General features: G+C 64.1%; 215 protein-coding genes, 6 rRNA genes and 2 riboswitches (1 of these 223 cut by a window edge). Of the genes, 135 read left to right on the top strand and 86 right to left on the bottom strand.

Going from position 1 to position 230,686, the window contains the following annotated elements; translation table 11 throughout:
• From TACI_RS09090 to nadC, 4 genes are all read left to right on the top strand, one after another.
• On the top strand, positions 1-35 hold the 3' portion of the coding sequence (locus TACI_RS09090) for a glycoside hydrolase family 5 protein (protein ID WP_164925262.1). Its footprint begins 1,078 nt before the window's first position; only the last 35 of its 1,113 coding nucleotides appear in the window; its start codon lies beyond the left edge, outside the window; the stop codon is at positions 33-35.
• A gap of 108 nt (positions 36-143) precedes the next feature.
• Entirely contained in the window at positions 144-1,211 is a 1,068-nt protein-coding gene (gene nadA, locus TACI_RS09085; protein ID WP_341271037.1) for a quinolinate synthase NadA, read from the top strand.
• Entirely contained in the window at positions 1,212-2,720 is a 1,509-nt protein-coding gene (nadB, locus tag TACI_RS09080; protein ID WP_012870479.1) for an L-aspartate oxidase, read from the top strand.
• A gap of 5 nt (positions 2,721-2,725) precedes the next feature.
• Positions 2,726-3,574 carry a carboxylating nicotinate-nucleotide diphosphorylase gene (gene nadC / locus TACI_RS09075; protein ID WP_012870478.1) on the top strand — a complete coding sequence of 283 codons (849 nt, stop codon included), beginning with the start codon at positions 2,726-2,728 and terminating at the stop codon, positions 3,572-3,574.
• Positions 3,575-3,803: 229 nt separating this feature from the next.
• Here nadC and TACI_RS09065 read toward each other — a convergent pair whose 3' ends face one another.
• The 6 genes from TACI_RS09065 to TACI_RS09040 all read right to left on the bottom strand — a co-directional run bounded on the left by TACI_RS09065 (position 3,804) and on the right by TACI_RS09040 (position 9,073).
• Positions 3,804-4,325 (bottom strand): chromate transporter, encoded by a 522-nt coding sequence (locus tag TACI_RS09065; protein ID WP_012870476.1) that lies wholly within the window; start codon positions 4,323-4,325, stop codon positions 3,804-3,806.
• Positions 4,316-4,843 carry a chromate transporter gene (locus TACI_RS09060; RefSeq protein WP_012870475.1) on the bottom strand — a complete coding sequence of 176 codons (528 nt, stop codon included), beginning with the start codon at positions 4,841-4,843 and terminating at the stop codon, positions 4,316-4,318. Before TACI_RS09060 ends, TACI_RS09065 begins: the two co-directional genes overlap by 10 nt.
• Positions 4,840-6,141 (bottom strand): sensor histidine kinase, encoded by a 1,302-nt coding sequence (locus TACI_RS09055; protein ID WP_012870474.1) that lies wholly within the window; start codon positions 6,139-6,141, stop codon positions 4,840-4,842. Before TACI_RS09055 ends, TACI_RS09060 begins: the two co-directional genes overlap by 4 nt.
• Positions 6,142-6,305: 164 nt before the next feature.
• Entirely contained in the window at positions 6,306-7,904 is a 1,599-nt protein-coding gene (gene hcp / locus TACI_RS09050; protein WP_012870473.1) for a hydroxylamine reductase, read from the bottom strand.
• A gap of 22 nt (positions 7,905-7,926) precedes the next feature.
• Entirely contained in the window at positions 7,927-8,655 is a 729-nt protein-coding gene (locus TACI_RS09045) for an ATP-binding protein (RefSeq protein WP_012870472.1), read from the bottom strand.
• Positions 8,645-9,073, bottom strand: a complete 429-nt coding sequence (locus TACI_RS09040) for an RrF2 family transcriptional regulator (RefSeq protein ID WP_012870471.1) — start codon at positions 9,071-9,073, stop codon at positions 8,645-8,647. Before TACI_RS09040 ends, TACI_RS09045 begins: the two co-directional genes overlap by 11 nt.
• A 113-nt stretch (positions 9,074-9,186) precedes the next feature.
• Here TACI_RS09040 and TACI_RS09035 point away from each other — a divergent pair, with 113 nt between their 5' ends.
• The 3 genes from TACI_RS09035 to TACI_RS09025 are packed head-to-tail and all read left to right on the top strand — an operon-like array spanning position 9,187 to position 11,240.
• Entirely contained in the window at positions 9,187-9,900 is a 714-nt protein-coding gene (locus tag TACI_RS09035; RefSeq protein WP_012870470.1) for an LmeA family phospholipid-binding protein, read from the top strand.
• A 1-nt stretch (position 9,901) separates the two neighbouring features.
• Complete coding sequence (locus TACI_RS09030) at positions 9,902-10,744, top strand: exonuclease domain-containing protein (protein ID WP_012870469.1); 843 nt, start codon at positions 9,902-9,904, stop codon at positions 10,742-10,744.
• Positions 10,734-11,240: a macro domain-containing protein gene (locus tag TACI_RS09025; RefSeq protein ID WP_242601111.1), complete on the top strand. Its 507-nt coding sequence runs from the start codon at positions 10,734-10,736 to the stop codon at positions 11,238-11,240. The genes TACI_RS09030 and TACI_RS09025 overlap by 11 nt, the downstream gene beginning before the upstream one ends.
• Positions 11,241-11,268: 28 nt before the next feature.
• On the opposite strand, the gene TACI_RS09020 is transcribed toward TACI_RS09025, so the two are convergent.
• The 4 genes from TACI_RS09020 to TACI_RS09005 form a co-directional block, all read right to left on the bottom strand.
• Complete coding sequence (locus TACI_RS09020) at positions 11,269-12,390, bottom strand: HD domain-containing phosphohydrolase (RefSeq protein ID WP_012870467.1); 1,122 nt, start codon at positions 12,388-12,390, stop codon at positions 11,269-11,271.
• 90 nt (positions 12,391-12,480) lie between these two features.
• Complete coding sequence (gene pfp / locus TACI_RS09015; protein WP_012870466.1) at positions 12,481-13,731, bottom strand: diphosphate--fructose-6-phosphate 1-phosphotransferase; 1,251 nt, start codon at positions 13,729-13,731, stop codon at positions 12,481-12,483.
• 87 nt (positions 13,732-13,818) lie between these two features.
• Positions 13,819-14,433: an HAD family hydrolase gene (locus TACI_RS09010; protein WP_012870465.1), complete on the bottom strand. Its 615-nt coding sequence runs from the start codon at positions 14,431-14,433 to the stop codon at positions 13,819-13,821.
• A gap of 31 nt (positions 14,434-14,464) precedes the next feature.
• Positions 14,465-15,385 carry a cation diffusion facilitator family transporter gene (locus TACI_RS09005; RefSeq protein WP_242601109.1) on the bottom strand — a complete coding sequence of 307 codons (921 nt, stop codon included), beginning with the start codon at positions 15,383-15,385 and terminating at the stop codon, positions 14,465-14,467.
• 141 nt (positions 15,386-15,526) lie between these two features.
• Between TACI_RS09005 and TACI_RS09000 the strand changes: the two genes are divergently transcribed.
• A complete protein-coding gene (locus TACI_RS09000) occupies positions 15,527-15,967 on the top strand; it encodes an Hsp20/alpha crystallin family protein (RefSeq protein ID WP_012870463.1) in 441 nt (146 codons plus the stop codon).
• Between the two features lie 63 nt (positions 15,968-16,030).
• Here TACI_RS09000 and TACI_RS08995 read toward each other — a convergent pair whose 3' ends face one another.
• Both TACI_RS08995 and TACI_RS08990 read right to left on the bottom strand, forming a co-directional pair.
• Complete coding sequence (locus tag TACI_RS08995) at positions 16,031-17,119, bottom strand: HD domain-containing phosphohydrolase (protein ID WP_012870462.1); 1,089 nt, start codon at positions 17,117-17,119, stop codon at positions 16,031-16,033.
• A complete protein-coding gene (locus TACI_RS08990; protein WP_164925258.1) occupies positions 17,112-19,139 on the bottom strand; it encodes a sensor histidine kinase in 2,028 nt (675 codons plus the stop codon). The genes TACI_RS08995 and TACI_RS08990 overlap by 8 nt, the downstream gene beginning before the upstream one ends.
• A 126-nt stretch (positions 19,140-19,265) precedes the next feature.
• On the opposite strand from TACI_RS08990, the gene TACI_RS08985 reads away from it, so the two are divergent.
• The 3 genes from TACI_RS08985 to pgsW are packed head-to-tail and all read left to right on the top strand — an operon-like array spanning position 19,266 to position 21,623.
• A complete protein-coding gene (locus TACI_RS08985; RefSeq protein ID WP_164925257.1) occupies positions 19,266-20,237 on the top strand; it encodes a Mur ligase family protein in 972 nt (323 codons plus the stop codon).
• A gap of 4 nt (positions 20,238-20,241) precedes the next feature.
• Positions 20,242-20,688 (top strand): poly-gamma-glutamate biosynthesis protein PgsC/CapC, encoded by a 447-nt coding sequence (locus TACI_RS08980; RefSeq protein WP_012870459.1) that lies wholly within the window; start codon positions 20,242-20,244, stop codon positions 20,686-20,688.
• The gene (gene pgsW, locus TACI_RS08975; protein ID WP_012870458.1) at positions 20,673-21,623 is read left to right on the top strand and encodes a poly-gamma-glutamate system protein; all 951 of its coding nucleotides are present in this window, start codon (positions 20,673-20,675) and stop codon (positions 21,621-21,623) included. Before TACI_RS08980 ends, pgsW begins: the two co-directional genes overlap by 16 nt.
• Positions 21,624-21,628: 5 nt before the next feature.
• Here the strand turns inward: pgsW and cysK are convergent, their stop codons facing one another.
• From cysK to TACI_RS08960, 3 genes are all read right to left on the bottom strand, one after another.
• On the bottom strand, positions 21,629-22,534 hold the full coding sequence (gene cysK / locus TACI_RS08970) for a cysteine synthase A (RefSeq protein ID WP_012870457.1): 906 nt from the start codon (positions 22,532-22,534) through the stop codon (positions 21,629-21,631).
• Positions 22,531-23,178 (bottom strand): serine O-acetyltransferase EpsC, encoded by a 648-nt coding sequence (epsC, locus tag TACI_RS08965; protein ID WP_012870456.1) that lies wholly within the window; start codon positions 23,176-23,178, stop codon positions 22,531-22,533. The genes cysK and epsC overlap by 4 nt, the downstream gene beginning before the upstream one ends.
• A 235-nt stretch (positions 23,179-23,413) precedes the next feature.
• The gene (locus tag TACI_RS08960) at positions 23,414-24,481 is read right to left on the bottom strand and encodes an AI-2E family transporter (RefSeq protein ID WP_012870455.1); all 1,068 of its coding nucleotides are present in this window, start codon (positions 24,479-24,481) and stop codon (positions 23,414-23,416) included.
• Positions 24,482-24,643: 162 nt separating this feature from the next.
• Between TACI_RS08960 and ftsZ the strand changes: the two genes are divergently transcribed.
• The gene (gene ftsZ, locus TACI_RS08955) at positions 24,644-25,831 is read left to right on the top strand and encodes a cell division protein FtsZ (protein WP_012870454.1); all 1,188 of its coding nucleotides are present in this window, start codon (positions 24,644-24,646) and stop codon (positions 25,829-25,831) included.
• Positions 25,832-25,904: 73 nt separating this feature from the next.
• Here the strand turns inward: ftsZ and TACI_RS09485 are convergent, their stop codons facing one another.
• A complete protein-coding gene (locus TACI_RS09485) occupies positions 25,905-28,028 on the bottom strand; it encodes a methyl-accepting chemotaxis protein (RefSeq protein WP_012870453.1) in 2,124 nt (707 codons plus the stop codon).
• A gap of 1,958 nt (positions 28,029-29,986) precedes the next feature.
• On the opposite strand from TACI_RS09485, the gene TACI_RS08945 reads away from it, so the two are divergent.
• Complete coding sequence (locus TACI_RS08945) at positions 29,987-30,478, top strand: putative metallopeptidase (RefSeq protein WP_012870450.1); 492 nt, start codon at positions 29,987-29,989, stop codon at positions 30,476-30,478.
• 264 nt (positions 30,479-30,742) lie between these two features.
• Here the strand turns inward: TACI_RS08945 and TACI_RS08940 are convergent, their stop codons facing one another.
• Genes TACI_RS08940 through TACI_RS08925 form a run of 4 tightly spaced genes read right to left on the bottom strand, consistent with a single transcriptional unit; the run spans position 30,743 to position 33,591 of the window.
• On the bottom strand, positions 30,743-31,393 hold the full coding sequence (locus tag TACI_RS08940; protein WP_012870449.1) for an IMPACT family protein: 651 nt from the start codon (positions 31,391-31,393) through the stop codon (positions 30,743-30,745).
• Positions 31,390-31,875: an HIT family protein gene (locus TACI_RS08935; protein WP_012870448.1), complete on the bottom strand. Its 486-nt coding sequence runs from the start codon at positions 31,873-31,875 to the stop codon at positions 31,390-31,392. The genes TACI_RS08940 and TACI_RS08935 overlap by 4 nt, the downstream gene beginning before the upstream one ends.
• Before the next feature lie 13 nt (positions 31,876-31,888).
• Positions 31,889-32,842, bottom strand: a complete 954-nt coding sequence (locus TACI_RS08930; protein WP_012870447.1) for a ParB/RepB/Spo0J family partition protein — start codon at positions 32,840-32,842, stop codon at positions 31,889-31,891.
• Positions 32,821-33,591 (bottom strand): ParA family protein, encoded by a 771-nt coding sequence (locus TACI_RS08925; protein ID WP_012870446.1) that lies wholly within the window; start codon positions 33,589-33,591, stop codon positions 32,821-32,823. Before TACI_RS08925 ends, TACI_RS08930 begins: the two co-directional genes overlap by 22 nt.
• 116 nt (positions 33,592-33,707) lie before the next feature.
• Between TACI_RS08925 and TACI_RS08920 the strand changes: the two genes are divergently transcribed.
• Together TACI_RS08920 and TACI_RS08915 are read left to right on the top strand one after the other, a co-directional pair.
• The gene (locus TACI_RS08920) at positions 33,708-34,523 is read left to right on the top strand and encodes a thermonuclease family protein (protein ID WP_242601108.1); all 816 of its coding nucleotides are present in this window, start codon (positions 33,708-33,710) and stop codon (positions 34,521-34,523) included.
• Between the two features lie 63 nt (positions 34,524-34,586).
• Positions 34,587-38,111, top strand: coding sequence for an AsmA family protein (locus tag TACI_RS08915; RefSeq protein WP_012870444.1), 3,525 nt, complete (start codon positions 34,587-34,589; stop codon positions 38,109-38,111).
• On the opposite strand, the gene TACI_RS08910 is transcribed toward TACI_RS08915, so the two are convergent.
• Complete coding sequence (locus TACI_RS08910; RefSeq protein ID WP_012870443.1) at positions 38,108-39,100, bottom strand: threonine ammonia-lyase; 993 nt, start codon at positions 39,098-39,100, stop codon at positions 38,108-38,110. The two genes, TACI_RS08915 and TACI_RS08910, sit on opposite strands and share 4 nt — an antisense overlap.
• Positions 39,101-39,166: 66 nt before the next feature.
• On the opposite strand from TACI_RS08910, the gene TACI_RS08905 reads away from it, so the two are divergent.
• Together TACI_RS08905 and TACI_RS08900 are read left to right on the top strand one after the other, a co-directional pair.
• Entirely contained in the window at positions 39,167-39,718 is a 552-nt protein-coding gene (locus tag TACI_RS08905) for a bifunctional adenosylcobinamide kinase/adenosylcobinamide-phosphate guanylyltransferase (RefSeq protein ID WP_012870442.1), read from the top strand.
• A complete protein-coding gene (locus TACI_RS08900; protein WP_012870441.1) occupies positions 39,705-40,457 on the top strand; it encodes an adenosylcobinamide-GDP ribazoletransferase in 753 nt (250 codons plus the stop codon). The genes TACI_RS08905 and TACI_RS08900 overlap by 14 nt, the downstream gene beginning before the upstream one ends.
• A 53-nt stretch (positions 40,458-40,510) precedes the next feature.
• Here the strand turns inward: TACI_RS08900 and TACI_RS08895 are convergent, their stop codons facing one another.
• The 9 genes from TACI_RS08895 to thiD all read right to left on the bottom strand — a co-directional run bounded on the left by TACI_RS08895 (position 40,511) and on the right by thiD (position 48,312).
• The gene (locus TACI_RS08895) at positions 40,511-41,881 is read right to left on the bottom strand and encodes a PTS fructose transporter subunit IIC (RefSeq protein ID WP_012870440.1); all 1,371 of its coding nucleotides are present in this window, start codon (positions 41,879-41,881) and stop codon (positions 40,511-40,513) included.
• 46 nt (positions 41,882-41,927) lie between these two features.
• Positions 41,928-42,392: a PTS sugar transporter subunit IIA gene (locus TACI_RS08890; RefSeq protein ID WP_012870439.1), complete on the bottom strand. Its 465-nt coding sequence runs from the start codon at positions 42,390-42,392 to the stop codon at positions 41,928-41,930.
• Positions 42,389-43,321 carry a 1-phosphofructokinase family hexose kinase gene (locus TACI_RS08885; protein WP_012870438.1) on the bottom strand — a complete coding sequence of 311 codons (933 nt, stop codon included), beginning with the start codon at positions 43,319-43,321 and terminating at the stop codon, positions 42,389-42,391. The genes TACI_RS08890 and TACI_RS08885 overlap by 4 nt, the downstream gene beginning before the upstream one ends.
• A complete protein-coding gene (locus TACI_RS08880; protein WP_012870437.1) occupies positions 43,312-44,082 on the bottom strand; it encodes a DeoR/GlpR family DNA-binding transcription regulator in 771 nt (256 codons plus the stop codon). Before TACI_RS08880 ends, TACI_RS08885 begins: the two co-directional genes overlap by 10 nt.
• A 269-nt stretch (positions 44,083-44,351) precedes the next feature.
• Complete coding sequence (locus tag TACI_RS08875; protein ID WP_012870436.1) at positions 44,352-45,506, bottom strand: putative DNA modification/repair radical SAM protein; 1,155 nt, start codon at positions 45,504-45,506, stop codon at positions 44,352-44,354.
• Between the two features lie 33 nt (positions 45,507-45,539).
• Positions 45,540-46,076 (bottom strand): energy coupling factor transporter S component ThiW, encoded by a 537-nt coding sequence (thiW, locus tag TACI_RS08870; RefSeq protein WP_012870435.1) that lies wholly within the window; start codon positions 46,074-46,076, stop codon positions 45,540-45,542.
• Positions 46,051-46,713, bottom strand: coding sequence for a thiamine phosphate synthase (gene thiE / locus TACI_RS08865; RefSeq protein ID WP_012870434.1), 663 nt, complete (start codon positions 46,711-46,713; stop codon positions 46,051-46,053). The genes thiW and thiE overlap by 26 nt, the downstream gene beginning before the upstream one ends.
• On the bottom strand, positions 46,706-47,500 hold the full coding sequence (locus TACI_RS08860; protein WP_012870433.1) for a hydroxyethylthiazole kinase: 795 nt from the start codon (positions 47,498-47,500) through the stop codon (positions 46,706-46,708). Before TACI_RS08860 ends, thiE begins: the two co-directional genes overlap by 8 nt.
• A complete protein-coding gene (gene thiD, locus TACI_RS08855) occupies positions 47,497-48,312 on the bottom strand; it encodes a bifunctional hydroxymethylpyrimidine kinase/phosphomethylpyrimidine kinase (protein WP_012870432.1) in 816 nt (271 codons plus the stop codon). The genes TACI_RS08860 and thiD overlap by 4 nt, the downstream gene beginning before the upstream one ends.
• Before the next feature lie 64 nt (positions 48,313-48,376).
• A riboswitch (TPP riboswitch) is annotated at positions 48,377-48,482 on the bottom strand.
• Positions 48,483-48,595: 113 nt separating this feature from the next.
• Here thiD and mobA point away from each other — a divergent pair.
• From mobA to TACI_RS08825, 6 genes are read left to right on the top strand one after another with little or no spacing between them, the layout of a single operon-like run.
• Entirely contained in the window at positions 48,596-49,282 is a 687-nt protein-coding gene (gene mobA / locus TACI_RS08850) for a molybdenum cofactor guanylyltransferase (RefSeq protein ID WP_012870431.1), read from the top strand.
• A gap of 34 nt (positions 49,283-49,316) precedes the next feature.
• A complete protein-coding gene (locus TACI_RS08845) occupies positions 49,317-50,285 on the top strand; it encodes a glycosyltransferase family 9 protein (protein WP_012870430.1) in 969 nt (322 codons plus the stop codon).
• A complete protein-coding gene (locus TACI_RS08840; protein WP_012870429.1) occupies positions 50,278-50,808 on the top strand; it encodes a D-glycero-alpha-D-manno-heptose-1,7-bisphosphate 7-phosphatase in 531 nt (176 codons plus the stop codon). The genes TACI_RS08845 and TACI_RS08840 overlap by 8 nt, the downstream gene beginning before the upstream one ends.
• The gene (locus TACI_RS08835; RefSeq protein ID WP_012870428.1) at positions 50,805-51,392 is read left to right on the top strand and encodes a D-sedoheptulose-7-phosphate isomerase; all 588 of its coding nucleotides are present in this window, start codon (positions 50,805-50,807) and stop codon (positions 51,390-51,392) included. Before TACI_RS08840 ends, TACI_RS08835 begins: the two co-directional genes overlap by 4 nt.
• Positions 51,386-52,825: a D-glycero-beta-D-manno-heptose 1-phosphate adenylyltransferase gene (gene rfaE2 / locus TACI_RS08830; RefSeq protein ID WP_012870427.1), complete on the top strand. Its 1,440-nt coding sequence runs from the start codon at positions 51,386-51,388 to the stop codon at positions 52,823-52,825. Before TACI_RS08835 ends, rfaE2 begins: the two co-directional genes overlap by 7 nt.
• Positions 52,822-53,814 carry a glycosyltransferase family 9 protein gene (locus tag TACI_RS08825; RefSeq protein WP_164925255.1) on the top strand — a complete coding sequence of 331 codons (993 nt, stop codon included), beginning with the start codon at positions 52,822-52,824 and terminating at the stop codon, positions 53,812-53,814. The genes rfaE2 and TACI_RS08825 overlap by 4 nt, the downstream gene beginning before the upstream one ends.
• Here the strand turns inward: TACI_RS08825 and TACI_RS08820 are convergent.
• Positions 53,811-54,896 (bottom strand): pyridoxal-phosphate-dependent aminotransferase family protein, encoded by a 1,086-nt coding sequence (locus TACI_RS08820; RefSeq protein WP_012870425.1) that lies wholly within the window; start codon positions 54,894-54,896, stop codon positions 53,811-53,813. The two genes, TACI_RS08825 and TACI_RS08820, sit on opposite strands and share 4 nt — an antisense overlap.
• A gap of 102 nt (positions 54,897-54,998) precedes the next feature.
• Positions 54,999-56,435, bottom strand: a complete 1,437-nt coding sequence (locus TACI_RS08815) for a hypothetical protein (RefSeq protein WP_164925254.1) — start codon at positions 56,433-56,435, stop codon at positions 54,999-55,001.
• Between the two features lie 121 nt (positions 56,436-56,556).
• Between TACI_RS08815 and TACI_RS08810 the strand changes: the two genes are divergently transcribed.
• The 5 genes from TACI_RS08810 to TACI_RS08790 are packed head-to-tail and all read left to right on the top strand — an operon-like array spanning position 56,557 to position 63,367.
• Positions 56,557-59,247 (top strand): UPF0182 family protein, encoded by a 2,691-nt coding sequence (locus TACI_RS08810; protein ID WP_423218547.1) that lies wholly within the window; start codon positions 56,557-56,559, stop codon positions 59,245-59,247.
• On the top strand, positions 59,244-59,930 hold the full coding sequence (locus tag TACI_RS08805) for a PP2C family protein-serine/threonine phosphatase (RefSeq protein WP_341271045.1): 687 nt from the start codon (positions 59,244-59,246) through the stop codon (positions 59,928-59,930). The genes TACI_RS08810 and TACI_RS08805 overlap by 4 nt, the downstream gene beginning before the upstream one ends.
• Positions 59,931-59,941: 11 nt before the next feature.
• On the top strand, positions 59,942-61,312 hold the full coding sequence (locus tag TACI_RS08800) for a serine/threonine protein kinase (RefSeq protein WP_242601107.1): 1,371 nt from the start codon (positions 59,942-59,944) through the stop codon (positions 61,310-61,312).
• Positions 61,309-62,496, top strand: a complete 1,188-nt coding sequence (locus TACI_RS08795; RefSeq protein WP_012870420.1) for a hypothetical protein — start codon at positions 61,309-61,311, stop codon at positions 62,494-62,496. The genes TACI_RS08800 and TACI_RS08795 overlap by 4 nt, the downstream gene beginning before the upstream one ends.
• Position 62,497: 1 nt before the next feature.
• Entirely contained in the window at positions 62,498-63,367 is an 870-nt protein-coding gene (locus tag TACI_RS08790) for a hypothetical protein (protein WP_012870419.1), read from the top strand.
• Between the two features lie 62 nt (positions 63,368-63,429).
• Here the strand turns inward: TACI_RS08790 and TACI_RS08785 are convergent, their stop codons facing one another.
• Genes TACI_RS08785 through TACI_RS09480 form a run of 4 tightly spaced genes read right to left on the bottom strand, consistent with a single transcriptional unit; the run spans position 63,430 to position 72,463 of the window.
• Positions 63,430-64,323 (bottom strand): tetratricopeptide repeat protein, encoded by an 894-nt coding sequence (locus tag TACI_RS08785; protein ID WP_012870418.1) that lies wholly within the window; start codon positions 64,321-64,323, stop codon positions 63,430-63,432.
• Between the two features lie 60 nt (positions 64,324-64,383).
• On the bottom strand, positions 64,384-66,123 hold the full coding sequence (locus TACI_RS08780) for a sensor domain-containing diguanylate cyclase/phosphohydrolase (RefSeq protein WP_012870417.1): 1,740 nt from the start codon (positions 66,121-66,123) through the stop codon (positions 64,384-64,386).
• A 57-nt stretch (positions 66,124-66,180) separates the two neighbouring features.
• Positions 66,181-69,558: a UvrD-helicase domain-containing protein gene (locus TACI_RS08775; RefSeq protein ID WP_012870416.1), complete on the bottom strand. Its 3,378-nt coding sequence runs from the start codon at positions 69,556-69,558 to the stop codon at positions 66,181-66,183.
• Positions 69,545-72,463, bottom strand: coding sequence for a PD-(D/E)XK nuclease family protein (locus TACI_RS09480; RefSeq protein ID WP_012870415.1), 2,919 nt, complete (start codon positions 72,461-72,463; stop codon positions 69,545-69,547). The genes TACI_RS08775 and TACI_RS09480 overlap by 14 nt, the downstream gene beginning before the upstream one ends.
• 68 nt (positions 72,464-72,531) lie before the next feature.
• Between TACI_RS09480 and TACI_RS08765 the strand changes: the two genes are divergently transcribed.
• From TACI_RS08765 to TACI_RS08715, 11 genes are all read left to right on the top strand, one after another.
• Positions 72,532-73,551: a cobalamin B12-binding domain-containing protein gene (locus TACI_RS08765; RefSeq protein ID WP_012870414.1), complete on the top strand. Its 1,020-nt coding sequence runs from the start codon at positions 72,532-72,534 to the stop codon at positions 73,549-73,551.
• The gene (locus tag TACI_RS08760; protein ID WP_164925253.1) at positions 73,548-74,549 is read left to right on the top strand and encodes a GGDEF domain-containing protein; all 1,002 of its coding nucleotides are present in this window, start codon (positions 73,548-73,550) and stop codon (positions 74,547-74,549) included. The genes TACI_RS08765 and TACI_RS08760 overlap by 4 nt, the downstream gene beginning before the upstream one ends.
• A gap of 45 nt (positions 74,550-74,594) precedes the next feature.
• Positions 74,595-75,680 carry a metallophosphoesterase family protein gene (locus TACI_RS08755; RefSeq protein WP_012870412.1) on the top strand — a complete coding sequence of 362 codons (1,086 nt, stop codon included), beginning with the start codon at positions 74,595-74,597 and terminating at the stop codon, positions 75,678-75,680.
• Positions 75,677-78,355 carry an AAA family ATPase gene (locus tag TACI_RS09475; RefSeq protein WP_012870411.1) on the top strand — a complete coding sequence of 893 codons (2,679 nt, stop codon included), beginning with the start codon at positions 75,677-75,679 and terminating at the stop codon, positions 78,353-78,355. The genes TACI_RS08755 and TACI_RS09475 overlap by 4 nt, the downstream gene beginning before the upstream one ends.
• 41 nt (positions 78,356-78,396) lie before the next feature.
• Positions 78,397-79,161, top strand: coding sequence for a metal ABC transporter ATP-binding protein (locus TACI_RS08745; RefSeq protein ID WP_242601106.1), 765 nt, complete (start codon positions 78,397-78,399; stop codon positions 79,159-79,161).
• Positions 79,142-79,945: a metal ABC transporter permease gene (locus TACI_RS08740; protein ID WP_012870409.1), complete on the top strand. Its 804-nt coding sequence runs from the start codon at positions 79,142-79,144 to the stop codon at positions 79,943-79,945. Before TACI_RS08745 ends, TACI_RS08740 begins: the two co-directional genes overlap by 20 nt.
• A complete protein-coding gene (locus TACI_RS08735; protein ID WP_012870408.1) occupies positions 79,942-80,988 on the top strand; it encodes a hypothetical protein in 1,047 nt (348 codons plus the stop codon). The genes TACI_RS08740 and TACI_RS08735 overlap by 4 nt, the downstream gene beginning before the upstream one ends.
• Before the next feature lie 110 nt (positions 80,989-81,098).
• The gene (locus TACI_RS08730) at positions 81,099-82,493 is read left to right on the top strand and encodes a PTS fructose transporter subunit IIC (protein ID WP_012870407.1); all 1,395 of its coding nucleotides are present in this window, start codon (positions 81,099-81,101) and stop codon (positions 82,491-82,493) included.
• A gap of 36 nt (positions 82,494-82,529) precedes the next feature.
• The gene (locus TACI_RS08725; RefSeq protein WP_012870406.1) at positions 82,530-84,470 is read left to right on the top strand and encodes a BglG family transcription antiterminator; all 1,941 of its coding nucleotides are present in this window, start codon (positions 82,530-82,532) and stop codon (positions 84,468-84,470) included.
• A 2-nt stretch (positions 84,471-84,472) separates the two neighbouring features.
• Positions 84,473-84,916: a PTS sugar transporter subunit IIA gene (locus tag TACI_RS08720; RefSeq protein ID WP_242601218.1), complete on the top strand. Its 444-nt coding sequence runs from the start codon at positions 84,473-84,475 to the stop codon at positions 84,914-84,916.
• Complete coding sequence (locus TACI_RS08715; RefSeq protein ID WP_012870404.1) at positions 84,913-85,851, top strand: type I phosphomannose isomerase catalytic subunit; 939 nt, start codon at positions 84,913-84,915, stop codon at positions 85,849-85,851. The genes TACI_RS08720 and TACI_RS08715 overlap by 4 nt, the downstream gene beginning before the upstream one ends.
• A 53-nt stretch (positions 85,852-85,904) precedes the next feature.
• Here TACI_RS08715 and TACI_RS08710 read toward each other — a convergent pair whose 3' ends face one another.
• Genes TACI_RS08710 through asnS form a run of 4 tightly spaced genes read right to left on the bottom strand, consistent with a single transcriptional unit; the run spans position 85,905 to position 90,627 of the window.
• Entirely contained in the window at positions 85,905-86,744 is an 840-nt protein-coding gene (locus tag TACI_RS08710) for a methyl-accepting chemotaxis protein (RefSeq protein ID WP_012870403.1), read from the bottom strand.
• Positions 86,745-86,760: 16 nt separating this feature from the next.
• Positions 86,761-87,552 carry an oxygen-binding di-iron domain-containing protein gene (locus TACI_RS08705; RefSeq protein ID WP_012870402.1) on the bottom strand — a complete coding sequence of 264 codons (792 nt, stop codon included), beginning with the start codon at positions 87,550-87,552 and terminating at the stop codon, positions 86,761-86,763.
• A gap of 34 nt (positions 87,553-87,586) precedes the next feature.
• A complete protein-coding gene (locus tag TACI_RS08700) occupies positions 87,587-89,353 on the bottom strand; it encodes a PEP/pyruvate-binding domain-containing protein (protein ID WP_012870401.1) in 1,767 nt (588 codons plus the stop codon).
• A complete protein-coding gene (gene asnS, locus TACI_RS08695; RefSeq protein ID WP_012870400.1) occupies positions 89,320-90,627 on the bottom strand; it encodes an asparagine--tRNA ligase in 1,308 nt (435 codons plus the stop codon). The genes TACI_RS08700 and asnS overlap by 34 nt, the downstream gene beginning before the upstream one ends.
• Positions 90,628-90,736: 109 nt before the next feature.
• Here asnS and TACI_RS08690 point away from each other — a divergent pair, with 109 nt between their 5' ends.
• The 6 genes from TACI_RS08690 to TACI_RS08665 are packed head-to-tail and all read left to right on the top strand — an operon-like array spanning position 90,737 to position 97,898.
• Positions 90,737-92,074 carry a hypothetical protein gene (locus TACI_RS08690; protein ID WP_012870399.1) on the top strand — a complete coding sequence of 446 codons (1,338 nt, stop codon included), beginning with the start codon at positions 90,737-90,739 and terminating at the stop codon, positions 92,072-92,074.
• Positions 92,075-92,110: 36 nt separating this feature from the next.
• A complete protein-coding gene (locus TACI_RS08685) occupies positions 92,111-93,298 on the top strand; it encodes a M20 metallopeptidase family protein (RefSeq protein WP_164925251.1) in 1,188 nt (395 codons plus the stop codon).
• A 52-nt stretch (positions 93,299-93,350) separates the two neighbouring features.
• Complete coding sequence (locus TACI_RS08680) at positions 93,351-94,799, top strand: long-chain-fatty-acid--CoA ligase (protein ID WP_012870397.1); 1,449 nt, start codon at positions 93,351-93,353, stop codon at positions 94,797-94,799.
• Positions 94,796-95,839 (top strand): [citrate (pro-3S)-lyase] ligase, encoded by a 1,044-nt coding sequence (citC, locus tag TACI_RS08675; protein ID WP_012870396.1) that lies wholly within the window; start codon positions 94,796-94,798, stop codon positions 95,837-95,839. Before TACI_RS08680 ends, citC begins: the two co-directional genes overlap by 4 nt.
• Complete coding sequence (locus TACI_RS08670) at positions 95,839-97,146, top strand: aminotransferase-like domain-containing protein (protein WP_012870395.1); 1,308 nt, start codon at positions 95,839-95,841, stop codon at positions 97,144-97,146. Before citC ends, TACI_RS08670 begins: the two co-directional genes overlap by 1 nt.
• On the top strand, positions 97,143-97,898 hold the full coding sequence (locus TACI_RS08665) for a citrate lyase holo-[acyl-carrier protein] synthase (protein WP_012870394.1): 756 nt from the start codon (positions 97,143-97,145) through the stop codon (positions 97,896-97,898). Before TACI_RS08670 ends, TACI_RS08665 begins: the two co-directional genes overlap by 4 nt.
• On the opposite strand, the gene TACI_RS08660 is transcribed toward TACI_RS08665, so the two are convergent.
• Complete coding sequence (locus TACI_RS08660) at positions 97,817-99,025, bottom strand: aminotransferase-like domain-containing protein (protein WP_423218567.1); 1,209 nt, start codon at positions 99,023-99,025, stop codon at positions 97,817-97,819. The genes TACI_RS08665 and TACI_RS08660 overlap by 82 nt on opposite strands.
• Positions 99,026-99,134: 109 nt before the next feature.
• Here TACI_RS08660 and TACI_RS08655 point away from each other — a divergent pair, with 109 nt between their 5' ends.
• The 16 genes from TACI_RS08655 to TACI_RS08580 all read left to right on the top strand — a co-directional run bounded on the left by TACI_RS08655 (position 99,135) and on the right by TACI_RS08580 (position 115,872).
• Positions 99,135-99,812, top strand: a complete 678-nt coding sequence (locus TACI_RS08655) for a GntR family transcriptional regulator (RefSeq protein WP_012870392.1) — start codon at positions 99,135-99,137, stop codon at positions 99,810-99,812.
• An 84-nt stretch (positions 99,813-99,896) separates the two neighbouring features.
• Positions 99,897-101,036 (top strand): DegT/DnrJ/EryC1/StrS family aminotransferase, encoded by a 1,140-nt coding sequence (locus tag TACI_RS08650; protein ID WP_012870391.1) that lies wholly within the window; start codon positions 99,897-99,899, stop codon positions 101,034-101,036.
• Positions 101,037-101,162: 126 nt separating this feature from the next.
• Positions 101,163-101,858 (top strand): zinc metallopeptidase, encoded by a 696-nt coding sequence (locus TACI_RS08645; RefSeq protein WP_012870390.1) that lies wholly within the window; start codon positions 101,163-101,165, stop codon positions 101,856-101,858.
• Between the two features lie 170 nt (positions 101,859-102,028).
• Positions 102,029-103,321 (top strand): RsmB/NOP family class I SAM-dependent RNA methyltransferase, encoded by a 1,293-nt coding sequence (locus tag TACI_RS08640; RefSeq protein WP_012870389.1) that lies wholly within the window; start codon positions 102,029-102,031, stop codon positions 103,319-103,321.
• Between the two features lie 13 nt (positions 103,322-103,334).
• Positions 103,335-104,438, top strand: coding sequence for a PASTA domain-containing protein (locus tag TACI_RS08635; protein WP_012870388.1), 1,104 nt, complete (start codon positions 103,335-103,337; stop codon positions 104,436-104,438).
• A complete protein-coding gene (rpe, locus tag TACI_RS08630) occupies positions 104,417-105,115 on the top strand; it encodes a ribulose-phosphate 3-epimerase (protein WP_012870387.1) in 699 nt (232 codons plus the stop codon). The genes TACI_RS08635 and rpe overlap by 22 nt, the downstream gene beginning before the upstream one ends.
• 6 nt (positions 105,116-105,121) lie before the next feature.
• The gene (locus tag TACI_RS08625; RefSeq protein ID WP_164925249.1) at positions 105,122-106,045 is read left to right on the top strand and encodes a helix-turn-helix domain-containing protein; all 924 of its coding nucleotides are present in this window, start codon (positions 105,122-105,124) and stop codon (positions 106,043-106,045) included.
• A 37-nt stretch (positions 106,046-106,082) separates the two neighbouring features.
• The gene (locus TACI_RS08620) at positions 106,083-107,366 is read left to right on the top strand and encodes a MiaB/RimO family radical SAM methylthiotransferase (protein WP_012870385.1); all 1,284 of its coding nucleotides are present in this window, start codon (positions 106,083-106,085) and stop codon (positions 107,364-107,366) included.
• 17 nt (positions 107,367-107,383) lie between these two features.
• Positions 107,384-107,848 (top strand): phosphatidylglycerophosphatase A family protein, encoded by a 465-nt coding sequence (locus tag TACI_RS08615; protein ID WP_242601105.1) that lies wholly within the window; start codon positions 107,384-107,386, stop codon positions 107,846-107,848.
• A 12-nt stretch (positions 107,849-107,860) separates the two neighbouring features.
• Entirely contained in the window at positions 107,861-108,349 is a 489-nt protein-coding gene (locus TACI_RS08610; RefSeq protein ID WP_012870383.1) for a CinA family protein, read from the top strand.
• The gene (thpR, locus tag TACI_RS08605) at positions 108,346-108,924 is read left to right on the top strand and encodes an RNA 2',3'-cyclic phosphodiesterase (protein WP_012870382.1); all 579 of its coding nucleotides are present in this window, start codon (positions 108,346-108,348) and stop codon (positions 108,922-108,924) included. Before TACI_RS08610 ends, thpR begins: the two co-directional genes overlap by 4 nt.
• 28 nt (positions 108,925-108,952) lie before the next feature.
• A complete protein-coding gene (gene recA / locus TACI_RS08600) occupies positions 108,953-110,086 on the top strand; it encodes a recombinase RecA (RefSeq protein WP_012870381.1) in 1,134 nt (377 codons plus the stop codon).
• A gap of 258 nt (positions 110,087-110,344) precedes the next feature.
• A 16S ribosomal RNA gene (locus TACI_RS08595) occupies positions 110,345-111,866 on the top strand.
• 101 nt (positions 111,867-111,967) lie between these two features.
• A 23S ribosomal RNA gene (locus TACI_RS08590) occupies positions 111,968-114,941 on the top strand.
• A gap of 39 nt (positions 114,942-114,980) precedes the next feature.
• Positions 114,981-115,096 (top strand): 5S ribosomal RNA (gene rrf, locus TACI_RS08585).
• Together the 16S, 23S and 5S rRNA genes form the textbook arrangement of a ribosomal RNA operon.
• 194 nt (positions 115,097-115,290) lie before the next feature.
• Entirely contained in the window at positions 115,291-115,872 is a 582-nt protein-coding gene (locus tag TACI_RS08580) for a nucleoside deaminase (RefSeq protein WP_012870380.1), read from the top strand.
• 65 nt (positions 115,873-115,937) lie between these two features.
• Here the strand turns inward: TACI_RS08580 and TACI_RS08575 are convergent, their stop codons facing one another.
• Complete coding sequence (locus TACI_RS08575; RefSeq protein ID WP_012870379.1) at positions 115,938-116,222, bottom strand: hypothetical protein; 285 nt, start codon at positions 116,220-116,222, stop codon at positions 115,938-115,940.
• Between the two features lie 109 nt (positions 116,223-116,331).
• Positions 116,332-117,150, bottom strand: coding sequence for an SDR family NAD(P)-dependent oxidoreductase (locus TACI_RS08570; protein ID WP_012870378.1), 819 nt, complete (start codon positions 117,148-117,150; stop codon positions 116,332-116,334).
• A gap of 65 nt (positions 117,151-117,215) precedes the next feature.
• On the opposite strand from TACI_RS08570, the gene rarD reads away from it, so the two are divergent.
• The gene (gene rarD, locus TACI_RS08565; protein ID WP_012870377.1) at positions 117,216-118,106 is read left to right on the top strand and encodes an EamA family transporter RarD; all 891 of its coding nucleotides are present in this window, start codon (positions 117,216-117,218) and stop codon (positions 118,104-118,106) included.
• A 25-nt stretch (positions 118,107-118,131) separates the two neighbouring features.
• On the opposite strand, the gene TACI_RS08560 is transcribed toward rarD, so the two are convergent.
• Both TACI_RS08560 and TACI_RS08555 read right to left on the bottom strand, forming a co-directional pair.
• Positions 118,132-119,082: an NAD-dependent epimerase/dehydratase family protein gene (locus TACI_RS08560; RefSeq protein WP_012870376.1), complete on the bottom strand. Its 951-nt coding sequence runs from the start codon at positions 119,080-119,082 to the stop codon at positions 118,132-118,134.
• Between the two features lies 1 nt (position 119,083).
• Positions 119,084-120,265 carry a glycine C-acetyltransferase gene (locus TACI_RS08555; RefSeq protein WP_012870375.1) on the bottom strand — a complete coding sequence of 394 codons (1,182 nt, stop codon included), beginning with the start codon at positions 120,263-120,265 and terminating at the stop codon, positions 119,084-119,086.
• 125 nt (positions 120,266-120,390) lie between these two features.
• Here TACI_RS08555 and TACI_RS09470 point away from each other — a divergent pair, with 125 nt between their 5' ends.
• The 5 genes from TACI_RS09470 (at position 120,391) to TACI_RS08530 (ending at position 125,319) form a co-directional block, all read left to right on the top strand.
• A complete protein-coding gene (locus tag TACI_RS09470) occupies positions 120,391-121,098 on the top strand; it encodes a GntR family transcriptional regulator (RefSeq protein ID WP_278007108.1) in 708 nt (235 codons plus the stop codon).
• A gap of 125 nt (positions 121,099-121,223) precedes the next feature.
• A riboswitch (molybdenum cofactor riboswitch) is annotated at positions 121,224-121,346 on the top strand.
• An 88-nt stretch (positions 121,347-121,434) separates the two neighbouring features.
• On the top strand, positions 121,435-122,274 hold the full coding sequence (locus TACI_RS08545) for an ABC transporter substrate-binding protein (RefSeq protein WP_012870373.1): 840 nt from the start codon (positions 121,435-121,437) through the stop codon (positions 122,272-122,274).
• A 2-nt stretch (positions 122,275-122,276) separates the two neighbouring features.
• A complete protein-coding gene (locus TACI_RS08540; RefSeq protein WP_012870372.1) occupies positions 122,277-122,972 on the top strand; it encodes an ABC transporter permease in 696 nt (231 codons plus the stop codon).
• Entirely contained in the window at positions 122,969-123,640 is a 672-nt protein-coding gene (locus TACI_RS08535; protein ID WP_012870371.1) for an energy-coupling factor ABC transporter ATP-binding protein, read from the top strand. The genes TACI_RS08540 and TACI_RS08535 overlap by 4 nt, the downstream gene beginning before the upstream one ends.
• A 29-nt stretch (positions 123,641-123,669) precedes the next feature.
• Positions 123,670-125,319 (top strand): AfsR/SARP family transcriptional regulator, encoded by a 1,650-nt coding sequence (locus TACI_RS08530; protein ID WP_012870370.1) that lies wholly within the window; start codon positions 123,670-123,672, stop codon positions 125,317-125,319.
• Here the strand turns inward: TACI_RS08530 and TACI_RS08525 are convergent.
• From TACI_RS08525 to pheA, 3 genes are read right to left on the bottom strand one after another with little or no spacing between them, the layout of a single operon-like run.
• A complete protein-coding gene (locus TACI_RS08525; RefSeq protein WP_012870369.1) occupies positions 125,316-125,666 on the bottom strand; it encodes a cupin domain-containing protein in 351 nt (116 codons plus the stop codon). The genes TACI_RS08530 and TACI_RS08525 overlap by 4 nt on opposite strands.
• On the bottom strand, positions 125,663-125,824 hold the full coding sequence (locus TACI_RS08520) for a hypothetical protein (protein WP_012870368.1): 162 nt from the start codon (positions 125,822-125,824) through the stop codon (positions 125,663-125,665). Before TACI_RS08520 ends, TACI_RS08525 begins: the two co-directional genes overlap by 4 nt.
• A gap of 38 nt (positions 125,825-125,862) precedes the next feature.
• The gene (pheA, locus tag TACI_RS08515; RefSeq protein ID WP_012870367.1) at positions 125,863-126,930 is read right to left on the bottom strand and encodes a prephenate dehydratase; all 1,068 of its coding nucleotides are present in this window, start codon (positions 126,928-126,930) and stop codon (positions 125,863-125,865) included.
• A 157-nt stretch (positions 126,931-127,087) separates the two neighbouring features.
• Here pheA and TACI_RS08510 point away from each other — a divergent pair, with 157 nt between their 5' ends.
• The 11 genes from TACI_RS08510 (at position 127,088) to TACI_RS08460 (ending at position 138,106) form a co-directional block, all read left to right on the top strand.
• Positions 127,088-128,269: an iron-containing alcohol dehydrogenase gene (locus tag TACI_RS08510; protein WP_012870366.1), complete on the top strand. Its 1,182-nt coding sequence runs from the start codon at positions 127,088-127,090 to the stop codon at positions 128,267-128,269.
• A gap of 8 nt (positions 128,270-128,277) precedes the next feature.
• Positions 128,278-129,456, top strand: coding sequence for an ADP-ribosylglycohydrolase family protein (locus TACI_RS08505; RefSeq protein ID WP_012870365.1), 1,179 nt, complete (start codon positions 128,278-128,280; stop codon positions 129,454-129,456).
• A 19-nt stretch (positions 129,457-129,475) separates the two neighbouring features.
• Entirely contained in the window at positions 129,476-130,336 is an 861-nt protein-coding gene (locus TACI_RS08500; protein WP_012870364.1) for an aldo/keto reductase, read from the top strand.
• A 42-nt stretch (positions 130,337-130,378) separates the two neighbouring features.
• Positions 130,379-130,594: a DUF6485 family protein gene (locus tag TACI_RS08495; RefSeq protein ID WP_012870363.1), complete on the top strand. Its 216-nt coding sequence runs from the start codon at positions 130,379-130,381 to the stop codon at positions 130,592-130,594.
• Between the two features lie 365 nt (positions 130,595-130,959).
• Positions 130,960-132,000: a 3-deoxy-7-phosphoheptulonate synthase gene (aroF, locus tag TACI_RS08490; protein WP_012870362.1), complete on the top strand. Its 1,041-nt coding sequence runs from the start codon at positions 130,960-130,962 to the stop codon at positions 131,998-132,000.
• Positions 131,973-132,824 carry a prephenate dehydrogenase gene (locus TACI_RS08485; protein ID WP_012870361.1) on the top strand — a complete coding sequence of 284 codons (852 nt, stop codon included), beginning with the start codon at positions 131,973-131,975 and terminating at the stop codon, positions 132,822-132,824. Before aroF ends, TACI_RS08485 begins: the two co-directional genes overlap by 28 nt.
• Positions 132,821-134,131, top strand: a complete 1,311-nt coding sequence (gene aroA / locus TACI_RS08480; protein WP_012870360.1) for a 3-phosphoshikimate 1-carboxyvinyltransferase — start codon at positions 132,821-132,823, stop codon at positions 134,129-134,131. Before TACI_RS08485 ends, aroA begins: the two co-directional genes overlap by 4 nt.
• The gene (locus tag TACI_RS09465) at positions 134,128-134,988 is read left to right on the top strand and encodes a shikimate dehydrogenase family protein (protein WP_012870359.1); all 861 of its coding nucleotides are present in this window, start codon (positions 134,128-134,130) and stop codon (positions 134,986-134,988) included. Before aroA ends, TACI_RS09465 begins: the two co-directional genes overlap by 4 nt.
• Positions 134,963-136,138 (top strand): chorismate synthase, encoded by a 1,176-nt coding sequence (gene aroC, locus TACI_RS08470; RefSeq protein ID WP_012870358.1) that lies wholly within the window; start codon positions 134,963-134,965, stop codon positions 136,136-136,138. The genes TACI_RS09465 and aroC overlap by 26 nt, the downstream gene beginning before the upstream one ends.
• Complete coding sequence (locus TACI_RS08465) at positions 136,125-137,690, top strand: bifunctional shikimate kinase/3-dehydroquinate synthase (protein WP_012870357.1); 1,566 nt, start codon at positions 136,125-136,127, stop codon at positions 137,688-137,690. Before aroC ends, TACI_RS08465 begins: the two co-directional genes overlap by 14 nt.
• Positions 137,687-138,106, top strand: coding sequence for a type II 3-dehydroquinate dehydratase (locus tag TACI_RS08460; protein WP_012870356.1), 420 nt, complete (start codon positions 137,687-137,689; stop codon positions 138,104-138,106). The genes TACI_RS08465 and TACI_RS08460 overlap by 4 nt, the downstream gene beginning before the upstream one ends.
• 56 nt (positions 138,107-138,162) lie before the next feature.
• Here the strand turns inward: TACI_RS08460 and TACI_RS08455 are convergent, their stop codons facing one another.
• The 28 genes from TACI_RS08455 to TACI_RS08320 form a co-directional block, all read right to left on the bottom strand.
• Positions 138,163-138,330 (bottom strand): hypothetical protein, encoded by a 168-nt coding sequence (locus tag TACI_RS08455; protein WP_341271044.1) that lies wholly within the window; start codon positions 138,328-138,330, stop codon positions 138,163-138,165.
• A gap of 32 nt (positions 138,331-138,362) precedes the next feature.
• Positions 138,363-138,641: an aminotransferase class IV gene (locus TACI_RS08450; protein WP_242601104.1), complete on the bottom strand. Its 279-nt coding sequence runs from the start codon at positions 138,639-138,641 to the stop codon at positions 138,363-138,365.
• A gap of 407 nt (positions 138,642-139,048) precedes the next feature.
• The gene (locus TACI_RS08445) at positions 139,049-139,294 is read right to left on the bottom strand and encodes a Gfo/Idh/MocA family oxidoreductase (RefSeq protein WP_278007121.1); all 246 of its coding nucleotides are present in this window, start codon (positions 139,292-139,294) and stop codon (positions 139,049-139,051) included.
• 216 nt (positions 139,295-139,510) lie between these two features.
• Positions 139,511-140,482 carry a glycosyltransferase gene (locus TACI_RS08440; RefSeq protein ID WP_423218566.1) on the bottom strand — a complete coding sequence of 324 codons (972 nt, stop codon included), beginning with the start codon at positions 140,480-140,482 and terminating at the stop codon, positions 139,511-139,513.
• Between the two features lie 54 nt (positions 140,483-140,536).
• Positions 140,537-140,662, bottom strand: coding sequence for an integrase core domain-containing protein (locus tag TACI_RS09520; RefSeq protein ID WP_423218564.1), 126 nt, complete (start codon positions 140,660-140,662; stop codon positions 140,537-140,539).
• A 376-nt stretch (positions 140,663-141,038) separates the two neighbouring features.
• Complete coding sequence (locus tag TACI_RS08430; RefSeq protein WP_164925245.1) at positions 141,039-141,428, bottom strand: polysaccharide biosynthesis protein; 390 nt, start codon at positions 141,426-141,428, stop codon at positions 141,039-141,041.
• Between the two features lie 35 nt (positions 141,429-141,463).
• On the bottom strand, positions 141,464-141,760 hold the full coding sequence (locus TACI_RS08425) for a Gfo/Idh/MocA family oxidoreductase (RefSeq protein WP_164925244.1): 297 nt from the start codon (positions 141,758-141,760) through the stop codon (positions 141,464-141,466).
• Positions 141,761-141,873: 113 nt separating this feature from the next.
• Positions 141,874-142,866, bottom strand: a complete 993-nt coding sequence (locus TACI_RS08420; RefSeq protein WP_423218565.1) for a glycosyltransferase — start codon at positions 142,864-142,866, stop codon at positions 141,874-141,876.
• A gap of 54 nt (positions 142,867-142,920) precedes the next feature.
• Positions 142,921-143,046, bottom strand: a complete 126-nt coding sequence (locus TACI_RS09515; protein ID WP_423218564.1) for an integrase core domain-containing protein — start codon at positions 143,044-143,046, stop codon at positions 142,921-142,923.
• 525 nt (positions 143,047-143,571) lie between these two features.
• Complete coding sequence (locus TACI_RS08410) at positions 143,572-143,775, bottom strand: polysaccharide biosynthesis protein (protein WP_164925243.1); 204 nt, start codon at positions 143,773-143,775, stop codon at positions 143,572-143,574.
• Positions 143,768-145,237: a lipopolysaccharide biosynthesis protein gene (locus TACI_RS08405; protein WP_012870353.1), complete on the bottom strand. Its 1,470-nt coding sequence runs from the start codon at positions 145,235-145,237 to the stop codon at positions 143,768-143,770. The genes TACI_RS08410 and TACI_RS08405 overlap by 8 nt, the downstream gene beginning before the upstream one ends.
• Positions 145,234-146,613 carry a hypothetical protein gene (locus tag TACI_RS08400; protein WP_164925242.1) on the bottom strand — a complete coding sequence of 460 codons (1,380 nt, stop codon included), beginning with the start codon at positions 146,611-146,613 and terminating at the stop codon, positions 145,234-145,236. Before TACI_RS08400 ends, TACI_RS08405 begins: the two co-directional genes overlap by 4 nt.
• Positions 146,568-147,422 (bottom strand): dTDP-4-dehydrorhamnose reductase, encoded by an 855-nt coding sequence (gene rfbD / locus TACI_RS08395; protein ID WP_164925241.1) that lies wholly within the window; start codon positions 147,420-147,422, stop codon positions 146,568-146,570. Before rfbD ends, TACI_RS08400 begins: the two co-directional genes overlap by 46 nt.
• Positions 147,407-147,967 (bottom strand): dTDP-4-dehydrorhamnose 3,5-epimerase, encoded by a 561-nt coding sequence (gene rfbC, locus TACI_RS08390; RefSeq protein ID WP_012870350.1) that lies wholly within the window; start codon positions 147,965-147,967, stop codon positions 147,407-147,409. The genes rfbD and rfbC overlap by 16 nt, the downstream gene beginning before the upstream one ends.
• The gene (gene rfbA, locus TACI_RS08385; protein WP_012870349.1) at positions 147,958-148,845 is read right to left on the bottom strand and encodes a glucose-1-phosphate thymidylyltransferase RfbA; all 888 of its coding nucleotides are present in this window, start codon (positions 148,843-148,845) and stop codon (positions 147,958-147,960) included. Before rfbA ends, rfbC begins: the two co-directional genes overlap by 10 nt.
• The gene (rfbB, locus tag TACI_RS08380) at positions 148,842-149,921 is read right to left on the bottom strand and encodes a dTDP-glucose 4,6-dehydratase (RefSeq protein WP_012870348.1); all 1,080 of its coding nucleotides are present in this window, start codon (positions 149,919-149,921) and stop codon (positions 148,842-148,844) included. The genes rfbA and rfbB overlap by 4 nt, the downstream gene beginning before the upstream one ends.
• On the bottom strand, positions 149,918-150,421 hold the full coding sequence (locus tag TACI_RS08375; protein WP_242601103.1) for a helix-turn-helix domain-containing protein: 504 nt from the start codon (positions 150,419-150,421) through the stop codon (positions 149,918-149,920). The genes rfbB and TACI_RS08375 overlap by 4 nt, the downstream gene beginning before the upstream one ends.
• A gap of 201 nt (positions 150,422-150,622) precedes the next feature.
• Complete coding sequence (locus TACI_RS08370) at positions 150,623-151,378, bottom strand: Rossmann-like domain-containing protein (protein ID WP_012870346.1); 756 nt, start codon at positions 151,376-151,378, stop codon at positions 150,623-150,625.
• A 137-nt stretch (positions 151,379-151,515) separates the two neighbouring features.
• Positions 151,516-152,388 (bottom strand): branched-chain-amino-acid transaminase, encoded by an 873-nt coding sequence (ilvE, locus tag TACI_RS08365; RefSeq protein WP_012870345.1) that lies wholly within the window; start codon positions 152,386-152,388, stop codon positions 151,516-151,518.
• A gap of 1 nt (position 152,389) precedes the next feature.
• Positions 152,390-154,060 carry a dihydroxy-acid dehydratase gene (gene ilvD / locus TACI_RS08360; protein WP_012870344.1) on the bottom strand — a complete coding sequence of 557 codons (1,671 nt, stop codon included), beginning with the start codon at positions 154,058-154,060 and terminating at the stop codon, positions 152,390-152,392.
• A 15-nt stretch (positions 154,061-154,075) separates the two neighbouring features.
• Complete coding sequence (gene ilvB, locus TACI_RS08355; protein WP_012870343.1) at positions 154,076-155,752, bottom strand: biosynthetic-type acetolactate synthase large subunit; 1,677 nt, start codon at positions 155,750-155,752, stop codon at positions 154,076-154,078.
• Positions 155,749-156,861 carry an isocitrate/isopropylmalate dehydrogenase family protein gene (locus TACI_RS08350; RefSeq protein WP_012870342.1) on the bottom strand — a complete coding sequence of 371 codons (1,113 nt, stop codon included), beginning with the start codon at positions 156,859-156,861 and terminating at the stop codon, positions 155,749-155,751. The genes ilvB and TACI_RS08350 overlap by 4 nt, the downstream gene beginning before the upstream one ends.
• On the bottom strand, positions 156,862-157,365 hold the full coding sequence (locus TACI_RS08345; RefSeq protein WP_012870341.1) for a 3-isopropylmalate dehydratase small subunit: 504 nt from the start codon (positions 157,363-157,365) through the stop codon (positions 156,862-156,864).
• A gap of 11 nt (positions 157,366-157,376) precedes the next feature.
• Positions 157,377-158,630, bottom strand: a complete 1,254-nt coding sequence (locus TACI_RS08340) for a 3-isopropylmalate dehydratase large subunit (RefSeq protein WP_012870340.1) — start codon at positions 158,628-158,630, stop codon at positions 157,377-157,379.
• Positions 158,623-160,149 (bottom strand): 2-isopropylmalate synthase, encoded by a 1,527-nt coding sequence (locus TACI_RS08335; RefSeq protein ID WP_012870339.1) that lies wholly within the window; start codon positions 160,147-160,149, stop codon positions 158,623-158,625. The genes TACI_RS08340 and TACI_RS08335 overlap by 8 nt, the downstream gene beginning before the upstream one ends.
• Before the next feature lie 12 nt (positions 160,150-160,161).
• Positions 160,162-161,169, bottom strand: a complete 1,008-nt coding sequence (gene ilvC, locus TACI_RS08330; RefSeq protein ID WP_012870338.1) for a ketol-acid reductoisomerase — start codon at positions 161,167-161,169, stop codon at positions 160,162-160,164.
• Positions 161,170-161,208: 39 nt separating this feature from the next.
• Positions 161,209-161,730 (bottom strand): acetolactate synthase small subunit, encoded by a 522-nt coding sequence (ilvN, locus tag TACI_RS08325; RefSeq protein WP_012870337.1) that lies wholly within the window; start codon positions 161,728-161,730, stop codon positions 161,209-161,211.
• Between the two features lie 94 nt (positions 161,731-161,824).
• Positions 161,825-161,998: a hypothetical protein gene (locus TACI_RS08320; RefSeq protein WP_164925240.1), complete on the bottom strand. Its 174-nt coding sequence runs from the start codon at positions 161,996-161,998 to the stop codon at positions 161,825-161,827.
• A 223-nt stretch (positions 161,999-162,221) separates the two neighbouring features.
• Between TACI_RS08320 and TACI_RS08315 the strand changes: the two genes are divergently transcribed.
• From TACI_RS08315 to TACI_RS08290, 6 genes are all read left to right on the top strand, one after another.
• Positions 162,222-162,929 carry a B3/B4 domain-containing protein gene (locus tag TACI_RS08315; RefSeq protein WP_012870335.1) on the top strand — a complete coding sequence of 236 codons (708 nt, stop codon included), beginning with the start codon at positions 162,222-162,224 and terminating at the stop codon, positions 162,927-162,929.
• A gap of 117 nt (positions 162,930-163,046) precedes the next feature.
• Positions 163,047-163,481 (top strand): Fur family transcriptional regulator, encoded by a 435-nt coding sequence (locus TACI_RS08310; protein ID WP_012870334.1) that lies wholly within the window; start codon positions 163,047-163,049, stop codon positions 163,479-163,481.
• Between the two features lie 4 nt (positions 163,482-163,485).
• Entirely contained in the window at positions 163,486-164,205 is a 720-nt protein-coding gene (gene modA, locus TACI_RS08305) for a molybdate ABC transporter substrate-binding protein (protein ID WP_341271043.1), read from the top strand.
• A 23-nt stretch (positions 164,206-164,228) separates the two neighbouring features.
• Positions 164,229-164,852, top strand: coding sequence for a molybdate ABC transporter permease subunit (locus TACI_RS08300; RefSeq protein ID WP_242601102.1), 624 nt, complete (start codon positions 164,229-164,231; stop codon positions 164,850-164,852).
• Positions 164,836-165,912 (top strand): ABC transporter ATP-binding protein, encoded by a 1,077-nt coding sequence (locus TACI_RS08295; RefSeq protein ID WP_012870331.1) that lies wholly within the window; start codon positions 164,836-164,838, stop codon positions 165,910-165,912. The genes TACI_RS08300 and TACI_RS08295 overlap by 17 nt, the downstream gene beginning before the upstream one ends.
• 54 nt (positions 165,913-165,966) lie before the next feature.
• The gene (locus TACI_RS08290; protein ID WP_012870330.1) at positions 165,967-166,986 is read left to right on the top strand and encodes a molybdopterin-binding protein; all 1,020 of its coding nucleotides are present in this window, start codon (positions 165,967-165,969) and stop codon (positions 166,984-166,986) included.
• An 83-nt stretch (positions 166,987-167,069) separates the two neighbouring features.
• Here TACI_RS08290 and TACI_RS08285 read toward each other — a convergent pair whose 3' ends face one another.
• The 4 genes from TACI_RS08285 to TACI_RS08270 form a co-directional block, all read right to left on the bottom strand.
• Positions 167,070-168,251 carry a dicarboxylate/amino acid:cation symporter gene (locus TACI_RS08285; RefSeq protein WP_012870329.1) on the bottom strand — a complete coding sequence of 394 codons (1,182 nt, stop codon included), beginning with the start codon at positions 168,249-168,251 and terminating at the stop codon, positions 167,070-167,072.
• A 146-nt stretch (positions 168,252-168,397) separates the two neighbouring features.
• Positions 168,398-170,041, bottom strand: coding sequence for an HD domain-containing phosphohydrolase (locus TACI_RS08280; RefSeq protein ID WP_012870328.1), 1,644 nt, complete (start codon positions 170,039-170,041; stop codon positions 168,398-168,400).
• A gap of 98 nt (positions 170,042-170,139) precedes the next feature.
• On the bottom strand, positions 170,140-170,592 hold the full coding sequence (locus TACI_RS08275; RefSeq protein WP_242601101.1) for a 4Fe-4S binding protein: 453 nt from the start codon (positions 170,590-170,592) through the stop codon (positions 170,140-170,142).
• A 136-nt stretch (positions 170,593-170,728) separates the two neighbouring features.
• Positions 170,729-172,402 carry a glutamine--tRNA ligase/YqeY domain fusion protein gene (locus tag TACI_RS08270; RefSeq protein ID WP_012870326.1) on the bottom strand — a complete coding sequence of 558 codons (1,674 nt, stop codon included), beginning with the start codon at positions 172,400-172,402 and terminating at the stop codon, positions 170,729-170,731.
• 232 nt (positions 172,403-172,634) lie between these two features.
• Here TACI_RS08270 and TACI_RS08265 point away from each other — a divergent pair, with 232 nt between their 5' ends.
• The 6 genes from TACI_RS08265 (at position 172,635) to TACI_RS08240 (ending at position 178,519) form a co-directional block, all read left to right on the top strand.
• On the top strand, positions 172,635-173,531 hold the full coding sequence (locus TACI_RS08265) for a helix-turn-helix transcriptional regulator (RefSeq protein WP_012870325.1): 897 nt from the start codon (positions 172,635-172,637) through the stop codon (positions 173,529-173,531).
• A 64-nt stretch (positions 173,532-173,595) separates the two neighbouring features.
• Positions 173,596-174,786, top strand: a complete 1,191-nt coding sequence (locus TACI_RS08260) for an HD domain-containing protein (RefSeq protein WP_012870324.1) — start codon at positions 173,596-173,598, stop codon at positions 174,784-174,786.
• 18 nt (positions 174,787-174,804) lie between these two features.
• A complete protein-coding gene (gene dapB, locus TACI_RS08255; RefSeq protein ID WP_012870323.1) occupies positions 174,805-175,590 on the top strand; it encodes a 4-hydroxy-tetrahydrodipicolinate reductase in 786 nt (261 codons plus the stop codon).
• A 27-nt stretch (positions 175,591-175,617) separates the two neighbouring features.
• Positions 175,618-176,205 carry a flavin reductase family protein gene (locus TACI_RS08250; RefSeq protein ID WP_242601100.1) on the top strand — a complete coding sequence of 196 codons (588 nt, stop codon included), beginning with the start codon at positions 175,618-175,620 and terminating at the stop codon, positions 176,203-176,205.
• Between the two features lie 134 nt (positions 176,206-176,339).
• Positions 176,340-177,242: a cache domain-containing protein gene (locus TACI_RS08245; protein WP_012870321.1), complete on the top strand. Its 903-nt coding sequence runs from the start codon at positions 176,340-176,342 to the stop codon at positions 177,240-177,242.
• Positions 177,131-178,519: a methyl-accepting chemotaxis protein gene (locus tag TACI_RS08240; RefSeq protein ID WP_164925238.1), complete on the top strand. Its 1,389-nt coding sequence runs from the start codon at positions 177,131-177,133 to the stop codon at positions 178,517-178,519. Before TACI_RS08245 ends, TACI_RS08240 begins: the two co-directional genes overlap by 112 nt.
• Positions 178,520-178,574: 55 nt before the next feature.
• Here TACI_RS08240 and mnmA read toward each other — a convergent pair whose 3' ends face one another.
• On the bottom strand, positions 178,575-179,588 hold the full coding sequence (mnmA, locus tag TACI_RS08235; protein ID WP_164925237.1) for a tRNA 2-thiouridine(34) synthase MnmA: 1,014 nt from the start codon (positions 179,586-179,588) through the stop codon (positions 178,575-178,577).
• Between the two features lie 140 nt (positions 179,589-179,728).
• On the opposite strand from mnmA, the gene TACI_RS08230 reads away from it, so the two are divergent.
• Complete coding sequence (locus TACI_RS08230) at positions 179,729-180,508, top strand: HesA/MoeB/ThiF family protein (RefSeq protein ID WP_012870318.1); 780 nt, start codon at positions 179,729-179,731, stop codon at positions 180,506-180,508.
• Here the strand turns inward: TACI_RS08230 and TACI_RS08225 are convergent.
• From TACI_RS08225 to TACI_RS08215, 3 genes are all read right to left on the bottom strand, one after another.
• Positions 180,505-181,398 (bottom strand): sensor domain-containing diguanylate cyclase, encoded by an 894-nt coding sequence (locus TACI_RS08225; RefSeq protein WP_012870317.1) that lies wholly within the window; start codon positions 181,396-181,398, stop codon positions 180,505-180,507. The two genes, TACI_RS08230 and TACI_RS08225, sit on opposite strands and share 4 nt — an antisense overlap.
• A 73-nt stretch (positions 181,399-181,471) precedes the next feature.
• Positions 181,472-181,972: an ImmA/IrrE family metallo-endopeptidase gene (locus TACI_RS08220; RefSeq protein ID WP_164925236.1), complete on the bottom strand. Its 501-nt coding sequence runs from the start codon at positions 181,970-181,972 to the stop codon at positions 181,472-181,474.
• The gene (locus TACI_RS08215) at positions 181,903-182,310 is read right to left on the bottom strand and encodes a helix-turn-helix domain-containing protein (protein ID WP_164925235.1); all 408 of its coding nucleotides are present in this window, start codon (positions 182,308-182,310) and stop codon (positions 181,903-181,905) included. The genes TACI_RS08220 and TACI_RS08215 overlap by 70 nt, the downstream gene beginning before the upstream one ends.
• Before the next feature lie 159 nt (positions 182,311-182,469).
• On the opposite strand from TACI_RS08215, the gene TACI_RS08210 reads away from it, so the two are divergent.
• The 22 genes from TACI_RS08210 to TACI_RS08105 all read left to right on the top strand — a co-directional run bounded on the left by TACI_RS08210 (position 182,470) and on the right by TACI_RS08105 (position 201,536).
• Entirely contained in the window at positions 182,470-182,688 is a 219-nt protein-coding gene (locus TACI_RS08210) for a DUF1659 domain-containing protein (RefSeq protein ID WP_012870314.1), read from the top strand.
• 14 nt (positions 182,689-182,702) lie between these two features.
• On the top strand, positions 182,703-182,903 hold the full coding sequence (locus TACI_RS08205) for a DUF2922 domain-containing protein (protein ID WP_012870313.1): 201 nt from the start codon (positions 182,703-182,705) through the stop codon (positions 182,901-182,903).
• Between the two features lie 62 nt (positions 182,904-182,965).
• Positions 182,966-183,106 (top strand): YvrJ family protein, encoded by a 141-nt coding sequence (locus TACI_RS08200; protein WP_012870312.1) that lies wholly within the window; start codon positions 182,966-182,968, stop codon positions 183,104-183,106.
• 3 nt (positions 183,107-183,109) lie between these two features.
• Positions 183,110-183,418 carry a YcbK family protein gene (locus tag TACI_RS08195; protein WP_012870311.1) on the top strand — a complete coding sequence of 103 codons (309 nt, stop codon included), beginning with the start codon at positions 183,110-183,112 and terminating at the stop codon, positions 183,416-183,418.
• Positions 183,419-183,735: 317 nt separating this feature from the next.
• Complete coding sequence (locus tag TACI_RS08190; RefSeq protein WP_012870310.1) at positions 183,736-184,221, top strand: ferritin; 486 nt, start codon at positions 183,736-183,738, stop codon at positions 184,219-184,221.
• 59 nt (positions 184,222-184,280) lie between these two features.
• Positions 184,281-184,811 carry a flavin reductase family protein gene (locus TACI_RS08185; protein WP_012870309.1) on the top strand — a complete coding sequence of 177 codons (531 nt, stop codon included), beginning with the start codon at positions 184,281-184,283 and terminating at the stop codon, positions 184,809-184,811.
• On the top strand, positions 184,808-185,557 hold the full coding sequence (locus TACI_RS08180) for a TIGR02757 family protein (protein ID WP_012870308.1): 750 nt from the start codon (positions 184,808-184,810) through the stop codon (positions 185,555-185,557). Before TACI_RS08185 ends, TACI_RS08180 begins: the two co-directional genes overlap by 4 nt.
• A gap of 87 nt (positions 185,558-185,644) precedes the next feature.
• Entirely contained in the window at positions 185,645-186,286 is a 642-nt protein-coding gene (locus TACI_RS08175; RefSeq protein ID WP_012870307.1) for a hypothetical protein, read from the top strand.
• A 56-nt stretch (positions 186,287-186,342) separates the two neighbouring features.
• Complete coding sequence (gene ppk1 / locus TACI_RS08170; RefSeq protein ID WP_012870306.1) at positions 186,343-188,448, top strand: polyphosphate kinase 1; 2,106 nt, start codon at positions 186,343-186,345, stop codon at positions 188,446-188,448.
• A 20-nt stretch (positions 188,449-188,468) separates the two neighbouring features.
• On the top strand, positions 188,469-189,395 hold the full coding sequence (locus TACI_RS08165) for a CHAD domain-containing protein (RefSeq protein ID WP_012870305.1): 927 nt from the start codon (positions 188,469-188,471) through the stop codon (positions 189,393-189,395).
• A gap of 2 nt (positions 189,396-189,397) precedes the next feature.
• Positions 189,398-189,979, top strand: coding sequence for an HD domain-containing protein (locus TACI_RS08160; RefSeq protein WP_164925234.1), 582 nt, complete (start codon positions 189,398-189,400; stop codon positions 189,977-189,979).
• Positions 189,976-191,493 (top strand): Ppx/GppA phosphatase family protein, encoded by a 1,518-nt coding sequence (locus TACI_RS08155; RefSeq protein ID WP_012870303.1) that lies wholly within the window; start codon positions 189,976-189,978, stop codon positions 191,491-191,493. The genes TACI_RS08160 and TACI_RS08155 overlap by 4 nt, the downstream gene beginning before the upstream one ends.
• 68 nt (positions 191,494-191,561) lie before the next feature.
• Positions 191,562-192,467 (top strand): chemotaxis protein CheV, encoded by a 906-nt coding sequence (locus tag TACI_RS08150; protein ID WP_012870302.1) that lies wholly within the window; start codon positions 191,562-191,564, stop codon positions 192,465-192,467.
• Positions 192,468-192,470: 3 nt separating this feature from the next.
• The gene (locus TACI_RS08145) at positions 192,471-193,145 is read left to right on the top strand and encodes a hypothetical protein (RefSeq protein ID WP_012870301.1); all 675 of its coding nucleotides are present in this window, start codon (positions 192,471-192,473) and stop codon (positions 193,143-193,145) included.
• The gene (locus TACI_RS08140; protein WP_012870300.1) at positions 193,142-193,621 is read left to right on the top strand and encodes a deoxycytidylate deaminase; all 480 of its coding nucleotides are present in this window, start codon (positions 193,142-193,144) and stop codon (positions 193,619-193,621) included. Before TACI_RS08145 ends, TACI_RS08140 begins: the two co-directional genes overlap by 4 nt.
• A 53-nt stretch (positions 193,622-193,674) precedes the next feature.
• Positions 193,675-194,229, top strand: coding sequence for a hydrolase (locus TACI_RS08135; protein WP_012870299.1), 555 nt, complete (start codon positions 193,675-193,677; stop codon positions 194,227-194,229).
• Entirely contained in the window at positions 194,226-194,861 is a 636-nt protein-coding gene (locus TACI_RS08130) for a response regulator transcription factor (protein ID WP_012870298.1), read from the top strand. The genes TACI_RS08135 and TACI_RS08130 overlap by 4 nt, the downstream gene beginning before the upstream one ends.
• Positions 194,858-196,216, top strand: coding sequence for a sensor histidine kinase (locus tag TACI_RS08125; RefSeq protein WP_012870297.1), 1,359 nt, complete (start codon positions 194,858-194,860; stop codon positions 196,214-196,216). Before TACI_RS08130 ends, TACI_RS08125 begins: the two co-directional genes overlap by 4 nt.
• A 29-nt stretch (positions 196,217-196,245) precedes the next feature.
• On the top strand, positions 196,246-197,841 hold the full coding sequence (locus TACI_RS08120) for an MBL fold metallo-hydrolase RNA specificity domain-containing protein (protein WP_012870296.1): 1,596 nt from the start codon (positions 196,246-196,248) through the stop codon (positions 197,839-197,841).
• Between the two features lie 55 nt (positions 197,842-197,896).
• The gene (locus tag TACI_RS08115; protein WP_012870295.1) at positions 197,897-199,357 is read left to right on the top strand and encodes a hypothetical protein; all 1,461 of its coding nucleotides are present in this window, start codon (positions 197,897-197,899) and stop codon (positions 199,355-199,357) included.
• Positions 199,358-199,379: 22 nt separating this feature from the next.
• Positions 199,380-200,657 carry a tyrosine--tRNA ligase gene (tyrS, locus tag TACI_RS08110; RefSeq protein WP_012870294.1) on the top strand — a complete coding sequence of 426 codons (1,278 nt, stop codon included), beginning with the start codon at positions 199,380-199,382 and terminating at the stop codon, positions 200,655-200,657.
• A 6-nt stretch (positions 200,658-200,663) separates the two neighbouring features.
• Positions 200,664-201,536: a lysophospholipid acyltransferase family protein gene (locus TACI_RS08105; RefSeq protein WP_242601098.1), complete on the top strand. Its 873-nt coding sequence runs from the start codon at positions 200,664-200,666 to the stop codon at positions 201,534-201,536.
• Here the strand turns inward: TACI_RS08105 and TACI_RS08100 are convergent.
• Complete coding sequence (locus TACI_RS08100; RefSeq protein WP_012870292.1) at positions 201,533-201,721, bottom strand: 2-hydroxymuconate tautomerase; 189 nt, start codon at positions 201,719-201,721, stop codon at positions 201,533-201,535. The two genes, TACI_RS08105 and TACI_RS08100, sit on opposite strands and share 4 nt — an antisense overlap.
• Positions 201,722-201,754: 33 nt before the next feature.
• On the opposite strand from TACI_RS08100, the gene TACI_RS08095 reads away from it, so the two are divergent.
• Positions 201,755-202,540, top strand: coding sequence for a prepilin peptidase (locus tag TACI_RS08095; RefSeq protein ID WP_012870291.1), 786 nt, complete (start codon positions 201,755-201,757; stop codon positions 202,538-202,540).
• 77 nt (positions 202,541-202,617) lie between these two features.
• Here TACI_RS08095 and ptsP read toward each other — a convergent pair whose 3' ends face one another.
• Positions 202,618-204,375: a phosphoenolpyruvate--protein phosphotransferase gene (ptsP, locus tag TACI_RS08090; RefSeq protein WP_012870290.1), complete on the bottom strand. Its 1,758-nt coding sequence runs from the start codon at positions 204,373-204,375 to the stop codon at positions 202,618-202,620.
• Positions 204,376-204,693: 318 nt separating this feature from the next.
• Here ptsP and TACI_RS08085 point away from each other — a divergent pair, with 318 nt between their 5' ends.
• The 21 genes from TACI_RS08085 to TACI_RS07985 all read left to right on the top strand — a co-directional run bounded on the left by TACI_RS08085 (position 204,694) and on the right by TACI_RS07985 (position 230,457).
• Entirely contained in the window at positions 204,694-205,395 is a 702-nt protein-coding gene (locus TACI_RS08085) for a hypothetical protein (RefSeq protein ID WP_012870289.1), read from the top strand.
• A gap of 244 nt (positions 205,396-205,639) precedes the next feature.
• Positions 205,640-206,212, top strand: coding sequence for a glycerol-3-phosphate responsive antiterminator (locus tag TACI_RS08080; protein ID WP_012870288.1), 573 nt, complete (start codon positions 205,640-205,642; stop codon positions 206,210-206,212).
• A 232-nt stretch (positions 206,213-206,444) separates the two neighbouring features.
• Positions 206,445-207,173: an MIP/aquaporin family protein gene (locus tag TACI_RS08075; RefSeq protein ID WP_012870287.1), complete on the top strand. Its 729-nt coding sequence runs from the start codon at positions 206,445-206,447 to the stop codon at positions 207,171-207,173.
• 66 nt (positions 207,174-207,239) lie between these two features.
• Positions 207,240-208,238: a dihydroxyacetone kinase subunit DhaK gene (gene dhaK / locus TACI_RS08070; protein WP_012870286.1), complete on the top strand. Its 999-nt coding sequence runs from the start codon at positions 207,240-207,242 to the stop codon at positions 208,236-208,238.
• A gap of 3 nt (positions 208,239-208,241) precedes the next feature.
• Entirely contained in the window at positions 208,242-208,862 is a 621-nt protein-coding gene (dhaL, locus tag TACI_RS08065; protein WP_012870285.1) for a dihydroxyacetone kinase subunit DhaL, read from the top strand.
• Entirely contained in the window at positions 208,859-209,254 is a 396-nt protein-coding gene (gene dhaM / locus TACI_RS08060) for a dihydroxyacetone kinase phosphoryl donor subunit DhaM (RefSeq protein WP_012870284.1), read from the top strand. The genes dhaL and dhaM overlap by 4 nt, the downstream gene beginning before the upstream one ends.
• A 47-nt stretch (positions 209,255-209,301) precedes the next feature.
• On the top strand, positions 209,302-210,831 hold the full coding sequence (glpK, locus tag TACI_RS08055; protein ID WP_012870283.1) for a glycerol kinase GlpK: 1,530 nt from the start codon (positions 209,302-209,304) through the stop codon (positions 210,829-210,831).
• 154 nt (positions 210,832-210,985) lie between these two features.
• Complete coding sequence (locus TACI_RS08050) at positions 210,986-212,470, top strand: NAD(P)/FAD-dependent oxidoreductase (protein ID WP_012870282.1); 1,485 nt, start codon at positions 210,986-210,988, stop codon at positions 212,468-212,470.
• A 3-nt stretch (positions 212,471-212,473) separates the two neighbouring features.
• Positions 212,474-213,730, top strand: a complete 1,257-nt coding sequence (locus tag TACI_RS08045) for an NAD(P)/FAD-dependent oxidoreductase (protein WP_012870281.1) — start codon at positions 212,474-212,476, stop codon at positions 213,728-213,730.
• A gap of 7 nt (positions 213,731-213,737) precedes the next feature.
• Positions 213,738-214,103 (top strand): DUF1667 domain-containing protein, encoded by a 366-nt coding sequence (locus TACI_RS08040; RefSeq protein ID WP_242601212.1) that lies wholly within the window; start codon positions 213,738-213,740, stop codon positions 214,101-214,103.
• Between the two features lie 3 nt (positions 214,104-214,106).
• Positions 214,107-214,367 carry an HPr family phosphocarrier protein gene (locus tag TACI_RS08035; RefSeq protein WP_012870279.1) on the top strand — a complete coding sequence of 87 codons (261 nt, stop codon included), beginning with the start codon at positions 214,107-214,109 and terminating at the stop codon, positions 214,365-214,367.
• 203 nt (positions 214,368-214,570) lie between these two features.
• Positions 214,571-216,094 (top strand): 16S ribosomal RNA (locus TACI_RS08030).
• A 101-nt stretch (positions 216,095-216,195) separates the two neighbouring features.
• Positions 216,196-219,169: ribosomal RNA gene (locus tag TACI_RS08025) — 23S ribosomal RNA — on the top strand.
• 39 nt (positions 219,170-219,208) lie between these two features.
• Positions 219,209-219,324: ribosomal RNA gene (gene rrf / locus TACI_RS08020) — 5S ribosomal RNA — on the top strand.
• A gap of 390 nt (positions 219,325-219,714) precedes the next feature.
• Entirely contained in the window at positions 219,715-221,274 is a 1,560-nt protein-coding gene (locus tag TACI_RS08015) for an L-serine ammonia-lyase, iron-sulfur-dependent, subunit alpha (RefSeq protein ID WP_012870278.1), read from the top strand.
• 90 nt (positions 221,275-221,364) lie between these two features.
• Positions 221,365-222,408 (top strand): glutamine synthetase beta-grasp domain-containing protein, encoded by a 1,044-nt coding sequence (locus TACI_RS08010; protein ID WP_012870277.1) that lies wholly within the window; start codon positions 221,365-221,367, stop codon positions 222,406-222,408.
• A gap of 241 nt (positions 222,409-222,649) precedes the next feature.
• Positions 222,650-222,871 carry a helix-turn-helix domain-containing protein gene (locus tag TACI_RS08005; protein ID WP_012870276.1) on the top strand — a complete coding sequence of 74 codons (222 nt, stop codon included), beginning with the start codon at positions 222,650-222,652 and terminating at the stop codon, positions 222,869-222,871.
• Between the two features lie 4 nt (positions 222,872-222,875).
• Positions 222,876-224,444, top strand: a complete 1,569-nt coding sequence (locus TACI_RS08000; protein WP_012870275.1) for a type I restriction-modification system subunit M — start codon at positions 222,876-222,878, stop codon at positions 224,442-224,444.
• Positions 224,441-225,565: a restriction endonuclease subunit S gene (locus TACI_RS07995; protein ID WP_012870274.1), complete on the top strand. Its 1,125-nt coding sequence runs from the start codon at positions 224,441-224,443 to the stop codon at positions 225,563-225,565. The genes TACI_RS08000 and TACI_RS07995 overlap by 4 nt, the downstream gene beginning before the upstream one ends.
• Complete coding sequence (locus tag TACI_RS07990; RefSeq protein WP_012870273.1) at positions 225,562-228,663, top strand: type I restriction endonuclease subunit R; 3,102 nt, start codon at positions 225,562-225,564, stop codon at positions 228,661-228,663. The genes TACI_RS07995 and TACI_RS07990 overlap by 4 nt, the downstream gene beginning before the upstream one ends.
• 30 nt (positions 228,664-228,693) lie before the next feature.
• Positions 228,694-230,457, top strand: coding sequence for a hypothetical protein (locus tag TACI_RS07985; protein WP_012870272.1), 1,764 nt, complete (start codon positions 228,694-228,696; stop codon positions 230,455-230,457).
• Positions 230,458-230,686: the final 229 nt, after the last annotated feature.

Below are 230,686 nucleotides of genomic sequence, written 5' to 3'. Positions count from 1 at the left end.
AGGTGATCCGCCATCAGTTCCAGCCGGACATCTGAACCCGATGCATCGTTGGGCCCCGGTTTCGTAGTCGGGGCCCAATTTCATTTTCACCATCAGACGAAGACGAAGACCTTGAAATCCTCGAGGGGCCACCAACGGCCCCCATGGGCAAAACCGAGGGCGAATTGATCTCCCCTCATCAGGCGATAAATAGGACCGGTAAATGTGCTATTATGTGGAAAAAAAGTAGGGCTTTTTCGTCTTTGCAACATAAATCACAAATATCCCGGCCCAAGCGGGAGAAAAGGAGATCGGAGCAGATGGACATCAACCACCTGAAGGAGAGGATCCTGAGCCTCAAGGAGGCCAAGGGGGCGGTGATCCTGGCTCACAACTACCAGCCCCCGGAGGTGCAGGACCTGGCGGACCTGGTGGGGGACTCTTTCCAGCTGAGCCGCGCCGCCTCCCGGATGGAGGCGGAGACCATAGTCTTCTGCGGCGTCAGGTTCATGGCGGAGAGCGCCAAGATCCTCTCTCCCCAGAAGAAGGTGCTCCTCCCCGCCCCGGACGCGGGGTGCCCCATGGCGGACATGGTGACCCCCGAGGACCTGCGGGAGATGAAGCGCAAGCACCCGGGCGCACCGGTGGTCTGCTACGTGAACACCTCCGCGGAGGCCAAGGGGGAGTGCGACATATGTTGCACCTCCTCCAACGCCCCCAAGGTGGTCCGCTCTCTGGGAGCTAAGGAGGTCATCTTCGCCCCGGACAGGAACCTGGCCCGGTACGTCCAGTCCCAGGTGCCGGAGGTGCGGATCATCCCATGGGAGGGCTTCTGCCCCACCCACCAGAGGATGACCCCCCAGCAGGCCGCCCAGGCCCTGCGGGAGCACCCCTCTGCCCTCTTCATGGCCCACCCGGAGTGTCCCAAGGAGGTGCTGGAGATGGCCCACTTCGTGGGAAGCACCTCCCAGATGCTCGACTTCGCCGAGTCCTCTGACGCGGCGGAGTTCATCGTGGGCACCGAGGAGGGGATGTTGCATGGGCTCAGGAAGCGCTGCCCCCGCAAGACCTTCCACACCCTCTCCCCCGCCCCCCTCTGCCCCAACATGAAGAAGACCACCCTGGAGCTGATCCTCAGGTCCCTGGAGGAGGAAGTGGAGGAGATACAGCTGGACCCCCAGGTGATCCATCGGGCCCAAGGGGCCCTGTCGAGGATGCTGGAGGTGATCTAGGTGCGGTATCTAACCCCCCCCGATCTGGAGGGAGCCCTGAACTTCCACGCGGTGATCCTGGGCTCTGGCATAGGGGGGCTCTTCTGCGCCCTCAACCTGCCCCGGGACATGAAGGTGGCGGTGGTCTCCACCGCGGTGCCCAAGGACACCAACAGCGGCCTGGCCCAAGGGGGCATCGCCATCTGCCAGGGCCCTGATGACCTGGAGTCCCACGTGGAGGACACCCTGAGGGCCGGATGCGGCCACAACGACCCGGAGGCGGTCCGAACCATGGTCATGGAGAGCCCCCAGGTGGCGGAGGACCTGATCCGCCTGGGGGTGAACTTCGATCGCCGCCCCGACGGATCCCTCAAGCTCACCCGGGAGGGGGGACACTCCAGGAACCGGATACTTCACGCCAAGGACTCCACCGGGGCGGAGATCGTCCGGGCCCTCTTCGCCGAGGCCCAGCGAAGGGACAACATCCACTTCATCATGGAAACCTTCGCGGTGGACGTGATCACCGACCTGGACGGCAACGCCGCCGGGGTCTCCCTACTCGGCCCGGGACCTTCCGCCATCCTGGCCCCCCACGTGGTGGTGGCCACCGGAGGCATCGGAAGGCTCTACGAGAGCACCACCAACATGCGCTACTCCTCCGGGGACGGGATCGCCATGGCAATGCGGGCCGGGGCGGACCTCATGGACATGGAGTTCGTCCAGTTCCACCCCACCGCCCTCCACTCCCCCTCCTCCTCCAGGAGCTTCCTCATATCCGAGGCGGTCCGGGGCGAGGGGGGGATACTGAGGAACCCAAAGGGGGAGCCCTTCATGGAGGGGGAGCACCCCCTGAAGGACCTGGCCCCCAGGGACGTGGTGGCCCGGGCGGTGGTCCGCCAGATGGCCCTCCACTCCTCCCCCTGCGTCTACTTGGACGTGACCCACCTGGACGGGGGGTTCCTCAAGTCCCGCTTCCCCGGCATCTACGCCCGGTGTCTGGAGGAGGGCATAGACATCACCTCCCAGTGGATCCCCGTGAGGCCCGTGGCCCACTACCTAATGGGAGGGGTCTTAACCGACCTGTGGGGCCGCACCTCCGTCCCGGGACTCTACGCCTGCGGCGAGGCCGCCAGGACCGGGGTACACGGGGCCAACCGGCTGGCCAGCAACTCCCTCCTGGAGGCGTTGGTGTTCGCCAAGCGGATAGCCCGCCGGATCCCGGAGGAACCGGCGGACCGAGGGCCCGTCCGGGTGCCAAGGGAGGACCGCTCCCCGTGTGGGGAGGACCTCCAGGGGGTCATGGACCGGATCCGGCGGATCATGACCCGGCACGCCTTCGTCATAAGGACCCGCCGGGGCCTTCAGGAGGCCCTGGACCAGGTGGAGGGGATCCTGCGGCACCTTGAGGGGCTGGAGCTACGCTCCACCGAGGCCTTCGAGGCGTTCAACATGGCCCAGGTGGCCCGGGCGGTGCTCTCCGCTGCCCTGTCCAGGCCCGGCTCCCTGGGTAGCCACTGGATAGAGGGGTGAGCTCCATGACCCACCACTGGCACCTGATAGACCCCATCATAGACCAGGCCCTCCGGGAGGACATGCCCTACGGGGACGTGAGCGCCGCCGCGGTGCTCCCCGAGCCGGCCCCAGCGGTGGCGCTGGTGACCGCCAAGGCCCCGGGGGTCGTGGCGGGGCTCCTGGTGGGGGCCAGGACGTTCCAGCGGCTGGACCCCGACGCACAGGTGGAGTTGCTGGCCCGGGACGGGGAGAGGGTCCTGCCCGGACGGGACGTGATGCGGATCCGGTGCGACGCCCGGGCGCTCCTCTCCGCCGAGAGGACCGCCCTCAACCTGATGCAACGGATGAGCGGCATAGCCACCGCCGTCAGGGAGTTCGTGGACGCCCTCCGGGGCTACGACACGGTTGTGGCGGACACCCGGAAGACCGCCCCGGGACTCAGGGTCCTGGACAAGCTGGCGGTCCTCATGGGGGGCGGCAGGAACCACCGGTTCGGCCTCTCCGACGGGGTGATGCTCAAGGACAACCACATAGCCCTGGCGGGTGGGGTGGCCCAGGCGGTGCACATGGCCCGCCAGAGGGTGTCCCACACCATGACCATCGAGGTGGAGGCCAAGACCCTGGAGCAGGTGGAGGAGGCGGTTAACGCCGGGGCGGACATAATCATGCTGGACAACATGCCCCCGGAGGTGATGGCCCGGGCGGTCCAGATCGCCCGGGGCAGGGCGATCATCGAGGCCTCGGGGAACATGACGGTCCAGCGGGCCCTGGAGGCCGCCCGGCTCGGGGTCCAGGTGGTATCCGTCGGATCCGTGACCCACTCCGCCAGGGCCCTGGACCTGAGCCTGAACGTGATCTCTCCCGGCTATTGATACCCCACTTTCGCTGTCCCGGGGGGCTCATATGCAGCAGGGCTCGAAGAACAGGTCCCCCTCCTGGAACCGGGAGAGCCGGAAGGTGGACACGTCGATGAAGGGCTCCCGCCCCTCCACCATCTCCGCCACTATGCGCCCCACCGAGGGGGCGAACTGAAGACCTTGTCCGCCGGCTAGATGGATCCTATACCCTGGTGGGCCCGGGGACAACCGCCCGGGTGGCGATTCACCGGAGCAGCAGGATGCCGAGCAGTCCGGATGCCAGGATCAGCACCGGCGGGTTGCGCCGAAGGGGGGGGAAGATCAGGAGGGACAGGAGGGACAGGGCGAAGAGCCCCGCCTGGATGGGGCCCGTGACGGAGGACCTGCCCATGTAGACCACCGCCAGGCCCATGAGGGCCGTTATGGGACCTCTCACCGCGGAGCGGAACCGCCGGTCCAGCCAGGGGTACCGGCGGAAGGCCCATCTCATGCCCCAAAGGGCCAAAAGGGGCATGGCTATGGAGGACAGGGTGCAGGCCACGGACCCCAGGAGGCCCCCCTTCTCGTACCCCACCAGGGTGGCGGCGTTCAGGATCAGCGGGCCCGGGGTTGTCTGCGACAGGCCCAGCACGGTGAGGAACTGCTGGGGATCCACCAGCCCCCGGGCGATCAGCTGGTGCCTTATGATGGGGACGGTGGATATGCCCCCACCGAAGGCCATGAGCCCCACCTTTAGGAAGGCGAGAACCGGCGAGATCAGTTCCATGGGATCAACACCGCCAGTCCTATGGATATCCCCAGGGACGCCCCGGGCCCCAACCCCATCAGGTGGAGGGCCAGGAACGCCCCAAGCCCCACCAGGCTCCTCCATCCCTTGAGGTTGTACCGGCCGGAGTCCGCCACCGCCAGGGACATTAGGGCGGTGCTGGCGCAGAGAACCCCGGATATGAACCCCCGGACCCAGGGGAGCTGGGAGTGGGAGAGAAGCCAACCCCCCAGCAACAGCACCGATAGGAACGGGGCGGTCAACACCCCCGCCACCGCCGCCACCGCCCCCATGGGCCCCATGGCCCTTAGGCCCGACAGGGCGGCGAAGTTGACCCCCACGGGACCGGGCACCGTGGAGGAAAGGTTGGTCATCTCCATGGCCTCCTCCCGGGTGATGAGCCCTTCGCTAACCAGCCTATCCCGGGCCATGGCCACCAGCACCATGCCGCCACCGAAGGTCATGGCGCTGAAGTTTAGAAACCAGAGGTATAGGGTTAGGGGCCCGGGGGACCTCAAGCGGGCACCTCCTGGTCCAGGCGGGACAGGATGGCGGTCAGGTCCCATTTGGTTAGGGGGAGCTGATACTGGACCTCCGGATCCGACGCCTCCCCAACGGTGACCCGCCGGGCGGGGGGCTGCTGGACCCGGTGGGTGGACCAGATGAGCAAGAGGTCCAGCTCGTCCCGGTACTGGTCCAGGTGCTCCGGGGAGGGGATCTCGTGGACCCCGTACCCCAGGGAGGACAGGTAGCTACCGTAGAGCTTCGCGTGCCTTCTGGGCAGCAACAGCCCTATGCGCTCCCCCCCGCGGCGTTCCACCTGGGGATCCTCCGGGGCGGGCCTCAGGCTCACCAGGGGAAACTGAAGGTGGAACGAACAGCCCTGCCCCGGGACGGCGGAGGCGTCGATCACGCCCCCCAGGTTCCGGACCAGATCCTTCACCGCCGACAGGCCTATCCCGTGCCCCGATGGGCTGGAGGTGCCGTGGTAGAGGATCCGCTTGATCTCCTGATCCTCCATGCCGGGGCCGTCGTCCCTTATCTGGATGGAGAGCCGCCGGGATGCGGTCTCCTCCACCCGGCAGAGGACCCTCACGGTGCCCCTGCCGGTCCTGCCGGACCTTATGGCCTGGGCGGCGTTGATGCAGAGGTTGAAGACTATCCTGCCCAGGTCCTCCGGAAGGCCGAATAGGATGGCCCCGTGGGCAAGGGGGTCTATCCGAACCCTCAGGGTAACCCCCTTGAGGGCGGCGGAGAGCATGTCGGTCATCTCCTCCAGCACCAGCGTGGGGGCGAAGTGTATGGCGTCCAGCAGGCTGGAGTTCCTCATCATCCGCATGATCCACTCGGTTATGCTCCGGGCCCGCTGGACCCCCCGCCTAATGCGCCGAAGGTCCCCCACCGGGTCCTTCCCGGACGAGAGCCGGTGCTCCGCCAGATCCAGCGAGTGGGTCATGATGGTGAACAGGTTGTTCAGGTCGTAGGCCCAGCCGGTGACCGCCGCCTCCAGGGAGGTGCAGTGGGGGGTCCCCTTCTCCCCCTGGGGGGGGATCATGTGGCCGGTGACCATCACCACCCCCTTGGCGGTGGGCTTGAACCGGAACCGGACCGACGGCAGGGTCCTGCCCCGGCTGAACGTCCTCTGGATGGGCTTGTGCCGGTCGTGACACTCCCGGATGGCCTCCAGCCAAACCTGATCCTCCACCCCCAGGTGCCCCAGGAAGTCCCCCCGGGAGGACAGCCCTTCGGGGTCGAAGATCACCCGCTGGATGGATCCGTCCCTATCAACCGCCAGCTCCAGAAAAGAGGTCTCCAAAAGTTTTTTCTCCCAACCGTAATAGTTTTATAACCGTATCTCCGCAAGCGTCATTGTATCATTAACTATATTAAATAGAAAGTGGGGCCCTGCGTTTTCATGACAAAAAATGCGGGGGGTTGGGACTGAAGTCCCAACCCCCCGGGTTCGTGGGGCGCCTCGTCTTACGCCCCCAGGATCTCCCTCAGGTCCTCCTGGGCGGAGGGTCCTATGGGCCTTATGTGGAAGCTATCCTGCAGCACCTTGAGGGCCTCGGGGGAGATGAAGGCGGGGAGCGACGGCCCAAGGCGGATGTTCTTGATCCCCAGGTGCAGAAGGGTGAGCAGGATGCAAACCGCCTTCTGCTCGTACCAGGAGAGGATCAGCGACAGGGGCAGGGAGTTCACGTCCGTGTCGAACGCCTTGGCCAGCTCCACCGCCACCCGGATGGCGGAGTAGGCGTCGTTGCACTGCCCCATGTCCAGTAGCCTGGGGATTCCCTCTATGTCCCCGAACTCCAGCTTGTTGAACCGGTACTTTCCGCAGGCCAGGGTCAGGATCACCGTGTCCTTGGGCGCCAGGGTGGCGAAGTCGGTGTAGTAGTTCCTGCCGCTCTTGGCCCCGTCGCAGCCGCCGATGAGGAAGAAGTGGCGGATCTTGCCCTCCTTCACCAGCTGGATCACCTTGGGCGCCGCCGCCAGGGTGGCGTTGTGCCCGAAGCCCACCAGGATCTCCTTGTCCTCCCCGTCCTCCTGGAAGCCCGGGGCCTCCAGGGCCGCCTGGATCACCGGGGAGAAGTCCGACCGGTCCACGTGCCTGACCCCAGGCCAGGCCACCAGGCCGGTGGTGAAGATCCGCCCCTTGTAGCTGTCCAGGGGCCGCTGGATGCAGTTGGTGGTCATGAGGATGGCCCCCGGGAACCGGTCGAACTCCTTCTGCTGGTCCTGCCAGGCGCCCCCGTAGTTGCCCACCAGGTGTCCGAAGGCCTTGAGCTTCGGGTACCCGTGGCAGGGGAGCATCTCCCCGTGGGTGTATACGTTTATGCCCTTGCCCTCGGTCTGCTTGAGCAGCTCGTAGAGGTCCTTCAGGTCGTGGCCGGATACCAGTATGGCCTTCCCCTTCACGGGGGTCACCCTCACCCTGGTGGGCACCGGGTCCCCGTAGGTGCCCGTGTTGCCCCGGTCCAGCATCTCCATGACCTTCAGGTTAACCTTTCCGACCTCCAGGGCCAGGGAGAGCATCCCATCCACCGTGATGTCCTCCCGGGAGACCTGATGCAGCGCCCGATGGAAGAAGGCGAACACCTCCGGATCCTCCTGACCCAGGATGTGGGCGTGATCCGCGTAGGCGGCGGTCCCCTTGAGGCCGTAGATCACCAGCCACTTGAGCCCCCCCAGGGTCTCCCCGTACCGGTCCATGTCCGCCTTAGGGCCCACCTGAGATCCCTTGGCCGCCAGGGCCTCCTGGTCCATGGCCTCCTCCTCCAGCCACTGGTCCATCATCTGACCCCCAGCCAGGTCCCGGCGGACCTGGAAGGCCCGGCGGATCACCGACTCCACCCGGTCCGGGTCGAAGTTCACGTTGGTGACGGTGGTGAAGAGCCCCTCCAGGACCAGCAGGTCCGCCTCCCGGCTGGACCCCTTGGTGTGGGCCAGGGACCCCACATCACACAGCACCTTCACCAGCAGGTCCTGAAGGTCCGACGTCTTCGGGTCCTTGCCGCACACCCCCATTACGGAGCAACCCCTGCCCCCCGCGGTCTGCTCGCACTGGTAACAGAACATCTCCTATCCCCTCCTTCTCCCGTTATCCGCCGAAGCGGTACTCCACCGTCTTGCGGCTCAGGATCTCTCCCTCTACTCCCACCACCACGATCTCCATCTCCAAATCCCTCCGGGCCAGCTCTGCCGCCTCTTTGGCCATCCGGGCCAGCCCAGAGCAACACGGCACCTCCATGATGGCCACCCGGATGTCCTTGACTCCCCCACGGATGATCTCCACCAACTTATCCCTGTAGGAGGTGGTGTCGTCCAGCTTGGGACAGGCGATCAGACAGACCCGGTCCTCCAAAAGGTCCTCCTGAAAGGTCCTCAGTGCCACCGCAGAACAGTCAGACGCCAGCAGGACCTTGGCATCCCTGAGGTAAGGGGCGTTCGATGGAACTAACCGGAGCTGAACCGGCCAGTTCCTCAGCATGCTCCCCCTATCCCGATCGATCTCCCGCTTCGGTTCTGGACGCGGCTCCCCAATGGACCTGGCCATGCTGCCCGGACATCCACAGGGCAGGGTCCCCATCTTGGCCTTCCTCTCATCCACCGCCCGCTGGTCGTACGGAAGCGCCTCCCTCTCCTCGAAGCTTATGGCCCCCCGGGGGCACTCCCCTATACAGTCCCCAAGCCCGTCGCAGTAGGAGTCGCTCACCAGCTCCGCCTTGCCGTCCACAAGCTGGATGGCCCCCTCGTGACATGCGCTGACGCATAGTCCGCATCCGTCGCACTTGTCCCGGTCTATCTTGATCACCCTTCTAATCGACAAACTGCCTCTCCCCCTTCCAGAAATCACCCAGGGTGGTCCTGGCCAGGAAGTCCAGCACCTGGTCCTCCACCCGACCCATGAGGCCCCCGAAGAGACACCTTCCGCCGAAGGGACACAGGCCCTTCCCCAGCGGGCAGCCCCCCTTGGAGCTCTTCCCCTCCATGGCCTCGTACACGTCCAACAGCTTCAAACGGCTCGGATCCGCCGCCAGCTCCACCCCGCCCCCGGGTCCGCTCTTGCTCCTCAGTATCCCCGCCCGGGTCAGGTGCTGCACCACCTTGGACAGGTGCGCCTCCGACGCCCCTATCCGGGACGCCAGCTCCCCGGATGTCATCCTTCCCGCCCCCGGGGCGGACAGCAGGAGGCACGCGTGGAGAGCTATGGACGTGGCCTCCGAAAACCTGATCACGTTGCCCATTCGGCCACCCCTACTCAGATATTATGGAATTAGAATACCTGAATATCCGGTTTTGTCAACCCGTCCCGGAGGGGTAAAATGAACCCATACGCGCATGAACGGGAGGTGCCCCATTGAGGCTCTTTGCCATGTACAGGCTTCTGTTCCTGGCCACCCTGCTGGTTCTCTGCTCCCTTGCCACCCAGGGAGGCGAGAGCGCCCTGGCTGCCACTGGGGACGATCAGGAGGTGGCCCAGCGGCTGTGTGACGCCCTCTTCGAGCGCTTCTCCCCCGAGGAGGTCCAGGTGACCGTCAATGAGGATCGGGCCTTCGTCCAGGCCCGGGGGATCTTGTTGGATGGTGTCCGGGTTGAACTGATCCGCCTGGACGCCCGGATAGACCGGTCCTCCAGGGATCTCGAGTCCATGGTCCGCTCCTCCATGGGGGAGCTGACCCTGCTGGAGAGGGACGTGAACGACTTCTTCGCCCGGAACGAGAGGTCCGGCTTCTCGAACCTGTCCTTCCGCCTCCTGGAGGACCGGTTCGAGGCCCAGGGGATCTACAACGCCAAGTTCATATTCTCCATAAGGATAAGGCTCAGGGCCGAGGGTATCCTGGCCCTGAGGGACCACGGGATCGTGCTGGACCGGGTGGGCTTCTACATCGAGGGCCGGCGCCAGCCCGAGGCCTTCACGGAGCAGATCCTCAAGTCCCTGAACCCGTTGCTGTCCACCTCGGACCTGCCCTTCCCGGTCAGGTTCCGGGAGGTCCGGATGAGCCGGGGATCCGTTTCGCTCCTCTCGGGCCTCAAGCCCTTCGAGGGTGCCACGGTTAGGAGGTCAAGGTAACTTGGACTTCGCCGCCATAGACTTCGAGACCGCCAACCGGTTCCACGAGAGCCCCTGCGCGGTGGGCGTTGTGGTGGTCCGCCAGTGGGAGATCGTGGAGGAGGCGTCGTTCCTGATCCTCCCCCACCGGGACTTCCGGTTCTTCGAGCCCATGAACGTGAGGGTCCACGGGATAACCCCTAGGCGGGTGCTCAGCTCCCCGGAGTTCCCCGACGCGCTGGAGGACGTGATATCCATGGTGCAGGGCCTGCCGCTGATGGCCCACAACGCCCGGTTCGACCTGGAGGTGCTCATGCGGACCATGGCCCTCTACTCCCTGGGGGAGGCGCGCTTCGACTGGGTCTGCTCCCTCCGGCTGGCCAGGAGGGCCTTCCGCCTCAGGAGGTGCGGCCTTGAGTCCATGGCGGAGCACCTGGGCTTCCCATTCAATCACCACGATCCCTTGGATGACGCCCGGCTCTGCGCCAAGGTGGCCATGGCATCCCTCCTGGAGCTGGGGATGACCCTTGAGGAGGCCCAAAGGGAGTCGGTGCCGCCCTACCGGACCCTGCTGTCCCAGGTGGAGGACCGGCGCCGCCGGGCCCGGGAGATGGGACACCGTCGCCCCGCCCCGGGGGACAACGGGCCTGAGATGCTGGACCTGGACGTGATCAGCCGAAGCGGCTTCTTCCGTCCCTCCGGCGGGGGCAGCGAGGCCTACTTCACTACCCTATACAGTTGCACCTGTCCGTATCACCTGAACACCCGGAGGGAGTGCAAGCACATGAGGGCCCTCAGGGAGGCCCTGGGAGGTGATGGGGTTGGAGAGGGAGATGCGGATCTGTGGGACATGGGTGATCTTTAGGGAGGGGGACATCTGCTCCTACCGGGGAGACGCCATAGTGAACGCCGCCAACGACCGGCTCTGGATGGGGAGCGGCGTGGCGGGGGCCATAAGGCGCTCCGCCGGGGAGGAGGTGGAGGCGGAGGCCATCTCCAAGGGGCCCATCCGGGTGGGCTCTGCGGTGGCCACCGGGGCGGGAAGGCTTCCCCTGAAGGCGGTGATCCACTGCGCCGTCATGGGACAGGACCTCAAGACCTCCCGGGAGGCCATCCGGTCCTCCACCGGAGAGGCCCTCCGCCTGGCGGCGGAGATGGAGCTCCGCCGGATCGCCTTCCCCGCCCTGGGGACCGGAGTGGGGGGCTTCCCGGTGGAGGAGTGCGGCCATGTCATGGGGGAGGAGCTGAAGGAGTTCCTGCTGATCTGCCCCGATGGCCTGGATGAGGTGGCCTTCTACCTCTTCGGGGCCGAGGCCTTCCGGCAGTTCGTCCGGGGGGCCACCCGGGCCCTGGAGTCCTGAGGGGCCAGGAAACGAAAGGTGCCGGACCCTAGGGGCCCGGCACCTCCATCTCCTCCGGGAAGACCAGCTTGCTGGAGGTGGTCTCGAAGATCCCCTCCATGGCCATGAAGGCCTCCACCACCAGGGGGTCGAAGTGGTCCCCGGATCCCTCCTGGATGATGAGCATGCTCTCCCGATGGCTCAGGGGGGTCTTGTAGGGCCGGTAACACCGGAGGGCGTCGTACACGTCCGCCACCGCCATTATCCTGGCCGCCAGGGGGATCTCCTCCCCCTTGAGCCCGTCCGGGTAGCCGGTGCCGTCCCACTTCTCGTGGTGGGACCGGGCTATCTGGATCCCCATCTGGAGAAGCGGGTGCCCCGGGTACTTCTTCAGCACCTTGAGTAGCGCCTGCTCCCCCATTATGGTGTGGTTCTTCATGGTCTCGTACTCCTCCGGGGTGAGGGGGGCCCGCTTCAGCAGGATGCTGTCCGGGATGCCCACCTTGCCTATGTCGTGCAACGGGGCCGCCTTCTTCAGCAGATCAATGAACTCCTGCTCCACCTGGTCCCGGTACAGCCCCAGCTTCATTAGACCCCGGCCCAACAGGCCGCAGTAGTGGCTGGTGCGGATGATGTGCCCCCCGGTGTTCTCGTCCCGGCTCTCCGCCAGCTCCGACAGGGCCTCGATGGTGGCCATCTGGGCCCTCAGCACCTCCTGGTCCTTCCTCTGGAGGATCCCCTCCAGCTCCCGGTTCTGTTCCAGCAGCTCCCGCTGGGCCCGGTGGATCCTAACATGGGTCATGGCTCGGGCGGCGATCTCCTCGGGCCTGAATGGCTTGGCCACGTAGTCCACCCCGCCCTCCAGGAACGCCCTGGATATGTGGTGCGGGTCGTCCAGGGAGCTGACGAACATGACCGGTATCTCCCGCAGGATCTCCCGCTGCTTCAGCCTCCTGCACAGCTCGAAGCCGTCCATCCCGGGGAGAACCACGTCCAGGATGAACAGGTCCGGCGGGTCCTCCGCCGCCCGTTCCAGCGCGTCCCTGGGGTTTGGGAACGTGCGGACCTCGTAGCCCTGCATCCCCAGGACCTCCCCAAGGATCTGAAGGTTCATAACCGAGTCGTCCACCACGTATATGGCCGGCCTGTCTCCGATGGCCCACACCCCCATCCCCGGCTGGTCTTTTTAATCAAGTGAGATCGTCACAATTATATCTCCAGCCCCATGGTTTAACAAGAAATAAAAAATCTCTCCCGTGGATCAGACGTCCGCCAGGGGGCGGAACCGGCCCACGAAGGCCTCCCGGTCCATACGGGCCGCCCGGCACAGGGCCTCCAGGGCCACCGGATCCTGGAAGTCATGGGGGGTAAGGCGGATCATGTACCGGCGGGCTATCCGGTACTGGATGGACTCCACGTTCACCGGCCTCTGCTGGGTCCTGCCGGTGGCGGGGTCCATTATCTCCTCCAGGGGGATGGGGACTATCCGGTTGTTCTGGATGGTCACCATGGAGCCGCTGCCCCCCTCCTGGAGGAACTCGAAGGCCCCGTAGCCCAGGTTCCGGGTGTACTCCACGTCGAAGGCGTTGGGAGGGGCGCACCGGAGCTCGTAGCCTATCTCCTTGTCGTTCAGCGTAACCTTTATACCCAGCTCCCGCAACGTCCTCTTGACCCGGTCCCTCAGAGCGTCCGAGAAGTTAACCTCCCCGTACCTCACGTGCCCGTGCTCGTCCCGGTCTGCGGTCTTGAGCTCCTCCAGCTCCTCCGGGGGTATCTTCCCCATGAGCCCCTCCGCCACCACCGCCACCCCGTAGCCCCGGCCCATGGCCAGCCGCTTTATCACGGACCCCACGATCAGGTCCGAGATGGTGCCGAGGCTCACCCGGGGGCCGAACTCCTCGGGGATCAGGATCAGGGTCGCCCCGGCGCTCTTGCCTATCCCCAGCGCCAGGTGACCGGTGGCCCTCCCCATGGTGACGCACAGGAACCACCGGCCGGTGGTCCGGGCGTCCTCCATTATGTTGGTCAGTAGCTGGGCCCCCAGGGACCGGGCGGTCTCGAAACCGAAGGTGGGGATCCCCTCCGGCAGAGGCAGGTCGTTGTCGATGGTCTTGGGCACGTGGGCTATCCGGATCGGATGGGCCCTCTTGGCCAGGGACTGCCGGGAGAGCATGAGCGCCGAGTAGGCGGTGTCATCCCCCCCGATGGTTATCAGGTGCGATATCCCCGCGTCCGCCAGGGTGTCCACCGCCCGCTCCATGTCCTCCCGGTCCACCGTGGGGTTGTGCCGGGAGGTTCGGATGATGCTGCCCCCCTCGGTGTGGATCCGGCTCACCTGGTCGATGGTGAGCCTAATGGCCTCAAACCGCCCCTTGGATATGGGCTTGAACCCGTCCAGCAGGCCGAAAACCTCCCAGCCGTGGTTGATGGCCTCGATGGCGGCGGAGCTGATCACGCTGTTTATCCCCGGCGCCGGACCACCCCCGCAAAGGATCGCAAGACGGTTGATCATATCGGATCCCCCCTTCTCTTTTTACCTACCCACTTCCACCGGATCCTCCGGTTGACCGCCCAGGCCCGGACACCTAAGACCTCCCGGTCAGAGCCACACCTCCAGGAAATCCGCGGTGAACTGATCCCGGGTCACGTACCTTATGACCGCTATCCCCAGGGAGGAGGCGAGACGCACGTTCTCCTCCCGGTCGTCCACGAAGAGGAGCTCCCAGGGATCGAGACCCTCCCGGGACAGGAGGTTATCGAAGGCCTCCCGCTGCCGCTTGGTATGTCCGGTCCTGTAGCTGTTGTACACCCCGTCGAACAGCTGGAAGAACCGATGCCGCCGGTCCAGCTCCTCCAGCCAGTCGGTCTGGTCGCTAAGCAGAAGCGTCCTGATCCCCCGGCCCCTCAGGTTCATCACCAGCTCCACCATGTGGGTCCTGATCACGAAGCCCTTTAGCACCATCTCCCGGAGGGTCCCGTCGTCCAGCCCGATCCCCGTCAACGCCCGGAACCTGTCCCAGAACTCCCCCTCGGTCCCCCGGCCCACCAGGTACCCGCTCTCGAAGAGGGCCTCCTCCGCCCGGCGGAGGGTCTCCTCCGGGTTCATCCCCAGGTTCATCGCCAGGGACGATATGCCGTTCACGTACCCCTCCTCCGCCATCACCCCGCCGAAATCGAACGCCACCGCCCTTATGGGGCAACCGCAACCTGACATCCGGTTCATCACTCCTTGGCTTTGTGATAAGCTAATCTAGAGAAGCGGCGTCGTCAACGCCGCCCCGCTCCTCGAAGGGCTCCACGTGGATCGTCACCATGGTGCCCTCCCCCAGGGCCTCCTCTATGGCCCTTTCCGCCCGGGTGGCTATCCGGTGGGCCTCCCGCAGGGGAATCTCCGGGGCCACCAGCACGTGGGCCTCCACCGCCGACGTGGGCCCCACCCGCCGGGTCCTCACATGATGGTAACCCAGGACACCCGGTGTGGCCCCCAGGATCCGGCCTATCTCCTCCTGGACCTCCTCCGGCAGGGCCCCCTCCATCAGCTCGTTAACGCTCCGGTCTAGGATCGGCAGGGCGGAGCGCACGATGAACAGGCTCACCGCCCCGGCGGCCAGGGAGTCCAGGGCGGCGAAGCGCCCCCCAAGGATCACCGCCCCCCCTATCCCCAGCAGGGTCCCCACCGACGACAGGGCGTCGGACCGGTGGTCCAGCGCCTTGGCCCGGAGGGCGAAGTTGTCCAGCCTGCGGGCCCATCGATCGGTGTAACGATAAAGGATCTCCTTGCTGACCACCGACCCGGCAGCGGCCCAGAAGGGGAGCCACGACGGGGGCTCCTTGGGTACCCCCCTCAAGGCCCCCCAGATCCCCCACAGACCATCCAGCATTATGTACGCCCCCGCCGCCAGGAGGCTCAGGCCGCAAAGGGCCTCCAGCAACGTCTCCGCCCGGCCGTGGCCGTAGGCGTGACACCGGTCCCTGGGGCGGCGGGAGATCCGAAAGCCCACTATGGCCAGCCCGTCGGTCACCAGGTCCGTCAGCGAGTGGGTGGCGTCCGCCACCATGGCGGAGCTACCCCCCATGATCCCCGCGGAGTATTTGAATGCCACCAGCCCCAAGTTCACCCCGAGCCCCACCCAGCTAACCCGTTCCGCCTGGAGATTGTCCCCCATCATCCGATACCCCCTTGGACTTTGGGAGCCATTATCTCACAGCGGATCCCGTCCAGGGGGTGTTGACAAACCCTGACCTTGCACTATAGAATAGGCATCGCAAGGGAGGTCAATATAAATCAACCAAAGGGGGTATGGTCCATGTGGGGTATAGCTCCGTACGGGTTCAACCGGCGTCTCAGGAGGATGGTGGATCCCGAGGGGATCTTCGACGACGTGGATCGGCTCTTCGAGGGCTTCTTCGGAGGCGCCTCCGGCAGGGGGATCGAGATGTACGAGGAGGACGGGAAGTTGCACCTGGCGGTGGAGGCCCCGGGGATAGACCCCTCCAAGGTGGAGATCCGGGTCTTCAAGGACAAGGTCTCCCTCACCTCCGCGGAGGAGACGGAGGAGCGCAAGGAGGAGTCCCGTTGCTACTACTGCCGCAGGTCCTCCCGGCGCCTCAACTACGAGATATCCCTGCCCTTCCAGGTGGACCCCGACAAGGCCGCCGCTTCCTTCGAGAACGGGATGGTCAGGCTGGTGCTCCCCAAGGAGGGAACCCAGGAGGGCCGGGTCCTGAAGCTGGGCTCCGGCGAGTAAAGTCAAAGATGGGGAGGGGAAAAGCCCCTCCCCATCTCACTGTCTTTGGCCTTACCGCCCCTTCTACTGGGGTGACGAAAGCCGCTCGTAGGTGACGGCGAACCGGGCCTCCACCCGCTTGAACAGGGCCACCACCCGGGGGTCGAAGTGGCTCCCCGCCTCCTGGGTTATTATCCGCACCGCCTCCTGGTGGGGCCTTGGCTCCTTGTAGCACCGCCGGGATCGGAGCGCATCGTACACGTCCACCAGGGCCATGAGCCGGGCGGACAGGGGTATCTCCTCCCCTTTAAGCCCCTCCAGATAGCCGGACCCGTCCCATCTTTCGTGATGGTAGCGGGTTATCTGGATCCCCATCCTCACGAAGGGGCTGCCGGGGAAGATCCGGTCCACCTCCTCCAGCGTGCCGGCCCCGATGGACACGTGGGTCTTGATGACCTGGAACTCCTCCTCCGTCAGGGGGCCGGGCTTCAGCAGGACCCGGTCCGGAAGCCCCACCTTGCCTATGTCATGAAGCACGCTGGCCTCCGGGAAGTACTCCACGAAGTCCCGGTCCACCCGGTCCCTGAAGGCCTCCTCCTCCCGGGCCACGGACACCAGTATCCCGCACAGGGCCCGCACCCGCTCCAGGTGCATCCCCGTGTCGTCGTCCCGCTTCTCCGCCAGCTTCGCCAGGGACCTTATCAGCGCCAGCTGGGCCCCCTCGGAGCGCTTCACCTCCCACCTTATCCGCACCTCCAGCTCCCGGTTGTGATCCTCCAGCTCCCGCCGGAGCTTCCATATGGACAGGTGGGTGTTGAGCCTCACGCTGAGCTCCTTCACGCTGAAAGGCTTGGTTATGTAGTCCACCGCTCCGGCTTGGAAAGCCCGCACCTTCTCCTCCTCGGTGTTCACCGCCGATATGAAAACCACGGGAATGTCCGTTAGCCCCGGCACATCCCTCATGGCCATACAGGCCTCTATGCCGTCCATATGGGGCATGTTAACGTCCATGAGCACCAGATCGGGCGGATCCGCCGCCGCCGCCTTGAGGAACGCCTCCGCCCGGTGAAACAGCAACACCCGATGACCCAAGGGGGTGAGCAGCTGGTCCAGGATCTTGAGGTTGGACGGGGTGTCGTCCACCACCATTATGGTGGCTCGATAGTTAACCATTCCTGTCCCCTTCCCCAGCCAGGTCAATCATGGCCCCGTAGTCATAGTTCCTGAAAAGTTCCAGCAGCATGTCCCTGGTGGCCTGGTGGGATACCCCCTGGATCGATCGATGGGTGGTCTCCCGGTCCCCGGATGATATGGCGTCCACCAGGGACCGCTTCTCCTCCTCCGTCAGCGAGGGCTCCTCCACCACCAGATCCGATGTCACCGACAGGGGCTCCTCCACCGTCACCGGCACCTTGAGGACGAAGGAGGCCCCGGACTCCACCTCCTCCAGCTCCAGGGACCCCCCAAGGGCCTCGGCGAAACTGTGGCTTATGGCCAGCCCAAGCCCGGCGCCCCCCCTGGATCCGTGCTTCTCAAAGGGCTGGAAGAGGCTCCGCCGAATGGAGGGATCCACTCCAGGCCCCGAGTCCCTAACCCGGAAGCACACCGTAGCATGAGACCTGGCCCCCATGTCCCTCACGGACTCAACCCAGATCTCCATTGTCACCGTGCCTTCGTCGGTGAACTTTATAGCGTTCCCCAGAAGGTTGATGAGCACCTGCTTGACCTTGCCCCGGTCGGTGGTGACCTGGTCCGGCACGCTCTTCAGGTAACGGACCCGAAGGTCCAGTCCCTTCCGTTGGGCCCCCAGGCTCATCAGGTGCTCCACCTCGGACACTAGGTCCCGCAGGTTGAAACGATCCTCCCGCACTTTCAGCTTCCCCGCCTCGATGGTGCTCATGTCCATGATCTCCTCCACCACCGACAGCAAATGATATCCGCTCCGCTGGATGGTATCGAGCCACTCGGACGCGTCCTGAGGCAGGTTGAGCGATGGCCCCCTCTCCTTGAGGAGGTCCAGATAGCCCATTATGGAGTTCAGCGGCGTTCTAATCTCGTGGGACACCCGGGACATGAGGCGGCTCCTGGCCTGGGACTCCGCCTGGGCCTGCTCCTTGGCGGAGCGCAACATCTCCTCCACCATCTTCCGGCTGGTCACGTCCTTCAGCGTCCCCACCGCCCTAAGGGGCCCGCCCCGCGAATCCCTGGAGTAGACCCGGCCGTGATCCGACACCCACAGATAGTCACCGAAGGCGGACCTCTTCCGAAACTCCGCCTCGTAGCGGTCCGTCAGCCCCGCCAGGTGGTCCTCCCAGGCCAGCTGAACCCTCTCCCGGTCCTCGGGGTGCACCGTATCCAGCCAGTCCTCCCCGCCCTCCAACCCGTAGCCGAAGATCTCCCGGTACTGACCGTTAACGGTCCAATTGCCGGTCACGAAGTTCACGTCCCACAGGGCGAGGCCGGTGCTCTCCACCGCCAACCGGAGCCGCTCCTCCGACTCCTCCGCCCTGGCCAGGTCCCGCTTGATCTCCAGGAGGAGCTCCCGGATGACCCAAAGGGCGGGGACCAGGAGCAGTAGGAAGAAGATCCCCTCCAGGAAGGACCTGACCGCCTCACGAACCAGTAACCCCCTTATGTAGGATATGTCGTAGTCCGCGCAGGCCAGGTACCAGGTGCCCCCCTGGGACCGCTGAGGAAGCGCCACGGACCTGAAGGTGCCCCACTCGTCCGTGTAGGACATGAAGGCGGGTCTACGATCCTTGAGGGCCCGGACGAACTCCTTAGGGATATCCTCGTAGGGATAGAAGTACCACCGCTCCCTCTCCCGGGCCTCCTCCTCGGTCACCGTGGGGGCCGCAAAGTAATATCCGCCTCCCCGCTCGATCACCGTGTAGACGTACTTGAAACCCCCGGAGGCGGCGAATTCGTTGAACCTCCTGCGGGCCTCCATCTCCTCCTCCAGGGATATGCTGTCCGGCCCCGTTGCCCGGTCGTGGAAGTCCGGCGCCAGCATCCCTTGAAGGGCCGAGGCGCCGACCATGAGTCGCTGGTCCACCTGCTCCATCAGTTGGCGCTCCTGCTGTTTATAGGCCCAAAGGGAGAATCCCAAAGCCCCCAAGAGGTAGATTCCCATAGCCAACAGAACCTTCCAGACGAAGGGACGAACGGACCGATCCCTTAACGGCAAGGACATCACCCCCCGGGGGATATATTTTTTTTAAAAATTATACCAAACTTCCTCCATTGCAGATTAGAGAAAAGAGATCAACTCACCTGGGGGCTCCGGGTGGTGCATACTTATCCATGGGGGGGAGAGTGGGTGAGGATATTGGTTACCGGCACAAGGGGAAAGAGCTCGGTGGTGCGCCTGCTTGTTCACCTCATGGCCTCATGCGGCATGGATCCGGTTGGCCGGATCACCGGCGTGGTCCCCCGGCAGATATCCCCCCGGGGGGAGCGGGTGATCCGCCGGCTCTGCCCTTCTTCGGTGGAGGAGATGCGATGGTGGATCGGCATGAATCCGGGTCGAAGCCTGGTGATGGAGAACAGCGCGGTGAGGCCTGACCTGCAGCACCTGGCGGCCAGATGGCTGAAGCCGGACCTGGTGGTGCTCACCTCCGCCAGGCGGGATCACCAGGAGGAGTGGGGGGATTCAGACCCCCTCCGGGTTCTCCTTCTTGGGGTCCCCTTGGGGACGCCGCTACTGGTCCCCCGGGGGATGGGGGAGCGGGCCAGGGGGGTGAGGGACCTTCTGGGCTCCCCCGGGCCGGTGGTGGAGCCGGGACCCCTGGCGGTGGGGGGCCTGCCGGAGGTGGCGGCCTGGAACCTGGAGCTGGCGGCGGGGGCCATGGAGTTCCTGGGCCTCCCGGTGGACCCTATCTCCCTGGGGAAGCTGCCCGGGGACCTTCTGGGGGACTTCCGGGTGGTCTCCGGGCGGGGGTTCCGGCTGGCCCTGGCCTTCTCCGCCAACGACGTGGAGAGCACCGGACTATTGCTAAGGTCCCTGGGATGGGATGTGGGGTCATTGACCATCTGGTACCACCACAGGCCCGACAGGCCCCGGCGCCTTAGGGAGTTCCTCCGCTGGATCCGGTCCCTGGGCCTCAGGCGGGAGCCGATCCTAACCGGCGGCTCCCGGTGGGCGATCCTTAACCCGTCGGTGGAGGGCCGCTGGATCCGTCCCGCCGACTGGAGAGAGATGTTGCAACGGCTCGGGGGGATGGGGGATGTGTTCGGATGCGGCAACGTCTCCGGGTTGCCGCTGGAGCTCATACGGAACGTGTGGGGGTGAGCGGGTGGAGATCCGGGAAACGGTGATCCTGATGATGGGGATCCTCCTGTCCATGGTCTATCAGCGGCGGACCGGCTGGCCCTGCGGGGGCTTCCTGGCACCGGGGATCCTGGCCTTGAGCGGCCAACCCGCCGGGGCCCTTTGGCTCCTGGCCTGGTCGGCCCTAACCTTCCTGCCCCTGAGGGCTCTGACCCTCCGGTTCGGCCTCTACGGCCGCCAGAAGGTGGGGGTGAGCCTTCTCATCGCCCTCTCGATCCGCCTCCTGGGGCTCATCATGGGGGGCTACGGCGGGTTTGCCCCCGGGGCCCTCCACTGGTCCGGGTTCGTGGTGCCCGGCATAGTGGCCGCCGAGGCGGACTCGGTGGGGCTGGTGCCCGCCCTTTGCGGCACCCTTTCGGTGGGGGCGGTGACCCTTCTGCTAGGGGGGATGTTGCCGTGGCAGGTCCCATAGGGGGCCCCTTCCCCAGGAGGCTCGTGGCCCTTTCGGTCCTTCTGGGGGCCCTCCTCCTCATCCCCCCGGGCCTTCTGGACCCGGAGGGGCTCCGCGCCCTTTGGAGGTATCGGGCCGCCCGGGATGCCATCTCCCGGCACCTGGCCTCCCGGAAGCTTCCCTTGGACCCCCGGTACCCCTTCCTCGGGGTGGACTGGAGCATCACCACCACCACCCAGGGGGAGCTAGGGGCCAAGCGGCTCTCCCACAGCCCCATCTGGGCCCTTAGGGCGGTGGGGTGGTTCAAGGAGGCGGGTCTGAAGCCCGGGGACCGGATAGCGATCTTCTCCTCCTCCTCCTTCCCCGCCCTCCTGGCGTCGGTCATATGCGCCGCCGAGGCCATGGACCTCCGGGTGACGCTGGTGGTCTCCCTGGGGGCCTCCAGCTACGGGGCCAACCGGCCGGAGGTCCCATGGCCGGACATGGAGGAGGCCATGAGGTCCCAAGGGGCAATCAGGGCCAGGTCGGTGGCCTACACCCTGGGGGGAGATGGGGAGGTGGGGGGAGGGATCCCGGAGGAGGGGCTCCAGGTCCTGTTGGAGTCCGTCCGGTCCAGCGGTATCCCCCTCTGGCGGGAACGGGTCCTGCAGCGGAAGCTGGAGCTGGTGGACCTGATCGGGCCCAGGCTTGTTGTAAGCATCGGGGGCTCCGCCGCCAACCTGGGGTCGGATCCGGCGGTGCTTGACCTCCCGTCGGGGCTGGTACGTCCCCCCGCCAATGGGGGAGACGGCCTCGTGGGGATGGCGTTGAACCGGGGGATACCGGTGCTGCACCTGATCAACCTGGAGGGGCTGAACAGGCGGGAGGCCCGGCGGCATCCCCGCTGGGCCTCCCTGGTGGGTCTCCTGGCCTTCGCCTCCACGGTTTGGTCCTTCCGGCGGTGGAGGCTGGAGTAGATCCCCTATAGGACGCTCAGGTACTTGTCCTGCCGGTCGCACTGGATGGTGACCACCCGGCTATCGGGGGGTAGCTCCTGGGCGATCCTCATGGCGGCCGCCACGTTGGCGCCGGTGGATATGCCGCTGAAGAGCCCGTGGCGTCGGGCCAGCCACCGGGCCACGTCCTTGGCCTCCTGGGTGGATACGGTAACCACCTGGTCCACCACGGACATGTCCAGGTTCTCGGGCACGAAGTTGGCCCCGATCCCCTGGATCCCGTGCTTCCCAGCGGATCCCTTGGAGAGGAGGGGTGACTCCTGGGGCTCCACCGCCACCACCCGCACGTTCCCCCGGGCGGCCTTCAGAACCCGGCCGACGCCGCTTATGGTGCCCCCGGTCCCCACCCCTGCCACGAATGCCCCTATATCCCCCATGCCCGCCTGGCTCAGGATCTCCGGACCGGTGGTTACCGAGTGAGCCCAGGGGTTGCCGGGGTTCGAGAACTGGTCCAGGGTGAAGGCCCCGGGGGTCTCGGAGAGGATCTCCCCGCAGCGGCGCACCGCCCCCGCCATCCCCTCCGAGCCGGGGGTCAGCTCCAGGTGGGCCCCGTAGGCCATTAGCACCTTGCGACGCTCCTCCGACATGGTCTCCGGCATGGTGAGCACCACCCGGAGCCCCAGGGCGGCGCCGAACATGGCCAGGGCTATGCCGGTGTTGCCGCTGGTGGGCTCCACCACCGTGGCCCCCTCCCGGATGAGGCCCTTGGCCTCCGCCAAGGTCAGCATCCCGAGCACCGCCCGGTCCTTCACGGACCCCCCGGGGTTGTTCCCCTCCAGCTTCACGTACACCGGGGCCCCCGAGGTCCTGATGGGATACCAGGGGGTCCTGCCCACCAAGTGGGTCAACGCGAGATCCATCATGCGGCTCATATGGCCACCTCCCTATTAGGGTTCAAATTGAGCTCCGCCCTTAGCTCCTCCATCTCCATCTCCAGCATCTCGATCCGCCGCAGGAGCTCTTCCGGGGACCTGCGGGGAGTCGCCCCGGGGCCCTTCACCACCTGGGCCTTGGGGCCCACCACGGTGGCCCCCGCCGGCACCGGCGACAGCACCACCGCGTTGGCCCCGATCCGGGCCCCCCGGCCGATCCTTATGGGGCCCAGCACCTTGGCCCCGCTTCCCACCACCACGTGGTCCTCCAGGATGGGGTGCCTCTGCCACCGGGTCTCGTTCCCGGTGGCCCCAAGGGTGACCCCCTGGAAGATCACGCACCGGTCCCCCACCACTGCGGACTCCCCTATCACCACCCCTGACCCGTGGTCGATCAGGATCCCCCTCCCGATCCGGGCCCCGGGATGTATCTCTATGCCGGTCCACCACCGGAAGAGCAGCGACAGCAGCCGGGGGATCACCGGCACCCCCAGCCTGTGAAGGGCATGGGCCAGCCGGTGCCCCAGCAGGGCGTGAAACCCCGGGGCGCACAGGGCCACCTCCAGGAAACCCCTAAGGCCCCTGGGGATCGATGGGTCCCTTTCCATTACCGCCTTGAAGTCCTCCGCTACCAGCTTGAACACCCCAAAACAGATCACCTCCGCAAAATTGGAAAAGGGGGCTCCGCCATAGGGCGGACCCCCCTTGATTCGCTTAAGCTATTCGGTTCGGCTCAACCCGCTGAAGCCCTCCGGTCCGCCCCTATGTCCCGGGACGGCACGGCCATCGCCGGGTCATCTAAACGATGATCCGGCTACAACACAGGGCCTTATGGAGAGATGCGGATCGAGGCTCAGTCGGTTTGATCATGAGCGCATTCTACCTCCCCGATGGGGCTTTGGCAAGCCCCCGGGCCAGGGTCATCTCCAGCCCCAGGAGCAGCGAGTGGAGCGCCACTGGCCCCATGAATAGCCCCGGCACCCCCCAGGCGGCGAGCCCCCCCAGGACCCCCACCATCATCAGCAGGGTGGAGGCCTCCTCCCCGGAGGACATGAACAGGGGGCGCACCAGGTGATCTATGGAGGACACCACCAGGGCCCCCCAGGCGGCCAGGATCAGCCCCCCCTTGATGGACCCGGTGAGCGCCAGGTAGGCCGCCCCGGGCAGCCAGACCAGGGCGGTGCCCACCACGGGGATGAAGCTGCAGGCGAACATGCCGAGCCCCGCGGTGGCCCAGTTGGGAAGGCCGCTGAACCACCACCCGAGGGCCCCCAGTCCTCCCTGCACCAGGCCGGTGAGCACCGATCCCACGATCACCGCCCTCATCACCCGGCCGGACCTGAGGAGAAAGGCCCTGGCCCTCCATCCCCCCAGGGGGATGGTCCGTCCAAGGGCCCTCACCAGGGCCTCCCAGTCCTTGAGGATCAAGAGGCCGAAGAAGCAGGATAGGAGAATCGTGTAGGTGGCCCGGGTTATGCCCCCTATCAGGTTCCCCGACATGGATAGCCCCTGCCGGGCGAGCCATATGAGCCCGTCCGCCCCCAGGGACCACAGGTCCAGCCCCCCGAACTCTGAGGGCAGGTGCGTCACCAGGTGACCGTAGCGGGCCTTCAGCGCATCCGCCAGCTGAGCCACGTCCATGTCACCCCTCACCAGCCCCTGGAGGCCCTGGGACGCTATCCCCCTCACCTCCATGCCTAGGGCGTAGACCCCGTAGGCGGTGGGGATCACTATGGAGAACAGGAACCCCAAGGTCAGTAGCGACGCCCAGAGGGCCGGCCGGTTGGCCCGCCGGCAGAGGCGCCTCTTGGGGCCGCTCAGGGCGAAGGCCATCACCGCCCCCATCCCAAGGGGCTCCAGCATGGATCTCACCACCGGGTAGCTCCACAGGGCCAAGACCAGCACGAAGGCCCCCACCGCCCATTGGGGCGCCATATCCCTTCTCACCCGCTCACCTCCTTGACTTGATACGCCATAGGAGTATATCATCATACAAAGAGTTTTAAATCAAAGTATAATTCCCTGGGCTCCCTTGGAAATAGTGCTTTTGGCTCCATTTTGTAGGAAACCTCGCGCAAGGGAAGTTTAAGATGATCGGGAGGGGTCGCCTTGGCGCATCCGCTTTTCGGCATCGTGCCGTCGGAAGGAAGATCCGGTGGGAACCCTGACGGGGCCGACCCTGGGCATGTCAGGGCCCCCAAGGAGGTAATAAAGGTCGTAGGCGTTGGGGGTGGCGGCGGGAACGCCCTGGCCCACATGATAGGCCTGGGGCTCTCGGGGGTCACCACCGTGGTGGCCAACACGGACGTGCGGGCCATGGAGATGGTGGACGCCCAGGTGAAGATCGTCCTGGGCAGGGAGCTCACCAAGGGGCTGGGGGCCGGGGCGAACCCGGAGGTGGGGCACAAGGCGGCGGTGGAGTCCCGGGAGGAGATCCGCCGGGTGCTGGAGGGCTCCGACATGGTCTACTTCGCCGCCGGCATGGGGGGCGGCACCGGCACCGGGGCGCTGCCCGTGATGGCCGCCATGGCGAGGGAGATGGGGATACTTACCGTGGCGGTGGTCACCAAGCCCTTCACCTTCGAGGGGGCCAAGCGGATGAACAACGCCCTAGCGGGGATAAGGGAGCTGGAGCCCGCGGTGGACTCCCTCATCGTGATCCCCAACGACCGGCTCATAGAGATATCCGACGCTAGGATGACCATCCAGGAGTCCTTCGCCATGGCCAACGACGTGCTACGCCAGGCGGTCCAGGGGGTCACGGACCTGATAGTGAGGCCCGGGCTGGTGAACGTGGACTTCGCCGACGTCCGGGCGGTGATGCGTTGCGCCGGCAGGGCGGTGATGGGCATCGGATCCGCCCGGGGGGAGGATCGGGCCAAGGAGGCGTTGAGGCGGGCCATGGAGAGCCCCCTCATGGAGGTGCGCCTCAAGGACGCCCGAGGGGGGCTCATAAACGTCACCGCCGGCCCCGATATAGGGATCCACGAGCTCAACGAGGCCGCCGAGGCCTTCCAGAGCTACCTGGGGGAGGACGCCCTGTTCTTCTGGGGCTACGGGGAGGACCCGGATCTCACCGGCACCGTCAAGGTGGTGGTCATCGCCGCCGGCTTCGACGGGGAGGACCGGTGCGATGCGCCCCCCAAGGGGGCCCCGAGGCCCAGGGGGGCGGAGGCGGAGCCCCTAAGGCCGCCGATGACCCCCGACCGGGGGGACTCCCCGGGGCTCTTCGACCGTAGCCCCAGCTCCCTGGACGTGCCCACCATCCTGCGGCGCCGGGGCATGGGGCCCGGTTGATGCCTCGCAAGGGATCAGATCGAGTGGGGGATCCGGTTATCCGGATCCCCCACTCGTCTCCTCCCTTCGCTTCCTATCCCTTCAGGGCCATCCGGTCCGACAGCCGGAACCGGCCTATGGTCTGCGACAGCCTCCCAGACAGCTCCATGAGCTCCCGGGCGCTCAGCTCCACCGCCTCCACTGTCCCTTTGGCCTGTTGGGCGCTCTGGGCCGCCTCCTGGGACAGGTCCAGCGCCTGGTTAGTCTCGCTGGATATGTCCTGTACCGCATGGGCTATCTCGCCGCTTGAGGCCGCCTGCTGCTGCGCCACCGCCGCCAGGTCCTGGGTGCCGGAGGCTATGTTCTGCAGGGATCCCATCACCCGGCCTATGAGCTCCACCGTCTGGTTGGCCCCCTCCAGTGCCCTCCTGGAGGCCTCCGCGTTGGCCTCCGAGGCGGTCACCACCTTGCCCATCTCACCGCCTATCCTGTCCGCCAGCTCCGCTATCTGGCCCGCCGCTCGGTTGCTCTCCTCCGCCAGCTTCCGGACCTCCTCCGCCACCACCGCGAAGCCCTTGCCCGCCTCTCCCGCCCGGGCGGCCTCGATGGCGGCGTTAAGAGCCAGCAGGTTCGTCTGGTCCGCTATCTGCCCTATCTGGGCCACGAAGGACTGGATCTGGCGGGCCATCTCACCTAGCCCCCGCACCATCTGGCTGCTGCGCTCCGCCTCCTCCGCCACGGAGGTGATGGCCTTAGCCACCCGGTCCACCGCGGAGCTCCCCTCCTCCGCCGCCCTCCGGGCCAGCTCCACGTTCTCCGCCATGTCGGTGGCCCGCTGGGCGGACATCTGGGAGCCGGACGCCACCTCCTGGGACGAGGCGGTTATCTCCTGCTGGGCCGCCGACAGCCGGCCCAGCCTCTCCTGCACCAGGGCCACCCGCTGGGCAGAGGACTCCATTTCGGAGCTGGCCTCGCTGGAGGCCTTGGTGAGCGCCTCCGACGCCAAGGACAGCTCCTCCGATGCGGCCCCAAGGGCCCCAAGGGTCTCCTTCAGGTTCCGGATCATGGTGGCCACCCCTTCGGAGACCAGCTGGATCTCGTCGCCGGTGCTCACCAACAGGGAGGACTCGTCGAAGGACAGATCCCCCGACGCGGCCCGCCCCGCCGCCTCGGAGAGCCCCTTGAGGGGAGATACAGCCTTCCCCACCGCCAAGTAGGTCACCACACCCAGGAGCAGGGCTCCCAGGATGGCCAGGGTGCCCATGGTCCAGGTGAGACGGCGTGCGGTTGAGAAGACCTCCTCCTGGCGAGTGGTGGTCCCCAGGCTCCAGGGGGTATCGGTGCCACGGACCCGGACCGGGACGTTGACCTTGATGATGTTCCTCTTCTCCGCCTCCGACCAGGCGACCCCGGTCCAGATCTTCCCCTGCTGGATGTGGTCCAGCACTTCCTTCCCATCCGGGGTGTTAATCTCCCCCATAGGCTTCATTAGCCTGGAGGGGTCCTTGTGGCTCACCACGGTGCCCTTGTAGGAAACGAGCCTGGCGTAGCCGGATCCCATGATCCTGGCGTCCCCCACGATCTTCTGGATCTGGTCCAGGGTGACGTCCACCGTTACGGATCCCACCGGCCTGCCGTTCACCTTAACGGGTGCCGCCACGGTGGTCATCAGCACCTTCTTTCCCCCCGCCTCGTACTCGTGTGGTTCAGTGAGGACCCGCTTGCCCTCCCTGACCGGGATCAGGTACCACTCCCCGTCCTCGTAACCGGAGAGCGGCTCCGCCTTGATGTCCCCCCCGTCCCAGTAGACGTAGGGTACGAACCTTCCGGTCTTGTCGTGATAGGGCTTCCCCACGAACTCCTGGTCTCTGCCGTCGAAGGCGTTGGGCTCGAAACCGCAGGACATGCCGAAGAACTCCGGGTGCTCCCGGAGGGCGTATCTGACCGCCGCCATTGCGGCGGCCCTGTCCGCCTTCCCCTCCTCCACCATGGCGGAGAGGGCGCTGGCCACCCCCACGGCGGTCTCCATGGCGGAGGCTAGCTTCTCCTCCACTTCGAAACTCAGCAGCTTGGAGGTCAGCTCCAGCTCCCGCATGGCGTCCTCCATGGAGGCCCTCCTCACCCTCACCGCCGAGGTGGCAACGATCCCCGCCAGCACCGTCAACGATACGGCCAGCACTAGCCCCACCAGCTTGAACTTGAGCGTCCGCTTCACCACTTGGGATCCCCCCCTGCCCAGTCTGCCTCACTCTAGATATAGCTCTAGTATAGCTCTAGATCACATTTTAAACCACCGGCCAAAAATAAAAATGGGGAACCGGAGGCGGAAATGTCAACTAAGATCAAGGCGCATTCACTCTAGGACCGCCTCGGGATGGCCCCTCCGCCGGGCCAAGGCGGTCCCATTTCGCGGGGGATCCCCGCAGGCCCTTGGGATCTCTGCCTGCCCCCTGGGCGGCGTGATCCGGCCCCCGGAGATCCGCTCCCATGGGGCCGGGTCGTTGGGGACCCTTTTGGGGGCTCAGCCCCCAGCCCCTCCATCGGTGGGCATCGCTTGCCCCTAGTTGCCCGTGCCGGACCCTATGCCCTGCCAGGGCTCCCGGGCGCACCCGGTCCCCTGGAGAGCGAGCGGGGTCCACCCGCCTGCTGGGGCACCGGGTTCTTGGCATCCCGTCTAGGTTCTCTCATGGCCGCTCCGTGGGATCCAGGGCTCTGACGGTGGCCCCCTGGTGGAGATATGGGCCTCAGCGGAGCGACTGGTCGGTTGCGTGGTTGCGCCGCTGTGGATCGAACCATTTATTGCGTCGCTGGGCGATGTCTGTTCGTCCCCTTGGCCCCTGGGATCCGCCAGGCCTCCCTCCGACTGGGGGACCTAGACCGTGGATCTTCGCCTCCGGCGCCTCCTTCCCTGGCGGGCAAATGGGGCCGCTCGCTGGCTCGGGCGCGGCCCGAAGGCCCCGACGGGGGCGGGTTTCGGTGCAGCCCGTGCGGTCAGGGTCTCTTGCCATATCCTGTTCGGTCGATGTTGATGTTTCACGTGAAACATATCCCTGGGGGAAGCAAATCGAGGCGAGATCGTTTCTGTCCCCCCTTGACTCCTGTTCCCAGCCCCGGATCGTACGCACGGCTCGCATCCAATGACCGGTGGCCCGGCGCCATCAAGGCCCCAGGTAAAGGGGCTCATTTCCCCCACGGCCCCACTGGAGGCCTGCCATGAACCGGAGCCCCAACCGCCGGTGCGGTCCCCTCCAAGGCCCAATGAGGATGCCACGTTTCATTGGGTGCCCCGGGTCCCGGTATCTCGAGGGCGCCCCTCGCCCCCCGAGGGATATCTCCCCAGGCATGACCGCCCGAGGGCAGTGAGCCCCAGTTGTCGGCTGGATGGGGACGGTCAGCCCCGGGCTCTTAAGAGACCTTTGGACCTATCGGTCCTTTCCAGGCGGAGGCCGTATGGATCGTCCACCGATCCCGGTCCCTCCCGTGGCCTTCCCGGTTGCCTGGCCTCCTTTCACGTTGGGACCCTCCAGTGTGGGTCCTCCTCCGGGACTCCTGGGCAGGGCGGCCTCGAACCCCAGGGTGGCCACCTCCGGGAGCCGAGGAGCTTCGCGGAAGGCCCTGGCATGGGGCTGTCCGGATGGGACGGAATCGGAGGCCGGTCGGAGGCCCCATGTGGCGCGGGCCCCAGGCTAGGACGGGATCCTAGGGGGACAGGGGAACGAAGGATCTCCCCCTTGGGATCCCCCCCGCTTTCGATGTGAAAAACGATGTCCTTGGATTATTCGCATAGCCTTCCATGCCTTTTATAAAAATTGTCGAGGGATGTGGCCCCAAGCGGTGCTTGGACCAGCCATTGGGAGGGGAAGAAACCGATTCCCAGGATCGCCATGGGGGTCCTGGGGACCCTTGCCTATGGGATCCATCGGTTGCCGCCCCTTCCCCTTCTGGAGGCCCCTGGCCACGGTTCGGATCCCTCATGCCGGACGACCCGTGGGATCCCCCCTGAGCCCCAGCCCTGGTTGCCCGCCGGGTCTGGTGGCGGGGCGTCCGTTTTGAGCCCCCAATGGGGCGGAGCAATGGGTTGATCTAAGTTGACCTTATGGTGGGCCCGCGGACCCTCCGGGTGGCACGGGTGGTATAATCGGTTTCCGTGGTGAGGAAGACTGGGAGGTGTTGTGATTGGAGGAGCTGGAGGTAGGTCACGTCATATGCTCCGACAGGATAAAGCCCATAGCGGAGGCACTGGTCAGGAAGTACGATGAGCTGTCCCACGTGGACGTGGGCCGGATCCTCTTCGTGCTGAACCGCAAGTCCCGGGGGAGCAAGAAGAGGGTGGTGCTGGCCAGGACCAGCCGGATGCCCGCCAAGTGGCGGGAGGTGCTCTACCAGCTTGGGGCGGTGGAGTACGATTTCCTGATGGAGTTCTACGAGAAGACCACCGCCGTGCTGGACGAGAACCAGATGATAGCCCTGGTCTACCGGGAGCTCCGGCGGATAGGCCGCAACGGGGACGTGGCGCCCCCGGACGTGAACGAGTGGTACAACGTCCTCATGGGGCTGGGCAGGAGGTGGTTCTACCCGGACGCCACCTGTCCCAACCTGCTGAGCGACGACATCGACTGGCGGCGCCTCATGGGACCCCACTACGAGCCGCCCCTGCCCCCCGAGTGATCCATGCCGCCTTATGGGCGGCTTTTTGTATGTCATGATTCCTCATGGTATTCAAATCCCAGCCCCCCGGGCTCCCATGACGAGAGGCAAATTGGCCTGATCAAACTAGACCTATTCCCCTCTGGGGGGGTGACCCGTCTCCCCGGGGCCGTCTGACTCCCCGCTGGAGTCGGGAAATATGGGGTGTCTATCTTTAAAAATCAAGCTACATCCCCGCTCTCTGTTATAAAAAAACCCCCGGAGGGCCGGGGGATGGACGGAGGATTAGGCCTCCCTTGGGGAGGGGGCCAGGACCGCCTCCCCAAGCTGGATCTGGATCTCCCCCCTGGGGGAGGCGGAATCCATGAAGGCCCTCAGTTGATCCAGCAGTGCGGATGGGAGGATCCCCCGGACGGTCAGGTCCTGGGCGTAGTCCCAGGAGAGGGCCTGGGGGCTCAATCCGGCCCTTCCCCACCAGTATCGGAGCTGGTCCTCCTTTTGGTAGGGGAGGCGTAATGTCACCGGCACGCACTCCTCCAGGGTCACCTTGGGGCAGGCTTCCAGCGCCTCCGCGGCGGACAGGTTGTAGGCGTCGATGAGGCCCCGGACCCCTAGCTTTATTCCCCCGAAGTAGCGGACCACCACCACCGCCGCCTGCCAGGTCCCGCTTGCCAGGATGGCGTTCAGGATCGGCCGGCCGGCGGTGCCCGAGGGCTCCCCCCCGTCGGAGGAGCCCTCGTCCAGCCGGGGCCACCGGGTCCGGTAGGCCCAGCAGTAGTGGGTGGCCCGGGGGAACTCCTCCTGGACGGAGCGGATCAGGTCCTTCATTGGGATCGAGTGGTCGAAGGGGATCACCACCCCTATGAATCGGGACCTCTTTATGACCACCTCCCGATGGAACCGGCCCCCGGGGGCCAGGATGGGATCCAGGTTCATCCCCCCCAGGCCTCCCTGAGTGCCCGGGCGGTCTCCTCCAGCGCCTCGGGGATCACCTTTACTCCCCCGACCACGGGCATGAAGTTGGCGTCCCCGTTCCAGCGGGGGACCAGGTGGGCGTGCAGGTGTCCCGGGAGCCCAGCCCCCGCCACGGCCCCCAGGTTCATGCCCAGGTTGAAGCCCTGAGGGTTCATTACCGCCCGGATGATCTGGAGGCACCGGACCTGTAGCCCCCACAGCTCCTCCGCCTCCAGGGCGGTCAGCTCCGACGGGTCCCCCACGTGACGGCGGGGGGCCACCAGCAGGTGCCCCGGGTTGTAGGGGAAGCGGTTTAGGATCACCAGGCAACTCTCCCCCCGGTGGATCAGCAACGGATCCCCAGACTCGGAGACCCGGCAAAGGAAGCAACCCTCATCCTTGATCCCCCCGGATTTGATGTAGGCCATCCGCCAGGGGGCGAAGATAACCTCCTTGTTCACCATCTCGGTACCCCCCCTATTTCCCGGGAAATATGATGTTCCGATGCTGGTCCACCAGGGCCAGGATCTTGTGGGCCTGGGACTTGGTCAGGTTCCTCAGGTGCAGGGTCAGGGAGTCCTGGGCGCCGGACATCCCTATCTCCACCCCGAACTCGTCGGCGAAGCTGTAGGGATAGTGGTTGATGGCCCGCTTGGCCCTCTGGGCCCCTTCATCCTCCCTGTCTGGGGACTCCATCTTGCGAACCAGCTCCTCGGTCTGCCTCACGCTCAGACCCCGCTGGAGCACCAGCCGGGCCACGGGCTCCATCTGCTCCTGGGGAAGCCGCAACAACGCCCGGGCGTGTCCCTCCGACAGGGCCCCGGAGGAAACCAGGGCCTTGACCGAGTCCGGGAGCTGCAGTAGCCGGAGCTTGTTGGTCACCGCGGACCGGCTCCAGCCCAGCCTCTCCGCTATGGCCTCGTGAGTGGCGGAGAACTGCTGGATCAGCTCGTTTATGCTCTCCGCCACGTCCAGGGGGGACAGGTCCTCCCTCTGGAGGTTCTCCACCAGGGCAGCCTCCCGCATGGCCCGGTCGTCCATCTCCACCACCCGGATGGGCACCTCGGTGAGCCCCGCCCTCATGGCGGCCCTCCAGCGGCGCTCCCCCGCCACGATCTGATAGCCCCCGTCCCCCCGTCGCCTCACCAGCAGGGGTTGCAGGACCCCGTGGACCCTTATGGAGGCCGCCAGCTCCTCGATGGAGGACTCGCTTATGACCCGCCGGGGCTGGAACGGGTTCGGCTCCAGGCTGGAGCAGGGGGCGAACTGGCTCGGGGCTGCCCCTGCTCCCTCGGGGGTCTCCCCCTTTGATGACTTGGATGCCCTGGGAGACTTTGGGGTAACCGCGTCCTTCAAGTCCTCCTGGTCGGCGGCCTGATCGGTGGGGATCAGGGACGCCAGCCCTCTGCCTAGTCCAGATGGCCTTGGCATCTGCTCAACACCTCCTTGGCTAGTTCCATGTAGGCCTGGGCCCCCTGGCTGGATGGGTCGTAGGTCACCACCGGCATCCCGTAGCTGGGGGACTCGCTAACCCGCACGTTCCTTGGTATCATGGTCTCGAAGGTCTCCCGGGGGAAGCCCTGGCGCACCTGCTCCGCCACGTCCCGGGACAGCCTGGTCCGGTTGTCGTACATGGTGAGGATGATGCCGAAGAGATCTATGGAGGGGTTCAGGTACTGCCTCACCAGGTCGATGGTCTTCAGCAGCTGCGAGAGCCCCTCCAGGGCGTAGTACTCGCACTGAATGGGCACCACGAACTTGTCCGCCGCCACCAGGGCGTTGAGGGTCAGGAGCCCAAGGGAAGGGGGGCAGTCGATGAAGACCAGGTCGTACTCCTGGAACCTGTCCCTGAACTTCCTCAGCCTGGACTCCCTGCTTATGGCAGAGGATAGCTCTATCTCCGCCCCCGCCAGGTCTATGGTGGCGGGCAGGACCCAAAGGTTCTCCACGTCGCAGGGCACCGCCACCTGGTCGAACTGGGCGTCCCCCAGCAGAAGCTCGTAAACGCTGGACGACAGGGCCCCTCGATCTATACCTAGTCCCGACGTGGCGTTGCCCTGGGGGTCCATGTCGACCAGGAGAACCCGCTTGCCCTTGAGGGCCAGGGCCGCCGAGAGGTTGACGCAAGACGAGGTCTTCCCAACCCCTCCCTTCTGATTAGTCATCGCCAGCACCGTCATGAAACGACCTCCCTTCTGGTATGTTTCTAGGTTTCACGTGAAACATTATACCCCAAGGACCCCCGGGGCGGTTATTTCCCGGGGAATGGGGTTTCGGAGGTGTATCCGCATTGAGAGTGAGAGGCAGAGGTGTGGCCCCTTGGGGGCGCCGGTGGAGCGGGAGGGTCCTGTGGGCCCTGTTGGCCCTGGGATCGATCCTCCTTTCTCTTCGGGGTGGGCAGGCCCAGGCGCCGGGGAAGCTCGTCCCGGTGGCGGAGGTGCTGGACGGGGATACCATCCGGGTGAGGCTGAACGGCAAGGAGGAGACCGTCCGCTATCTCTACGTTGACACCCCGGAGCTGCATCACCCCCAGAGGGGGGAGGAGGAGTTCGGTCGGGAGGCCTGGGAGGCCAACCGATCCCTCCTGGCGAGCGGGGAGGTGGGTCTGTCGTTCGATCGCCAGAGGAGGGACAAGTACGGCAGGCTCCTGGCAACCCCCATGGTCCGCTCCCACGATGGCGGATGGGTCTGGGTGACCGAGGAGCTGGCCCGGCGGGGGTTGTGTCTCGCCATGGAGGTGCCCCCCAACGATTCGGGCACCTGGAGGATAAGGGCCGCTGTGGCGGAGGCCAAGGCGAACCGGAGGGGGCTGTGGGGGCCCTCCGCCTCCAGGGGGAGGGGCTACACCGAGGGGCAGCTCAAGTCCGTGGCGGGCAAGCTCCTGGGCCGATGGGTCCGGGTCTCCCTGGTGGTGAGGTCCGTGTCGGTGTCCAGGTCTGGGGGCGTGACCATCCGGGGGGATAGGAACTTCCTGTTCGTCCAGAGCTATCGGGGCGTCTGGGACTTCGACTCCATCCGTCCCGGAGACAGGCTGGTCATATGGGGGTGTCTTTCCAGGTCTCCCCGGGGCTGGCACGTGCGGTGGGTAGATCCCGCCCAGAGGATGGAATAGCCCCTTCCTTATTTATAGTATAATGGCTTTGGTTTTACTTCCTTGGGATCGGGGGTGTTTCGCATGAGGGGAGCTCGGCTCCTGGCCCTGTTAGTGGGCCTCTTCGCGGTCATCGCCCTAGGGGCGGTGCCGCTGGCCTCCGCCCTCAGGAATAGCGATCTCTATGCCTCCAGGGTCAGGGATGCCCTGGTGGAGGGGGTCCAGTCGTCCCTGGGGTGTGAGCTGGAGCTTGGGGACGTGTCCGGCAACCCCATAAGGGGCTACGAGATGAGGGGCATTAGGCTATCGACCCCCAGCGGTGGGGTGGTGCTGGAGGCGGAGGAGGGATCCCTGCATCTATCCATCCCGGACCTGATGAGGGGAGAACCTCGGCTTTCGGTGGTTCGGCTGGGGCGGGGCCGGGGGGATCTGGACCTGATGCGATCCCTGATGCCCAGGGGGCCCCGGAAGGAGCGTCCCCCTTTCGACGAGGTGCGGGTGAGGGATCTTGTGCTGACGTCCTCCGGCGAGAGCCTGTCGGTGAATAGCGCCCGGGTCCGCCTTCCCGAGGGAGGGTACCTATTCGCTCTGTCTGGCGGGCTGTCCGGTTTGGAGGTCAACCTCAAGGGGGAGGTTCACAGGGCCCCGTCCGGCGGGGGGGCGTGGCGGTTGGACCTTGCCGCCTCCTTGGGGGATGGAAAGATATCCATCTCCGGGGTGGCGGGGGATCGGATCGACCTGGCCGGGCGGGTCACCTCCCTTTGGATCGATGACCTGCGCAGGGTGCGCCCCTTCCTCCCCGCCTCGGTGTCGCTGCCCAAGGGGATCCAGGGGCGGGTCACCGCCTCCTTCAACCTTAGGGGCTCCGGCGAAGCCCTGGCGGGGGAGGGGGAGGGGAACGTGCGGGACCTCCTGGTGGCGGGCTACCTGGTGGAGGAGGCCAAGGGGGCCTGGTCCACCGATGGCAGGGCGGTCACCTTCCGGGTCACCGCCGGGAGGGTGAACGGGGCCGCTGTCTCCGGGGTGGTGTTGGTCCCCCTGCGGACCGGTGGGGTCTCCCTGGACCTCAAGTTGGAAGGGGTCTCCGCCGATCGCTGGAGGGGCAACCTGCCCTGGCTGGAAGACATACAGGGGGACCGCATCTCCGCGGATGTAAGGCTTGCATTGGGGGCATCCCCGTCTGGAACCGTAAGGGCCATGGCCCAGCAGATGACCGCCGGGGGAGAGGAGCTGGAGGGGCTGGACATCACCGCCAAGGTCTCCCCTAAGGGGGCCGACCTCTCCGGCGCCTGCCTCTGGACCGGAGCCCGGCTGGCCTTTTCCGGCCAGGCCTCCTCGGCGGGGCTATCCCTATCGGGAACCTTCTCCGGGCTGAACCTGGCCCGGCTGGGGGACCGCATGCCGGACGCCAGGGGACTGAAGCCCCGGGGGGGCGTATCGGGACGATTCTACCTCCAGGTGCCCCGGTCCGGCGCCCCGGTGGTGAGGGTCCTCCCCTCCGGGGGCGCCGTGACCCTGGAGGGTTCCAGGGGGACCATGACCCTAGGCGGGCTGGGGGGCGAGCTGGTCATCTCCCGCGGGGGGGTGTCCCTCCGCTCCCTTTCGTTCCTCTACCGGGGGGGCAGGTTCACCTTGGACGGATCGGTACCCTCCGGCGACGGGGGAGTCAGCATCAAGGGCCGGGTGACTGCCCTTCCCGCCTCCGCCCTGGCTGAGGGGGCCAGGGGCTCCCTGTCCGGCACCTTCTCCGCCACGGGCCCCGTCTCATCCCCCTCCATCGAGTTCTCCCTCTCCTCTCATGAGCTCTCCACCGGTTCGGTCTCCATCGGAGGCTTCTCCGCCTCCGGGGTCCTCAGAGAGGGGAGGCTGGGGAACCTGGTTGTTAAGGGTAATTTCATGGGTATCCCCCTGTCCATGTCCGGCGGTGGGTCTCTGGATGACCTTACCCTTTCGGGATCCCTGGTGGACGTGTCGGTGGTGCCGCTGCTTTCCGCCGCCAAGGCGGAGGTGCCCATCTCCGGCCGGGTCAGCGGAAAGCTTTCGGCCCGACTCAGGCCCGGGGGTTCGTCCCTCTCCATCGGGGTATCCGGCGGCAGGTTGGAGGCCTACGGCCTGCCCCTGACGGGCCTATCTGGAACGGTGGCCTCCGACGGGGCCTACTGGCGGGTCACCAACCTATCGGGTTCCATCCTGGGGGGGCGGGTGTCCGCCGGTGGTGCTGGGGGCCCCAAGGGGGCGGACCTCACGGTGGCCCTAGTGGACCTCAACCTGGAGGCCCCCGGCTCCCCCCTCAAGGGGCTGGCCTCCGGACGTTTCCATGGGGAGGCCAAGGTTTCGGGCCCCATGGGTGCCGCCACCGTTTCCCTGGCAGGGAATGTCAAGGGGGCCAGGATGGGGGGCATAAGCCTGGGGGACCTGTCGGTGGCAGTCCAGGGCAGTGGGGGGGACCTTAATGTGTCGTCCATAAGGGGTCAGGTGGGGGAAGGGGTCCTGGAGGCCACCGGAAACATCTCCCTTAGGGGGGGATCCCCCAGGGTGAGACTATCGATCCAGGGGAAGGGGCTGGATGTTTCCAAGGCCCTCTCCATGCTCCGCTTTGGGGGGGTGCCCCTTTCCGGACGGGGGGACGTGGAGGCCCAGGTTGCCTACCGGGACGGGCTGATGGTCAAGGGGGCGGTGACCTTCTCCCCCCTGGTGGTTCGGGGGCTGAGGATGGACCGGCTGAGGCTTCCCTTCATTTATGGAGATGGTTATCTGACGGTTGAGTCCGGGTCCGGCTCCGCCTACGGCGGCACGGTGGAGATCCAGTTTTCCCGGGAAATGAAGAGCACCCGTTATGGGGGCAACCTGACCGTCAAGGGCTTCCAGCTGGGCTCCGCCTGGGGGGACATGTTCCCGGACGTGAAGTTCAAGGGGGACGGCAGTGGAGACCTGGCCCTCTCCCTCCAGGGGGACCTCAACAGGACAAGCACCAGGAGGGGCAGGGGGAAGCTGTCCCTGCGGGACGGCAAGTTCAGCGGCTTCGACCCCTCGGTGGCCTCCGCCATGGGGGCCGACTCGGTCAAGTACCGGGACCTTTCGGTGTCCTACGAGCTGGATGGGGTGGACCTGGTGATCCTCCCCGGGAGCCGCATATCCTCCCCGCCGGGGGACAAGCTCTATCGCTACATGATGTTCGATGGAACGGTTAGGGGGAATGGCGAGCTTAACATCAGCTGCTACGGGAACCTGAACTCCCGGGGTCTGAACGCCCTCTCGGGGGTAATCGGCGGCATAGTCTCCTCCGGTTTGGACACCGGAAGGTTGCTGCGGGGGATCCTGGGAGGGGCGGTTAGCGGCTGGGCCAGCGGCCAGTTCAGGGACGTGTCGTTCAAGGTGGTGGGCGCCGTGGACAAGCCCACGGTTAGCTCCCTTAAGGTCTACTCCCCCTCCAGGCCCACCGAGCAGGGGCCCGCGGGTGGAGGGGCCGGCAAGGACGAGAGGCGGTTCGACCTGAAGATAGAGGTCCCCTCCGGCGGCGGAGGGGACCAGGTGGGGGGGCAACTTCAGGAGCAGATCCTGGATAACCTGTTCAACCTGCTGACTCCCCAGGGGACCAACGGCAACTAGACCTCTTGGAGGTGCTCCCTTAGCACCTCCAAGAGGCGGCTGGAGTCCACGTTCCCCCCGGAGGCCACGATCCCCACCTTAAGGCCCCGGGGATCCAGCTTGCCCTCCAGCAGGGCCGCCACCCCAACAGCGCCGGAACCCTCGACCACCTGGTGATGATGGTGTAGCAGGAACGCCATGGCCCTCCCGATGGATTGCTCGGTCACCTCCAAGACCCCCGCCATGCGGGTCTTGGCCAGGCTTAGGAGGCTCTGGGGTATGTAGCCCGCCAGGCCGTCCGCCAGGGTGGGGAGGTACTCCACGTCCCTCACCACCCCGTCCTCCCAGGAGACCACGTAGGGGTTCGATGCCTCCGACTGGACCCCGTAGACCCGGATCCCGGGCCGAAGGTGGCATGCCGCCAGGGCAACCCCGTTCATGAGGCCCCCGCCCCCGGCGGGCACCAGGATCACATCCAGGTCCGGCTGGTCCATCATTAGCTCGATCCCCACCGTGGCGGCCCCGCAGACCACGTGGTGGTCCTCGAAGGCGGATATGAACGTCATGCCCTCCCGCTCCGCCATGGCCAGGGCCTCCGCCTCCGCATCGTCGTAGGAGCCATCCACCACCCGGAGCTCCACCGTATGGCCCCCGATGCCCCTTATGGCCTCCTTCTTTGTCTTAGGACAGGTGGCGGGAACGCATATGGTGGCCTTGATCCCCATCAGGCTTGAGGCCAGAGCAACCCCCTGGGCGTGGTTGCCGCTGGAGGCGGTCACCACCCCCCGTCGCCTCTCCTCCTGCGATAGGCTCTGCATCTTGAAGAGCGCCCCCCGGACCTTGAAGGCCCCGCAGAGCTGCTGGTTCTCCCACTTGATGTAAACCTGGGCCCCGGTCAACCCGCTCAGTGGCCGGGATAACTCCGTGGGGGTGTGCCTCACCTTGTCCTTGAGGAACCGATAGGCGGCCAGTGCGTCCGCCATGGAGGGGTTGATTGGAAGGGTTGACATGTTTTAACTACCTCCTAACATTATTCTTGGAGTAGATGATAGCACATTGGAGAGCGAGGTGTCGGCTTGGAGCGGATTCTGATCCTTGGAGGAGTGAGGAGCGGCAAGAGCCGCCTGGCGGAGGTGCTTACCTCCCGCCACCGTAGGGTCCTGTACTGCGCAACCGCGGAGGCCTTGGACCCGGAGATGGAGGAGCGGGTGAGGCTTCATCGGGAGCGTCGTCCTCCCGACTGGGAGACATGGGAGGGGGCGCCGGAAGAGATCTTCCATGCGGTCTCGTCCTTCCCGGGTGCGGTGCTGGTGGACTGCCTCACCGTGTGGCTTAGCCGTATATGCCTTGCGGATCCGTCCTTCCAGGGGGACCGGTGGCAGGATCTGAAGGAGAGGGCCCTGGAGATGACCCGGCGGCTCTTCTCCCTGGAGGGGCCCAGCCATCTGGTGGTGGTGTCCAACGAGGTGGGGTTCTCCCTGGTGCCCCCCAACCGGATGGGCCGTCGTTTTCAGGAGCTACAGGGAATGGCCAACGCCCTGGGGGCCGCGGCCTGCGATCGGGTGGCGCTGGTGGTGGCGGGTGTCCCCCTCTGGATCAAGGGAGGTGATCCCCATGTGGTTCCTTAGGTACTTGGCCGTCATGTGGAACCTGCTGACCCGGTTGCCCAGGCTTATGGACGGGATCTACCCAGAGGAGTCAACCTCCGGCGCCCTGGCCCTGGCCCCCCTGGTGGGGCTGATCATGGGGTGCATGGTGGGGCTGGTCTCCATCCCCCTCTCCTGGTTCCTTCCCCCCCTGGTTTGGCCCCTCTGGTCCGCGGGGATCTACATATGGTTGGGATGGTCCCTGCACCTGGACGGCTTAGCGGACCTGTGCGATGGGCTGGGGTCCGGCCGTAGGGGAGAGGGGATGAGAGCGGTCATGAAGGACAGCCGGATCGGCGCCTTCGGAGTGATGGGGCTGATCCTAGCACTGGGGTCCTGGGCGGGCTCCTTGGGCTCCTTCCCCTGGTTCAAGCTCCCGGTCACGCTTGGGTTCATGGGCTACCTTGGGAGACTTTCCCTCCTGTCCTGCGCCTGGGCGGGCAGGTATCCCTGGGAGTCGGGGCTTGGGAAGGTCTTCGTGGGGCGTCTTGGGGTGGCCCACCTGGCCCTGGGCGCCACGTGGGGACTTCTGGCCCTTCCGGTGCTGGGCCCGGTGGTGCTGGTTTGCGGCCCGTCTATTGCTGTCCTCTTGGGGGTCGGGTGCGCCCGGTGGATGAACTCCCGTCTGGGGGGGGTCAACGGGGACGTGCTGGGGGCGGTGGAGGTGGCCTGCGAGGCCATAATGGCCCCCCTCCTGGGGGCCCTGTGGCTTCCCATGTGAGCCACCGTGGCTTTTAGGGCCCGGGGGGAGAAGTCCGCCCGGGCCCTAAAAGCCTAGCCCTGGGGACGCTTGAGGGCCGCCAGGAGCGCCGCGGTAAGGGCGGTGCCGGCGGCGATGGATAGGGCGTAGAGCCCCAGGTTCCCCACCGCTCCGGGTATGGGAAGGACGAAGATCCCCCCGTGGGGGGCCCGGAGCGTGCAGTGGAACGCCATGGACATGGCGCCGGTTAGGGCGGAGCCCGCCATTATAGCGGGGATCACCCGGATTGGGTCCCCGGCGGCGAAGGGAATGGCCCCCTCGGTTATGAAGGATATGCCAAGAACTCCCGCCGCCTTGGCGGCCTCCCGTTCCTCGGGGGAGAATTTGCCCGGGGCCAGGAGGCTGGCCAGGGCGATCCCCAGCGGGGGGGTCATCCCCGCCGCCATCACCGCCGCCATGGGCTCGAAGGTGCCGCTGCCCAGTAGCCCCACCGCGAAGGTGTAGGCCGCCTTGTTTATTGGGCCCCCCATGTCGAAGGCCATCATGGCCCCCAGCAGGAGCCCCAGGATGGCCGCGTTGGAGGAGCTCATCCCGCTCAAGGTGGCGGTGGTCCAGTCCATGAGGGCCTTCACCGGGGATCCCACCACGTAGATCATCATGAGCCCGGTAAGAAGGGAGGCTCCCAGGGGTATGATGAGCACCGGCATCAGCCCCTGAAGGTTCCTGGGGAGCTTGACGTTGCTGGATATGAGGAGGGCGCTGTAGCCCCCGATGAACCCGGAGGCGATGCCCCCCAGGAACCCGGCCCCAAGCTGGCTGGCCAGCATGCCGCCGATGAAGCCCGGCGCAAGCCCGGGCCGGTCAGCGATGGAGTAGGCCATGTAGGCGGACAGCACGGGCACCATGAGGGCGAAGGCGGAGCCGCCGCCGACCTTCATCAGCGCCCAGGCCAGGGTCCCTTCCTGCTCGAAGGCCTTTATGCCGAAGGCGAACGACAGGGCTATCGATAGCCCCCCGGCCACCACCAGGGGTATCATGTAGGACACCCCGGTCATCAGGTGCTTGTAGGCCCCCTTGGCCTTGGAGGCCGAGGGGCCGGATGGCTCCGCCGCCTTGGGGGCGTCGGCGCCCCCCTCCACCGGGGCCTCCGCCAGGGCCCGTTCGATGAGGCCCCGGGCGTCCCTTATGGCCTCCGCGGTGGATGTGGTGTAGACCCGCTTGCCCCTGAATCGGTCCCGTTCAACCTTGGTGTCCGCCGCTATTATTACCAGCTCCGCCTGGGAGATGTCCTCTTGGGTTAGCTGGTTCTCTGCCCCCCCGGATCCCCGGGTCTCCACCTTAACCTGGTGCCCCATCCCCTCCGCCGCCAGCTTCAGCGCCTCCGCCGCCATGTAGGTGTGAGCTATGCCGGTGGGACAGGACGTAACCGCCACTATCTTAGCCATCACGTACACCTCCTGTCGCAAGGATGCCCGGGTCTCCCCGGGGATATCAGCCGCTTATCAGCCCTTCCGCCTCGGATATGATCCTCCTCACCTCCTCCGGGTCCTTGGCGCTCAGAAGCCCCTCCCGGACCTCTTGGTGCATCACAAGCCTGGCCAGGCTGGACAGCACCTTAAGGTGGGAGGAGTCGTCCCCCTGGGGGACGGCGATCATGAAGAAGAGCCTGGGCCTGGTCCCGTCCAGGGCCTCCTCCTGGATCTCCTCCCGGGTGCGGCCCATGGCAAGGGCGGGCCTCACCACCGCGCTCGACTTGGCGTGGGGAATGGCCAGCCCGTGCCCCACCGATGTGGTCCCCTGGGCCTCCCTCTGGGCCACGTGGGCGAGGAACTCCTCCACATCGCTCACCGCCCCGTCGGCCCTCAATCCCTCCGCCAGGGTCCTCAACACCCGCTCCTTCTCCCGGACCTCCAGATCCAATATGATCCCGTTGGGTCCCATGAGCTCCCCGATCATCCTTCCACCTCCGATATCCGGATCTTGTCCATGAAATCCCTCACTGCGGAGGGTTCAACCCTTGGCTCCTCTATCCGGGTGATCGCACATAGGGAGAAGGCGCAGGCCAGCCGGGCGGTCTCCCACAGCTCCATGGAGGAGTGGATCCCCAAGGCCATGGCGGCCACCATGGCGTCCCCGGCCCCCACGGTGGTGATCGGCGTCACCTTGGGGGGCCGGACCAACACCGTCCCTTGGGGGGAGGAGAGCACCGCCCCATCCGCCCCCAGGGAGAGGGCCACGAGTCCTATCCCCATCTCCCTGAGGCGCCGGACCCCCTGGAGGATCCCCTCCGGTCCCTCTGGCAGGCGGAGCACCTCGGACAGCTCCGCCAGGTTGGGCTTCACCCCGTGGGGCACCGCCTCCAGCGCCAGCCTCAAAGGCTCCCCGCTTGTGTCAACTATGGTCAAGCGCCCCATACGCTTTGACTCCTCCACCAGCCGGGCCACCGTGTCCTCCGGGCAGCCGGGGGGGAGGCTCCCGGAGATGACCACCACCCGGCACGGGCACCTCTTGAGGTCCCCCATGAGGGCCTCCAGGTGGGACGGATCCCACCGGGGCCCCGGCAGGTTCACGTCCGTCACCGTCATCTCCGCCAGGTCCGAGAGCTTTATGTTCTCCCGGACCCGCCCGGGCAGGGGGGTGAACATGTGTCCCACTCCCCGGGCCTCCATGGCGGACCGGAAGAGCCCCATGTCCTCCTCCCCGATGAGCCCCAGGGCGTAGACCTCCCGGACCCCGTAGTCCCCCAGGAAGGAGGCCACGTTTATCCCCTTGCCCCCCGGGGCCAGGTGCTCCCCCTCCGCCCGGTTAACCTGGCCGGGGCGGAACTTCCGGAGGAACACGGTCCTGTCCTTGGCGGGGTTCAGCGTCACGGTGGCTATAGCCATCTTCCGTCCTCCCCGGCCCTCAGCACCTTCACCACCCGGGAGAGGGCCCTCACCTCCTCATCATCCGCCCCCCAGTCGGTCACCAGGCCGGTCAGCTCCTCCAGGGGAAACATCCGGCAGGCGCTGTCCCGCCCTAGCTTGGAGTGGTCCACCAGCAGGTATCCCCGGGCGGCGGACCGGATCATGAGGGCCTTGGTCCTGGCCTCCTCCGGGTTCGGGGTGCTGGCCCCGAAGGGGGCGCTCACCCCGTTGGCGCCTATGAAGGCCACGTCGAACCGAAGGGCCTCCAGCCCCATGTCCGCCAGGAACCCCACCAGGGACCGGGGGGACTTCCTCATCACACCCCCTATGACCCAGAGCTCCACCACCGGGTCGTTCATGAACACCTGGGCCACGTCCAGCGAGTTGGTGGCCACCGTTATCCGACGCCCCAATAGGCCCCGGGCCAGCTCCATCGTGGTGGTCCCCGCGTCGATCAGGACCCGCTCCCCGTCCTCCACCAGCCCGGCGGAGGCGGTCCCTATGGCCCGCTTCTCCTCCAGGTTCCTGACCCGCTTCTCCTTGAAGGACGGCTCCGCCCCGTAGCCCACCGGCAACGCCCCCCCATGTGTCCGGCGTAGAAGCCCCCGTTCCTCCAGGTGCGCCAGATCCCGCCTCACCGTGGCCTCCGAGGCCCCAACCCGATGGGCTATCTGGGGCACCGAGGATATCCCCTGGCCCACCAGCGCCAGGATCGCCGATCGTCTCTCCTCCGGGAGCATGAGATCCCCCCTTTTTTGATCGAAGTTGATTGGATATGATCAGTTTTGCTTATTTTAGCGGATCTAGCGGGCAGCGCAAGGGGGCGGGCTGAACTTTCGGTCATCCAGACATGGAGACCCGGATCTAGCCCAGGGGCTCCAGAGAGGTCAATGGCATTGATCATCCTTGATCTTTTGGGTAAAGCACGCGGGGCCCCTCGGGGCCCCGCGGTCCTCTATCATGCCCTTTATCCTAGGGTCCTGGACCCTATCCCATGGGGCTATGCGTCTTATTGGAAGAGGCTCGCCTGCCGTGGGGGAGCGGAAAGGAGCTCCTCCAGATGGGATGACTCGAGAAGCCGGGGCCGGTGGCCGTCGCAGGTGACGAAGTGCCTTATCCTGCCCACCCGGAGCCCCAGGGACCCAAGATCCTCGATCCGAAGCCTGCCCCTCCGGCGGGCCTCCAGGATGGCCCTGACCCCCTTGGGACCTATGCCGGGCACCATCAGGATCTCCTCCGCCTCCGCGGAGTTCAGGTCCACCGGGAACCGGTGGACGTTCCTGAGCGCCCAGGAGGCCTTGGGGTCCAGCCGGCGGTCCAGCTGTTGCCGGTCCCCCAGGATCTCCCGGTAGCTCATCCCGTACTGCCTCATCAGGAAGTCCGCCTGGTAGATCCGGACCTCCCGTAGCCTGTCCGGGTCCCTCCGGGGAAGCCTTGGGTCCTCCGACACGGGGACGTAGGACGAGTAGTAGACCCGCCTCAGCCTGAATCGGCGGTATAGGGCGCTGGAGACCTTGAGGACCTCCCGGTCCGGGTCCTCCGTGGCCCCCAGGATCATCTGGGTGGTGTGCCCCCCCTTCAGATGTCCCGAGCTCCCCATCTCCTCCAGGAGGGACGCCACCCTCCCCATGGGGGCCAGGATGGCGCTGCCCTCCTTCTGGGGGGCCAGGGCCCTCAACCCCTCCTCGGAGGGGACCTCCAGGTTCACGCTCACCCGGTCCGCCAGGAGGCACATCTGCCGGATCAGGCCAAACGACGACCCGGGGATCACCTTGGCGTGCACGTAGCCCCCGAATCGATGCTCCCGCCGGATGATCTCAAGCGCCCGGATCATCCTCTCCATGGTCCCGTCCGGGGAGCCCACCACCGCGGAGCTGAGGAAGATCCCCTGCACCAACCCCCTGCGCCACAGGGAGGCGAACAGGTCCGCCAGCTCCCGGGGCTCCATCTGGGCCCGATCCACCGGGGAGCTGGCCCGGTTCACACAGTAGGCACAGTCGTAGCCGCACCGGTTGCTCATGAGCACCTTGAGGACCCGGCAACGGTTGGCCCAGACCACCCCGGGCAGGACACCAAGGGCCCTCTCCCTGAAGGGGGCGCAGGAGGCGTCGAACCGGGCAGAGTCCCCAAGGACCCTCAGCCTTCCCATCAGATCCACCGCCATGCCCCCCTTCTGTAAGCTTTGCGTCAGTATAGCTTACTTTAGGTTGTCGCTCAACCGCCCCCCGACCAGCCCCAGGACTCGGCCATGGCTCAGCCTCACCGCCAGGGCTCCCAGCGCCGCCCCCGGCACGGAGCTGATAGCGAAGGCGGACAGGAGGAACTGGAACGATACGGACCTGCCCATCATGGGCCCCACCAGGGCGGAGGCCAGGTAGGCCCCCACCAGGCAGGTGCCCATCACCTCCCCCAGGGCGGGGACCAGGTGCCCCCTGATCGCCCGGGCTGCCAACCCCGCCAGCAGGGCCCCGGGGATGCTCCCCGGGAGGGCGAAGAGGGTGCCGGTCCCCAGTGATATCCTGATCAGGCTCGTCACCAGGGCGCACCCCGCCCCGTACCAGGGGCCCAAAAAGTAGCCCGCCACCACGTTCAATGCGTGCTGAAAGGGATAGCACTTGGCGGGCCCCACGGGGAACGACAGGGGGGACATGACCACCCCCAGGGCGCAGAGCGCCCCCGCCAACGCAAGCCTCCTAAGCGCCAGGCTCCTATCCTCCAACCGGACCACCTCCATCCTCGATCGTCCTCCTCACCGCCCCGCACAGGTCCCCCATCCGGCCCGGGTCCCGCCGGAACAGGGCACCGCACATGGCGATCCCCGCCACATTGGACCCCCTCAGCCGTTCCAGGTTGTGCTCCCCTATGCCCCCTATGGCAACGCAGGGTATGGACACCCCCCGGGCTATGACGCCTATCCCATGGGGTCCTATCACCACCGTGTCCTCCTTGGTTCCGGACTGGAATGCGGCCCCGCAGCCCAGGTAAGAGGCCCCCGCCGCCTGAAGCTCCAGCCCCCGCTCCAGCGTCCTGGCGGTGCCGCCGATCACGAAGTCCTCCCCGGCAACCCGGCGGGCCGCCTCCACCGGCAGGTCCGAAGCCCCCAGGTGGACCCCCCGGGCCCCGGAGGCCAGGGCCACGTCCAGCCGGTCGTTCACTATGAACAGGACCCCCTCGGAGGCGCACCTCCTGGCCAGCTCCCGGGCCAGACGGTAGGTCCTCCCCCCGTCCCAGCCCTTGCACCGGAGCTGAAGGGCGGTTACCCCGGACCCAATGGCCATCTCCGCCAGAGCGATCAGCTCCCCCTCGTCCCCCAGGGACGAGTCCAGGATCCCGTAGACCTGGAGAGCCTCCCTAAGCCACCGATCATCCATCTGCCCGGATCACCTCCACGTTCTCCCCATCCAGCTCCCCGGTCCTGGCCCGGTGTAGCTGGTCTATGAGGGCCTCCACCAGGCTGCCGGGGCCACAGCAGGCCCCAAGGGCCCTCCGGAGGGCCCCCTTGAAGAGGGCGCAGCCCCACAGGGCGGCGGAGAAGGGGTCCGCCCCCACCCCCAGGGCGCAGGCCATGGCGCTACCCAGGGCGCATCCAAGCCCGGGCACCGGCACCGCCCCTCGAACCTCCCTCCCCCGGAGCCTCACCAGCCCCCAGCTCACCCCTAGGGCCACGTGGTCCTCCTCCCCGGTCATGACCGCGCAACACCGGTGGTCCTCCGCCAGCCTCCGGACCCCAAGGGGCGGTCCCGGCAGGTCCGAGTCCACCCCCCGCTGTCCCTTCCCCTCCCCAAGCAGGGCGGAGATCTCCGCCCCGTTCCCCTTGAGGATCGAGATCCCCCGGGAGAGGATCTCCATAGCCAGGTCCAGGCGCCCAGGGAAGGACCCGACCCCCACCGGATCCAACAGCGCCGGCCGATCCCCCGCCCCGTCCAGAGCCCGCCGGATGGACACGACCCGGTCCTCCGTGGGGGTCCCCAGGTTGAGCAGCAGCGCCTGGGACATCCGGGCCGCCTCCAGGGCCTCCTCCGGATGGGTGGTCATCAGCGCCCTGCCCCCCAGGGCGTAACAGACCCGGGCGCTGAGGGGGCCCGACACCCAGTTGGTGACGTGATAGACCAGAGGGGATAGCCGGGCCACCTCCGATGCCAGGTGGGAGACCCTCAAGCCCCGTCACCCACCCAGGGGGCCGGGGCCCGGTGGTACAGGCACCCGTGCCCTCTCCCGAGCCTGACCCCCGTCTCCATGCCCCTCCTCACGAACTCCCTGCCCCGGGTCACCGCGGTCTTCAGGTCCTCCCCGGCGGCCAGCTCCGCCGCTATGGCGCTGCTCAGCGTGCAGCCCGTTCCGTGGTCGTTGCCCCCCGGGATCCGCCGGTCCTCGAATAGCACCTCCTCGGCGCCGCATATGAGCACGTCGAAGATGTCATCCCCTGGAAGGTGCCCCCCCTTGAGGAGAACCCCCCGGCACCCCGCCTCCAGCAGCCTGTTCGCCGCGTCCAGCATGTCCCCCTTGGTGGCTATGGATCCCGGCGGAAGGCCCAGCAGCCGCTCCGCCTCGGGCAGGTTCGGGGTCACCAATGACGCCAGGGGAAGCAGTCTCTCCCGCATGGCCCGCTCGGCCCCCGAGTCCATCAGGCTGTGCCCGCTCTGGGACACCATCACCGGGTCCAGCACCACCGGCCCCGGGTAGGAGGAGAGCTCCTCCGCCACCGCCTCCATGATCTCCCCGGTGGACAGCATGCCTATCTTCACCGCCCGGACCGGAAAGTCCGAGAGGAGGCACCGGATCTGCTCCCTCACGGACCGGACCGAAAGGTTCTCCACGTGGTACACCCCCATGGAGTTCTGGGCGGTAACCGCGGTAACCGCCGAGACGCCGAAGACGTTAAGCCCCATGAAGGTCTTGAGATCCGCCTGGATCCCCGCCCCACCGCCGGAGTCGCTCCCCGCGATGGTCATGGCAACACCCCTGTACAAATCTCATCCCCCCTCAAAATCGAACCGGCGCCCCGGGGGGCCCCCGGAGCGCCGGTCTAATGCGCGCGCCCGCCGCTTCCCTCCCTACGCCGGCATTACCCGGATCAGGTACTTGGGGTCGAAGGCCACCCTTCCTCTCAGCCCCCCGTGGGGCTCCCCCGGAAACGCATATTAAATTTTCCTCCCGCCCTGGGCGGTCACCCCATACATACACCATCCGGGCCCCGGGGTCAACGGGGCCTTCAGGTGCTATCATCCTCTGGGTCAAGGAGGAGCGGAGGAGATGAGGATGAGACGATGTATCCCCCGGGTCGAGCCCGGGGCCCACATGGACGCGTCGCTGGTGATCCTGGGCGGAGGGCGGGGCACCCGGATGGGGGGCAACAAGCTCTTCCTCTCCGTGGGGGGCCGCTTCCTGTGGGAGGTGATGCTTCAGCGGATGGCCCCCTGGTTCAGGGAGGTGATAATGTCCGTGGGGCCCAGGGACGTGGGGCCCCTTTCGGGGCTGCTTCCCCCCGCCGCACCAGGCGGTGTCCCGATCCGGGTGGCGGTGGACCGGTCCGAGGCGCTGGGGCCCCTGGAGGGGCTAAGATCCGCCCTGGCGGAGGCCCGCTCCGGCTGGGCCTTCGCGGTGGGGTGCGACATGCCCCTGGTCCAGCACGCGGTGGTCCGTAAGATGTGGAGCCTCATGGAGAGCCGGTCCATGGTGATCTGCGCCAGGCTGGGGGGCTTCCTGGAGCCGTTGCACGCCTTCTACTCCACCGGATGCCTTCCCGCGGTGGATGATGCGATCTCCAGGGGGGAGAGGCGCCTCAAGGGCTTCTACCACCAGGTGGAGGTCACCGTGGTGGAGGAGGAGTCCCTCCGGTACCTGCCGTACCGGCGGTCCTTCCTGGGGGTCAACACCCCCAAGGACCTGGCGGACCGGCTGGATCAACTGGGGGCGGCCCCCCCTTGGGTGATAGAATAGGCGGGCTTCAAACCATCGAAGGGAAGGTTCGGTCATGAGGGTCGACCCCGAGAAAGTGGACAGGGTGCTGGTGATAGGGCTTTCGTGCCTGGGGGACATGCTGCTGGCCTCCGGGGCCCTTTGGAACCTCAGGCTCTTCCTCCCCGGGGCCCACTTCAAGATAATGGTGGGCCCCCGGGCGGTGGAGGCGGTGAGGCACGACCCCATGTGGCAGGAGGTGGAGGTCTACCACAGGCAACGGGACTACCCGGGCCTTTGGGGGCGCCTCAATGTCATATCCAGGATCAGGGCCTTCAGACCGGACCTGATAGTGGACCTGAGGTCCGGCCTGAACCCCCTGTTCAGCGGCGCCAGGTACGCCCCCCTCTGGGGGCTTAAGGAGCTGAGGCTTCCCAAGACGGTTCACGAGGCGGAGCGGAACCTCATCTGCATGGCCTCCATCGGGGTTCCGATCCGGACCAGGAACATGCGCTTTCACATCTCCCAGGCGGCGGAGGAGGCGGCGGAGCGTCTGGTGGGGGAGGGGCGGTTCGTGGTGCTGAACCCCGGGGGCAGCTTCCCCCCCAAGCGCTGGCCGGAGGAGAACTTCGCCCGGCTGGCCCTGCACCTGGCCCGGATGGGGCTTAGGGTGGCGGTGACCGGCAAGCTTCCTGACGAGGTGGAGATGGCCCAGCGGATCCTGGACGGGCTCGGCTCCGCGGGGATCGACCTCAGGTCCTGCCCGTCCCTGGAGGTCCTGGGAGCGGTGCTGAGGCGGGCTTCCCTGATGGTCTCCAACGACACCGGGCCGGTGCACCTGGCCAGCGCCGCCGGCACCCCCACGGTGGGGCTCTACTCCCATGGGGACCTGGCCCTCCGGTACGGCCCCTGGTGCACCCCCCACGAGAGCCTGCTCCCCCGGGAGGGGGCCCGGTCCTTCGAGGAGGCCATGGGATCCATCCCGGTGGATGACGCGATCGATGCGGCGGAGCGGCTCCTTAGGGGAGGGTTCGGCGGTGCCTAGCCGGGCGGTGCTCCTGGATCGGGACGGGGTGATAATGAGGGACCTGGGCTACGTGGGGGATCCCGCCCAGGTGGAGCTGTTGCCCCTGGTCCCCCGGGCGCTGGGGCTCCTCCGGGACGCGGGGTTCCTCCTGGTGGTGGTCACCAACCAGTCGGGCATAGGCCGGGGCCTCTTCTCCGCCGAGGCCCACGAGGCGGTTCGCCGCAGGATGGAGGAGCTCCTGGCCGCCCATGGGGTCCGGCTGGATGGCTACTATCACTGTCCCCACGCCCCCTGGGAGGGTTGTCAGTGCAGGAAGCCCAACGGGGGCATGGCCCTCAAGGCGGCGGAGGAGCTCCACATAGACCTGGGTTCCTCCTGGGTGGTGGGGGACAAGATGTCGGACCTTGGGCTGGCCATCCGGGTGGGCTCCCGGGGGATACTTGTAGGGGAGGGGGCCTGTCCGGTGGACGGGTTCCCCGCCGCGCCGGACCTCATGGGGGCGGCGAGGATCATTCTGGATATCGAGGGGTTGAGTTCATGATGGACGTATCGGAGCAGCTTCGGGCCACCGCCAGGGCCCTGGAGCGCTGGGCCGGCGGGGAGGGGCTGGAGCTCCTGTCCAGGGCGGCGCGGATGGTGGCCTCATCCATCCGGGGAGGGGGAAAGCTCATGTTGTGCGGCAACGGCGGCAGCGCCGCGGACTGCCAGCACGTGGCGGCGGAGTTCACCTGCCGGCTGTCCAAGCGGCTGGAACGGCCCCCCATGGGGGCCCTGGCGCTCACCACCGATACGTCGTTCCTCACCGCCTGCTCCAACGACTACTCCTTCGATCTGGTCTTCTCCAGGCAGGTCCGGGCCCTGGGCTTGAGGGGGGACGTGCTCATGGGGATAAGCACCGGGGGCTCCTCCCGGAACGTGGTCCTGGCCCTGGAGGAGGCCCGGTCCATGGGGATATCCACCATAGCCCTGACCAGGTCCGGGGGGGCCATCGCCTCCATGGCGGACCTGGCCCTGGAGGTGGAGGACTCCGACACGGCGGTTATCCAGAACGTGCACCTGGCGTTGGAGCACGCCCTGTGCTTCCTGGTGGAGGACCTGCTCTTCGGGGGTGATGGGGCATGCTAGGCACCCTGAAGGCAATCGAGGGCTGCTCGGGGCTGAACGTCCTGGTCCTGGGGGACCTGATGCTGGACCGGGTCATAAGGGGCCGGGTGGAGCGCATATCCCCCGAGGCGCCGGTGCCGGTGGTCCACTTCGAGGAGGAGCGGTTCACCCTTGGGGGGGCGTGCAACGTGGCCAGGAACATGGCCCGGCTGGGCTGTCGGGTCACCGTCCTGGGCTCCCTGGGGGACGACCCCCACGGGACCCTCATGGAGGACCTGCTCTCCCGGGAGGGGATATCCTTTGGGGGCATAAGGACCGAGCGGCCCACCACCACCAAGACCCGGGTGGTGGCCCACCGCCACCAGCTGATCCGGGTGGACCGGGAGGAGACGGGGGCCCTGCCGTCCCCCCACCAGGACCGGCTCCTGGCCGCCCTGGAGGAAGCCCTGGGGGCTCACCCCCGGGTGGCGGTCATATCCGACTACGCCAAGGGGGTCTGCACCCCTGCGGTGTGCGGCGCCGCCATATCCCGCCTCCGGGGCATGGGGGTGCCGGTGGTGGTGGACCCCAAGGGGGCCGACTGGGAGAGGTACCGGGGGGCCTTCCTGGTGACCCCCAACCTGAAGGAGCTGGGCATAGCCCTGGGTAGAGAGGTCCCCAACCAGGACGGGCCGGTGGAGGAGGCCGCCCGTCAGGCCCTGGAGCGCTTCGGGGTGGACTTCATCATGGTGACCCGGTCGGAGATGGGGCTGAGCCTGGTGGGCCCCCGGGGGGCCCATCACCACCGTTCAACCGCCCGGGAGGTCTACGACGTGACCGGCGCGGGGGACACGGCGGTGGCGGTCTTCGCCGCCCTCTACGGGGCCGGTGCGGACATGGTGGAGGCCGCCCTGTGGGCCAACCGGGCGGGGGGCTATGCGGTGGGCCGGGAGGGGACCTACGCGGTCACCCGGGAGGACCTGTTGTCCATGCTGTCCCTCCGGGGGGGCGGGAAGCTCCTCTCCCTGGCGGAGGCGGTCCAGCTGGCGGAGACCTGGCGGAGGGGTGGGCAGACGGTGGTCTTCACCAACGGCTGCTTCGACGTGCTCCACGCGGGGCACGTGAGGTGCATAAGGTCCGCCAGGGCCATGGGGGACCGGCTCATCGTGGGTCTCAACTCCGACCAGTCGGTGAGGCGTCTCAAGGGCCCCAACCGGCCGGTCAACCCGGAGGAGCTGAGGGCGGAGGTGCTGTGCGCCCTGGAGGACGTGGATGGGGTGGTGATCTTCCACCAGGACACCCCGCTGGAGATCATAAGGGCCATCCGTCCCCAGGTGCTGGTCAAGGGGGGGGACTACCGGCCCTGCGACATAGTGGGGCACCGGGAGGTTCTCTCCTGGGGCGGCAGGGTGGAGGTGGTGCCGCTCCTCGAGGGGCTCAGCACCACCCGCATCATAGAGAGGATCCGGTCATGAGGAGCCTTCCGATGCCCCAGGGGGGCGACCGGCTCCTGTTCGTGCGCTTCAGCTCCCTGGGGGACGTGATCCTGGCCGCCTACGAGGCCAAGGCGCTGAAGGAGCGGTTCCCGGAACTGGAGCTGTGGTGGCTCTGCATCCATCACTACCGGGAGATGCTGGCCTCCCAGCCCTACGTGGACGGGGTGATAAGCCTGGAGGATCACCGGCGCCGGAGCCCCCGGGCCCTCTGGGAGCTGGTGGGCCGCATAAGGGATGGGGGCTTCCGGTTCATGTACAGCCTTCATAGGGGGGACAGGACGGACCTCATGGCCCTGTTCTCCCGTATAGGCGTAAGGATAGGCTCCCACCGGCGGTTGCCCTGGGCCTTCAACCGCACCCTGGATGAGGCCCGATCCGCCTGGGGGATCTCCGCCCCGTCGGGGAAGGTTCTCTACGGGGCCCCGGAGCGGCTCGAGGCCATGGGGCGCCTGGTGGGTGACGGCGGGTTCGTCCTGTGCGCGGTGGGTACCAGCAAGCCCTACAAGACCTGGCCTCCGGAGAGGTGGGCGGAGCTTGCTGGGATGCTGATCCGTCATGGGCTGAGGGTGGTGCTCGCCGGCAACGGTCCTGAGGAGGCCCAGGCGGCCCGCTTGGTGGAGGACTCCCTGGGGGAGACCACAGGGCTTGTTAACCTGGTGGACCGGATCGACCTTTTGGACCTGATAGCCCTGGAGGAGATGGCCCTCTGCGTGGTGGGGGGGGACACGGGGCCTTTGCACATGGCCCGCCCCATAGGCACCCGCCGGGTGGGGCTCTTCTCCGTCAGGGACCCGGAGAGGGTGGGGGGACACGTGGGGCCCATGCTCTGGTCCATCATATCCCCCCGGGCGGTGGACTCCTACCGGGAGCTGGAGGCCGCATCGGACTCCGGGGCCGTCATGGGGGCCATCGATCCCCACGAGGTCCTCAGGGCGGTCATGGAGGCCGTCCGTCAGGTTGAGGCCTAGAGGCCGCAGAGGGCCTCCTGGAGGGCGTCCAGGGCCCGCTGGACCAGGTGCTCCCTGGCCTGGTTCCCCATGTGCCCTATGCGGAAGACCTTGCCCGCCAGGGGGCCGTAGCTCCCCCCCAGCACCACCCCCATGGCCCTCAGGCGCCGGTCCAGCTCGGACCAGGCGATCCCCTGGGGCACCAGGGCGGCGGTGACCGTGGGGGACGAGTACTCCCTCCTCTCGGGGAAGATCTCGATCCCCATCTCCTCCAGCCCCTCCACGCAGAGCCTGGAGCACCGGAGGTGCCGGGCCGTCACCCGCTCCAACCCCTCCGCCTCGATGAGCTCCAGAGAGGCACTCAGGGCCATGAGGGCCCGCCAGTTGTGGGTGTAGGGGAAGGCCCCCGGCTCCGGGCTGGAGAGGAAGGGCATCAGGGCGTCGTACCCCTGGTAGCCCCTCTGCCTTATGGCCCTGGCGGCCCGGGGGCTCACCACCGTTATGGCCAGGTCCGGCGGCATGGAGAGACACTTCTGGCTGCCTATCAGCCCCAGGTCCACCTGGGCCTCCTCCAGGTCCAGATGGGCCCCAAAGGCGCTGGACACCGCGTCCACGCAGAGAAGGGCGTCCACCTCCCGGGCGATCTCACCGAAGGGCTTGAGGGTGCAAAGGGTCCCGCTGGGGGTCTCGCAGTGGACCAGGGTGATCATCCGTGGGGCGAACTCCAGGGCGTGTCGCCGCACCACCTCCGGGTCCGGCACGGAGTTGAAGGGGAAGTCCACCGACCGTACCTCGAGTCCCAGTGATAGCCCCATCTGGGCGAAGCCGCTGCCGAATACCCCGGCGGAGACCGCCAGTAGCCTGTCCCCCGGCGCCATCACGCTCTTCAGGGCCCCCCAGAGGGCCAGCATCCCCTCGCCGCTCTGGATGACCACCGTTCCCTTCGAGTTGAGAAGGGCCCCTATGCGCCCCTGACAGTGCCGGTAGAGGGCGGCGAACTCCTCCTCCAGGTCCGGGCTTCCGTACTCGCCCCGGTACGCCTCCAGCACCTCCCAGGGACAGCGCACCGGACCTGGAACCATCCCAACCGGATACCTCTCCATGCGGCAACACCTCCGTGTTTTTTTCACCCCATTGTAACGGATCGAATCCCCCCTCCAAGGGACAGAACGAGGGCCCCGGGGGGGCCCTCTGTCAGGGGGGGACTACTCGGGCTTCTTGAAGTGGACCCGGAACCACTTGGAGGTTTCCTTGGGCAGCACCCGATAGCCCTTGCGTTCCTTGGTCATCCATATGAAGTAGTCCTGGGAGAAGGACTCCTGCAGCGCCCTTATCCCCTTGTCCCGGTTCTCCTTTATGAGCCCGTAGGAGTCCTTGAGGGTCCTGTCCTCGTCGTTGTCCCACCGGAAGGCCGCCAGGGCGTAGCAGAAGCTCTTGTGGTGCCCCCCGTAGGGGGAGAACTGGGGGATTATGAGGGAGTTGTCGGTCCAGTCGTAGACCCCAAGGCCCCTGCCGGGGGTCAGCATCACCCGGGGGATGCCGTACATGCGCACCCGAGGCACCCTAAGCAGGTCCGGATCCAGGGGGGTCAGCTCCATCATTATCTCCCCCGCCATCCTGAGCCCTATGGGGGGTTGGGAGGGCTCGGTGTTCAGGGGGGAGGTGTCCATCCGGGCTATCCGGGACGCCAGGGTCATGAACTCCTTCTTCCGGTTCAGCCCGTCCCTCAGCTCCCCCTTGAGGGCCGGGGTCCCCTTGCCCTTGAACTTGCGCTGGAAGAGCTCCACTCGGGTTCTCCACCGCTGCTCCTCGTTCCTAAGGTGCACCTGCAGGTTGGCCAGGAACTTGGTCCTGTCGTGCAGGGCCAGCACCTTGCTCATCTCCCCGTCCCCGAACTCGTGCACGTCCCGGTTGGCCTGCCCAAGGCACCTCATCAGATCCCGCTCGGCGATCTCGTAGCGCTTGTTCTGCTCCATGTAGCGCTCCATCTCGCTACCCTGGGCCTCCCGGATCCGCCGGGTCCTCAGCTGGAACTCCGTGTGGATCATCAGGTTCTCTTCCAGATCGGTGAGGATCCCCTGCACCTCCTCGTCGGATAGGGAACTGCACCGGGACAGCACGGTGCTCACCGCCATCCGCCGCCGGCGCTCCAGGTTGGACAGCTCTTCCGCGAAACGCTGGATCTTTTCCTCCATCCCGCAGCTCCCCCTGGGGCCCTGGTAGGGCTTACCAAAGAGGAGAGCGTAGGTCTCCGCCAGGTAGTCGGTGAGCCGCATGTACTGGTATATGTCCAGCTGGGCCTCCGCCTCCAGCTCCCGTTCGAAGTGGGGGTTGTGCTCGGTGATCCCATCCCCGAGATGTCCGAAGTCCACGATGAGCCTCTCCTCGGTGGAGAAGGCCAGGGCCTCCGGAGGCTCCTTGGAGGCATCTATCTTGGCCTCCACCAGACCCCAGACCAGATCCAAGTAGAGCCCCGAGGCCTTGAGCCACAGGGTCCTGTAGGCCTTCCGGTCCTCCACGTCCTCGGATCCCCGGAGGCGCTCCATCTCGGAGCTGATGGACGTGAGCTCCGATGCGGGGGCCACCACCCCCTGGACTCCCTTGTATCTATCCAGAACGTACCTGAGCGGCCCCTTTTCCACCAAACATCCCCCTCTTAAGGTATCCTTATGTCCTGTGGGACAATCGTTTATCGGCCGTTCCCCCTTCGGGACTTTAGGCCCATGATAGCACATCGAGGCTGAATCTTTGCCGCATTTGGGGGTGTGGATCTTGAAGTTAGGTGACTTTTGGCCCTTCGGCGGGGGGAAGTGGATAGAGGGGGAGGGGTCCAACTACGACCTCCCGGACCTGGAGCGGATGGGCAGGGAGGCCCTGAGGCCCCGGGGGAGGCGGGCTCTCCTCCTGCTGGGGCTTCTCCTCCTGCTGTCCCTCCTGGCCCTCCCCTGGTTCCTCACCGAGCTTTGGTGGTTCCGGTCCCTGGATCTCCAGGGGGTCTTCCTGCGGCGGGTGCTCCTTAAGGTCCTGGGTTTCTGCCTGGGGACCTTGGTTTCCCTGCCGTTCCTCTGGGCCTCCCTGGGGTCCATGCCTCCCAGGCGCCGGTTGATGCTGGCCCTGCTCCCCGCCGCCCTGGTGGGGCGGGAGGGGGCCTCCCTATGGCTCAAGCTGCCCGTGGCCTTGGCCTTCGAGCCCCTGGGGGTGAGGGACCCCCTCTTCGGCCTGGACGCGGGCTTCTACGTGTTCGTCCTGCCGGCCCTAAGGGGGCTGGTGGGGCTAGGGTGGAGAACCTGGTTCATGGGCGGGATCCTGTCGCTCCTTCGGCTTAGGGACCGGGGCATATCCCCCCAGGGCCTCCTGGCCCTTCGGGGGCTCTCGGGGGCCCTGCCCATCCTCCTGGCCGCCCGGATGTGGCTGGACCTCCTTGGGATGGTGGGCTTCCCCGGCCGGGTGGTCTACGGGGCCTCCTTCGCCCAGGCCAGGGTGGCTCTCCCCATATCGATCCTCAACATCGCCCTCCTGCTGGCTATGGGGGTCTGGATCATGGCGGGGCGCATGTCCCTCCGGGGGCTCAAACTGTCCGCCGTGGCCCTGCTTGCCCTCTTCGCGGCCCGGGGGGGACTCCCCCCCCTGGTGGACCAGCTGGTGGTGCGCCCCAACGAGTTCCAGCTGGAGCGGCCCTACATAGAGTCCCACATCCGGATGACCCGGAGGGGCTACGGCATCGACTCCGCCAGGACGGTCCAGACGGACCCGACCCCCCATGTCACCGGGGAGGAGCTCCGCCGGGGCATGGGGGACGTGAGGCTCTGGGACTACGAGCCCCTGCTTCGGACCTACAAGCAGCTCCAGGAGATCCGGTCCTACTACGAGTTCATCCAGGTGGACGTGGACCGGTACAATCTGCGGGGCGAGCAGCGGCAGGTGATGCTCTCCGTCCGGGAGCTGGACCACCGGAAGCTCCGAAGCCAGACCTGGGTGAACCGGCACCTGGAGTTCACCCACGGCTACGGGCTGGTGATGAACCTGGTAAACCAGGTGCAACCCGGGGGGCTGCCCAACCTGATCGTGAGGGACATCCCCCCCGCATCGGACCTGATCTCCATCTCGGTCCCCCAGGTCTACTTCGGCGAGATGGACTACCCCTACGCCCTGGTGAGGACCAAGGTCAAGGAGTTCGACTACCCCAGCGGGGACTCCAACGTGAGAAGCACCTACCAGGGCTCCGGAGGGGTGCCCGTCGGCTCCCCCCTCAGGCGGCTTGCCTTCGCACTGCGCCTCAAGGACCTGGAGATCCTCTTCACCAGCGCCTTGACTAATGAGAGTAGGATTTTGTTTAATAGGAACATAAATGCCATGGTGGGTCGCATCGCCCCCTTCCTCCTGTTCGACTCGGACCCGTACCCGGTGGTCCACCGGGGCCGGATAGTCTGGATGATGGACGGTTACGTGGCCAGCTCCCGCTTCCCCTACTCAAGGCCGGTGACCGCCCGGATCGGGGGCAGGGAGATGAGGGTCAACTACCTGAGGAACAGCGTTAAGGTGACGGTGGACGCCTACGACGGCACGGTCCGGTTCTACGCCATGGACGATCCGTCGATAGTCCCCTACCGGCGGATCTTCCCGGGGCTCTTCTCGGACATATCCGAGATGCCCCGGGACCTGAGGGACCACCTCCGGTACCCCAAGGACCTCTTCGAGGTGCAGGCCTACGCCATGGGGCTCTATCACATGGAGGACCCGAACACCTTCTACAACCGGGAGGACCTGTGGCAGGTGTCCTCCGAGGAGGCCCGGCGTCCCACCGGGCCCAACTACGTAACGGTGGACCTGGGGGAGGGGGCCGGCAGGGAGTTCGTGCTGATGCTGCCCTTCATGCCCGCCGGGAGGAGCAACATGGTGGGGTGGATGGCCGCCCGGTGCGACCGGGACCGGTACGGTCAGCTGCTGGTCTACAAGTACCCCAAGCGGAGCCTGCTATTCGGCCCCACCCAGGTGGAGGCCCTGATAGACCAGAACCCGGAGATATCCGCCCAGCTGTCCCTCTGGAGCCAGCGGGGCTCCGACGTGTTCCGGGGGGACCTGTTGGTGCTCCCCATGGGCAGGTCCATCCTCTACGTGCAGCCCATATACCTCAAGGCGGAGACGGGGGAGCTGCCGGAGCTGAAGCGGGTGGTGCTATCCTCCGGTGGGGACGTGGCCTGGGGGGAGACGCTGGAGGAGGCGGCGGACCGCCTGTTAGGCCCCGCCAAGACCAAGGCCCCGGAGCCCCCTGCCGGGCCCTCCGGGGGGGAGGGTGACCTGTCCCAGCTGGTGGAGCGGGCCCTGGGTGCCCTGGAGAGGGGGAGGGAGGCCCTAAAGGACTACGACTTCGCCGCCTACGGAAGGGCCATGGCTGAGCTGGAGGAGGTAATGAGGACCATGAGGGAGCGGATGGCGGGGGGTGATGTCCCCTGAGGATCGACGGGTTCTCGATCCAGGGCTCGAGGCCAACCCAGCAGGATGCCTACGCGGTGGGCACCGGGGGAGATAAGGCTTACTGCGTCGTGGTGGATGGGATGGGGGGCATGATCCGGGGGGATGAGGCGGCCCAGAGGGCCCTGTCCGCCTCGGTGGGGGTCCTGGACGCGGGAGGTTCGCCCCTGGATGCGGTTCTGGCCGCCCAGGCGGCGGTGCACCGGTGGGCCTCCCAGGGGGGGATCCTGGGCAGGACCGGGGCCACCATGGCGGTGGCGGCGGTGAATCTGAGGGATGGCACGCTGGAGTGGGCCTCCGTGGGGGACTGCCGGGTCTACCTCTTCAAGGGGGGGCGCCTTTCCAGGCTCTCCCTGGACCATAACGTGTCCTCCGAGATGGTCCTCCTGGGGCGCGGTCCGGTCCCGGGGCCCGCGGGGGAGATGATAACCAGCTTCATAGGCATAGAGAACCTGACCGAGATCTCTACCTCGGAGGCGCCGCTACCGCTGGAGGCAGGGGAGGGGGTCCTGGTGGTTTCCGACGGGGTCTACCGGTCGCTCCATGAGGACCGGATCGCCATGGCGCTGTCCCGGGGAAGCGATGCCAGGGGGATCCTCCAGGAGGTGGAGGCCCAGGGCAGGCCCTACCAGGACAACGCCACCCTGGCGTTGGTGATCCTTTGAGGGCGGTAGTCGTGGACCGGGACATACGGGACATACGCCTGCCGGTGGGATCGGTGCTCATGGACCGCTACAGGATCGGATCCCTCCTGGGCCGGGGGGGGTTCGGTATCACCTACGTGGCCTGGGACCGGGTGCTGGAGCTGAAGCTGGCGGTTAAGGAGTACTTCCCCATGGGGCTGGCCTTCCGGGCCCCGGACGGCACGGTCTACTGCCCCCCCGGGGAGGAGGAGCCCTTCGAGGAGGGCATGGGCCGGTTCCTGGAGGAGGCCAGGACCCTGGCAAGGCTCCAGGGCATCGACGGGATAGTCTCCGTCCGGGACTACTTCAGGGCCAACGGCACCGCCTACATGGTGATGACCTACGTGGAGGGCCGCACCCTTCGGGAGTTTCTGGAAGAGCGAGGGGGCAGGATCCCCCTCGATGAGGCGCTGGAGCTATTGGGCCCCGTCATGGAGGCGTTGGACCGGGTGCACGCCCTGGGATGCCTGCATCGGGATGTCAGCCCCGAGAACGTGATGGTCTCGAAAGATCGGCGCTGCACCCTTATCGACTTCGGCGCCGCCCGGGTCAGCCTGGTGACGTTGAGCTCCTCGGCGGTCCTCAAGCCCGGCTACGCCCCGCCGGAGCAGTACGGGGAGGGGGGGCACCAGGGGCCCTGGACGGACGTCTACGCCCTGGGGGCCACCCTCTACCGGTGCGTCTGTGGCTTCCCCCCGCCGGACCTGGCAGCCAGGACCCGGGGGGAGGCGCTGAGGTTCCCCCCCGGGGTCCCCAGGAGGGGCAGGAGGGCCATCCTGAAGGCCCTTGAGCTGGACCCCGACAGGCGCTACCGGGACGTCCGGAGCCTGATGGAGGATCTGACATCCCGGGGGAGGGGGCTTGCCCAGTCGGTCCCCATGAGGACCCTGGGGTTGGCTGCCCTCTTGGGGCTCTTCCTGGCCCTGGGGGCACTGACGGCCCTGGGGAGGAGGGCCATCGAGTCGGGGCTGAGGTCCATAAACCGATCGGTTCCGTCCCTTGTGTTCCCCCAGGGGGATGACCAGGGAGAGCATCCGGGCGATGCGCGGGAGGAGATCCCTGAGGCCCCCCCGGCTCAAAGGCCCGGTCCAGAGACCCCGCCGGCGGAGGAGCCCCTGGCCAAGGCCCGGAGGCTCTTCCAGGAGGGGGACCTGGAGGGGGCCCTCAAGTGGTCCCAGGAGGCCCTGGGGTCATTAAGGGACCCCAGGGGGGCGCTGCTCATCGCCGCCCGGTCCGCCCTCGGGCTGGGCCGGCTTGACCTGGCCCGGGAGAGGGCGGAGGCCCTGATGAAGCTGGATCCCCTGTATCCGGGGCTATCGGAGCTGATGGAGGCCCTGAAGCACAAGGAGGGTGATGGAAGATGATACGTCTTAGGATCCGGGCGGGGCTTCTGGCCCTGGCCCTGGGGCTGCTGGTGCCCGGGTGGGCCTGGGGGGACTTCAGGTCCTACCTTCCCGCCATACCGGCGGTGCCCGGGGCGGTGAACCGGCTGGTCCTGGTGGCCCCAAGGGATGGCACCTACGTGATCTACCCCTCCAGCGGAGATGCCACCCTGAGCGCCAAGGGGGTATCCGGCGAGGCGCTTGAGATCTCCTTGGCCAAGGGGGACTCGGTGGAGATCACCTACACCTACCGGGGACCCATGGAGGTTTCCCCCGTCCGGGAGGCGGTGGTGGCCCAGGAGGGGGGAGTCGAGGTCTTCCGGGGGGAGTTCGACCTGGGGATGCGGGTGGAGGCCCGGAGCCTCCAGGTGCCCATGGCGATCCGGGGTATGCCAAGGCTGGTCCGGGTGGAGGCCTATGATCCCCTGCACCCCTCCCTTGACCTCGGGATGGTCATGGGGATCCAGGGGGATGCGGTGAGGCTATCCGGGGCGGCGGAGGTGGGAGAGCGGGTGTTCCCCATGGACCACCGGGAGCTGGGCTTCGTGCTCCCCGGGGACGTGGTGTCCGGGGACGTGACCGTGTCGCTCGGGTTCCGGTCCAGCGCCCTGGGGGGTGCGCTGACCCCGGTGCGGTTCCGCCTGAACCTGAAGGAGACGGAGCTGCCTCCGGAGTGGCAGTTCCTCTACGGCCTAAACGGGGCCTTCGATCCCGCCGCGGTGGGTTGGGCCATGGCGTCCCTGCCCAAGGGGGCCATGGAGGCGGGGCAGGAGCTGGGCAGGAGGTCCAAGCCCACCGTCCAGGCCCTGGAGGCCCTGGGGGCCATGCTCCAGAAGGGGGCGGCGGCGGAGGCCCTGGTGTCGGGGTACCTTAAGGGCAGCGGCCAGTGCCTTGCGGCGGTGGGGCCCGGGGCTCGGGTGAAGGTGCTGAGACCCGACGGCACCCCCTACGGGGGGCCCGTATCGTCCCTGTCCGGCTGGACCTACGTGCTGTTCCCCCAGCGGGACCGGGTGGTCCTGCGGCTTGAAGGGGACGGCTCCGCCCCGGTCCGGGTCATCAAGCTGCTCCCCGAGGGGCGGGTGGAGAGGACCTACCCCAGCGGCACCTGGCGGCGGGAGGTGGAGGTGCTGGGGAGCTCCCTGAAGCACCCCAAGGGGGGGCGGTAGGATGGGCTGGGAGTCGCTGCTCCTTTTGTTCGACCGGGGACATCCGGTGTGGGACCTGGAACTGATCCGGAGGGCCGGGGAGGACCCCGCCGGGGTTTACCGTCTCACCCGGGAGGGGCTCCTGGAGCCTCTCCCGGGCGGTGCCTTCCGCCTCACTCCCCGGGGTGCCATGGCATTCCGGGAGGTGAGGGGCCAGTTCTTCCTGGACCAGGAGCCCGGGGAGGACCGCCGGGATCCCGATCGGTGGCTGGAGAGGAACCGGCTGGAGTGGGCCCTCCGGGGGGCCTTCGTGGGCCGCTGGGGCAAGAGGGAGTTCGTCCCCGGGGCGGCGCTGCCCTTCGAGGCCCCGGACCTGGCCTTTCGGGTGGATGGGGGCAGGGTGCGGTGGAGCCCCGGGGAAGCGGGGAAGGGGGAGCTCCAGCTGGACCTCCTGGTGCTCTCCCGGTACGACTTCGCCAGCTACCTGAGTCACCTGGAGGGGGAGGACAGCCCCGATGCGCTGGCCAACGCGGACCGGCTCCTGATGGTCCTGGAGGATGGTTGGGGATTGGAGGAGGCTTGCCGGGCCCTGGCCATGGCACACCGCTGGATCCGGGACAGGAGGGCCCGGATGGGTTCCCGGTTCGACCTGGACGCAGAGGGGCAGGACTCGCTCACCTGGTGGGTGGCGGTGACCCGGGACGAGGCCCGGGCGGCGGCCCTCCGGGAGCTGCTTTGCCCCTTCGGGGAGGACCTGGCGCGCCCCTCGGTGCCGGTGGACCTGTGGGTGGTGAGCCGGGAGGCCCTGGAGGGTGTGAGGGGGGAGGAGACCTTCTTCGACCTGTTCGCCCGGGTGGGGCATCGCATCTTCGCATCCCGGGGCAGGGCGTAAATGGGGGGCGGGGATGTCCCCCGCCCCCGGTGAGCCCCTTTGCTTGGGTTTGCCCCGGTCTCTCAGTCCACCAGGACCTCCATGAGCTTGCCTATGGCCCACTGGTCCAGCTCGGACGGCTCGTCGGGCCTGGGGCCCCCGAAGGTGATCAGGCGGCGCAATGCCTCCCCCTTGGGGTGCTCCCTCAGCAGGTCCTCCAGGTCCTCCGCCTCGTCCATCTCCAGCCGGCCGGTGAGGACCCCCACCAGCAGGGCGGTGAGGTAGAGGTAGACCAGCCGATCGTCGCTGGAGTTCCAGGGGGCGTCCAGGTACGCCGCCTGGTGGAAAGTCTGGTCGTACTCCCCCTCCTCGTCGTCCGGCAGGGCCTCCAGGCCCAGGATTACGAAGGGCAGGTCCGGAGCCAGGGAGAAGGCTTCCAGCACCGCCTCCCAGATCTCGCCCTCCGGGGCATCCTTCTCGATGAGGGCTATGGCCCTGGCGTGGGCCCCCGCGGGGCTGTCGATGCCGTCCTGGTCGTAGGTGTCCAGGATCAGGTCCCAGTCCCCCTTGTCCAGCAGGGTCCTGTATAGGATGAGCCTGCCGGGGAATGCCTCCTCCTCGGGGTCGAAGGCCACCAGGTCTCTGGCGCAGGCCTCCGCCCTGTCGTACCTCTCCAGGGAGTGGTTGGCCGCCGCCAGGTGCATGAGCGCCTCCCCGTAGGTGGGGGTCAGGGGGTTCTCGTCGTAGATACCCTCCGGCCTGCCCCCCATGCGCTTGATTACCTCGTCCAGCGCCTCCTCCAGGTCCCCCACGGACCTTAGGGCCTCCTCCTCGTCCTTCAGGGTCCAGAGGGCCACCCGGGCGGAGGGGTGGGTGGGATCCAGCTTGAGGATCTCCCGGGAGATGGAGCGGATCTCATCGTCGTCGGAGGCGTCGTACAGACGCTCCAGCAGTTCCTCTATCCTGTCATCGCTCATGTTCGATTTCCCCCTTCAAAGGTCGTGGGAGCATTATATATCAAATGCCCCGCCGGGGGATCAGACCTGGAGCCGCTCCTGGTCCAGCTTGAGGAGGTGTTCCTTGAGGGCCTTTACCAGGTTGGGATCGTACTCCCGCCCCGCCTCCATGGAGAGCATGGACAGGGCCTCCACGGTGTCCAGCGGGCAGGACGGGTCCCCGGTGAGCCCCTCGAACCGGTCCAGCAACTGAAAGGCCCGGACCACCAGGGGTATGTCGGTCCCCTTCAGGTGCTGGGGGTAGCCGGTGCCGTCCCAGCGCTCGTGGTGGGCCAGGATCAGGTCCGCCGCGGGGAGCAGCTCCGGGATGCTCTTGGCGATCCGGTAGCCCGTTATGGGGTGGTCCTGGTCCAGGGCGATGGCGTCGTGGTCCATGGGGGACGGCATGTCCATCAGCTCCTTGGAGGAGATGATCCCTATGTCGTGGTAGGAGCAGAGGAGCTTCAGGTTCTTCCGGTCCTCCTCCCCGAGGCACAGGGCCTCCTCCACCAGGGGGCATAGCTTGAGGAGCCTGTCCACGTGGCGCCCCATGTCGCCCCCGAAGGCCCGGTGGAGCCGGTCCTCCAGGTGGGCCAGGATGCGGAGCCGGGCCCGGCGGCCCTCCCGCATCTTCATCTTGTACATCTGGTCCTCCGCCGTCTTGAGCATGGCATCCCGCCAGTCCTCGTCCGGGTGCTCCTTCACGCCGAAGCCAAGGGATATGCTGGGCCGCACCAGCCCCTGTCCCTTCCAGGACTGGCACATGTGGTGGATCCGGTTGACCCGGTCCACCGCCCTCTCCACCCCGGTCCGGGGGAGCAGGAGGATGAACTCGTCCCCTCCCCAGCGGAAGATGAGGTCCCCGGGGCGCCCGCTCTCCCGGAGGATCTTGGCTATGGTGTTGAGCAGCAGGTCCCCCTCCGGGTGGCCGAAGGCGTCGTTGGCCAGCTTGAGACCGTTCACGTCCCCCATGATGAGGCACAGGGGCAGGTGCTCCGGGGTGTCCAGCCGCTTCAGCTCCTCGTCGAAGCACCGGCGGTTCAGGAGCCCGGTGAGGGGATCGTGCATGTTGAGGAACCGGATCTGCTCCTCCGCCTCCCGGCGCTCGGATATGTCCTCCACCACCCCCACCACCCCCAGGAACGTGCCCTTCCTGGAGGTCATGGGGCGGAACTGGGCCTTTATCCAGCAGGTCCTGTTGCCCGAGAAGGGGGTGTAGCGCCCCTCATAGGTGCCGGTGGTGCCCGATAGGGCCTGCATTATGGCCTTCTTCATCCACGGGTCCTGCATGTGGTCTATCACGTTGAGCCCAATGAGCCTCTCTCGGGTGGTGCCCATTATCTGCAGGAAGTGCTCGTTCATGTCGGTGATGATCCCGTCGTGGTTTATGTGCACTATCCCCAGGGGGGAGTGGTCGAAGATGGTGTGATACCGCTCCTCGCTCTTCTCCAGCGTCTCCTCCGCCGCCCTAACCCGGCTTATGTCCCGGCAGGTGAGCACGAAGAGGTCCCTTCCCCCGTCGGAGGTGCGACCCAGGAGACCCTCGGTGGGGATCTCCACCGGGCCGGATATGAGGGGGATGTCCATGGGAGGGTAGGGGCCCTTGGGGGAGCCCATAAGGGTCCTGAGCCGCGCCCAGTAGCCCGCGGGTATCACGTCCCTTATGTTTTGCTTGCCCTTGAGGAGCCCCCAGGCCTTGGGGGACGACATGACCACCTTGCCGCTCGAGTCCATGACGAACACGTAGTCCTCGAACCCCAGCATAAGGTTCAGTGCATCCAAGACCTCTCCCCCCATCGGCTTAGGTGCCCAATATTCATCGTATTATCCTACGATTTTTTACCTGGCGCAACTCATCTTCCACGGACATCCGGGACATCTACCCGGGTTACCGTCGAAGGGGCCGCTGGCGGCCTTTCGGGCCACCTGTAGCAGTTCCTCCTCCATTCGATCCCAGTCCGGGGTCTCCACCGGTATCTCCTCGAAGGAGCCCTCCTGGGGCCTGAGGCGCCATATGGCCATGTCCGGGTCCCTGCGGGTTATGCGACGCACCGCCAGGCCGTAGAAGAGCATCTGGTGCCGGTAGAGCTCCTGGATCGGGTTGTCCTGGTGGGTTATCTTGTAGTCCCGGATCACCGGCCCGGATGGGTCGTCCAGGTATAGGTCCATGGCCCCCACCATCCTGAAGCCCCCCTGGATGGTGACCCGGAACGGAACCTCCCTTCCGGCCCCCCGCCGGAGGAGGTCCCGGAAACGCTCCCCCAGGGGGGAGCGGGCGAAGTCCCGGAGCCACCCCATCAGCTCCGGAAGGCCCGGGTCCTCCAGGGCCATCAGCACCTCCTGGGGCACCTCCTCCCGGAGTATGGCCCCCCGGATCGTGTCCGGATCCCCGTCCCAGCGGCTCATTATCCAGTGGGCCAGGGTCCCCAGGTCGGCCCCCCCGGGGCCCCGGTGGACGAAGTCCCCCCCCCACTTGGGGTCCAGCCCCTGCCGGAAAGTCATCCGGTAGGCGGCGGGGCAGAACTTGAAGAGGCTGTAGGAGGTGGCGGACATCTGCACCAGGGCTGGCGCCCTGGATGGGGCGTCCACCGGCTGGGTCCCAATGCCCGATTCAGCCCCCCGCTCCACCGGGGCCTGGGGGGGCGTCTCGATCCTGAGGGACCTTACTGCATCCTCCCCCAGGGCCCGGGTCACCTCCTGGCCCCACCGGTCTTTCCCATCGGGCATCACCAGGATCAGCCGGTCCCGGGCCCGAGTGCAGGCCACGTAGAAGAGCCGGAGGGACTCCCAAGCCTCCGCCGACTCCTCCAGCAGGGAGCTAGCCTTGGCCAGCACCCCCTCTTCCCCCGCCGCGTCTTCCACCAGGCTGGAGGAGGGGACCGCCAGCAACCGCCGGGAGATCCGGTACCGATCCCCGTTGCCGCCCCTTTGGGAGGGCTTGAGGAGCACTGCGGTGATGGGGAACTCGAGCCCCTTGGCGGCGTGGACCGTCATGACCCGCACCGCGTCGTCCGGGGGGATCTCCGGCTCCTCCACCCGATTCCCCAGGGCCTGGGTCAGGTACTCCCCAGCCCCTTGGGCGCCGGGCCCCATGTGGGCCTCGTACTCCATGAGCAGCTCCCGGGCGTGGCGCAGGTTGAGCAGCACCCGGGTCCGGTCCTGCCCCCTAACGTTGGAGAGCCAGTGGAGGGGTTTGAACAGGTGGTCCAACGCCCAGGAGGCCCCGGCGGCGTCGGAGATGGGGGAGAGGGAGGAGATCACCTCCCCCCCCGCCTTGGCCAGGGACCCCACCTCCGACTGCCGCAGGTGGTACATCCGCTGGCCGAATAGGGGGCTCATGGCCACCTTGAGGGCCCCCAGCGGTGACCGGTCCCCCCCCAGGGCCGCCACCAGGGCCTCCAGGTCCCGGCTCTCGAACCGGGAGGCGAAATCCATGGAGGAGCAGAGGGCGTGAGGGATGTTAAGATCCTCCAATGCGGCGGACACCGCCTGGTAGCTGCCCCTGGTGGGGACCAGGACGGCGAAGTCGGACCAGCGGCAGGGGCGAGTCCCCTCCCGGTCCCTCACCGGGTGCCCTTCCCGGTGCATCCTGAGGAACTCCTTGGCCAGGCTGGCGCAGGCGGACCGGAGGACCTCCCCCTTGGACTGGGCCCCCTCATCGGGGGTGACCACCACAGGGAGCGGGTCGGACCGGTCCTCCGTGAGGGGCCTCAGGGGCTCGTACTCCTCGGAGGTGGAGGGGTCTATCCCATGGGCGAAGGCGGAGCCGAAGATGCGGTTCACCAGGTCTATCACCTGTGGGGTGCTCCGCCGGGACTCTGCCAGGCTCACCACCACGGGGGCTAGCCGGATGACCTTGTCGAACAGGGACAGGTCCGCGTTCCGGAACCGGTAGATGGATTGCTTAAGGTCCCCCACCACGAACAGGTGGGCCCCCCGCCTCATCAGCGCTTCCGCCAGCCTGAACTGGACCCCGTCGGTGTCCTGGAACTCGTCGATCAGCACGTGCTTGAAGGGGGACGGCCCCTCCCCCTCCAAAAGGCCGCAGGCGGTGGAGATCAGGTCCTGGAAGGAGAGCTGCCCGGAGGAGAGCCTCATGTGGTCGAAGGCCTGCCAGCCCAGGGCCACCAGCCGGTTGAGCTCCCGCCACAGCCTGACCTCCCCCTGGCCCGACAGGTCCAGGTGGCAGAGCCCCGTCAGGGTGGAGAGCCTCTCCTTGACCTTCTTTTTGAAGACGCTGAAGGGCCCGTTTTTATCCGAGGGGACCACCCATGGAAGCCCCATCTCCTCCACCGCCTGGTGCAGCTCCTCCTTGACGGACCTATACCCCGTCTTGTTGAGGTTCACCTCCTGGAGCCCCAGCCCCATCTCCACCGCCTCCAGGAGCTCCTCAAGGGCGGGATCCTCCCGCCGGATCTCCTCCAGCAACTGGGGTAGCTCCCCCTTCGGAAGGTCCGCCACGGAGCCGAGGTGGTGGATCGCCTGCCCCACCTGATGGAGCCAGTCCCGCATGGTGCCCAGGAGATCCCGGACCAGCCGCTTCAGGTCCTCCCGAGTGACCGTGAGGTCCCACAGGTCCTTGGGCCCCAGCCGCCCGGTGGCCCCCAGGGTGTCCGAGGCCTCAAGGCAGAGGCCTGCCAGCTCCTCGGGACCCATGCGGTTCACCATCTCCACCGCCCAGCCGGACGAAAGGGCCTCCTGCGCCAAGGGTACCCAGTCCTGCGGCAACCGGGAGGTGAACCACCGGAGGTCCATCTCGTCGAAGGCCATTGCCAGCTCCGCCCGGAACTCGTCGGTGGAGCACCGGGGGGCCACCGAGGCGTCCACCGGCAGCTTGGCCTCCGCCGGGTTCTCCCTTATGAGCCGGAGGGCGAAGGAGTGGATGGTGGATATGTAAGCCTCCCCCACCCGGCGGGAGGCCTCCTCCAGGCGGGGCATCTTCAGCTCCCTCCCCCAATGTAGGAGGATGTCCCGGATCCGCTCCCCCATCTCCTGGGCGGCCTTCTCGGTGAAGGTGAGCACCGCCACCTGGTCCAGCTCCAGCCCCTCCTGGGTGGCCATCAGGTACGCCACCCGGCCGCTCAGAGTGTGGGTCTTGCCGGTCCCGGCCCCGGCCTTGACAACCGTCACCGGCCCGGTGGAGGTCACCGCCCTCAGCTGGTCCGGGGAGTAGTTGGCCTCCAGGATCTCCCGAAGCCTCCCGTCAATCCCTCTCATCCGTCTCCTCCTCCGATAGGTCCTCCCGGGAGAGCCACCGGCCCTCCTCCAGCCTGCGGCAGAGCCCCTGGTACTGACACCGGTCGCACCGCTTCGATCCGTAGTCGGCGGCGAAGACCCCCTTCCCCAGGGCGGAGTCCAGCTCGTCCAGGGCCCTCCCCGCCAGCTTCAACGCCAGATCCAGGTCCCCCAGCCTCCCCTTCTTCCCGTCAACCTCCGCTTTGGCCCCGTTCGGTATCAGCCAGTAGCAGTTCTCCAGGAAACCCTTGCGGCCCCCATGGGAGCCCCGGCCCACCTCTTTCCTGCGGAAACGGCGTTGGTTTAGCATCTCCCGGAAGGATACGATCCCGCACCCCAGCACCTGGACGTCCACCCTATCCCCCAGGACATGGGACTCCTGGATGGCCAGGGAGTAGGCCCCGGGCTGAAGGGAGTGGGAGTAGCCATCGGAGTTTCCCCACTTGAAGTCCACGATGAAGGCCCCGACCTGCTGGCCCTCCAGCCGGATCAGGTCCACCATGTCCGCCCGGCCGGAGGTCACCAGGTTGGTTCGCCGGATGGGGGGCAGCTCCACCTCCCACAGGGTATCGATCAGCCGATCCTTGAGGCCCTCGCGCCTGGCGTACAGCCATTGAAGACACCGGTCCAGCAGGTCCGACAGCAGCGCCCGCTGCCGCATGAACCTGGGGGCGTTGAGGTCCACCCCGCTTCCCTCCATGGCCTCCAGGAGGCACCGTTCCACCACCGGGGTGGCGCCCTTGGACAGGGCCTCCCCCAGGAGCTGCAGGCCGTGGTGGGCCAGGGTGCTCAGGCTCACGCTGGATGCGGGGTCCCGGTCCTGGATCTTGAGCTCCAGAATGGCCTCGCAGGCGAAGGCGAAGGGGCACTGGCTGAAGGTGTCCAGCTGGCTCAGCCTCACCTTGGTGGGCAGCTGGACCCGGTCCGCCAGGAGCTCCAGGGGGCCGGTCCTCCTGGGGGGATCCCACGGGTTCTCCAGGTGGATCCCCCGGATTGGGGGTGAATCCAGGAGGCTCGGGGTGGGGTTCATGGGCACCGGCTCCCGGATGCCCACCCGGTGTAGGCTCCCCTCGAAGGGGCTCTTGGAGGTCGGGCGCCCCTCCCGGTCGTTGACCGGCCTGCTCAAGACCAGCAGGTCCCGGGCGGTGAGGGCCAGCCGGAAGAAGAGGGCCTCCTTCTCGGCGCGCCGCTCGTGGATCTCCACCAGGTGGGTGGGGTTGAGGCCCTGGGAGGCCCAGTCGGTCCGATTCAGCCGGCGGCGGCTCTCCTCCCCCAACGTGGCGCTCTCCCTGAGCTTGCCGGGCCAGCGGGACTGGTCGGCGCCGCACAGGATGAGGCACCGGTGGTCCGCCAGCACCGGCGGATTTCCCCGGTAGACCCTAACCGCCCCCTGGAGGGGCTGCTCCTGGGCGGTGTACGATGAGGCCCCCCAGGCGGCCAGGAACTGGATCGCCTCCTGCCCGTCCAGTCTCTCCCGGAAGGCCTCCCCCAGGTCCTGCCCCCTGGAGAGGGCGAAGCGGCGCTTCTGGGCCTCCTCCAGGGCGGAGCCCATGGCCCTTATCGTCCAGTCCATGTGGGGCCTGTCCTGGAGACCCCGGGCCAGCTGGAACAGGTCCACCGCCTCCATGATCCCCTGGGCCTGGTCCATGGCCTCCCCGGGGGTTAGCCCCGGGGGCTCCAGGAAGCTGTCTGCCCGGCGGGAGATGGACTCGAAGGCCTCCCGGAGAGGCCCCTTGAGGGCCTCCAGCCACTGGTCCCTGCCCCTTGGCCTGGTTGAGATGACCTCACTGCGCACCTGGCGGGGGTGCAGGGCGGAGAGGAGCCTCAATGTGGGCCGGAAGGCCCACCGGGACCGGGCGGCGTTCAGGGCCAGCATGAGGACCCGGAAGGCCAGGGACTCCGACAGGGACGTCCCCCCCTGGATCCAGAAGGGGACATCGTGCCGGGTGAGCTCCCACCGGACCCGCCTCAGGTCCTCCTCCGGCACCGATATGGCCACCTGGTCCAGGGGGCCGCTGAAGTCCAGCCTGCAGTGGGGGCTCCCCAGGAGGGCCAGCTCCCTGGCCAGGGCCTCGTACTGGTGGTGAGGGTCCAGCCCCAGGAGCGCCTGGCACGATGGAGGGGGGGAATGGGGGGCCATGGCGGCATCTATCCCCATCTGGAGGGCGCAGTCCGGAACCCCCTCCAGGTTCACCCAGGGGATCAGGAGGCACAGCTCGCACCCCAGCTCCCTCAGCAGCCTAACCAGGTTCAGCTGCCCGTGGGTGAAGGACAGGAACCCCACCAGGGCCAGCCTCAGGTTCGGGGAGCCCATCAGGCGCAACAGCCGGGAGGTCATGGTGGGCAGCTGGGCCTCGTCCATGAGCCGGTTGGCCTCCAGGTAGCCGGTGAAGTGCCGGTAGGTGGCGCACAGAAGGGCCTCCGCCGAGTCCGCCGGACAGGTGCCGCAGTCCCCGCAGCCCATGGCCAGACGCAGGTGCTCCTCGGTCACCTCCTCCCTGAGGAGCTCCACCATCTGGGACGCCGCCAGATGGGGAAACTTGGGGTCGAAGGCCATGGGGGGGGACCCCTCGGTCCTGCTACGGGACAGGGCCCAGCGGGCTATCACGTACCGGTCCGAGGGGTCGATCCGCCGGGTGGGCAGGTGGTGCTCCACTCGGGACCTGTGGGCCTCCCGGAGGAGCATCTGGTAGAGCCCGTCCCACCGGACGATCCGGGGCCGGTCCCTCAAGGCGCTGGCCTCCCCCAGCAGCAGGTCCATCAGGATCCCCTGGTCCGCCCTGGAGGGCACCAGGAAGGTGAACCCCAGGCGGTGCAGTGCCTGTAAGTCCTCCGCCACGTCCCCGATCCGCACGTACCTCTTGGCCGTTGCCCCCAGCTCAGACACCCCCCAAGGCTTTGCCCGCTCTGAAGATATAATAAAACATCGTCAGGGATCCTGCGGGGGGTGATCGGTTGGAGTATCGGGATGATCTGGTTGAGCGGGCGTTCGAGCGGGCCTTCGATGACCTGGCCAGCCGTTGGGACATGGGTGGGCTGGATGAGCGGGGTCTGGCCAAGTGCCGGGAGGACCTGCGTTGCCACGTGGCCTTCTTCGTCCACTCCCTGGTCATGGAGTCTCCCCCGCTGTTCTTGGACTACGTGAAGTGGGCCAGGGACCTCTTCGCGGGGCTCAAGATCCCCCTTGGGTGTCTCGAGGCGTCCCTTCGGTCCACCTGGGAGGGGGTGAGCCCCCTGCTGGACGAGAGGTCCCATAGGATGGGTCTATCCATGCTGCATGCCGTCCTGGATGTCCTGTCCGGCGGCCCCTCCCCCCAGGACCAGCCCCCACCGAACCCCCTCAGGGAGGAGATGGAGCTATACACCTCCCTCCTGCTGGAGGCCCGGAGGGACCAGGCCCTGGGGCTGGTGAACCGGCTGGTATCCCGGGGGGTTGGCGTAAGGGACCTGTACGTGTACCTGTTTCAGGAGGCCCTCCACCGGGTGGGGGTCCTCTGGCAGGCGGGGGTGGTGTCCGTGGCCCAGGAGCACTACTTCACCGCCTCCACCCAGCTGATCATGTCCTACCTCTACCCCCTGGTTTTCAAGGCCGCCCGGAGCCCCAGGGGGATCACCCTGGTGGGGGCCTGCGTCAGCGGGGAGCTGCACGAGATCGGGATCCGGATGGTGTGCGACCTGCTGGAGATGGACGGCTACGACACCCACTACCTGGGGGCCAACACCCCGGTGCAGGACCTGATCCGCTACGCCCACCAGCGGGGCGCCTCGGCGGTGCTCCTTTCCGCCACCCTCGGTATCCACCTGGTTCCCTTGAGGGAGATGGTTAGGGCCATAAAGGAGGACCCCCGGACGGGGGACGTGAAGGTGATCGTGGGGGGCCGGCCCTTCTCCATGGACCCGGAGCTGTGGCGGAAAGTGGGGGCGGACCTGGGGGCCAGGTGGGTGGACGATGTAGAGGCCTTCTTGGGGGGATGAGGATGGAGAGCAGCGTCTTCGAGCTGGACCTGCAGGGTAACCTGGTGGAGGTCCTGTCGGATCCCCTGGGGCTCGGTCGGTTCCAGGGGGATGGCAACTTTGCGTCCCTGGTCAGCCGGGACGAGTCGGTCAAGTTCTGGCGCTTCTTGTTGGAGGTGCTGGCCCAGGGGGTGGTTCTCCAGCGGGACGTGGAGATGGTCCTCCCGCAGGAGGGGGAGGTCAGGCTTTTCCTCTCCGGGATGAGGGCGGGGGACCGGATCGTCCTGGCGGTCAGCCGGGGGGACGGGGAGCTGGACCTGATGGAGGAGCTGGGCCGGGTGAACAACGAGCAGGCCAACTACCTGAGGGCCATGGCCAAGGAGGCCTCCGCCCGGCGGGCCCCCTCCCAGGACGAGATGCTGAACCGGATAAGCGAGCTTAACAACGAGCTGGCCAACGCCCAGCGGGAGCTGGCCAAGAAGAACCGCCAGCTGGAGGAGCTCAACCAGCGCCTTCAGGAGATGGCCATAAGGGACCACCTGACGGGGCTCTACAACCGCCGGTACCTTTCCGAGGTCTTCCCCCGGGAGGTGGCCCGGTCCCGCCGGTACGGGACGAGGCTGACGCTGGTCTCAATGGACCTGGACGGGTTCAAGCAGGTGAACGACTCGCTGGGACACCTGGAGGGGGACCGGGTGCTTGCGGAGTTCGCCCGGCTCCTGGAGGGGTGTACCCGCCGGCAGGTGGACTACCCGTTCCGGGTTGGTGGGGACGAGTTCCTCCTGATCCTGGTGGGGGTGGGGGAGGAGGAGGCGGAGGGGGTCATGGCCCGGCTGGAGGAGCAGGTGCGCCGGGAGCTCCCCGTGGTGGGCCTCTCCCACGGGGTGGTGCAGGTGGACGTGTCGAGCCCGGATCTGGACGGGGTTCTCATGGAGGCGGACCGAAGGATGTACCGGGCCAAGCGGGCCAAGGGGCTGGGCCGGTTGCCGAGCCGTCCGGGGGCCCAGGGAGACCTGTGACGGATGGATCCCCGTGTACCCCGGGGGTACGATGGAGGTGGGGCTTTGGTAAGGTTTATCCACACCGCGGACTGGCAGGTGGGGATGAGGGCCGTCCAGGTGGGCTCCGCGGCGGAAACGGTCCGGCGGGAGCGGCTGGAAGCGGTCCGGCGGATCCTGGAGGTCGCCCGGAAGCGATGCGCGGACTTCCTGCTGGTGGCGGGGGACGTGTTCGAGGACAACCGGGTGGACCGGGTCCTGGTGCAACGGCTCCTGGACCTGCTTTCCCGCTCCCCCTGCCCGGTCTACCTGCTACCGGGGAACCACGACCCCCTTGTCCCCGGGGCCGTGTGGGACCACCGGGGCTTCGCCTCCCCGGGGAACGTGACGGTGCTGCGTCGGGCCGCTCCGGTGGCGGCCCCGGGGTGCGTTCTCTACCCCTGTCCGGTTGCGTCCAAGGAGTCCAACCAGGACCCCACCGGCTGGATCCCCCGGGAGGGGGCGGGGCTACCCAGGATCGGGGTGGCCCACGGCTCCGTGGAGGGGCCAAACGTCTCCCCCTGGGACCATCCGATCCCCCGGGACGCGGCGGAGCGGTGCGGACTGGACTACCTGGCGCTGGGCCACTGGCACTCCACCGGAACCTTCCAGGACCGGACGGGGGCGGTGAGGATGGCCTACTCCGGCACGCCGGAGCCCACCTCCTTCGGTGAGAGGGACAGCGGCAACGTGTTGCTGGTGGAGGTGGAGGCGGGTTCCCCACCCAGTATCCAGGTGATCCCCACCGGGCGTCTCGAGTGGGTCCGGATGGAGGAGACCCTGTTGGGTCCTAAGTCCCTGGAGGGGCTGAAGGGGCGCCTGGAGGCCCTGCCGGAGCCGGGCTCCACCCTGATCCACCTGACGCTGAGGGGGCACATGTCCCCCCAGTGCCTCGATGATCTGGAGGCGATCCGGCAGGTCCTTGAGGCCCGGTTCCTGTGGCACCGGATCCATGAGGACCCGTGGGAGGTGGATCGGTCGTGGATCCAGCTCCTCCCGGAGGGGATGCTTCGGGAGGTGGCCCTTCGGCTCCTGGATCGGGGGGAGGATCCGGCGGTGAGGGACCGGGCGGTCTTCGAGATGTACCGGATCCTGAAGGAGGTGAGGGGATGATCCTGCACTCCATCCGGGTCCGGAACTGGCGTTGCATCCTGGGGGAGCTGTCCCTGGAGGGGTTGCCAATGGGGGTTAGCGTGGTCTTCGCCCCCAACGGTTCGGGCAAGTCGAGCCTCTTCGAGGCCTTGAGGGCGGGGCTACTCTGGAGGCACGACTCCTCCTCCAAGGAGGTTAAAGACGTGGTCCCCTGGGGCAGGGACCTCTCCCCGGAGGTTACGGTGGAGTTCTCCGCCGGCGGAACCAGGTACCGGGTCAGCAAGCGTTTCCTTAAGGGAGGATCCTGTCTTCTGGAGAGGATGGAGGACCGCCGGTACCTTCCGCTGGCGGAGGGGCCCCAGGGGGTCACGAGGACCCTGGAGGTCCTGGGACTGGGGCAGAGGGGGGGCAAGGTCTGGGATCCCGCCTCCTGGGGGGCCCTCCAGGCCCTCTGGATCCCCCAGGGGGGGATCTGTCTGGGTACCGTGTCGGACCAGCTGGAGGAGGCTCTGCGCCGGGCGGTGACCAGCCAGGCGCAGGACCCGGTGAGCCGGGCCTTCAAGGACAGGCTCCAGGGGGATTTCCGCCGGTACTTCACCGACACCGGCAGGGAGAGCCGCAAGTCGGATAGCCCAAGACACGTCCTCCGGTCCCGGTTGGAGGAGAGGCTGAAGCGCAAGGAGGACATGGAGGCGGATCTCCGGGAGTCCGAGGCGCTTCAGGATGGGGTGGCGAAGCTGACGGCGGAGGTGGTGGAGCTTGAGGCCCGGCTCGCCTCCGTCCGGGAGGAGGAGGCGGCCTGCGGGGAGCGGGCGGAGCGTTTCCGGCGGTTGGAGTCGGAGCTGACCCAGGTGAGGGCCCGCAGGGACTCCCTAACATCCCAGCTGGAGCTGGTCAAGGACCGGCTGAGTCGCCGGGCCAGGGTGGAGCGCAGGATCCAGGAAGTGGAGGCGGAGGCCCAGGCGGTCAAGCTGGATCTGCCCGGGGCTGAGGCCCGGGTGGCGGATCTTGAGGAGCGCCTGTCCCGGGCCCGCTCGGAGCTTGCCTCCGCAAGGGAGGGGGTGGACCGGGCCCGTCTCATGGAAGAAAAGGCCCGAGACGCCCGGCGGCTCTTGGAGCTACGGGAGACCATATCCAGGCTCCAGGGGGACCTGCTGAACGCCCGGGCGGCCCTGGGGGAGGCGGAGTCCCTTAGGGAGCGGCTGGGGGCTCGAAGGCACCCCTCCGACGATGATGTAAGGGAGGCCCGGGAGCTGATGACCCGGGTGGTGACCCGCCGGGCCGAGCTGGAGGCGTTCATGATAACCCTGGAGATGGAGCCCCGGGTTGGCCTCAAGGGGCGGGTCACCCGCGGGGAAGGGAAGGTGGAGCTAACCGCCTCCCCGGGAGAGCGGGTTGCCGTGAGGGGCACGAGGGAGGTGGAGGTCCTCCTTGAGGGCTTTGGCCTCATCCGGGCCTCGGGCCCCGGGGGCGATTCCGCCTCCATCCGGGAGGACCTGGAGATGGTCCAGGGTCGCCTTACGCGGATCCTGGAGGCCCACCGGGTTGGAAGCGTGGAGGAGCTGGAGGCCCTTGGCGCCCTGAGGCGGCAGATGGAGGGGCGCCTTGCGTACCTGGAGGAGGGGCTCGAGGGGCTGCTAAGGGGGTCGGACATCTCGGCCGTGGAGGCCTCGTTGGCCTCCGCCCGGGAGGAGGTGGATCGGATCCTGTCCCGGTTCCCCCTATGGGCCCAGTGCCCCCCTGACCCGGCGGAGGAGGAGGCCAAGGCTGGGGAGGCCAGGGACGTCTTTGTGGCCCTGGAGGCGGCGGAGGGGCTCTGCCGGGAGCTCTCCGCGGAGCTGTCCCGGACGGAGGCGGAGCTGAAGGGCCTTGCGGATCGGGGGGGCCGGCTGGAGGAGGAGCTGAGGGCCCTTGGGGAGGAGCTCCTGTCCATGGAGGCCCGGGAGGAGCTGGCAAGGCGCCTCGGGGAGCTACAGCGGGAGCTGGACTTCGCCGCCGCCCTGGAGGAGGACCTGGCCCGCCGGATGGCCGACCTGGGGGACCCGGAGGGGGACCTGCGGGCCGCCGCGAAGGCTCGAGAGGATCTGGAGGGGGGGCTGAGCCAGCTCAGGTCCCGGCTGGCCCGGGAGGAGGGGCAGCTGGAGGCCCTGATGAACCGGGGGCTCTACTCCCAACTGGCCTCCCTGGAGGAGGAGATCGAGGACCTTAGGCGGGAGCTGGCGGAGGAGGACCTGAGGGCCAGGGCCCTTGATTTGCTCATGGAGGTGCACCGGGAGTGCCAGGAGGAGATGTGGATCCGTCTAGGCTCCGCGGTGGGGGTCTCCGCCATGGAGATCTTGAGGCGCATGGCCCCCCGGCCGGTGGGGAGGCTGGTGTTGGACCGGATGTCCCCCGCCAGGTTCAGCCCCGGTGAGGTGGATTCGGAGCTGGAGCTTGGGTGCCTATCGGGAGGGGAGATCGAGCAGGTCCACTTCGCGGTCCGGCTGGCCCTGGGTCTGCGCCTCGCCGCCCTGGAGGATCAGCTGCTGGTGATGGACGACGCCCTCATGGCCACCGACCGCTGGAGGCTGGAGGCGGCGGTGGAGGAGCTCAAGTCCCACCGGGAGCTCCAGGTGCTGATCCTCACCTGCCACCCGGAGCGCTACGCCCCCCTTGGGGTCCCCATGCTGGCCCTGCAGGCCATGAGGGCCTGGTAGCCCCGCCGGATGGGTGTTAAAATATGACCATGTCATATGATGTGGAAGTAAAAGACCTTTGGTTCTCCTACGATGGTGAGTGGACCTTGAGGGGGGTGGACCTCTCCCTTGCCAGGGGGGAGCTGTTGGCCCTGATAGGTCCCAACGGGGGGGGCAAGAGCACCCTCATTCGGGTGTTGTTGGGGCTGTTGAGTCCCGTAAGGGGTCATGTGCGGGTGTTGGGGGTGGAGCCCGGGGTGAGCCGTCAGGTGAGCTACGTGCCCCAGGACACCTCGGTTCGTCGTCACTTCCCCATAAGGGCGGTGGACGTGGTGGCCCTGGGGAGGAAGGATCCCTGGCGGCCCCTCACGGAGGAGGATCGTCGGCTGGCCATGGAGGAGATGGAGCGGTTCGGGGTGGCCTCCTGCGGGGAGCTAAAGATGAGCCAGCTGTCCGGGGGGCAGAGGCAGCGGGTGCTGATAGCCCGGGCCTTCGTGTCCCGGCCCAGGCTGATCCTTATGGACGAGCCCACCGCCAACCTGGACCCCGGGTCCCAGGAGCTGCTCTACCGGGAGCTGAAGGCCTTCTGTGATGGGGGTGGCACCGCCATCGTGGCCAGCCACGACATAATGGCCATCTCGTCCATGGCGACCTCCGTGGCCTGCGTAAGGGGGACCCTCCACTATCATCCCGCCCCGGAGGTTGATCCCGGGGCGGTCTTGCTGGCCTATGGCACCTGTCCGGTGGAGCTGGTGGCCCACGGGTTGCCCCACCGGGTTTTGAGGCCCCACGGAGAGGAGGGATCCGGTGGATCCGGTGCTTCTTAACGCCCTGGCGGCGGGGATCGTCTCCGCCCTGATGGCTGGGCTGGTGGGTCCCGTGGTGGTCACCTTCAGGATGTCCCTCCTGGCTGGGGGGCTGTCCCACATAGCCTACGGGGGGGTGGGGCTGGCGTACCTTTTGGGGTTCTCCCCCTCCCTTGGGGCCCTGATGGCCACTCTTGGGGCGTCGGTGGCCCTGTCCAGGCTGGACGCCCGTGGTCAGGAGAGGCTGGACGCGGCGGTGTCCTCCCTATGGTCCCTTGCCATGGCCCTGGGGGTCATCTTCGTGTCCATGGCGGGGGGGTACGGGATGGACCTGTCCAGCCCCCTGTTCGGCAACCTGCTCACCGTTTCTGACCTGGACCTGTGGGTCATGGGGGTCCTGACCCTGTTCTGCGGCCTGGTGCTCTGGAGGGTCTACCCGGACCTGATGGCGGTGGCCTACGACGAGGAGTTCGCCCAGGTGAGGGGAATAAGGCCCCTCTGGGTGAGGCTCACCGTGCTGGTTTTGGCCTCCCTGGCGGTGGTGGTGCTCATGAGGTCCGTGGGGCTCATCCTGTGCATGGCCCTACTGGCCATCCCCCCCTACGGGGTTGAGAGGATGAGCCGGTCCCTCAAGGGGATGATGGGCCTGTCGTGTCTTTACGGCCTGGCCTGCGTCCTGGCGGGCATATGGGGATCCTGGGTCCTGGATCTGCCGTCCGGGCCCTGCATCGTGCTGGTGGCCTGCGTCCCCTTCGGCCTTGGAGCCGTCCTGGGGACCCTGAGACGGAGGAGGTCTGGTTCATGAGGTACTCGGTGCGGAAGAGCCTTTGGGTGGTGCTGCCCCTGCTGGGGCTGGTGAGCTGGTGGGCCTTCAAGGCCCTGGTCACGGTGGACCCGATCCGGATGCTCCCCAGGACTCGGGGGGTGGTGGTGGGGCTCAAGGACGGCTCGCGGGCGGCCCGGCAGCTGGCGGACTGGGGGCTATGGCGGTTCATGCCCAAGGAGTTGTGGCGGCTGGAGCCAATCCTCCCCTATATGGGGCGGTGCGCCATCGTTCTGGAGGACGGGCACGTGATGGGCCTCTTCCAGGCCTCCCGGGGCAACGCCCGGGAGCTGTCCAACCTGGAGATCCCGGGGGTCCATCTTAGGCTGCTCAGCAAGGTGCCCCTGCCCCTCTGGGCCTTCGGCCCCAGCGAATTCGCCCTGGACCGGATCCAGGAGGCCTTCATAGACCCATCGGTCAGGATGGACCACCAGCGCAGGACCAAAGGGGATGACGTGCTGATCTTCCGGCTGGCCACCGGTGAGCGGGGGGAGATCTCCTGGTCGGTGAACCATGAGGGTGAGCTGGGCTTCTCGTTCCACGCCCCGCTGGAGAGGTTCCTGGGCCCCTTCAAGCAGCGGAACCTCATTGCCCCGCCCATGGAGGGGAGTGGCTCCCTCCATGGCTTTCTGGCCCTGGATGGTCCCATGGCTCCCAAGCTGGCCCGGCTCATTCCCTCCCTGGCCCCGGAGGTGGGGGACGTCTGGGGGGCCTTCGGCGCCGGCGCCCCCCAGGGCAGACGGGTCATGCTGCTCCTGTCGGACCGGGGATGGGACCTCTTCGTGGAGGGAAGGGGGTATCTGAGGGGAGGCGAGCCCCTCGAGATCCCCAAGGAGCTCAAGGATGCCCCCGCCCCCAGGGAGCCCCTGTCGCTTGTTCTGGATTCCAAAGGGGTGGAGGCCCTTGGGGGCGCCCTGGGGGGGACTATCGGGGAGGTCATATCCGACCTCTCCCCCGGACGGCTGATCCTTAGGGTCCACTCCCCCTCCCGGGGGGACGGGAGGCTCCTCCTGGGGGATCGTTGATCGTCCCCGCAAATTGCCGCCCATCCGGAACCTGCGATGCGCATTTGACCTCCCATTGGGGGCTAAGATCCCCGTAGCGGTTCCAAGGCATCCAAGGGGAGGTGTTCTTCATGAGGTTAGTGGCGGTCACGTCCTGTCCCACCGGCATAGCCCATACCTACATGGCGGCGGAGAAGCTGACCAAGGCGGCGCAGGCCCGGGGGCACCAGATCAAGGTGGAGACCCAGGGATCCATAGGGGTGGAGAACCGGCTCACCGACGAGGAGATCCGGCAGGCGGAGGGGGTCATAATAGCCGCCGGCAAGGGGGTGGACAAGGACCGGTTCGTGGGCAAGCGGGTCCTGGAGGTCTCGGTGGCGGATGGCATCAAGTTGGCGGACCAGCTGATCGAGCGCTTCGAGCGGGGGGACGTGCCGGTCCTGGAGGGGCCGTCGTCGGAGGTCCAGGGACCCAAGCTGGCCACCCGGGCGGAGGTCAAATCCCCCATCTACCAGAACCTGATGAACGGGGTCTCCTACATGATCCCCTTCGTGGTGGTGGGGGGGCTCCTGATCGCCCTCTCCCTGGCCCTTGGTGGTGAGCCCACCCCCAAGGGGCTGGTGATCCCCCAGGGTTCCATGTGGAACACCATCCTTCAAGTGGGGGTGGCCAGCTTCACCTTCATGGTCCCCATCCTATCGGGTTTCATCGCCTACAGCATAGCGGACCGGCCCGGCTTGGCCCCTGGCATGGTGGGGGGCTACGTGGCGGCCAATGGGTCCTTCTTCGGCAGTGCCGCCGGCACCGGCTTCATTGGGGGCATAGTGGCGGGTTTCGTGGCGGGCTACGTGGTGCGCTTCATAAAGGGGCTCCGGGTGCCCAGGATGATCCAGCCGGTGATGCCCATCCTGGTGATACCCATCCTGGGCTCCCTGGCGGTCTCCGCCCTGTTCATATTCGTCATCGGAAGGCCCATAGCGGGTGTCATGGAGGGGCTCACCGCCTTCCTCAACGGCATGCAGGGCTCAAGTAAGGTTATCCTGGCCATGGTCCTTGGGGCCATGATAGCCTTCGACATGGGAGGTCCGGTCAACAAGGTGGCCTTCATGTTCGGTGCCGCCATGATAGCCGAGGGACACCCGGAGGTGATGGGCCCCATCGCGGTGGCCATATGCGTGCCCCCCTTGGGGCTAGGGGTGGCCACCATGCTGGCCCGGTCCCGGTACTCCTCCGAGGAGGTGGAGGCAGGGAAGGCGGCCTTCGCCATGGGGCTGGTGGGCATAACCGAGGGGGCAATCCCCTTCGCCGCCAGGGACCCCCTACGGGTTATACCCAGCATAATGGTGGGGTCCATGGTGGGGGCGGTGGTGGCCATGCTAAGCGGGGTGACGGACCACGTGCCCCACGGAGGCCCCATAGTGGCGGTTCTCCAGGCGGTGGACAACGTCCCCATGTTCTTCGCCGCCGTGGCGGTGGGGGTGGCGGTGACCGCCCTCATGGTGAACCTGCTCAAGGGCCGGCAGTAGCCCCGAGAGGGATATGCGGGGCCGGGAGGTGAGGGGTTGAACTTGAGGCATCGCAGGCTTCTCAAGCTCCTGGCGGAGGCCAGGGACTACACCCCCCTTTCGGACCTGGCCCAGCGGCTGGGCTGTTCCGAGCGGACCCTGAGGAACCACGTGAGGGAGCTGGAGGGGCCGCTGAGGGACCGCTACGGCCTCATCCTGGACCGCCGCCCCGGTAGGGGGGTGGCCCTCCTGGGGGACCGGTCCCAGGTGGGGCGCCTGATCCGGGACCTGGGGGGTGCTAGGGACCGTCCCCTGGAGGAGCTGGACCTAAGGGTGCTCCGGTTCCTCCTTCCCCGACGTTGCCCGGTTACGATGGCCAGGGTCATGGAGGCCACCGGCGCCGGCCGGGGGGCCATCTCGGCGGCCCTGGACAGGGCGGAGGCGTGGCTGGCGGGGCACCGGATCCGGCTGGTCCGCCGGCCCAACGTGGGGCTCTGGATCGAGGGGGAGGAGGGGGCCCTTCGGCTGGCCCTGTCCCGGCTCTTCTGGCTCTCCCTGGGATCCCATGGCTTCGATGACTTCCTCCGGGGGCGGGTTTCCATGGAGGATCCCATATTTCATCCCGGGGAGATGTCTTTCCTGGAGGCCCGGGTGAGGAGGGCGCTGGAGATGGCCCAGGTGCGCCTCACCGGGGAGGCGGTGCTGGGCCTTACGGTCCACCTGGCGGTGTCCATAAAGCGGGTCCGGACCGGGGGAGCGCTGGAGATCTGCCGGGATGAGGGGCTTGAGGGCCGCCGGGAGATGGAGGCGGCCCGCCTGATGGCCAGGTGGGTGGAGGAAGGTTTGGGGGTCACCATGCCACCGGGAGAGGTGGAATACCTGGCCATGCACGTGATGAGCTCCAGGCGGCTTGGTTGTCCGGGGGAGAAAGAGCTTGCCAGGGATGCGGAGGCGGTGGCCCGGATCCTCCTGGACCACTTCGCCCGATCCCTGGACCGGAGGCTTCAGGAGGACCCCCAGCTTTTGGCGGACCTGTCGGGGCACCTGTCCACCTCCATCAACCGCCTTCGATGCGGCTTCCCCTCTAGCAACCCCATCCTGGGACAGATCAAGAGAGCCTTTTGCTACTCCTTCGAAGTGGGTCTGGAGGGGGCCGCCAGGGTCCAGGAGGATATGGGTATCAACCTCCCAGAGGACGAGGTGGGCTACGTGGTGCTCCACGTCCAGGCGGCGTTGGAGCGTCTTCGGGGCATGGAAGAGGAGGTCCGAGCGGCGGTGTTCTGTCCCCAGGGGGTGGGGATACTCCGTCTGATGGAGGCCAAGGTCTCCTCCGCCTTCCCGGGAGTGAGGGTCATCGGGGCGGGATCCCTGGAGGATCTGAAGGTGGTACTAGAGGATCGAGTCCGGCTGGTGATAAGTACCGTCCCCCTCCCCGCTTATCTGGATTGTCAGCACATAGTGGTGACCCCGCTCCTCAGGGACGAGGAGATGAGAAGCGTGGAGGACCTGCTGCTGTGCAAGGTCTCCTCCTCCCCCGGCCGTCCCGCGGGAGGGTATCCGATCCTCCGGTCCATGCTGTCCTCCGACCTGATCTTCCTGGGGGAGGACCTGGGGGATCGATGGGATATCATATGCTTCCTCTCCGCCAGGATGGCGGAGACTGGAGCGGTGGACGAGGACTACGGGGGGGCCGCTTTGGAGAGGGAAAGGAAGTCCTCCACCTGCATAGGCGGGGGGGTGGCCATACCCCATGGCAGCCCCCGTCGGGTGATCCGGGACTCCATCGCCCTGATGAGGCCCCGCCGCCCCGTACTGTGGGGGGAGGAGGAGGTCCGGATGGTGTTCATGATGGCCCTGAGATCCTCGGATCCGGGCCTGGTCAGGGGGCTATTTGGGGAGTTGGCCAGGCTTTCTGAGGACGGACAGACCCTGAGGCGCATGATGTTCGCCGGGACCAGGGAGGAGATCTTAGATTCGATGCGAGGTGGATTGAATTGAACGTGCGGGAGCTGATGCCCCCGGAGCTGGTTAAGCTGGAGCTCCGGGGAAGGACGAAGGATGAGGTCATGGAGGAGCTGGCGTCCCTGGTGAAGGGGGCGGGCCTATTGGAGGACCTGGGGGGCTACATGGAGGCCCTTCGGGATCGGGAGGCCCAGGGCAGCACCTGGGTGGGCATGGGGATAGCCATCCCCCACGGCAAGTGCCGCCATGTGATCAGCCCCTTCGTGGCCTTCGGGCGCAGCCCCGGGGGGGTTGACTGGGACAGCCTGGACGGGGAGATGGCCCACCTGGTCTTCATGATAGGGGTCCCCGAGGAGGGGGCGGTGAACGAGCACCTCAAGATCCTCCAGGTCCTGAGCCGACGCCTTGTGGACGATGCGGTGAGGAGGTCCCTCTTGGGGGCATCCTCACCGCAGGAGGTTTTGGGGATCCTGGAAGGGTGAACGTCGTGGGTTGGTCCACGATCCTCCCCATGGAGGGGGTCTTCAAGGAGATGATATGGGGGGGTGAGCGGCTCCGGGAGCTCTTCGGCTACCGGATCCCCTCCGAGCGGACCGGCGAGTACTGGGCCATATCGGACCACCCGGAGGGCAGGAGCCGGGTCTCGGCGGGCCCCTTCCGGGGGCTCACCCTGGGGGAGCTGATGGGGTCCCACCATGGGCTTGGGGGACTTGGGGGGGACCGGTTCCCGGTGATGGTTAAGGTCATATCCCCCCTTCAGGACCTATCGGTTCAGGTACACCCGGACGACCGGATGGCCCGGGAGGAGGGGGACTGGGGGAAGCCCGAGGGGTGGTACGTGCTTGACTGCCCCCCGGGGGCCAGGATAGTTCTGGGGCACCGGGCGGGGGATCGCCGGGAGCTGGAGGAGATGGTGAGGGGCTCCCGGTGGGACCTCCTTCTCCGCTCCGTGGAGGTCTCCCCGGGGGACTTTGTATTCATCCCCCCCGGTACGGTGCACGCCCTCACCGCTGGTGTCACGGTGCTGGAGGTGCAGCGGACCAGCAACCTCACCTACCGGCTCTACGACTATGATCGACTGGGTCCCGATGGGAGGCCCAGGGAGCTGCACCTGGAGAGGGGCCTGAGGGCGGTCAAGGTGCCCCAGTGGGATCTCCATCTGGTCAGGGGCGGTGAGGCCCCCGGGGGGAGGAGGACCCTGTGGGATGGGGGGCCCTTCACGGTGGAGGAGCTGAGGGTGAGTCCCCAGGGGCTTTGCCTGGAGGTGTCCCGCCCCCTGTGCGTCAGCGTGGCGCGCGGATCCGGATGGGTCCTGGGGGACATCGAGGTGCCGGTGGCGGCGGGGGATCACCTGGTGGTCCTCCCCGGGGAGGTTAAGATGCGGGGGGCCTTCGACGCCGTGGCGGTCCGGGTGTGAGCGCGGGCGTGAGTGGGTGAGATGCCAAGGGCCCGGGATCCCGGGCCCTTGGCTCATAGCTTCACGTCGTTCAGGTTCTTCTGGGCCTTCACGATGGAGGAGATGATGGACGCCATGGACTTGAAGCGCAGGGTGGCCTCCTCCATTACCTTCACCGACTGGTTCATCTCCGTGGCGCCGGCGGAGATCTTGGTGCTGGCGGACTCCATTATCTGGTCCACCCGGCCCAGGAAGTCCTTGTTGGTGGAGAGGAAGTCCATGAAGCCCGTCAGGGAGGATCGGATCACCGAGAACATCTCGCTCACCCGCCGGACGTTCTCCATGGCCCCCTGGACCTGGGTGGAGATGGAGAAGACCCGGGTGGATATCTTCTCCGACGCGTCCTTGGTCTCGATGGCCAGCTTCTGGACCTCCTGGGCCACCACCGCGAAGCCCTTCCCGTGCTCCCCCGCCCGGGCGGCCTCGATGGAGGCGTTGAGCGCCAGCAGGTTGGTCTGCTTGGCGATCTTCTGGATCTCCTTGGCGATCTTCTCGATCTCCAGGAAGGAGTTCAAGGTCTCGAAAGTGGAGTCCACCGTCTTGGCCACGTCGGAGTTCATGCTCTCCATGTCGGTGCCGGACTTGCGGAGCTCCTCCTCCAGCTTGATGTTCATCCGGTTGATGTTCTCCACGTTGTCCCGGGCCTCTCGGCTGCTGCGCTCGAACTCCTGAACGATCTGGCCGAAGAGGCGCTCCAGGGACTGGAACTTGTCGGCGATCTCTCCCAGCTCCCGCTGGACGTCCATGACCCGACGGACCAGCACCTCGTCCAGCTGGGACATGAAGGAGTTCATTATGGTGCTGCTGAAGTGGGATCCCGCCAGGGATTTTATTACCTTAGGGGTCTCGCTCATCGGGTAGTATCCCCCCTCAGCGGGCAGAGAGCTTGCCCTGGGCGTTGTAGAAGTTGTCGATTATGTCCACCCCGCAGCGCAGGTCCTTTAGCCAGTTGAGGAACCGCCTGGCCGCCTCCCCCTTCATCACCGCCCCGTGCTGGGGGGCGATCACGTCGATGTCCAGCCGGGACACCATGTCCACCCACTTGCGGCACGCGGTGTTGGAGGCCATGTAGCGCTTGTGGAAGCCCTCCATGTACTGCACGTGGCCGTCGAAGTCCCGCACCTCCGGGTACCTCTTGCCGTGGGGGAACACCGCGGCCCCTATGTCCCCGGAGAAGAGGATCCGGCTCACCGGGTCGTAGAGGGAGAAGCATCCGGTGGAGTGAAGGAAGTGGCTGGGGATGAACTGAAGCTGGGTCCCGGATGCGAGGGTGAGGGTTCCGCCCCCGTCGGGTATGGGCACGATCCGGCGCTGGTCGTAGACGCCGAAGTGAGGCAGGAACCTGGTCCAGAGGCCCGATATGTAGACCTTGGCCCTCTCGGCGATGGGGAGCCACAGGGTGACCCCGGAGCTGACGTCCGGGTCCTGGTGGGTGTAGAAGATGTGGCGCACCTTGGATAGGTCCACCACCTCTGCCACGTTGGCCAGCACCCGGGGGAACACGTGGGCCCCGCCGGGATCCAGCAGGATCACCTCGTCCCCGTCCTGGATCATGTACTGGTTGGTCTGGACGTACCCCTCCTCCTCCTGCTCCTCCCATCCCAGGTGGAAGAACTTGTGGGTGGGGCTCTCGTAAAGCAACGTTGTGCTGAAAAGGCTCATGGCTCATCTCCCCTTGAGAGTTATCGTAAGTATTTTAGATTATGCCCCCCCGGTTAGCTAGAGGGGGGGACAATGTTATCAACCCTATTTCCCCGTCCCCGTCCATGTGGACGTCGAAGGGTCCCTGGTAGAGCCGTACCGCCGGGTGGGACCCGGTCTCAAAAGGGGAGGAGGCGAACCACTGGCGGTTGAAGCAGTTGCCGTCCTGGCCCTCGAAGACTGGGAGGTACAGGATCCCGTCGCTGTCCATGTCCAGGAAGAAGTGGGTGCCGTAGGAGAGGTCGGGGCTCATGCCGTAGGAGGGGAGGCTGAGCTCCACCAGGCAGGAGCAGTTGCATATCTGGGCGTAGGAGACTGGCACCCCCAGGGTGGGGTTGGTGCTTCCCCAGCGGCCGGGCCCGGCCAGGATGTAGCGTTGCCCATTGAGGTGTTGGTTCATCTCCCCCACCGCGGCGGCGGCCCTTGGGGGGTCCCAGTGGGACATGTAGGCCTCCGCGTCCACGTAGACCAGGTAGGGCACCTGGGTGAGCTCCCCGTTGCTCACCATCCGGTTCCCCTTGAGGATCACGGTTCTGCCCTCCAGGGGGGGGATCCTTACCTGGGCCATCTCGTCGTAGGAGGCCAGGGGCCTCATCTGGAGCAGATGCATGATCCCATCCTCGGTGTCGTAGGTGAACTCCATGTCCACCGGGCACCCCATCCGGGCCTCCATGAGGCCCATGAGCCGCCGGACCAGGTCGAACATGTCCCTGAACCTGGTGGGGAGGGCGTGGAAGGTGAAGATGGGCCTTGCGGGGCCATCGCTCTCCGACATGGTGGAGAGCAGCATGCCGTCGTGGTACTTCTCGATGAAGTGCCCCGCGTTCCGGTGGTGCCGGAGTATGGTGGGCAGGAACAGGTGGTTGAGCGACCCGGTGAGGAACGCCCGCTTGGCCAGGTCTATGTAGTCGAAGTCCACCTGGCTGGACTCCGCCACCTGCTCCGGGTTGTTGCCCTCGGGCCGCAGGTTGGGGTTGGTCAGGTAGAAGACCCGGGCGTTGCCCCGCTCCACTGTCCTGGTCCCCAGGCCGAAGCAGATCCGCATGACCCCGTCCTCCTTGCGGACCCGGGGGGTGGGCCGGCGGAAGACCCGGGAGAAGACCGTGCCGGATATCTCCGGGTAGTAGAGGTCCTGCCTCCTTCGGCCCACCACCGGCTGGACCAGGACCCCCATGGCCTCCATCCGGTCCCCCATCCGATGTTTGGCCCGGTAGGCCCGGGCGGAGGGGTTGAACAGGGAGAGCCAGACCCGCTTCATGGACAGCTTCAGCTCCTCCAGCCCCCGCTGGTCCGGGGTCCCGGAGGCCACGAAGCAGGTCTCGTACTTGCCCGCGAAGGACAGAGAGAGGGAGTCCTCCAGGAGGGAGCTGGACCGGACCGCCAGGGGGAGCCCCCCCGCCCTCTCCAGGATCCTCATGAGGTCCCACTCCAGGCCGGCGGGGACCTGGAGGTCCGCCGCCAGCCGGTCCAGGTCCGCCCCGGAGGGATCGTCGTAGAGCCAGTCCAGCCGGTTCATCTCCACGAAGTCGAAGAAGGGCTCGGTGGTGACCGAGAAGGAGAAGGCGGGGAAGGCCACCCGGTCCCTCAGGGTTGAGGCCTCCACCGCCGCCCGGGCGAAGGCTAGCCCCTTGGCCTTGCCCCCGCACCGGCCGTCCCCTATCAGCTCCCCCCGGTCCCGGTAGGACTCCTCCGGGTCGAACCGGACGAAGTCGGACCGGTGAAATCCCTCTAGGGGTTCAAGCGGTAGATCGTCCGGGGCCATGGTATAGCCTCCCTTATGTGCTTAAGGCCGCATATCCACGCCACCGCCCGCTCGATCCCCATGCCGAAGCCGCTGTGGGGGAAGGAGCCGTAGCGCCGGATGTCCAGGTACCAGGAGTAGGACTCCTCCGGCAGGTTGTGGGCCCTTATGCTGGAGAGCAGCAGGTCCAGGTCGTCCTCCCTCTGGGAGCCGCCGATGATCTCCCCGTAGCCCTCCGGGGCTAGCAGGTCGTCGCAGAGCACCAGGTCCTCCCTCTCCGGGTGCTGTTTCATGTAGAAGGCCTTCACCTTCTTGGGGTAGCACTCCACGAACACCGGCCGCTGGAACTGCTGGGTCAGCATGGTCTCGTCGTCCCCGCCGAAGTCGTCCCCGTAGGGGATGTCGCTGCCCAGTTTGTGCAGCAGCTTCACCGCCTCATCGTAGGTTATGTGGTGGAAGGGGCCGTCCACCGCCCTGGCCAGGGCGTCCACGTCCCGCTCCAGGAATACCAGGTCCTTCTCGTGGTGCTCCAGCACCTCCTTGACCAGGTGGGACACCATCTCCTCCTGGAGGGCCATGTTGTCCCGGTGCTCGAAGAAGGCCGCCTCGGGCTCGATCATCCAGAACTCGGTGAGGTGCCGCCGGGTCTTGGACTTCTCCGCCCGGAAGGTGGGGCCGAAGCAGTAGACCCGGCCGTAGGCCGCCGCCGCCGCCTCCAGGTAGAGCTGTCCCGTCTGGGCCAGGTAGGCCTTCCCCAGGTCGAAGTAGTCCAGCTCGAAGAGCCCGTCGGCCCCCTCCCCTATGGAGCCCGTGAGGATGGGGCTGTCCACCAGCATGAAGCCCTTGGAGTGCAGGAAGTTCCTGCAGGAGAGGATAACCCGGTCCCGGATGGCCATGATGCACCGCTGCCGGCGGCTGCGGAGCCACAGGTGCCTGTGGTCAAGCAGGAAGTCGATCCCGTGCTCCTTCTTGGATATGGGGTACTCTAGGGTTGGGTTGGATACGATCCGGAGGTCCGTGACCCCCAGCTCGAACCCCGACGGGGCCCGGTCGTCCCGCCGCACCGTCCCCTCTATCTCCACCGACGCCTCCAGCCATAGGCTCTTGGCGGCGGCGAAGAGCTCCTCGCTCACCGAGCTCCTCTCCATCACCGCCTGGATGAACCCGGATCCGTCCCTCACCTGGAGGAAGTGGATCTTGCCGGAGCTTCGCTTGTTGTAGACCCAACCCTTTATGGTGACCCTCTTCCCCTCGTGGGGGGCCAGCTCACAAATCCTTATCCATGGGGCTTCCATACGATATACCTCCCGTCTGGCCGTTGGCACTAGGTCTGGAATATAAATGTATAATACACTAGCGGAGGCCCGGGTCCAAAGGGCCATACTTCTTTTCTGGGGGAAACCGATGGATATACCTCGTCTTGTGATAGCGGAGGAGCGCACCGGATACGTTCCCGTGGGGGTCATCTTGGCGGCGGCGCTGAAGCAGCGGGGCTACCGGATACGGCTCTTCTCGTCCCACCGGGACGAGCGGGTGATCCGCCTTTTGGAGCTTCTGACCTCCCAGCGGTGTTACCACCTGGATCTGGACTGTCTGGGCAACGTGGCCCGGCTTAGGGCCCTCTTCCAGGCCGCCTCCGGGCAGTCGGATCTCAGCCTGGTCTTGAGTCCCCTGGGGGAGATGGGGCGCGGCGACCGGTTCGTGTTGGACGACCACACCCTGCGCCTGGTGGACGCGCTGGAGAGCCCCATCTTGCCGGTGATGGGGGGTGACACCTCCGCCTTCGTCACCGCCGGCCGGTCCGCCAAGGTCTTCGAGGCGTTGCCCAAGGGGAGGGTGGTATCCTTCATGTTCGTGGGGGTCCCCAACCCGAGGGAGTACCAGTTGCTGGACCGGGAGCTGGGCAGGCGGTGTCCAGTGATGAGCCTGGGCTACCTCCCCAGGGACTTCCTCCGGGAGATGCCCCCCATGGACCAGCTCTGCTCCTCCCCGGTGCCGTCCCTGGCGGTGGGGCTCAAGACCCTGTCCGCCCGGCTCCAGTCCATGGAGCACCAGCTTCTCTGGCCCGCCTTCGGCGCCCTGGCCACCCAGGAGCCCAAGTGGAGGGAGGCGGAGATGCCCCAGGAGCTGTCCTCCCGTCCCATGGTGGCGGTGCTGAAACACCACTCCCTGTCGCTCTCATCGGGGAACGCGGAGGCCCTGCTGTCCGCCATGGGCTGCTCCCTGGTGCCCGTGCCGGTGGAGGGTGGGGCCCTGCCGGACCGGTTCGACCTGCTGCTGGTGCCTCATGGCCCGGCCCACCTGGGTCTGTTAGAATTGCTGGATAACCGGGGGCTTTGCGAGTCCCTGGCCAGGGCCTTCCTATCCAGGCCGGTGCTGGCCGACGGGGGAGGGGCCATGCTGATGGGCCGCTCCATCCTGTCCCGGGGAGGGGTCATGAAGGCCCTATCGTTGCTCCCCTACGACTCGGTCCCCTTCGACGGGGAGGGGGCCATGGAGAGCCGGGTGGTGAGGGCCCTGGAGGACGGGCCGCTCCTGAACAAGGGGGATGTGGCCCTCGGTATCCGGAGCCCCTGGTCGGGCTTTACGAGGGCCAGGGATAGGGAGGGGGCCTGGCAGGTGGAGTATCCCAAGGGTGGAGTGGAGGGGATGGACGGCTGGAGCCTCGGCAAGGGGATCTGTTCGTCCTTGAGGCTGGAGCTTTGGAGCTGCGTGGGGCGGGTCCGCCGATGGCTGTCCTGACCGGGCCCCGGCGGTTTCCTTTTTAGGGGGGGTTAGATGAGGGAGGATGACATGGGCTCCTTGGGGCCCCAGTTGCTGGCTGAGGCCCAGAGCCTTTCGGAGCTCATCATAGGCTGGCGTCGGGAGCTCCATCAGTTCCCGGAGCTGGCCTTCGAGGAGAACATAACCGCGAGCCGGGTGGTCCAGGCCCTCTCGTCCATGGAGGGGGTCCAGGTGGTTCGGGGGATCGGTAGCCCCACGTCGGTGGTGGGGGTTATCCGGGGGGATCTGGACGCCCCCGCCCTGGTTATCCGGTCCGAGATGGACGCCCTTCCTTTGGAGGAGGAGACGGGCCTTCCGTTCTCGTCCTGCATGCCCGGGGTGATGCACGCCTGCGGGCACGATGCCCACATGGCCTCCCTGCTGGGGTGCGCCATGGTGCTCTCCCGGAGGGCGGGGGAGCTGAAGCGGCCGGTGGTGCTCCTCTTCCAGCCCGCCGAGGAGGGGCGGGGGGGCGCCAGGGCCCTGGTTGAGGGTGGTCTGCTTAAGCGTTTCAACGTGGGTTTCGTGCTGGGGGTCCTCATGTGGCCTCACCTGGAGTACGGGCATCTGATGACCCGCAAGGGGGTCATGACCGCCCTGTCGGACCGGATCCACCTGGAGATCCGGGGGGTGGGGGGCCATGCGGCGGCCCCCCATGACGCGGTGGACCCCATTGTGGTGGCCTCCCACGTGGTGCTGGGTATCCAGAGCCTGATCTCCCGGGAGATGGATCCGCTTAAGGTGGCGGTGATCTCCTTTGGCCAGATGGAGGCGGGCTATGCCTACAACGTGATCCCCGACGAGGCCCACCTTTGGGGCACCCTTCGGGCCTTCGATTTGGAGGTGCGGGACCGGCTGAAGGCCCGGCTGGAGGAGATGGTGCCCGCCATGGCCCGGGCCTACAGGGCCTCCGCGTCGGTGGAGTACGCCAAGAACTACCCGTCGGTCTACAACGACCCGGACCTGGTGGACCGGGTGATGGACGCGGCGGGGCGGTTCTTCGGCCCCGATGGGCTCCACCAGATGGAGTTGCCCCTCCTCTCCGGGGAGGACTTCTCCTTCTACTCCATGGAGGTGCCCTCGTGCCTGATGTTGCTTGGCACCGGGATGGAGTGTAGCCTCCACCACCCCAGGTACGACGTTCCGGAGGAGCTGATGCCCCTCATGACCGCCTGGGAGGCTTACGTGGCCCTCAGCCTCTGAGATGGAGGCTCGGGCGGGGTTCTACGATAACTGACACGCTGGAGGATGGGACGTGCGTAGACTTGACGATGCGATCCTGGAGAGGCTGTCCAGGGGGAGCGGGGAACACTGCCTTTGGTGGCAGGGGGCCTGGTGGTCCCGGGAGGCCCTTTGGGGCTTAGCGGAGGAGTGTTACGGGGCCCTGAAGGCCAGCGGCTTCGGGGAGGGCATGCGACTTGGGCTGTGCCTTCCCAACGGGCCGAGCCTCCTGGCCCTGTCCCTGGCGGCCTGGATGGCGGGGGGCACGGTGGTGCCCCTGAACTGGAAGGGGCTGGATCAGGAGACGCTGGATGGTTTGGACCTGTTCGCCCTGGTGGACTCCGGGGACTCCCGGGTGGGCTACCGGTCGGTTCCGGTGGTGACATTGGAGCACAATGGGGGGATCCCGGAGTTCGCCGGGCGACGATGCGGCGTCACCGACCCGGACCTGGCGGTGATATTCGCCACCTCGGGCACCACCGGCAAGCCCAAGCTGGTGCCCCTGACCCACGGGAACCTGTTTCACAACGCCCAGGCCTGCGTGGAGCACGTGGAGGACCTGGAGGAGGACGACGTGTTCCTCAACGCGTTGCCCAACTATCACGCCCTGGGGTTCACCGTCTGCGGGCTGCTGCCCCTGCTCTTCGGCTTCCCCCAGGTGATGGTGTCCTCCTTCATGCCCCCCGAGGGTACCATGGACGCCATGCGGAAGGGGGGGGTGACGGTCCTGCCGGCGGTTCCCATCATGATCTCCATGCTGGTGGGGGCCTTCGCCCGGAAGGGGGCGGTTCCCAATGGGCTAAGGGTGATCATATCCGGCGGGGACCGGCTTCCCCGGCGGCTGGACGAGCGGTGCCAGCGGGTCCTGGGGGTGCCGGTCCTGGAGGGCTACGGCCTCACGGAGACGTCGCCGGTGCTGACCGTCAACCCCTCGGTGGCCCGTCGCCGGCCCGGCACGGTGGGCACCTTCCTCCGGGGCGTCCAGTACCGGGTCCTTCGGGAGGATGGCACCGAGGCCAGCCCGGGGGAGACGGGCCGGCTGTTCGTCAAGGGGCCATCGGTCTTCGGAGGCTACTTTGGGGACCAGGCCCTTAACCGGCGCAGGTTCGTGGACGGCTGGTTCGACACCGAGGACCTGGTGCGGGTTGACCAGGACGGTTACGTTACGCTGGAGTCCCGGGTGGGGGACCTGATAATAGTCGGGGGCTTCAACGTCTATCCCCGGGAGGTGGAGGCGGTGCTCATGGAGCACCCCAAGGTCCGGGAGGCGGCGGTGGTGGGGGTCCCCAACCCCTTGAGCGGCCAGGCGGTTAAGGCCTTCGTGGTCCCCCGGAACGGGGAAGTCCCGACCCTGAGGGAGATCGCCGAGTTCTGCCGGGAGAGGCTCCCCCACTACAAGGTCCCCCGTCAGCTGGAGGTGGTGGACCACTTCCCCCGCTCCAGCATAGGGGAGGTCATCAAGAAGGAGCTGAAGGGCCCATGAGCTTCGGGGTGGAAACGGAGTTCCTGGATCCCGCCAGCGGGGTGCCGGAGGAGGTCCTTTCCCTCCTCTACGCCGAGGGGCTGCGGTTCGAGGGGGCGGACGTGACGGTGCTTCTCCGGATGAACCGCCGTCCGGCGGCCACCGCGTCCCTGGACGGTCAGGTCATAAAGATGGTGGCGGTGGACCCGGAGTACCGCTCCATGGGCCTCTCCGCCCAGGCGGTGTCCCGGCTCCTGGAGTGGGCCCGCCCCCGGGGGATGGGGCACTTCTTCGTTTACACCAAGCCGTCCGAGGCGGACAAGTTCGAGTCCCTGGGATTCTGCCAGATAGGCTCCTCCCCCGGTGCGGTGCTCCTGGAGATGGGGCGTCCCAACGCGGAGGACTTTCGAAGGGGACTGGAGGAGCTTAGGCTGAGGGTGGGGGTGGAGGAGTCCTCCGCCATCGTGATGAACGCCAACCCCTTCACCCGGGGACATCGGTACCTGGCGGAGCGGGCCTCGTCCGCGTCGGAGCACCTGTTCGTGGTGGTGGTCCGGTCCGACAGATCCTCCTTCCCCTTCGAGGACCGGATCCGGATGGTCCGGCTCGGGCTGGAGGACCTTGGGAACGTCACGGTGGTGGACGGGGGGGACTACGCGGTGTCCTCCGCCACCTTCCCCACCTACTTCCTCCGGGACCCCTCCATGGAGGAGGTTATCCGGATCCAGACCAGGCTGGACCTGGACCTCTTCGGCCGGATCTTCGTCCCCGCCCTCCGGATCCGGAGCCGTTTCGTGGGGACCGAGCCCTACTGTCCCGTCACCGGCCTTTACAACCAGGCCATGAGGGAGGTGCTCCCCCGTTTCGGGGTCCAGGTGGTGGAGGTCCCCCGGCTGGAGGAGGGTGGATCGGCGGTGTCCGCCTCCCTGGTCCGGCGGGCCATGGCGGAGGGGGACCCGAGGGGCCTGGAGGCGTTGCTCCCCCCCACCAGCTACCGGTACATCATGGACAACTGGGACAGGCTGAGGGAGCGGGTCCTGTCCTCCAAGGGGGGCCACTGATGCTGGAGGTGCCCCTGGATCGGACGTCCCAGGTGCCCCTTCACCGGCAGCTGAGCGGGCACCTGAGGCGGCTCATTCTATCCGGTGCCCTGCCGCCGGGGGAGCGGTTGCCCTCCTACCGGCAGATGGCCCAGGGGCTCTCGGTGAGCAGGAGCACCGTGGAGGAGGCCTACTGCGAGCTGGAGGCGGAGGGTCTTCTGTGCCTGTCCCCCAGGAGGGGGGTCTTCGTGGCCCCCCTGTCCCGCTCCTCCCCCCAGCGGCGGGGTTGCGAGGAGGTGCTGGACCTGGGCTCCGACGAGCCCATGGGGGAGCTGGTGCTCCGGCACCCCATGGGGCGGGCGGTCCGCTGGGCCCTTGGGGACCAGGCCCCCAGCGATGGGGACGTGGCGGGCCTGTGGGGGCTGAGGGCATCCCTTTCCAGGTACTCCGCCCGGCGGGGGATCGCCTCCCGGGAGGGGGACGTGGTGGTCACCTCCGGTGGCAGGGAGGGGCTATCCCTCTGCCTCTGGGCCCTGAAGGAGGCGGGGGTGAGGCGCCTGTGGGTGGAGCGTCTCACATACCCCTACGCCTTCGTCCAGGCGGGCCTTCTGGGGCTTCATGTGGTCCCCTTCGCCCGGGTGGAGGACCTGGCAGGGGCGGGGGTGGAGGACGGGGTCTACCTGGTGCCCAGCTTCCATAACCCAACCGGCCGGACCATGAAGGCCCCGGAGAGGCGGGCGGTGCTGGAGATGAGCCACCGCCAGGGGTTCAAGGTCCTGGAGGACGACACCTACGGGGAGCTGCGGTACGGCCCCGAGAGCGTCCCGGCCCTCAAGGCCATGGAGGGCTCAGACCAGGTGCTCTACGTGGGCTCCCTCTCCAAGGGGCTGTTCCTGCCCATGAAGCTGGGCTACCTCGTATGTCCTGGGTGGGCGGCGGAGGCGGTGCTCAGGGTAAAGGAGCCCCTGTTCGGCCCCGCACCCCTCCTGTCCCAGCGGATAGCCCTGGGCCTAATGGACTCCTGGGAGGTGGAGCCCATCCTGGAGGCCAACCGGGGGGCGGTGCGTTGCAGGATGGAGGCCCTCTGCTCCCCATTGGGGATCCAGATGCCCGAGGGGGGCATCTTCGCCTGGCTTGACCTGTCGGTGGATGGGGATGAGTTCGCCAGGGAGGCGCTGAGGCTTGGGCTTCGGGTCTCACCCGGGTCCCGGTTCTCCCCCCGGGGGGAGCGGGTGATGGGGGTGCGGCTGTCTGTCCTCTCCGCCCCGCCGGAGGAGCTGCGGCGGGCGGCGGGGGAGCTGAGGGGCCTGGTGGAGCGTCTGTCGTGAGGCCCCTTGAGGCGGTCCTGGCCGCCCGGGAGGGGCGGCTACGTCTAAGGAAGGGCTTCGCGGGGCCCTGGGCGCTGGTTCACGGGGGGCTCAACGTCCCCGGCTGGCCCAAGAGGCTGCCCGGGGACCTCAAGGTCCTCCGGTGGGCGGTTGGTGAGGCCCTCAGGGGGATCGGTCACCGGGAGCTGTGGGCGGGGGTGGACTCCCTGGGGGCCCAGGTGCTGGTGGCGGCGGAGGCGGACCCGTTGGAGGTGAAGGCCCGTTGCGCCGCCCTGGAGGAGGCCCTCCCCTTCGGGAGGCTCCTGGACCTGGACGTGTTCGCCGGCTCGGACCCCTTGAGGTCCCTCAAGAGGGGCCAGGTGGGGCTACCGGAGAGGCGGTGTCTGGTGTGTAACCGTCCCGCCAAGGAGTGCGCCGTGGCGGCCAGGCACCACCCGGGTACGTTAAGGCGTAGGGCCCTGGCCCTCTGGGGGCTGAGAGGTCAGGTCCTTGATGTAGATCCTCCAGAGCCGCAGGGCCAGCAGGGCGCACATCGTCCCCCCCGCCAGACCCCAGATCATGTAGGGCCAGTTGGGCCTGCCGGAGACCACGTAGGCCATGAGGCCCCCCAGGGCGTATCCGTAGGCGGTGACGCTACCGATCGAGAGGATCAGGACCAGGAGCCGCAGGTTCATGCCCGGTCCATCTCCCGCAGGGTCTCGCCGATGCGCTCCGCCGCCTCCGTGAGCTCCTCCGGGGAGCACCAGGAGTAGGAGAGCCGGAGGAAGGAGTCCCTGGCCCCCTCCACGTTGGGCCAGAAGGCCCGTTCGGGCACGGTGGCCACCTTCTTGTCCTTTACGAGCCTGAGGGCCACCTCCGATGCGCCCTCCACCGGCAGGTTGAGGAAGCACCCTCCCTTGGGGGAGTGGAAGGTGAGGCCCTGGGACGATAGCCCCTCCGCCAGGGCCTGCCGGCGGACCCGGAGGAAGGATCGGACCCTTTCCAGCTGGGGTCCCATGTGGCCCTCCTTGAGGAACTGGAGGGCCAAGGCGGAGTCCGCGGCGGGGAGGGATATCATGGTCATCTCCTGGAGCTTCGCCAATCCCTCCACCAGGCTTGGGTGGCCCATGAGCCAGCCCAGCCGGATCCCGGGGGAGAGGATCTTGGAGAAGGAGCCCAGGTAGACCACCAGTCCGGTCTCGAAGCCCAGCTGGGGAATCTCCGCCCGGCAGTTCCGGTCCACCGGGTCCAGGTCGAGGAGCCGGTAGGGGTCGTCCACCGCCACCAGGAAGCGGTACCTATCGGCCAGGTCCATGAGTCGGGCCTGGCGCTGGGGGCTCATGGAGCAGCCTGAGGGGTTCTGGTGGTTGAGGATGGTGTAGACCATCTTGACGGGCCCCTTGGTCCTCAGGTGTTCCTCCAGCCTGTCCAGGTCCATGCCGTCCTGGTCCACCGGGATGGGGACCAGCCTGGCCCGGTGTCTCAGGAGGGTGCACCAGGTGTCCGGGTAGCAGGGGGCGTCGAAGGCCACCGGGTCCCCCCCTTGGAGCATCGCCTGGCAGAGGAGGTGGAAGCCGTACTGGGACCCCAGGGTCATCATGATGTGGGCCTCCGTGGCCTCCCGGGGGGCTATGCCTAGGGACGCCTGCCAGGCGAGCACCTGTTGCCTAAGGGCCCCCAGGCCCCGGTTGCTGCCGTAGAGCAGGGCCCTCGGATTCTCCGCGATGCCCCGGGCGGAGCACCGGGAGATCAGGTCCACGTCCATGGCGTCCAGGGATGGCTGCCCGGAAGTGAGCGGCAGGGCCCGGTTCTCCAGGCCCAGGCGGATGTACTCCACCAGGGGGGAACTGTGGATCGGGAAGCTATTTGCCAGTTCCTCCGGATGGATCAAGGGTAACACCTCCAATCGTTTAATTTGGGATCCCGGGCGGGTCTTGTGTACGGGAGAGAAAAGCGCTACAATGTCAAATATAGTTTATATTTAGAAATCCCCTTTAGGAGGGGCGCCCATGGAAGAGTCGTTGACCCATCAGGCTACACTGTACACCACCTCGGCGGACTATGTCTATTCTACTCTGCGCAGGGAGATAATAACCAAGCGGATAACCTCCGGGACCCGTCTGCCCGAGGTGGCCATAGCCAGTAGGCTCAAGGTGAGCAGGACACCGGTGAGGGAGGCGTTGCGTCGCCTGGCCAGCGAGGGTTTGGTGCTCATAATTCCCAACAGCGGGGCCCGGGTGGCGTCCCCCAGCCGGAAGGAGATGGAGGACGCCTACGTGGTCAGGGAGGAGCTGGAGTGTCTGGCCATCCGGCTTGCCTGTCCCCGGGTGACGGACCGGCACATGAGGCGTCTTGAGGAGTGCATCCTGGAGGAGGAGCGGGCCTTCGAGGAGCGGAACCTGGAGAGGTACCTGGAGGTGAACGAGGCGTTTCACCGGATAATCACCGATGCGGCGGGGAACCGGGTGCTGAAGGAGTACGTGGAGAACATCTTGGCCAGGACCAACGTCTACATAGTCTTCTACGATCCCTTCTACATAGTGGAGAGCAACCCCAGCGTGGGGGAGCACCGGTCCATAATCGAGGCCCTGAAGGCCCGGGACGAGGAGCTGGCGGTGGAGAGGATGAGGAACCACATCCGCCTGTCCAAGGGGAGCCTCTTCTCCGGGGAGACGGGGGGGAGATAGTTAAAAGTTAAAAAGGCCACGTTGCGCGACCCGCCGGGGATAACTAAAATGACCCGGTGGGTCAAATCTTTTTGGAGAAGGGGAATGATCGGGTTGTCTTCCATACCGTCGTTCGATCTAAAGAGGAACTATCAGCGGGTGAAGTGGGAGGTCCTCCGGGCGCTGGAGGGGGTCCTGGAGGGTCAGCACTTCATCCTTGGACCGGAGGTGAAGGCCTTCGAGGGGGAGTTCGCCTCGTACCTTGGGGTGGATCACGCCATAGGGTGCGCCTCCGGCAGCGACGCGTTGCTTTTGGCGTTGATGGCCATCGGGGTTGGCCCCGGGGACGAGGTTATAACCACCCCGTTTACCTTCTTCGCCAGCACCAGCTGCATATCCCGTCTGGGTGCCCGGGCGGTCTACGTGGACGTGGAGCCCGACACCTACAACATGAGGATGGACATGGTGATGGACGCGGTCACCGACAAGACCAAGGCGGTGCTCCCGGTGCACATCTTCGGCCAGATGTGCCCCCTGGAGCAGATCCGAGGCCCCCTGAAGGAGCGGGGCATAAGCCTGATCGAGGACTGCGCCCAGTCCTTCGGGGCGGTGAGGCGGGTTGACGGGGAGCTGCTCCGGGGAGGGGCGGTGGGGGACATATCCTGCTTCTCCTTCTTCCCCACCAAGAACCTGGGGTGCTACGGGGACGGGGGCCTGGTGGCCACCGGTGACGAGGGGCTGGCGGGCAGGCTCAGGTCCCTTCGGGTCCACGGCTCCACCTCCACCTACTTCCACGACGAGGTGGGGCTCAACAGCCGGCTGGACGAGATCCAGGCGGCGATCCTTCGGGTTAGGCTGAGGCACGCGGAGGAGTGGAACGAGGAGCGGCGGGCCATAGCGGAGAGGTACCGGATGCTCTTCGCCGCCAAGGACCTGCTGGAGTGGGTCACCCCGCCGGTGGAGGCGGAGGGGAACCGGCACGTGTTCCACCAGTACGTGGTGAGGGCCAAGGACCGGGACGCCCTCCAGTCCTTCCTGGCGGAGCGGGGGATCACCACCCGGGTCTACTATCCCCTGTCGTTGCACCTGCAGCCCTGCTTCCGCTACCTGGGCTACAAGGAGGGGGACTTCCCGGTGAGCGAGATGCTGACCCGGGAGGTGCTGGCGTTGCCCATGTTCCCGGAGCTCACCCCGGAGGAGCAGGAGGCGGTGGTGGCCGCCATGGCGGATTTCTACCGCCGCTGATCCTGACCAATCTTGCTCTTTTGGCTAAGATAGGCTACACTACCGAGGAGGGGATCGCCCCTCCTCGTGTATCATGGCGTCCTGGAGGGGAAGGCCCGTGTGAATAGATCGAGGAGGTGACTTACGGTGTTCTATCCCATGTTCGATCCCACGTTCTTGATACTGATCCCCGCCGTTGCGTTGGGGATGTGGGCCCAGATGCGGGTGCAGTCCACCTACGCCCGCTACTCCGCCGTTTGGGCCCGGAAGGGGGTCACCGCGGAGATGGTGGCGGAGCGGTTGCTGTCCATGTTCGGCCTCAGGGTGCCGGTGGAGCGGGTGCCCGGGAACCTGTCGGACCATTACGATCCCAGGTCGAAGGTGCTCCGGCTCTCGGACAGCGTGTGGGGCAACTACAGCATAGCCGCCATAGGCGTGGCGGCCCACGAGGTGGGTCATGCGGTGCAGGACCTGGAGGGGTACTCCCCCCTCAGGATCAGGAACTCCATAGTTCCGGTGGTGAACATAGGGTCCATGGCGGCGTTGCCCCTGTTCTTCATCGGGTTCCTCTTCAGGTCCGGGGTGATGATGGACCTGGGGATCCTGTTCTTCCTTGGGGTGGTTGGGTTCCATCTGGTTACGTTGCCGGTGGAGTTCGACGCCTCCCGCCGGGCGTTGCGGCTCCTGGCGGACACCGGGTACCTGGCGCCGGACGAGATAAGGGGGGCCAAGGCGGTGCTGGACGCGGCGGCGTGGACCTACGTGGCCGCCACGGTGATGGCCCTGTCCCAGCTCTTTAGGCTGTTCCTTCTGCGGGGGGTCATCGGGGGACGGGACGATTAGGCCCCTTTGGGGAAGTTGGGTTATCATTAGGCTCGTGGGGTTCGCTCCCCGCGGGCCTGTTTTTTGGTCCGGACTTTGACATGGGTGAGGTTCAACATATGGGGGTCTGACCCCCGTGGAGGAGATGGGAACGTGCGGGTGTTGATATCGTGAGGGGAATAGAGGCTTCCTTGCGGGTTTGGAAGGAGGTGGCCAAGGGGGCGTTCGCCTCCGAGGCCCTGAGGATCGTTTCGGAGGGCATGTCCCCCGAGGACCGGCGGTTGGCGTCCCTGCTGGTCTACGGGGCGTTGAGGCGCCGGAGCCTTTGGCGGAATATGGTGGAGAGGCGGCTCAAAAGGCCCTTCAAGGAGTTGAAGCCGGTGACCCGGGATGGGCTGATCATAGGAGCCGCGGCGCTGATGGAGCTTCGCAACTTCCGCCCGGGCCCCCTCTACGGGGGGCTGAGCCAGTGTCTGAAGGCGGAGGGGGCGGAGGACCAGGTGCCCATCCTGGTGGCGGTGCTCAAGCGGATCGAGCGGGAGGGGGCCCAGTTCCTGGAGAGGCTGTCCAGGAGCTCGGACATGAGGGACCTGGCGCTCTACCATGGGCTGCCCGCCTGGGCGGCGAACCTGTTCAGGGACCAGATGGGGACCCAGCGGGCCCGGGAGCTGGTGCGCCTTTTGGGTATGCGGCGGTATACGTCGTTCTTCGTGGATCCCTCCCGCCGGGCCAGCGCTCTGGAGGCCATGGGGCGCGGCGGGATCCGATCCTGGGAGGGGGGGCTGGATTGCTCCATCCGCACCTGCTCCTACGGCTTCCCGCCGGAGGTGCCGGGCTACGGTGACGGGACGCTGACCCCCATGTCCGAGTCCTCCATGTGGATCGTGAAGTGGGCCTCCGCCCTGTGGAGGGGCGGACCGGTGCTGGACATGTGCTCCGGCCGTGGACTCAAGGGGGCGGCGCTACTCACGCTGCTTAAGGACGTGGAGTTGGAGTGCTGGGACAAGTCCTTTGGCAGGACCCGGGCGGCCCAGGGGGACCTGGAGAGGAGGTCCCTTGGGGGCCGTGGGGTGGTGAGGTGCGGCGATGCGCTGGAGCTGGAGCCCCTATCGGAGCCCTCGCTGGTGATGCTGGACGCCCCCTGCAGCGGCAGCGGCACCTGGGGGAGGCACCCGGAGGGAAAGTGGCGGGTTGCCCCGGAGGACCTGGAGGCTCTCTCGTCCCTGCAGGTGAGGCTCCTGGAGCGGGCCTGCGGGCTGATTCCCAAGGGTGGCCGGGTCATATACTCCACCTGCAGCCTCTTCCGGGAGGAGAACGAGCGGGTGGTGGGGGATGTTCTCTCCCGGAACCCCCAGGTGGTGGAGGAGCCTATAGGGGCGGAGGGCAGGCTTTTCGTGCGGGGTCGTCCTTTCGGCACCTACATATGGCCCGGGCTGCCCTGGGTGGACGGGTTCTACTGTGCGGTTCTCTACCGGCGAGGATAGCGGAGGGGTGTTCATGGGCCGTTTCTTCAAGTTAGGGGTGGTTCTGTCCCTTTTGGTGATAGTGGGCTCCGCCTACATGGCGTTGAAGCTGGTGTTCTTCGAGCGGCCGGAGGTCCAGGTGCCGTCGCTGATAGGCCTTCAGGTGACCGATGCGGTGGCCAGGCTGAAGGAGCTTGGCATGCTGGCCAAGGTTGACGAGGTGGACTCCTCCCAGCCTCAGGGGGTGGTGATCTCCCAGTGGCCGGACCCGGGGGAGTCGGTGGAGCGGGGCAAGGTGGTGATCCTCAAGGCCAGCCGTGGGGGCCGGGTGGTTCCCGTGCCGGACGTGAGGGGCCTGGAGATGGGGGAGGCGGTGAAGCGTCTCTCGGAGCTGGGGCTGTCGGTGTCGGAGGTGCTCAAGGTTAAGGACCCGGTGACCCCCGCGGGGAAGGTGATAGCCCAGAACCCCTCGGCGCCGGCCAACGTGCCCACCACCGCGTCGGTGAGCCTCCTGGTGAGCCATGGGAGGGACGGGGAGGACCTGGTGGAGATCCCGGACCTGGTGGGCCAGCCGGTGGACCAGGCGATGCTGATGCTTTCCCAGATGGGGTTGAAGGCGGCGGTGGCGGCCCGGGTCAAGACCCAGGCGTTCCCGGAAGGGGTGGTGGTGTCCCACGCTCCCCGGGTGGGGGCCAAGGTGCCGCCGGGCAGCAGCGTGTCCCTTAGGGTCTCCGCCCAGGGTAGCGGCGGGGGGCAGGTCCAGGAGCCGGGGGTGGTCGAGGTCCCCGCCGGGACCGATAACCAGAAGGAGGTTCCCAAGGAGGCCCCCAAGGAGTCTCCCAAGCCTCCGGTGGCCCCCAGGGCGCCGGAGCAGGTGGTGAAGCCCGAGCCCACGAGGCCCGAGGCCTCCAGGCCCTCCGGTCCGGTCAAGTTGGCCAAGATCCGCTACCAGGTCCCCCCCCTGACCCAGGGGATGCTCCTCAAGATCGAGCTGGTGGACCAGGAGGGGTCCCGGGTGATCAAGGAGGCCCAGGTGAAGGGCGGGGAGTACATATCCGTGGACGCCCCCTTCAAGGGGGAGGCCCGGGTGGCCATATATCTCGGAGGGGAGTTCGTATGGCAAGATCGGTATCAGTAGACCAGGTGAGGGCCCTGGGCAGGTCGTTGCTTGCCCCGTCGCTCCTCTCCGCGGACATGATGGACGTGGGGGGCTCGGTGGAGTCCCTCCGGGGGGCCTTCGACTGGCTCCATGTGGACGTGATGGACGGTCACTTCGTCCCCAACCTGACCTTCGGGCCCGGGTTCGTCAGGGCCCTGAGGGGCCGGTTCCCCCACGCCTTCCTGGACGTGCACCTGATGGTGGAGGAGCCGGACCGGATGGTGTCGGACTTCGCCTCCGCCGGGGCGGACCTTCTGTGCGTGCACGTGGAGGCCGCCCGGCACCTGCACCGGCTCATCGGGTCCATGAGGGACCTGGGGGTCATGGCGGGGGTGTCGCTGAACCCCGCCACCCCGGTGGAGTGGGTCTACCCGGTGTTGCATATGGTGGACCTGGTGCTGGTCATGTCGGTCAACCCAGGCTTCGGGGGGCAGAGGTTCATCCCGGAGACGCTGGAGAAGACCGTGGCCCTGGCTAGGTATCGGGAGGCGAGGGGGCTTGGGTTCCTCATCGAGATGGACGGGGGCCTCGGGGAGGAGAACTGCGCGGAGGTCTGCCGGGCGGGGTGCGACGTGGTGGTGGCGGGCAGTGCGGTCTTTGGCCAGGCGGACCCTCACCGGGCGGCCACGGGTATCCTATCCAAGCTGGGGAGATGATGAAGGTTGAACAGCGTTCCTGACGGAGACCAGGTTAGGCGGGAGAGCTTGGCGTCCCTTGGGGGGGCGCTGAGGGCAATGAGGGAGGGCCAGGGGCTCTCCCTGGAGGACGTGGAGAGGGACACCAAGATACGGCGGGCCTTCCTGGAGGCCATCGAGTCCGGGGAGGTCCAGCGGATCCCCGGGATGGCCTACGCCCGGGGCTTCGTCAGAAACTACTGCGAGTACCTTAAGGCGCCGGACCTGTGGCCCAGGTTCGACGAGTTGCTCCGGGGGGACCAGGATGAGGTGCTGGGCAGCTACGCGCCTCCCAGGACCGCCTTCCGCCGGTCGTCCCGGTGGTGGCTGTACGCCGTCCTGGTGGGGGCGGTGGCCTTCGCCTCCTACCTGCTCTTCCAGCAGTGGCAGGACTTCAAGGCCCGGATGATGGAGTCGGTGATAACCAAGCCGGCGGAGCCCACCCTGGAGGGCCCCCAGGATCAGGCCCAGGTCCCCGCATCGGAGGACCTGGTGGTGGAGGTCTCGCCGGACCAGCCGGGACAGGGGGCCGTGTCCGGTGCGGTCAGCGGTGAGCCGGTGTCCGGGGAGGCATCCATGGACCTGTCCTGGATGGATGGGGGGGCCCCCAAGGAGCCCAAGGAGGCGGAGGAGCGGCGGGGCGCCCCGGGGGTGACGGTCCGGGCCATTGGGGTCTGTTGGGTCAAGGTGACGGACCTGGCGAACAACGCGGTGGTCTTCCAGGGGACGCTTAAGGATGGCCAGGAGATGTCCTTCGAGTCCCCGAAGGGGCTTAGGGTCAGGCTTGGCAACGCGGGCTCCGCGTCGCTCAAGACATCGAGTGCGGAGCTGTCCCCCGCGGGGCCCAAGGGGATACCCAGGACGTACTACGTGTTGCCCGACGGCACCATAGGCACCAAGCGGCCCCGCTGAGGGGTCCTGGGTTTTCCGCGTATCGAAGGGGTGTAAGGTGGATAAGAAGGTCTACGTGCTGAGTTTGGGGTGCGCCAAGAACCGGGTTGACGGGGAGCGTTTCCTGGGGGTGGCGCTGGAGCGGGGTTACGTGCAGGTTCACGAGCCCCAGGGGGCGGATCTCTGCATAATCAACACCTGCGGGTTCCTGATGAGCGCCGTGAAGGAGAACCTGGACGCCATCCTGGAGGCGGAGGAGCTGAGGCGTCGGGGGCTCATCGGGTCCCTGGCGGTGGTCGGGTGTCTGGTGAACCGCTACGAGGAGGAGCTGAGGCGGGAGCTCCAGGTGGACTTCCTGGGCCGGACCGAGTGCTACCGGGAGCTGGGGGAGTTTCTGGGGGGAGCGTCGGAGGGTCCCCGGCGTCCCCTGGGCGGATCCGAGGTGGTCCGGTACCTGAAGGTGGCGGAGGGGTGCTCGAACCGTTGCGCCTACTGTGCCATCCCCCTCATAAGGGGGGATCTTCGGAGCCTTCCGGTGGCTCATCTGGTCCGGGAGGCGGAGCTGCTGCTTGAGCAGGGTGCCCGGGAGATATGCCTGGTGGCCCAGGACCTGACCCGTTACGGGGAGGACCTGGGGACGGACCTGATGGAGCTTCTGGACCAGATGGAGGCCACGGTGCGGGGACACGGGGTGCTGCGCTTGCTGTACCTGCATCCAACCAGGGTGACCCGGGAGCTGGTCGAGCGGGTGGCCTCCTCGGACGTGGTGGCCAGCTACCTGGACGTGCCGGTCCAGCACGCCTCCGACCGGGTGCTGGCCTCCATGGGTCGTGCCATGGGGTATGAGGATGCGGTGCGTCCCTTCCTGGAGGCCCGGCAGGTGGACCCCCTCTTCGCCATGAGGACCACCCTGATGGTGGGTTACCCTGGGGAGGGGCGGGAGGACTTCGATGCGCTGATCCGGTTCCTGGAGGAGGCCCGTCCCGACCGGGTGGGGGCCTTCGTCTTCTCCCCCGAGGAGGGGACCCAGGCGTTTCAGCTTCCCCGCCGGGTGTCCGGCAGGACCGCCCGGAGCAGGCTGGACCGGCTGATGGCCAGGGCGGCGGAGGTTTCGCTGGACCGTCAGAGGCTCATGGAGGGCCGGGAGGTGCGGGTGCTTCTGGAGGCGGTGGAGGACGGACAATGGGTTGGCCGGTCCTACCGGGAGGCGCCGGAGGTGGACGGTTCGATCCTGATCCCGGAGGGAGAAGGCCTTCGGGTGGGGGGCTTCTACCGGGTCCTGCTGGAGGAGGCGCTGGAGCACGATTTCATCGGAAGGGTCACGGGGGTGGAGGATCTTTGAGGGACAGGGAGGCTTTCATGACGTGGTACGGGATGGTGGCCACCTTCTTCGGCTTTGGCAACTCCCGGTGGGCTCCTGGGACCGTGGGGGCCGTGGGGGCCTTCGTTTTGGTGTTGCTGATGGGTGGGGTCCCAACCTGGGCGCTGGTGGGGGTCATATCGCTGGGGACCGCGGCGGCGCACCGCTACTCCAGACGGGTCCGGGTGGAGGACCCGCCGGAGGTGGTGGTGGACGAGGTGGCGGGCTATTGGGTGGCCCAGTACGGCCTCCCCATGGAGATGGCCTTAGGCACCCTGTTGCTCTTTCGGATCGTGGACATCTTGAAGCCCTTCCCCATCCGGCGGTTCGAGGCCCTGCCCGGCGGGGTGGGGATCATGGCGGACGACCTGGTGGGGGGCATCATGGTGAACCTCATCGTGAGGCTCGCCCAGTTCATGCTCTTCAAGGGGGGCCTGGCGGCCCTATATGCCTTCTTCTCCTGAGGGGGTGTGGATTTGAGCCACTGGGACCGTATCGTGGCCCTGGGGGGGGAGTTGCTGGGGGTCCTTAGGGGCCGGGGTCTGACGCTGGCGGTGGCGGAGTCCTGCACCGGTGGGCTTTTGTCCGCCTCGATCACCGCCAACGGGGGCTCCTCGGACTCGTTCCTGGGGGGTGTGGTGGCCTACGCCAACCAGGCCAAGGAGGCCCTTCTGGGGGTTTCGCCCGGGACCCTGGTGGAGTTCGGGGCGGTGAGCGGGGAGTGCGCACTGGAGATGGCCCTGGGTTGTGCCCGGGCCTTCGGCGCCCGGTGTTCCGTCTCCGTCACCGGCGTGGCGGGACCCACGGGGGGCAGCGTCGCCAAGCCGGTGGGGACCGTCTGGTTCTGCTTTGCGGTGGACGGTGATGCCCGGTGTGAGGTGATGAGGTTCCAGGGGGACCGGCGTCAGGTGCAGATGGCGTCGGTGGAGCACGCCCTTAAGGGGCTGATGGAGGCGCTGTCGTGAGGTGCTTCGCCTGTCTGGTCCCTCCCATGGGGGTCCGGTGCCTGGTCTCCTCCCGGTTGGAGCCCTTCCGGAGGGCCTTCCGGTCCGTCAAGTGGGTCCGGGAGGAGCTGATGCACGTTACGCTCCTCTTCCTTGGGGAGGTCCCAAGGTCCGAGGCGGAGTCCTTTGGGCACCGGTTGAGGGACGTGGCGGACTCGTACCCCCCGATTAACCTGTCCCTTGGCGGGATGGGGGCCTTCCCCTCCGTCAGGTCCCCTAGGGCCATCTGGGTGGGTCTTGGGGGGGAGCTGGACGTGCTGTCCAGCTTTGCGGAGCGGGTGGCCCGGTGCGCCCCGGGCGGCGGTGGGGAGAGGTTCGTGCCCCACATGACGGTGGGGCGGGTGAGGGATGGGGAGGCGCTCGGGGAGGCCTTGGATGAGGCGGGCCTCTGGGAGGTCTCCTTCGAGGGGGACAAGGTGTGTGCCTTCTCGGTCTGCGAGGTGGTGCTCATGGAGAGCCACCTTGGTCCCGGGGGGCCCAGGTACGTGCCGTTTAGGCGTTACCCCCTTGTGGGTCTCAGGTTCGGGGGTTGTTGATGGATATCTATTCGGGGAGGTATGAGGGATGGCCAAGCGCAGGGAGGCCCTGACCAGGGAGGACGTGTTGGAGCAGGCCATAGACGAGATAAGGTCCAAGTTCGGCGAAGGGGCCATAATGAGGCTCGGGGACCGGGCGCTGGGGCAGGTGGAGGTGATCCCCACCGGGATCCTTCCTTTGGACGTGGCGCTGGGGATAGGTGGTCTGCCCCGGGGGCGGATAGTGGAGATATTCGGTCCCGAGGGGACGGGGAAGACCACCATAGCCCTTCATGCGGTGGCGGAGGCCCAGAAGGCGGGGGGAGTGGCGGCCTTCATAGATGCGGAGCACGCGCTGGATCCCCGGCTGGCCTCCGCGCTGGGGGTGGACATAGAGTCCCTCTACCTTTCGCAGCCGGACAGCGGGGAGCAGGCGCTCTACATACTGGACACCCTGGTCCGTAGCGGTGCGGTGGACATAATAGTGGTGGACTCGGTGGCGGCGTTGACCCCCCAGGCGGAGATAGATGGCAAGATGGGGGAGGGGAGCCAGGTGGGTCTTCAGGCCCGGCTCATGTCCTACGCGTTGAGGCGTCTCACCGCCGCCATATCGAAGAGCAAGACCACGGTGGTGTTCATCAACCAGCTCAGGGCCCAGATAAGCACCGGTTACGGCCAGGGTCCCCAGGAGACCACCACGGGCGGTAGGGCCCTCAAGTTCTACAGTTCGGTGCGGGTGGAGGTGAAGCGGGGCAAGGCGGTGAGCCAGGGGGAGGAGACCATAGGTCACGAGCTGTGGATGAAGGTGGTGAAGAACAAGCAGGCGCCCCCCTTCAGGTCCGCCCACGCCACCCTCATATACGGCAAGGGTGTTCCCAGGGCCATGGCGGTGTTGGACATGGCGCTGGACTACGAGGTGGTGAAGCGGAAGGGGTCCTGGCTGGCGTACAAGGGGGAGACCCTGGCGCAGGGCAAGGAGGGGACCGCCCAACACCTGATGGAGCATCCGGAGTTGATGGAGGAGATAACCCAGGAGGTGTTGAAGCTGGTGGTGCCGGGCCTTGGGGATCCGGCCCAGGGGGCCGATAAGGAAGAGGAGTCGGGCCCCATGGGGATGATGGAGGTCCCCGTTGAGGGCTCCGAGGGAATTTTGGACATCGAAATCGGGGGAGATGACGTCTAATATAAGCCCCTAGGTTAACATAAAACTGTAACCGAATCGTCGGGAAAGCTTTAGTAGATTTTAAGCTGACAGACGGCCCCAGGGTATAAACTATTTGTCTGTGTTGACTCTCGGGGCTTTCTGGGGTACACTACGCCTTGTCCCGCGGGGGCGGCGGTTGAGCGGTTCTTGCGGGGGTACCATGACAGGTTTATAAGGGGAGACTGCCACTAGGTTTAGGGCTTAGTGGGCATGGCGGGCTCTTTTGAGTTTAGGAATTGCTAGGAGAGTTTGATCCTGGCTCAGGACGAACGCTGGCGGCGTGCTTAACACATGCAAGTCGGACGGTTAGTAGGTGAAAGCTTGCTGGATCCTACTGATAGTGGCGGACGGGTGAGTAACACGTGAGAACCTGACCCAAGCAGGGGGACAACTGCTGGAAACGGCAGCTAATACCCCATAGGCGGGAGACCGTTAAAGGAGCGATCCGGCTTGGGAGGGGCTCGCGGCCTATCAGCTAGTAGGTGTGGTAATGGCGCACCTAGGCGATGACGGGTAGCCGGCCTGAGAGGGTGTACGGCCACACTGGAACTGAGATACGGTCCAGACTCCTACGGGAGGCAGCAGTGGGGAATATTGGGCAATGGGGGCAACCCTGACCCAGCGACGCCGCGTGGGGGAAGAAGTCCTTCGGGATGTAAACCTCTGTTGTGTGGGAAGAAGGATGTGACGGTACCACACGAGGAAGCCCCGGCAAACTACGTGCCAGCAGCCGCGGTAATACGTAGGGGGCGAGCGTTGTCCGGAATTACTGGGCGTAAAGAGCGCGTAGGCGGCTGGATAAGTCGGCTGTGAAAGACGTGGGCTCAACTCACGGATTGCGGTTGATACTGTCTGGCTAGAGTGCGGGAGAGGGAAGTGGAATTCCCGGTGTAGCGGTGAAATGCGTAGATATCGGGAGGAACACCAGTGGCGAAGGCGGCTTCCTGGACCGCTACTGACGCTCAAGCGCGAAAGCTGGGGGAGCGAACGGGATTAGATACCCCGGTAGTCCCAGCTGTAAACGATGGATGCTAGGTGTGGGGGTCGTATGGCCTCCGTGCCGGAGTTAACGCGATAAGCATCCCGCCTGGGGAGTACGGCCGCAAGGCTGAAACTCAAAGGAATTGACGGGGGCCCGCACAAGCGGTGGAGCACGTGGTTTAATTCGATGCAAACCGAAGCACCTCACCTGGGTTTGACATGTAGGTGGTAGGGAGATGAAAGTTGAACGACCCTGGGGTAACTCAGGGAGCCTACACAGGTGCTGCATGGCTGTCGTCAGCTCGTGTCGTGAGATGTTGGGTTAAGTCCCGCAACGAGCGCAACCCCTATTGCCAGTTGCTAACGGGAGAGCCGAGGACTCTGGCGAGACTGCCGTCGACAAGGCGGAGGAAGGTGGGGACGACGTCAAGTCATCATGGCCTTTATGCCCAGGGCGACACACGTGCTACAATGGCCGGCACAGAGGGGAGCGAGACCGCGAGGTGGAGCGAATCCCAGAAAGCCGGTCCCAGTTCGGATTGCAGTCTGCAACTCGACTGCATGAAGCCGGAATCGCTAGTAATCGCGGATCAGCCAAGCCGCGGTGAATACGTTCCCGGGCCTTGTACACACCGCCCGTCACACCACCCGAGTTGGGTGTACCCGAAGTCACCGGCCTAACCTGCGAGGGGGGGAGGTGCCTAAGGTATGCTTGGTAAGGGGGGTGAAGTCGTAACAAGGTAGCCGTACCGGAAGGTGCGGCTGGATCACCTCCTTTCTAAGGAGAAAGTTTACGAGGGTTCGTCTTTGGTCTCCCCTGGCCTGTTTTGGACATGCACAATGACAGAGTCCTCTTTTGGGGTTATATGAGGAAGATGGGGTTAAGGTATTAAGGGCACGCGGGGGATGCCTAGGCGCCAGATGCCGATGAAGGACGTAGCAAGCTGCGAAAAGCCACGGGGAGGCGCAAGCGGCCGTTGATCCGTGGATTTCCGAATGGGGCAACCTGCCGGGAGTAGTTCCGGCGCCCTTTATGGGGCGGGCACTCGGCGAAGTGAAACATCTCAGTAGCCGAAGGTAGGAGAAATCGAAGAGATTCCCTGAGTAGTGGTGAGCGAAAGGGGAGTAGCCTAAACACTGTGCGTGTAAGCGTGCGGGCGTTGCGCGCGGTGGGTAGAGGGACAGGCTGGGGGCGGGCCGCATCTCGTCCGGTCAGTGAGAAAGGCTCATTGTAGCGGAACCGTGTTGGGAAAGCGGGCCGCAGAGGGTGATAGCCCCGTACGCGAAACGATGAGCTCTGGCTAAGCCTGATCCCGAGTAGGGCGGAGCACGTGGAATTCCGTCTGAATCAGGGCCGACCACGGTCTAAGGCTAAATACGTCTGGCGACCGATAGTGTATCAGTACCGAGAGGGAAAGGTGAAAAGCACCCCTGGCGGGGAGTGAAATAGACCTGAAACCGCGTGCTTACAAGCAATCGGAGCCGCGCGAGCGGTGACGGTGTGCCTCTTGGAAAATGAGCCGTCGAGTTATGGTGTGTGGCGAGGTTAAGGGCTGTTAGGTCTGTAGCCGCAGGGAAACCGAGTCTGAATAGGGCGCTAGTCGCATGCCATAGACCCGAAGCCGTACGATCTATCCATGTCCAGGTTGAAGTCCGGGTGACACCGGATGGAGGACCGAACCAGGGCCTGTTGAAAAAGGCTTGGATGAGGTGTGGATAGGAGTGAAAAGCTAATCGAGTACGGTGATAGCTGGTTCTCCCCGAAATGCATTGAGGTGCAGCCTCGACGTGGAGGTGTGACGGGGGTAGAGCTACTGGATGGGTGAGGGGGCCGATGGGTCTACCGAGCTCAACCAAACTCCGAATACCGTTACACGCAGTTGGGAGTGAGACTACGGGTGAGAAGATCCGTGGTCGAGAGGGAAAGAGCCCAGACATCCGGCTAAGGTCCCGAAGCCTGCGCTAAGTGTTACAAGGATGTGGGGGTGCTGAGACAGCCAGGAGGTTGGCTTAGAAGCAGCCATCCTTGAAAGAGTGCGTAACAGCTCACTGGTCGAGCGCTCCTGCGCCGAAAATGTGGGGGGCTAAGCGCGGCACCGAAGCCGATGCATGTGTGGTTATGCCGCACATGGGTAGGGGAGCGTTCCGTATGGGGCGAAGTCAGGTTGTGAAGTCTGGTGGACCGTACGGAAGTGAGAATGACGGCATGAGTAGCGTTAGGCAGGTGTAAACCCTGCCCGCCGGAAGCCCAAGGATTCCTGGGGAAGGTCAGTCCGCCCAGGGTTAGGCGGGACCTAAGCCGAGGCCGAGAGGCGTAGGTGATGGACAGCCGGTAGACAATCCGGCCCCGCTGGTGCGCGTTATTACCGATGGGGTGACGCAGGAGGCTATGTGCGCCGGGTGATGGAAGTCCCGGTCTAAGGATGTAGGGTGTCAGGTAGGTAAATCCGCCTGGCGTGAGCCTGAGATCTGATGGGGACTGCGGTTATACGCGGGAAGGCACAGATGCCAAGCTGCCGAGAAAAGCCTCTAGGGAGTGTTACCAGCGCCCGTACTGTAAACCGACACAGGTGGGCAAGCTGAGAAGGCAAAGGTGAACGGGAGAACCCTCGTTAAGGAACTTTGCAAGTTGACCCCGTAACTTCGGGAGAAGGGGTGCCCTGTGGCGTGAATCTGGAAGCGGAGTAAGCGCTGTGGGGTCGCAGAAACCAGGCTCAGGCGACTGTTTAATTAAAACACAGGACTCTGCTGAAGGCGCAAGCCGAGGTATAGGGTCTGACACCTGCCCGGTGCTGGAAGGTTAAGGGGAGGGGTTAGCCGTCAGGCGAAGCTCTGAACCGAAGCCCCAGTAAACGGCGGCCGTAACTATAACGGTCCTAAGGTAGCGAAATTCCTTGTCGGGTAAGTTCCGACCTGCACGAATGGTGTAACGATCTGAGCGCTGTCTCGACGAGGGACCCGGCGAAATTGTGGTACTGGTAAAGACGCCAGTTACCCGTGGTGGGACGGAAAGACCCCGTGGAGCTTTACTGTAGCCTGATATTGGGTCTTGGCAATCTCTGTACAGGATAGGTGGGAGGCGTAGAAGTCATGCCGCCAGGTGTGATGGAGCCGTCGTTGGGATACCACCCTTAGGTTGCTGGGGTTCTAACCGCTAGAGCTGAACCGCTAAGCGGGACACTGTCAGGTGGGCAGTTTGACTGGGGCGGTCGCCTCCTAAAGAGTAACGGAGGCGCGCGAAGGTCACCTCATCGCGAATGGAAATCGCGAGTTGAGCGCAAGGGTATAAGGTGGCTTAACTGTGAGAGCGACAGTTCGAGCAGAGACGAAAGTCGGTCCTAGTGATCCGGTGGTACCGAGTGGAAGGGCCATCGCTCATCGGATAAAAGCTACCCCGGGGATAACAGGCTGATCTCCCCCGAGAGTTCCCATCGACGGGGAGGTTTGGCACCTCGATGTCGGCTCGTCGCATCCTGGGGCTGGAGAAGGTCCCAAGGGTTGGTCTGTTCGCCCATTAAAGCGGTACGTGAGCTGGGTTTAGAACGTCGTGAGACAGTTCGGTCCCTATCCACCACGGGCGTAGGGGATTTGAGGGGATCTGCTCCTAGTACGAGAGGACCGGAGTGGACGAACCGCTGGTGTACCGGTTGTGGCGCCAGCTGCATAAGCCGGGTAGCCATGTTCGGATCGGATAACCGCTGAAGGCATCTAAGCGGGAAACCGGCCCCGAGATGAGATCCCCCACTGGGCAACCAGGTAAGGCATCCTGCAGATGACAGGATAGATAGGCCGGAGGTGTAAGCGGTGCGAGCCGTTGAGCTGACCGGTACTAATATGCCGAGGCCTTAACCCCATCTTCCTCATGTAACCCAATTAGGGGAACATCCAGATTTCCGGTGGCCATAGCGGAGGGGAAACACCCGGATCCATGCCGAACCCGGCAGTTAAGCCCTCCAGCGCCGATGGTACTGCGGGGGGTACCCGTGGGAGAGTAGGTCGCCGCCGGTCCTTATTGTAGCGGTGGGACTGAGAACACATCTCAGACCCACCGCTATGTTTATTATGGATCCCGGATGCCCTCGATGCCGATGACTTTTGTAAGGGCATTCCTGGCGTTGCTTTAATATAAACCCCCTTTCATCCTGTGGACCCATTAACTATAATGGGCGTGTCTTATCCAGCTTTGGATGGAGGTGTCCCGGATGTCCCACAGTGACCATGTGCTGATAAAACGTCTCCTGGATGTGATCGAGAACGATATAGTCCCCCTGACAGATCGGGCGGTCCGAATAGGCTGCAAGGTCTTCGGCGCCGCGGTGCTCCGTAGGGACGATCTGTCACTGGTGGTGGCGGGTACCAACCAGGAGGCCTTCTCCCCCCTTTGGCACGGGGAGGTCTACACCATAAAGCTCTTCTATGATCTCCAGGGGCACCCGGACCCCAAGGACTGCATATTCCTCTCCACCCACGAGCCTTGCTCCATGTGCATATCCGCCTTGTCCTGGTCGGGCTTCAAGGATATATATTATTTCTTCGGGTACGAGCACACGAAAGACGACTTCAACATACCTCACGACATCCAGATGCTGAAGGATGTCTTCGGTTGCGATCATCCCACCAACTCAAACCGGTACTATACCAAGAGATCCATCTTGGAGATGGCTAGACAGCTTCCTTCAGAGCTACTTCCCCCCGTGGAGGCCCGCATTGAATCCATAAGGGACGCCTACCGCCGCATGTCCGAGCTCTACCAGGCGGGAGAGAAGAAGATGATCCTGAAGTAGTGATCCCGCAAAAGAGCGTGGGGCCCCGCAGGGCCCCACGCTTGGCTTTTCTCCTGTCCCTTTGGCTATCCCTTGAGGCTCAGGGTGGAGGAGTCGTGCTTGAACCTGCCTATCAAGGTCTTCAACTTCTCCGCCATCTGGCTCATCCGCTGCGCCGCCTGGGCCACCGCGGACAGCCGGTCGAAGTAGAGGTCCACCTGAAGGGCCCTGTCCTGGATCATCTCCGCCCCGGCGGTGTTCACCTGCCGGTTCAGCATCTGGTAGCTGTTGTAGGTCACCACCCCCACCATGACCACCATCAGCGCCGTTACCCCCGCCGCCAACAGCAGGAGCTTGCCCCGGATCGTCAATCTCAGTTCCCCCTTCGAATTAAAATAGCCTTTGGTGGTAGAAAAGGTTCGCGACAGATAAAATTATATCGGAAACATTGTGCCGTAGATATCGAAGTTTGGATCCGGTCTAGTTTTCGCTATTGCAAGAATTGCCGCCCCGGGATGAGGCCCGGAAGAACCATCGGAGGCACCGGTGCCGGGCCCTTTGAGGGATGAGGGGCATGAGGGTGGTCCTCATCTTCCCCGACGCCTTGGGGACGCAGATCACCTTGCCGGATTGGAGGGCCCGGATGGACTCGTCCACCACCTCCTGGGGGGTGATCCACCGGATCAGGGGGCTTCTGGAAAGGCTGGCCCCCTCCTGCCCCATTCGGGGGTGGAAGTCCGACCTGGTCATGCCGGGGCACAGGGCCTGGATCCTTATCGGTGTCCCCATAACCTCCAGGGCCACCGACTCGGTCCACCGGAGGAGGAACGCCTTGGCCCCCGAGTAGACCGAGTTCCTCATCACCGGCAGGAACGCCGCCTCGGAGGACACATTGACTATGGTCCCCCCGGAGCCCTCAAGCATGTATTTGAGGGCCCCCTGGGTCAGCCTGAGGGGGGCCATAACGTGCACCTTAACCAGCGCCTCCCAGGTCTTCCTGGGGGTGTCCACAAAGTAGCTCCTTATACCGAACCCTGCGTTGTTTACCAGGAAGGAGGGCCTCTCCCGGGTCAAGACCCGTTCCAGCTCCTCCAGGTCCCGGTCCCGGGTGAGCTCCGCCTCCAGGGTGGACACCGATACCCGGTGCCGGTGGCGAATCTCCTCCGCCCGGGCGTTCAGCACCTCCATCCGCCGGCCGGTGATGATCAGGTGGTACCCCATGGAGGCCAGCCTGTCCGCGTAGGCGAGCCCTATCCCGCTGGTGGCCCCAGTAACCAGCGCAAGCCTGCCTTCCCTCATGCCTAATCCCCCTTTGTGGTGTATCATGTTCTAAAATGATACACCATGACTTGGGGGTGCCGGGTTTGGCGGAGGGGGTCCAGAGGGACAGTTTAAACGGGGTGCTCTGCATGTTGGGGGCTTACTTCCTCTGGGGGGTGCTTCCCGTCTACTGGAAGGCGTTGGGGCACGTGGAGCCGCTGGTGATCCTGTGTCACCGGATAGTGTGGTCGTCGGTCCTGTTGGCCCCGCTGGTCCTCTGGCTTCGCAGGGGGGAGGTTAGGGCCCTGCTGAGATCCCCCGGGCGGGTGGGGTTTCTGGCCTTGAGCGGCGCGGCGGTGGGGGTGAACTGGCTGATATACATATGGTCCGTGAACTCCGGCCGGATCCTGGAGACCAGCCTGGGCTACTTCATCCTGCCCCTTCTGAACGTGGTGGTGGGGCTCGTCTTCTTCCGGGAGCGGATCACTACCCTCAAAGGGCTGGCGGTGCTGGCCGCTGCGTCGGGGGTGCTCTTCGAGCTGGTCCGCCAGGGGGCGCTCCCCATGGCGGCGCTGGGCCTGGCGGGCTCCTTCTGCGTCTACGGGATCCTCAAGAAGAGGGTGCCGGTGGACCCCCTGGTGGGGCTCTTCCTGGAGACCTCCATCCTGTCGGTACCGGCGATGCTGTTCCTTGGGATGCGGGGGATGTTCGGCTGGGGGCCCGGGACCATGTGGCTCCTGTTCAGCGCCGGGCTGGTCACATCCCTTCCCCTTTGGCTCTTCGGCCTGGGGGCCCGGGGTGTAAGGATGGTGACCATGGGTTTCCTTCAGTTCCTGTCCCCGGGGATATCGTTCCTCATAGGCCTGCTGGTCTACGGGGAGGCCATGTCCTCCGCCCGGATCGTGGCCTTTTGTGCCATCCTGGTTGGGGTTTCCCTCTACGGGCTGGACTCGGTCATTGGCATGCGGCGCCTTCCCGGTTCCCAGGAGGGGTGAGGGGGCCATTGGCCCCCCTGTTTCGTCACGCCTTTACCAGCCTCTCCTTGAGCTTTTCCAGCATGTGGACCGTCATCCGGTCCAGGTCGTACTTGGGGGCGAAGCCCCACTCCTCCCGGGCGGCGGAGCAGTCCAAGCTGTCTGGCCAGGACTCGGCGATGGACTGCCTCAAGGGGTCCACGTCGTACTCCAGCTTGAAGTCCGGTATGACCTTTCGGATGGACTGGGCGATCTCCTCTGGGTCGAAGCTCATGGCGGATATGTTGAAGGCGTTGCGGTGCTTTAGCTTGGAGGGATCCGCCTCCATCAGTTGCACGATGGCCTCCAGTGCGTCGGGCATGTACATCATGTCCATGTAGGTCCCCTTGGCGATGAAGCTGGTGTAGCTCCCCTTGGTTATGGCGTCGTAGTAGATGTGGACCGCGTAGTCGGTGGTGCCACCCCCTGGGGGGGTGACGTAGCTTATGAGCCCCGGGAACCGGAGCCCCCGGGTGTCCAGGTTGAACTTGAGGTGGTAGTAGTCGCAGAGCATCTCCATGCTGGCCTTGGCTATGCCGTACACGGTGGTGGGCCGCTGGATGGTGTCCTGGGGGGTGTTGACCCTGGGGGTGGTGGGGCCGAAGGCGGCGATGGAGCTGGGGAAGAAGAAGGCGCAGCGGTGCTCCCGGGCGGCCTCCAGCATGGCCACCGTGCCGTTCACGTTTATGTCCCAGGCGAAGTTGGGGTTCTCCTCCCCCTTGGCGGAGAGGATCCCCGCCATGTGGATCACCGTGTCCGCCTTGAAGGCCCCGATCAGCTCCGAGGCCCTCCTGCCGTCCCTCACGTCCAGCAGGTCGAAGGGGCCCTGGGCCAGGTCCCCCTCTGGGGCCTTCACGTCCGTGGCCAGCACGTTGGACTCCCCGTATATGCTCCTGAGGTAGGGCACCAGCTCAGAGCCTATCTGCCCGCCGGCGCCAGTTACCAGTATCCTCTTCATCCTAGAGCACCCCCATATCCTTGGCCACCTCGGAGAACTTGTCCACCGCGAAGAGCAGGTCCTCCTCCGTGTGGGCGGCGGAGACCATGGCCCTTATCCGGGCCTTCCCCTTGGGAACCGTGGGGTAGACGATGGCGGTGGCGAAGACCCCCTTCTCGAAGAGCCGTCGGCTGAACTCCTTGGCGGTGGTGGCCTCCCCCAGCATGACCGGCGTTATTGGGGTCTGGCTGTTGGCGGTGTCGAAGCCCGCCTTGGAGAGGTGCTCCTTCAGGAAGTTGCCGTTGCGCCACAGGCGCTCAACCAGCTCGGGGCTCTCCTCCAGTATCTCCAGGGCCGCCATGTTGGCCGCCACGTCGGGCACCGTGAGGGCGCTACTGAAGAGGTTGGGCCGGGCCTTCTGCCTCAGGTACTCGATCAGCTCCCTCCTGCCGGCGATGACGCCCCCCATGACCCCGAAGGCCTTGGAGAGGGTCCCCACCTCCACGTCCACCAGGCCGTGCAGGTGGAAGTGGTCCACGATGCCCCTGCCGGCCCTGCCCAGGACCCCCTCCCCGTGGGCGTCGTCCACCACCAGGATCACGTCGTACCGGTCGCAGAGCTCCCGTATGGCGGGCAGGGGGGCTATGTCTCCGTCCATGGAGAAGACCCCGTCGGTGACCAGTAGCTTCCTCCGCCCCTGACCCTTGGTCTCCTCCAGCACCCGCTTGAGGTCCTCCATGTCCGAGTGGGCGTAGCGGATGACCCGGGCCTTGGAGAGCCGGCAGGCGTCGATGATGGAGGCGTGGTTCAGCTCGTCGCTGTAGATGATGTCCTCCTCGGAGGGCACCAGGGTGGGGATCACCGCCAGGTTGGCGCAGAACCCGGACTGGAGCAGCATGGCGTCCTCCGCTCCCTTGAAGGCGGCGATCCTGCGCTCGAACTCCACGTGGATCGACATGGTGCCCGCTATGGTCCTAACCGCTCCGGGGCCAACCCCGTAGGTGTCCACGTACTCCTTGACCTTGCTCACCAGCCGAGGATGGCTACACAGCCCCAGGTAGTTGTTGGAGCAGAGGTTGAGCACCTTCCGCCCCTCGATGGTCACCCATGGCCCCTGGGGGCTCTCGATGGTCCTTATGTTGCCGTAGAGCCCCGCCTCCTTCATGGCGGTGAGCTCCTCGTTTATGAAGCTAAGCCGTCCCACCAGTCATCCCTCCCCTATGGGATTTTTCAGACTTGAGTATGATTAATCCCCATTGGGCCGTCAAAGGGATATAATTGGCCTTGCTGCCTTATAAAAGGAGTTTCATGAAATATATTGACCGTGGGGTGATCGGGTTGACCAACCTGGAGGAGCTAAGGGAACTGGCGTCCCGCCGGGAGGGGGATCTGGCGGCGCCGTACTTCATAGCCTCGGTACTGCGGGAGGCCATATATAGGGGGATCCTGCCGGAGGGGTATCAGTTGCACCAGGCCCAGCTGGCCCTGATGCTTGGGGTGAGCCCCATACCGCTGAGGGAGGCGCTTCGGATCCTGGAGAGCGAGGGGCTGGTGGCCTTCCGGGGCCACAAGGGGGCCTACGTGACCTCCCTCTCGGTGGAGGAGGCCCGGGAGCTGTACGAGATGGTCTGCCAGCTGGAGGTGCACCTGCTGCGCCTGGCGTTCCCCAAGATAACCCGCAGCATCGTGGAGGAGGCCCGGGGGATACTGGACCTCATGGAGCGGGAGGACGACTGCATCGCCTGGCGGGACCTGAACGAGCGGTTCCACGGCCTCTTCTACGAGCCGGCGGAGCGCCCCCTCATCATGTCCGTCCTGGCCCGGTTCCGGCAGAACACCGACAGGAACATAAGGATCCACCTACCCTGCATGAGGGAGGAGTCGGAGCGCCAGCACCGGCGGCTCCTGGAGCTGGTGGAGGCCCAGGACCTGGAGGGGGCGGTGGAGGCGTTGAGACATCACCTGGAGTACACCTCGAACGATCTACAGTCTTGCATGAGGAGACATGGTAAGACCTCGCCCCCTCGAAAGCGGTGAACTGCCGGAGATCTTCGCCCATCGAATGGATCAGATCGAACTTTCGGTGCTTAAGCCCCGGCAATGCGGGCATATGGGCGTACGATGTGGTCCGGCTTTACTAACGAGCCACCTTGTGGTATTTAAACGAATGAGGCCTCCGAGTCCCTCCTCCTAAGGGAAGATCTGCCTATGGGGCGGGACCGAAGGGCCCTGGGGGAAACCCCTGGGCCTCCCGCGTTTGGAAAGGAGGGCCCGAATCGTCCGTGCGAGACGGTTTTGAGGAGGCCGGCGCCCGCTGAGGGGTCGGCCTCGTTCAGTTGGGTCCTCGGAAGACTGATCAAGGAGGAATCGTCAATGAGGAAGAGGAAGATTGGGTTCGCTCTGATGGGGTTGATGGCCTTGTTGGCCACAGCGTGGCTTGGCGTCCCCGCCTCCGCCTCCCAGGTGCTCCGGATGGCCACCACCACCAGCACCGAGGCCACGGGGCTTTTGGACGTGATTGCCCGGGAGTTCAGGGCCGACACGGGGATAGATCTCCAGTGGGTGGCGGTCGGGACCGGCAAGGCCCTGGAGTACGGCCGGAGGGGGGACGTGGACGTGGTGTGGGTCCACGACCCGGAGCAGGAGGAACGGTTCCAGGCTGAGGGCCACGGGGTGAACAGGAGGCGCACCATGTACAACGACTTCGTCATCGTGGGCCCCTCCTGGGACCCCGCCAAAGTAAGGGACGCCAAGTCCGCCCGGGAGGCCTTCGGCCGGATCCAGATGTCCGGCTCGGTCTTCGTGAGCCGGGCGGACCGGTCCGGGACCCACATGGCGGAGCTTCGCCTCTGGGGCAAGGTCCCCACCAGGCAGGACCGGTGGTACCTGGAGTCCGGCCAGGGGATGATGGAAACCCTCCTGATGGCCCAGGAGAAGGGAGGCTACACCCTCACCGACCGGGCCACCTTCACCAAGTATCTGGAGAAGGCCCCCAAGGGGCTCGAGATCCTCTTCGAGGGGGATGGGGTCCTCAGGAACCAGTACAGCCTCATGGCGGTTAACCCCGCCAGACACGATAACGTGCGCTACCATCTGGCGGTCAAGTTCATAAACTGGGTCTGCTCCAGGCGGGGCCAGAGTTTGATAGGGGACTTCAAGATCTCGGGCCGGCAGATCTTCTTCCCCAACGCCCAGGGGGGCGGTACCCAGTAGCAATGGACTTCCTGGCGGAGGGGTTTCTCGGGGCCTTCAACGTTATCCGCTCCGGCGATCCGGAGTTCCTAAACATCCTCCTGGTGACCGCCAGGACGTCGGGCCTGTCGATCCTCATGGCGTCCCTCATGGGCTTCCCCCTGGGGGTGGCCCTTGGTGCCTTTCGCTTCCCATTCCGGCGGAGCGTGAGGCTCATCTCCGACAGCCTCCTGTCGGTGCCCACGGTGGTGGTGGGCCTCTTCGTCTACGCCCTCATATCCAACCGGGGGCCCTTCGGCAGGGCTCAGCTCCTCTTCACCGTGGAGGGGATGGCCATCGGTCAGGCCGTGCTGGCGCTACCCATAGTGGTCTCCCTGACCGCGTCTGCGGTGGAGTCCGTGGACCAGCGGCTGGTGATGACCCTCAAGACGCTGGGGGCCCGGGGGTTGCGGCTTTTGGGGTCTGTAATGCTGGAGATGAGGCACCACTTGCTCATGACGCTGATGACCGCCTACGGCCGGGTGGTGGCGGAGGTGGGGGTGTCCATGATGATCGGGGGCAACATAAGGTGGCACACCAGGACCATCACCACCGCGGTGACCTTCGAGGCCTCCCGGGGGAACTTCGGCATGGCGATGGCCCTGGGGCTGGTGTTGCTCCTCATATCCGCCCTGCTCAACGGCGCCATATCCTTCCTGAAGGGTAGGTGGCGTCCGTGAGAGCCGTTATGGAGGCCATGGGGCTCCAGTTCGGCTACGGGGCGGGGTTACAGGTGGTGGCGGACCGGCTCGTGCTTGGAGAGGGGCGGATCATGGGGCTCATAGGCCCCAACGGTAGCGGGAAGAGCACCCTGCTCAAGCTGCTGGCCCTGCTGCTGCCCCCCCAGGAGGGGCGGATCCTGTTCATGGGGGATGACGTTAGGGGCCGGGAGGGGGCGTTGCGGGGGCAGGTCACCATGCTCCTTCAGGAGCCGTACCTGCTGAAGCGCTCCGTTTACTCCAACGTGGCCTACCCGGTCAGGTCCATGCCGGACCGGGAGGACCGGATCCGGGAGGCCATCCGCATGGTGGGCCTGGGGGATGGCTTCCTGGACCGGCCCTGGTATCGGCTGTCCGGCGGGGAGGCCCAGCGGGTGGCCCTGGCGTCCCGGCTGGCATTGCACCCCCGGGTACTGATCCTGGACGAGCCGGTCTCCAGCGTGGACCGGGAGGGGGCCCAGGTGGTCCGGGATGCCATCCTGTCCGCCCGGGAGAGGTGGGGCACGTCGGTGCTGGTTACCAGCCACCAACCCTCGTGGCTCTCGGGGCTGTGTGACGGGTTCTGGACCATGGGGGAGGGGCGTCTGTCGGGTCCATATGGCCTTAAGGGGGATGAGGTTGTACCATAGCCCTGTCTAGAAGGCTGGGAGGTGCTGGTTTGCTCAAGGTCAACCTGGCGGGCCCCCCTCACCTGGAGCTGAACGGGGAGAGGGTCCGTTTCCCCTTTCGCAAGCTGGAGGCCATGGCGTACATGCTCTTCGACCAAGGGAGCATGCTCCGAGATAGGCTATGCCACCTTCTGTGGGAGGACAAGCCCCAGGCCTCCGCCAGGAAGAACCTGAGGAACGCGGTCTACGTGCTCCGCCGCATCCTGCCCCAGGAGCTGGTGGAGCTGGACCGGGACGTGGTGGTGCTGGACCCGTCGGGGGTGGAGCTTGACCTGGACCTGTTCGATCGGTTCGACCGGATATCCGACGATGACCGGGACGGGCTTGGACGGGAGTTCCTGGAGGGTTTCGAGCTGGAGGGGGCCCCCGCCTTCGGCGAATGGCTCCGGGAGCGCCGTCGGGAGCACGCCCGGCGCTTTGTGTCCGCCGCCCGGGACCTGGGGGAGCACCTGCTGGGCCAGGGGGACTTCGGGGGGGCCACCCGTTGGTTCGAGCGGGCCTTTCAGATGGACCCCCTGGACGAGGCTTCCGCCAGGCGGCTGATGGAGCTTTACCACCGGTCCGGGTGGTCTGCGGGTCCTGCGGAGGTCTTTGAGACGTTGCGGTCCCGGCTGGAGGGGGAGTACGGCCTCTCCCCCTCGGCGGAGACGGTGGAGCTATACGAGAGGATCCGGTCGTCCCGTCCCACCGTCAGGGACTTCCACGCCATCGCCCCCATGACCCCCGGGGGATCTCCACGCCGGGCCTCCGGGGCGTACCGTCCCGACCTGGTCTGGGCGGTGACGGGCCCATCCGCCCTGGATGCGGCCCGGGAGGAGCTGGGGGGCTCAGACGATCCCTACGTTTCCTTCCACTATCCTTCCCCCTCGTGTCACCCCCTTGTCTCAGCCCTTAGGGCCCTGAAGGTGGACGTCCGGTCACTTTCCTCCATGGACCGGGCGGAGGAGGCCCTGGTGGAGGCGGCGGGGCGCCTTGATGCCCGACTACTGGTGCACCTTAGGGGGCCCCTTGGGGATCCGGAGGCGGAGCTACTGGGGCGGATCGTCCAGGCCCGGAGGCTCTCCCGGTTGGGGCTACTGATCGCCAGCCCCCTTCCGGAGTGGCTGGGGGGTCTTGAGGTGGATGGTCCGGTGGAGGCTCACGGTATGGATCCCGGGGTGCCCACGGACCCGTGCTCGGTCATGGCTGCCATAGCCCCCGAGGGGGCCACGGGGGAGGAGATGCAATCCGTCCCCCTGGGTGGGGAACTTATCTCCCAGGGGGACCCAATGGGGCGGGTCTGGTTCGCCCCGAGGGACGCCCGTCTGAGGGACCGGATCCTGGCCGCCGCCCCGGAGGGGCTGGTGAGCCACCTGTCCCGCAGGGCCCTCAAGGTCTGGCTTGGCCGGGCCCTCCTGGACCACCTGGACTGGGCCGCCTGGCGGATGGGGGCCTTCCATCTGGGCCTTGCGGGGGATGAGGAGGCCCGGATGTACTGTTGGGCCATGGAGGTGAGGGCCCGGCTGGCTATGGCCTCCCGCCTGTCGGGCTGTGAGGTCCTGCTCCGCCCCCCGTCCAGGGAGGAGGTGGAGATGGCGAAGGAGCACCTGTCCCGCGGTGGGGAGGTGCTCCTTAGGATCAGGCGCCTGGTCCTTGACTAGTCCACTATGACCGCCAGGAAGGTGAGGTGCCCCTTGCCCACGTTCCTTATGGAGTGGGAGTGGCCCCGCTGGAGCACCAGCATGTCCCCGGGGCTCACCTTGTGCTCCACCCCGTCCTCGGTGTAGAGCCCCTCCCCCTCCATGATCACGTAGAGCTCCTCGTTGGTGAGGTGCTCGTGCTCCCCCACGCTGGCCCCAGGGTCCAGCCGGATGGTGCCGATCATCCTGAAGTGGCTTCCATCCAGGTCATCGTGGGGGGCTATGGCGTACCGGTTCCAGCTGCCCCCGTCGCCCCCCTGCAGGTTCTCCCGCCTCACGGGGGTCATGTCATGAAACTTGCGGATCATGTCTTGGATCCCCCCTTTGGCTTGAGTTCCCCCGATCTCCCCTCCTGGGGCTTGGGGTTCTGGGGCTCCTCGTTGGCCAGCAACATGCAGTTCCATCCGCACCGGGCCCTGTCGGTGCAGGTCCCCAGGATCAGTATGCAGTGTCTCTCCTCTTTCACCTGTAACACCTCCGCTTTGGGGACAATGATACCACGGTTCAGATCTCCTCGAACCGGTAAGACCCAAGGACGGTCAGGGAGGCGGTGCGCTCCTTGAGGCGCCCAAGCGCCTGGCTCAGGGGCGGGGCGGACGCATCCCCCTCGATGTCGGCGAAGAAGGCGTACTCGAAGGGGTTCTGGGGTATGGGGCGGGACTGGATCATGAGCAGGTTGACCCCCTGATCCGCCAGGGCGGAGAGGGCGTCGCACAGGGTGCCGGGCCGGTGGGGGAGGGTGAAGACCAGGGTGGTCCTGTCGCCCCCGGAGGTGCCGTTGGTGGACAGCACCAGGAACCGGGTCTTGTTGTTTGGGGAGTCCTGGATGGACCGGATCACGGTTTTGAAGCCCAGGGCGGCGGCGCACCGGGCGCCGCATACCGCCCCCTGCCCCTCCTCCAGGGCCCGTCGGGCCCCCTCGCTGGTGGAGCTAACCTCCACCAGCTCCGCCTGGGGCAGGTTCCGGGCAAGCCACTCCTCGCACTGGCCCAGCGCCTGGGGGTGGGAGTAGACCCGCCTTATCTTCCCCATGTCCTCCCCGCCGAAGGCCAGGCAGTGTTCGATCCTCATCCTCACCTCCCGGACGATGCGCACCACCGACTTGGCGGAGAGCAGCGCGTCCAGGGTGGGGTAGACCACCCCCTCGATGGAGTTCTCCACCGGCAGCACCGCCAGGTCCGCCGCCCCGGAGGTGAGGCTCTCCACCCCCCGCCGGGGGTCCTTGACGAACAGGATCTCCTCCGATGAGCCGAAGGCCCTCAGCGCCGCCTCGTGGGAGTGGGACCACTCGGGCCCCATTGCCGCCAGGGTGAGCCCCCCCTGGACCTTCCGGCTGGCCCCCATGAGTTCCGCCATCAGGGCCCGCACCAGCCCCTCCCCCAGGTGCCCGTGCCGCTTCAGCCGGTCGGCCAGCACCTCCGCCTCCCTGCGAGGGTCGTATATGGGGCCGTCCCCCTTGGCCTTCCCTATCTCCCGGGCCACCTGGAGGCGCTGTCCCACCAAGTCCATGATCTGGTGGTCTATCCGGTCTATCCGCTCCCGTAGCTCCGCCAGGTCCTCCCTTTGGTACATCAAGCTTCCCTCCTAGGCTGGTCTGATTGGGGGAGATTATGGGCCAAAGGGGCCCGGTTGTGAAGCGCGGGTTTCACGTGCAACCCCATGGCGCATGGGTTATCATGGTGAAGGACGTGTTCAAACCCTTTTCAAGCCAAGCGAGGGGGTGTGGCCCTTGAAGTTCGAGTTCTACAACCCTACCCGGCTGATCTTCGGCGCCGGCGTTCTGGAGAAGTTGGGGGAGGCGGTTCGTCCCCTTGGCGGGCGGGCCCTGCTGGTGATGGGGCGGGGCAGCGCCCGTCGCAGCGGCCTTTACGATCGGGTGGCGGGGATCCTGTCCGCCTCGGGGGTCTCGGTGGTCCCCTTCGAGGGGGTGGAGCCCAACCCGCGGCTGGACACGGTCCTTCGGGGATCTGAGGCCGCCAGGTCCGAGGGGTGTGACGTGGTGGTGGCCCTGGGGGGAGGTAGCGTTATGGACGCCGCCAAGGTGATGGCCGCCGGGGTCTTCTACCCCGGGGACCTGTGGGATATGATGTACGTGGGGCCCCGGAGGCCCCGGTTGCCCGAGCGGGCCCTGCCCATCGTGACGGTGCCCACCTTGGCGGCCACCGGCTCCGAGATGAACGATGGGGCGGTTATAACCTACCAGGACCTTAAGGTTAAGGCCTTCGTGGAGGCGGAGTGCCTGTTCCCCCGGGTGGCGGTGGTGGATCCGGAGCTGACCCTCACGGTGCCCCGAAACCAGACCGCCTACGGGGTCAGCGACATCATAGCCCACGTGACCGAGGCCTACTTCAACGGGGTGGACGGCACCCCCATCCAGGACTCCTTCGCCGAGGGGGTCCTGAGGGCCGTTGTCCAGTGGGGGCCAGTGGCGGTGGAGGAGGGGGGCAACCTGGAGGCCAGGACCCAGGTCCAGTGGGCCTCGGTGGTGGCCCTGAACGGCTGGGTCCAGGTGGGGACCCGGGGGGCCTACCCGGTGCACATGATGGAGCACACCCTGTCGGGGATCCACGACGTGCCCCACGGGGCTGGGCTGGCGGTGCTCAACCCCGCCTGGATGAGGTTCGCCGCCCCCCACAGGCCCGAGCGGTTCGCCCAGTTCGCCCGGAACGTCTTCGGAGTCCGGGAGGAGGATCACCTCACCGCTGCCATGAGGGGAATCGAGGCCCTGGAGGACCTGCTTAAGCGCATGGGCTGTCCCCTCACCCTGGGGGAGCTGGGGATCTCGGACCCGGATCCGGAGCTCTACGCCAGGGCCACCCTGGAGGTGGCGGGGGACCGGGAGGGGATGCTCCGGGGCCGTCCCGGGATGTCCCGCCTCGACCTGGTGGGGATATTCCGGTCCGTCCTGTAGTCCCCGTCATGGCCATTGCGGATCCGTCGGACCGTTTCGCCCGGGTCCTTCTGGGGCTGGCGGTGGGGGACGCGCTGGGCTGGCCAAACGAGCGCTGCTCCCGGGTGGAGAAGCGGATCCTGGAGTCCCCCCCGGGGGGCTTCCCCCTGTGGGAGATGGACCGGGTCAGGATCCTGCCCGGGGAGTACAGCGACGACACCCAGCTGACATTGGCGGTGGCCCGGAGCCTGATGAGCCCCCGTTGGGAGGAGCACCTGTCCACTGCGGAGCTGCCCTTCCTGCTCCGGTATCAGCGGGGGGCCGGGAGGGCCACCCTGGAGGCGGCCAGGAGTTGGGCTCGGGGGGTCCCCCCATGGCTGGGGGTTCAGGGGTACGTGGCCGCCGGGGGCAACGGGGTGGTGATGCGCATAGCCCCCCATGTGATGGTGGGGCTGGTCTCGGGGGACCTGGAGGGGACCCTGTCCCGGGTCTTCAGGGACGGGCTCATGACTCACGGACATCCCCGGGCCCTGCTTGGGGCCCTGTGTCACGCCTTCTGCCTCTGGTTCCTTGGCGTCCAGGAGGGAGGGTACGAAGACCTGCGGTCCGCCCTAGTGGCCCGGGCCGGCACCTGGGGGCGCCTCAGGGAGGAGGACCTTCCCCCCGGCTGGTTCCCCCCCGGTTGGGACCTGGGGCGCTACCAGCTCGAGTGGGAGTCGGTGCTGGATGCCATGTTGGTCCAGGTGGAGCGCATGTCCCTCCGGTGGGGTCCCATGGAGGGGCTTGGGGAGCTGGGGGGCGTGGGGCCCCGGGCGGGCACCGGGGACGCCACCGCCCTATCCGCCCTGTTCCTGCTGGGGCTCCACTGGGATAGCCCACTCGAGGGGCTCCTGCTGGCCTCTCGCCTCCGGGATGGGGATCCGGACACCCTGGCCTCCGTCCTGGGGGCCCTGCTGGGCATGCGGCACCGTAACGGATGGATCCCCGAGGGGCTGCGGGGGGTTCAGGACCAGGAGTGTCTCTTGAGGACCGCCGCGGCGCTTGGCTCCGGGGACCCGGTGGGGGCCGCCCGGGAGCTCATGGGGTCCTCGGTGGAGGGGCAGTGGAGGCCCTCCCCGATCGGGGAGATCCGCTCCCTGGGGACCAGGGATGGGCTGGAGAAGGTCCAGACCCGGCTGGGGCAGACGCTGTACCTGGTGGTGGTTTAGATCCGTGGAGGTGTTTTCATTGTCCCATGTTCCGTCGGTTAGGTTGAACAACGGGGTTTGGATGCCGGTCATCGGCTTCGGGGTATACGACACCGGCAGCCTTGAGGAGTGCGAGGCCTGCGTGAGCCAGGCACTGGAGGCGGGTTATCGGCTCATCGACACCGCCGCCATGTACGGTAACGAGGAGGCGGTGGGGCGGGCCATAAGGTCCAGCGGGCTCAGGCGGGAGGAGGTGTTCGTCACCACCAAGGTTTGGTTCACCGACTCGGGCTTCGGCCGGACCCGGGAGGCCTTCTTTCGGTCCCTGGACCGGTTGGGGCTCGATTATGTGGATCTGTACCTGATCCATCAGCCCTACGGGGACGTGTACGGCAGCTGGCGGGCCATGGAGGAGCTGTACCAGGAGGGGTTGATCCGGGCCATGGGGGTCAGCAACTTCCACGGGGACCGGCTCATGGACCTGGCGGTCCACGGTAGGACCACCCCGGCGGTGAACCAACTGGAGCTGCACCCCCTTTACCAGCGGGAGGATGACCTGGCGGTCCTGGCCCGCTACGGGGTGATGCCCCAGGCCTGGGGTCCCCTTGCCCGGGGGCGGGGCGGCATGCTGACCAACCGGGTGCTGACCCTGATAGCCGCCAAGCACCGCCGCACGGTAGCCCAGGTGGTGTTGAGGTGGCTGGTCCAGCGGGGCATCCCGGTGATCCCCAAGACGGTGAAGCGGGAGAGGATGGTGGAGAATCTGGCGGTCTTCGACTTCAACCTGGACGAGGCGGACCTGGAGGCCATCCGGGGGCTGGACACCGGGATGTCCTACTTCGGGGACCATCGGGACCCGTCCCACCTGGATAAGCTCGTGGCCTCCGGGCCCAGCCGATAAGACCATATAATAAATTAAAATGAATCTGGAGGTGGTTTTGTAATGTCCCGCGTTCCCTTCTGCACCTGCGTGGATCACCAGTGCTCTGCCCATCCGGTGAACCATGAGGAGGGGTGTACCCCCTGCGTTGCCAAGAACCTGGCGGAGGGTTGCATCCCGGTCTGTTTTTACCGAAAGATCGACCCGGACATGGACCGGAAGCAGGACTACTCCTTCAAGGGGTTCGCCAGGTTTGTGGAGGATCATCTGGGCCGCTAGTTGAAGGGTTAATTGACAGACTTTTCGCTTCCCCCTTGACATGTGGGAGCCATGGGGTATCATTCCGTGCCAATAAGATTTGAGGGGAAGGGGGTGCCGAAGGTGGTCGTAAGGATGGGATCCTTTGGGGTCAGCAGCTTCTACTTTTACTTTAGCGGGGGCCAGTGGCGGTATTACGCCAGTGGCCCGCTGCTCCATGGAGATCCGCATCCCCCGGCGGGGCCTTCGGCCAACCTCTTACCAGGTGCAACCGCATAACCCGCCATAGACCTGAAGCATAAGGGTCAAAAGGGCCGGAGCCGGATTTCCAGGGGCTCCGGCCCTTCGTTTTTATCTGGATCATTTGTGAGGGAGGGGGAAGTTCGATGATGACCGTGTTGGAGGTTGATCTGGGGCTAGGAGGACGGGGGCTTGCGGACCTCATGGACCGTTTGGCGGAAATGGGGCGAGAGGCCCGGCTGGTGAGCCTTGAGGGTGTCCGTTACGTGGTGGTCCATGGGAGGGTCTCCGCCTCGGACCTATCGGGCCTGCCGGTCCGGTGGGTTCGTTCCACCGGGGCGTCGTACCCTTTGGTTAGCCGGGAGGCGGGGGTTTGCGGTCCGGTCCGGGTGGGCTCCGTTGAGGTGGGGGGTGGGGATCTGGTGGTAATGGCGGGGCCCTGTTCGGTGGAGGGCCGGGACCAGATTGTGTGCACCGCCCTTGGGGTGAAGGAAGCGGGGGCATCGATCCTTCGGGGCGGGGCCTTCAAACCCAGGACGAACCCGTACAGCTTCCAGGGGCTTGGGGGGATTGGGGTTGGGCTTCTGAAGGAGGCCTCCCGGGTCTCCGGGCTGCCGGTGGTCACGGAGGTCATGTCCCCCGAGGACGTGGAGTGGATGTCCGAGGAGGCGGACCTGTTGCAGGTGGGGGCCCGCAACATGCAGAACTTCCCCCTCTTGAGGGAGGTGGGCAGGTCCCACCGGCCGGTGCTCCTGAAGCGGGGGATGATGGCCACCGTGGACGAGTGGCTTCAGGCGGCGGAGTACGTGGTCTCCTCCGGCAACCCGGGGGTGATCCTGTGCGAGCGGGGCATAAGGAGCTTCGACCGGGCCACCCGGAACCTGCTGGACCTCTCGGCGGTGCCGCTGGTGAAGCGGCTGTCCGGGTTGCCGGTGGTGGTGGACCCCAGCCACGGGACCGGCAGGCGGGACATGGTGATCCCCATGAGCCTGGCGGCGGTGGCCGCCGGGGCGGACGGGCTGATCGTGGAGGTGCATCCCTCCCCCAAGGACGCCCTCTGCGACGGGGACCAGTCGTTGGATCTGGACGAGTTCAGGGACCTTATGGGGGCCCTGGGGGCCCTGACGGGGGCCCTCAACGGCAGATGGGAGGTGCCCTCGTGGGAGCGGGTCGCCATGTTGGCATAGTGGGCCTGGGGCTCATGGGGGGATCCATGGCCATGGGGCTCTCCTCCGTCCCGGGGGTGTCCGTGTGGGGCTGGGACCTGGACCGGGGGACCCTTGAGCGGGCCCGGTCCATGGGGATCCTTGACGGGGCCGCCCGGGACCTGGGGGAGCTGGCGGAGAGGTGCCACCTGGTGATACTGGCGGTTCCCCCGTGGGAGGTGATCCCCCTGGCGATGGAGCTCTCCCCCTCCTTCCGGGGCTTCGTGATGGACCTGTCCAGCGTCAAGGGCCCCCTGGCGTTCCAGCTGGACCGTCTCTTCCCCGGCCGTTACCTGGGCTTCCACCCCATGGCGGGGAAGGAAACGGGGGGTCTTGAGAGCGCCTCCGGTGACCTCTTCAAGGGGGCGGTGTGCGTCCTGGTTCCGGGCCCCAGCTCCGGGAATGAGGCGTTGGCGCTGGGGCGGGAGCTGGCCTCCTGGCTTGGCGCCCGGTGGATCCTGCTGGGGCCCGGGGAGCACGACCGGGCAGCGGCGGTGGTGAGCCACCTTCCCATGCTCATCTCCCTGGGGCTGATGGAGCTGGCCCGGCGGCGGGATCAGGGGGGCGGGGCATTCGGGATGGCCGCCGGGTCCTTCAGGGACGCCACCCGGGTCTCCATGTCCCAGCCCTGGCTCCTGGCCCAGGTCCTGTCCATGAACCGGGGGAGTGTTAAGGAGGTGTTGGGGGAGCTGTGCTCCATCCTTGGGGAGCTGGCGTCCATGGATCAGGGGGATCTTGAGGCTCTGGCGGGGGAGCTTGGCTCCCTGAGGCGCCGGCTTGGAGAAGAAAAGGGGTGGTCCTGTTGAGCTGCGCCGAGGTGCTGGTGGATGACGTGGTGGTGGAGCCCTGTTCGGGGCTAAAGGGGGAGCTGCGGGTTCCGGGAGACAAGTCCATCTCCCACCGGGCGGCGTTCCTGGGGGCCCTCTCCGACGAGGGTATCCGGGTGGACAACTTCTCCAGCGGGGAGGACTGCGCCTCCACCCTCAGGTGTCTGGAGGCCCTGGGGTTCTCGGTGGTCCGCTCCGGGGGGCGGGTTAGCGTATCCAGGGGTTCTGGCCCCTCGGACCCGGCGGAGCCCCTATACGCGGGCAACTCGGGGACCACCGCCCGGCTTCTCTGCGGTCTCATGTCCGCCGTGCCGGGGCTCTTCGGGGTGATCACCGGGGATGGCAGTCTCAGGGGCCGTCCCATGGGGCGGGTTGTGGAGCCCCTGCGGTCCCTAGGGGCCAGGATAGATGGCCGGGATGGGGGGCGGCTGCTGCCCCTGTCCATCCGGGGGGCTCGTCTCTCGGGGGGCAGGCTTGAGCTTCGGGTCCCCAGCGCCCAGGTGAAGACCGCCCTGATCCTGGCGGGGCTCATGGGGGGTGATGTGCTGACCGTGGCGGAGCCTCACCTGAGCCGGGATCATACGGAGGTGATGCTTGAGCACCTGGGGGTGCCGGTGAGGCGAAACGGGCTCTCCGTCACCGTCTACCCGGTGGACAGGGTGCCCGGCGGCGCCTGGGAGGTCCCGGGTGACATGTCCAGCGCCGCCTTCTGGCTGGTGGCGGGGGCGGTGGTGCCCCGGTCGGACCTGGTGGTCCGGGGGGTGTGTCTGAACCGGGGGCGCACCGGGCTGCTAGATGCCCTTAGGGCCATGGGGTGCCATGTGGAGGTCCACCCCAGATCACCCCAGGGTGGCGAGGCGGTGGGGGACGTGAGGGTCCGGCACTCGAACCTGCGGGGCATCAAGGTTCAGCCCCATCAGGTGCCCTCCATGGTGGACGAGTTGCCGGTGTTGGCGGTGGCCGCCTCCTTGGCCCAGGGCCAGACCGAGATCCGGGGGGCCGGCGAGTTGCGGCACAAGGAGTGCGACCGGATAGGCGCCATGGCCCAGGGGTTGAGCGCCATGGGGGTGAGGATCCGGGAGGTGGAGGACGGCTGGGTCATCCAGGGCAACGGTGGAGCTCCCCTGTCCCCCGCCCGGGTGGACTCCTACGGGGATCATCGGATCGCCATGGCCCTGGCGGTGGGGGCACTGGCGGCGTCGGGGCCGGTGGAGATCCGGGGTGCCTCCTGCGTGTCCATCTCCTACCCGGAGTTCTTCGATCACCTCAAGGGGCTGGTCTCATGATCGACGCCTCCACGGGTCTCATAGCCCTGCTGGGCTCCCCGGTGTCCCATAGCCTCTCCCCCAGGATGCAGAACCGGGCCCTCAGGGCGGCGGGGCTGAACTGCGTCTACCTGGCCTTCCACGTGGAGGGGGCCTTGGGGGAGGCGGTGAGGGGCCTTGGGGCCCTGGGTGCCCTTGGGGCCAACGTTACCATACCGTATAAAAAGGAAGCTTTCTCCCTCTGCGAGCCGGTGGGGCACGGGGTCCGCCTGGGGGCGGTGAACACCCTGGTGTTCCGTGCCAGGCGGGTCCTGGGCTACAACACCGACGTGGACGGGATCCTGTTCGCCCTTCGGGGGGCGTCGGTGGGAAGCGCCCTGTTGCTTGGGGCCGGCGGGGCCGCCCTGGGGGCCGCCATGGCGTTAGGCCTCATGGGATGCGGCAGGCTGACGGTGGCCTGCAGGAACCTGGCAGGGGGGGAGGATCTTGCCTCCCTGGCCCGGGGGTGGGGGCTCTTCCGCCGGGTCCAGGTGGTCCCCTTCGACCGGTTGAGGGCCCTGGATAGGGTGGATGCGTTGGTGAACGCCACGTCCCTAGGGCTCCCGGGGAATCCCTGGGATGCGGGGGTCCTCGAGGCCGCCCTGGGTGTCCTCGATCCCCGGGGGGTGGGGCTGGACCTGGTGTATGGGGAGGGGCCCACGGAGTTCGTGCGGGCAGGGGGCGGGATGGGTCTTTGGATGGTGGATGGCCGAGAGGTGCTCTTGGGTCAGGGGGCGGAGTCCTTCCGGCTCATCACCCGCATGGAGGCACCGCTGGAGGAGATGCGTATGGCCCTTTACGGAGGTGGTGGGGATGATCAGGTACCTTACCGCCGGTGAGTCCCACGGCCGGGGGCTGGTGGTGGTGGTGGAGGGGCTCCCGTCCGGCCTTGAGGTCCCGCAGGAGGCCATAGCGGGGGAGCTTCGGCGTCGTCGCCGGGGTTTCGGCCGGGGGCCCAGGATGGAGTTTGAGACGGATCGTCTCACCGTGTGGTCCGGCCTTCGGGGTGGGCTCACCACCGGAGCCCCGGTGGGGATCACGGTGGAGAACGCCGAGTGGGAACGGTGGAGGCCCGCCATGGACCCCTTTGGTCCCCTGGATCCAGAGGCGGTGGCATCCGGGGCCCTTGGCTGTCCCCGTCCGGGGCATGCGGACCTGGCCGGTGGGGTGAAGCACCAGCTGGAGGACCTGAGGAACGTGCTGGAGCGGGCCAGCGCCCGGAGCAGCGCCGCCGTGGTGGCCGCCGGGGCCCTGGCGAAGCTTCTCCTGGGGGAGCTGGGGGTTAGGGTCTTAAGCGCAGTTCTGTCCATCGGTTCCGCCCAGGTGGGTGCGCCGGAGGACCAGGAGGGCTGGCGGCGGGCCATGGAGAGCCCCATGGGTTGCGGTGACCCGGCGGGGGAGTCGGCCCTGGTGGAGGAGGTCCGGGGGGCCATGGAGGGGGGCTACAGCCTGGGGGGCACGTTCCTCCTGCGGGTCGCAGGGCTTCCGCCCGGGATAGGCTCCTATGCGGAGTGGGATCGCCGGCTGGACGGCCGGCTGTGTGGGGCCCTCATGGCCATACCGGGGATCAAGGCGGTTCAGGTGGGGGACGGGTTCGCCCTGGCGTCCAAAAGGGGGCACGAGGCCCACGACGAGATCGTGATCCACCGGGGGCGCATCCGTCGTCCCACCAACCGGTGCGGGGGTATCGAGGGGGGCATGAGCAACGGGGAGGACCTGTTGCTCACGTTGGGGATGAAGCCCATACCCACCATGAGGGTCCCCTTGAGGTCCGTGGACCTGAGGAGCCGGGAGGCCACGGGGGCCCACCGGGAGAGGACCGACGTGTGCGCGGTGCCCGCCGCGTCGGTGGTGGGTGAGGCGGTGGTGGCGTTGGTGATCGCCTCGGCGGTGGGTGAGCAGTTCGGGGGGGACCGGATGGAGGAGTTGCGGGAGCGGTTTCAGCTGTACCGGGAGAGGGCGGTGAGGTATCTGGATGCGGGGGATTGACCGGCCGGTTTTCATCACTGGCTTCATGGGGACCGGCAAGAGCACCGTTGGGCGGGAGCTGGCCCGGCTGCTTGGGGTTCCCTTTCTGGACACGGACCGGGCGGTGGAGATGCGAAGCCGCATGTCGGTGGATCAGATCTTCCGGGTTCACGGGGAGGCCCGCTTTCGCCAGATGGAGGCCCAGGTGGTGCGGGAGGCATGCGGTCTTAGGGGTTGCGTGGTGGCCTTGGGGGGTGGATCCCTCCTGGACCGGCGGATCAGGGACCAGGTGGCCTCCTCCGGGAGGCTGGTGTGCCTTGAGGTCCCGTTGGAGGAGCTGAGGCGTCGGCTGGCCGGGAGCCCTAGGCCCCCCATGGCGGGGGTGTCGCTGGAGGAGCTGATGGATCGAAGGCGGGAGTCCTACGCTGGTGCGGAGCTCTCGCTGGACGGGGGCGACCGTTCTCCGGCGGATCTCGCCCGGGAGGTGGCGGACCGGTTGGGGCTCCAGCCCATACCCACGGTGCCGCCGGAGCGCCTTCGGTTCGATGCCCTGGGGCTTGAGGTGGTGATCCTGGGGGGGGCGGCGGAGGACCTGTGGGGTCCCGTTGCGGAGCTGTCGGAGCTTGGGGAAGCCTTTGTGGTGGGGGACCTGCTGACCGGTCCCATGTTCGCCTCCGGCGTGGCTTGCCGCGGGGTGTCCCTGGTGCCCCGTGGCGAGGGGTCCAAGGAGCTGTCGGTGGCGGAGGGGCTGTACGACGCCTTCTGTGAAGCGGGGCTACGGCGCAGCTCCTGGGTGGTGATGGTGGGGGGTGGCACCGTGGGGGACGTGGGGGCCTTCGCGGGTTCCACGTACCTTAGGGGGCTGAGGCTGGTTCAGTGTCCCACCACCCTTTTGTCCCAGGTGGACAGCGCGTTGGGGGGCAAGTGCGGTGTTAACCGGCCCCAGGGGAAGAACCTGGTGGGGACCTTCGCCTTTCCGTCCCTAATGGTGTGTCACGTGGGGGTCCTCATGTCCCTGAGCTGGGACCACTTTAGGCAGGGGCTTGGAGAGATGGCCAAGTACGCCCTGATGGATCGGGAGTTCAGGGGTTGGCTTAGGGTTGCGGCGGGGGATCTTAGGCGGCGGGATCCGGTGGCCCTGGCGATGGGAGTTCGGCGGTGCGTGGAGATCAAGGCCCGGGTGGTGGAGCGGGATCCCTTCGAGCGGCTGGGGGTTCGGGAGGTGTTGAACCTGGGTCACACGATGGGGCACGGCATCGAGGCGGCAAGCGGTTTCAGGGTGGGACACGGGGATGCGGTGGCGGCGGGCCTTATGGTGGACTTGGCGTTGTCGGTCCGGCTGGGACTGTCGGATCCTTTGGAGATTGAGGAGCTTAAGGGGCTGTTGGGGTCGTTGGGCCTTCCGGTGGTGCCCTGTGGTGAGTGGGGGGAGCTGGAGGGTTACGTTCTGAGGGACAAGAAGGCGGTGGACGGGGGGATAAGGATGGTGTTGCCCGGCCGGTGCGGTCCGGAGGTTCGGGTGGTGTCGGTGGAGGAGCTGAGGCGGGCCTTCATGGAGGTGGTGAGGGGTTGAGGTATCACGTGATCAACGGGCCCAACATGAACATGTTGGGTCGTCGGGAGGCCATATATGGGAGCGTCACCCTGGCGGAGGTGGAGGCCATGTGCCGTCGCTGGGGGGAGGAGATGGGGGTTGGGGTGGAGTGTTTCCAGAGCAACCACGAGGGGGAGCTGGTGGAGGCGGTTCACCGGGCCTATGGGTCCCAGGGGTTGGTGATAAACGGAGCGGGGTACGGTTACACCAGCGTTGCGTTGAGGGACGCGGTCAGTGCGTGTCCGGCGCCGGTGGTGGAGGTACACATGACCAACGTGGCGGCCCGGGAGGCCTTTCGCCGGGAGAGCCTTTTGACGCCGGTGGTTCGGGGGTTGATCATGGGCTTCGGCGCCAGGGTCTACCTGTTGGCGCTGGAGGCCTTGAGGGGGGAGTGATCTTGTCAGTTCCCACTGGGGAGGTGGCCTCCTCTTGGACTTTGGTGGGGGAAGGCTCAGAGGTACTTATGGGCGAAGCAGACCCTTTCGAGGCCCATAAGCTGGGCCGCGCCGGATATGCTGGTGCCGAAGAAGATCACCGGTTTGTTGAGCCCCAGGTATTTGACTATGGTTCCGTTGCAGATGGTGCTTCCGGTGCATAGGATCAGATCCGCGTATTCCAGGATGACCTCGGTGGCGGTAACCGGCTCGTTTCCTACTCCGCTGCCGTGCCGGTGAGAAATATCTCGTCCGCGGTGTAGAGATCGTAACGGGTAAGATGCCCCTCCTCCACCTCCAGGCCCATCTCCCGGGCCAGTTGGATCACCGCGTCTCGGGTTATGCCTTTAAGGATCCCGCATGACGGGTGGGGTGTCTTAACCACTCGGTCCTTTACCACGAATATGTTGTCACCGGTGCACTCCGCCACGTATCCCTCGCGGCTCATGCAGACCGCCTCCTGGGCTCCGGCGTTCAGCGCCTCCATCACCGCCATGCAGGGAGCCGAATCCCATGGTTCCGAGTCCACGGGAGGTGATGAAGGAACCTGGGGGTTCCACGTCGAGATCCATGGCGGTCACATCTGGTGCTACTCCACCTCGGTATGGTTTGGATGCCCAAGCTGAGTGCAAACAAATTTGCCGCTACCCGATTGTCCTTGACCATTGGCAGAGCGAGATGGTAGTTGAAGCCTGTGAAAGCGGTCAAGGTTCCCAAGATCGCGGTAAAAAGAGCTAAGGTTCCGAAATCCTGGGGCCCATATAGGCGCGTTAACATCGGAGAAGCGAGGATAGCCAGGCCTTGGGCAAAGGCAGTGCCGCCCAACAATTGAAGCACGTGACGGGCGGACGAGTTATTTGGGAAAAGCCGGTTGATGAAATCGAAGTGCATCTTCCCTAGCAATTAGCGGGTCATGGCGCCCATTCGCACCTGGCCGCCCGAAAGGGCCGACTGGTACGCTGCCTCGATGATCTCCACCGTTTTGCGCCCTTCCCTTCCGCTCACCAGTTCGTCCTCCCCGTTTTCCAGCACGTCCAGGCAGTGGCGGTAAAAGTCCAGGTGCCCGAACCCGTAAACGCTCTTGGGGTTGGTATCGGCCTCTTTCACCTCTTCGTCCATGGGGTGCGGGTTGTCGAAATTCCACTCGATTATCTTCGATTATCTTATTCAAGGCCACGCCGCCATTATTCAAGGCCACGCCGCCAATGCGGGCTTTCCCGGAGACGGACATGCGGTTCCCTCCTAGAATCTTCCCGAGCCGTTGGCCCACACCACGAGAATGGGCTCCGACTGGAAACAGGGTTTCAACTTGTGAGCAGTAATATAATTTAAAAAGAGAAAAAATCACTAGGCTTGCGAAGTGTTTCACAGTCTGGTTGCTCTCCTCCTATCTAGCATTGGTAGGAGGTTATTTAGGAGGTGGTAATGGAGTTCCATCCAGCAAAGCGGACTTTTGAGTAAAAGCCATCTAGCCTTCTGGTGTGCGTCCCGTTTTGCTCCCTTTTCGATCAAGAGTTTCAAGTAGGCTAGGGTGGACGATAGGTGCTTTCTTGTCACCCAATCGAGGGCCTCTTCGTAGGGTAGCACGTACTTCTCTAGGGTCCGGACAATATCCTGATAGAATGAGACGTTCCCGACATACATAGCGGAATAGCTGATGGATTTAAGGTGCCGCCTCCAGAAGACGAGTGGTTCGGGCAGCAGCCTTGCTGTGTGGCCAGCCCTGGTAAGCCTCAACCAGGTATGCCAGTCTTCGACGGTACGGAATTCCGTGTCTAGAAAGCCGATTTCTTCGAGGATGGACCGTTCAAAGAAGTTTCCTGGGGCGCAGAAAAAGTTCCTACGGGCGAACATTCGAAACTGCCCTGCAGGAGCGTAGGAGAAATATTTTCTAGTTCTACGAAATGGGAGTTCAAAATCAGCAGAGTTCTCAAGTGTGTCGAGGAAGGGTGTCACCAGGGTCTGTCCCCAGGTGGTTCCAGTTTTTTTGCAGAACTCGACGATGCGGCTTACGCAGTTTTTAGCTAGGATGTCGTCCCCCCCAATGTATTTCAAGTATTTCCCGGCAGCGCATCGCAATCCTCGGTCATGAGTCGCTGATATCCCAAGGTTCTCCTTGTTTTTTAGAAATACGATGTTATCAAAGCGATCTTGATGTTTTTCGAGCCATTCCTCCACGACTTGGACTGTTCGATCGGTTGAGCAGTCATCACAAACGATTAGTTCGATTTTTCGGTAGTCCTGTCCCGCGATGCTGTCCAGACAGTCCATGATAAAGTCTTCCTGGTTATAGGTGACACAGACGATGGAAAAAAGGCTGTCCGTCAAAATTCTCACTCCCAGAAATATCAGTATTGCTCCCATAAAATCAAGCCCATGATGCCGCTTGTTTTAGCCGAACCTGTTTTGGGGAAAGGTCCCCAGGGATTGATTAGGCCTTCCCTCGTTGTACCAGTGAATCCAGCTAGCGATTTTTTCGCCTAGCTTCCGCGAATTTGTCCCTGGGCGGCTCCTCAGGTCGTCCTCCGCCCCGGACAGGCACCTTTACTTCCACCGTTCCACCTCGGCCACCTTGGGCCCATGGGGTCGGGCTGCTTCCGCTATCGTTGTCTTTCCTTTCAGGATCTCAAGGATCAATGCTACACGCCTCTTTGCCGTCTAACGCTGCACTTCGTCCTGCCGATCTTTCGTGTCGCCCATCTCAAGCACCCCTTTCGGAAACCCTCCCAGGATGTCTTATTCGTGGCTTGTTGGTTATGGACTTAAACAGGGTTTCCCTTGTGTGCTATGGTATAAATACGTTCAAAGAACTCTTTTTGTGTCTCGGAACGAAGAATACCCAAAACAGATATGTAAGTCAAGGCTCCAAAGAACGATATTGCACCGATAAGTATCAAAGGATCGGCAATAGTATGCTTGAAAAATATTGAGACCATAGAGAGAAGTTTTTGCCAGCAACCAGCAAGACAAGACTCAGCACTATCGCAAAAGCCACTTGCAACAAAAGGCTTAATACCACTAAAGCGTTGGCATCCTGCTCTTCCTTTGGTAAGGGAACGGCCAGATAGTAACGAAACGCTGACGTTTCAGAGAGGATTGCAATAAATGAGGCAAAAGCCGCCATAATGCCGAAATCCCCGGGAGAGTAGATGCGGGATAGCAACGGCATCATCGCGATATTGAGGCACTGCGCGAGTGCAGTGCCCCCGGCAAGAATGGACACATGGCGAATGACGGGTTTTGGAGGGAGGAAGCGATTAAGAAATTTATAAGCGGTTTCCATTAGTCGTCTTGTCCCTTATTCTTCATTGGCAAACATTACCTCCGCATGGCGCCCATTCGCACCTGGCCGCCCGAAAGGGCCGACTGGTACGCTGCCTCGATGATCTCCACGGTCTTGTGTCCTTCCCTTCCGCTCATCAGTTCGTCCTCCCCGTTTTCCAGCACGTCCAGGCAGTGGCGGTAAAAGTCCAGGTGCCCGAACCCGTACAGGCTCTGGGGGTTGGTGTGGGCCCCCTTCACCTGGTTGTCCGTGGGGTGCGGGGTGTCAAAATCCCACTCGATTATCTTATTCAAGGCCACGCCGCCGATGCGGGCTTTCCCGGAGACGGACATGCGGTTCCCTCCTAGAATCTTCCCGAGCCGTTGGCCCACAACACGAGAATGGGTTCCGACTGGAAACAGGGTTTCAACTTGTGAGCAGTAATATAATTTAAAAAGAGAAAAAATCACGAGGCTTGCGAAGTGTTCCACGGTCTGATTCCTCTCCTCCTATCTAGCATTGGTAGGAGTTTATTTAGGAGGTAGTAAGGGAGTTCCATCCAGCAAAGCGGACTTTTGAGTTTCAGCCATATAGCCTTTTGGTGTGCGTCCCGTTTTGCTCCCTTTTCGATCAAAAGTTTCAAGTAGGCTAGGTGGGACGATAGATGCTTTCTTGTCACCCAATCGAGGGCCTCTTCGTAGGGTAGCACGTACTTCTCTAGGGTCCGGACAATATCCTGATAGAATGAGACGTTCCCGACATACATAGCGGAATAGCTGATGGATTTAAGGTGCCGCCTCCAGAAGACGAGTGGTTCGGGCAGCAGCCTTGCTGTGTGGCCAGCCCTGGTAAGCCTCAACCAGGTATGCCAGTCTTCGAAGGTACGGAATTCCGTGTCTAGAAAGCCGATTTCTTCGAGGATGGACCGTTCAAAGAAGTTCCCTGGGGCGCAGAAAAAGCACCTACGGGCGAACATTCGAAACTGCCCTGCAGGAGCGTAGGAGAAATATTTTCTAGTTCTACGAAATGGGAGTTCAAAATCAGCAGAGTTCTCAAGTGTGTCGAGGAAGGGTGTCACCAGGGTCTGTCCCCAGGTGGTTCCAGTTTTTTTGCAGAACTCGACGATGCGGCTTACGCAGTTTTTAGCTAGGATGTCGTCCCCCCCAATGTATTTCAAGTATTTCCCGGCAGCGCATCGCAATCCTCGGTCATGAGTCGCTGATATCCCAAGGTTCTCCTTGTTTTTTAGAAATACGATGTTATCAAAGCGATCTTGATGTTTTTCGAGCCATTCCTCCACGACTTGGACTGTTCGATCGGTTGAGCAGTCATCACAAACGATTAGTTCGATTTTTCGGTAGTCCTGTCCCGCGATGCTGTCCAGACACTCCATGATAAGGTCTTCCTGGTTATAGGTGACACAGACGATGGAAAAAAGGCTGTCCGTCAAAATTCTCACTCCCAGAAATATCAGTATTGCTCCCATAAAATCAAGCCCATGATGCCGCTTGTTTTAGCCGAACCTGTTTTGGGGAAAGGTCCCCAGGGATTGATTAGGCCTTCCCTCGTTGTACCAGTGAATCCAGCTAGCGATTTTTTCGCCTAGCTTCCGCGAATTTGTCCCTGGGCGGCTCCTCAGGTCGTCCTCCGCCCCGGACAGGCACCTTTACTTCCACCGTTCCACCTCGGCCACCTTGGGCCCATGGGGTCGGGCTGCTTCCGCTATCGTTGTCTTTCCTTTCAGGATCTCAAGGATCAATGCTACACGCCTCTTTGCCGTCTAACGCTGCACTTCGTCCTGCCGATCTTTCGTGTCGCCCATCTCAAGCACCCCTTTCGGAAACCCTCCCAGGATGTCTTATTCGTGACTTGTTGGCTATGGGGAGCAATATAATCTGGTCTTACTGCAACAGGTGAAAAATTGCTTCTAGGACACGGCGGTTCGACCATTACCTCTAGGTGGGTGAACCAGAAAGCGCTTGGACGTAGTTCCGTCATGCATAGCCTATACTTGGAAATTCTTGTACAGTATGGGCTTGTGAGAATAGCTATTTTCATGCTGCTTGTAATTGTGAATTATAAAAAAATGAGTGTAAGCGCAAAGAAACTTGCTAATTGGGAGCAAAGCGGGGTACTCTATTTGCCGTCTATGGCTTTGTTCCTATTACTTTTGTGCGTCCCTGACGTCCCCGATGAAATAGCGCATCTCCGGTGAGGAAAAAGCCTGTTGCATCTCGTATTGCTTATATTCGTCTCTTGAATAGACGACGACCCTCCGAGGCTTGTAGTTCGCAAGGACGTTTCGGATGAACTGCTTGCCAAAGGACCCAGTGCCTCCGGTGATGAGAATGCTCGCTCCTTCAAACATGCCTATCAGCTCCGTTCCAACGATCAAGGATTTTGCGGATCTCTTTTCGGTGAAGGATGGCCATGAATCCGAGCATGGCCAGGAAAAGTGTGTACCTGAAAACCAGTTCCCTTTGAGAGAAGAAACCCATCAGGGGGCTTCCCCAGTATAGGGCGCAGGAGAGGGATAACCCGAGTAACACTGTTAAAGAAAAGTCCATGGCCCTGATCCCCTTTGCCTTGATCAATACGGAAACGTTGAACCAGTGAAAAAACAAGAGACAGGCGTAAGAAAAGACTGTGGTCCAGGCAGCGATTTCATACCCGAAAACCGGGATCATCTTATAGTTCAAAACCATGTTGATCACGCCGGCAATGATCGTACCGGTAGAAATAAGCCCCGTCTTCTTGTAGAAAAAGGAAAAGTTGACGTAGCAGGTGTAAATGAACTGCAGGTAGTAACTGAAAATGATAATGGGAATAACCTTGATTGCGCCCATGTATTCCGGAGGAGCCAGCAGCCTGGCAATCTCTGGCGATACAGTCAGCAGCAGGAGGATAAAAAGGAAGAAAGCGGCGTTGTACCTCCTGATATTGACCCTGATCTCTTCATTCTTCTCTTGCGCGAAGGCATCGTAAAACCACGGGACCCACGCTGAGTTGGTCGAACTCAGCAACAGGAGAGGAATCATCCCAATGTTGTAGGCGAATCCGTAAAGACCGGTGGCGACGTTTCCGACCAGGGCCTTGATCGCGATCCTGTCGAAGTAGCTGAGGATAAGGTGTGAAAGACAGTGCGGGATCAGGGGAGCGCCGATAAGAGAACCGTATCTCCAATACTCGCCTGAAAGCCGGGGCGTGTATTTTCTCCAGAAGGCCCAAAGGATCCCAAGGCCAAAGATCAGGTTGAGGCTGAGAGAGCCAATAACCCTCCCCCAGAAGGAGCCTTTCAGGATAGTTAAAAGAAGGACGACGGAGACCAGGATTTCTGCGGCTGCCCTAAGGAACGACAGGACCGAGCGCAGTCGATACCGGTTTTCAAACATAAGGTACGTGGAATATGAGTTGAAAATGAAACTTCCGTACCCGCTGAGGAGTGCACAAAAAGCCAAGCTGATAGAAATACCAAAGGTGCGCTCTACCCGCGTTTTCCACAAGGATAGGAGAAGGATTTCGGCGATAAACCAGATCAACGAAAAAAGGAAAAGGGAAGAAACATAAACGTGAAACACATCCTTTTTTTCCTGTTTGGCGATTCCGATGCTGGCGTCGAGGTTTAACCCGGAAAGGATGGCGAGGATTCCCACAAGGGGCTGGAAAAAAGACACGGTCCCGTAGTCTCCCAAGTTCAGGAGACGCGTGAAGATCGGCACGGAAATGAAGGCCAGGCCCTTTTCCGCGAAAGCACTGGCCGTATACCAGAAGCCCGACCTTATCATGGGGATAAAGTTAGCTTTCCTAAGCTGGGAAAAATGTCTGCTCATTCAGGCAAGCTCCTGATGAACTTCAGGATTTCCGGAGCACGGGGAGGAGGCAGGATTTCCTTCCCTAGAGCGGCATTTTGATTCCGGACTGCCTGGTTCCGTTCAAGGGAAGAAGACAAGATTGCCATGATAACTTTTGCTGCCTGGTCCGGATCCCCGGTGTTGAAAACGAAGTCCCTGTAGTCGCCGTAAAAGGGGAGTGGATTTTCGAGGGTGTACTCAACGACAGGCCTTTGGAGAAGAATGGCTTCTACGGCCAAGGAGGTCTGGTTCGTTAAGACCACCGACGAACATGCGATGTCCTCAAGAGGATCCCGGATATCGGAAACGGAAAATTGAGCCTTGTCTTTGCTGAAGGCCCGAGAGATCTTCTGTGTCATTTGCTCCCGCGCTTCTTTCGAAACCCCTGGGTGGTATCTAAACACCAGCTTGGATCCGGGAAGCCTGGCTCCGATTTCTGCCCAGAGAAGCGAAAACCGGTCAAAAAGGTCTGTGGGGATGTCGGGCTGAATGCTTACCAGGATCCTTCCCTGTGTTTTATCGCCGTTGTTGGGGGTGAAGTAGCTATCGTATTTTGCAGTTCCCAAGGGCTTGATTTTTTCTGCTGGAATTCCATGGGACTGGAGTTTTTGTGCCGGGTTTTCACCCCAGGTAATGATGAAGTCGGAAAGGACCGTTTCCCATAATGGATCATCTGTCACAAGTCCATGCTGCAGGGTGACGGTGGGGATCTTTCCCTTGAAAAAAACGGCAAATACGGCATCCCAGGTATGGAAATCCTGGAGCGTTACCAGCCTCGCGGGATAGGAAAAACACGAGCAGAAAGCTTCAATGGAATCCACCAGGGCGGCGGCGCGAAGGCCTAGGATGCGTAGAGTCAGGTCTTTTCTCGTGTTCTCTTGGAAGCAGATTGAATGTTGGAGACGTCCCTTGTTTTCCAGAAGGACAACAGGCAGTTTTTCGTTGGAATAAAAATTGAAAACGTCCGGTTCGACCGTCAGTATGACAGGATCTGGGTCTTGCCGGATAAGGCTGTTGATGTGACTGAAATGTCTTTTATCTTCAGGCTTGAAGTTGACGACATAGGCATTTTTCCCCTTTATGGAGAAGCAATTCGAATTTGCAATCGTGAATTTTCTGTTGTTATGGAAATGTGAGATCAAAGTCCATTTCATGCTTCGCAGGACATCAAGAAAAGGGGTCTTTTTGGAGTGTTTTTCAACTCTTCTAGTGTAAAGCGTTACAAGGAGGGAAGCTTCCAGATCAAAGCTTCCGTACCTAATTAAGTGCCTGTTTAGTTTCATCCATTCTCGAGAAGGTTCTTGTTCCTTCAAAGATTCAGGTTCGAAAGGCATCTCAATGTACTCTCTTCCCATGATGGTAGCTCGTAACTACTCCTTAAGGCGGAAAAGGCAGGCCTTTGAGCGGCGGTTCTGAATTCCCGACTCTTTGCCCGCATCAACTCGCCACTCCAATTCACTGTTTGCAGGGCTATTTTGGCCCAGTCGTACCTGCTGCAGAATCCGGTATTGCAAAGATGGGATAGTCCCCATTTCCCATCTTTGAAAAGAGAATAAACAGCTTCTGCGATGTCCGGGGCGAAAGAAGGAGAAGAAATTTGGTCATCGACTATCCGAAGACGTTTGTTTGAACTGGCCCAGTAAAGGAGCTTTTTCAGGAAATTTGATTCCGTCTTTCCCTTCTCGCCAAAAACCCAGCTTACCCGGGCTAAAATGAATTGTTGGCAAGACTCGTGTACGAAGATCTCACCGGCCAGCTTGCTCTCCCCATAAGCATTAAGCGGGCAGGTTGGGTCTTCCGTTGTGTACGGTGCACTTTTCTTGCCATCAAAAACGTAGTCGGTGCTGAAGGTGATAAGAGGGATGGACATTTCGGCACAAGCGAGAGCCAGGTTTTTCGGCCCGATCGCGTTCGCGAGGAAAGCCGTTTCTCGGTTTTCTTCCGCCTTGTCGACATCGTTGTAGGCGGCACCGTTAAAGACGGCGCCGGGCTTGTAGTGTGCAATGACTCTCCTGACGGAGTTGAGATCGGAGATATCCAAATCATGTCTTCCGAGTGCCAGAAATTCTATTCCCCTCGTCTTGAGGAGTTCCGCAAAGGCAAGTGAAAGCTGCCCCTGTTTTCCTGTAATGAGGAATTTCAACATTTTCAGGGTCCTTCCCATCTGAAGAGGCTTTCTCCGGGGATATCTCTCAGCCTAGGGTACCTTCCGTCTTTGGCGGATAGGATCGGGTCCTTAACGGGCCATGGGATGTCCAGGTCCGGATCGTTCCAGATTATGCCATGTTCGTTCTGGGGCGCGTAAAAATCCGTGCACTTATAGGTGAAGAGAGCTTCGTCAGAAATGACGCAAAACCCGTGGGCGAATCCCGGTGGAATGTAAAGCTGGTTGTGGGTTTGCCCTTTCAGAGTGACTCCCTCCCACTTGCCGAAAGTGGGAGAGCCCACTCTCAGGTCCACGGCCACGTCCCAGACCTCACCTTTCAGCACGAAGACAAGCTTGCCCTGAGTGTTCGGCTTCTGGTAATGGAGGCCCCTAAGGGTCCCCTTTCTCGAAAGTGATAGGTTGTCCTGGACGAAAAACTCCGATATTCCGGCATCCCGATATTGCCGGGCCTGCCAGGTCTGCAGGAAATAGCCTCGCGAGTCTCCGAAGAAGACGGGCTCGATATGCAGGAGACCCGGAAGGGAAAGCTCCGTTACGCGCACGGGAAACCACCTCCAAGGAGGCTGAGAAGATATTGTCCGTAGCCGTTCTTCTTCAGGGGCTCGGCAAGTTTTCGCAACTGATCGGGGCCGATGAATCCCTTCCTCCATGCGATCTCTTCTGGGCAAGACACCATCATTCCTTGACGGTTCTGGACCGTTGCGATGAAGTTCGAGGCATCGAGCAGGCTTTCGTGGGTTCCCATGTCAAGCCAGGCGAAGCCGCGACCGAACACCTCAACGTGAAGCTTCCCTTCCTCCATGTAAAGCCTGTTCAAGTCGGTGATCTCCAGCTCTCCACGCTTCGAGGGCCTAAGGCTTTTGGCCCTTTCCGGGGCGGTGCCGTCGTAGAAATAGAGACCCGGGACCGCGAAGGGGGATTTGGGGCAGGCAGGTTTCTCTTCGAGGCTGATCGCCTTTCCGGAAGCATCAAGTTCAACCACTCCGTAATCCCTCGGGTTCTTAAGCGGGTATCCGAAGATCGTCGCCCCCTCTTCCCTTGACGTAACACGTGCGAGCATTTCGCCCAGTCCTCGGCCGTAGAAGAGGTTGTCCCCCAGAACGAGGCAGGAGGAATTCCCGTTCAAGAACTTTTCCCCGATCAGAAATGCCTGGGCCAGGCCGCCTGGGGATGGTTGTATCTCGTAGGAAAGGGAGATCCCCCACTGGGCCCCATCACCCAGCAACTGTTTGAAGTTTGCCTGGTCCTCCGGTGTGGTGATGAGGAGGATGTCCCGGATGCCCGCCAGCATGAGGACCGATAGGGGGTAGTAGATCATCGGCTTGTCGTACACGGGCAACAACTGCTTGCTGGTGGCCAGGGTCAAGGGGTAGAGGCGGGTCCCGGAGCCTCCCGCCAGGATGATGCCTTTCCCGATCACGAACGAGTCGCCTCCTTTGCGGTTCCCAACCGTTCCATGTGGTACTTGCCCGATAGGATGTCCTCGACCCAGGGCTGGTTTTCCAGGTACCAAAGCACCGTCCGTCGAAGGCCTTCTTCGAAGGGGGTCCGGGGCGTCCAGCCGAGTTCTACGGCGATTTTCGAGGAGTCGATGGCGTAGCGCCGGTCGTGCCCCGGGCGGTCCGGGACGAAAGTGATCTGCTCCGCGTAGCTTTTCCCGTCACTTCGGGGGTGTAGTTCGTCCAGGAGGGCGCAAACGGTGCGGACGATCTCGATGTTCGTCTTCTCGGAACGCCCCCCTATGGCGTAGGTCTCACCCGGTTTCCCCCGTTCGAAAACCAGAAGCAGGGCTTCGGTGTGGTCCTTGACATAGAGCCAGTCTCGGATGTTGTAGCCGTCCCCGTAGACCGGAAGAGGCTTGTTCCGGATGGCGCTATTGATGACCAGGGGAATGAGTTTTTCCGGGAACTGGTAGGGGCCGTAGTTGTTGGAGCAGTTGGTGACCAACACCGGCAATCCGTAGGTGTGGCCGTAAGCCCGAACCAGGTGGTCAGATGAGGCCTTGGAAGCGGAATAGGGTGACCGCGGATCGTAGGGAGTGAACTCGTGGAATAATCCCTCGGGGCCCAGGGAACCGAAAACCTCGTCCGTGGACACGTGAAGGAAACGGAAAGAGGCTTTCTCAGGTTCGGGAAGGGATTTCCAGAAGGTTAGAGTGGCAACCAGCAACCGGTGCGTTCCAACGATGTTGGTCTGGATGAACTCCTCGGGGCCGTCGATGGAGCGGTCAACGTGGGATTCAGCCGCCAGGTGGAGGATGCCCGAAGGGCGGTGCTCCTCGAGGACCCGCTGGACGAGTGCGAGGTCGCAGATGTCTCCCTGGACGAATGTGTAGCCTTTGTGGGCTTCGACACCCGCTAGGGAAGATCGGTTTCCCGCGTAGGTCAGCTTGTCGAGGTTGATCACACTATAGCCTTTTTGAAGGGCCAGACGGACCAGGTTGCTACCTATGAAGCCGCAACCGCCGGTGATGAGGATAGGTCTGCGTTTATTCATGACTTGGACACTCCCTTCTGCTCCCAGAGGACCAGGGCCGGGGTCCTGGAAAGGGTTCCCAGGAGTTTCTCGTATTCGCTTATGGTGAGGACGAGTGTCCGCACCTTGCGCTCGATCAGGGCCTCAAGTTTTTCCACGAGGCTCTGTAAATAGCCCTTGTCGATCTCCCCCACCAGCACCAGGTCGATCAGCCCCGAGTCCTTGCCTTTCGCGTAGTCTCCAGTTACGAAGGCCAGCTCCACCTTCCCCAGTCGGCTCACCACCTGTTCCACCACCTTGTCCAGCCCCACGGTCTTGGCCACCATGCGCTGAATCTCGGGGAACAGGGGATGGGCCGTGTTGGCCCGGTACACCTTAGTGCGTCCCTCCTCGGCAGACTCAAGCAGGCCGGCCTCGGACAGGCGGTTCAGCTCCACCCGCACGGAGTTGGTCGATTCGCCTAACTCGTCGGCCAGACCGCGCAGGTAAGCGCTGGTGCCCGGGTTCAGAAAGAACTTCAACAATAGCTTGATGCGGGTCTTGGAGGTGATCAGACTGTCTAGCATGTGAGTCAGTATATGACTCGAAAAGGGTGTTGTAAAGGGGCGAATTCCAGGGAAGCTACTATAGGGATTCAGGGGTTCCCCCACACTCAAGGAAGGAAGGCTTCTGTGTAATGTCAGCGGACCGTTTTCGGCTTACTTGAAGAGGGACGCTTTCGGTTAGACGTACCTGTGGGCGAAGCAGACCCTTTCAAGGCCCATAAGCTGGGCCGCGCCGGATATGCTGGTGCCGAAGAAGATCACCGGTTTGTTGAGCCCCAGGTATTTGACGATGGTTCCGTTGCAAACGGTGCTTCCGGTGCATAGGATCAGATCCGCGTATTCCAGGATGACCTTTTCGTAGTCCCTGATCCCGTCCTCCACGGTGATGCCGTAGCGGGTGTGGCCCACGTTGGCGGGGTCCAGGTCGAGGACCCTAACTTGGTATTCGCTGTTGGCCAGGGCCTCCAGGATGGCGGGTTGGTAGCCCACCAGGGCGATGCGGCGTTCGTTGGGGTGGTGGGTTCGCAGGTGGTTCAGCATGTCCAGGGCGCATAGCTCCGGCCCATCGGTTCTGCAGTGTATGGTTCCGTCGCAGAGTCCCAGCTGGTTCATCACCGCGTTGAGGGTGGCGACGAAGAGGCCCCTGGCGTGGGGGTCCGATGCGAGGTCCAGGGACAGCACTTGATGCAGGGTTCCCTGGAAGGTCACGGGGGCTTCGGTGAAGGCCTGCCCAAAACTGGATCGGAACTGGGCTTGTATCATCACGTCCTTGCCGGTGATTATGGGGAAGTCCCGTCTCTTGGTGTGTCCGATGGCCTCTTCGGTGGAGAGGGCCCTGCAGGTGACGGTCACCGGCTCGTTTCCTATCCCGTGATTCGAGAGAGCATGTTCGAATTTGGCCTTCAGGTCCCAGTAGAACTCCTCTTGGGTCATGGCTTTTCCCCCTTGATCGTTTTCCTTGAAAGCGATCATAGACAATAAAGAGTGGGAATACAAGTTTTAAGGTGGGGATGATCGTTTGGATCCCCCGGGATGGATAGGGCCCCCCGGAGGGTGGGGGGCCACCTTCGTCAATCGTATATGGGGTGCCCCTCCCGCTGTACCAGCTGTTGGAAGGCCTCCCGGAGTTGCATGGTCAGCTCCCCGGGGACGACCTCCCCGACGGGACGGCCGTCTATCCGCCCCACCGGAACCACCTCTGCCGCCGTGCCGGTGAGAAATATCTCGTCCGCGGTGTAGAGATCGTAACGGGTAAGATGCCCCTCCTCCACCTCCAGCCCCATCTCCCGGGCCAGCTGGATCACCGCGTCTCGGGTTACGCCTTTAAGGATCCCGCATGACGGGTGCGGTGTCTTAACCACCCGGTCCTTTACCACGAATATGTTGTCCCCGGTGCACTCCGCCACGTATCCCTCGCGGCTCATGCAGACCGCCTCCTGGGCTCCGGCGTTCAGCGCCTCCATCACCGCCATTATGTTTGGCAGGTAGTTGCAGCTCTTCACCTGGGGTGAGAGCACCTCTCCATAGGATCTGCGGGTGGCGGCGGTTATTATGTTCAGCCCCCGTCTAACCATCTCCTCCGGGTACATCTGGATGGTGGCGGCTATGCAGACCACCGTTGGTTTGGGGGCCTTGTGGGGGTTAAGCCCCAGGTCCCCCTCGCCTCGGGACACCACCAGCCGGATGTAGCCGTCCACTATCCCGTTGGCCCGGCAGGTCTTAACGCACACCTCCCTCATCTCCTCCTTGGCCAGGGGCACCGAAAGGCATATGGCCTTGGCGGAGTCGTAGAGTCGGTCCAGGTGCTCCTTGAGCCTGAAGATTCTGCCCCGGTAGGCTCGGATCCCTTCGAAGACCCCATCGCCGTAAAGGTAGCCGTGGTCGAAGACCGATACCTTGGCTTCATCCTTGGGCAGCAGTTCGCCGTTAACGTAAACCAGCATGTCAGTTCCCCTCCCCCTTGGTGATGGTGATGGCTCCGGTGGCTCCGGAGCTGGTCATCCTGGCGAACCTCAAGAGGGCCACGGAGTCCTCCTCCGGAGCCTTGGTTCGCCTTTCCCGGCCGCGCCTTGCCAACTCCGCCTCGTCGACCATCAGGTCAATCCGGCGGTTCGGGATGTCTATCTCTATCGGGTCTCCGTTCTCGACCAGCCCTATGGGGCCCCCTTCCGCTGCCTCGGGGGACACGTGACCCACCGATGCGCCTCGGGTGGCGCCGGAGAACCTGCCGTCGGTCACCAAGGCCACGGACCGGTCCAGTCCCTGTCCCGCCAGGGCGGCGGTCACCGACAACATCTCTCGCATGCCCGGCCCTCCCTTGGGACCTTCGTAGCGGATGACCACCACGTCCCCTTCCTTTACGTGTCCCCCTATCACCGCCTCCATGGCCATCTCCTCGGAGTCGAAAACCCTGGCGGGGCCCCGGTGAACCAGCATCGATGGGTCCACCGCAGAGCGCTTCACCACCGATCCCATGGGGGCCAGGGTCCCCTTTAGCACCGCGATGCCCCCCTCAGGGGATCGCGGATTATCCAGGGAACGTATTACCTCCCCGTCCGCCCTTGAGAGCCCGCAGATCTCCCGGATCTTACCCGCCACGGTGATCCGCTCGCCTTTTAGAAGCCCGCCTCTCAACAGCTCCCCCATAACGGCCCGAATGCCCCCCGCGTAGTTCAGATCCTCCATTCGGTGCGCTCCCGCGGGGCTCAACCGGCAGAGGTTGGGCACTCGTCGTGATATTCGGTCGAAGTGGTCCAATGTTAGCTCCACCCCCGCCGAACGGGCGATGGCTATCAGGTGGAGCGCCGAGTTGGTGGAGCCCCCCAGGGCCATGTCCACCGCCACCGCGTCTTCGAAGGCCTCCAGGGTCAGTATCTGCCGGGCGGTTATACCCCGCCGGACCAGCTCCATCACCACCCGACCGGACTCCTTGGCCAGGAGGCGCCGCTCCGCCGAAACCGCCGGCACGGTGCCGTTGCCCGGCAGGGCAAGCCCCAGGGCCTCGGTGAGGCAGTTCATGGTGTTGGCGGTGAACATCCCGGCGCAGCTCCCAACCCCGGGACAGCAGGCGGCCTCCACCTGGGCCAGCCGGTCCGAGTCCATCATGCCCCGGGAGTGGGCCCCCACCGCCTCGAAGGCCTGGGACAGGTCCAGGGGCTCCACCCCGACCCGGCCCGCCAGCATGGGACCGCCGCTGAGCAGGACACAGGGAATGTCCAGTCGGGCCGCTGCCATGGCCATGGCGGGCACCACCTTGTCGCAGCTTCCTATCATCACCAGCCCGTCCAAGCCGTGGGCCCGGGCCATTATCTCTATTGAATCGGCTATTACCTCCCGGCTCGGCAGGGAGTACTTCATACCCCGATGGCCCATGGCGATTCCGTCACAGACCGCTATCACCGGGAACTCCAGTGGCAACCCCCCGTGGGCGTAGACCGCCCCCTTGACCGCCTCCGCAAGCTCCCTCAGATGCACGTGGCCGGGCACGATGGCGTTGTAGGAGTTTACAACCCCTATCCAGGGGCGATCCATCTCCCATGCGGTGTAGCCCGAGGCCCTCATCAGGGCCCTGTGAGGAGCCCTGGCAGGACCCCGCTTGACCTGCTCGCTGATCAAGATCCATACCTCCCCTCAAAGTCGATGCCGGTGGGTGAGCACCCGCTCCAGGGGCTCCCCGGCGGGGACCATGGGCAACACCAGGTCCTCCTGGGGGATGGGCACCTCCAGGAGACACGGCCCCTCCAACCCCATCATCTCCTCCAGCCTGCCCCGGAGCTCTCCCGGCCTTTCGCAGCGAAGGCCCCTGACCCCCATGGCCTCCGCCAGGCAGGGAAAGTCCGGGGACCGGTTGTAGATGGTGTTGGAGTAGCGTTCCTGGAAGAAGAGCTCCTGCCACTGGCGCACCATCCCAAGGCACCGGTTGTTGAGCAGCACCACCTTCACCGGCAGGTTGTACCGGGCTAGGGTGTCCAGCTCTTGCACGTTCATCATCAGGCTCCCGTCCCCGGCGATGCAGATCACCCGGTCGCCGGGGCTGGCCAGGGCGCACCCCATGGCGGCGGGGAGGCCGAACCCCATGGTCCCGAGTCCCCCGGAGGTGATGAAGGACCCGGGGCGCTCCACCTTCAGGTGCATGGCGGCCCACATCTGGTGCTGCCCCACCTCGGTGGTGTAGAGGCCCCCCCCCGCCACCTCCGAGAGGGCCTCCATCACCTCCCATGGATGCGACATCCCGTCCCCCCGGGGAAGGGGTGAATGGGCGGTGTGCCCCAGGATCGCCTCCCCCCAGTCAGCGGGGGCCCGCCAGCCCCCCAGGGCCCGGCGCAGGGCCCCCAGGGCGGACTTGGCGTCGCACCAGCCCCTCACCGCGGGGGCCACGTTCTTGCCGAACTCCGAGGGGTCCACGTCCACGTGGATCACCGACGCCCCCCGGGCGAAGCTGCCCCGGTCCCCGGTGGTCCTGTCGCTGAAACGGACCCCCACCGCCAGGATCACGTCCGCGTTGGTCACCGCCCAGTTCCCGCCCAGGCTGCCGTGCATGCCCACCATGCCAAGACATAGGGGATGCCTCTCCGAGATGGAGCCCTTGCCCATCAGGGTGGTGACCACCGGGATGCGGGTCTCCTCCACCAGCTCCATCAGCTCATTGAATGCGAAGGCCCTGACCACCCCGCCTCCCGCCAGGAGCAGGGGCCGCTCCGATCGGGTCAGCAGGTGGCGGGCCTCATCCACCCAGGACAGGTCGTATGCGGGGGATGGATCGTAGCCCCTAAACTGGACCCGGTCGGGCATCCGGTATTGGCCCGAGGCCCTCTGGACGTCCACCGGCAGCTCCACCAGCACGGGGCCCTTGCGGCCGCTGGACGCGATGGTGAAGGCCCCCTTCAGCAGCTGGGGGATCTCCTCCGGACGCCGGGCCCTCATGGAGTGCTTCACCATCGAGAGGGTGGCCCCCATCACGTCCGCCTCCTGGAACGCATCGGTGCCCACTGACCCCTGGGGTACCTGTCCAACCAGGGCCACCATGGGGGAGGAGTCCAGGTAGGCGTTGGCTATGCCGGTGAGGAGGTTCATGGCCCCCGGGCCGGAGGTGCCTATCACCACTCCGGGCTCCCCGGTGATGCGTCCGTAGGCGTCCGCCCCGTGGGCCGCCGCCTGCTCGTGCCGGGTCAAGAGGTGCCACAGGGGGCTTCCGTGCAGGGCGTCGTAGAGGGGGATCACCGGGCCGCCGGGGATCCCGAAAATGTGCCTAACCCCCAGGTCCTCCAGGGCCCTCACCACCATCTGGGCGCCGGTCATGGCGCTCATGGGGACTCCTCCAGCCTTCGGACCACCGCGTCCCCCGCCCCCCGGGTGCCGAGCCTCCCGCCCATCTCGATGGGGAGCTCCTCCACGGGGCCCGACAGGTACCGCTGGACCGCGTCCTCCATGGCCTTGGCGGCGGAGGTCTCCCCCAGGTGCCTGAGTAGCATGGCCCCCGAGAGGATGGAAGCCACCGGGTTGGCCCGGTCCTGGCCCGCTATGTCCGGGGCGGAGCCGTGGACCGGCTCGAACATGGACAGCCGGTCCCCCACGTTGCCCGACGGGGCCAGCCCCATGCCGCCCCCGATGCCCGCCAGGAGGTCGCTAACTATGTCGCCGAACATGTTGGGGCAGAGGATCACCCGGAAGTCCCCGGGGGAGCGGACCAGCTTGTAGCAGAGGGCGTCCACGTTCTCCACCCGGAGGGACACGCTCTCGTACTGGGACGCCACCTGGTGGCATGCGTTTTCAAAGATCCCGTACAGGTCCCGGACCGCATTGGACTTGGTGGCCAGGGTGACCTCCTCCGCCCCCAGGTCCAGCGCCAGGTCGAAGGCGTATTGGCAGGCGCGGGCGGCCCCATCGAGGGTGTGCCACGCCACCTGCATGGCGAACCTCTTTGGTGGGGTAGTGAAGGCGGACAGCTGCCCCTTCATCACGTAGCCGCCCCGGGTCACCTCCAGGGGGAGGTTGACCGCCCCGTCACCGGTGGATCCGATGCCCACGTACAGGTCCTCGGTGTTCTCCCGGATAACCACTGCGTTCACTGAGCCAAGGGGACCGGGAGTGAAGGATCTTACGGGCCGGATGTTTGCGTACTGGTCGAAATGGAAGCGAAGTTTCAGCAAGATGCCCCTCTCGAGGATTCCCGGCTGGACCCTTGGATCTCCGATGGCCCCCAGAAGCAGGGCGTCAAGCCCCTCCATCTCCTCCAGCGCATGGTCCGGCAGGACCTGGCGGGTGGACAGGTAGTGCTCCGCCCCGTAGGGGTAGTGGGTCAGCTCAAGGCTGAAGCCGAAAAGGGATCCCGCCGCCTCCATCACCTTCACCGCCTGGGCGGTCACCTCCGGGCCGATGCCGTCCCCGGGGATGAGGCCGATCCTATAGGATTTCATCTATTCGTCACCCCCCAGCTGCCTTCTGACGTAGTTCACCAGCCCCCCGGAGGATACGATCTCCCCCGCGATCCCCGACAGGGGAGGGGCGTGCCGGACCTGGCCGGTGGTGAGGTTCCTCAGGGTGCCGGAGGGAAGGTCCACCTCCAGCAGGTCCCCGGTGGAGGCGAAGGACCGGGCGTCCGCTATCTCCACGATGGGGAGCCCCACGTTGATGGCGTTCCGGTAGAAGATCCTGGCGAAGGAGGAGGCCACCACGCAGGAGACGCCGCACCCCAGGATGGCCAGGGGGGCGTGCTCCCGGCTGGAGCCGCACCCGAAGTTCTCCCCCGCCACCAGCATGTCCCCCCTTTGGACCTTGGAGGGGAAGTCCGGGTCCAGGTCCTCCATACAGTGTCGTCCCAGCTCCTCCGGCGCGTGGGTGGTCAGGTACCTGGCGGGGATTATCACGTCGGTGTCCACGTTGTCCTCGAATGCCCAAACGTTGCCGCAAAAGGTTCTCATGGTATCCCCCCTCACTGGAGTTCCGACGGATCCCAGATCCTGCCCATGACGCCGCTGGCGGCGGCCACCGCAGGGCTGGCCAGGTATACCTGGCTCCTTGGGTGTCCCATCCGGCCGGTGAAGTTCCGGTTGCCGGTGGAGACGCACACCTCCCCCTCCGCCAGGATCCCCAGGTGCCCCCCTAGGCAGGGGCCGCAGCTGGGGGTGCAGATGGAGAACCCCGCCTCCATGAAGACCTCCATCAGCCCCTCCTGCATGGCGGCGGCCATGTCCCTGCGGGATGCGGGGATAAGGACCCCTCGGACGCTGGGGTGGAGGCGGCGTCCCTTGAGGACCTTTGCCGCCTGACGCAGGTCCTCAATGCGCCCGTTGGTGCAGGATCCTATGAAGACCTGGTGGATCTCCACGTCCCGGAGCTCCCTGGCGGGGCGCACGTTGGAGGGCAGGTTGGGGCACGCCACCAGGGGGGGCAGGCTGTCCAGCCTCACGGTCAGCTCCCTCTCGTAGGCGGCCCCCGGGTCCGGGTACACGGGCTCGAAGGATCGCCGGGCCCTGGGGGCCACGTAGGCCAGGGTGGCCTCGTCGGGGACGAAGAGGGCCGCCTTGGCGCCGCACTCGATCCCCATGTTGGCCATGGTCATCCGGCCGTCCATGGATAGGGAGCGCACCCCATCCCCGTGGAACTCCAGGGCCCGGTACCGGGCTCCGTCCACCCCCAGGGTCCCTATGATGTGGAGCATGGCGTCCTTGCCCCCCACGAAGGGTTTGAAGCTCCCCTCCAGGTGGACCCTCACCGTGGGGGGCACCTTCATCCAGGTGTGACCCAGGGCCCATATGGCCGCCAGGTCCGTGGAGCCCATGCCGGTGCCCAGGGCCCCCAGGGCCCCCATGGTGCACGTGTGGCTGTCCGCCCCAACCACCACCTCCCCGGGGAGCACGTACCCCTCCTGGGGGAGGAAGGCGTGTTCCACCCCGCACTTGCCGGGCTCGAAGAAGAGGAGTCCCTGTTCCCGGGCGAACTCTCGGCAGACCTTGAGCTGCTCAGCGGAGGCCATGTCCTTGGGGGGGGTGAAGTGGTCGGGAACTATGGCGCACCGGTCCGGGTCGAAGACCCGCCGGGCCCCCATGCGTCGGAACTCGGTTATGGCCGGCGGGGCTGTGATGTCGTTGGCGAAGGCGAGGTCCACCCGCACCTTCACCACCTGCCCCTCCTCCCCTTGGCCCCCGTTCCTGGCCATGATGGCCCGTATCATGGTCCTAGCCATTGGAGGTCACCCCCAAGAGGCTCAGGCGGTTCAGGGCGTTAACGTAGGCCCCTATGGCGGCCTCGATCACGTCCGTGGAGGCCCACCGGCCCAGGGCGGCCCGCCCCTCTAGGGATATCTCCACCGACGCCTCCCCCAGGGAGTCGGAGCTGCCGCTCACGGCGGAGATGCGGAACTCCTTGAGGTCCGGCGAAAGGCCCGTTATCCGGTCGATGGCCCGATATGCGGCCTCCACCGGCCCGTTGCCCGCCGCCGCGTCGGTGTGCTCTTCCCCTTGGACCTTGAGGGTAACCGTGGCGGAGGCCATGTCCGATGCGGCCTGGACGGAGAAGTTCACCAGCTCGTAGACGCAGGTCTCCGGCAGGGTGACCAGCCGGTCCGCCACGATGGCCTCTATGTCCTGGTCGGTGACGGTCTTCTTCCGGTCGCAGAGGTCCTTGAAGAGCTTGAAGGCCGCCTTGAAGTCCTCCTCCGACAGGTTGTACCCCATCTCGTTCAGCCTCTCCCGGAAGGCGTGGCTGCCCGAGTGTTTGCCCAGGATGAGTGAGGAGGAGGGGGCCCCCACGTCCCTTGGGTCCATGATCTCGTAGGTCTCCCGCTTGGACAGTACCCCGTGCTGGTGGATCCCCGACTCGTGGGCGAAGGCGTTGTCCCCCACGATGGCCTTGTTGGGGGGGACCGGTATGCCCGTAAGGCGGCTCACCAACCGGCTCGTGGGGTAGAGGAGGGGGGTGCTGATACCGGTCTCCGCCTTGAAGAGGTCCCTTCGGGTGCGTAGGGCCATGACCACTTCCTCCAAGGAGGCGTTCCCCGCCCGCTCCCCCAGGCCGTTCACGGTGCACTCCACCTGGTTGGCCCCCGCCATCACCGCCGCCAGGGAGTTGGCCACCGCCAGCCCCAGGTCGTCGTGGCAGTGGACCGACCAGGTGACCGAGTCCCCGGCCCCCACGGCCTCCATCACGGAGTGGACGAACTGGCCGAACTCCGAGGGCTCCGCGTAGCCCACCGTGTCGGGGATGTTCAGGGTGGTGGCGCCGCACTGGATCGCCAAGGAGAAGGCCTCCTTGAGGAAGGGGATCTCCGAGCGGGAGGCGTCCTCGGCGGAGAACTCCACGTCCTCCACCAGGCTCCTGGCCAGGGTGACGCCCCGGCGGATCTCCTCCAGCACCTCCCGGGGGGAGAGCTTCAGCTTGTGCTCCATGTGGATGGGGCTGGTGGCGATGAACACGTGGATCCGGGGGCGAAGGGCCCCTTTGAGGGCCTCGAAGGCCCTCAGTATGTCGTTCTCCCGGGTCCTGGCGAGCCCCGCCACCGCCGCGTGTCTGGCTATCCGGGCCACCGCCCGGACCGCCTCCATGTCCCCGTCGGAGGCGGCGGGAAACCCGGCCTCGATCACGTCAACCCTCATGGCGTCCAGCCGCTGGGCTATCTGGACCTTCTCGTGGAGGTTGAGGTTCACCCCCGCCGCCTGCTCCCCGTCCCTCAGGGTGGTGTCGAATATCCGTATTCGCCTGGTCATGGCCGATCCTCCTCACCTTACGGGGGGCGACTTGGGCTCCATCCAGGGCATCATCCCCCGGAGCTCCCGCCCCACCTTCTCGATCTGGTGTTCCGCCTCTTCCCGGGCCCACCGGTTCATGTTGGGGCGCCCCTCCCGATTCTCCTTGAGCCACCGTTCCGCGAAAGCCCCGGAGCGCACGTCCTCCAGGAGCTCCCTCATGGCCCTGCGGGAGGCCTCCCCGATCACCCTAGGCCCCGCGACCATGTCCCCGTACTTGGCGGTGTCGCTCACCGAGTAGCGCATCCAGGAGATGCCCCCCTCGAACATCATGTCAACGATGAGCTTCAGCTCGTTAAGGCACTCGAAGTAGGCGATCTCCGGCTGGTACCCCGCCTCAACCAGGGTCTCGAACCCCGCCTTCACCAGCTCGGTCACGCCCCCGCAGAGGACCGCCTGCTCGCCGAAGAGGTCCGTCTCGGTCTCCTCCGGGAAGGTGGTCTCGATTATCCCCGCCCGGCCGGAGCCGATGGCGCAGCCGTAGGCCAACGCCAGGTCCCGACACCGGCCCGAGGCGTCCTGGTGGACCGCCAGAAGGGCGGGCACCCCCTTGCCCTCCTGGTACATGCGCCTCACCAGGTGTCCCGGGCTCTTGGGGGCGATCATGAAAACGTCGCAATCCTCCGGGGGCACCACGGTGCCGTAGCGGATGGAGAACCCGTGGGCGAAGGCCAGGGCGGCCCCCTCCTTGAGGGAGCCCCGGACGCGTTGGAAGGTCTCCCCCTGGACGTGGTCTGGCATGAGGAACATGACCACGTCACCCCGGGAAGCGGCCTCCTCGGTGGGGAACACCTGGAAACCGTCCGCCTGGGCGGAGCTCCAGGAGGGGCTGCCCTCCCTGAGTCCCACCACCACCGAGACCCCCGAGTCCCTCAGGTTCTGGGCGTGGGCATGCCCCTGGCTACCGTAGCCCAGCACCGCCACCGTCTTGCCGGACAGAACCGACAGATCCCCATCCCGATCGTAGAAAACCTTCGCCATCTCCATCTCCTCCTCATGTTAGGTTTGAAATCGAAAAGCTCAGCAGGCCAGCACCAGATGGGGAACGCTTTCCTCCGCCACGTCCAGGTCCGCCCGGGTCATCCCCACGGAGCCCGATGAGGCCACCTCAAGGATCCCGTAGGGCCTCATGGCCTTGACGCAGGCCTCGATCTTCTGGGGTTCACCGGTGACCTCGAAGGTCACCGCCTCCTGCCCCAGGTCCACCACCCGGCAGTGGAACACCTGGCCGATCCTCAGGATTTGGTCCCTCATGTCCACCGGGCACGCCACCTTGACCAGGGCGATGCGCCGCTCCACCATTCGGTCCCCCCTTAGCTCCAGCACCTCCAGGACCTCCACCAGCTTGGAGAGCTGCCCCATCAGGGGGGCTATGTCCCGCCGGTCCGCGTCCACCACGATGGTGAATCGGGATATCCCATCCAGGTGGGTGTGCCCCACGCTGAGGCTCCGGATGTTGTAGCCCCGGCGGAAGATGAGCCCCGCTATCCTCATGAGGACCCCCGGGTGGTCCTCCGCCAATATGCTCAAGGTCCTGGTCATGTGACCGCCTCCCTTCGTAAAAATCGAGGGGCGGGACCCCTTGTACCTAAGGTCCCGCCCCGGTCGACTCGGTCTAAGCCTGATTCCCTTCAGCTTAGGTCCGCACCGGATCGGGACTGGGGCCTATAATCAGCACCAGTACCAGCAGTACCAGCAGGGACAGCAGAGATATCAGGATGAAGCCCACCAACGCGCCAAGATCAATCCCCCGGGAGATGACCGCCAGGAGGACCAGCAGGCTGAACGAATTTATGACTACGGTTTCCATGATCGAGCCCAATCGGTGATGGTTCACCCTGCACACCCCCCTGTACTGGCCTGTGGGATCGCTCCCATGGGATAAATTGACGAAGATTCTATTGGTCCATTCCTGTTATGTCAAGGGGGTTAGGTGTGGTTTTGAATCCATCGCTACCTTTGGTTTTGTGGTGCTTGCCCGGATATGGGGGATCATATAAAATGCCCCCTAACCCATCTGGAGGTGATATGAAATGGAGTATAGGGTATACAACGAGGTTTTCCAGGTCCTTCCGTCCTTCTCCCGGGCGGTGGTGGTGGTCCGGGGGGCGGACAACCGGAGGGCTGTGCCGGAGCTGGAGGAGGAGTTTCAGTCCCTGGTGGCGATGGTGAGGTCGGATCCTTTGAGCGAGTCCTGCGACAGGCTGTCGGATCTGGAGGAGGCCTTTCGGTCAATGGGTTTCAACCCCAAGCGGATGCCCCCGTCGGTGGTGAACCTGGTGCGAAGGATAAGGAGGGGGGGATCGGTTCCTTTCGTTAACCCCTTGGTGGGTATCTTCAACATGGCGAGCCTTTCTGGGCTGGTCCCTTGTGGGGGGGACGATCTTTCGGCCATCCAGGGGGACCTGGAGCTGAGACCCGCCAGAGGGGACGAGATCTACCGTCCGCTGGGAAGGCCGGAGGAAGAGGAGAAGCCTCGCCCAGGGGAGCTTATCTACGTGGACTCCGCATCGAACCAGGTTCTGTGTAGATGCTGGTGTTGGAAAAATGGGGATGTGAGCAAGATAACTGAGGGGACCACAGACTGTGCCATAAACGTCGACTCCATCGGTCACCTCTCTAAGACGGAGCTGATCGGGCTGGCGGAGAGGGTGGCCCACATGGTCGAAAGATACCTAGGGGGCAGGACTTGGATAAGGTTCATGAACCGAAACGACACCTCATTTGTGGTTCCATCATAGGTTTCAGATCAAAAAATGCAACTTGGTTGCGCTTTCTTGTGATGGGGATTACAATGTTCCCCGGGTATCCAGCGCAACCAAGTTGCATTTTTGTGTGGGTTATTGGGAGGTGATGCGGTGGAGGTGGATCCCCTTTTCAGGCTCAGGGGTGTCAGGCTCACGGACCTTCGGCGCAGGCTCTTCGTGGCGCTGAGATCCGCTGGGCGACCGTTATCCTATCAGGAGATCATCGCTGGCTTGGAGCCAAAGGTCGACAAGGTGACTTTGTACAGGAACCTGGATGTGTTGTTGACCGGACGACTTATCCACCGGGTGTTGGGGTTGGATGGGGCTTTCCGTTACTGTGCAAACCCTGCTTCCCAATGCGGATGCCCGGGGGATCACCCTCACGGTCTCTGCCTCCGCTGTGGAAGGATGTGGTGTTTTGATGGGGAGCCCATGCCCCGGGTTATGGTTCCCGAGGGCTTCAAGGTGGAGGGAAAGCAGATGGTGGTGTTCGGTATCTGTGCGGACTGCATGAGAAAGGATAGGGAGGGGTTGTCAAGTGATTGAGAGGATGAGGCGTTTTGTCCTGGTGTTGGCCTTGATGTGGGTCTGGGCAGCTCCTCCGGCCCTTGGAGCTGATCTGAAGGTAGGGGCTGCGAATGGTATAAAGGCCCCTTTTGAGAGGATCATAAGGAACTATATGGAGTCCACCGGCGCAAAGGTTAGCGTGACCTATGACGTATCGGGCAACCTCGCTCGTCAAGCCTCAATGGGTGCAGAGTTGGATTTGTTGATCTTGTCAGAGCCAAACTGGGGTAAGTTTGTTGAGTCCAAGGGGGTGATGGTGAAGGACCGGGTTCTTGCATACAGCCCTATGGTTATGTGGAGCCCTGTGGATCCCCCGTTGACCGTAAAGGATCTGAAGGAGCGGAAGATCAAGCTTGCCATACCGGACCCGGAAACCGCCGCTTACGGTCGATCCGCCCGAGAGTACCTGAAGCGGGAGGGGCTGTGGGATGAGATGTTGGCTTCCCGGCGGCTGGCCATCGGGGGTGGCCCCCAGAGGGCCCTGGCGGTGGCCATGGCGGGTGGGGCAGATGCGGCCATAGCCAATCTATCGTCGGCGATGGAGGTGGGGCGAGGCCGTTGGGTTCAGATTCCCGGGGAGGGGAACGAATTCGTAATATATGTTCCCAAGGGGGTCAAGGAAGATGCGGTCCGGTTAGTGCGCTACCTGATCGGTCCGGAGGCCCGACGGATCCTTGAAGCCAGCGGTTTCACGGTCAGGTGATGTAAGTGCTCGATGCCCTGTTTGTGAGCCTGAAGGTTTTGGCCATGGCGGTTCCTATCCTGGTGGTTTTGGGCGGGGGACTGGGGTGGGTCTTGGCCAGGTGCAACTTCCCGGGTCGGGAGTTTTTGGCGATTGGCATCCAGCTTCTGGTGGTGCTACCCCCATCGGTGGTGGGTTTTTACTTGCTCTCGCTGTTGGCCGGTCTGCCGGTGCTGAAGGAGGCGGGGATCCTCTTCTCCTTCCCGGCGGTGGTCCTCGGGGCGGTAACCCCGTCGCTGCCCATAATGGTTCAGTCCGCTCGGGCGGCCTTCAAGTCGGTGGATAGGACCCTGGAGGAGGCCGCCATGGTTCTTGGTGCCCCCTTCCACCGGGTTTTCCTCACCGTCACGCTCCCGCTGGCCCGGCGGACCCTCGCGGCTGGCCTGGCCATGGCTTCCGCCAGAGCCCTGGGGGACTTCGGAGTCACCCTTATGGTGGCGGGGAACATGCCTGGGGTAACCCAGACTTTGCCCCTCTTCATCTACAGCCGGGTGGAGAGCCTGGATTTTCAGGGGGCTCATGTGGCATCCGCTTTGCTGGTGATGGTGGGGATCTCCTGTCTTTGGGCCATAAGGGCCCTGGAGGATAACCATGCGGAGCTTCGCTGAGGTGCGTCTGGCCCACCAGATAGGGGGAATGGACTTTCAGGCGGAGTTCTCGATGGATCGCGAGGTTGGGGTTCTGTTCGGTCCCAGCGGTTCCGGCAAGACGACCATCCTCAGGACCCTGGCGGGGCTTCTGAGGCCCAGAGATGTCTTTATCCGTCTGGGGGAACGGATCCTGGCGGACAGCCGCAGAGGCGTTTGGGTTCCGCCCCACAGGAGGCGGGTATCGTTGTGTTTCCAGTCCCTGGCCCTATTCCCCCACATGACGGTGCTGGAGAACGTGGCCTTTGGGGCAAGGTATGGTGGCACCTTGGATAGTGTGGCCCGGTGGGTGGAGTTGGTCCGCCTGAAGGGTTTGGAGGACCGGTACCCCCATCAGCTATCGGGGGGCCAGCGGCAGAGGGTGGCGCTGGCCAGGGCGATGGCCAGTGAGCCGGATATGCTGCTTTTGGACGAGCCGTTCAGTGCTTTGGACGGACCTTTGAGGAGGAGCCTTAGGCGGGAGCTTAAGGCCATCCAGCGGGGCAGTGGCATACCGGTTATCTACGTGACCCATCACATGGACGATCTATGTGCCCTTGGGGATGTGGTGTTCGTGGTTGACCAGGGTAGGATTAAGGAGACCTTCCGGATTGAGGAGATGCTTGATCCATCCAGGACCGCCTCGGTCTACGGTGCCCTCGGGTGGGGGAACCTGGTGGAGGGGGATCTGGAGAGGCGGGAGGATGGCTGGCACCTCCTTTGCGCTTGGGGCGCCCTTTATTTGGGTGATAGGGAGGAGCTTCGGGGAGGTCGGGTTGTGGCCTTCATATCCCCCGAGGCGGTTAAGCCGATACATCCTGATCTGCCGGTGGACTCCCGCATAGTTAGGAACGTCTTCCGAGGGGTGGTGGAGGAGGTGTTGCCCATGCCCTCCTTTGTGAGGCTGGAGGTCAGGTCGGAACGCCATTGGCAGGTGGACGTTCCAAGATCCTCTTCCCTCCTGGGAGAGTTTGTCGAGGGGGTGGATTGGGCCTTTGCGGTGCCGCCGGACAGGATAGAGGTGGCCTGCGGAGAGTGTTAAATTCGCTGTTGTGAGCCCCGTTGGGGGAATGAAGACGAGGTTGGAGGGGATGGAATGAGGGTTGAGACTTACCGAGTCGAGGATTCGGTGGGGATGCAGCTGGCCCACGACCTAACCATGATAGACCCCAAGAGGGGCTACAAGGGGGCCAGGTTCAAGAAGGGGCACGTGGTGACAAGGGAGGACATCCCGGTGCTGCTGTCCATGGGCAGGGAGCACCTGCAGGTGCTGATCCTGGAGGAGTACGAGGTGCACGAGGACGACGCGGCCCTGGCCATGGCGGACCGGGTGGCCGGTGAGGGGGTTCGGGTGGAGGGCCCCGAGGAGGGGCGGTGTTCCCTCCGGGCCCTCTGGGATGGACTTCTCCTATTTGACGCCGGGTCGGTGGAGCGGATAAACCAGGACCCGGACTGGATCTTCTCCACCCTGGAGGAGGGCCGGATGGTCAGGGAGGGCCAGGTGGTGGCCGCTTTCCGCATACGGCCCCTGGTGGTGAGCCGGGAGCAGGTGGACAGGGCCCTTTCCGCGGCCTCTCCCATTCGGGTGCTGCCCTTCAGGCCCCTGAAGGTTGGGCTTGTCACCACCGGATCGGAGTTCAAGAAGGGGCTTGTGGAGGACGCGTTCCGCTCAAAGCTGGAGAGGAAGCTGGGACAGTTCGGCGGTAGCCTGGTTGGCCAGTGGTTCGCCTCGGACCAGATGGAGGAGATAGCCCAGAGCGTTATGGATGCTGTCACCGCTGGGTCGCAGCTCGTTATCTGCACCGGCGGGATGAGCGTGGATGTGGATGACAGGACTCCTGGGGCCATACGGTCCGTGTGCCACCGGATCTCATTCCAGGGGGTCCCCTCCCTGCCGGGCAGCATGCTGATGCTGGGCTGGCGGGGTCAGGTGCCGGTGGTTGGCGCCCCCGCCTGCGTGGTCCACGACGAGAGGACCACCCTGGACCGGCTGCTGCCCTTCCTCTTCGCCGGGCTTGACGTGCCGGAAGGCCAGGTCAGAAGCTGGGGGGTTGGGGGGTTATGTTGCCGGTGTGACGTCTGCCTGTTCCCCAACTGTTCTTTCGCCAGGGGCTGATGTGTGATCGGGAGGACCATGTGGCTGAGGCTAGGGGGGCCCTAGGGCCCCCCTAGTGATGTTTGGGAGTGGGCTTCTTCCCGTCAGGCCGCCTCCTTGGCCTTGGGGATGAACATGTCCTTCAGTCTGTCCACCAATATGGCTATGGCTCCATCTCCGGTTACGTTGCAGGCGGTGCCGAAGCTGTCCTGGGCGATGTAGAGGGCGATCATGAGGGCCTGCATGTCCGGCCCGAAGCCAAGCATGGACTGGAGCACCCCAAGGGCCGCCATGATGGCCCCGCCGGGTACCCCGGGGGCCGCCACCATCATTAGCCCCAGCATCATGATGAAGGGGAACATGGTGGCGAAGGAGAAGCTCATGCCGTGCATCATCATCACTGCGACGGCGCAGCTGGTGATGGTGATGGTGCTCCCCGACAGGTGTATGGTGGCGCAGAGGGGGATGACGAAGTCCGCCACGTCCTCGGATACCCCGTTCTCCTTGGTCTGCCTCAGGGTGACCGGTATGGTGGCGGCGGAGGACTGGGTGCCTATGGCGGTCACGTAGGCGGGGATCATGGTGATGATGGCCTTTATGGGGTTCCGGCCCGCCACCACGCAGGCCACAGTGTACTGGATGGCGATGACCGTCAGGTGCAGGCCTATGATGACGAAGTAGACCTTGGCGAAGGTCTTGAGCAGCATCTGCACCTCACCCACGTAGGTCAGGTTGGCGAAGGTGCCGCAGATCAGAAGCGGCAGCAGGGGGATGATGAAGCCCCCAAGGACCTTCTCGATGATGCTCTGGAACTCCTTCATGCCGTTTGACAGGGATCGGCTCTTAACCTGGGCCATGCCGACCCCCATTACGAAGGCGAACACCAGGGCGCTCATGACATCCATTATCTTGGGCATATCGATCGCGAAGAAGGGCTTGAGCAGCGCCTCCTCCGGGTTGCCCCCCACGTGGGACGCGGCGGTCTCCACCAGGTGGGGGAAGAGGGCGCTGTCCACGAAGAAGGCCAGCGAACCGGCGAAGAGGGTGGAGCCGTAGGCGATGAGCACCGTCAGCGCCAGGAGCTTGCCCGCCCCCTGGCCCAGGTCCCCGATGCCGGGGGCCACGAACCCGATGATGATGAGGGGTATCATGAAGCTGAGGAAGTTGCCGAAGATGGAGCTCAGGGTGACCAGACCGCGAACCACCCACTCGGGAGCCACCGAGCCGATCACGATGCCCAGCACGATGGCCAACACAAGACGCGACAATAGACCTAACTTCTTCATGGCCGACCTCCGAACGCAAAAATTACGGGCCTGAAGCCCGCAGGATTAGCATGCGTTGGAGGCCCCATTTTGTCAATGAAATATGGGCTATGTTAAGTAGATTATAAGTATTCGGGCATAAATATATTATATTTCATGTGCCTTGATCAGGCCTTGTCCATCATCTCCAGGAAGGCCTTGGCCACATCCGGGTCCAGGTGGGTCCCCCGGAGGGAGTCAATGTGGTCCAGGGTGCGCCGCCGGTCCCAGGCCTTCCGGTAGGGCCTGTCGGAGGTGAGGGCGTCCCATATGTCAACCACCGCGAAGATCCTGGCCGAGAGGGGTATCTGGGTCCCCTTGAGCCCCTGGGGGTATCCGGTCCCGTCCCACCGCTCGTGGTGGCAGTAGGGGATCGGTATGGCGGGGTGCAGGTACTGGATCGGGGTCAGCATGTTGTAGGCGTAGATGGGGTGTTGGCGCATGATCTCCCACTCCTCGTCGGTGAGGGGACCGGGCTTCAGCAGGATCGCGTCCGGCACCCCCAGCTTGCCTATGTCGTGAAGCAGGGCCCCCCGGCGGAGGTGAATGAGCCCCCCCTTGTACTCCAGCCGCTCCGCCAGCGCCATGGTTAGGTCCGTGACCCGCCGGGTGTGCCCCTCGGTCTCCTTGTCCCTCAGGTCCATGGCCAGGGACCAGCCCTCGATGGTCCTCTCGTAGGCCTCCAGGAGCTCCACGTGGGCCAGCCGGGCGGACATCTCCGCCTCCTCCCGGCGTAGGTGGTTGTCCCTCAGGGCCGCCAGGGCCTGGTTTATGGACCTGGCCAGGTAGGTTATCTCGTCGTCATGGCCGTCCTCGCTCACCCGGTCCTCGGAGTAGAACCGCAAGTTCCCGATCTCCCGGTGCAGCCGCTCCAGCCGGTTCAGCACCAGCCGGTCCAGCAGCCAGGTGAGGACCAGGGCCACCAGGGTCCCCATTAGGAACATGAGGGCCCCGGTGTTCATCATGTTCCCCATGGCCCTTACGTAGTTGACCCGGGGGGCGCGGATGGCCACCCAGAAGGTCCCCTGGTCGTTTATCCCCCGCATCATCACGTACCCCTCCTGGGCGGTCCTACCCAGGATGATCCTGCCGGTGGGGTGGTCTGCATCGGGGTCGAACCTGAGGTGGCTTGGCATCCCATCGGGGGGCAGGATTCGGATGTCCAGCTGGGTGAGCTTCTTAAGATCCTCGAGACGCCTCCCCTCCAGCAGGCGGGCCACGAAGAAGAGGCCCGTCCTTGGCATGACTTCCTTGGAGTCCCTTACGGGGCAGGCGGCGGCCAGGGCGGGGGACCCATGGAGCCACATGAAGACCCCCCGGCCCCCGTCGGGCACGTTGGGGGGGAACAGGGGCCCTTGGGGGACGAAGAGGCGGTGGATGGCCTCCGGCGAGGGGATCAGCCTAGCGGTCCCGGGCATGAGGGATAGGGCGGCCTTCACGTGGCCGAACTGGTCCACCACCGCCACGTGGTCCACCTGGATCGTGTGGGCCATCTTGTTGGGGGTGAGGCTGGAGTCCAGGAAATCCACCGTGCCGTTGCTGGCGAAGTCGTAGGTGGCGTCCCAGTTGGCCCAGTCCCTGGCGAGCCGCACCAGCTCCCGGAGCTCCTGATCCAGGGTCATGCGGATCCTGGTCAGATCCTTCTCGAGCCCCTCCCGGTCCGCCTGGTCCGCCTCCCGGAGGATGGCCCAGTGGTAGGACAGTCCGAAGGCCAGGGAGAGGAGGAGCCAGATGGCGAAGATGGCCCCCAGTGCCTTTTCACGAACGGTCAAATTCGGCCCCCCCGGGTTCAGAGCTGTGAATCGGGGCGGGGATATCGCCCCGTGAGTTCGATTCTATCACGGGGTTTACCGGGTCGTAAGGCCAGGGACTAGAGCCTGAGGAGCCGCCCCACGGGGCAGAAGGAGCACCAGGTCCTGTGGTTGTACCAGAGCCCAAGGGGGAGGGCTATCAGGGAGGAGACCACGCACATGCGCCAAAATATGAACCCTAGCCCCCTAAGGTCCAGGCCGCCGGAGGCGTAGGCCAGGTACGCCTGGGTGGAGAACGCCAGGACGAACAGGGAGAGGGCCACCAGGTAGGTCCTCCAGGTGCCAAGCCACCTCGGGGCGGGACGCCGGGGGCTAAGCCTGGACCAGATAACGTCCAGGAAGCTCCCCCGGGGGCAGGCGGAGGCGCACCACTTCCTGCGGCCCCCCAGGAGAACCACCGAGCCCATGAGGAGCAACAGGGAGGTGCCCAGCAGGGGGTACCTCCAGCCCAGGCCCATCATGGTCACGTACAGCAGGGCGGAGCCCCACTTGATCATCCTATCCTTGTTCACGTTCGCATCACCCTTTCCGCGTGATATACCCTGGTGGGGTATATAATACGGGATGGGGGTATTTGTCAAGGGGAGAGAGGAGGGGGCCGAAGCCCCCTCCCGCTACCGATCTGAGGATGTCCGCTGGGCCCCTGTATCAGCCCTTCCCCTTGGCCTTTGCCCAGGAGTCCTTGAGGGGCACCGACCGGTTGAAGATGAGCTCCTCCCGGGTGGAGGAGGGGTCCAGGCAGAAGTAGCCGTGCCGGAGGAACTGGATGCCCGCCAGGGGTTCCGCGTCTCTGAGGGACTCCTCCCCCAGCCCCTTGACCTCCACCAGGGATGAGGGGTTCAGGTAGTCCTTGTAGTCCTTTCCCTCCTCCATGCGGGACATGTCCCTTAGGGTGAACAGGTGGTCGTAGAGCCTGGCGGTGATGGGGACGCAGTGGTGGGCATTGACCCAGTGGAGGGTCCCCTTGATCCGGCGGCCGTCCGGGGCCTCTCCGCCCCGGCTCTCCAGGTCCGCCTCCACCAGGACCTCCACCACCCTTCCGTCCTCCTCCCGGTGATCCACGTACCTCACCAGGTAGCCGTGCTTGAGCCTGACCTCCGAGCCGGGGAAGAGGCGGAAGTAGCCCTTGGGGGGGGAGACCATGAAGTCCTCCGCCTCGATGTACAGGTCCCTTCCGAAGGGTAGCGGCCGGGTCCCCGCGGACGGGTCCTCCGGGTTGTTCTCCGCCTCCACCAGGTCTATGTGTCCCTCCGGCCAGTTGACTATGGTGAGCTTGAGGGGGTTGAGCACCGCCATCCTCCTGGGGGCGGTCTTGTTGAGCTCCTCCCTCAGGCAGTGCTGCAACAGCTCCACGTCCACCAGGCTGTCCGCCTTGGCCACCCCGATCTCGTCGCAGAAGCGCCTTATGGACGATGGGGTGTAGCCCCGGCGGCGGAGGCCGCTTATGGTGGGCATCCTGGGGTCGTCCCATCCGGACACGATGCGGGACTCCACCAGCTCAAGAAGCTTCCTCTTGCTCATCACCGTGTGGCTCAGGTTGAGCCGGGCGAACTCGTACTGCCTTGGCCTGTGGGGGACCGAGACGTTATCGAGGAACCAGTCGTAGAGGGGCCGGTGGTCCTGGAACTCCAGGGTGCATATGGAGTGGGTGACCCCCTCGATGGCGTCCTCGTAGCCGTGGGCGAAGTCGTACATGGGGTATATGCACCACCTGTCCCCGGTCCTGTGGTGGGGTCTCTTGAGGATTCGGTAGATCACCGGGTCCCGCATGTTCAGGTTGGGGCTCTTCATGTCGATCTTGGCCCGCAGCACGCACTGCCCCTCCTCGAACTCCCCGTTCCTCATCCGCTCCAGGAGCCTCAAGTTCTCCTCCGGCGGGGTGTCCCTGTAGGGGGACTCTACCCCTATCTCCGTCAGGGTGCCCCGGGTGCGCCGGATCTCCTCCGGGGTCTGGAAGTCCACGTAGGCCAGCCCCTTCTGCACCAGCTCCTGGGCCCAGCGGTAGAACTGGTCGAAGTAGTCGGAGGCGAAGCAGAGCCGGTCCCACTGGAAGCCCAGCCACCGGACGTCCTCCTGAATGGCCTCCACGTACTCCTGGTCCTCCTTGGCGGGGTTGGTGTCGTCGAACCTGAGGTTGCAGCGACCGCCGAACTTCTCCGCCAGGCCAAAGTTGAGGCATATGGACTTGGCGTGCCCTATGTGCAAGTAGCCGTTGGGCTCCGGCGGGAAGCGGGTCACCACCTCCTGGACCACCCCATCCTCCAGGTCCTGGGCTATGATCTCCTCAAGGAAGTTGGGCCCCCTCTTGGGCCGCGGATCCATCTTTTCCTCCTCCGCCACTTTTCACCATCCCTTTCTGTCCTGCATATCCAATAATTTTATCCCATTCCCCGGAGGATATGATAGCCGCCGGACCATCGGTATCGCAAAGTCTTTTGGGTGTTTTTAACATAAACGACGATGTATTTTACATTTTTTTAGGCAAAAGGGATTATTGCTATATGTTTTTCGTTTTAATACAATCCCAAAACAACGTTGTCGGGAGGTCGGTCCCTTGGGTAGAGATGTGAGCCTTAAAAGGCTACATAGGATGCGGACCATCATAGGCCTTTTCGATAGAAGGATTGGCTACCCGAAGAGAGAGCTGATGGACCTGGTGGGCTATAGATGTGACAGAACCCTCGAGAGGGACCTTAAGTTGCTTCGGGATCGGTTGGGCATCGACGTCAGGTACGACACCATGTCTCGCCGGTACCGGCTCAGCGGGGTAGAGAGGGTGCTCATATCCGCGGAGCTCTCAGTCCAAGAGGTGACCGCCCTGTCCATGGCGATCCAGATGGCCAGGTCCATGGCACCCCACATGGGGGATCACCTGGAGTCCATCGACCGCAAGCTCAAGGGTCAGGTGCCGGAGGCCCTGATGGACCGGGGAAGGCAGTTGGGGAGATCCGCCCTACCATGCGCTTGCCTTCCCACCGACGAGGAGATGTTCCTAGCCATGGCGGACTGCATCCGGGACCACAAACGGGTGATGCTCCGTCGAAGAAGAGGCGGCAACGTCCTCATGGACCCTTGGAGCCTGCCCATATACGGGGCGGTGTGGCACGTCCGGGGCTACGACGTCTTGAGATCCCGGGAGGCCGCATATCCCCTTAATGTCTTCTCCTCCTGGGAGGTTCTGGGATCCGGCGAGTTCGTGCCCCCCAGCATGGTCAGAAGCGATGGGGTAACTTTCAAGGTCAAGCTGAGCCTGCCCCTTCCGGATCGCGTGGCCCAGTCCCTTCCCCTGAGCCGGCTGGAGGAGGAGGGCGACGGGGGGGTCTTCATGGGGTGGGCCATGGACCCCGAACAGGTGGTGCGATGGGCCATAGCGTCGTTCCCCCACGTCCGGTTGCTGGAGCCCCGGGAGCTGGTAAACCGGCTCCGGGACGCGGCGGGGGAGATCTTTTGACCTAACATTCACCCATGCGCCCCGCTCCGCCCTTATAATCGGGGGAGAACAGGGGGTGAAGCGGTTGATAACCTTTGACCTATTGGAGACCGCCTTCGGGGCCTTCAGCATGGAGCGGTGGAACGACCACCCCCGCCCGCTGGGCCTCTACGAGATGGACAAGCAGGGGCACAAGGCGGTGGTGGCCCTGCTTCTTGCCCGTCAGACGGGGCTCGATGACCTGCCCGGACTGGCGAGGGGGCTGGTCTTCGAGTTCCTCAAGAGGGCGGTGCTGACGGACCTTAAGCCCCCGGTCTACTACCGGCTCACCCAGACCGGCGGGGACCGGATGGCCCGGTGGGTCCTGGACAAGTGGCGTGACCACCTGGAGGCGGTGTCCCCGAAGCTTATGCACCTCTTCGAGATCCACCTGACCAGGGGGCCAAGGGAGGACATGCAACGGGTGCTGGAGGGGGCCAACTCGGTGGCCACCGCCTGGGAGCTCTCCCTCATCGAGCCCCTGGCCCGGGGGATATACGGCTTCGACAGGACCAAACGGGAGGTGATGGACCGGCTGGAGGCCCACCGGGACCTGCCCCTGGTCCGGGAGTTCCTCTTCAAGCTTGCCGGCGCCAGGAGCCACCCCCTCTGCAACTTCGTGGACCTGGTGGCCCAGCTCCGGTTCCAGAAGCGCTGGACCCGGGTTCAGCGGATCCCCAACACCTCAGTCCTGGGGCACATGTTCTTCGTTGGCTTCCTCAGCTTCCTCATGTCCGCCATGTGCGGCCTAAACACCAACCGATGGGGCTGGAACTTCTTCGGGGGCCTCATGCACGACCTCCCCGAGGCCCTCACCCGGGACGTGATCTCCCCCCTCAAGCGGGAAATGGGACTGCAGGACCTCCTCCAGGAGCTGGAGTCCCAGATGATGGAGCGGGAGGTGTACCCCCTGCTGGAGGATCACGCCCCCCTGATCCGGTTCCTGGTGGAGTCCCCCTTCTCCCTCAAGGCCTTCCACCAGGGAAGGCCTGTCCTGGACCTGTCGGTCCGCCGGGAGGCGGAGATGGAGCTCATGAGCTCCCCGGTGGTGGACGGACCCCTGGTTGACCTGTCGGACAAGTACTCCGCCTTCCTGGAGGCCCGGTTCTCCATCCATTACGGGGTCTCCAGCCGGGTCCTCCGGGAGGCGGCGGAGGCCATCCGCTCCAACTGCCAAATAAAGGCTTATAATGGCATAGAGATGAGGGGACTGTTCCAGGTCTTCGACCAGATCTGATCCGAGGAGGTGGACCGCTTGTCCGGAGGGGTTTTCGTCGCCGGCGTGTCGGGCAACGTGGGCCGAATGGTGGCCCTCAGGGTCCTAAAAGAGGGACTGAAGCTGGCGGGGGGGCTGTGCCTAGAGGAGGGAGCCGACGTAGGGGAGCTCCTGGGGATCGATCCCCTTGGGATGAGGGCCTTCGGGGACCTTAGAAGGGGCCTGGCGGAGACCAAGCCCCAGGTGGCGGTGGACTTCACCTCCGCGGATGTCCTGGAGGACCACATCAAGGGCTACCTGGAGATGGGGGTGCCGGCGGTGGTGGGCACCACCGGCCTGTCGGCGGATCGGATCGACCAGGTCCGCTCCAAGGTAGCCCAAGCGGGGGGGCGGATGGCCCTCATATCCAACTTCAGCCTGGGGGTCAATCTGGTGATGGACTTCCTAAAATCCGCGTCGGAGCACTTCCCCTGGGCCTCCGTCTGGGACCTGCACCATAACCGGATGGCCAACTCCCCCAGCGGCACCGCGGTGTCCATGGCCAAGCTGCTTCAGGGGGGAGGGGAGGTGTCCACCCGGGAGGTGGTGGACCGGGTCCTGGGTGGAAAGGTTGAGGGAGTGGCCATCCACTCGGAGAGGATGCCCTTCCCGTCGGACTACTCGGAGCACCAGATCCTGCTGGGTCGCCCCGGGGAGGTGATCCGGATCCAAATCTGCGGCTTCGACAGCTCCATCTACGTGGACGGGGTGATGATGGCCGTAAGGCGGGTGCCAGAGCTTCCCCCGGGCACGCTGGTCACCTCCCTGGGGGAGCTGGCCCGCTGAGAACCTGAATGGAGAGGAACAGGAGTGGTGATCGTGGAGAAGGATCAGCTGAGGGTGAACCGTTTCTTCCTGCCCGGCATGCCGGTGGTCCTGGTGGGGGCAATGGTGGATGGCAGGGCCAACTTCATGACCGTGGCCTTCGTAGGACAGGTCAACTTCTCGCCCCCCATGCTGGGGATCTCCATCGGGGACCACGCCACCCGGGACGCGATCCTCAAGACCCGCCAGTTCTCGGTGAACGTCCCCTCCCGGGGGCTGCTCAAGCGGGTGGACCTGATGGGGCTGGTGAGCGGCCGGGAGAGGGACAAGTCCAAGGTCTTCAACGTCTCCTTCGGCCGGCTTCCCATGGCCCCCTTCGCGGAGGAGTGCCCGGTGAACGTGGGTCTCACGGTGAAGCACACCTTGGAGCTCCCCGGGGACGTGCTCTTCGTGGGGCTGGTGGAGGAGGTGCTGGTGGACCGGCAGGCGCTCTACCAGGACGGGCTGGTGGACGTGTCCAAGGTGGATCCCTTCTTCCTGTCCATGCCGGACAACATCTACTGGTCCCTGGGGGGCCAGTGCGGTGCCGCCTGGCACGATGGCCTGCCCCTCCGGGACTCGGTGCCCGGACTGTAGGATTAATGTAACAAAAGAACCGGCATAAACCCTTATTTTCATGGTTTTGTTCCCCTTTGGCCCCTTCCCCGGGCGGGGGCGGGACCCTATTATGGGGGTGTCCGGTTGTTGACCTTGCCTCGGGGGGGATCCGCATGGTGAAGCTTGGCATAAGGGGGAAGATGTTGTTCTATGTGTTGGTGCCCTTGGTGGCGATCCTGGGCCTGCTTGGGGCCTACACCACCTACAGCTCCGTCTCCATGGCGGAGAGGAAGGCGGAGGAGGTGGTGTCCGCCTCCGCCAAGGCGGCGGCCAACGGGGTATCCGCCTACGTGGGTGAGCTGGTGGCCTCCACCAGGACCATGGCCAGGGTGGTGGAGTCCGCCAACCCTGCTGACCCGGACGCCCGGGACCGGGTGCTGAAGACCCTGGAGTACCTGCTGTCCAAGACGCCGCTGGTAATGTCCAGTTGGACGGTCTTCGAGCCCAACGCCTTCGACGGTAGGGACCAGGAGTTCGTCAACCGCCTGGGTTACAAGGAGAAGGGGCGCTTCATGGGCACCTTCCTCAAGGTGAACGGCAAGGTTAGCCGCAGCTTCGACATAACCGAGCAGATGCTGGCCAGCGAGGAAGAGGCGGGCAGCTGGTACCTGAACCCCCTCAGGAGCGGCAAGGACACGGTCACGGACCCTTACTTCTACAACTACACCGGGGTCCAGGGGGATGACAAGTTCATCGCCAGCATTTCCATCCCGGTTCAGCGGAACGGCCGGGTGGTGGGCATAGCCGGGATGGACGTGGACCTTACGTCGCTTAAGGACGTGGTATCCTCCCTGGGGGGCGCCGGTGGCGCCAAGGCCTACCTGATCTCATCCGGTGGGGTAGTCGTCTCTGCCCCGGACCAGTCGATTATGGGTAAGCCAATGGATGAGGTGGCCAAGGTTAGGTGTCCGCCGCTGAGGCGGTCAAGTCCGCCCTCACCTCCGGCCGGGAGGTGTCGTTCCGCGGGGAGTCCCTGCTTGGGGGCGAATCGGTGCTCGGGGTGGTGGCCCCGGTGATGGTGGGGGCCGACCGGTGGGGGCTGCTGGTGGAGTTGCCGGTGGCGTTGGCCTTGAGGGACCCTAAGGTGATGGGTAGGAACGTGATGGTGAGCTCCCTGTTGGCGCTGGTGATCCTGGGGGCGGTGGTGAGCCTGGTGTTCATGAGGCTGAGCCGTCCCATAGTGGAGGCCAAGAGGGTGATAGAGCAGATTGCAGATCTGGACCTTCGGTACGATCCCTCCAGCGACTGGATAGCCCACCGGGACGACGAGATAGGTGCCATGGGGCGGGCCCTGGGCAAGATGAGGCGGGACATGGCCCGCACCATCAGGACCATCTTCAAGGAGGCGGAGGAGTTTGCCGGGTCCGCGGAGTCCCTGGCGGCCCTGTCGGAGGAGTCCGTGGCCTCCATGGAGGAGGTGAAGGCCTCGGTGGACCAGGCGCTCAACCTGACCCAGGTGAACGCCTCCGCCCTGGAGCACACTAACTCCGCCATAGAGGAGGTCTCCTCCGGGGCCACCCTGGCGGCCAAGGCGGTGGAGGAGGGGGCCGAGGCGGCGTCTGCAACCGCCAAGCTGTCCGAGGGGGTGGTTGACCGCATAAGGAACATGGTGGAAGAGATGGGGGCCATAAGCACCGGGGCTGAGGAGTCCCTGGGGAAGCTGGAGCGGGTCTCCGGTTCGGTGGCCAACATAGGCACCTTCGTGACCACCATAAAGAACATAGCGGACCAGACCAACCTGCTGGCGCTGAACGCCGCCATCGAGGCCGCCCGGGCGGGTGAAGCGGGTCGTGGCTTCGCGGTGGTGGCCGAGGAGGTCCGGAAACTGGCGGAGGAGTCCAACGTTGCGGCCCGGGAGGTGGAGAACATAATCTCCCCCCTGGTGGCCTACACCCGGGAGACCCTGGAGGTGACCGGCAGGACCGCCAAGACCGCCCGGGAGCTGGCGGACGCCGCATCGGGCACCGTCCAGGAGCTGATGGAGGTCCTGAAGCGCATAAGGAGCGTCAGCTCCGCCATGGAGAGCGTGGCGGCCACCTCGGAGGAGCAGGCGGCGGCCTCCCAGGAGATAGCCAAGTCCATAGACGAGGCCGCCCGGTCCACCGTGGAGGTGGTCTCCGGCCTTGGGGTCATCCAGCACTCGGCGGAGGAGACCGCCAAGGCGGCGGAGTCGGTGGCCCGAGAGGCAGAGAAGCTGACCTCCGGCGCCGAGGCCCTGAAGGAGGCCCTGAAGAGCTTCTCGGTGGACCTCCATGACCATGGGATAGAGCTTCCCCCGGCGCTGAAGGGCTGATACGGAGCAGGCGAACGCCCGGGCCAGCGGCCCGGGCGTTCCACGTCCGGCACGGCTAATCCATGGTGGCGCAACCCACCACCACCCCGTCGGGCCTGTAGAGCACCAGCCTCTGCCCCGGGCAGGGGGCGAAGACCCCCTCCCCGTGGAAGAGCACCCGGATCCGATCCCCCTCCACCTCCTCCACCGTGCAGGGGGAGGGCCGTCCCTGGGACCTGGTCTTCCCCAGAAGCTGGGCGCCGCACCGCAGGTCCCCCTCCTCCAGCCAGTTGCCCCCCGAGGCGGTCACATGCCTCTCCATCAGCCGGTCCCGGGGGGCCACCACCACCGTGGGCGGATCTATGCGCTTCACGTACAGCGCCTCCGTGGATGACACTCCCAACCCCTTCCGCTGTCCCACGGTGAACCGGTGGAACCCCTGATGGATCCCCAGCACGTTCCCCCTAAGGTCCACTATGGGGCCCTGGGAGTCGATCACCGGGCCTATGACCTCACGGTAGTCCCCGTCCTCCACGAAGCATGAGTCCATGCTGTCCGCCTCCCGGCGGGCGGGCAGGCGGGCCTCCTCTGCCAGGAGCCGCACCTGCTCCTTGGTCATCCCCCCGAGGGGGAACATGAGTCGCCGGATTATCCCCTTGGGTACCTCCGCCAGGAAGTAGCTCTGGTCCCTGCGGTGGTCCAGCCCCATGGCCAGGTGCGCCCCAGCGGGGTCCTTAAGGATCCTGGCGTAGTGCCCCGTGGCCATGGGGATCCCATCGAGGCCCATACGGTCCAGCCTCTCCGCCAGGCCCCCCAGCTTCACGTTCCGGTTGCAGTCCGAGCAGGGGTTGGGTGTCCGCCCCGCCATGTACTCGGTCCTGAACTTGTCCATCACGTGCCTCCGGAATAGGTCCCTCAGGTCCAGCACCGTGTGGCGTATCCCCAGGATCTCCGCAGTCCTCCTGGCCAGCTGAACCGACCTGGAGCACTCGGAGGAGCTAGGGGACATGAGGAGGGTGACCCCAAGGGGGCGATGCCCCTCCCCCTTGAGGATCATGGCGGTGACGGAGCTGTCAACCCCTCCGCTCATGAGCACCGCGCAGGTTAAGTGGTCCATGTCTCGTTTCGTTCCGCCTCCCAGGATGCTAATATGGTGAAGATTGGATCCGCCCTCGGGCGGTTCGTCGTATTCTCTTGAAATGATTCCGGTCTGTCAACGGGGGGATAGGCGTGTCGGAGATCAGGTACCTTAGCCTTGCGGAGGTGGAGGAGTTTGCCGCGTCCCGAGGGATTCCAAGGCGGGAGGCGGAGCTGGCCCTGCTCGCCCAGGGGGCCTGTCCCGAGAGGTACCGGCGCAACGTGGGAACGTTGGGGCTGGAGGGGCAGAGGAGGCTACTGGAGTCCCAGGTGGCGGTGGTGGGCTGCGGCGGAATCGGGGGCTACGTGGTGGAGATGCTGGCCCGGGTTGGGGTGGGGCGCCTTAGGCTGGCTGATGGGGACGTGTTCTGCGAGAACAACCTCAATCGGCAGCTCCTCTGCCGGGAGGGGGACCTGGGGCTCCCAAAGGTGAGGGCCGCCGCCATCAGGGTCCGGGAGGTGAACCGGGCGGTGGAGGTGGAGGAGTTTTTCGGCTACGTGGATGAGGCGAACGTAATGGATTTCATCGCCGGCTGCTCGGTGGTGGTGGATGGGCTGGACAACGGATCCACCAGAAGGACCCTGTCTCGGGCTTGTCTTGAGGCGGGAATCCCCCTGGTGCACGGCGCCATCGGGGGCTTCTACGCCCAGGTTGGGGTATCCCTAGGGGGGCCGCTGGGTAGATTCATCGCCGCCATGCCGGACCGGGGGGAGGAGGTATGCCTCGGCAATCCCCCCTTCACCCCCGCCCTGGCGGCGTCCCTGGAGGTGTGCGAGGCGGTGAAGCTGCTGACCGGCGTGTCGGAGGTCCTGGCGGATCAGCTCCTCTGGGCGGACCTGAAGGGTCACTGCTTCATGAGGCTTAACCCCTAGCCCAGGGTGATCCGGTTCCGCCCCGCCTCCTTGCTCCGGTACATGAGGGAGTCCGCTCGGTCCAGGAGGGACTCCGGGGTGTCCTCCGGGCGGGCCATGGTGGCCCCGCCGGAGACGGTGACGTTCACCTCCCGGTCCCCCAATGTCACCCAGGTGGCGGACACCAGGAGCCGGAGCCGCTCCGCGTCCCGCTTGAGCTTCTCCCGGTCCACGTTGCGGAGCATCACCACGAACTCCTCCCCGCCGTAGCGGGCCACCGCGTCGAAGGAGCGGATGGAGCTGGAGAGAGTGGATGCCACCGCCTGGAGGACCCGGTCGCCCAACTGGTGCCCGTAGGTGTCGTTCACCGACTTGAAACGGTCGATGTCGAAGAGGATGACCCCGAAGGGCCAGCGGTGGGCCTTCAGGTCCTCCAGGATGCTCTCCAACGTGTCGTCCAGGAACCGCCGGTTCCCCACCCGGGTTAGCTGGTCCACGTAGGCCAGGCCCTCCAGGATGGCCAGCCTCTCCTCCTTGGTGAGCGACTCCGACGCGTCCTGGAAGATCTCCACCCCGCCTATTATGTTCCCCCCGTCGTCCCGGAGGGGGACCGTGCGGACCACCACCGGGATCCGGTGTCCATCCTTGTGCTTCAGGTACACCAGCGTCTCCCTGAACTGGCCGTCCTGCATGGTGTGGGCCATGGGGCACATGCCAAGGCAGAGGTTCCTCCCCTCCCCGTCCACGTGGACCAGTATGTTGTCGTGGCAGTGGCGCCCCAGGACCTCCTGGGCGGAGTAGCCGGTGATCCGCTCCGCCGCCCTGTTCCAGTAGGTTATGGTCCTTTCCAGGTCCGTGCTGTATACCCCATCCAACAGGTTGTCCAGAATCGCCTTGTACCTGGCCTCCATGGGTATCCCTCCCGGGCTAGCGTGTTTTTGAGGATTATGTCCGTTTTGCCTGAATGATACTCCCCGGGGCGCGTCAGGCCAAGCCCAGCCTCCTCAAACGCCGCAGGGCGCAGGACCTGCTCACCAGGAAACGGCGGGAGACCCACATGGCCGCCTCGTGGGGGTCCAGGCCTTCGAGCCACTGGGGAGAGATGGCCCAGGAGGGGACCAGGAGCTCCGAGGCGAAGCGGTCCGCCTGGGTCTCCTCCCATGGGCGCCCCGCCCCCGTGCGGTGGATCATCAGGTGCCCCAGCTCGTGGGCGGCGGTGAACCTGCGCTGGAAGACCGATAGGGATCGGTCCACCAGGACTATGGACCGACGGCCGGTCACAAGGGCCCCCCGGACACCCAGGCCTTGGCACAGCAGGACCCGCACCCCCAGGCGGGACGCCAGGTCCCCCAGGTCCACCGGTAGCCCCGCCACCAGGCCGGACCGCCAGAGCCCCCTGGCCAGGGCCTCCCCAGTTATATCTCCCCGTCGGACGGCTTCCGGGCGTCCAGATCCAGCCCCAGGATGGCTTCCCTCACTCGGCACTTGAGCTCCTCCAGCCTGCCTCGGTCCCCATTACCCCGGAGCCTGCGGAGGTACACCTGCACCTCCGGGTCCCTCAGGATCTCCTCCAGGGACTCCCTCACCGGGTCATCCCCGGGGGAGCACAGCTCCTCCAGCCCCACGCCCAATGCCCGGGCGGCCCTCTCCAGGATCTCCGACGAGCAGCCCCTCTTGCCGGTCTCGATCCGGCTCAGGAACGCCTGGGATATGCCGATCCGGCGAGCCAGCTCCCCCTGCTCCATCTTGGCCTTCAGCCTGGCCCTCCTTATCCGTTCCCCGTGTCTCATGTCCCCCCCCGTCCAGCCCGCGGCGGTCGTCATGCGGTTTGATGATCCTCCCCGAGGGGGAGAAGGTCAATATATATCAACTAATTGTAGGTATATAGCATATATTGACTACCCATAGTTGTCATGCTATCCTTTGTTTGCCAGATAGGCAAAGCCCGGGCGAAGACGAGGACAGGAAGGGAAGGTGTGACCATGGCCAGTTACGAGAACGTGAGGAGCCGGATATCCATCCGGCTGAACGGCGGGACGGACCAGAACGGCAAGCAGGTCATCAAGACCGCGTCGGTCAGCAAGGTGAACGGCCATATGAGCGCCCAGGACCTGCAGGCGGTGGCGGCGGGCATAGCGGGCCTCCTGGACCTGCCGGTCATGGGGGTCTACAAGGCGGACACCAACGCGCTGGTGGAGTAGGGGGAGGTTAAATCATGAAGACCTTGAGGATGGAGTTCAGCACCGTGGAGGGCAAGAAGTACTCGGTAAGCCTGCCCTACGCGAAGGATGATCTCACCGAGGCCCAGGTGAGGCCCGTGATGGAGCTCATGGTACAGAAGGGCTTCCTTGCGGCGCCGGTGAACGGGGTCTCCGGCTGCTCCCTGGTGGGCCGGGAGGTCAACAGGCTCTTCTAGCCGGGTTCCGGCGAGTGGGGGACGAGGGTCGTCCCCCACTTGTACTCTCAGGAGGTGATCACATGGAGGAGATCCTGAGCTCCGGGCTTCAGACCGCCTTCTCCATCCTGGTGGCCGCGTACCTGCTGGTGAGGATGGAGGCCAGGATGGAGGCGCTGACCCAGGCGATAACGGAACTCAAGGCCATCATCGAGAGGATGTAGGCCATGGACCTGGACAGGTTTCGGTGCCGGTGCGGGTGCGGGGTGGCCCGGGTTGATCCAGGGGCCCTCGAGGCCCTTAAGGCCCTGGAGGCCCGGGTGGGGCGGCTTTCGATCACCAGCGCCTACCGATGCCGGAGTCACAACGCCAAGGTAGGTGGGTCTCCCAGGAGCCTCCACATGGCGGGTAGGGCCTTCGACGTGGCGTGTCCCTCGTGGAGACAAGACGCGTTGGTCACCATGGCGAGGCAGGCGGGGTTCACGGAGATAATCAAGTACCCCAGGAGGGGGTTCGTGCATCTGGGGTATAAGTAGGTTTCGGGCCCTGGATGATCTCAGGGCCCGAGCTCCCCCTTGCCGGCTCGCTGCGATCTACTGCGATGTCGCCCACAAGCCCGCAACCCAGCTGGAGCACCTCATTCATAACCCCCATTTGATTATTCAAGTGGAGCGTTCCATTTTGTCGCGTTTAGCATGGCACGCCGCATGCGGGGTGCCTCTCCGCAGGGTGGGCTGACTCCTTGAAACCTTTAGATTGATGGTGCACAATATCCCGTAGGGCCATGGGTTGACATCTGGGGCCATAGAGGATACAAAGGCATAAACTAAAACGATTTCAAGGAGGCGGTCGCATGATTTCCAAGGAGATGGAGAAGGCTATAAACGAGCAGATAAGGGCGGAGCTGTACTCCTCCTACCTCTACCTTTCCATGGCGGCTCACTTTGAGGCGGACAACCTCAGGGGCTTCGCCCACTGGATGAGGTGCCAGGCGGAAGAGGAGAGGGGGCATGCCATGAAGTTCTTCGATTACTTGGTCGACAGGGGCGGAAGGGTGGAGCTCATGGCCATCGACGCCCCCAGGACCAGCTGGTCCTCCCCGGAGGAGATCTTCCAGGAGGTGCTGGAGCACGAGAGGAAGGTCACCTCCCTCATAAACGGCCTCTATGAGAAGGCCCTGGCGGAGAAGGACTACCCCTCCCAGATCATGCTCCAGTGGTTCATTTCCGAGCAGGTGGAGGAGGAGGCCTCCGCGGAGGAGATCCTGCACAAGCTAAGGGTCCTGAGCGGCTCCCCCCAGGGGATGCTGATCCTTGACCGGGAGCTGGCCCAGCGTTAACCTGGCCTAAACCGCGCGGGGGCCCCGGGGCCCCCGCAACCATATGGGGGGTGTTTCGAGTGGAAAAGAACATAGACCCTAAGGCGCTGTTCAAGTTCAGTTACGGTATGTACATAGTCTCCTCCCTGGACTCCCAGGGCCGGTACAACGGCCAGATAGCCAACGCGGCCATGCAGGTCACCGGTGATCCCTGCGCGGTGGCGGTGTGCCTCCACAAGTCCAACCTGACCACCGAGTACATCGACCAGTCCAAGCTTTTCTCCGTGTCGATCCTCTCCTCCGAGGCGCCCATGACCTTCATAGGCCAGTTCGGCTTCAAGTGCGGCCGGGACATCGACAAGTTCTGCAACGTCAAGTACGAGCTGGGCTCCACCGGGGTCCCCATGGTGCTTGACTACTCCCTGGCGGTTCTGGAGGCCCGGGTGGTGGGCAGCTTCGACATCTTCACCCACCGGATGTTCTTCGGGGAGATCATATCCTCCAAGGTGATCTCCGACGGGGAGCCCCTGACCTACTCGGACTACCACCTAATAAAGAAAGGCAAGTCCCCCAAGAACGCCCCCACCTTCGTCTTCAACCAGATAAAGTGACGGACCTGAGATCCTTCCTGGAGGACACCTACCGGCGCTACCACCGGCCGGAGCTGATAAGCCCTGATCCCCTGGAGGTGGTAAGGTCCTACCAGGACCCGTCCGACGCGGAGGTGGCCGCCCTCATATGCTCCGCCTACGCCTACGGCCGGGTGAGACAGATCCTGTCCACCTTGGGGATCATCATGGGGGCCCTGGGCCCATCCCCAAGGGAGGCCCTCCTCAAGGGGGAGGACCTCCCCGCCGTATGTCACCGGTTCACCTCCGGCCCGGACACATGCCGCTTCCTGCATGGGATCGGGCGGGTGCTCCGCCGGTTCGGGTCCCTGAAGGAGGCCTTCTACGTCTCCTCGGTCCCCTCCAGCCGCCGGGAGCTCCTATCATCCCTGGAGGCCTTCTCCCGCCTGCTGGGGGAGGCCTCGGGTCTTGGAAACCGCTTCCTCCTGCCGCTGCCCTCCGGAGGCGGGGCCTCCAAACGGTGGTTCCTCATGCTCCGCTGGCTGGTGAGATCCGACCAGGTGGACCTGGGGCTCTGGCCCGAGATCCCAGCCAGCTCCCTGCTGGTCCCCATGGACGCCCACATGTTCGCCTTCGCCAGGTCCTTCCGGCTGGTCAACAGGTCCTCCCCGGACCTCAAGGCCGCCATGGAGCTCACCGACCGCCTGGCGGAGGTGGATCCCGTGGATCCGGTCCGGTTCGACTTCTCCATCACCCGCCGGGGGATCCTGGGCCCCCTGGACGATTGACCCCCCACGGGGCCTTTTCAAATCCCCTTCGCTGAGGCATAATCTCTCCCAATTTATCCCAACCGGGGACGAATGGGAGGATCCAGATTGCTCAAGGTAAACCTTCTAAGGAACAGGGACGACCACTCAAACCCCTACGTCCGGGCCATAGTCCGCTTCGCCCAGCGGAACCTGGGGGACATGGTCCTCTTCGACGAGATCCACCAGGACCAGGGGCCCTTCGTAATGGACCGGCCCACCATCCTGATCCGGCCCTTCGCCTCCCCCGTGTGTTTCCCCCACCCCGCCATGGACCTGGAGGGCTACAGCACCTACTTCACCGAGCACCCCTTCCACGTGCCCCCGGTGGTCTCCGCGGTGATCCGCCACCTGGAGGACTCGGGGCAGCTCCGGGACCACCACGGGGTGGCGGGCAGCGGCATCGGCCTCTTCCTGGCCAAGGCCCTCAAAGCCAGGGGCGTCCGGGTGACCCTCCTGGGACACCGGGACCTGGAGGCCATGACACCCGGGGAGATGGCCGCCATGAACGTGATAAACTGCACCGTGAGGCCCTTCGACGGGTGCGTGGTTAACCTGAGCGAGAACCCCCGGGAGGTTAGCGTCCTCACCGTCCGGTTCCTCTACCGGAACCTGATGATGACCCTGGAGGCCCTGCCCCACCTGGCCTCCCACCTTGATCGGGCGAGGGCGGAGGAGATACGGGAGGCCCTGGCGGAGGTCTGCCCCTGAAATCCCCCCCCGTGATATCATCTTGTTGAACTGTAAAATCACGGGGAGGCGGTGACTTGAGCAAGCCTAAGGGCCGGTACCCCAAGCAGAAGGGAGTGGCGGCGGATCCCTCCTGCTTCATAAACCGGGAGCTAAGCTGGGTGGCCTTCAACGAGCGGGTGCTACATCAGGCTCTGGATAGGTCCTGGCCCCTCCTGGAGAGGGTCAAGTTCCTGTCCATCTTCTACAACAACCTGGACGAGTTCTTCATGATAAGGGTCTCGGGGCTTCTCCGGCAGCTCCGGGAGGGCTTCGTGGACCTTCCGCCAGACCGGATGACCCCAACGGAACAGCTCATAGCCCTCCGGGAGAGGATAGCCCTGTCGCTGGAGAGGGCCCAGCGCTGCTTCCAGCAGGACCTGCTCCCGGAGCTCCAACGGGAGGGGATAACCCTCGTGACCCCCGACTCCATGTCGGACAAGCACCGGGGGTACCTGAGGCGATTCTTCGAGCTGGAGGTCTTCCCGATCCTCACCCCCCTGGCCTTCGACGCGGGTCACCCGTTCCCCCACATATCGAACCTTAGCCTGAACCTGGCCATAATCCTAAAGGACCAGAAGAAGGGGGAGAGGTTCGCCCGCCTCAAGGTGCCCGACACGTTCCCCCGGCTCATACCGGTCCCGGCGGACCGGGACAAGATCCTCCGGAAGATGGGGATCCCCGGCGATGGCCGGTGCTTCATGTGGTTCGAGGACTTGATCCGCATGAACCTGGATTCCCTCTTCCCGGGCTACCGGGTGGAGGACTCGTACCTGTTCAGGATCACCCGGGATGCGGACATAGAGATAGAGGAGGACGAGGCGGATGACCTGCTGGAGTCCATCCAGGAGGAGGTTGACCGCCGGGAGTTTGGCTCCGTGGTGCGGCTCGAGGTGGAGGACCGGACCCCCAAGAGGATAAGGAACATCCTGGCGGAGAACCTGGAGATATCCCCCCACCAGGTCTATGCTATGAGCCCTCCCCTGGGTCTGTCTTGCCTATCGGAGCTCTGCAGGGTGCGCCGGCCGGACCTGAAGGACCGGCCCTTCCAGCCCTTCGTCCCCAAGGACCTGAGCCAGGGGACGGACATCTTCAGGACCGTTCGCTCCCGGGACGTGCTCCTCTTCCACCCCTACGACTCCTTCTCCCCCCTGGTGGAGTTCCTCCGCCAGGCCTCCCAGGACCCGTCGGTGCTGGCCATAAAGCAGACCCTCTACCGGGTGGGACCAAAGTCCCCCATCGTGGAGGCCCTCCTGGAGGCCCGGCAGCAGGACAAACAGGTGTCCGTCCTGGTGGAGCTCAAGGCCCGGTTCGACGAGGAGAACAACATCGAGTGGGCAAAACGGCTTGAGTCCGCGGGGGTTCACGTGGTCTACGGGGTCCCGGGGCTCAAGACCCACGCCAAGATATGCCTGGTGGTCCGGCGGGAGAAGGGGGGCATTGTCCGCTACGTCCACATGGGGACCGGTAACTACAACGCCGCCACCGCATCGATCTACAGCGACCTGGGGCTCATCACCTGCGACCCGGAGATAGGGGCCGACGCTTCCGAGTTCTTCAACCTGCTTACCGGTTACTCCAAGCAGGACTCCTTCCGCAAGCTGATAGCCGCCCCCGCCGCCATGAGGCGCCGGATCATGGAGATGATAGCCCGGGAGGTGGAGAACCACCGGCGTGGCCTGGGGGGCGCCATGATAATCAAGGTCAACGCCCTGGTGGACCGGGAGTGCATCGAGGCCCTCTACGCCGCCAGCGCCCAGGGGGTGCCGGTGTTCCTCATCGTCCGGGGCATATGCTGCCTTAAGCCCCGCCTGGAGGGGCTCAGCCGCCGGATATGGGTGACCTCCATAGTGGGCCGGTTCCTGGAGCACAGCCGGGTCTTCGCCTTCTACAACGGGGGCAACCCGGAGATCTACTTGGGCAGCGCGGACCTGATGCCCAGGAACCTGGACCGCCGGGTGGAGATAATGTTCCCCCTGGAGGACCGGAAGCTCAAGGAGGCGGTGATCAGGTACCTGTTGCTTCCCCAGATGCTGGACGACAGGAGGTCCTTCCGCCTCAACCCGGACGGCACCTACACCCCCCCGAGCGGCGGCTTCGACAGCCAGGAGTGGCTCTTGTCCGTTCGGGGGGCCTGGCATTGACTTGGAGAGGGGGCGATGATGTGTCGCTTGGTCTTAGGTTCTGCGCAAAAACCATCCTGGATAGGCTGAGGGCCATTCGCTCCGAGGTGCCCGGGGTCCGCTCCGGTGAGGACATAGAGCACCTCCACCGGATGAGGGTGGCCTCCCGCAGGGCCCGGGTGGCGCTTCGGATGTTCGGCCCCCCCCTGGGCCTGCCGGACGAGCGCCGGTCGGGACTCAAGGGGGTCACCAAGGAGCTCGGCAGGGCCCGGGACCTGGACGTCCAGGGGGAGTGGCTGGAGGCCTTCTGCTCCGGCCTGGACCGAAGGGCCAGGCCCGGGGCCCAGCGGTTCCTCCTGAGGATAAGGCAGAGGCGCCAGCGGGAGCAGCGCCGGATCCTCCAGCTACTGGACTGGCTGGAGGGGCCGTCGGGGCTGGCCCCCCTGGAGGAGGCCCTGGCCGCCCTGGCCCTTGGCCCCGACGGGTCGGTCAGCGCCTCGGCCCTGATGGGGGCCTCGGTGATGGGCCTGTCCCTTAGGGTCCGGGACCTGGGGGCCTACATGGACACCCAGGACCACCAGGGCCACCACCGGATGAGGATAGCGGTAAAGTCCCTCCGGTACGCCCTGGAGATATGTCAGCCCGCGGCGGGGGACCAGGTCAAGCCCCTGCTGGAGGGGCTCAAGGCCCTCCAGGGGGCCCTGGGGAGGGAGCACGACGGGTTGGTTTGGGGCCAGATGGCGGATAGGTACCTGGAGAGGGAGCGGGAGATGACCCTCTCCTACTTTGGGCACCTGCGTCCCCTTAAGAGGCTCGTCCCCGGGTTCCGGGCGGTCAAGGATGACCGGCTCCGGGATGCGGCGGAGGGGCTGGCCCTGGCCAGGGAGATCTGGGATCGCATGGCCAGAGACGGGTTCGTGGATCGCATCCAGGATCTGGCGTCCAAGATGGCGGGAGGGGGCGATTGATTTTGGCATCCAAGAAGCTGGATCTGGTTGAGTGGGCCAAGGGGGTGATCCCCCCGGGGCTGGAGGTGGACCATCCGCTGACCGTGAGGCGGCTGGCCCTGGACATCTTCGATCACACCCGGGACCTTCACGACCTGGGAAAGGGATCCAGGCGGGTTCTCGAGCTGGCGTCGCTCCTCCATGACCTGGGGCTCGCCAAGGGGGAGAGGGCCCACAACCGGGAGTCCTACCGGATGATATTGGAGATGGACCTGCCATGCAAGGCCAAGCGGGCGCCCCTGGTGGCGGCGGTGGCCAGGTACCACCGGAAGGCCCCCCCGTCGGAGGGAGATCGGGAGGTGAGGCTCTTGAGGCCCAAGGACCGGCGGAGGCTGGCCTGGCTGGCGGGGATCCTGCGGCTGGCGGACGGGCTGGACGCGGACCGGCGGGGGGCGGACCGGAAGGTCCGGGTGGTGCCCCTGAAGGACCGGGTGGTGATGGAGGTCAGGCGCCCTGTCTCCCCCCCGGTGATGATGGCCATCGAGAGGAAGAAGGACCTGTTCGTGTCCGTCTCCCGGAGGGCGCTGGTGGTGAGATGGATATGACCAGGCACGTGGGGTTCTTCGACATAGGCACCAACTCGGTGCGGCTGTTGGTGGTCCGGATGGACGGTCCGGACTTCACGGTGGTCAACCTCCAGCGGGAGATGATCCGCCTGGGGGAGGGGGAGTTCCCGGCGGGGAGGATAACCCAGGAGGCCATGGACCGGTGCGTCACCGTCTGCAGGAGGATGGTGAGGTTGCTGGAGTCCTACGGGCCCAACGAGAAGGTGGCGGTGGCCACCTCCGCCACCCGGGATGCTGAGAACGCCCAGGTGCTCCTGGACAGGCTCCGGGAGGAGGCGGGCCTGCCGGTGAGCGTCATATCCGGCCTGGAGGAGGCCCGGCTCATATACCTGGGGGTTTCCCGGAACTCCCCGGTGGAGGGCCGGTGCCTCTTCATGGACATCGGAGGGGGCAGCACCGAGCTGGTGGTGGGGGACGAGCGGGAGCACCTGTTCCTGGACAGCCTCAAGCTGGGGGCCATAAGGCTTACCGACATGTTCGTGGAGTCCCCCTCCGCCCCAATAGACGACCGGGTCTACCAGGACATGAAGGGGCACGTGCGGCACGCCTCGGTGAGGGCGGTGCAGCGGATCCGGGAGTTGTCCCCCACCGGCGGCTTCGGCAGCTCCGGCACTCTGATCAACCTGGCGGAGATGTGCGCCCTGAAGCGCCGGGACGGGGTGCGGCGGATAACCCTGGAGGCCCTCAAGGAGGTGCTGCGGGACCTGAGAGCCCTTGGGGGGGAGCAGCGGAGGGCCTACCCGGGGATCCAGCCCGAGAGGGGGGACATCATAGTCCCCGGGGGCGCCATAGTGGAGACCATAATGGAGGAGACCGGGGTCCCCTACCTGGAGGCCACTGAGAGGGGCCTCAGGGACGGTCTCCTGGTGGACTACCTGGAGCGCCACTCCCCCACGGGATCGTCGGTGCGGGACATGAGCGTCATGAGGCTGGGGCGGCTGTGCCACTTCGACGAGGAACACGCGGTTAGGGTCCGGGACATGGCGCTCGCCATGTTCGACTCCGCCCTGGCGGAGGGGCTCCACGACCTTGACGACCGCATGAGGCAGGTGCTGGCCTACGGGGCCCTGCTCCACGACGTGGGCATGTTCATCTCCTTCTCCAACCACCAGGCGCACAGCCACTACATAATAAGCAACTCCGACATGCTGGGCTTCCAGCGGGAGGAGCTGAAGCTCATGGCCCTGCTGGCCCTCTTCCACCGCAAGAAGGGCCCAAGGAAGAAGCACCAGGAGTTCAGGGAGCTACCGGCGGACCAGCAGAGGGCGATCCGGATCCTGTCCATGTTCCTCCGGCTGGCGGAGGCCCTGGACAGGAGCCACACCGGGGCGGTGAAGACCGTCAAGTTCAAGTCCCACCGGAAGGGGCGGGTGGAGCTGGAGATCTACTCCGGCGGGGAGTGCCAGTTCGAGGTCTGGGGACTGCTGGCCCACCAGGAGGCCTTCCGGGACACCTTCAAGAGGAGCCTTGGGTTCCGGGTCTACCCCTGCTGAAAGACGCCGGTTGAGGGTATAATGAGGCTGTATAATCGGAGGTTACAAAAGGGAGATGGGGTGATGGCATGCAGGACGAGAAGATCCTGACCGAAGTGGGTACCAACGAGTGGCAGGTGGTTGTTTTCATGCTGGGCAGCCAGCCCTTTGCCATCAACGTGGACAAGACCAGGGAGATCCTCCGTTGGCCCGGGGTGAGGCCCGTGCCCAAGTCCCACCCTGCCATGAGGGGAATCACCACCATAAGGGGAGAGGTCATCCCCCTGGTGGACCTTAGGATCTACCTGAACATCGAGTCGCCGGTGCCTGACGAGCAGAGCAAGCTGATAGTGGCGGAGTTTAACCGGATGAAGCTGGGGTTCGTGGTGGACGGGGTGGACCGGATCTACCGGATAAGCGCCGAGGAGCTTGACTCCTCCCTCACCGGTACGTTCCTGGGGGAGAACGCCCTCTACGTTATCAAGCGGGACGGGCGCAACATCCTGCTCCTGGACTACGAACGGATAGTCCAGATCGTCAACCCCCAGATGGCGGAGGCCTTCAAGGTGGACGCGGATCACGCCAAGAAGGTGAGCTCCATCCTAGGGGACCCCAACAGATACAAGATCCTGGTGGCGGAGGACTCTCCGCTGATCCGGCGCCTCATCCAGGACGCCCTGGCGGAGGGGGGCTTCCACAACGTGGAGCTGGTGGGGCACGGCAAGGCTGCCTGGGACCGGCTCAACGACGAGGACGACCACTTCGACCTGCTGATCACCGACATAGAGATGCCTAAGCTGGACGGGCTCGGCCTCACCCGGAAGGTGAAGGAGTCCCCGAGACACAAGAACATACCGGTGATCGTGTTCTCCTCCATCGTGGCGGAGGACATAAAGCGCAAGGCCCAGAGCGTGGGGGCCGAGGCCCAGATCTCCAAGCCGGAGATCCCGTTCCTGGTGGAGACCGTGGCCAGGCTCCTGAAGGAGAGGGAGTAGCCCTTGTCCCTGCCCTTCTGGGACAGGAACGTGGACCTGGAGATAGCCTCCTGGATACCCTACTCGGTGGACTACTCGCCACTCATGGGGAATCGGCTCCACAGCGAGTCCCTCTTCAAGGTGGGGGCGCTGTGCCTTGAGCTGGACAGCGAGCTCCTGTTCATCCGGAGCTTCCGGGCCGGCAACGGCGGGAGCCTCTTTCGGGACCACCTGTGGGACCCCGAGAGGGGCTCCCTGGGGCTGGGGTTTACAATAGTGTTCGCCTACTCCCGCCGTCTGGCGGATCTGTTCGAGGAGGTGGACCTGTCCCCCTACAGGGTGATGGCGGGGGTCACCTTCTGCGGTGTCTTCGACGGGCCGGTGCTGCTGGGGCAGTGCAAGGCCCTGGCGCTCATAAGCGGCGACCCGTTCTTCGACGACGACGCCTTCCTGGGGGAGCTTATGCGGATCATGGAGAGCCGCACCGGGGGGGTGAGCCGGGTGGCCTACTTCGCCGAGCGGTTCGGCCTTAGGCGCTTCTCCATCCCCTACGAGTCCGAGGACCTGATCAAGCTGGCCATCACCCAGGCCCTCTTCGACATCACCATGGAGGAGACCCGCCAGGTGCTGGGCCCGTCGCCGGAGATCCAGGTGCCGCGGATACTGGACGTCCCCCTGGGGGGGACCGAGACCGGATGACGCTAAGGGGGTTGCCTTGGGTGGACCCTAGACCCAGCTGGGACGTGTACTTTCTCAAGATAGCGGAGCAGGTGGCCACCAGGAGCACCTGCCTGCGCCGGGCGGTGGGGGCGGTGCTGGTCAGGGACCAGTACATCGTTAGCACCGGCTACAACGGTGCCCCGAGGGGGACCACCCATTGCCTGGACCTGGGGTGCCTCCGGGAGCAGCTGGGGGTCCCATCGGGGCAACGGCACGAGATATGTCGGGGGTCCCACGGGGAGATAAACGCCATCTGCCAGGCGGCCGCCATGGGGGTGTCCACCGCGGGCTGCACCCTCTACTGCACCCACGAGCCCTGCTCGTTCTGCACCAAGGCCCTCATAGGGGCTGGGATCCGGGAGGTGGTGTTCATCCACCCCTATCCGGACGACCTGGCCAGGGCCCTCCGGCGGGAGGCGGGGATTCTGGAGAGGGTCATGGCCCCCGGGCCGTGACCCTCCTTTTAACTTCTTTGACAACTGCGAATCTCATAGGGAGGTGTTCAACGGTGACCAGGGAAGAGGCTCTAGGCCTGCTTTCGGAGCACAACCGGGAGCAGTCTCACATAAAGCACGCCCTGGCGGTGGAGGCCGCCATGAGGCACTTCGCCCCCCTCTATGGGGGAGATCCGGACAGGTGGGGCGTGGTGGGGCTCCTGCACGATCTGGACTGGGAGGAGTGTCCGGAGGACCACGGGCGGGCCTGCGTGGCTTGGCTCGAGGCCGCCGGGGCGGACCAGGAGATGGTGAGGGCCGTCCAGGCCCACGCGTTCGAGCTCACCGGGGTGGAGCCATTGACCTCCATGGAGAGGGTCCTCTACGCGGTGGATGAGCTCACTGGCTTCGTGATCGCCGCCGCCCTGGTGAGGCCCTCCAGATCCCTGGCGGACCTGGAGGTGTCCTCCCTCAAGAAGAAGTGGAAGGATAAGGCCTTCGCCCGCGGTGTTGACCGGTCGGTGATCCAGCGGGGGGCGGACATGCTGGGCATGAGGCTGGAGGACCTGATGCAGCAGGTGCTGAACGCCCTAAGGCCCGTGGAGGGGGAGCTGGGGTTGGGGGCATGATAACCCTCATACTGGCGGACGACCATCCGCTCACCATGGAGGGGCTGAAGGCCCTGCTCTCCCGGGAGGGGGACTTCTCCGTGCTGGGGGAGTACGCGGATGGGGAGTCGGCCCTCCTGGGCATCACCGAGCTGAGGCCCCAGGTGGCGCTTTTGGACATAAGGATGCCCATTTTGGACGGGGTGGCGGTGGCCAAGCGGGTGACGGACCTGAAGCTCCCCACCGCTTGTCTCATGCTCACCTCGTACGATGCCAAGCCCTACGTGGCGGCATCCATGAGGGCGGGGGCCAAGGGCTACGTGCTCAAGAGCTCCCCCCCGGAGGTGATCTGCGAGGCCATCCGGACCGTGAGCCGGGGCAGGCTCTTCCTGGACCTGGAGGCGTCGGACCTGGTATCGTCGGGCCCCACCGAGGAGCTGTCCCAGCGGGAGAGGGAGGTGCTGCTGCTGGCCTCCCGGGGCCTGGCCAGCAAGGAGATAGCCTCCCGGCTGGTCATAAGCGACAGGACCGTCCAGGCCCACCTGGCCTCCATCTACGGCAAGCTGGGGGCCCGGAACAAGACGGAGGCCATGTTGCTGGGGCTCAAGCACGGGATCCTCACCCTGGAGGAGATCCTGGAGGAGGGTGAATGAGGCGCCACCTGCTCCCGGTCCTCTTCGGCCTCATGTCCCTCATGTCCGTGGCGGTGGTGGGCTCCGCCTTCATAGGGTTCCTCAAGGCCCGGGACGCCCTGGAGGCGGTCTCCCGGTCCTACGTGGTGAACCTGTCATCGGGTCTGGCGGAGCGGGTCCGGTTCGCCCTGGAGGATCCCTTCCGGGGCCGGATGGGGTACATGGGCTTCATGGGGCTTAGGCGGATGATGCGGGACCTTACCGTGCCGGGTATGGTGGCGGTGGTGGACGTTCGGGGGGAGGTGCTGGCTCACAGCCCCGGCGGGGAGGCGCTCGTCTCCCTCTGGAACCGGGGGCTACCGGTGGGGGACGCGGTGGAGGTCCTGGACTCCACCGGCGAGAGGTACACCGTGGCGGCCTTCCCCGCCAGCGACCAGGTCTTCGTGGTGGCCGCGGTCCCCTGGGGGCAGCTCATGGGCCCCATGGTGCGGTTCTCCAGCCTGTGGCCGGTGCTCATGGTCTTCCTTGGCCTCATAGGCCTTGGGGGCATGCTCCTCCTGGGGCGCTGGGTGGTGGGCCCCTTGAGGCGGCTGAGCTCCGAGGTGAGCCAGATGAGGTGGGGGCGGGATGTGCCGTCGGTCCCCCGCCCGGCGGCGGCGGAGATAGAGGAGCTGGGGGAGGCCTTGAGGTCCCTGGCGGAGGGGGCGGTAAGGTCCGCCGCCCTGGACAGGGGCTACGTGGAGGACCTGGTGCGGGTCCAGGAGGAGGAGAAGGAGCGGGTCTCCCGGGAGATCCACGACGGGCCGGTCCAGACGGTCACCGCTCTGATCCAGCGCATAAGGCTCGCCAGGATGAGCCTGGGGGACCCGGACAGGGCCCTTAATGAGCTGTCCGTGGCGGAGTCAGTGGCGGTGGAGTGCGTCAGGGAGCTCCGGGGGCTCTGTGACCAGCTGGCCCCCCCCTGGGCGGAGCTGGGGGTGGAGCAGGCGCTTCAGGAGCTCGTATTAAGGCTGAGGGCCCAGTGGGGGGTCCAGATCGAGACGGACCTGTGGGGGCTCGAGGACCTGTCGGAGGACAAGGGGTTGCCCCTGATGCGGATCGTCCAGGAGGCGGTCAACAACGCGGTCCGCCACGGGGGGGCGAGAAAACTCAAGATTGGGACGTTTGAGGAAAAGGGTCTTTTCTGCTTTTATATTAGGGACGACGGTAACGGTTTTGTTCCCCCCGATGAATTTAAGTCCCTGAGGCTCTCGGGACATCGGGGGCTGGCCAACATGAGCGAGCGGGCGGCCCTCATGGGGGCCCGCCTGGAGGTGGTCTCCCGCCCCGGGGAGGGGTGCGAGGTGCGTTGCTGGTTCCATCGTTCCGATTCATAACGATCCCTGGAAGGGGGTACTTTACGATCATGAACCTCAAGTTCCTAGGGGCCGCCGGTGAGGTCACCGGGTCCTGTTACCTCCTGGAGACCGACGACTACAGGATGCTGGTGGACTGCGGCATCCATCAGGGCAGGGACGAGGACGATCTCACCCGGTCATCCAAGGGGGTCTTCCCCTTCAACCCCGCGTCGGTGGACGCGGTTCTGCTAACCCACGCCCACATGGACCACAGTGGGCTGTTGCCCCTTTTGGTCCGGCTTGGCTTCAAGGGTCCCATAATGGCCACCTCCGCCACGGTGGATTTCTGCGGCGTCCTCTGGCGGGACTCGGCGAACCTGATGCGGGAGGAGGCGGAGTGGCGGACCCGGAAGAACGCCCGGAAGGGGCTGCCTCCGGTGGAGCCCCTCTACACCCTGGACGACGTGGAGAGGGCGGAGCGGCTCCTTCGCCCCGTATCCTACGACGAGCTGATGCATCTGAACTCCACGGTCCAGGTCCGCTTCCGGGACGCGGGGCACATCCTGGGAAGCGCGATGATCGAGATTTGGCTGGGCCCCTCCAGGGACGTGAAGGTGGTCTTCTCCGGCGACCTGGGGCCCATGAAGACCGTGATGGAGAAGAACCCGTCCATCATCGAGGACGCGGACTTCGTGGTGATCGAGTCCACCTACGGGGACCGGTTCCACAAGGACAACGAGAGCACCCGGGAGGAGTTCCGCTCCGTCATAACCGAGGCCCTCAGCTCCAGGGGCAAGGTGCTGATCCCCACCTTCGTGGTGGATAGGGCCCAGCGGATCCTCTACGAGCTCAACCTTTTCCAGCGGGCCTATCCCCAGGCCAACTCGGTGCCCATATTCTTCGATTCCCCCATGGGGGCCAAGGCCACCGACATATACCGGGACCACCCGGAGATGCTATCCCAGGAGCTCCAGTCCTTCATAAGGGCGGGGGACGATCCCTTCTCACCCAGGAACCTGAGGCACGTGTCCACCGTGGACGACAGCCGGTCCATAAACCAGATGTCCCACGCGCTGGTGATGGCGGGAAGCGGCATGTGCACCGGGGGGAGGATAGTGCACCACCTGAAGCACAACCTGTGGCGGGAGAGCTGTCACGTGATCTTCGTGGGCTACCAGGCCCGGGGAACCCTGGGCAGGAGGCTGGTGGACGGGGAGAGGGTGCTGAAGATCGCCGGGGAGGAGATCAACGTCCAGGCCAAGATCCACACCATAAACGGCTTCTCCGCCCACGGGGACAAGCGGGACCTGCTCACCTGGGCGGGTCACTTCGAGTCCGGCCCCCTGTTCCTGGTCACCCACGGGGAGCCCAAGTCGTCGGAGGCGCTGGCCAAGTCCCTGGGTGACATGGGGTATCGGGCCATGGTTCCCCGCCGGGGGGAGGAGATCAACCTGAGGAAGCCGGACGTGGTCCCCGGGGTGCAGCCGGTGATCCCCTTACAGCGGAGCCAGCGGGAGGAGGTGCTGGAGGCCCTGGCGGAGATCGGCAGCCTGTCGGTGGGGCTCAGGGACCGGATGTCCGAGGGGGAGATCCCCAGGGACGTGGTGGCCCTGATCGAGTCCTCCAGGACCCTGCTCAAGACCGCCGAGAGGCTGAGGCAGTAGGCGGGGCGTAGGCCCCAAGGTGTTTCACTGCTGATTTAAATGGAGGTATGCGGCCTTGGACGCTAAGGCTTTCGACAACTTCAAGAACGCGCTGTCCCGGGTGGCCCACGTGTTGGTGGGGCTTGTCATGGTGGCCCTCCTGGGGGTCATCGCCTACTGGGTCCTCTTCGGGGCCTCCCCAAAGACCCACCTGGTCCGGCTCCTGCCCAGGGTGGAGGCCCCCTGGGTGTGCTTCGAGGGGGAGGGGCGGGATCTGGCTGGGGCCGCCCCGGCGCTTAAGCTGGCATCCCCCCTGGGGGAGTCGGTGCCCATGGCGGCGGACCGGCTGGAGCGGTTCGCAGTGCTGAGGTCCCTCTCCCCCGGTGGTGAGATCTGGATGGCCTGCCGCCTGACCCAGGGGGAGGCGGAGCTGAGGAGCCGGCAGATTCCCCAGGGTCTCCTGGCCCAGGGCTACTCCGCCACCCCGTCGGAGGATGGGCGGTTCGCCGTGTCGGCCCCCAACGGGGACCCGGTGGGGGTGATGGCCTTCGTGGACGGGGTCCTCCTGTTCTCCTCCACCCCGGAGGGGCTGAGCTCCATGGAGGCCCTGGCGGGGGGCAAAGGGGAGCCGTTGATGGGCCGGTGGGACCTGGAGCCCTCCTGGACTGGACACCTGGCCCTGGCGGACGGGGGCCGATTGAACCCGTTGCTGGGGGGGGCCAAGGGGGAAGGGGCGGTGTTGACCTGCGCCTTCCGGAGGCTGGACACCCGTGGGGATGACCCCTTTGAGCCCGCTGGGGAGGCCCGGTGGAGGCTTGAGGGGGTGGAGATCCCGCTGCTCAAGTCCCTGGAGAGGGTGGACTGGTCGGATCTCAAGTTCCGCCTGGCTGGGCCCGTGGCCCTGGCGGGGGGGCTCAAGGTGGCCCAGGGCCGCTACGGGGACGTGCCATTCATCGGGGCCATAGAGGGCTGGCTGGACTCCCTTGGGCTGAGTCAGCCCTCCAAGGAGGCGATCCTATCGTCCCCAGTGGCCTTCAGCGTTGGGGGAAGGACCGAGATCCTGTGGGTCTCCATGCCGGGGGTCATGTTGAGCTTCCCCTCCTCGGGCAAGGCGGGGGAAGAGCTGGCCAAGCTGGTTTGGGAGAAGGTCTTCCTTGGGATGGTGCCCCAGCCCATGGCGGGCTATCAGAGCGGGGGCTACACCCGGCTCCCCTTCTCCATGGTGGCCGCCTCCAACGGCAACGAGGCGGAGCTTGGGGCCGTGTCCCCCACGTCGCTGGCGGATGCCCCCTCCCAGCTGCCCAAGACGGCCCTTGAGCCCAACCGGGGATGGATCTACGCCAACCTCCCCGCCATGGGGGAGGCGGTGGGTGACCTGGTCTCCGTGTTGAGCATGTTCGGCGGGGATGATAACCCCTTTGGCGAGGTGGCCCAGGGGAACGTGAGGGAGGCCCTGTCCGCCATGAGCCCGTTGCTGATCACCTTCGAGGATTCCAACTCCGGGCGGGTTCAGTGGTACAATCCTTCGAAACGCTGATGGCCCGGGAGGTATGTTTTCGATGAACCGTGACAACCCCTTTGAAGTCTTGAGCCGTCGGGGGCTGGTGGAGTGGTGTAGCGCCCCGGAGGAGCTGTCCCAGCTTTTCGCTTCCGAGATGGTGACCGGGTACGTGGGCTTCGATCCCTCGGCGGACAGCCTGCATGTGGGCAACATGGTGCCCATCATGGGGCTCGCGTGGCTCCAGCGGCTGGGGCACAGGCCCCTAGCCATAGTTGGGGGCGGTACGGGGCTCATAGGGGATCCGTCGGGCAAGTCCAAGGAGCGGCCCCTCTTGACCCACGACCAGGTGGTGCACAACATGGAGTGCATAAGGGAGCAGCTGTCCCTGTTCCTGGACTTCGACAGGACCCCCAACGGGGCGGTGATCCTCAACAACTACGACTGGCTCAAGGACCAGAGCCTCATCGGGTTCCTGAGGGACACCGCCAAGTTCTTCACGGTCAACTACATGATAAGCCGGGAGTACGTCAGAAGCCGGCTGGAGGACCCGGAGAAGTCCATAACCTACACGGAGATGTCCTACATGCTCCTCCAGGCCTTCGACTTCTGGCACCTCTACAGGACCTACGGCTGCAAGCTCCAGATGGGGGGCAACGACCAGCAGGGCAACATCCTGGCTGGGGTGGACCTGATCCGCAAGAAGGAGGGTGGCCAGGCCTTCGGCTTCACCTTCCCCCTGCTGCTCACCTCCACGGGGCAGAAGTTCGGCAAGTCCGAGGAGGGGGCGGTCTACCTGTCGCCGAAGCGCACCTCCCCTTACAAGTTCTACCAGTTCTGGATGAACGTGGAGGACCAGGCGCTGGGTAAGCTCTTCCGGATGTACACCTTCCTGGAGGAGGAGCGGATAGACGAGATCGTGTCCCGTCACCTGGCCTCCCCAGAGAACCGGTCCGCCCAGCGGGAGATGGCCATGGAGATGACCAGCCGGGTTCACGGGGAGCAGGTGGCCCGTCGGGTGGCCAAGGCCAGCGAGATGCTCTTCGGGGACTACGACTTCCGGGATGCCCAGGAGGAGTCCCTCTCCATCCTGGAGGGGGAGGTCCCCACGTCCCGCCTTGGGTTGAACTGCGGTGAGACGGTGGTGGACGTGATGGTGAGCGCGGGGATCTGCCCCTCCAAGGGGGAGGCCCGGCGGCTCCTCAAGGGGGGCGGGGTGTACCTGAACGGCCAGCGGGTGGACGAGGGGCGCACCCTGGAGGAGGGGGACCTCATGTTCCAGCGCTACGCCCTCTTCAGGATCGGCAAGAAGAGGTACCACCTGGTGGTCAAGGGATGATGATCCTTGGCAGTTAGCGGGGGGCTGATGGGGTTGCTGTCCGCCGCGGCGGGCCTGCCCCCCCTTAGGGGGCCCATGGCCCGGGGGGTGGAGCTGCTAACCTTGGCCCTGGACCCCAGGGGATCGGTGGCGAAGGCCAACATGGCCTTCGCCCTGGGCATCTCGGGCCCCCAGGTGGAGGACCTGTACCGCCGGTCCGTGCGGCACCTGGCCTGGTCGGTGGTGGAGTGCCTGGCCCTCTACCGGGAGCCCCGCCTGGCCCTGGATTGGGTCCTCTCCGCCGAGGGGGCGGAGAACCTTAAGGGGCCCGTCTCGGAGGGGAAGGGGGTCATCCTGGTGACCGCCCACCTGGGCAACTGGGAGCTGGCGGCCTTCTGGATGGCCCAGTCCGGTTACCCCCTGATGCCCATCGTGCGCCCTCCGGATGACGGCCAGGAGGCGGGGCTCCTGGAGGACTTCCGCCGGCGGGGGGGAGTCAGGACCATACCCACCGCGGACAACATGTCCAGGGCCCTCAAGGCCCTCAAGGGGGGTAACATCCTGGGCATCCTGGCGGACCAGCACGGGGGATCCGTGGGGCTTGAGGCGGAGTTCTTCGGGCACAGGACATCCACCGTCCGGGGGCCTGCGGTGTTCCGGCATCTCACCGGGCTACCGGTGGTGCTCCTGGAGGCCTGGCGGGAGGGCCCCATGGCTCACCGCCTCCGATTCTCGCCCCTCTCCTGGCCCGAGGAGGGGGACCGGGAGGCGCGGATAGCCCGGGGGGTCCAGGAGGTGAACCGGGCCCTGGAGGGGGCCATAAGGCGCCATCCGGAGCAGTGGTTCTGGCACCACCGGCGCTTCCGGGAGGCCATGCGGGAGGGGCTTCTCCCCTCCTAGCCCCTGTCCGCCCAGAGGGTCCCCCCGATCGCGTAGTGGTGGGGGTCCATCTCGTGGAGGATGATCCGGACCTGTTCCGGCTTGACATTCAGTGTGTCCGCCACGGCCCGGGTAACCTCCTCCACCAGCCGGGCCTTGACCTCCACGGGGCGCCCCTCCATCATGTGGATCTCGACTATTGGCATCTTCATCTGCCTCCTTGGGGTGGTGTTGGTTCGATGGATCTCGACGGTTCAATGTTATTGCTTTCGGTGGTCATGTCCATGGCCTTGGGGGGCTGTATGGCCTCCTTCGTGGAGACCGCGGCCCACCGGCTGGTTACCGGTCGTCCCTTCTGGGGGATGGAGAGGTCCCGTTGCGAGTCCTGCGGCAGGGAGCTGTCCTGGCAGGACCTGGTGCCGGTGGTGTCCTACCTGGTCTTCAGGGGGCGGTGCCGGACCTGCGGGGACAGGATCCCCCCCATGTACCTGCTGTACGAGGTGTTCACCGCCCTGGCGTTTGGGCTCATGGTCGTCCAGTTCGGTTTCGGTCCCAGGCTGATATCCGGTTGGCTCATGTTTCTTTTCGGGCTCTTTCATGCGGTCACGGACCTGGAGAGCGGCTACGTTTACGACCTGGTCTCCGCCTCGTCGTTCGTCTGCGGGTTGGTTCTTGGGGGGCTCACCAGCGGTATGTACGGGGTCAAGGGGGCTCTCTTGGGGGCCCTGTGCGGCTTCCTGCCCCTGGCGGCCATAGTGGTGCTCTCCTTCGGCCGGATGGGGATAGGGGACGGGATCCTGATGGGGGGGCTTGGGGCCTTCATGGGCCCCTTCGGGGCCCTGCTGGGGGTGTACCTGGGGCTGTTCATCGGTGGTCTCTGGGCGGTGGGGCTTCTTGCGATCCATCGGGTGGGTCGGAAGGACCCGATCCCCCTGGCGCCGTTCCTGTGGGTGGGTTCCTTCCTGGCGTACGTCACCATGGACAGGGCGTGGGCCCTACTGGAAGTCTTCAGGCTCTACCTCTAGGGTCGAGAGGGTGATGAAGAGGGGCCCCGGGTCTTCCCGGGGCCCCTCTCGGTTGGGCCGGTTGCGCTTTTCGGGGTCTATCTCTGGGCCTCCTCCATGAACCGGGTTAGCTCCTCCCGGATGGCGGAGCCGGAGCCCATCTCCTTGATCCGGTTAAGGAGCTCGGTGCAGCGGTCCTTGGAGAGCTTGAGCAGGTAGTCGTGGACCCATGGGATCCTTGGGGCGGACATGGAGAGCTCGTGGAAGCCCAGGGCCACCAGGATGGGCAGTGCCAGCGGGTCCCCCGCCATCTCGCCGCACATGCCCAGCTCGATCCCCGTCTCATGGGCCGCCTGGGCGGTGGTCTCCAGGAGGGCTATCACCGCCGGGTGGAAGGGCTCGTACCAGGAGAGCAGGTTGGGGTTCTGCCGGTCCACCGCCAGGGTGTACTGGACCAGGTCGTTGGTGCCGATGGAGAAGAAGTCCACCTCCTTGGCCAGGTGTCTGGCGGAGGCGGCGGCTGCGGGCACCTCGATCATTATGCCCATGTCCACGTGGGCCCCCACCGGGTGTCCCTGGTCCCGGACCGCCAGGTAGGCCTCGGCGAACATGGCCTTGGCGGTCCTGACCTCCCAGAGGCTGGTCACCATGGGGAGCATTATCTTCAGGTTCCCGTGGGCGGAGGCCCTGGCCAGGGCCCGTAGCTGGGTCATGAAGATGTCCTTGTATTCCAGGCAGACCCTGATGGCCCTGAGCCCCAGGAAGGGGTTGGCCTCCTCGCCGATGAGGGTTTTAAGGAAGGGGACCTCCTTGTCGCCCCCCGCGTCCAGGGTCCGGATGATGACCGGGTGGGGGGCCATGGCCTCCAGGGCCTCTCGGTAGGCCCGGTACTGCTCCTCCTCCGAGGGGGCGTCGGTCCTGCCCATGAAGAGGAACTCGGTCCTGAAGAGGCCCACCCCGGTGCCGCCGAAGTTGAGCACCTTCTGGGCGTCCTTGGGGGAGGCGATGTTGCCGAAGAGGAGCACCGTGGCTCCGTCTTTGGTCACGGTGGGCTTGCCCTTCAGGTCCTTGAGGCGGGACCGGGTCTCCTCCTGGGTGGCGAGGCGCTTGTCGAAGCTCTCCCGGGTGCCCTCGGAGGGGAAGAGGGTGACCTCACCGGCTATGCCGTCCACCAGGATCAGCTCTCCCCGCTGGAAGGAGTCGTCCAGTGGGATCCCCGACACGGAGGGGATCTCCAGCGCCTTGAGGAGGATGGCGGAATGGCTGGTGGGTCCCCCCTGGGCGGTCACCACCCCCTTGACGTTCTTCTTTATGCCCAGGATGGCCGCGTCCGACGGGGCGATCTCGTCGGTGACGATCACGTAGTCGTTGGAGGAGTCTATCTGGCTTATGTCCTCCCCGCCGGTGACGATCCGGAAGAGGCGCTGTCCAATGTCCAGGATGTCCGCCGCCCTCTCCTTGAAGTAGGGGTCGTCCAGGGCGTCGAACTGGGCCTTTATGGCCATGGTGGCCTCCACGATGGCGTCCTCCAGGCACTCCCCCTGGCTCACCGCCGCCAGGATCCCGTCCACCAGCATGGGATCCTGGACCATCAGCTGGTGGGCCTCGAAGATGGCCGCCTTCTCGGGTCCCAGGGTGGACCTGGTGGAGTCCGCCAGCTCCTTGAGCTGGGCGATGGCCCTCTCCTGGGCGTCCTTGAAGCGGAGCTTGTCGTGCTCCATGTTCACCTGTGGAGAGCCGGTCTTCTGGAAGGGCCTCTGCCTTACCCGGAGGATGGCCCCCTTGGCCAGGCCGGGCGATATGGGTAGCCCCTTGTGGATCACCTCAGAGCGCGGATCGCGGTTTATAGAATCCAAGTTCCCTCACCCCCATGTTGGCATGGAGTAAGTTTATCTTTTATCTCCATTTTAAGCAAAGGGGTGCTTGTTAGGGCTGGTATAAAGCGGTAAACTCGTGAAACGAGGGAAAGGGGGGATGGGGGATGAGACGTTTCGAGCTTATGTCCTTCGGTGCCTTAGCTCCCCTTCCGGATGGGGACGAGCCCGGGATGTTCTCCGCCTCGTGGGATGTGAGGGTGATGGTGTACCTGCCCAGGAACCACGTGTTGGCGGGTTTGGTGGAGGACGGAGCCTTCGACGGCTGGAGGCTTGTTAACCTGTCGGACCGGTCGTTGGGTGGAGGTTGGGCTGGCCTGCGACACCCCCAGGGATCTCAGGTTGGGGGATCAGGTGGTCCGGCTGAGCGAGGAGAGCGTGAACCTGCTGCTGTCGGAGCTCCAAGGTCAGCTGCCCCCTCCCTACGACGAGGAGCGGGTCATGGCGTTCCTGAAGGACGCGGTGTCCCGGAGCAGGACCCCGCTGTCCAGGACCGATGCGGAGAGGCGAAGGTTGCTGTGGGCCTTCTGCGGGGTCGGGGTGGCCATGATGTGCGGTGACGTGTCCGCCCTGGCCCGGATAGGCCTGTGGCTTAGGGACTGCCGGGACGTGTTCGACGACTTCGAGGTGAAGCTGTGGCGGTTCATCGTGCCCGCCTTCCCGGAGGACTTCATCTCCCAGGTGGAGGCCCTCGGTTTTCCCAAGGACCGGGTCCGGCAGCTGGACCTGGAGGACTCCAATCCGAGCGTGATGAGGTCCCGGAAGGGCTACCTGGTCCACTACTGGAACGGGGTGTCGGACGGTTACAGCGACGTGTCCCCGGTGAGGCTCCTGCTCTTCATGCCCCCTGGTCTTTGGAGTCAGGCCCGGGGGCTCTTCGGGCTCACCCTGAAGGAGATGGTCTACGCCGCCTGGGGCTACATGGACTGCCGGGACGCGTGGAGGAACTTCCGGTTCTACCGGTTCGGGGACATGATAATGAGCCAGCTTAGCCCGGTCTGACGGTCCCCCGGCCCCGCCGGGAGTTTTTGAAATCATTTCGTAACCCTTCTCCCGGGGCTCCCTAATTGAGACTTTAGGTCCATTTTGGTAGGGTGCTTTACCTGGGCGAAGGGGTTGCATCAAGATGCTGAATAGGCTAGCATAAATACACCGTTCGATGGATTTATGTTTAGTATCCTGAATCGACTTTGCAACAGATACACCTCTCTCCATCCGATCTGTCGTCTCTGCGGGGGTGCTCTAGTTGGATAAGGTAAGGCTCCTTAAGGATCGTCTATCTTCCAGGCCGGTGATATGCGCGGTTCGCTCCGAGGAGGCCCTGCGGAGGGTCTTGTCCTTCGAGGAGCCTCGGTGCGTGTTCGTCCTGGGTTCCACCCTGCAGGATCTCTTCAAGACCGTGTCATCCCTCACCGCCCGGGGGCACATGCCTTTCGTCCACGTGGACCTGGTGGAGGGGCTGAAGGCGGACCAGTCGGGGATCCGCTACATGGTTGACAATGCCAGGCCCTTCGGGGTCATAAGCACCCACAAGGGGGTCATAGATGCCGCCAAGGCCATGGGGTTGGTGACGGTGCTTCGGGTGTTTCTGCTGGACTCCGATGCGGTGCGGAAGGGCAAGTCGTTGGTATCCTCCCTCAAGCCCGACTTCCTGGAGGTGTTGCCCGGGGTGGCGGTGATGGGGGTAGAGAAGGGGCGCCTTTTGGAGTTGGGGGGATCTCTGATAGCTGGGGGTCTGGTTGAGACCCGGGAGCAGGTCAGGGCCATCCTGGATAAGGGGGTCCTGGGGGTGTCCACCAGCCGGGTTGATCTCTGGTAGCTGGAGGCTGGGCCGGCGCCGCCGTAGGCTTGTTTGGCGATTGGAGAAAAACCGAATATTCGGCTCCAGAGATGAAGAGAGCGGCCAGGCCAGGGATGGTTTAGCTGCTCTCTTTTTTGATAGTTTGAATTAAAAGGGGGTGATGTGCGGAGCTTGCAGGATGAGGGCGCTTGTGGGCTTGGGCAGGGGGCTGGTCCCCCTGGGTGTTTGACAAGGAAGGGAGATGTGTAGGATGCAAGGGCCTGTTTTGGGGGAGTTCCTGGGCACCATGGTTCTTCTCACCTTCGGTTGCGGTTGCGTGGCCAACGTCCTATTGGCCAAGTCCAAGGGGCAGGGGGCCGGCTGGGTATCCATAAACTTCGGCTGGGCCATGGCGGTGGTCTTTGGGGTCTTCACCGCCACAGCCACCGGCTCGCCCCAGGCGGACATCAACCCGGCGGTTACCCTCTTCAAGACCCTGGCGGGGGTCTACGACTTCTCCCTGGCGATAACGCTGATGATAGCCCAGCTGGCCGGGGCCTTCTGCGGCGCGGTGATCGTGTACCTTATCTACCTTCCCCACTGGGAGCTTACCGAGGACAAGGGGGCCAAGCTTGGCATCTTCTCCACCGGTCCGGCGGTGCGCAACATCCCCGCCAACTTCATGACCGAGTTCATCGCCACCCTTTTCCTCATCATCCCCATCATGTGCGTTTTCTCCAAGAACGTTGGGGGGATAACCGCTGGCCTTGGCCCATATCTGGTGGGCATGCTGGTCTACGGCATCGGCGCCTCCCTGGGAGGTCCCACCGGATACGCCATCAACCCTGCCCGTGACCTGGGTCCCAGGATCGCCCACGCGGTGCTTCCCATTCCCGGCAAGGGTGACTCCGACTGGGGTTACGCCTGGGTTCCCGTGGTGGCCCCCTTCTGCGGGGGTGCTGCGGCATTCTTCATCGCCAAGGCCCTGGGGCTGGTCTAGTGGCCTTGGTGGGTTGTCCTTAGTCTGCAAGAGGCTCCATGTATTAGGATCCGGAGGTGGTAGGCGGTGAAGAAGCTCATAAACCAGGTGGATAGCGTGGTGACCGAATCCTTGTCGGGTTTGGGTGCCGCGTTCGGGGATCTGGTGAGGATCCATCCGTCGGTCAAGGCGGTCTTGAGGGCCGATGCTCCTCGTCCCAAGGTGGCTCTCATATCCGGTGGTGGTAGCGGCCACGAGCCCCTTCATGGGGGGTATGTGGGTTACGGGATGCTGGACGCCGCGTGTCCGGGCGAGGTGTTCACCTCCCCCACCCCGGATCAGATGTACGAGGCCGCCAAGGCGGTCCACGGGGGCAAGGGGGTCCTGTTCATAGTCAAGAACTACACCGGGGATGTGATGAACTTCCAGATGGCCCAGGAGATGCTGGCCTCGGAGGGCATCCGGGTGGAGAGCGTGGTGATCGACGACGACGTGGCGGTGAAGGACAGCCTCTACACCGCGGGCCGCCGGGGGGTGGGCGGCACGGTCATGGCGGAGAAGATCGCCGGCGCCATGGCGGAGCTGGGGGGGAGTCTGGAGGAGGTGCGGGACGTTTGCGCCAAGGTGAACGCCAACGTGCGCAGCATGGGCATGGCGCTCACCAGTTGCACGGTCCCCGCCGCGGGGAAGCCCACCTTCGACCTGCCGGAGGACCAGTACGAGCTGGGCATCGGGATCCACGGGGAGCCCGGAAGGGAGCGTCGTCCCATGACCCAGGTGCGGGAGATAGTGAGGGCCATGGGGGAGGCCATAGTGTCCGACCTGCCGTTCCAGTCTGGGGATGAGGTTCTGGCTTTCGTGAACGGCATGGGAGGCTCTCCGCTGATGGAGCTCTTCATTGTCTACAACGACCTTAAGGCGTTCCTGGACGAGAAGGGGATAGTCATCTCCCGGAACCTGGTGGGGAACTACATAACCAGCCTGGAGATGCAGGGCTTCTCCATAACCCTGCTCAAGCTGGACAGTCAGCTGAAGGCCCTGTGGGACTACCCGGTCCACACTCCGGCCTTGAGGTGGGGTAGGTAGTTCATGGGTCTCACCGTAGATGGGGCCCGCCGGTTCGTGGAGCTGGCGGCGGAGGCCATGGAGGCCCATCGGGAGTACCTGACGGAGCTGGACTCCGCCATAGGTGACGCGGACCACGGGATAAACATGAGCCGGGGGTTCAAGAAGGCGCTGGAGAAGGTGTCCGGGGGCTCCTACCAGGACATAGGCGGGGTGTTCAAGGACGTGGCCATGGCCCTCATGGGAAGTGTTGGGGGTGCATCGGGTCCCCTGTACGGCACCCTGTTCATGAAGATGTCCATGAAGCTGGCGGGCAAGCGGGAGGCCACCTTGGCGGAGCTGTCGGAGGCCATGGCGGAGGGGGTCCGGGGCATAGTGGCCCTTGGCAAGGCGGAGAAGGGGGAGAAGACCATGCTGGACGCCCTGTACCCCGCATTGGAGGCCCTCTCCTCCGGCTCCGACGAGGCCTCCGCCCTGGAGGGGGCGGTGAGCGCCGCGGAGGAGGGCATGAAGTCCACGATCCCCATGTTGGCCAAGAAGGGCCGGGCCAGCTACTTGGGGGAGAGGTCCGTGGGGCACCAGGACCCGGGGGCCACCTCCGCTTACCTGCTCCTTTCGTGTCTCAAGGAGGCGGTGGTGGCATGATAGGGATCCTGGTGGTTTCCCACAGTCCCAAGGCCGCCCAGGGCATATCGGAGATAGCCTCCGCCATGTCCCAGGGGTCTGTCCCGGTGGTGGGGGTTGGCGGATCCGAGGACGGGGGGCTTGGCACCAGCGTGCCCGCCATCTACGAGGCCCTGACGGAGCTGCTGGATCGCTGCGACGGGGTGGTGGTGGTGCCCGACCTGGGCAGCGCGGTCCTGTCCGCCCGGGCGGCGCTGGAGATGTTGCCCCAGCCGGATCGGGTGGTGATAGCCGACGGTCCGGTTCTGGAGGGGGCCATGATGGGGGCGGTGCAGGCCAGTGTGGGTTCCGGCCTCGATGAGGTGGCTAGGACGGTCTTCGAGGCCAGGAACCTGGAGAAGTCCAAGCGCTAGGTCTGAAGCGGAAACGGGAGACAAGCAGAGAAAAGGGGGAGATGAGGTTGAGCAAGAAGTACGTGGTGGCCATCGATCAGGGTACTACCAGCACCAGGTGCATGGTTTTCGATGAGAAGGGGTTGCCGGTTTGCTCCCATCAGATGGAGCATGTTCAGATATACCCCAAGCCTGGCTGGGTTGAGCACGATGCCATGGAGATCTGGTCCAGGACCAAGGACGTGATCCGGGGAGCCCTGGAGAAGGGGGAGATAGATCCCAACGAGATAGCCTCCATAGGCATAACCAACCAGCGTGAGACTACCGTGGTTTGGGAGAAGGCCACCGGCAAGCCCATCTACAACGCCATAGTCTGGCAGTGCATGAGGACCCAGGACTTCTGCGCCGAATGGCAGAAGGTTCCCGGTTGGGAGCAGTCCAGGACCGGGGAGGGGAAGGTGAAGGACATAACCGGTCTTCTCATCAGCCCCTACTTCTCCGGCACCAAGATAAAGTGGATCTTGGACAACGTGCCTGGGGCTCGGGACAGGGCTGCCAAGGGTGAGATCCTCTTCGGCAACATAGACACCTGGCTCATCTGGAACCTGACCGGTGGCCCCGACGGGGGTGTGCACGTGACCGACGTGTCCAACGCCTCCAGGACGCTTCTTATGGACATCAAGACCCTCCAGTGGAGCGAGGAGATGGCCTCCTTCCTGGACGTGCCCCTGGCAATGATGCCCAAGATAATGCCCTCCAGCTGTGTGTATGGTCACACCAGGGCGGACGGTCCTTTTGGGGCTGAGATACCCGTGGCGGGGGACCTGGGGGACCAGCAGGCGGCCCTCTTTGGCCAGGCCTGTTTCGGCAAGGGGGACACCAAGAACACCTACGGGACTGGGTGCTTCATGCTGATGAACATAGGGGAGACCCCGTCCCCTTCCAAGAACGGGCTTCTGACCACCGCCGCCTACAGTTTGGAGGAGGGCAAGTGCGTCTACGCCCTGGAGGGCTCCATCGCCATAACCGGTGCGGCGGTCCAGTGGCTCCGGGACAACCTGCGGCTCTTCGATGAGGCGCCGGACAGCGAGTACTTCGCCTCCAAGGTGGAGGACTCCGGCGGGATATACTTCGTCCCCGCCTTCTCGGGCCTGTACGCTCCCTACTGGGACATGAGCGCCCGGGGGGCCATCGTGGGGCTCACCCGCTACATCCGCAAGGAGCATATCGTAAGGGCCACCCTGGAGAGCATCTGCTACCAGACCAGGGACGTGGTGGAGGCCATGAACAAGGACTCCGGGGTCTCTTTGGCGGAGCTCAAGGTGGACGGTGGGGCGGTCAAGAACGACCTGCTCATGCAGATGCAGGCGGACATCCTGGGGTCCAAGGTGGTGCGTCCCCAGGTGAACGAGACCACCGCCCTGGGGGCCGCCTACGCGGCGGGTCTTGCGGTGGGCTTCTGGAAGTCCACCGACGAGCTGAAGGAGCACTGGGCGGAGGATCGCCGCTTCGATCCCCTCATGTCCAAGGAGAGGCGGGAGGAGGCCTACGCGGGCTGGAAGAAGGCCATATCCAAGGCTCAGAATTGGATCGACTAGGTAGTTTTCAAAGTAACAAAGTTGATTAGTAGCTCTGACAGCTGTATCCTGAATATTTGGTAAGGTTCGTGCGTACAGAGCTGAGAGAGGGATGCACGGCAGCATGTGCATACCCTCTCTCTCTATTTTGAGGGAGGGGGGCGGGGGTGAGTCGATGAAGGAGGATAGGAAGTATCACGTAGTGGTGGTTGGGGCCGGCATATGCGGCTCCGCCATCGCCCGGGAGCTGTCCAGGTACCGTCTTCGGGTGGCGGTGCTGGACAAGGCCCACGACATCCCGTCGGGGGCCAGCCGGGCCAACAGCTCCATGGTTCACGGGGGCTTCGACGACAAGCCGGGCACCGTGAAGGCCTCCCTGTGCGCCAAGGGGAACCGGCTTTACCACCAGCTTCACCAGGAACTGGACTTCCAGTTTGACCCCTGCGGGTCCTACGTGTGCGCCTTCGCGCCCGAGGAGGTCCGTCACCTGGAGATGTTGCTGGAGCAGGGTCGCACCAACGGGGTGATGGGGCTGGAGATCATATCTGGGGACCAGCTGAGGGACCGGGAGCCCAACGCCTCCAGGGACATAGTGGCGGCCCTGTGGTGCTCCTCCGCCGGCATGGTGAACAACTTCGAGGCGGTCCTGGCCTTCATGGACAACGCCCAGGCCAACGGGGTGGAGCTGTTCCTGGGCACCCGGGTCACGGGGCTCATCAAGGACCAGTCGGGTCGTTCTGTGGTGGGGGTGTCCACCGATCGGGGCGACTTCCTGGCCCCGGTGGTGATCAACGCCGCAGGGGTCCACAGCGACGAGCTGTCCGCCCTGGCGGGGGACGACAGCTTCACCATAACCCCCGTGAGGGGCGAGTACTTCATCTTCGACAAGAGCGTGGGGAATCTGGTGAGGAGCTTCTTCTTCCCCTGTCCCACCGCCAAGGGCAAGGGGATAACGGTGGCCCGGACGGTGGACGGGAACCTCCTGATCGGCCCTAACTCGGTGGCCCAGGCCTCCAAGGAGGACACTTCCACCACCGGGGAGGGCCTCAAGGAGGTCTTCGACGGGGCGTTGAAGCTGATCCCCTCCATCCCCAGGAACATGGCCATAACCACCTTCGCGGGCCTTAGGGCCAACTCGGACTCGGGTGACTTCCACATAGGACCGGTGGAGTCCCTGCGGGGCTTCTTCAACGTGGCGGGGATAAAGTCCCCGGGGCTCACCAGCGCCCCCGCCATAGCGGTCCGGGTGGTGGAGATGCTCAAGGACTGCTACGGGGACATCTTGAGCTTTGAGGAGGATCCATCCTTCGTGCCGGTGCGCCGGCACATCCCCCGGTTCGCGGAGCTCTCCATGGAGGAGAGGGCCCGGCTCACCCGGGAGGATCCCCGGTACGGTCAGATAGTGTGCCGTTGCGAGACCGTCACCGAGGCCCAGGTGGTGGAGGCCATCCGGCGGGGTGCCAGGACGGTGGCGGCGGTGAAGATCTGGACCCGGGCGGGGGCGGGGCGCTGCCAGGGGGGCTTCTGCGGTCCCCGGGTGGTGGAGATCCTGGCCAGGGAGCTGGGGATCTCCCCCGAGGAGGTAACCCGGCACGGAGGTCACTCCAGGCTTCTTACGGGGCCCACCAAGAGCCCCTGGCTTGAGAAGGAGGGGGCTTGAGCTATGTTGAGGGACATCGACGTGGCCATAATAGGCGCCGGCCCGGCGGGGATAGCCGCCGGGGTGGGGGCCCGGAGGGCTGGGGCGGAGAACGTGGTGGTGTTCGAGCGGGACTGGGACCTGGGGGGGATACTGCAGCAGTGCATCCACCCGGGTTTCGGCCTTCACACCTTCAAGGAGGAGCTGACCGGACCGGAGTACGTTCACCGCTACCTGGAGAGGGCCCATGAGGCGGGGGTGACCTTCGTCACCAACACCATGGTGTTCCATATGGAGGAGGACGGGTCCTTCTGGACCATGAACCCCGAGAGGGGGATAGAGCACGTGCGCCCCAAGGCCACCGTATTGGCCATGGGTTGCAGGGAGCGTCCTCTGGGGGCCCTTGGGGTCCCGGGTTCCAGGCCCGCGGGGATATACACCGCCGGCACCGCCCAGCGGTTCGTCAACATGGAGGGCTACATGCCCGGCAAGCGGGTGGTGGTGCTGGGGTCTGGAGACATCGGCCTCATAATGGTCCGCCGGATGTTGCTGGAGGGGGCCAAGGTGGAGGCGGTGTTCGAGCTCATGTCCTGGCCCGGTGGTCTTAGGCGGAACATAGCTCAGTGTCTTGATGATTATGGGGTGCCCCTCTACCTGGACCACACGGTCACCAAGGTCCACGGGAAGGATCGGCTTGAGGCGGTGACGGTGGCCCAGGTGGACCAGTACAAGTCCCCCATCCCGGGTACCGAGAGGACCATAGAGTGCGACACCCTTCTTCTGGCGGTGGGGCTCATCCCGGAGAACGAGCTTTCTAGGATGGCGGGGGTGGAGATCCACCCGCTCACCGGGGGGCCCAAGGTGAACCAGTTCCTTCAGACCTCCAAGCCCAACGTCTTCGCCGCGGGGAACGTGGTGGTGGTGTACGACCTGGTGGACTGGGTCAGCGCCGAGGGACTTAGGGCGGGAGAGAACGCGGCCCGGTACGCGCTGGGGACCTTGAGATCCCCGGGGAGGACGTTCCAGGTGGAGCCCGGCAGGGGGGTTAGGCTCCTGTCCCCCCAGGTGGTTGGAGATCAGGAGGACTCCATGGTTTTCCTTCGGGTGAGCGAGCCGGTGGAGCGGCGGTGCAGGATCGTGACCATGCCGGACGTGGGATCCGCCAACCTCAGGTACGCCAGGCCGGGGGAGATGAACGAGCTCAAGATCAAGGCGGAGGCGCTGAGGTCCCTGGGAGATGACGTGAAGGCCATCCAGGTCCATGTGGAGGAGGTGCGCTGACGTGGAGATGCGGAAGATGATATGCGTGTCATGTCCCGTGGGCTGCACCATGGAGGTCCACGTGGAGGGAGACCAGGTGGTGTCGGTGAAGGGGAACACCTGCCCCAGGGGGCAGACCTACGCGGAGGCGGAGGTCAGGAATCCGGTTCGGGTCTTCACCTCCACCGTGCGGGTGGAGGGTGGGGTGCTCAGCGTGTGTCCCGTGAGGAGTGCCAGGCCCCTGCCGCTGAGCAGGGTCTTCGATGTGGCCCGGGAGCTTGCCCGGGTGAAGGTGGTTGCGCCGGTATCGATAGGACAGGTTATAATTGCTGATGTATGCGGAACCGGAGTTGACATCGTAGCCAGCCGCTCACTAAAGCGAAAGGAGTCCTGATCAATGCCGAGCATCGAAGTGATGGTCATGAACCCCCATGGGCTTCACGCCCGCCCTGCCGCGGTCTTCGTCCAGAAGGCGGCCTCCTTCCCCTGTAGCGTCAAGGTCTACAAGGGGGACAGGAGCGCGGACGCCAAGAGCATCCTTGGGATCATGTCCCTGGGGATCGAGCCCGGGGAGACCATAAGGATCGAGGCGGAGGGTGATGGTGCCGAGGCGGCTTTGGAGGCCCTGAAGGCGGTGGCCACCGACACCAGCATCTGAACTCAACACTAGCCCTAGTGTCCTAAAAAGTATTCTTCGCCCCGGGTGTTGACGTAACGCCCGGGGCGTATTACACTACGCCTTGTCCCGCGGGGGCGGCGGTTGAGCGGTTCTTGCGGGGGTACCATGACAGGTTTATAAGGGGAGACTGCCACTAGGTTTAGGGCTTAGTGGGCATGGCGGGCTCTTTTGAGTTTAGGAATTGCTAGGAGAGTTTGATCCTGGCTCAGGACGAACGCTGGCGGCGTGCTTAACACATGCAAGTCGGACGGTTAGTAGGTGAAAGCTTGCTGGATCCTACTGATAGTGGCGGACGGGTGAGTAACACGTGAGAACCTGACCCAAGCAGGGGGACAACTGCTGGAAACGGCAGCTAATACCCCATAGGCGGGAGACCGTTAAAGGAGTGATCCGGCTTGGGAGGGGCTCGCGGCCTATCAGCTAGTAGGTGTGGTAATGGCGCACCTAGGCGATGACGGGTAGCCGGCCTGAGAGGGTGTACGGCCACACTGGAACTGAGATACGGTCCAGACTCCTACGGGAGGCAGCAGTGGGGAATATTGGGCAATGGGGGCAACCCTGACCCAGCGACGCCGCGTGGGGGAAGAAGTCCTTCGGGATGTAAACCTCTGTTGTGTGGGAAGAAGGATGTGACGGTACCACACGAGGAAGCCCCGGCAAACTACGTGCCAGCAGCCGCGGTAATACGTAGGGGGCGAGCGTTGTCCGGAATTACTGGGCGTAAAGAGCGCGTAGGCGGCTGGATAAGTCGGCTGTGAAAGACGTGGGCTCAACTCACGGATTGCGGTTGATACTGTCTGGCTAGAGTGCGGGAGAGGGAAGTGGAATTCCCGGTGTAGCGGTGAAATGCGTAGATATCGGGAGGAACACCAGTGGCGAAGGCGGCTTCCTGGACCGCTACTGACGCTCAAGCGCGAAAGCTGGGGGAGCGAACGGGATTAGATACCCCGGTAGTCCCAGCTGTAAACGATGGATGCTAGGTGTGGGGGTCGTATGGCCTCCGTGCCGGAGTTAACGCGATAAGCATCCCGCCTGGGGAGTACGGCCGCAAGGCTGAAACTCAAAGGAATTGACGGGGGCCCGCACAAGCGGTGGAGCACGTGGTTTAATTCGATGCAAACCGAAGCACCTCACCTGGGTTTGACATGTAGGTGGTAGGGAGATGAAAGTTGAACGACCCTGGGGTAACTCAGGGAGCCTACACAGGTGCTGCATGGCTGTCGTCAGCTCGTGTCGTGAGATGTTGGGTTAAGTCCCGCAACGAGCGCAACCCCTATTGCCAGTTGCTAACGGGAGAGCCGAGGACTCTGGCGAGACTGCCGTCGACAAGGCGGAGGAAGGTGGGGACGACGTCAAGTCATCATGGCCTTTATGCCCAGGGCGACACACGTGCTACAATGGCCGGCACAGAGGGGAGCGAGACCGCGAGGTGGAGCGAATCCCAGAAAGCCGGTCCCAGTTCGGATTGCAGTCTGCAACTCGACTGCATGAAGCCGGAATCGCTAGTAATCGCGGATCAGCCAAGCCGCGGTGAATACGTTCCCGGGCCTTGTACACACCGCCCGTCACACCACCCGAGTTGGGTGTACCCCGAAGTCACCGGCCTAACCTGCGAGGGGGGGAGGTGCCTAAGGGGATGCTTGGTAAGGGGGGTGAAGTCGTAACAAGGTAGCCGTACCGGAAGGTGCAGCTGGATCACCTTCTTTCTAAGGAGAAAGTTTACGAGGGTTCGTCTTTGGTCTCCCCTGGCCTGTTTTGGACATGCACAATGACAGAGTCCTCTTTTGGGGTTATATGAGGAAGATGGGGTTAAGGTATTAAGGGCACGCGGGGGATGCCTAGGCGCCAGATGCCGATGAAGGACGTAGCAAGCTGCGAAAAGCCACGGGGAGGCGCAAGCGGCCGTTGATCCGTGGATTTCCGAATGGGGCAACCTGCCGGGAGTAGTTCCGGCGCCCTTTATGGGGCGGGCACTCGGCGAAGTGAAACATCTCAGTAGCCGAAGGTAGGAGAAATCGAAGAGATTCCCTGAGTAGTGGTGAGCGAAAGGGGAGCAGCCTAAACACTGTGCGTGTAAGCGTGCGGGCGTTGCGCGCGGTGGGTAGAGGGACAGGCTGGGGGCGGGCCGCATCTCGTCCGGTCAGTGAGAAAGGCTCATTGTAGCGGAACCGTGTTGGGAAAGCGGGCCGCAGAGGGTGATAGCCCCGTACGCGAAACGATGAGCTCTGGCTAAGCCTGATCCCGAGTAGGGCGGAGCACGTGGAATTCCGTCTGAATCAGGGCCGACCACGGTCTAAGGCTAAATACGTCTGGCGACCGATAGTGTATCAGTACCGAGAGGGAAAGGTGAAAAGCACCCCTGGCGGGGAGTGAAATAGACCTGAAACCGCGTGCTTACAAGCAATCGGAGCCGCGCGAGCGGTGACGGTGTGCCTCTTGGAAAATGAGCCGTCGAGTTATGGTGTGTGGCGAGGTTAAGGGCTGTTAGGTCTGTAGCCGCAGGGAAACCGAGTCTGAATAGGGCGCTAGTCGCATGCCATAGACCCGAAGCCGTACGATCTATCCATGTCCAGGTTGAAGTCCGGGTGACACCGGATGGAGGACCGAACCAGGGCCTGTTGAAAAAGGCTTGGATGAGGTGTGGATAGGAGTGAAAAGCTAATCGAGTACGGTGATAGCTGGTTCTCCCCGAAATGCATTGAGGTGCAGCCTCGACGTGGAGGTGTGACGGGGGTAGAGCTACTGGATGGGTGAGGGGGCCGATGGGTCTACCGAGCTCAACCAAACTCCGAATACCGTTACACGCAGTTGGGAGTGAGACTACGGGTGAGAAGATCCGTGGTCGAGAGGGAAAGAGCCCAGACATCCGGCTAAGGTCCCGAAGCCTGCGCTAAGTGTTACAAGGATGTGGGGGTGCTGAGACAGCCAGGAGGTTGGCTTAGAAGCAGCCATCCTTGAAAGAGTGCGTAACAGCTCACTGGTCGAGCGCTCCTGCGCCGAAAATGTGGGGGGCTAAGCGCGGCACCGAAGCCGATGCATGTGTGGTTATGCCGCACATGGGTAGGGGAGCGTTCCGTATGGGGCGAAGTCAGGTTGTGAAGTCTGGTGGACCGTACGGAAGTGAGAATGACGGCATGAGTAGCGTTAGGCAGGTGTAAACCCTGCCCGCCGGAAGCCCAAGGATTCCTGGGGAAGGTCAGTCCGCCCAGGGTTAGGCGGGACCTAAGCCGAGGCCGAGAGGCGTAGGTGATGGACAGCCGGTAGACAATCCGGCCCCGCTGGTGCGCGTTATTACCGATGGGGTGACGCAGGAGGCTATGTGCGCCGGGTGATGGAAGTCCCGGTCTAAGGATGTAGGGTGTCAGGTAGGTAAATCCGCCTGGCGTGAGCCTGAGATCTGATGGGGACTGCGGTTATACGCGGGAAGGCACAGATGCCAAGCTGCCGAGAAAAGCCTCTAGGGAGTGTTACCAGCGCCCGTACTGTAAACCGACACAGGTGGGCAAGCTGAGAAGGCAAAGGTGAACGGGAGAACCCTCGTTAAGGAACTCTGCAAGTTGACCCCGTAACTTCGGGAGAAGGGGTGCCCTGTGGCGTGAATCTGGAAGCGGAGTAAGCGCTGTGGGGTCGCAGAAACCAGGCTCAGGCGACTGTTTAATTAAAACACAGGACTCTGCTGAAGGCGCAAGCCGAGGTATAGGGTCTGACACCTGCCCGGTGCTGGAAGGTTAAGGGGAGGGGTTAGCCGTCAGGCGAAGCTCTGAACCGAAGCCCCAGTAAACGGCGGCCGTAACTATAACGGTCCTAAGGTAGCGAAATTCCTTGTCGGGTAAGTTCCGACCTGCACGAATGGTGTAACGATCTGAGCGCTGTCTCGACGAGGGACCCGGCGAAATTGTGGTACTGGTAAAGACGCCAGTTACCCGTGGTGGGACGGAAAGACCCCGTGGAGCTTTACTGTAGCCTGATATTGGGTCTTGGCAATCTCTGTACAGGATAGGTGGGAGGCGTAGAAGTCATGCCGCCAGGTGTGATGGAGCCGTCGTTGGGATACCACCCTTAGGTTGCTGGGGTTCTAACCGCTAGAGCTGAACCGCTAAGCGGGACACTGTCAGGTGGGCAGTTTGACTGGGGCGGTCGCCTCCTAAAGAGTAACGGAGGCGCGCGAAGGTCACCTCATCGCGAATGGAAATCGCGAGTTGAGCGCAAGGGTATAAGGTGGCTTAACTGTGAGAGCGACAGTTCGAGCAGAGACGAAAGTCGGTCCTAGTGATCCGGTGGTACCGAGTGGAAGGGCCATCGCTCATCGGATAAAAGCTACCCCGGGGATAACAGGCTGATCTCCCCCGAGAGTTCCCATCGACGGGGAGGTTTGGCACCTCGATGTCGGCTCGTCGCATCCTGGGGCTGGAGAAGGTCCCAAGGGTTGGTCTGTTCGCCCATTAAAGCGGTACGTGAGCTGGGTTTAGAACGTCGTGAGACAGTTCGGTCCCTATCCACCACGGGCGTAGGGGATTTGAGGGGATCTGCTCCTAGTACGAGAGGACCGGAGTGGACGAACCGCTGGTGTACCGGTTGTGGCGCCAGCTGCATAAGCCGGGTAGCCATGTTCGGATCGGATAACCGCTGAAGGCATCTAAGCGGGAAACCGGCCCCGAGATGAGATCCCCCACTGGGCAACCAGGTAAGGCATCCTGCAGATGACAGGATAGATAGGCCGGAGGTGTAAGCGGTGCGAGCCGTTGAGCTGACCGGTACTAATATGCCGAGGCCTTAACCCCATCTTCCTCATGTAACCCAATTAGGGGAACATCCAGATTTCCGGTGGCCATAGCGGAGGGGAAACACCCGGATCCATGCCGAACCCGGCAGTTAAGCCCTCCAGCGCCGATGGTACTGCGGGGGGTACCCGTGGGAGAGTAGGTCGCCGCCGGTCCTTATTGTAGCGGTGGGACTGAGAACACATCTCAGACCCACCGCTATGTTTATTATGGATCCCGGATGCCCTCGATGCCGATGACTTTTGTAAGGGCATTCCTGGCGTTGCTTTAATATAAACCCCCTTTCATCCTGTGGACCCATTAACTATAACGGACGACTCTCGCCTCCCCTAGGGGGACAGGCCTTTCTTTTTGCTGTTGGTGTCCCCATCAGCTGGTCAAACACCACCCGCCCGGTCGACCCATCGACCGGGCGATTTCGTGCCACCCAGTGGATGGGTCTAATGGACTTTGCCTAGCTGGATCTCTTCACGGATATTCCGATGATGTGCTAGCCTTTCCTTGGGGGCGGTATCTGAGATCGGGCCGCCATAGGGGGGATGTGGATGAAGAGGGTGAGCATACTCAACAACGTGATAGGCCCGGTTATGAGGGGGCCGTCCAGCTCCCACACCGCGGGGCCTTGGAGGATCGGCCGGGTGCTCCGGGACCTTTTGGGATCCGAGCCCCAGGAGGCCCGGATCGTGATGGACCCCTCCAGCTCCATCGGGGTCTGCTACGAGACCCAGGGGAGTCACCTGGCCATGCTGGCGGGCCTACTGGACCTGCCGCTGACGGACCTAAGGTTCCATGACCTGGTCCGCCTGGCCCCCCGGATGGGGTTTCGGGCCCACTTCGAGCTCGCCCCCTTCCCGGAGGCGGATCATCCCAACAGCGTCCTCTTCCACCTGAAGGGCCGGGGCGGGGAGATCCTCACCGCCCACGGCCGGTCCGTGGGTGGAGGCTCCATGGAGATCGCCTCCCTGGACCGCTTCCCGGTGATGATCACCGGGGACCGGTACCACCTTCTGGTGGAGGCCCCGGCGGAGCATGCGGACCTGGCGTGCCAGGCCCTGTCCTCCTGGGACCGGGAGCCCTCCTTGGCCTGTGTCCAGGATAGGTGCCTGGTTCAGGCCTCGTCCCACTCGGCTCCCCCGGGGGAGCTCATGGGTTACGTGGTTGTCCTGGCGGAGCAGGAGGGGTGGCTGGTGCGGTCCTGCGGACCCGTCATGTATCCACTGGCGGGGGAGGAGCTCTGTTCGGACGCGGCGGGGCTGGTATCCCTGGCGCTGGAGCGGGGCCTGTCCCTGGGTCAGGCGGCGCTGTTGAGCGAGTCGAGCCTGCTTGGGATCCCCATTGAGGAGCTGGACCGGGAGATGGAGGGGCGCCTCCGGGTGATGATCCGGTCGGTGGAGGATGGGTTTAGGATCGAGTCCCCCATGAGGCTCATCAGGCCCTTCGCCGGCGGGCTTCTGGAGGCCCATAGGGAGGGCCGTTTCCCCATAGGGGGGCCTCACCTCATGGCGGCCCTTCGGGCCGCGGCGGCCATGCACGTGAACAGCTCCGGCGGGGTGGTCTGCGCCGCCCCCACCGGGGGATCCGCAGGGGTTCTCCCCGGGGTCCTGGTGACCCTATTGGAGGACCTGGACGTTCCCCGGGAGATGGTGCTCAGGGGACTTTGGGCCGCCGGGGCGGTGGGGCAGTGCCTTGACCGGGTGAGCACCTTCGCCGCCGAGGCCTGCGGATGCCAGGTGGAGATAGGGGCCGCAGGGGCCATGGCCGCTGCGGCGGTGGTGGAGGCCCTGGGGGGCACCCCGAAACGGGCCTGCGACGCCGCCGCCACGGTGTTCCAGAACGTGATGGGCTCCGTCTGCGACCTGGTTCAGGGGGTGGTGGAGGTTCCCTGCCACAGCAGGAACGCCGCCCTGGCCTCCATGGCTCTCCTCTGTGCGGACCTGGTGATGGGGGGCTACGAGAGCCCAGTCCCCCTGGACGAGACCCTGTGGGCGGTGGACCAGGTGGGCCGGATGCTTCCCCCGGAGCTCCGGTGCACCTCCCGGGGGGGCCTGGCCCTCTGTCCCTCCGCCATGGCCCTCGGGGTTGACGATCGATTGCGAAAAGTCTAGATCTTTAGGATCAGCTGGGGCATAATTGTAATCCCTGAGCCCGCGTCTTTGGGCCTTTGAAGGGGCAAAACCGGTGGAGGAGGAGAGATCATGAGGCTTAGGAGGCTGGAGGGGTTGAGGCCCGGGGCGATCGAGGCGGACTACCTTAACCTGGTCATGTACGACCTGGCGGGGGGGATGAGGTCCGTCAGCCTTCCCAGGGGCTACGTTTCGGAGGAGATCTTCTCCGACGGGGTTGGCTTCGATGCCTCCAACTACGGTTTCGCCAAGGTTCACCAGTCCGACATGGTGGCCATCCCGGACTGCCACGCCGCCTGGCTGGAGGACCGGGAGGGCCTTTCGGTGCTACACGTGATCTGCGACGTGGTGTCCACCGAGCGGGAGCCCTTCGACCAGTACCCCAGGTCGGTGGCCAAGAGGACCCTGGAGCACCTCAGGTCCACCGGAGTGGCGGACCAGGCCAGGATGCTGGTGGAGCTGGAGTACTACGTGTTCGACTCGGTGGAGTACTCCACCGGCCTGGACCACTCCTACTACTCGGTGTCCTCCCGGGAGGGCCTGGGTGAGGGTTTCTGCCGGGATCAGCGGTTCGGCCCCCTGAAGGGCTACCACAAGCTTCCCCCGGAGGACCGGTTCTTCGACTTCAGGAACGAGACGGTGAGGATCATGGAGGAGGCGGGCATACCGGTCAAGTACCACCATCACGAGGTGGGGGCCTCCCAGCTGGAGATAGAGCTGGACTTCGCAGACCTGGTGAGCGCGGCGGACAACGTGTGCCTGGCCAAGTGGATGATCTCCTCCGTGGCGGACCAGATGGGGCTCAAGGTGACCTTCATGCCCAAGCCCCTGTACCGGATGCCGGGCAACGGGATGCACGTCCACCAGTACCTGGAGAGGGGTGGCAGGAGCATCTTCCCCGGGGATGGGGCCTGTGGCCTGTCCCGGGAGGGGCTGGCCTACGTGGCGGGGCTCCTGGAGCACAGCCTCACCGGAAGCCTGCTGGCCTTCACCAACCCCAGCACCAACAGCATTCATAAGCGAAGAATTCTATTGATTCGAACCCCTAAAATAAAAAACAGCCTGTCTTTTTTCCGTAAAGACGGCTGTAATGATTGTGCTTTTGCTCAAATTTGAGCGAAAGTGGTATTAAGTTTAAGAAGGCTTAATGTTATAACTTTTCCTTTGGTTTTACAAATAGACTTACAGACTTTTTTGTCTAAAAGTATTTATTTGAATAAAAGAGAAAAATGAAAGGCATACACAACGGTCATTATTTTTGTTAATATTGTAAAATTCCTTCACAAACGCAGAATTATCATGTTATGTTTGAAGAAAATGTGCTATAATGGAAAAAAGATATAAAGAGGTGACCAAGATGACCGTTAGCTATAAAAAGCTTTGGAAATTGTTGATAGACCGCGATATGAAGAAGAAAGATTTACAAGCTGCTGCGGGAATAAGTCCATCGTCAATTTCCAAGCTTTCTAAAAACGAATATGTCAGTATGGACGTTCTTATAAAGGTTTGTACGGCACTTGGTGTCGATTTTAAAGATATCATGGAATTAGTGCCAAATATGGTTGAAGAAAGGGAGTAGAGTTATGGAAAATAACAGAAAAGAACAGGAACGGGCGGAATTACACCGTACGATATGGAATATGGCAAATGATTTAAGAGGCAGTGTAGATGGCTGGGACTTTAAGCAATATGTTCTCGGTATGCTGTTTTACCGCTACATATCTGAAAATATTACCGCCTATATTAACGCCGGAGAATGGGAAGCTGGCAATACGGAATTTGATTATGCCAAGCTATCCGACGAAGAAGCAGAACAGGCACGAGAGGATTTGGTTAAGACAAAAGGCTTTTTTATTTTACCCAGCGAACTTTTTGAAAATGTCCGAGCTCGTGCAAAGGATGACGAAAACTTAAATGAAACACTGGAACAGATTTTCAGTAATATAGAAGCATCTGCGCAAGGAACAGAGAGCGAAGATAACTTCAAAGGTTTGTTTGACGATATTGATGTTAACAGCAATAAGCTGGGCAACACTGTAGCAAAGCGTAATGAAAAGCTGGTTAAGCTATTGAATTCTGTTGGAGAAATGAAGCTGGGAGATTACAAAGACAATACCATAGATGCATTCGGTGATGCCTATGAATTCCTGATGGGTATGTATGCATCCAATGCAGGAAAAAGTGGTGGTGAATACTATACGCCGCAGGAGGTTTCTGAACTCCTTACCCATCTTACAATCGTGGGAAAAACTGAAGTCAACAAGGTATATGACCCCGCGTGCGGTTCTGGTTCTCTACTCTTAAAGTTTGCAAAAATCTTAGGAAAAGAAAATGTACGTCAAGGGTTTTTCGGTCAGGAAATCAACATTACAACCTACAACCTGTGCAGAATTAATATGTTCCTGCACGATATTGATTATGACAAATTTGATATTGCCCTTGGGGACACACTAACAGATCCGCAACATTGGGATGATGAGCCTTTTGAAGCCATTGTATCAAATCCACCTTACTCAATTAAGTGGAAGGGCGATAGTGATCCTATTTTGATTAACGATCCCCGTTTTTCTCCAGCGGGAGTATTGGCTCCTAAATCCAAGGCAGATCTTGCTTTTATTATGCATAGTCTCTCATGGCTTGCAACAAACGGAACAGCGGCTATTGTCTGTTTCCCCGGTGTAATGTACCGCGGTGGTGCTGAAAAGAAAATCAGGCAGTACCTGATTGACAATAACTATATCGACTGTATCATTCAGTTACCGGATAACTTGTTTTATGGTACCAGCATTGCTACCTGCATTATGGTGTTAAAGAAATCTAAATCAGACAATAGTACCTTATTTATCGATGCATCAAAGGAATTTGTCAAGGTTACGAATAACAACAAACTAACACAGGAAAATATTAAGAACATTCTTAACACTTATATAGATAGGAAAGATATTGAGCACTTTGCCAGGCTTGTGCCAAACAGTGAAATAGCTGAACAAGATTATAACCTGTCTGTTGCTACCTATGTTGAACAGGAGGATACACGGGAAAAGATTGATATTGTTGCCCTCAATGCTGAAATAGAAAAAATCGTGGCGAGACAGCAGATTTTAAGGGAAGAAATAGATAAGATTATTGCAGAAATTGAGGTGGGCAAATGAGTAAGTTAGATGAACTGATTGCTGAACTTTGTCCAAGTGGGGTTAAGTATGTGCCTCTAAAACAAATTGCTGAAGTAGGCACAGGTAGTAGTGATCGTGTAAATGCAGTTGATGATGGAGAATATCCTTTTTATGTTCGGTCAAAAAATATACTTCGCAGTAATCGATATTTATTTGATGAAGAAGCAATTATAATTCCTGGAGAAGGTGGAATTGGAGATATTTTTCATTATGTGAACGGAAAATATGACTTACACCAAAGAGCTTATCGAATCCATTTGATTGATCCAAATGTTAATACTAAATTCACATATTACTGTTTATCAGCGAACTTCAAAAAATTTATTATTATGAAAGCAGTTAATGCAACGGTAACGTCTATTCGTAAACCAATGATAGAGAATTTTCAAATCCCCCTCCCTCCACTGCCTGTGCAGCAGGAAATTGTCCGTATTCTGGACAATTTCACAGAGCTTACAGCAGAGCTTACAGCAGAGCTTACAGCAGAGCTTACAGCAAGAAGAAAGCAGTATGAGTATTATAGGGATTTTCTGCTTACGTTTGGTGATGAGGTAGAGTGGACGACATTGGGAGAGGTTGCAATCAACCTTGATTCTAAGCGTAAACCTGTCGCTAAAGGGAAACGTAAAGCGGGTGAATATCCGTACTATGGAGCCTCTGGAATTGTTGACTATGTAGACGACTATATTTTCGACGGTGACTACTTGTTAGTTTCAGAAGATGGTGCAAATCTTGTGGCAAGAGTAACCCCTATTGCTTTTTCTGCGTCTGGAAAGATATGGGTAAACAACCATGCTCATGTATTGGAATTCGAAACATATGAAGATAGAAAGTTTATTGAATACTACCTGAACATGATTGACTTAAGTCGTTTTTTATCAACTGCGGCACAACCAAAATTGACACAAGAGAATCTTAACAAGATACCAGTTCCTGCTCCGTCTTTTGAAGAAAAAGAACGCATCGTCGCTATCCTCGATCGCTTTGACGCTCTCTGCAACGACTTAACCAGCGGCATTCCTGCTGAAATCGAAGCACGGCAAAAGCAATATGAATATTACAGGGACAAGCTATTAACCTTTAAGGAGGTGACGGGATGAGCATTTACAACATCGTTGCCAGTACTGATGAAGCAACGGTTGTTGCTGAATATGCAGCTGAATACAATGTTCGTCCTGAAAAGTATCAGAGCGAGGCAGAACTTGAGCGGGAGTTTATCAGGCAACTAACTTCACAAGGATATGAATATATTTCAGTGCACAATGAAGCTTCATTGATAGAAAATCTTCGAAAGCAACTTGAACTGCTTAATGATTTTACATTTACTGATAGCGAATGGGACAGATTTTTTACAGAATGTATTGCCAATACAAATGAGGGAATTGTTGAAAAGACCAGAAAAATCCAGGATGACCATATCCAGATTCTAAAACGTGAAGATGGAACAACAAAGAACATATACCTTTTGGATAAAAAGAATATCCATAACAATCGCTTGCAAGTTATTAATCAATACGAAGAAGCAGGCGGCAAGCATGAAAACCGATATGATGTAACAATCCTTGTCAATGGACTTCCACTAGTTCATGTAGAGTTAAAGCGTCGTGGTGTTGCTATCCGTGAAGCTTTCAACCAGATAAAAAGATACCAACGTGACAGCTTTTGGGCGGCTTCTGGTTTATTTGAGTATGTGCAAATATTTGTAATCTCAAATGGCACCCATACAAAGTATTATAGCAACACCACAAGAAACGCACATATCAAGGAGCAAAATAGCAGTGAACGTCGAAGAAGCAAAAAAACAAGCAATAGCTTTGAGTTTACCAGCTTTTGGGCAGATGCAAACAACAAAATTATTCCTGACCTTCTGGACTTTACTAAAACATTTTTTGCCAAGCATACCCTCTTAAATATACTAACAAAATATTGTATTTTTACATCTGAAGATCTGCTCCTTGTAATGCGTCCTTATCAAATAGCTGCTGCAGAACGTATATTATCACGTATTGTAGTATCAACCAACTACAAGAAGATGGGCACAACTGCAGCTGGAGGATATATTTGGCATACAACAGGCTCTGGTAAGACATTGACCAGTTTTAAGACAGCCCAATTAGCTTCTGCCTTGCCTTACATAGACAAGGTACTGTTTGTCGTTGACCGTAAAGACCTAGATTATCAGACTATGAAGGAATATGACCGTTTTGAAAAAGGGGCAGCTAACGGTAATACGTCCACAAGAGTTCTTCAAAGACAATTGGAGGACAGGGATGAAAAAGGAAATCCTCATGAATACAAAATCATTGTAACCACTATTCAGAAGCTGGATATATTTATTCGAAAAAACAAACAGCATGATATTTATAAGAAACATGTGGTATTGATTTTTGATGAGTGTCACCGTTCCCAATTTGGTGAAATGCATCAAGCTATCACGAAGAGCTTTAAGAACTACCATATCTTCGGCTTTACGGGAACTCCGATTTTTGCTGCTAATGCCAGTTCAGGAGGTAACCCACTGCTTCGTACAACCGAGCAGGTTTTTGGAGAAAAACTGCATACTTATACCATTGTGGATGCCATCAATGATGGGAATGTTCTGCCTTTTAGAATAGATTTTATCAATACCATTAAGATGCCTGATTACGTTAATGATAAAAAAGTCTATAGCATTGACAGAGAAAAAGCCTTAGCAGATCCACAGCGAATCAGTGAAATTGTTTCTTATGTTCTTGAACACTTTGATCAGAAGACGAAGCGCAATAGTTATTACACATTCTCTGCGAAATGGGAAGAAGCAGATAAGCACAACCCTAAAAAGATGATAGAAAAGCGTGAAACAAGGCGAGTTGCCGGTTTCAACTCCATATTTGCTGCTGCATCCATCCCAATGGCAATCAGATACTATAATGAGTTTAAGAAGCAGATAGCGGAAAAGAACCGTAACCTTACCATTGCAACTATTTTCAGTTTTAGTGCAAATGAAGAAGAGCCAGATGGATTGCTTCCTGAAGAGGATTTTAATATGGAAAACCTTGACCAGAGCTCCAGAGATTTTCTTGAGGCAGCTATCCGAGATTACAATTCCACATTTAGTACGAATTACGATACTTCCTCGGATAAGTTCCAGAATTATTATAAAGACCTCTCTCTTCGTGTAAAGAATCGGGAGATTGATATATTGATTGTTGTCAATATGTTCCTGACAGGCTTTGATGCAACAACCCTAAATACGCTATGGGTAGATAAAAACCTGAGACAGCATGGATTGATTCAGGCTTTTTCAAGAACTAACCGCATCCTAAACAGCGTTAAGACCTATGGTAATATCGTTTGCTTTAGAGATTTGAAAGAAGAAACAGACAAAGCTATTGCACTATTCGGCAATAAGGATGCTGGCGGTATTGTACTGTTAAAAACATACGAAGAATACTATAACGGCTATGATGATAAAGGTGAGTATAAGCCGGGCTATGCAGAATTGATTGCAACTCTTACAACACAGTATCCCCTTGGACAACCTATTCTCGGAGAAGAAGCGGAAAAAGACTTTATCAGGTTATATGGAGCAATACTCAGGCTCAGAAATATTCTTACTTCTTTCGATGACTTTGAAGGAAATGAGATTTTATCTGAAAGGGATTTTCAGGACTATCAGAGCATTTATATTGACCTGTATCAGGAATACAGAAAAGGTGCTGATGGTGACAAAGAAACTATCAATGATGACATAGTTTTTGAGATTGAACTGGTCAAGCAGATAGAGGTAAATATTGACTACATCCTTATGCTTGTAGCCAAATATCAACAATCCAACTGCAAGGATAAAACCATTCTTACGACCATTGATAAGGCTATCAATTCGAGTATTGAACTTCGAAGTAAGAAAGAGCTTATCGAGCGTTTTATTGAGCAAGTCAATGTATCGACCAAAGTGGATGAGGATTGGCGAAAATTCCTCCATGAGCGTAAAGAAGAAGATATTTCAGCAATTATAGAAGAAGAAAAATTAAAGCCCGAAGAAACCCGCCGTTTCATCGACAATGCTTTCCGAGATGGAATGCTTAAAACAACCGGTACAGATATTGATAAAATCATGCCACCTGTATCCCGCTTTGGCGGAGGCAGAGCCGCGAAAAAACAAGGAATTATCGAAAAGCTGATGGTATTCTTTGAAAAGTATTTAGGTTTGGTGTAGTCTATACCGTATGATAAAGGAGCATTTTGAATGGGAAAGATTATTGAACATGATTTACTTCCGAAACAAAAACCAAGAAAAAGCAACTTAAAAGTAAAAGTTGATTTATACAATTATGCAACTGAGCTATATAATGAATTATCAAAAATTGGTATTATTCAGCGCCTAAAAGATACCCCTCAGCTTGGTGTTATTAGAGTTCCCAAAAATCTAAGGAAATCTCGATTTGACTATACTGTATTACAATTATATTTTCATCAGCTAATAAAGAAAAATTTACAGACCAAGCTCGAGCTAACATATAATAACCCTGTGAAGGCTAAGGAATTTGGGGATAATATGCAATATATATCAGAAAAAGAAAATCCAACTGTGGGGGATATGTTGCAAATCCTTACAATTGCTTATAATCTAGGACATTTTTATAATACCTTTACTGCTTCGCGAGCAGTTGTAATGCTTGCAGAGGAAAATGTGGATTTTAGAAATAAACTATTGAATAGTTCTAATAGCCATCGATTTAGGGTAGCTGCAGAGTCTTTATTGAGTGAGCAAAATTATCATAGGCTACATTTATTGAATTCATTACTTGTCCTTGAACGTTGTGATCAGAGCAAACAATCTGTCATATTGGCACAGGAACTTATATATGCATATCTTAATGAAAACTCAATTAGTGATGGTAGTAAACTGCATTTTATATTTAAAGTTTTTCGCTCTGTTCGCAATGTTTCCTATATCGCTTATGACTTACAAATTGCAAATATGCCCATAACAATTGACTTGTGCAATAAAGAATCGGTTCTTATCCTATTTCATGAGCTATTATCAATTTATAATGATCAATTACCTGCAAATCGATTAATTGCTTCTATTGGGAAAATGCTTGATGACACAGTTTATAATGAGAATTCAAACGCTATTTGCTACTATAGAATATCACGAAAAATCGTCAATACTTTATCTAAAGATGAGAGTATTAAGCATAAAGAATACTATTCTGATTTTTGGTTATGTTCAAAAAGCATTTTTAATAAACAACATCGCCAAACACGTGATTATTCACCAGATGCTATTCTGAAATTAACATTTGCTGCTGAGGACAAAAAATTATCACAAGGATTGTTGTTGGAATTGGAACGTATAAATAACTCAAGAGTAGGATACTACGATCGAAATTCTGGAGAACGAACAATACTTGTTTCAATAAAAAAGAATTGCCAGAATAAAGCTCTTACATCGTTTAGAGTATTAAAATCTACAATTAAATATTTGCGCCGAGTTGCGCACCCATCAAATGCAGACATACGATATTTACTCGCCAGTAAATTTTTTCTCTATTATTTATTTGGCGAAAATCCAGTCGTAATTAAAGCAACAGTTGATCCTGAAATTTGTGTGTTATGCACACGAGGTAAGAGGCAACGCACTGCTGAAATTAAATCCCTTTTAGCAAAAGGGAATGGAAATACCGATGAACGTCATGAAGTGGAATTTATGCTTGACTGTCTAATGCAAGATGACATTAATGATACGAGTATTACAATACCTTCAAGCATATTAATTTATCAAAAAGATTTGTCTGGAAAGAAATTAAGTGAATTTGATGGGATGGTTATTCATCCAATGAGAAAGTCAGAACAAATCATGTTACTAGAAGCAAAAAACACTGATAGCAATCCTTCGTATGCTAAAAAATGCTTATTAGATAAACTTGATAAACTGAATTTTGACTACAACAAAGATGCTATTAAAATTCATAACTATGATGCCTTGCTCAAGATATCCATTTAGAAATGATAATCGATCAAAAAGACCAGCCGCTTCAAGCATTCATGCCTGATTGTGACTGGTCTCTTTTTGCTCCGCTTGAAGCTGTTCATTTAAGTTTTTCTTCAATCCCTAAGTGAACGCCTCTTTCGGTGGGCTTTTCTTGAATGCGATGCACGGCGCAGGAATCGGCTTGTTGGTTTTGATCCTGGTTTGTTCCCTCGCGATCCCGGCCCTGGCGCAGGGCGGGGGG

The organism is Thermanaerovibrio acidaminovorans DSM 6589 (genome assembly GCF_000024905.1).
Taxonomy (GTDB): Bacteria; Synergistota; Synergistia; order Synergistales; family Synergistaceae; genus Thermanaerovibrio; species Thermanaerovibrio acidaminovorans.
Note: the sequence above shows the minus strand (reverse complement) of the source record. Positions and strands in the feature narration are given on the sequence as shown.

Coding starts and splice junctions, on each gene's coding strand:
- TACI_RS08450 (WP_242601104.1), bottom strand. CDS start 138,641: ATGGCGGTGATGGAGGCGCTGAACGCCGGAGCCCAGGAGGCGGTCTGC.
- TACI_RS08315 (WP_012870335.1), top strand. CDS start 162,222: ATGGAGTATAGGGTATACAACGAGGTTTTCCAGGTCCTTCCGTCCTTC.
- TACI_RS08335 (WP_012870339.1), bottom strand. CDS start 160,149: ATGACCAGGCGAATACGGATATTCGACACCACCCTGAGGGACGGGGAG.
- TACI_RS07985 (WP_012870272.1), top strand. CDS start 228,694: ATGGGAAAGATTATTGAACATGATTTACTTCCGAAACAAAAACCAAGA.
- TACI_RS08405 (WP_012870353.1), bottom strand. CDS start 145,237: ATGAGCAGACATTTTTCCCAGCTTAGGAAAGCTAACTTTATCCCCATG.
- TACI_RS08705 (WP_012870402.1), bottom strand. CDS start 87,552: ATGAGCCTTTTCAGCACAACGTTGCTTTACGAGAGCCCCACCCACAAG.
- TACI_RS08190 (WP_012870310.1), top strand. CDS start 183,736: ATGATTTCCAAGGAGATGGAGAAGGCTATAAACGAGCAGATAAGGGCG.
- TACI_RS08570 (WP_012870378.1), bottom strand. CDS start 117,150: ATGAGGGAAGGCAGGCTTGCGCTGGTTACTGGGGCCACCAGCGGGATA.
- TACI_RS08670 (WP_012870395.1), top strand. CDS start 95,839: ATGCTGGAGGTGCCCCTGGATCGGACGTCCCAGGTGCCCCTTCACCGG.
- TACI_RS08130 (WP_012870298.1), top strand. CDS start 194,226: ATGATAACCCTCATACTGGCGGACGACCATCCGCTCACCATGGAGGGG.
- tyrS (WP_012870294.1), top strand. CDS start 199,380: ATGAACCGTGACAACCCCTTTGAAGTCTTGAGCCGTCGGGGGCTGGTG.
- citC (WP_012870396.1), top strand. CDS start 94,796: ATGAGCTTCGGGGTGGAAACGGAGTTCCTGGATCCCGCCAGCGGGGTG.
- TACI_RS08760 (WP_164925253.1), top strand. CDS start 73,548: ATGAGGATGGAGAGCAGCGTCTTCGAGCTGGACCTGCAGGGTAACCTG.
- aroF (WP_012870362.1), top strand. CDS start 130,960: ATGATGACCGTGTTGGAGGTTGATCTGGGGCTAGGAGGACGGGGGCTT.
- TACI_RS08540 (WP_012870372.1), top strand. CDS start 122,277: ATGGACTTCCTGGCGGAGGGGTTTCTCGGGGCCTTCAACGTTATCCGC.
- TACI_RS08995 (WP_012870462.1), bottom strand. CDS start 17,119: ATGGTTAACTATCGAGCCACCATAATGGTGGTGGACGACACCCCGTCC.
- TACI_RS08195 (WP_012870311.1), top strand. CDS start 183,110: ATGGACCTGGACAGGTTTCGGTGCCGGTGCGGGTGCGGGGTGGCCCGG.
- TACI_RS08655 (WP_012870392.1), top strand. CDS start 99,135: ATGGAAGAGTCGTTGACCCATCAGGCTACACTGTACACCACCTCGGCG.
- TACI_RS08200 (WP_012870312.1), top strand. CDS start 182,966: ATGGAGGAGATCCTGAGCTCCGGGCTTCAGACCGCCTTCTCCATCCTG.
- TACI_RS08940 (WP_012870449.1), bottom strand. CDS start 31,393: ATGAACCTGGATCCCATCCTGGCCCCCGGGGGCCGGTTCCATCGGGAG.
- TACI_RS08095 (WP_012870291.1), top strand. CDS start 201,755: ATGGATCTCGACGGTTCAATGTTATTGCTTTCGGTGGTCATGTCCATG.
- TACI_RS09465 (WP_012870359.1), top strand. CDS start 134,128: ATGATCGACGCCTCCACGGGTCTCATAGCCCTGCTGGGCTCCCCGGTG.
- TACI_RS09000 (WP_012870463.1), top strand. CDS start 15,527: ATGTGGGGTATAGCTCCGTACGGGTTCAACCGGCGTCTCAGGAGGATG.
- TACI_RS08465 (WP_012870357.1), top strand. CDS start 136,125: ATGCGGGGGATTGACCGGCCGGTTTTCATCACTGGCTTCATGGGGACC.
- TACI_RS08785 (WP_012870418.1), bottom strand. CDS start 64,323: ATGAGCGATGACAGGATAGAGGAACTGCTGGAGCGTCTGTACGACGCC.
- TACI_RS07995 (WP_012870274.1), top strand. CDS start 224,441: ATGAGTAAGTTAGATGAACTGATTGCTGAACTTTGTCCAAGTGGGGTT.
- dhaM (WP_012870284.1), top strand. CDS start 208,859: ATGATAGGGATCCTGGTGGTTTCCCACAGTCCCAAGGCCGCCCAGGGC.
- TACI_RS08245 (WP_012870321.1), top strand. CDS start 176,340: ATGGTGAAGCTTGGCATAAGGGGGAAGATGTTGTTCTATGTGTTGGTG.
- nadC (WP_012870478.1), top strand. CDS start 2,726: ATGACCCACCACTGGCACCTGATAGACCCCATCATAGACCAGGCCCTC.
- ilvB (WP_012870343.1), bottom strand. CDS start 155,752: ATGAGCGCCATGACCGGCGCCCAGATGGTGGTGAGGGCCCTGGAGGAC.
- TACI_RS08885 (WP_012870438.1), bottom strand. CDS start 43,321: ATGGCTATAGCCACCGTGACGCTGAACCCCGCCAAGGACAGGACCGTG.
- TACI_RS08010 (WP_012870277.1), top strand. CDS start 221,365: ATGAGGCTTAGGAGGCTGGAGGGGTTGAGGCCCGGGGCGATCGAGGCG.
- asnS (WP_012870400.1), bottom strand. CDS start 90,627: ATGGAAGCCCCATGGATAAGGATTTGTGAGCTGGCCCCCCACGAGGGG.
- TACI_RS08545 (WP_012870373.1), top strand. CDS start 121,435: ATGAGGAAGAGGAAGATTGGGTTCGCTCTGATGGGGTTGATGGCCTTG.
- TACI_RS08100 (WP_012870292.1), bottom strand. CDS start 201,721: ATGCCAATAGTCGAGATCCACATGATGGAGGGGCGCCCCGTGGAGGTC.
- TACI_RS08845 (WP_012870430.1), top strand. CDS start 49,317: ATGAGGGTCGACCCCGAGAAAGTGGACAGGGTGCTGGTGATAGGGCTT.
- TACI_RS08290 (WP_012870330.1), top strand. CDS start 165,967: ATGAGGGTTGAGACTTACCGAGTCGAGGATTCGGTGGGGATGCAGCTG.
- aroC (WP_012870358.1), top strand. CDS start 134,963: ATGATCAGGTACCTTACCGCCGGTGAGTCCCACGGCCGGGGGCTGGTG.
- TACI_RS08505 (WP_012870365.1), top strand. CDS start 128,278: ATGGCCATTGCGGATCCGTCGGACCGTTTCGCCCGGGTCCTTCTGGGG.
- TACI_RS08350 (WP_012870342.1), bottom strand. CDS start 156,861: ATGAAATCCTATAGGATCGGCCTCATCCCCGGGGACGGCATCGGCCCG.
- TACI_RS08140 (WP_012870300.1), top strand. CDS start 193,142: ATGACGCTAAGGGGGTTGCCTTGGGTGGACCCTAGACCCAGCTGGGAC.
- TACI_RS08340 (WP_012870340.1), bottom strand. CDS start 158,630: ATGGCTAGGACCATGATACGGGCCATCATGGCCAGGAACGGGGGCCAA.
- TACI_RS08825 (WP_164925255.1), top strand. CDS start 52,822: ATGAGGAGCCTTCCGATGCCCCAGGGGGGCGACCGGCTCCTGTTCGTG.
- TACI_RS08215 (WP_164925235.1), bottom strand. CDS start 182,310: ATGACGACCGCCGCGGGCTGGACGGGGGGGGACATGAGACACGGGGAA.
- TACI_RS08875 (WP_012870436.1), bottom strand. CDS start 45,506: ATGGCGGTGGATCTGATGGGAAGGCTGAGGGTCCTTGGGGACTCTGCC.
- TACI_RS08990 (WP_164925258.1), bottom strand. CDS start 19,139: ATGTCCTTGCCGTTAAGGGATCGGTCCGTTCGTCCCTTCGTCTGGAAG.
- TACI_RS08345 (WP_012870341.1), bottom strand. CDS start 157,365: ATGAGAACCTTTTGCGGCAACGTTTGGGCATTCGAGGACAACGTGGAC.
- TACI_RS08120 (WP_012870296.1), top strand. CDS start 196,246: ATGAACCTCAAGTTCCTAGGGGCCGCCGGTGAGGTCACCGGGTCCTGT.
- TACI_RS08045 (WP_012870281.1), top strand. CDS start 212,474: ATGTTGAGGGACATCGACGTGGCCATAATAGGCGCCGGCCCGGCGGGG.
- ilvN (WP_012870337.1), bottom strand. CDS start 161,730: ATGACCAGGACCTTGAGCATATTGGCGGAGGACCACCCGGGGGTCCTC.
- TACI_RS08210 (WP_012870314.1), top strand. CDS start 182,470: ATGGCCAGTTACGAGAACGTGAGGAGCCGGATATCCATCCGGCTGAAC.
- TACI_RS09020 (WP_012870467.1), bottom strand. CDS start 12,390: ATGGGGGTGTGGGCCATCGGAGACAGGCCGGCCATATACGTGGTGGAC.
- cysK (WP_012870457.1), bottom strand. CDS start 22,534: ATGAGCCGCATGATGGATCTCGCGTTGACCCACTTGGTGGGCAGGACC.
- mobA (WP_012870431.1), top strand. CDS start 48,596: ATGAGGATGAGACGATGTATCCCCCGGGTCGAGCCCGGGGCCCACATG.
- TACI_RS08000 (WP_012870275.1), top strand. CDS start 222,876: ATGGAAAATAACAGAAAAGAACAGGAACGGGCGGAATTACACCGTACG.
- TACI_RS08925 (WP_012870446.1), bottom strand. CDS start 33,591: ATGACGGTGCTGGCGATGACTAATCAGAAGGGAGGGGTTGGGAAGACC.
- TACI_RS08075 (WP_012870287.1), top strand. CDS start 206,445: ATGCAAGGGCCTGTTTTGGGGGAGTTCCTGGGCACCATGGTTCTTCTC.
- pheA (WP_012870367.1), bottom strand. CDS start 126,930: ATGTACCAAAGGGAGGACCTGGCGGAGCTACGGGAGCGGATAGACCGG.
- TACI_RS08730 (WP_012870407.1), top strand. CDS start 81,099: ATGAGGTTAGTGGCGGTCACGTCCTGTCCCACCGGCATAGCCCATACC.
- TACI_RS08205 (WP_012870313.1), top strand. CDS start 182,703: ATGAAGACCTTGAGGATGGAGTTCAGCACCGTGGAGGGCAAGAAGTAC.
- TACI_RS09005 (WP_242601109.1), bottom strand. CDS start 15,385: ATGGGGGACAATCTCCAGGCGGAACGGGTTAGCTGGGTGGGGCTCGGG.
- hcp (WP_012870473.1), bottom strand. CDS start 7,904: ATGTTCTGTTACCAGTGCGAGCAGACCGCGGGGGGCAGGGGTTGCTCC.
- TACI_RS08425 (WP_164925244.1), bottom strand. CDS start 141,760: ATGTCCGTCTCCGGGAAAGCCCGCATCGGCGGCGTGGCCTTGAATAAG.
- TACI_RS08890 (WP_012870439.1), bottom strand. CDS start 42,392: ATGATCGGGGAGCTCATGGGACCCAACGGGATCATATTGGATCTGGAG.
- TACI_RS08320 (WP_164925240.1), bottom strand. CDS start 161,998: ATGGAAACCGTAGTCATAAATTCGTTCAGCCTGCTGGTCCTCCTGGCG.
- TACI_RS08635 (WP_012870388.1), top strand. CDS start 103,335: ATGGGCCGTTTCTTCAAGTTAGGGGTGGTTCTGTCCCTTTTGGTGATA.
- TACI_RS08900 (WP_012870441.1), top strand. CDS start 39,705: ATGTGGTTCCTTAGGTACTTGGCCGTCATGTGGAACCTGCTGACCCGG.
- TACI_RS08050 (WP_012870282.1), top strand. CDS start 210,986: ATGAAGGAGGATAGGAAGTATCACGTAGTGGTGGTTGGGGCCGGCATA.
- TACI_RS08795 (WP_012870420.1), top strand. CDS start 61,309: ATGATACGTCTTAGGATCCGGGCGGGGCTTCTGGCCCTGGCCCTGGGG.
- TACI_RS08125 (WP_012870297.1), top strand. CDS start 194,858: ATGAGGCGCCACCTGCTCCCGGTCCTCTTCGGCCTCATGTCCCTCATG.
- TACI_RS08835 (WP_012870428.1), top strand. CDS start 50,805: ATGATGGACGTATCGGAGCAGCTTCGGGCCACCGCCAGGGCCCTGGAG.
- pfp (WP_012870466.1), bottom strand. CDS start 13,731: ATGATCAACCGTCTTGCGATCCTTTGCGGGGGTGGTCCGGCGCCGGGG.
- TACI_RS08005 (WP_012870276.1), top strand. CDS start 222,650: ATGACCGTTAGCTATAAAAAGCTTTGGAAATTGTTGATAGACCGCGAT.
- ilvE (WP_012870345.1), bottom strand. CDS start 152,388: ATGCTGGTTTACGTTAACGGCGAACTGCTGCCCAAGGATGAAGCCAAG.
- ilvC (WP_012870338.1), bottom strand. CDS start 161,169: ATGGCGAAGGTTTTCTACGATCGGGATGGGGATCTGTCGGTTCTGTCC.
- TACI_RS08615 (WP_242601105.1), top strand. CDS start 107,384: ATGACGTGGTACGGGATGGTGGCCACCTTCTTCGGCTTTGGCAACTCC.
- TACI_RS08790 (WP_012870419.1), top strand. CDS start 62,498: ATGGGCTGGGAGTCGCTGCTCCTTTTGTTCGACCGGGGACATCCGGTG.
- TACI_RS08370 (WP_012870346.1), bottom strand. CDS start 151,378: ATGACCCAAGAGGAGTTCTACTGGGACCTGAAGGCCAAATTCGAACAT.
- TACI_RS08650 (WP_012870391.1), top strand. CDS start 99,897: ATGATCGGGTTGTCTTCCATACCGTCGTTCGATCTAAAGAGGAACTAT.
- TACI_RS08035 (WP_012870279.1), top strand. CDS start 214,107: ATGCCGAGCATCGAAGTGATGGTCATGAACCCCCATGGGCTTCACGCC.
- TACI_RS08400 (WP_164925242.1), bottom strand. CDS start 146,613: ATGGGAAGAGAGTACATTGAGATGCCTTTCGAACCTGAATCTTTGAAG.
- TACI_RS08495 (WP_012870363.1), top strand. CDS start 130,379: ATGTCCCGCGTTCCCTTCTGCACCTGCGTGGATCACCAGTGCTCTGCC.
- TACI_RS08150 (WP_012870302.1), top strand. CDS start 191,562: ATGCAGGACGAGAAGATCCTGACCGAAGTGGGTACCAACGAGTGGCAG.
- TACI_RS08225 (WP_012870317.1), bottom strand. CDS start 181,398: ATGGAGGCCAGGTACAAGGCGATTCTGGACAACCTGTTGGATGGGGTA.
- TACI_RS08430 (WP_164925245.1), bottom strand. CDS start 141,428: ATGGAAACCGCTTATAAATTTCTTAATCGCTTCCTCCCTCCAAAACCC.
- TACI_RS09065 (WP_012870476.1), bottom strand. CDS start 4,325: ATGGAACTGATCTCGCCGGTTCTCGCCTTCCTAAAGGTGGGGCTCATG.
- TACI_RS08820 (WP_012870425.1), bottom strand. CDS start 54,896: ATGGAGAGGTATCCGGTTGGGATGGTTCCAGGTCCGGTGCGCTGTCCC.
- TACI_RS08735 (WP_012870408.1), top strand. CDS start 79,942: ATGAGGTACTCGGTGCGGAAGAGCCTTTGGGTGGTGCTGCCCCTGCTG.
- TACI_RS07990 (WP_012870273.1), top strand. CDS start 225,562: ATGAGCATTTACAACATCGTTGCCAGTACTGATGAAGCAACGGTTGTT.
- TACI_RS08775 (WP_012870416.1), bottom strand. CDS start 69,558: ATGAGAGGGATTGACGGGAGGCTTCGGGAGATCCTGGAGGCCAACTAC.
- rfaE2 (WP_012870427.1), top strand. CDS start 51,386: ATGCTAGGCACCCTGAAGGCAATCGAGGGCTGCTCGGGGCTGAACGTC.
- TACI_RS08685 (WP_164925251.1), top strand. CDS start 92,111: ATGAGGGAGGATGACATGGGCTCCTTGGGGCCCCAGTTGCTGGCTGAG.
- modA (WP_341271043.1), top strand. CDS start 163,486: ATGAGGCGTTTTGTCCTGGTGTTGGCCTTGATGTGGGTCTGGGCAGCT.
- TACI_RS08690 (WP_012870399.1), top strand. CDS start 90,737: ATGGATATACCTCGTCTTGTGATAGCGGAGGAGCGCACCGGATACGTT.
- TACI_RS08285 (WP_012870329.1), bottom strand. CDS start 168,251: ATGAAGAAGTTAGGTCTATTGTCGCGTCTTGTGTTGGCCATCGTGCTG.
- dhaL (WP_012870285.1), top strand. CDS start 208,242: ATGGGTCTCACCGTAGATGGGGCCCGCCGGTTCGTGGAGCTGGCGGCG.
- TACI_RS08525 (WP_012870369.1), bottom strand. CDS start 125,666: ATGATCCGCAAGTTTCATGACATGACCCCCGTGAGGCGGGAGAACCTG.
- recA (WP_012870381.1), top strand. CDS start 108,953: ATGGCCAAGCGCAGGGAGGCCCTGACCAGGGAGGACGTGTTGGAGCAG.
- mnmA (WP_164925237.1), bottom strand. CDS start 179,588: ATGAGCGGAGGGGTTGACAGCTCCGTCACCGCCATGATCCTCAAGGGG.
- TACI_RS09010 (WP_012870465.1), bottom strand. CDS start 14,433: ATGTCAGGTTGCGGTTGCCCCATAAGGGCGGTGGCGTTCGATTTCGGC.
- TACI_RS08410 (WP_164925243.1), bottom strand. CDS start 143,775: ATGTTTGAAGGAGCGAGCATTCTCATCACCGGAGGCACTGGGTCCTTT.
- TACI_RS08040 (WP_242601212.1), top strand. CDS start 213,738: ATGCGGAAGATGATATGCGTGTCATGTCCCGTGGGCTGCACCATGGAG.
- TACI_RS08580 (WP_012870380.1), top strand. CDS start 115,291: ATGTCCCACAGTGACCATGTGCTGATAAAACGTCTCCTGGATGTGATC.
- TACI_RS09475 (WP_012870411.1), top strand. CDS start 75,677: ATGATCCTGCACTCCATCCGGGTCCGGAACTGGCGTTGCATCCTGGGG.
- rfbB (WP_012870348.1), bottom strand. CDS start 149,921: ATGAATAAACGCAGACCTATCCTCATCACCGGCGGTTGCGGCTTCATA.
- TACI_RS08015 (WP_012870278.1), top strand. CDS start 219,715: ATGAAGAGGGTGAGCATACTCAACAACGTGATAGGCCCGGTTATGAGG.
- TACI_RS08155 (WP_012870303.1), top strand. CDS start 189,976: ATGACCAGGCACGTGGGGTTCTTCGACATAGGCACCAACTCGGTGCGG.
- rfbD (WP_164925241.1), bottom strand. CDS start 147,422: ATGGGAAGGACCCTGAAAATGTTGAAATTCCTCATTACAGGAAAACAG.
- TACI_RS08910 (WP_012870443.1), bottom strand. CDS start 39,100: ATGTCAACCCTTCCAATCAACCCCTCCATGGCGGACGCACTGGCCGCC.
- thiE (WP_012870434.1), bottom strand. CDS start 46,713: ATGGATGATCGGTGGCTTAGGGAGGCTCTCCAGGTCTACGGGATCCTG.
- TACI_RS08930 (WP_012870447.1), bottom strand. CDS start 32,842: ATGCCAAGGCCATCTGGACTAGGCAGAGGGCTGGCGTCCCTGATCCCC.
- TACI_RS08710 (WP_012870403.1), bottom strand. CDS start 86,744: ATGAGCGAGACCCCTAAGGTAATAAAATCCCTGGCGGGATCCCACTTC.
- TACI_RS08895 (WP_012870440.1), bottom strand. CDS start 41,881: ATGGCTAAGATAGTGGCGGTTACGTCCTGTCCCACCGGCATAGCTCAC.
- rpe (WP_012870387.1), top strand. CDS start 104,417: ATGGCAAGATCGGTATCAGTAGACCAGGTGAGGGCCCTGGGCAGGTCG.
- TACI_RS08880 (WP_012870437.1), bottom strand. CDS start 44,082: ATGCTCCCGGAGGAGAGACGATCGGCGATCCTGGCGCTGGTGGGCCAG.
- thiW (WP_012870435.1), bottom strand. CDS start 46,076: ATGGAGGTGGTCCGGTTGGAGGATAGGAGCCTGGCGCTTAGGAGGCTT.
- TACI_RS08560 (WP_012870376.1), bottom strand. CDS start 119,082: ATGAAGAGGATACTGGTAACTGGCGCCGGCGGGCAGATAGGCTCTGAG.
- TACI_RS08935 (WP_012870448.1), bottom strand. CDS start 31,875: ATGGTGAACAAGGAGGTTATCTTCGCCCCCTGGCGGATGGCCTACATC.
- TACI_RS08700 (WP_012870401.1), bottom strand. CDS start 89,353: ATGGCCCCGGACGATCTACCGCTTGAACCCCTAGAGGGATTTCACCGG.
- TACI_RS09040 (WP_012870471.1), bottom strand. CDS start 9,073: ATGGGCAACGTGATCAGGTTTTCGGAGGCCACGTCCATAGCTCTCCAC.
- TACI_RS08270 (WP_012870326.1), bottom strand. CDS start 172,402: ATGGATCCGCGGCCCAAGAGGGGGCCCAACTTCCTTGAGGAGATCATA.
- TACI_RS08295 (WP_012870331.1), top strand. CDS start 164,836: ATGCGGAGCTTCGCTGAGGTGCGTCTGGCCCACCAGATAGGGGGAATG.
- TACI_RS08915 (WP_012870444.1), top strand. CDS start 34,587: ATGAGGGGAGCTCGGCTCCTGGCCCTGTTAGTGGGCCTCTTCGCGGTC.
- nadA (WP_341271037.1), top strand. CDS start 144: ATGGGCAAAACCGAGGGCGAATTGATCTCCCCTCATCAGGCGATAAAT.